Source organism: Streptomyces sp. Edi4, from assembly GCF_040253615.1.
GTDB lineage: Bacteria > Actinomycetota > Actinomycetes > Streptomycetales > Streptomycetaceae > Streptomyces.
This window is the reverse complement of record NZ_JBEJGY010000004.1, coordinates 1884551-2115236: the sequence shown is the minus strand read 5'-3', so window position 1 is coordinate 2115236 and position 230686 is coordinate 1884551. Positions and strand designations below refer to the sequence as shown.

The following is a 230686-nucleotide window of genomic DNA, read 5'->3' as shown; positions in this document are numbered from 1 at the left end:
AACGGACAAGGGTGTGCGCCGATGAGGCGGGGCGGGCCGATACGCCCAGGCCCGCCACGCCGTGGTCACCGGCGAAGAGCACCACGCGGGGGCGCTCGACGGCCCGGACCGGGCTCGCGCCCTGCGCCGCCGAGAGCCAGGTGGCCAGCTCGTCGAGCCGGCCGAGCGCGCCGGGGGGCACGCTCTGCCGCTCCCGGCGTTCCTCGGCATCCCGCCGCACACCGTTGTCGGGGCGTTCGATCAGATCGGAGAAGTCGTCCAGGTTCAGCCTGCTCATCTGCCGAACAGTACCGCCAGCGGGCCGACCTCAGCCGCGCAGCGTGAGCGCCTGGCCCGCCACGACGAGCAGCACCTGCTCGCACTCGGCCGCGAACGCCGCGTTCAGGCGCCCCAGTTCGTCCCTGAAGCGCCGCCCCGACGCCGTCGCGGGCACCACGCCCGAGCCCACCTCGTTGCTCACCGCCACCACCGTGCGCGCGGTGGAGCGGACGGCGGCGACCAGCTCGGCCGTACGCTCACCGAGGGCCCGTTCGCCGCCCGCCGCCCACTTCTCGTCGTCCCACGCGCCGACCCGGTCCATCGCGTCGGTCAGCCACAGTGCCAGACAGTCGATGAGCAGCGGCGGCCCCGGCTCGTCGAGCAGCGCGGCGAGCTCACAGGTCTCCTCGGTACGCCAGGTGGCGGGCCGGCGTTCGCGGTGCAGCCCGACCCGCGCCGCCCACTCCCTGTCGCCCTCGCGGCAGCCGCCCGTCGCCACGTACACGACGCCGGGAAAGCCCTGAAGGCGCCGCTCCGCCTCCACCGACTTGCCCGAGCGCGCGCCGCCGAGCACGAGCGTGCGCCGGGGCAGATCGGGCACCGCGTGGTACTCGCCGACCACAAGCGTCGTGCCGTCGGGCACCGCACGCGCGCCGAGCGCCGCGAGCCGGCGCGCCAACTCCCGCCCCGGCGGCACGTCGTGGTCGATGTGCACCGCGATCACATCCGTGGCGGGACCGATGCCGCCGGCCGCCCGCAGCCGCGCCAGCGCGTCGGGGCGGCCGGTGACGTCGGCCACCACCATGTCGTACGGGCGCGTCGCGCTCTGCCCGGCGGGCGCGGCCCCCGGCGGCAGATACAGCAGCCGTTCGCCGTCGGGCGAGGTCACCTCGTATCCGGTGCCCGGCGCGTCGAGCGGGACCGCGAGCACCCGGTGGCCGCTGATCAGCGTCAGTCTGCGGCCGTCGGGCACCCGCCCGGCGGCGGGCAGCCCCGCCGGCAGCTCGACGGCGGGCCCGTCGTGCGGATGGGTCAGCAGCACCTGGCGCACCCCGGTGAGCGAGTGCCCGGCCCGCGCGGCGGCGAGCGCCGCGCCCGGGGTCAGGTCGAGCAGCAGCGCGCCGTCGACGAGCAGGGCGGTGGCGGCGCGCGCGTCGCCACCGAGGGCGAGCGCGCACGCGGCGCAGGGACAGTCGGGGCGCGGCAGGCCTGCGGGGGCCCCGGTGCCGAGGAGAGTCAGTTCCACAGCCACGATCCTCCCGCGTAACCGGCCCTCTTGCGCGCCCGGTTACGCTGCGGGCAGCAACGTGACGTAAGGAGGCGGACATGGCGTGGACGTGGCGTTTCGAGAAGTCGGACGGTACGGAGGTCGAGCCGGCGGTGGCGCCGGAGGAGTTCACGACCCAGGGCGATGCGGAGTCCTGGATCGGTGAGGTGTGGAAGGACCTGCTGGAGGGCGGGGCCGACCAGGTCTTCCTCTTCGAGGACGGCACGAAGATCTACGGCCCGATGAGCCTGCACGCCGAGCAGGTCTGAGGCCGGCACCGGGCCGGGTCCGCGCCCGGCCCGGCCGGGTTCAGATCTCGCCGAGGGTGACGTCGGCCGTCCTCCTGGCGCCGTCGCGGGTGTACGTCACCTGGACCTTCTGGCCGGGCTTGTCCGAGGCCAGCGCCTCGGTGAGGGCGGTGATCGAGGTGATGTCGGTGGCGCCGAGCCGGACGATGATGTCGCCCACGCGCAGGCCCGCCTTGGCGGCGGCTCCGTTCGCCGGGGCCGCCACCACCGCGACACCGGCCGGCTGGTAGCCGGAGTCGACCACGGTGCGCCCGGTGATGCCGAGCGCGGCCCGGCCCGAGTCGGTGACCCTGCCGTTCTTGATGATCTGGTCGGCGACCGTCTTGACCATCGAAACCGGGATCGCGAAACCGATGCCGGGAGCCGCGCTGCCGCCCATGTCCGGGTCGGTCGCGGCGAGCGTGGGAATGCCGATGATTTCGTCGTCCAGGTTCACCAGGGCGCCGCCGCTGTTGCCGGGGTTGATCGCGGCCGAGGTCTGCACCATGTTGGCGATGGTGGCGCCGGTCCCGCCGCCGTCCCTGCCCTCCGAGACGGTGCGTCCGGTCGCGGACACGATGCCCTGGGTGACGCTGGAGGAGAGTCCGAGCGGGGAGCCCATCGCCAGCACGATCTGGCCCATCTCGACCTTGGACGAATCCCCGAACCTGGCCGGCTTCAGACCGCTGGGCACCGAATCCAGCTTGATCACGGCGAGGTCCTGCTCGGGGTAGGCCGCGACCAGTTTCGCGGTGATCGCCGAACCGCTGCCCGAGGCCGTCACCTTGAACGTCCGCTCGTTGCCCACGACATGGGCGTTGGTGACGATGTGCCCCTGCGCGTCGTAGACGATGCCGGAGCCGAGGCTGTTGGACGCGTCGATCTGCACCACCGAGGGCAGCACGTCCTTGATGACGCGCTGGTAGTCGCTCTGGAGGCTGTCGGTCCCGCCCGAGCCGTTGCGCTGGGGGGTCGACGGGCTCGCGGACGCGCTCGGCGACGCCTGGGGGGCCGCCGTGCCGGCGGGCGAACAGCCGCCCAGGACAAGGGCGGTGGCGACGGCGGCGGTCACCGGCCATGCCGCACGGCGCACCCGGCCGGGGCGAAGAGATGCATCCATGGCAGGAGTATCCCTTTGGTCCGATATGACGGCCTGTCGGTGCACCCGATCAGGTACCGGGGTCCCGGGCCGGGGCCCACCCGGCGGATACCCGGGCCCCGCGCCGGGTATCCGCGCGGCTTCTCAGTCCGTACGCCTCAGTGCCGCACGCCTCGGTCCCGCACGCCTCAGTCCCGTACGCCGAAGAGGTGCAGCAGCGCGGCCACCTGCCGGTAGGGGTCGGTGCGCCCGGCGCGGTCCTCGGCCGCGAGCATCCGCTCCAGCTCGTCCGCCGGGGGCAGTTCGGCCTCATTGGGCACGTTGTCGGTGAAGACCCGCACCCCGTACCAGGTGTGCAGGGGCGCGGCGATCCCGTCCAGCGTGCGGGTCAGCGCCGCGAGCCGGTCGGCGCGGACCGGCAGCCCGATCCGGTTGGTGTAGGCGTCGGTGTCGAAGGCGGCGAGCGCGCCCGCCCAGTCGCCCGCGAGCCCCGGCCGCACCGCCAGCGCGTCCGCGTTCCGTACGAGCAGCGACAGCAGGCCGCCGGGGGCCAGCATCCGGGCGAGTCCGGCGAGCATGGCGTCCGGCTCCTCGACGTACATCAGGACGCCGTGGCAGAGGACCACGTCGAAGGAGCCCGGCAGGAAGTGCACCCCGGTCTCGCGGCCGTCGCCCTCGATCAGGCGGACCCGCTCGCGGATGCCCTCCGGTTCGGTGGCCAGCGCGTCCCGGGCGACCTTGAGCATCGCCGCGTCCGACTCGAGCCCGGTCACGGAGTGCCCGGCGCGGGCCAGGCGCAGGGCCTGGGTGCCCTGGCCCATGCCGACGTCCAGGACGCGCAGGCGCCGGCCCACGGGGAAACGCCCGGATATCTGCTCGTCGAGGTGACGGGCGACGAGTTCCTGGCGGACGACGTTGCGCAGCCCGCCAAGACCCTTCAGCCAGGCGCCGGAGGCGCCGGTGAACCCGGACGGCTTACCGCTCAGGGCTTCTCTCCGCGCTTGACCTGCGGCTTGGGCAGCCGCAGCCGGCGCATCTGGAGCGTGCGCATCAGACCGTAGGCGACGGCGCCCTTCTTCGGCTCGTCGGGGAAGCGGGCGGCGAGCGCCCTCTTGAGCCGGAAGGCGAGCCCGATCGAGTCCAGCACGATGAGCACGATCACCACGAGCCACAGCAGCAGCGAGAGGTTCTGGAGGCTGCCGATCCGGATCATCGAGAGCACCAGGATGATCACCGCGAGCGGCAGGAACATCTCGGCGACCGAGAACCGGGAGTCGACGAAGTCGCGGGCGAACTTGCGCACCGGGCCCTTGTCGCGGGCCGGCAGATAACGCTGGTCGCCATTGGCAAGCGCCTCGCGCTGCTTGGCCATGTCGACCCGGCGCGCCTCGCGCTGACGCTTGGCGGCCTCCTTGCGGTCGGCCGGCACGGTCGAGGCACGGCGGCGCTGGGTCTGGGCCTCACTCCGCTTGGGAGTGGGGCGCCCCTTGGGGGCCTCGGGGTCGCGGGGCGCTTTGGAGAGGTCCGCCGTCACCTTGTCGGTGGGGGCCTTCTCTGCGTTGGAACGGCTACGGAACACAATCCCCAAGGGTACGGGGTGCCCGGCATGGACCCCAGGCCGGTGGGGAACGATCCCACAACGCCTTGCGTCCGTAGAGGCGGGACGTACTGTTCCCCCCGAGGTCCACCTACTCCCTGCGCCGGATCGGCGCGGACCGTAGTCGTCCTTGGGGATGAGCGCATCGGCGTCCCAACAGTGCGGTAATGGATGCAGGGCCCGTACTGTGGGTTCTGTTGCAGCAGCTGGAGCTGGAGTCCGTCAGAAGGGGGCGCGCGAAGCCCATGAGCGGTGTCATGAAGCGTATGGGGATGATCTTCCGCGCGAAGGCGAACAAGGCCCTTGACCGGGCCGAGGACCCTCGCGAGACCCTCGATTACTCGTATCAGAAGCAACTGGAGCTGTTGCAGAAGGTGCGCCGCGGCGTCGCGGACGTCGCGACCTCCCGCAAGCGTCTTGAGTTGCAGCTCAACCAGCTCCAGAGCCAGTCCTCCAAGCTGGAGGACCAGGGCCGCAAGGCGCTGTCCCTGGGCCGTGAGGACCTGGCCCGCGAGGCCCTGTCCCGTCGCGCCTCGCTTCAGCAGCAGGTCACCGACCTGGAGACGCAGCACCAGACGTTGCAGGGCGAGGAGGAAAAGCTCACCCTGGCGGCCCAGCGCCTTCAGGCCAAGGTCGACGCCTTCCGCACCAAGAAGGAGACGATCAAGGCGACCTACACGGCGGCCCAGGCGCAGACCCGGATCGCCGAGTCCTTCTCGGGCATCTCCGAGGAGATGAGCGACGTCGGCATGGCCATCCAGCGGGCCGAGGACAAGACCGCGCAGCTCCAGGCGCGGGCCGGCGCGATCGACGAACTGCTTGCCTCCGGCGCGCTGGACGACCAGTCGGGCCTGGCCAAGGACGACATCCAGACCGAGCTGGACCGGCTCTCCGGTGGTACGGATGTAGAGCTGGAGTTGCAGCGGATGAAGGCCGAGCTGATGGGCGGTGGGTCCGCCGGCAAGCAGGCCATCGAGGGCGGCACCACGTCCGACAAGGCCGGCAACCCCGGCGGCAGCACCCCGCAGCAGAGCCCGCGCTTCGACAAGCAGTGACGAACGGCAGGAGACGTTCATGATCGTCCGGATCATGGGGGAGGGGCAGGTGAAGCTGGCGGACGGCCACTTCACCGAGCTCAACAAGCTCGACAACGACCTCCTCGCAGAGATGGAGGCCGGTGACGAGGACGGTTTCCGCCGCACCCTCGGCGCGCTCCTGGACGCGGTGCGCAGCCTGGGCGAGCCCCTTCCCGACGACGCCCTCGAACCGTCCGAGCTGATCCTCCCGAGCCCCGACGCGAGCCTGGACGAGGTCAGGGACATGCTCAGCGACGACGGCCTGATCCCGGGCTGACCCCGACGCCCCCCTCAGGGGGCCGGGGAGAGGCGTCGCGGCCGGGGCGGCTCCCGCGTCCCGTGCGGCCTGCCGGGCCCCTTACGGTAGGTGGCCGTGACCCTCATCGACCGGGCCCGGCCCTGGCTCAGGGCGCACCCGCTGGTCCTGGACGCGGCCCTCGCCATCGGCGTGCTGATCTCCATGGTCATCGGGTCGTTCGCCGACCCGCACGGGCCCGCCGGGCCGACCTTCGGCACCCGGACACCCGGCGCGCGTTCACTCGTTCTGATGGCGCTGGCCGCCCTCGTCCTCGTACCGAGGCGGCGCAGGCCCGTGGTCGTGCTCGCCTGCACCAGTGCGCTCACCATGGTCGAGCTCGCACTCGGCGCCCCGCCCGCCCCCGTCGCGATGAGCGCGGTCGTCGCGCTCTACACGGTCGCCGCCCACACCGACCGCCCCACCACCTACCGCGTCGGCGTGCTCACCATCGCCGTGCTCACCGGCACCGCCATGCTGCTCGGCACCCCGCCCTGGTACTCCCAGGAACACCTCGGGATCTTCGCCTGGACCGGCATGGCCGCGGCCGCCGGAGACGCCGTGCGCAGCCGGCGCGCCTTCGTCGACGCGATCCGCGAGCGCGCCGAGCGGGCCGAGCACGGGCGCGAGGAGGAGGCAAGGCGCCGGGTCGCAGAGGAGCGGCTGCGCATCGCCCGCGACCTGCACGACGTGGTCGCCCACCACATCGCGCTGGTCAACGTCCAGGCGGGCGTCGCGGCCCACGTCATGGACAAGCGGCCCGACCAGGCCAAGGAAGCGCTAGCCCATGTGCGCGAGGCCAGCCGCTCGGCGCTGGACGAACTGCGCTCCACCGTCGGCCTGCTGCGCCAGTCCGGCGACCCGGCGGCCCCCACCGAACCCGCCCCCGGCCTCGCCGTCCTGGACGATCTGCTGGCCGGGTTCCGTCGCGCCGGACTCGCGGTCGAGCTGGCCCGCACCGACCGCGCCCCGCTGCCGGCCGCCGTCGACCTCGCCGCGTACCGGGTGATCCAGGAGGCCCTGACCAATGTGCGCAAACACGCGGGCCCCGGCGCCAAGGCCGAGGTGAGCATCGTGCGCGTGGGGCCGGACACCGAGATCACCGTCATCGACGACGGCAGCGGCGCGGGCGCGGCGGGCGACGGCGGCGGCCACGGACTGCTCGGCATGCGCGAGCGCGTCACGGCTCTGGGCGGCCGCTGCACGGCCGGTCCCCGCTACGGCGGCGGCTTCCGCGTCCAGGCGATACTGCCGGTCACGGCGCCGGCGGGCGGGGCCACGGGGGAAGGCACACCATGACCATCCGGGTGGTACTCGCCGACGACCAGGCGTTGCTGCGCTCGGCGTTCCGTGTCCTGGTCGACTCCGAGCCGGACATGGAGGTGGTGGGCGAGGCGGCCGACGGCGCGGAGGTCGTCGACGTGGTGCGCGCGACGCTGCCGGACGTGGTCCTGATGGACATCCGGATGCCCGGCACCGACGGTCTCGCCGCCACCCGTGCCATCACCGCCGACCCGGCGCTCTCCGGCGTCCATGTGGTGATGCTGACGACCTTCGAGGTCGACGAGTACGTGGTGCGCTCCCTGCGGGCCGGCGCGTCCGGCTTCCTCGGCAAGGGCGCCGAGCCCGAGGAACTGCTCGGCGCGATCCGGGTCGCCGCGGCAGGCGAGGCCCTGCTGTCCCCGGCCGCGACCAAGGGCCTGATCACCACGTTCCTCGCGCAGGGCGGCAGTTGGGAGGCGGGCCAGGAGGACGCGGGCCGGCACGGCGAACGGCTCGCCGCCCTCACGGTGCGCGAACGCGAGGTGCTGGTCCAGGTGGCGGGCGGCCACTCCAACGACGAGATCGCCGAGCGCCTTGCCGTCAGCCCCCTCACCGTGAAAACCCATGTGAACCGGGCGATGGCGAAACTGGGTGCCCGCGACCGCGCCCAGCTGGTGGTCATCGCGTACGAGTCGGGCCTGGTGCGCCCGAGGGCCGACTGACCTCGGTCCGGCTGATCTCGGGCCGACCGATCTCGGGCCGACTGGCCTCGGTCCGGCTGATCTCGGTCCGGCTGATCTCGGGCCGACTGGCCTCGGTCCGGCTGATCTCGGGCCGGCTGATCTCGGGCCGACTGGCCTCGGGCCGGTACGGCGAAGGCCGCCCCCCGCAGAGGGAGGCGGCCTTCGCCGGGTCGCGCGGGCCTTCGCCGGCTCGCGCGGGCGGGGCTACGGCAGGGCCAGCATCCGCTCAAGGGCCAGCTTCGCGAAGCTCTCGGTCTCCCGGTCCACCTGGATCTGGTTGATCAGCTTGCCCTCGGCGAGCGATTCCAGGGTCCACACGAGGTGGGGCAGGTCGATGCGGTTCATGGTCGAGCAGAAGCAGACCGTCTTGTCGAGGAAGACGATCTCCTTGTCCTCGGCGGCGAACCGGTTGGCCAGGCGCCGCACCAGGTTGAGCTCGGTGCCGATCGCCCACTTCGAGCCGCGCGGGGCGGCCTCCAGGGCCTTGATGATGTACTCCGTCGAGCCGACGTAGTCCGCCGCGGCGACCACCTCGTGCTTGCACTCGGGGTGCACCAGGACGTTCACGCCCGGGATGCGCTCGCGGACGTCGTTGACGGAGTCGAGCGAGAAGCGGCCGTGCACCGAGCAGTGGCCGCGCCACAGGATCATCTTCGCGTTCCGCAGCTGCTCGACGGTGAGGCCGCCGTTCGGCTTGTGCGGGTTGTAGAGCACGCAGTCGTCGAGGGACATGCCGAGGTCGCGTACGGCGGTGTTGCGGCCCAGGTGCTGGTCCGGCAGGAACAGCACCTTGGTCGAACCGGGCTCCCCCTGCTCGAAGGCCCAGTTCAGCGCCCGCTCGGCGTTGGAGGAGGTGCAGATGGTGCCGCCGTGCTTGCCGGTGAACGCCTTGATGTCGGCCGAGGAGTTCATGTAGGAGACGGGCACGACCTGGTCGGCCACCCCGGCCTCGGTCAGCACGTCCCAGCACTCGGCGACCTGCTCGGCGGTGGCCATGTCGGCCATCGAGCAGCCGGCGGCGAGGTCCGGCAGGACCACCTTCTGGTCGTCACCGGTCAGGATGTCGGCGGACTCGGCCATGAAGTGCACGCCGCAGAACACGATGTACTCCGCCTCGGGCCTGGCGGCCGCGTCCCTGGCCAGCTTGAAGGAGTCGCCCGTCACATCGGCGAACTCGATGACCTCGTCGCGCTGGTAGTGGTGCCCGAGGATGAAGACCTTGTCCCCGAGCCTGGCCTTGGCCGCGCGGGCGCGCTCGACCAGGTCCGGGTCGGAGGGAGAGGGAAGGTCGCCGGGACATTCCACACCGCGCTCGCTCTTGGGGTCGGCCTCGCGGCCGAGCAGGAGCAGGGCGAGGGGCGTCGGACGCACGTCGAGATCGACGCGGCCGGCGAGGTCCTGACGGGGCTGGGCGGTGGTCACGTCACGCACCCTTTCTTTTCCTCAAGCGTGCGGCGGTGCCGCTCCAGTGGCCCCGGGGTGCTTGCACCCAAGGGTTTTCGTCTAAATGACGCTATCTATCATAACCGCTTCACGTCACTTTGACGATGGCCATAGTGTCGATGTGACGCACCCGGCTCCGTCCCCCTCGCCCCTGAGGTGTCCGGTCCGGTACGCGGTTGTCCACAGGCCTTTTCCCGCCTGCCTCCTTGTGTGCGAGCATGAAAGGGAAGAACCCGAAGCGCCCGGAATGAATCCGGGGCCCCGCCGGTTGCAACCGTCGGCAAGCAGTCTCCGTACAACCCGGGAGAGAAGCAGATGTCCGTATCGGACGAGACCACCACCGTGAGCGACGGCATCCTCCTGTCCGACGCCGCCGCCGCCAAGGTCAAGGGCCTCCTTGAGCAGGAGGGCCGGGACGACCTGGCGCTGCGCGTCGCCGTTCAGCCGGGTGGCTGCTCCGGCCTGCGTTACCAGCTGTTCTTCGACGAGCGCTCGCTCGACGGTGACGTCGTGAAGGACTTCGACGGCGTCAAGGTCGTCACCGACCGCATGAGCGCCCCGTACCTGGGCGGCGCCTCGATCGACTTCGTCGACACCATCGAGAAGCAGGGCTTCACCATCGACAACCCGAACGCGACGGGTTCCTGCGCCTGCGGCGACTCCTTCAGCTGAGCCTGACGCCGGCGAAAAGGCGGGTGCCCCCGGTTCACGGGGGCACCCGCCTTCGTCGTGCCCGGGCGCGGAAGCCCGCACGCCGCTCGCCTACCTCTTCGGCAGCTCCTTGCCCGTGTCCGCGTCGGTCACCTTCCTCGCTCCCAGCGCCTCGTGCAGCTGCACCGACAGGGTCTGCTGCTTGGCCAGGGCGACGCACATCTTCTTCGGGTCCTTGAGCTGCCCGGTCACCTTGACGCGTACCCCGTCGCCCGCCTCATCGGCGCTCGCCGTGTACGTGTCGCACACCCCGCCCCAGAACGTCACGTCCAGGGTCCGTCCGTCCGGCGCGAGCGCATAGGACTCCAACTGGCCATGGGCGCCCGGCGCCGTGGCGGAGCCGGACGGCGCCGGCACGGGGGCGCCGGTGGACGGCGACGGGGGCTTGGTGATGTACGGCGGGGCCACCGCAGGAGCCGTGATCGTGAACGGCTGCCCCGCGTCCGGCTTCACCTGGAACAGCCAGGACGGTACGAGACTCGGCGTGCCGCCCACGGACTGCGCGGCCAGACCGAAGACCGCGCCGTCGACCGTCACGGTCGAGGGCGTGGGCGGCGGCTGGTCGCAGGGCTGCTTGATGTTGCCCTGCGGATCGCTCGGCAGCCGCCCCTTCGTGGGCTGCCCGTCCAGCGGCACCGGGGCCGCGCACTCCTTGGCCCTCGGCCGCCCGGCGCCATGGCTGTTGAGCTGGGCCAGCGTCTGGTCCGCACCCATCACCGGATAGGTGGCGCCCTTGTCGAGAGCCTTCAACTGCCCGCTGCCGCCGACCACTTGACCGTCCGAGCCGACCTGAATGCCGGTCGTCCAGCCGTACGTGGGAAGCCCGCCGATCACCGGATCGGCGTTCACCACCCGGGCCGAGGCGAGGATTTCCCTGGCGTCCAGCTTGGCGTCGTCCTGGCCGAGCGCCTTGAGGACCGGGGCGGCGGCCGCCTTCGCCGCCTGCTCGCTGACCGGAGCGCCCCCGCTCGGAGCGCCGCCGCTCGCGGCGCCACCGGTGCCACCGCCGTCCGCACCCGTGGTGTGCATCGGACACATCTTCCCCTTGGGGCAGTTGTCCGTGCCGCCGCTGCCGAACCGCGCGAACGACCAGGTGCCCGGTGCCTTCTGAGTGACCGTCAGCGTCGGCCCCGAGCCGTCCTTCGTCGCGCCCACCTTCCAGGTGCCGCTCTCAAGACGCGCCGCCCCGTCCACGCCGAGCGCCCGCGCCAGGCGGTGCACATCGGCCTCGCTCACCGCACCGCGTGGCTGGTAGACGGATGCCTCGCCGGGCCCGCCGGGCAGCTTCACCGACGCCCGGTAGACCACCCCGTTGGGGTCGGGCTCGCCGGGCGCGATGCCGTTGCCGCCGCCGCTGCCCCGCGCGCCGCTCCCGCCGTCGCCCCCCGCCGCGCCCCCCTCGGGCGCGTTGTCGAGTGCGAGCGGGGGCGGAGCGCCGTCCTTGCCGGGCGCGGTGCCACCGCCCGAGGACGCCGTCGTGGCCCAGTACGCCCCGCCGCCGCCCACGGCCAGTACGGCCACGGCGGCCGCGGCGAGGACCAAGGCGGACCGCCGAGAACGCCGCTGCCGGGGCTCGTCCTGCGTGTGCTCGCTGCTCACCAGATCGCTCCTGTCCAGTCGTATCCCGCGTCCCCTTGGCGGGGGACGGCGATTGGACGGAGCGGGGGAGCGCACGGTTCCCTCCGCGCGCCGCACCCCGCGCGATCAGGCCGTTTCAGTCCCCGTATTCGGACATGTCCGCGATCAGACGTACCGAGGAGGACGGAATGGTCACACCGTGGATGCGGGACGGCGGCACCGGCTCAGGCGCGGTCATGGCCGGCACCACCCAGTGCGGAGCCATCCGCGCGCAATCCCCGCGCAACCCCTCAAGACCCCGGTCCGTCGCCGCCGCCCGTCCGCCGTTCAGCTTGGTTTCCATGTCCGCACCGTACGCAGCACAGCGTCTGCGCAGAAAGACCTACTATTGGGTAGTTTCCGCCGGTCGGCCCGGCGGGGGCGACCCGGTAGCGTGAGCTGTCAACGCCCGCCCCTCGCATTCTCATCAGGAGCGCCCCCGTCGTGCGTATCGCAGTCACCGGCTCCATCGCCACCGACCACCTCATGACCTTCCCCGGCCGATTCGCCGACCAGCTGGTCGCCGACCAGCTGCACACGGTCTCCCTCTCCTTCCTGGTCGACAACCTCGACGTACGGCGCGGCGGCGTCGGCCCCAACATCTGCTTCGGCATGGGCCAGCTCGGCGGCCGGCCGATCCTGGTCGGCGCCGCGGGCTCCGACTTCGACGAGTACCGCGCCTGGCTCGACCGGCACGGCGTGGACACCGGCTCGGTGCGGATCTCCGAGGTCCTGCACACCGCCCGCTTCGTGTGCACCACCGACGCCGACCACAACCAGATCGGCTCCTTCTACACGGGCGCGATGAGCGAGGCCCGCCAGATCGAGCTGAAGGCGGTCGCCGACCGCGTGGGCGGGCTCGACCTGGTCCTGATCGGCGCCGACGACCCCGAGGCGATGCTGCGCCACACCGAGGAGTGCAAGGCGCGGAGCATCCCCTTCGCGGCCGACTTCTCGCAGCAGATCGCCCGCATGTCCGGCGCCGACATCCGCACCCTGCTCGAGGGCGCGACGTACCTCTTCTCCAACGAGTACGAGAAGGGGCTCATCGAGTCCAAGACCGGCTGGAGCGACGAGGAGATCCTGGCCAAGGTCGACTACCGCGTCACCACCCTCGGCTCACGCGGGGTGCGCGTCGAGCGGACCGGCGCCGAGCCCATCGTCGTCGGCGTACCGGAGGAGGAGGCCAAGGTCGACCCGACGGGCGTGGGCGACGCGTTCCGCGCGGGCTTCTTGACCGGTCTGTCCTGGGGCGTGGGGCACGAGCGCGCGGCCCAGGTCGGCTGCATGCTGGCCACGCTGGTCATCGAGACCCTGGGCACCCAGGAGTACACGATGCGCCGGGCCGACTTCATGGACCGCTTCACCAAGGCGTACGGCGAGGAGGCCGCCGCCGAGGTGCGCACCCACCTCAAGTAGGCCGGGCGGCGGCGGTCAGCCGACCCGGCGCACCCGGTAGGCGGTCCCGGCCGCCGCCGGGTGCTCGCCCAGGTACTCCTGACCGCGCATCTCGCACCACGCCGGGATGTCCAGACGGGCCGCCTCGTCGTCGGCGAGCACGGTCACCGTGCCGCCGACGGGCACCTGGCCGATGGCCTTCGCCAGTTCGATGACCGGAACGGGACAGAGCCGGCCGATCGAGTCCACCGTGACCTCCGACTCGGCGCCGGCGGCCCCGGGGGCGGCGGCCGGCGCCCCCAGTTTCGTCCGCACCGATGCGACCACCGAGGGCAGCACGTCGAGGAACCGCTCGACGTCCCCCTCGGCGGTGCCCAGCGGCAGGGACACCCGCACATTGCCCTCGCTCAGGACGCCCATCGCGCGCAGCACATGGCTGGGCGTCAGGGTGCTACTTGTGCAGGACGAACCGGAGGAAACGGAGAAATCCGCCCGGTCGAGCTCGTGCAGCAGCGTCTCTCCGTCGACATAGAGACAGGAGAAGGTGACCAGGTGCGGCAGCCGTCGCACGGGATCGCCCACCACTTCCACATCCGGCACGAGCTCCGCGACCCGGCCCCTGATCCGGTCCACCAGGACCCGCAGGCGCGCCGCCTCGGCCTGCGCGTCGGCCCGCACCGCCCGCAGCGAGGCCGCCGCCGCGACGACGGCCGGAATGTTCTCGAAGCCCGGCGCGCGTCCCGACTCCCGCTCATCGGCCGGGCCTTGGGGCGCGAACCGTACGCCCTTGCGCACCGCGAGCAGTCCGACTCCTGCCGGACCGCCCCATTTGTGGGCACTCGCCGCCAGGACGGACCAGCCGCCCCCGACCGGTCCCCACCCCAGCGATTGCGCCGCGTCCACCAGGAGCGGCACCCCCGCCGCCCGGCACACCTCGGCCACCTCGGCGACCGGCTGGACCGTGCCCACCTCGTGGTTGGCGGACTGGAGACAGGCGAGCGCGGTGCCGGGGCGCAGGGCCGCGGCGTACGCGTCGGGGGAGACCCGGCCCGTACGGTCCACCGCGACCTCGGTGACCGTGCCGCCGTCCGACGCGTGGGAGGCGGCCGAATGGAGCACCGAGGAGTGTTCGACCGCGGACACCACCAGGTGCCGCCCGACACGCCGACGCCCGGACAAGGATCCGTAAATTCCCGCGTGCACCGCCTGGGTCCCCGAACCGGTGAAGCTGAGCTCGTCGGGGCGGCAGCCGACGGCCTCGGCGGCGGCCTCGCGCGCCGCGTCCAGGAGCAGCCGGGCGCGCCGTCCCTCCCGGTAGAGCCGGGCCGGATCGGCCCACCCCTCGTCCAGGGAGGCTTGCAGGGCCTGGTGGGCGACGGGGTGCAGGGGGGCCGAGGAGGCCGCGTCGAAGTAGGGCACGGCGCCACGCTAACCCCGGTCGGCCGGGCGGGCGCCGGTGGCCGGGGCGAGGGCCCGTCAGATGGCGGCCGGAGGCCGGGATTCCGCCGGGGCTCCACCCCTTCGGGGACTCGGACGGCGCGTTGGGCACCCTCCCCGCGCGACCCCAAATAGCGTCCAGTAGGGTTTGCTCCGCATAAACATCCAAACCCCTGCCCGTGTGCCAGGGCGGCGACCGACCAGCGAGACGGCCGTAGCCGACCACCGCGGGCGAGACTCTCGGGAAGGCGCTACGTGAGTCCCAACGGCTCCGACCTCCCCCGCTGCCTGGAAGGCGCGGGTGGTTCCCCCACGTCGAGGCGCCCGATGCGGCGGAAGCTGCCGCAGGTGCTGACTGCGGGCCTGGTCCTGGCGACAGCATCCGGTTGCTCGTACAACTGGAAAGACTTCCCTCGGCTTGGTATGCCCACTCCGGTGACGGACGAGGCTCCCAGGATCCTGTCCCTCTGGCAGGGCTCGTGGGCGGCTGCGCTCGCCACGGGCGTGCTGGTCTGGGGCCTGATCCTGTGGAGCGTCATCTTCCACCGGCGTAGCCGCACCAAGGTCGAGGTACCCCCGCAGACCCGGTACAACATGCCCATCGAGGCGCTGTACACCGTGGTTCCGCTCATCATCGTCTCCGTGCTGTTCTACTTCACGGCACGCGACGAATCGAAGCTCCTGGCCCTGTCCCCGAAGCCCGCTCACACGGTCAACGTGGTCGGCTACCAGTGGAGCTGGGGCTTCAACTACGTCGAGGACGTGCCCGGTGTGAAGGGCGACGCCAAGACGGACAAGAACCTGGAAGCGATTCCGGACCGGTTCAAGAAGGACTTCCCCGCGAACGCGGGCGGTGTCTACGACGTCGGCATCCCCGGCACCCGTAACCCGCAGACCGGAAACCCGGGCCCGACCCTGTGGCTGCCCAAGGGCGAGAAGGTCCGCTTCGTGCTGACCTCGCGCGACGTCATCCACTCCTTCTGGATCGTGCCCTTCCTGATGAAGCAGGACGTCGTTCCTGGGCACACCAACTCGTTCGAGGTCACGCCGAACCAGGAAGGCACCTTCCTGGGCAAGTGCGCCGAACTCTGCGGCGTCGACCACTCGCGCATGCTCTTCAACGTGAAGGTCGTCTCCCCGGAGCGCTACCAGCAGCACCTCAAGGAGCTGGCGGCGAAGGGCCAGTCCGGTTACGTGCCGGCGGGCATCGCCCAGACCGATCCCGCCAAGAACGCGGAGACGAACAAACTGTGAGCATCCTCAACGAATCTCAGGGTGCCGCGGCAGCAGACGACTCGTACGAGAACGAGCTGCCGGTCCGGCGCAAGCAGCCGGGAAACGTCGTCATCAAGTGGCTGACCACCACTGATCACAAGACGATCGGCACGATGTACCTGGTCACGTCGTTCGCGTTCTTCTGCATCGGCGGCATCATGGCGCTCTTCATGCGCGCCGAACTCGCCCGTCCCGGCACGCAGATCATGTCGAACGAGCAGTTCAACCAGGCGTTCACGATGCACGGCACGATCATGCTGCTGATGTTCGCGACGCCACTGTTCGCCGGATTCGCGAACTGGATCATGCCGCTTCAGATCGGCGCGCCCGACGTGGCGTTCCCGCGGCTGAACATGTTCGCCTACTGGCTCTACCTGTTCGGCTCGACCATCGCGGTCGGTGGCTTCCTCACCCCGCAGGGCGCGGCCGACTTCGGCTGGTTCGCCTACAGCCCGCTGTCGGACGCGGTCCGCTCGCCGGGCGTCGGCGCCGACATGTGGATCATGGGTCTGGCCTTCTCCGGCTTCGGCACGATCCTCGGTTCGGTCAACTTCATCACCACGATCATCTGCATGCGCGCTCCCGGCATGACGATGTTCCGTATGCCGATCTTCGTGTGGAACGTCCTGCTGACCGGTGTGCTGGTCCTGCTGGCCTTCCCGGTCCTCGCGGCCGCGCTGTTCGCCCTGGAGGCGGACCGCAAGTTCGGTGCGCATGTCTTCGACGCCAGTAATGGCGGCGCGTTGCTGTGGCAACACCTCTTCTGGTTCTTCGGCCATCCAGAGGTGTACATCATCGCGTTGCCATTCTTCGGAATCATTTCCGAAGTGATCCCGGTGTTCAGCCGAAAGCCGATGTTCGGCTACAGCGGTCTGATCGGCGCCACCATCGCGATCGCGGGTCTGTCCGTGACCGTGTGGGCGCACCACATGTACGTCACCGGTGGCGTGCTCCTGCCGTTCTTCTCCTTCATGACGTTCCTCATCGCCGTGCCGACGGGCGTGAAGTTCTTCAACTGGATCGGCACGATGTGGAAGGGCTCACTGTCCTTCGAGACGCCCATGCTGTGGGCCGTCGGCTTCCTGATCACCTTCACCTTCGGTGGTCTGACCGGCGTCATCCTGGCCTCGCCGCCGATGGACTTCCACGTTTCCGACTCGTACTTCGTCGTCGCGCACTTCCACTACGTCATCTTCGGCACCGTGGTCTTCGCGATGTTCTCCGGATTCCACTTCTGGTGGCCGAAGTTCACCGGAAAGATGCTGGACGAGCGCCTTGGCAAGATCACCTTCTGGACGCTGTTCGTGGGCTTCCACGGCACGTTCCTGGTGCAGCACTGGCTGGGTGTCGAGGGCATGCCGCGTCGTTACGCGGACTACCTCGCGGCCGACGGCTTCACCGCGCTGAACACGATCTCGACGATCTCCTCCTTCCTGCTCGGTCTGTCGATCCTGCCGTTCCTCTACAACGTCTGGAAGACCGCCAAGTACGGCAAGAAGATCGAGGTCGACGACCCGTGGGGCTACGGCCGTTCGCTCGAATGGGCGACGTCGTGCCCGCCGCCGCGGCACAACTTCCTCACCATGCCGCGCATTCGCTCCGAATCGCCGGCGTTCGACCTTCACCACCCGGAGATCGCGGCTCTCGACCAGCTCGAGAACCACGGCGACGTCCACGGTGACAACATGCTCACCGGTGGCAAGGAGGCCGGGAAGTGAAGATCCAGGGCAAGATGTTCCTGTGGCTGTCCGCCTTCGTCCTGATCATGGCCATCGTGTATGGCGTGTGGTCGAAGGAGGCGGCCGGAACCACCGCGCTCTTCATGGCCTTCGGCCTGAGCGTCATGATCGGCTTCTACCTGGTCTTCACGGCCCGGCGGGTCGACGTGGGCGCCCAGGACGACAAGGAGGCCGACGTCGCGGACGACGCCGGTGAGGTCGGCTTCTTCTCGCCGCACTCCTGGCAGCCGCTCGCGCTCGGCATCGGCGGCGCCCTGGCCTTCCTCGCGATCGCCATGGGCTGGTGGCTGCTGTACTTCTCGGCTCCGCTGATCCTGGTCGGCCTGTACGGCTGGGTGTTCGAGTACTACCGCGGCGAGAACCAGAACCAGTAGGTCCTTGGCACGCGCCGCACCCGAGGGGCCCCCGTCTCACCACGAGACGGGGGCCCCTCGTTTGCAGTCGTCCGGCGCGCCGGATCTGATGAATCTTCATACCGTGTGGTCATGAGCCACGCACCGCGCATCCCCACCGTAGTGAGCTGCACCCTCCTGGTCCTGTCCCTCGGTGTGGGGGCCACGGGGTGTGGCGGATCCACCGGCAACCCGCTCTCCGCCAAGCCGTACGACGCGGCCGGACAGATCGCGTACAACGGCCCGGACGGCAGCCACAAGGCCGATCCCGACAAGCCCATCGAGATCACCGCCAAAGCCAAGAGCGATCGCATCACGGACGTCACGGCCGTCGACGGCAACGGGCGCTACCTGGCGGGCGAGCTGACCGCCGACGGCACCCGCTGGCACTCCACCGCCCCCTTGGTGGCCGGCGCGCACTACACCGTGAAGGTCTCCACGGAGAACGAGGACGGCTCTCCGGGGCTGCGCACGCTGTCGTTCGACACGGAGGCGGCCAAGGACGCCGTGGAGGTCGAATTCGGCCCGGACGCGGGCAAGTACGGCGTCGGGCAGCCCATCACCGCGCAGCTGAGCAAACCGGTCAAGGACAAGGCGGCCCGCGCGATCGTGGAGCGGGCCCTGAAGGTCGAGTCGACGCCGAGGGTGGAGGGCGCCTGGTACTGGGTGGGCGACAAGGTGCTGCACTACCGGCCCAAGGAGTACTGGCCCACCCACGCCACCATCCGCGTGCACTCCAACCTGGAGGGCGTGAAGATCGCCGACAAGCTGTACGGCGGTCCCGCCAAGCCCCTGACGATCACCACGGGCGACCGTATCGAGGCCATCACGGACGCCGCGGGGCACACCATGACGGTCAAGCGGAACGGAGAAGTGATCAATACCATTCCGGTCACCACCGGCAAGCCCGGATTCGCCACCCGCAACGGCGTCAAGGTGGTCCTGGGCAAGCAGTACTTCGTACGTATGCGCGGGACGACCGTCGGCATCTCGGCCGGCAGCTCGGACGCCTACGACCTGCCGGTGTACTACGCGACCCGGGTCACTTGGAGCGGCGAGTACGTGCACGCCGCGCCCTGGTCGGTGGGCTCGCAGGGCGCCGAGAACGTCAGCCACGGCTGCACCGGCATGAGCACCGGCAACGCCGCGTGGTTCTTCGAGAACATCAACGAGGGCGACATCGTCACCGTCGTCAACAGCATCGGCGAGGAGATGACGCCGTTCGACAACGGGTTCGGCGACTGGAACGTGTCGTGGGACAAGTGGCGCGAGGGCAGCGTCCTGACGGCCGACCTCAAGGCCGGGCAGAGCAAGGCGAACTCCGCCCGGCTGCGGCCGGGAGTGTGAGCTCAGGCACCCACGGCGAGGCGCCCGCGCAGCAGCGAGGCCAGGGCGTCCGCGAACTCGACCGGCTCGACGGGCAGCGTCACCGCGGCGTCCGCGCGGCTCCACGTGGCCAGCCAGGCGTCCTGCGGGCGGCCGATCAGGAGCAGCACCGGCGGGCACCGGAAGATCTCGTCCTTGAGCTGGCGGCACACGCCCATACCGCCCGCGGGGACCGCCTCGCCGTCCAGGACGCACACGTCCACACCGCCGCGGTCCAGCTCCTTGAGGACCGCCGGCAGCGTCGCGCACTCAAGGAACTCCACGGGCGGCACGTCGGAGGCGGGCCTGCGCCCGGCCGCGAGCCGCACCTGCGCGCGGGTGTTCGCGTCGTCGCTGTAGACCAGAACGGTGGCGCTCGACTGCATGGATCCTCCGAAGGTCCGGCGGCGTCGCCGGCGTTGGCTCATGAACCGATGCGCGGATGCTACTCCGTCCAACAGCCCGTCAACACCGGTTCGAGCAGCCCTTCGATGGGCCGTTCGGGCCCTGCATACGCCGCTGACACACCGAACGGCACCCCCCGGAGTGAGGGCGGGATAAGCGACCGACATAATGTCGGTCGTGGCGACAGCAACGACAGTAGAAACCGGGCACGCGCACCCGTCGGTCAATCGGCCGAACCTCACCAGCGTCGGAACCATCATCTGGTTGAGTTCCGAGCTGATGTTCTTCGCGGCCCTCTTCGCGATGTACTTCACTCTGCGATCGGTAACGGGTGCCGCGCATTGGTCAGAGATGGCCTCGTCCCTGAACATTCCGTTCTCGGCGACCAACACCACGATCCTGGTGCTCTCCTCCCTCACCTGCCAGCTCGGCGTCTTCGCCGCCGAGCGGGGCGACGTGAAGAAGCTCCGCACCTGGTTCACCATCACGTTCGTGATGGGTGCGATCTTCATCGGTGGCCAGGTCTTCGAGTACACCGACCTGGTGAAGAAGGACGGCCTCTCGCTGTCCTCGGATCCGTACGGTTCGGTGTTCTACCTGACCACGGGCTTCCACGGACTGCATGTGACAGGCGGCCTGATCGCCTTCCTGCTGGTTCTTGGCAGGACGTACGCGGCGAAGAGGTTCACCCATGAACAGGCGACCGCGGCCATCGTCGTGTCCTATTACTGGCACTTCGTCGATGTCGTGTGGATCGGCCTCTTCGCCACGATCTACCTGATCCAGTAACCGGACCCGTAGGTCCGCACCACATCCGCCATCGACGCAGAAGATCCTGACACCGGGGTAATCCGTGAAAAAGCTCTCCGCACGACGACGCCATCCGCTGGCGGCGGTCGTCGTCCTACTCCTCGCGCTGGCGGCCACCGGGGGGCTGTACGCCGCGTTCGCGCCCGCGGGCAAGGCTCAGGCTGACGAAACCGCCCAGTCCCTCGCCATCGACGAGGGCAAGAAGCTCTACTCCGTCGGCTGCGCCAGCTGCCACGGGACCGGCGGTCAGGGAACCTCTGACGGCCCCTCCCTGGTCGGCGTCGGCGCCGCCGCCGTGGACTTCCAGGTCGGCACCGGCCGCATGCCGGCGCAGCAGCCCGGCGCGCAGGTGCCGAAGAAGAAGGTCATCTACTCGCAGTCCGAGATCGACCAGCTCGCCGCGTACGTGGCCTCGCTGGGCGCAGGACCGAGCGTGCCGACCAACTCGCAGTACAACCCGAGCGGTGCGGACATCGCCAAGGGTGGCGAGCTGTTCCGCACCAACTGCGCCCAGTGCCACAACTTCACGGGTGAGGGCGGTGCCCTGACGAACGGCAAGTTCGCCCCCAGCCTGGAGGACGTGGACCCCAAGCACATCTACGAGGCCATGCAGACCGGCCCGCAGAACATGCCGTCCTTCCCGGACACGACGATGCCGCAGAAGCAGAAGCAGGACATCATCGCGTACCTGCACGCCGTGAACAGCGACAAGTCCGCCAGCCCCGGTGGTCTCAAGCTCGGCGGGCTCGGCCCGGTCAGCGAGGGTCTGTTCGGCTGGATCTTCGGTCTGGGTGCCCTCATCGCAGTAGCCATCTGGGTCGCGGCCCACACCGCTAAGGCCAAGAAGTCATGAGTAGCCAAGAGAATTCCGAGAGCCTGCCTGAAGCGCAGGCCACCGCGCACGGCGCGGTAGCGACCGCGGGCGACCCCTTCGCCGACCCGGGACTTCCGGCCCACAAGCCGCGCGTCCAGGACATCGACGAGCGGGCGGCCAAGCGCTCGGAGCGCGTGGTCGCGTTCCTGTTCCTCCTGTCCATGATCGCTACGGTCGGCTTCATCGCCTCGTACGTGATCTTCCCGGTCGACAAGATCGTCTTCATCTTCCCGTTCGGGCATGTCAGCATCCTCAACTTCGCCCTGGGTCTGACCCTCGGCGTGGCGCTGTTCTGCATCGGCGCGGGCGCGGTCCACTGGGCACGCACCCTGATGTCGGACGTCGAGATGCCGGCCGAGCGGCACGAGATCGCGGCACCGCCGGAGGTCAAGGCGCAGGTCCTGGCCGACTTCAAGCAGGGCGCGGCCGAGTCCGGCTTCGGACGGCGCAAGCTGATCCGCAACACCATGTTCGGCGCGCTTGCCATGGTGCCGCTCTCCGGTGTGATGCTCCTGCGCGACCTGGGCACGCTGCCCGAGGACAAGCTGCGGCACACCATGTGGTCCAAGGGCAAGGCCCTGATCAACATGAACACCAACGAGCCGCTGCGTCCCGAGGACCTGCTGGTCGGTTCCCTCACCTTCGCCAAGCCCGAGGGCCTGGAGGAGGACGCGGAGGACTTCCAGACGCAGATCGCCAAGGCCGCCCTGATGCTCGTCCGGATCAAGCCGGAGGACATCAAGGACAAGCGCGAGCTCGAATGGTCGCACCAGGGCATCGTCGCGTACTCGAAGATCTGCACCCACGTGGGCTGCCCGATCTCCCTGTACGAGCAGCAGACGCACCACGTGCTCTGCCCGTGCCACCAGTCCACTTTCGACCTCTCCGACGGCGCCCGCGTCATCTTCGGCCCGGCCGGCCACGCCCTCCCGCAGCTGCGGATCGGCGTGAATGACGAGGGCTACCTCGAAGCGCTCGGCGACTTCGAAGAGCCCGTCGGTCCTGCCTTCTGGGAGCGCGGATGAGCACCACGACAGACGCACGGCGCGAAGCGCCCGCCGGTGAGCGGATCGCGGACTGGGCGGACGGCCGCCTCGGGATCTACTCCCTGGCCAAGGCCAACATGCGCAAGATCTTTCCGGACCACTGGTCCTTCATGCTCGGCGAGATCTGCATGTACAGCTTCATCATCATCATCCTCACGGGTGTGTATCTGACGCTGTTCTTCCACCCGAGCATGAACGAGGTCGTCTACGACGGCTCGTACGTGCCGCTCCAGGGCATGCACATGTCCGAGGCGTTCAACTCGACCATGCACATCAGCTTCGATGTGCGCGGTGGTCTGCTGATCCGGCAGATCCACCACTGGGCGGCGCTGATCTTCCTCGCCGGCATGTTCGTGCACATGATGCGCGTGTTCTTCACGGGCGCGTTCCGCAAGCCGCGCGAGGTCAACTGGCTCTTCGGCTTCCTGCTGTTCGTCCTCGGCATGTTCACCGGCTTCACCGGTTACTCGCTCCCGGACGACCTGCTGTCGGGCACCGGTGTCCGCTTCATGGAGGGCGCGATCCTGTCCGTGCCGGTCGTCGGCACGTACCTGTCGTTCTTCCTGTTCGGCGGGGAGTTCCCCGGCGGCGACTTCGTGGCCCGGTTCTACTCGGTCCACATCCTGCTGCTGCCGGGCATCATGCTGGGCCTGATGGTCGCCCACCTGATCCTGGTCTTCTACCACAAGCACACCCAGTTCGCGGGTCCGGGACGTACGAACAAGAACGTCGTCGGCATGCCGCTGCTCCCGGTGTACATGGCGAAGGCCGGCGGCTTCTTCTTCCTGGTCTTCGGCGTCATCGCGGTCGTCGCGGCGATCGCCTCGATCAACCCGATCTGGGCGATCGGCCCCTACCGGCCCGACCAGGTCTCCACCGGCGCCCAGCCCGACTGGTACATGGGCTTCTCCGAAGGCCTCATCCGTGTGATGCCGGGCTGGGAGATCAACCTGTGGGGCCACACGCTCGTCCTGGGCGTGTTCATCCCGCTGGTGATCTTCCCGCTGGTCCTCGCGGCCATCGCGGTCTACCCGTTCATCGAGTCCTGGGTCACCGGCGACAAGCGCGAGCACCACATCGCGGACCGGCCGCGCAACGCGCCGACGCGTACCGCGTTCGGTGTCGCGTGGATCACCTGGTACATGGTGCTGCTCATCGGTGGTGGAAACGACCTCTGGGCCACCCACTTCCACCTCTCGATCAACGTCATCACCTGGTTCGTGCGGATCGCGTTCTTCGTCGCTCCGGTCCTGGCCTTCATCGCCACCAAGCGGATCTGCCTGGGTCTTCAGCGGCGCGACGCCGAGAAGGTGCTGCACGGACGTGAGTCCGGCATCATCAAGCGGCTGCCGCACGGCGAGTTCGTCGAGATCCACGAGCCGCTGGACGCCGGTGCGCGCTACAAGCTCACCGCGCACGAGCAGTACAAGCCGCTCGACCTCGGTCCCGAGACCGACGAGAACGGTGTCACGCGCAAGATCTCGCGGGCGCAGAAGCTGCGCGCCAAGCTCAGCAAGGGCTACTACGGCGAGGGGAACCAGATCCCCAAGCCGACGGCCGAGGAGTACGAGGAGATCACGAGCGGCCACGGCCATCACTGATCTCCGCTTGACCTGACGGTCGCCACAACCGAGGCTCCGGCCCGGCCCCTTCGCGGGGGCCGGGCCGGAGTCTTTTTCCCGGCGTCCGCAGTGCGGGCACGGGCGCTGGGCGCCCGGCGCCTGTCGATAGGCTGACGGGCGGCATCCCGGCCGTCTGATTACCAGGAGCGAGCATGAGCGCTGTTACCCCCACCGGAGGCGACACCGTGGCGGCCCACTCCTGGCCGGGTGTACTCGACTCGCTCCTGAACGGCATCGACCAGAGCGAGGACGCGACCGCCTGGGCGATGGACCAGATCATGAGCGGGGAGGCGACGAACGCGCAGATCGCGGGGTTCATGGTCGCGCTGCGCGCCAAGGGCGAGACGGTCGCCGAGATCACCGGTCTGGTACGCACCATGTACGAGCACGCCCATCTGATCGAGGTGCCGGGCCCCAGCGTCGACATCGTCGGCACCGGCGGCGACGGCGCCAAGACCGTCAACATCTCCACCATGTCGGCGATCGTCGTCGCCGGGACCGGCGCCAGGGTCGTCAAGCACGGCAACCGTGCGGCCTCCTCCTCCAGCGGCGCCTCCGACGTCCTGGAGAAGCTGGGGGTCGATCTCGGACTGTCCCCGAAGCGGGTGGCCCAGGTGGCGGAGGAGGCCGGCATCACCATGTGCTTCGCGGTGACGTTCCACCCCGCCCTGCGCTATGTGGCCGCCGCGCGCAGGGAGTTGGGCATCCGCACCACCTTCAATGTGCTGGGGCCGCTCACCAACCCCGCGAAGGTACGCGCCCAGGCCACCGGCGTCGCCGACCCGAGGATGGCGCCCATCGTGGCGGGCGTGCTGGCCGAGCGCGGCTCCAGCGCGCTGGTCTTCCGCGGGGACGACGGTCTGGACGAGCTCACCACCACGGCCACCTCGCGGGTGTGGGTGGTGCGCGACGGCGCCGTGCGCGAGGAGCGCTTCGACCCGCGCGACGTCGGCATCGCGATCACCCCGATCGAGGCGCTGCGCGGCGGGGACCCCTCGCACAACGCGGAGATCGTCCGCCGGCTCCTGGCCGGCGAACAGGGCCCGGTGCGCGACGCCGTCCTGCTGAACTCGGCGGCCGCGCTGGTCGCCCTCGAGCCGGGCGAAGGCCCGCTCGCCGGGCAGTTGGGCGCCGCGATGGCCCGGGCCGCCGAGGCCATCGACTCCGGGGCGGCGCAGCGCACGCTGGAGCGCTGGGTGGCCGCGAGCAACGCCTGAGCCGCAGCTGCTGCGACCCAAAGACGTGACCCAATGATGTGACCCAAGGCGCAGTCCGGATCGCGGACTGCGCCTTGCGCACGTGGCGACGTGTGGCAGGATGCTGTCCAAGGTCATGAGTGACAGCGATTTAGGCCCCGGCTCGCTGTCCGGCAACCCTCCGTCCGTGGCGGGGTGCCCCGGGTGAAGACCAGGTCGTGGGCAGCAAGGCCCACGGCAAGCGCGGACCCCTGGACATCGCGTGATGTCACAGCCCTGGGGTCCTGGTCCTCAAGGGAGCAGTCTCGTGAGCAAGCGAATGCGATAGGGCGTATCCGCCCCTTCTCCACCCTCCTCCGCGCGGCCCCTTCGTGTCGTGTGTCCGAGGACAACACCCGTATACGGCACGCCAGTCGACCCCTTTCTCATCCGGGGCCGCGCCGCCGTACCCGGGGCCAGAAGCCAACTCGCCTTGCCCTGCTGGGAGATACCGCCATGTCCGCACGCCCCGCCACCGCCGCCCACGCGCCTTCCGCCTCCTGCGCCTCCTCGGCCCCCGAGCCCGCCGAGCACTGCTGCGCGGCGCCGCTCGCGGTGCTCGGCCGCGATGTCACCGTGCCGCTCGTCACCGGCGGCGAGGTCGTCTACGCGGCCCTCGACTACGCGGCCAGCGCGCCGGCCCTCCAGCGGGTCTGGGACGACGTCGCCGCGTACGCCCCCTACTACGGCAGCGTGCACCGAGGGGCCGGCTACCTCTCGCAGCTCTCCACCGACCTGTTCGAGAACAGCCGCGTGACGGTCGCGGAGTTCCTTGACTGCCGCCCCAGCGACCAGGTCGTCTTCACCCGCTCCACCACGGACTCGCTCAACCTGCTCGCCCGCGCGCTCCCCGCCGGCTGCCAGGTCTTCGTCTTCGAGACCGAGCACCACGCCTCGCTGCTGCCCTGGCAGGACGCGCGGGTGACGTATCTCGACGCGCCGCGCACCCCGCGCCAGGCCGTCGAGACGCTGGAGCGCGCGCTCGCCGACCGGGACCCCTACGGGCCCGCGCTCGTCTGCGTGACCGGCGCGTCCAACGTCACCGGTGAGCTGTGGCCGGTCAGGGAGCTCGCCGCCGCCGCGCACGCGCACGGGGCGCGCATCGTGCTCGACGCGGCCCAGCTCGCGCCCCATCACCCCGTCTCCGTACGGGAGTTGGACGTGGACTGGGTCGCCTTCTCCGGGCACAAGCTGTACGCGCCGTTCGGCTCGGGCGTGCTGGCGGGCCGGGCGGACTGGCTCCAGGAGGCGGAGCCGTACCTGGCGGGCGGCGGCGCCTCCAAGCGGGTCGCGCGGCGTGAGGACGGCGGGGTGCACGTCGAGTGGCACACCACGGCCGCGCGCCACGAGGCCGGCTCGCCCAATGTCATCGGCGTCTACTCCATCGCCTCCGCGTGCAAGGCGCTGACCGAGGCGGGGTTCGACGCGCTGGTCGAGCGGGAGCGGCACCTGATCGCGAAGGTCCGCGCGGGTCTGGCGGACGTCCCCGAGGTGCGGGTCCTGTCCCTCTTCGGGGACGACGCGCCCCGGGTCGGCGTCATCTCCTTCGTGGTCGACGGCTGGAACAGCTCGCACTTCGCGGCGGCGCTGTCGGCGGAGTACGGGATCGGGGTGCGCGACGGGCTCTTCTGCGCCCACCCGCTGGTGCGGACGCTGCTCGGCAGCGAGCCGGGGGACCCGGGGGAGTGCGGGGCGCCGGAGGCGGAGCCGGGGGAGCGCTCGCTGAACGCGATCCGGGTCAGCTTCGGCGCGGGGACGCCGGATGAGCATGTGGAGCGGTTTGTGCGGGCGGTGGGGGAGTTGGTCCGGGACGGGGCGGCGTGGCAGTACCACACGGAAGCGGGCCGCTGCGTCCCAGCCACCTGACCCACCCGGCCCCCTGGGGCTCCGCCCCAGACCCCGTTCGGCCTGAACGGCCTCGTCCTCAATCTCCCCCAAGGCCTTGAGGGCCAGGGGGGACCCCATGACGGGCTGTGGTTGCCGGTGCGGGCCAGCACGGACCCCGCCAGGGGCGCGGGGAACTGCGCGAGGAGCGACCACGGTCCGCAGCCGAGCTCCCTGGGGCTCCGCCCCAGACCCCGTTCGCGCTGAACGCGCTCGTCCTCAATCTCCCCCAAGGCCTTAAGGGCCAGGGGGTACCCCCATGACGGGCTGAGGGTGCCTGCATGGGCCAGCACGAGCCCTGCCCCAGGACAGCCACGCGGGCCGGCACCAGCCCCGTCAGGGGCGCGGGGAACTGCGCGGGAGTGGGCCCGGACCGAAGGCGCGTGACCCCCGGAGGGGCTACGCGTCGAGGCCGATCGCGAACGCCGCCTCCAGATCGTGCTGGGAATACGTGCGGAACGCCACATGCGTATCCGTGCCCTCGACCCCGGGGATCTTGCTGATGCGGCCGGGGATGACATCCGCGAGGTCGTCGTGGCGGGCCACCCTGACCAGCGCGATCAGATCGTACGTACCGGTCACCGAGTACACCTCGCTGACGCTGTCCAGCGCCGCGATGGACTCCGCGATCTCGGGAATCCGGTCCACGCTGGTCTTGATGAGCACGATCGCGGTGATCACGGCTGGCTTTCTCCCTCGGTGGCGGCCGGACCCGCGGGCTTCACGGGCTTTCGGGGTTGCACTCTATCCGTCCCCCGGAAACGGCCCCACGCGTACAGGAAGCCCAGGCCGAAGCCGACGAGATGGGCGAGATAGGCGACCCCGGGCCCGGACGACGCGCCCCGGATCGCCAGCCACTGCAAAGCGAACCAGAAGACGAGCACGATCCACGCGGGAAACCGCAGGGGAAGGAAGAGCAGGAAGGGGAAGACGCTGGTCACCCGGGCCCGGGGGAAGAGGTAGAGGAACGCGCCGAGTACCGCCGAGATCGCCCCGGACGCCCCCACCAGCGTCTGATCGGAATCCGCGTGCGCCACCGCGTACCCGAGCAGGGCCAGATAGCCCGCCAGGAGGTAGAACAGGGCGAACTCGATCCGGCCCACGCGCTCCTCGGCCATCGCGCCGAACACGTACAGGAACAGCATGTTGCCCAGCAGGTGCAGCCAGCTGCCGTGGACGAACAGCGCGGTGAGGGGCGTGAGCAGGGCGTGCGGGCGCCCCGCCGTCAATTCGTCCGGTACGACGCCCCAGCGTGCGAAGTAGTCGCTCTGGGCGCTCAGGATCGCGTCGCCGGTGCCGTAGCCCGGGTTCAGGCCGGAGACCGGGCTCAGCGCGAAGAGCAGGCAGCACGCGGCGATCAGCCCGTACGTCACGGTCGGGCCCCGTACCGCGCCCCTGACGATCGCCGCTCCCCGCCACCTGATCATGGGGAGAGAATGGCCTAAAGGGAGCTTTCGGTACAGACCGCCTCGCCGTGTCGGCGGCCGACGGGTAGGCCGTAGGGTTGCGGGCAGTACTCCCGCAGTTCGATGGCGCACCGCGAGATCCTGGACCATGGAAGTGGAAAAGAGGGCGGCACCACATGACCACCGTTCCCCAGCCGACCACCGAAACCCGGTGGCGCTGCACGCTCTGCGGAAACCTCACCCGTTTCGATGTCACCCGTTCGTCGAAAGTGATCGAGTACGTCCATCTGGACCTCGCCGGGGAGCCCAAGGTGGAGGAACGCGAGGTGGTCAGTGAGACCATCGAGTCGGTCCGCTGCCGCTGGTGCAACGCGGTGGACCAGATCGAACTCGTGGACCGGCCGGGCGCCGACTCGGCGACCGCTTCCTGAGAGGCGGCCGTCCGGGCGGCACGTATGACAGTTGGGGTGACGGATTGTGGAGCATGCAAGCGGCGCTGAACCGGCCGCTGCGGCCGATGACGGCCCCGCCGAGGTGCTCGACCGCCCGCTGCCCGAAGCGGTGCGGCGCCGGGTCGTCGCCTTCGTCTCCGAGGCGTTCGGCGGCCTGACCGTCGCCGAACTGCCCGGACAGCTGCGCCAGTACGCCCGTTTCACGCCGACCAGGCGCGCCAAGTTCGCGGGCAACGCGATGGCCGCGGCCCTGGAGGGCGAGCCGGTGTTCCGCCAGCGCATCGGCGAACGCCTCAAGGAGGCGCAGCCCGAGCTCGCCGGCGCCGTCGAGGCCGGCTCGCCGCCCGCCGCCGCCGACCCGGTGGACGTGGCGGCCGTCGCCTATGTGCTGCGCCCGGTGGGCTGGGTCAAGCTGGTCGCGGCGGCCGGCGAGGAGGCCCAGCGGGCGTTCGCCGAACGGGCCGAGGAGGAGGGCCGGCGCGAGCTGGAGCGGCTGCGCGAAGAGCTCGCCGAGGCACGCGCCCTGATCAAGTCCGAGAACGAGACGCTGCGCGCGGAGCTGCTGGCCGCCCGCAAGGAGGCGGAATCGCTCCAGCGCAAACTCCGCAGCGCCCAGAGCGATGTGAAGCGTGGCGAGGCCGCCCTGCGCAAGGTCGTCTCCGAGATCGACGGGGCGAAGGCCGAGGCGGCCGCCCAGGTGGCCGCGGCCGAGAGCGAGACGCGGCGGCTCAAGACGCGCCTCGGTGAGGCGGAGGCGGGCCTTGAGGCGAGCCGGCGCGCGGTGCGAGAGGGCCGTTCGGTGGAGGACATGCGGCTGCGGCTGCTCCTGGACACCGTCCTGGAGGGCGCCCAGGGCCTGCGCCGTGAACTGGCCCTGCCCCCCGCCTCCGTACGCCCCGCCGACACCGTGGACGCGGTCGCGCCGGGCACCATGTCGCCCAAGGACATCGCGGCCCGCGCCCTGTCCGAGACCGACCCGGCCCTCCTGGACCAGCTGCTCGGGCTGCCCCAGGTGCATCTCCTGGTGGACGGGTACAACGTCACCAAGACCGGCTATCCGACGATGCCGTTGGAGAAGCAGCGGCTGCGCCTGCTCGGCGGGCTCTCCGTGCTCGCCGCCCAGACGGGCGCCGAGGTCACCTGTGTCTTCGACGGCGCGGAGCTGGCGGCTCCGGTGCTGCTCGCCCCGCCCAGGGGTGTGCGGGTGCTGTTCTCCAAGCCCGGGGTGACCGCCGACGAGCTGATCCGTCAGCTGGTGCGGGCCGAGCCGTCGGGGCGGCCGGTGGTGGTCGTCTCCACGGACAAGGAGGTCGCGGACGGCGTCGCCAAGGCGGGCGCGCGCCCGGTCGCCTCGCTGCTGCTCCTCAAGCGGCTTTCACGGGTCTGAGGCTTAACAGGCGTTCTGCAACTCCTGGGTTCAATGCCCGAATTCGGGTGATCGCTGCCGAGCGCTCCGTCAAGTACCCACTACTGCGCGTGGGATGACAGTAAAGAATCCTCTCGGTGACCGTCTTTTTCCCCATCAGGATTTGAACTGATCACAAGAAGGTCACTAGGGTCGGGCCTCGTACCTTCATGCGGTTGATCACTCGTTCGGGGTGTCCATGAAGGTCCCGCCGACTCGCGCCGTTCGGCGGCTGAGGAAGAAGGAGCTCGCCTTCGTGGGGTCCCACCGTCGTCCCAAGCCCGCGAGCCGCACTCGTGTGACCGTGCTCAGTGCCACCGCCGCCGCGGTCGTGGCCCTCACCTCGCAGGCCGCCCAGGCCGACCCCAAGCCCACCAAGGACGAGGTCAAGAGCAAGGTCGACAAGCTCTACGACGAGGCCGAGCAGGCGACCGAGGCGGCCAACGGCGCCAAGGAGAAGCAGGGCCAGCTCGAAAAGCAGGTCAACGAGATGCAGGACAAGGTGGCGCGCGGCCAGCAGGACCTCAACGCCCTGCGCGGCACCCTCGGTTCGATGGCGGCGGCGCAGTACCGCTCCGGCGGCATAGACCCCTCGCTCGCGCTCTTCCTCTCCTCCAACCCGGACGACTTCCTCGACAAGGCCTCCGCGCTCGACCAGTTGAGCAGCACGCAGGCCGAGGCCCTTCAGAAGATCCAGGCCAAGCAGCGCACCCTCACCCAGGAGCGCAAGGAGGCCCAGGACAAGCTGAAGGACCTCGCCGACACCCGCGCGGTGCTGGACGCGAAGAAGAAGGAAGTCCAGGGCAAGCTCGCCGACGCGCAGCAGCTGCTCAACTCGCTGACCGCGCAGGAGAAGGCGGCGCTCGCCGCCGACACCGCGCGCGCCAACACCGCCGGCACCACCGAGCACCCCGACCTCGGCAAGGACGTGCCCGCCTCCGGCGTCGGCGCGGCCGCGCTTGAGGCGGCCAAGACCCAGCTGGGCAAGCCCTACTTCTATGGCGCGACCGGCATGGCGAGCTGGGACTGCTCGGGTCTGACGGGATACGCGTACGCCCAGGCCGGCGTCCATTTGCCGCGCACCTCGCAGGAGCAGGCCACCCGGGGCACCCGGATCGGCCGCGGCGACCTCAAGCCCGGCGACCTCGTGCTCTTCTTCGGCGACCTGCACCACATCGGTCTGTACGCCGGCAACAACATGGTGCTGCACGCCCCGCACAGCGGCGCGGTCGTGCGCTACGAGTCGATGAACAACATGCCCTTCCAGTTCGGTGTGCGCATCGGCTGACCCGCCTTCGCCTTCGTCAGCGCCCGACACCGCCCGAACGGGCGAATCGTGGCACCCATCGCTGACGCGACGCCCCGCCGGTGACCTGTGTTCTCCGGCGGGGCGTCACTGTGTGTGGGCGGGGCGGTCGTTGGCCCGTGGGTATCCGCCCGGTTACTGTCCGGCGTGCGGTTTCCCCGGTGACTCGCCGCCCGCCCGGGCGGCAGGGGCCGCACGCAGTGCAAGGGAGTGCGGCATCCGTGGCGTCCCATCGCCGGCCTTCTCAGTCGGGCCTGACCCAGAGCGCCCGCGTCACCGTCCTTTCCGCGGCGGCCGCGACGGCCGCAGTCGCCTTCGTGGCACCCGGCGCGAGCGCGGCCCCGCACGAGCCGGCCCCCACGGGGCAGGCCGCGGTCGACCGGCTCTTCGCGCAGGCCGAGCAGGCCACCGAGGAGTACGACAAGGCCGATGAGCACGCCGAGAAGCTGCGCGTCGAGGTCCAGCACGCGCAGGACGCCGTCGCGCGCGGCCAGGAGAAGATCAACCGCATGCGGGGCGCGCTCGGCGCGATCGCCGGGGCGCAGTACCGCTCCGGCGGCATCGACCCCGCGCTCGCGCTGCTCCTGTCCTGCGACCCGGACACCTATCTCGACCGGGCCCTGACCTTCGACCGGCTGAGTGAGCACCAGAGCGGCGAGCTGCGCGAGCTCCAGCGGGAACAGAGCCGGCTGGCACAGCGGCGCGCGCAGGCGTCCCGCACGCTCGCCGAGCTCGAACACAGCCGCACCGAAGTGGCGCGGCACAAGCGCGCGGTGGAGTCGAAGCTGGCCCAGGCGCGCCGGATGCTCAACGCGCTGCCGACCGCGGACCGTGCCGCCTTCGACCGTTCCTCCCGCTCCGGGCGGGGCGAGGCGCCCCCGCTCTCCGGCTCGGCGCCCGTCTCCTCGCGGGCCGCGGCGGCCGTCATGGCGGCCCGCTCGGCGGTCGGCAGACCGTACATCTGGGGCGCCAACGGGCCCTCCGGGTTCGACTGTTCGGGCCTGATGCAGTGGTCGTACGCGCGCGCGGGCGTCGGCCTGCCGCGCACCTCCCAGGAGCAGCGCTACGCCGGCCGTCAGGTGCCGCTGTCCCAGGCGAAGCCCGGGGACCTGATCGCCTACCGGCACGACGCCAGCCACATCGCGATGTACGTCGGCAACGGCCAGGTCGTGCACGCTCCCTATCCGGGCGCCCCGGTGCGCTACGACCCCGTCGGGATGATGCCCATCTCCTCGGTGACGCGGGTGTGACCGTACGATCGGCGGCGTGGCAGGTCAGGGACGCGGGCGCGGACGAAGAGCAGGACGCGGGCGGGCGGCGGGGTGCGCGCTCGCCGTGCTGCTGTCCGCTTCGGGGTGTTCGGCGCCCAGCCACGCGCCCGACGCCACCACGGGCGCGGTGCGGCGGGTGCTCGACCGGCGCGCGACGGCCGTCCTGAAGCACGACGCGGACGGTTACCTCGCCGTCGTCGACCCCGGCGCGAGCGCCCTGCGGACGGCCCAGCGAGCGGAGCTGGCCAACCTCACGCAGCTGCCGCTCACGTCGTGGACGTACAAGGTCACCGGCGTCCAGCGGCACGGTACGACGGCCACCGCCGCGGTGGACCTGCGCTACCGGATCCAGGGCTATGACACCGCGCCCGTGACCACCGCGCGCACCCTGACCCTCGGCCGGCGCGGCGCCACCTGGTACGTCACCGGCGACCGGCCCGCCGACGGCGCCGCCCAACCGCTGTGGCAACAGGGCCCGGTCACCGTCGTACGCGGCGCCCACTGCCTGATCCTCGGGGTGGGCCAGGATCTCGCGAAGCTGCGGTCGATCGCGGCCGCGGAGGACGCGGCGGTGCCCTCGGTGTCCGAGGCCTGGCCCGGCACATGGGCCGGCCGGGTCGTCGTCCTGGTCCCCTCCTCCCTGGACGCCATGGGCGCGCTGCTCGGTTCGCCCGCCGCCTCCTACCGGGGCATCGCGGCCGTCACCACGGGCGAGGCGGGCGGCGCGGGGGCCGCGCCGGCGGACCGGGTGATCGTCAATCCGGAGGCGTACGCGGTCCTCGGCGACCTCGGCCGCGAGGTCGTCCTCACCCACGAGACCACCCATGTCGCCACCCGCGCGCACACCTCGCCCGCCACCCCGATGTGGCTGTCGGAGGGGTACGCCGACTGGGTCGGCTACCGCCGCACCGGCCGCACCGCGCCCCAGGCCGCGCCCGAACTCCAAAGAGCCGTCCGGGCCGGCGACCTCCCCGCCGACCTGCCCACCGACGCCGACTTCGGCTTCAGCGGCGGCGCGGACCGGCTGGCGCGGGCGTACGAGGGGGGCTGGCTGGCGTGCCGGATGATCGCGTCCCGCTGGGGCGAGGAGGCGCTGGCCCGCTTCTACACGCAAGTGGGCGACCAGCCCCGGCGGGAGGGCGCGACGGAAAAGGCTCTCTCCGATCAACTGGGCCTGTCCCCAAGGGAGTTCACGACCCAGTGGCGCGCGTACGTCCGTGCCCAGCTTTCCTGACCAAGGCGGCGCGCGGGCCGTCCACGCGCCGCGCCGGGCCGCCCGCCGTCGGCGTCAGGAGGTGGTGAGGCGGTCGATGGCCTCGGTCAGCCACGCCCTCTCCTCCGCCGAGGTGGCGCGCGCGATGCGCAGCATGCCCTGACGGAAGAGGTCGCCGGCCTCTTCGGCCGTCACGGGCTCACCCTCGCGGTAGAAGAAGCTCGTCGGGGTGGCGAGAAAGGCCTGGCGCCTGCGCAGGACGGCCGCCTGCTCGGCGGGGTCGGGCAGGTGGCGCAGGAAGGCCAGCAGGGTGAAGAACCGCTGGCCGTCGGTGATGTCGCCGTCCTTCGGGTGCCGCAGCCGCGCCAGGAGGTCGGCGCGGCCCGCGTCGGTGAGGGAAAGGACCCGCCGGGGCGCCGCCCCGCTGCCCGGCCCGGTGCGCTGGTCGAGGGCGCCGGCCTTCACGAGCCGGGTGATCGCCGGGGCCCTGGTTCTGGCGGGCGGCGCGCCCTGGATCATGGCCGCGTTCGGCGCGCGGGGCGAGGTGGCCGCCGCCGGGACGCTGTATCTGCGTTGCCTCGGACCGTACCTGGTGCTGCTCGCCTGCTTCATCGCGCTGGGCGGCGTACTCCAGGGCGGGGGCTCGGGGCCGGCGCTCGCCAGGATCACCGGGTGCGGCGTGGCGCTCCAACTGGCGCTCGCCCAGGGCCTGTCGGGGCTCGGCCTGCCCGGGGTGTGCCTCGCCATGGCGCTGGCCACGGGCGTCCAGTGCGCGGCCCTCGCGCGGCTGACGCGCCGTACCCGTACGCCGGCTCAGCCGACGGCGGACGGCGCGGCGGCGCGGGCCGCTCGCGGGGGCAGCGCCTCTCGGGCGGACACGGTCGAGCGCCACAGCTGACGGCAGGCGATCAGGGACGCGGCCACCAGAAGCCCGTTGCGCACGAGCAGCAGGAGCACGCCGAGCCGGTCGCTGGCCACCACATGGGAGAACCAGATGGGGAACTCCAGGACCGTCACACCCGTCGCGACCAGGACCAGCAGCGCGGGCCGGGCCATCGGACCGCGCCGGAAGACCAGGCACACCGCGGCGAGCCCGACCAGCCAGAGCAGGTACTGCGGGCTGATGACGCGGCTGGTCGCCGTGGACAGCAGGACCGCCGTGAACGCCGCGTCCGCCAGGGTGCTCGCCCCCAACGGGCCCCGGGCCCTGGCGCGCCACAGCACGAGCCAGCCCAGGGCGAGCACGCTCAGCGCCATCGACAGCGCGGAGACCAGCGACACGTACGGCCCGAGGAATTCCACCGAGCCGTAGTTCAGCCGCACCTCGCCGCGCCAGCCGAAGTGCCGGGCCACATGGAAGACCAGCGCGCCCAGCGACTCGACCTCCGTGCCGCGCTCGCGCTGGAAGGTGAGGAAGGCGAGCGCGCCGGGGGCCGCCGCGACACAGGCCGCCAGAAGCGCGGCGGCGCTCAGCGCGGCGCTCGTCAGGGCGCGGCGCGGGGCGCGCACCAGGAGCAGCACGGGCCACACCTTGAGCATCGCCCCCACGGAGGCGAGGGCGCCCAGGAGCCGGGGGCGGCGGACGCCCGCGAGCAGCGCCGCCACCGCGACGGCGGTCACCATCAGGTCGTAACGGGCGTACGCCGTCGGGCCCAGCAGCGGCACGCCGAGCGTCCACATCCACGCGCCGTTCAAGGACTTGCCCGGCCGGTCCGCCGCGTGCATCAGCAGCCCGAACACCAGTACGTCCGCGAGGAAGGCGAGCACGAAGAACGCCGAGGCGTAGCCGAGGAAGGGCAGCGCCTCGGGGGAGAGCACCGCGAGGGCGGCGAGCGGCGGATACTGCCAGGTCACATCGGAGAGCGGGTACGTTCCCGCGCCGAGCACCTGCGCCCAGCCCCGGTAGATGACATGGACGTCGCTGGTCACGTCGGGGCCGGGCAGGACCAGCACTCTGAAGACGCAGAGCAGCAGGAGATAGCGGGTCGCGGCCCAGGTGGCCGCCACCGCGAGGGTGCGCCGGGGGATGCTCATGATGTCCGTGTCGTCCTTGCGTCCTTCTTGCGTCCTTGTTCAAGGTCCAAGAGGCTCGGTTGAGGGGTCCGGAACCAGCCATGATGCCGGGTGCCCCCGCGGCCCGGCCGTCAGGCGCGGCCGCGCGCCGTCCGCTTGCGCGCCACCGCCGCCCGGGCGGCCCTTCGGCTCCGCGCCCCGGGTTCGGTACTGTCGGCGGCGATGCACAAGACCTTGATCGTGACCAATGACTTCCCGCCGCGCCCCGGCGGGATCCAGGCGTTCCTGCACAACATGGCGCTGCGGCTGGATCCCGAGCGGATCGTCGTCTACGCCTCGACGTGGAAGCGGAGCCGGGAGGGCGTCGAGGCGACCGCGGCCTTCGACGCCGAGCAGCCGTTCACCGTCGTACGGGACCGCGCCACGATGCTGCTGCCGACGCCCCGGGTCACCCGGCGCGCCGTCGGCCTGCTGCGCGAACACGGCTGCGCCTCGGTGTGGTTCGGGGCGGCCGCGCCGCTCGGCCTCATGGGGCCCGCGCTGCGCGCCGCCGGGGCCGAACGCCTGGTGGCGACGACGCACGGACACGAGGCGGGGTGGGCCCAACTGCCCGCCGCGCGGCAGCTGTTGAGGCGGATCGGCGAGGGTACGGACACGATCACCTACCTCGGCGAGTACACTCGCTCCCGGATCGCCGGCGCGCTGACCCCGCAGGCAGCGGCCCGCATGGTCCACCTCCCCCCGGGCGTCGACGAGAAGACCTTCCACCCCGGCTCGGGCGGCGACGCCGTACGCGCCCGGCTCGGGCTCGCCGAGCGTCCCGTCGTGGTCTGCGTCTCGCGCCTGGTGCCGCGCAAGGGCCAGGACACGCTGATCCGCGCGATGCCGGCGATCCTGGCGGCGGTGCCGGACGCGGTGCTGCTCATCGTGGGGGGCGGGCCGTACGAGTCGCAGCTGCGGGCGCTCGCGGCGGACACCGGGGTCTCGGCTTCGGTCCGCTTCACCGGGGCGGTGCCGTGGGCGGAGCTGCCCGCGCACTACGGCGCCGGTGACGTCTTCGCCATGCCGTGCCGGACGCGGCGCGGGGGTCTGGACGTCGAGGGCCTTGGCATCGTGTACCTGGAGGCCTCGGCGACCGGCCTGCCCGTGATCGCGGGCGACTCCGGCGGGGCGCCGGACGCGGTCCTTGACGGGGAGACGGGCTGGGTGGTCCCGGGCGCCACCCCGGAGCCGGTGGCGGAGCGCGTCGTGACCCTGCTCCAGGATGCGGCCCTGCGGCGGCGCATGGGGGAGCGGGGGCGGGAGTGGGTGGAGCAGAGGTGGCGCTGGGACCTCCTGGCGGAGAAGCTGCGGGGGTTGCTGTAGCGGGGGGGTCTGCCCGTGCGGGGCGGGGCGGGGTGCGTGCGGGTTGCCTCTGCCCGTGCGGGCCGCGTGTGCTTTCGCGGGGTTGCCTCTGCCCGTGCGGGGCGGCGTGGCCGTGCGGGCCGGGCGTGCTTTCGCGCAGTTCCCCGCGCCCCTGAAGCCCCGGTTCGCGTGCGGGCCGCGGGCGCCTTTTGCGCAGTTCCCCGCGCCCCTGGGCATCCGACTTGGGCCAGCATGCGCATGCCCAGCCTGTCCGGCGATTGAGGACGAGCGCCCTTCAGGCGCGAACGGGGTCTGGGGCGGAGCCCCGGGAGCCCCGGCTGCGGGCCGTGCTGGGCTGAGCGCGCAGTTCCCCGCGCCCCTGGGCACCTGGCGTCCGCCCGCACAGGAAAGCCGTGCCCCTGGGTACCCCGTGCCGGCCCGCGCTCAAGACCAGCCACCCGGCGGCGCCGGTGCCAGGGTCAGGCCGTGTAGATCGCTTCGATCTCCGGGGCGAAATCCTTCGCCACCACATTCCGCTTCAGCTTCAGCGACGGCGTGATGTGCCCCGCCTCCTCCGTGAACTGCGCCCCCAGGATCCGGAACTTGCGTACCGACTCCGCCTTGGAGACCGCCGCGTTCCCGTCGTCCACCGCCCGCTGCACCTCCGCGAGGAGCTCCACGTCGTCGCGCAGCGAGAGCGCCGTCGCCCCCACCGGCTTGCCGTGCTCCTCGGCCCAGCGGCCGAGGAACTCCTCGTCCAGCGTGATGAGCGCGCCCACGAACGGCCGCCCGTCGCCGACCACCATGCACTCGGCGACCAGCGCGTGCGCCCGGATGCGGTCCTCGATCACCGCCGGGGCGACGTTCTTGCCGCCCGCCGTCACGATGATCTCCTTCTTGCGGCCGGTGATCGCGAGGTAGCCGTCCTCGTCCAGGGTGCCGATGTCACCGGTGTGGAACCAGCCGTCGGCCAGCGCCTCGGCGGTCGCGGCCTCGTTGTTCCAGTACCCCTGGAACAGGTGCTCGCCGTGCAGCAGCACCTCGCCGTCGTCCGCGATCCGTACCACCGAGCCCGGCAGCGGCTGCCCGACCGTGCCGATCTTGGGCCGGTCCCAGGGGTTGAACGCGGTGGCCGCGCAGGACTCGGTGAGACCGTAGCCCTCAAGGACCGTGAAGCCGATGCCCCGGAAGAAGTGGCCAAGGCGCTCGCCGAGCGGCGCGCCCCCGGAGATCGCGTACTCACCGCGCCCGCCGAGCACCGCCCGCAGCTTGCTGAAGACGAGCTTGTCGAACACCTTGTGCTTGATGCGAAGCCCGACGGAGGGACCCGCCTGCGTGCTGAGCGCGGTGCTGTAGGCGATCGCCGTGTTCGCGGCCCTGTCGAAGATCGCGCCCTTGCCGTCCGCCTGCGCCTTGGCGCGCGCCGAGTTGTAGACCTTCTCGAAGACGCGCGGCACGCCGAGGATCAACGTCGGCCGGAACGAGGCGAGTTCGTCGGTGAGGTTCTTGATGTCGGGGACGCAGCCGAGCTTGATCGGCGCCATCACCGAGGCCACCTCGACCAGCCGCCCGAAGACATGGGCCGCCGGCAGGAAGAGGAGGACCGAACACTCGCCGGTACGGAAGAGGGGCTTCAGGCGCTCCACCACGTTGCCGCACTCCGCGAAGAAGGCGCGGTGGGTCAGCACACAGCCCTTGGGGCGACCGGTGGTGCCCGAGGTGTAGACGATGGTGGCCGGGTCGTCGGCGTGCGCCGAGGACATCCGCTGGTCGAGCAGGGCGTCGGAGACGTCCGCGCCGGCGGCGGTGAGCCGGGCCACGGCGTCGGCCTCGATGCGCCAGATGCCCTTGAGGGCGGGCAGAGCGGCCCGCACGGACTCCACGGACGCCTCGTGCGCCTCGGACTCCACCAGGGCCAGCGTCGCTGCGGAGTCACCGAGGATCCACTGGATCTGCTCGGGCGAGCTCGTCTCGTACACCGGCACGGTCACCGCGCCCGCGCTCCAGATGGCGAAGTCGATCAGCACCCACTCGTAGCGGGTGCGTGAGAGCAGCGCCACCCGGTCGCCGGCCTCGACGCCGGAGGCGATCAGGCCCTTGGCGACGGCGCGGACCTCCGCGAGGAACTGGCGTGCGGTGACATCGGCCCAGGCGCCCGCGATCTTGCGGCCCATCACCGCGACATCGGGGTGCTGCGTGGCATTGCGGCGGATCAGATCCGTCAGGTTGCCGTCCGAAGGGACCTCGTACAGGGCCGGAAGGCTGAACTCGCGCAAGACTGCTGCTCCTCATCGGGCGCCGGCGCCACGGCTCTGTGTGACGCGCCGGCTGCGGTCCAAGATCGGGCAGGTGCCCGGGGGATTCCGTGGGGGCGGATCATCCGAGCACGACTGGACTGCCCGGACGTTACCCATGGGTAGTGGGTTCCGGATAGGGGGTTCCGGCCAGATGTTCGGTGCGTCACACAACTTTGGCACTGCTTCGCGCACAGTAGTCCACCCCGCTCACCACCCGGAAGTAACCGCAGGTCCGACGGCCTAAGGTGGCAGCCATGCGAGTTCATGTGGTCAGTGACGTGCACGGGAACGCCGAGGGCCTGGCCAAGGCGGGCGAGGGGGCCGACGCCCTGGTCTGCCTGGGTGACCTGGTTCTCTTCCTCGACTACGCCGACCACGCGCGCGGCATCTTCCCCGACCTGTTCGGCGTCGAGAACGCCCACCGGATCGTCGCGCTGCGCACCGCCCGGCGCTTCGAGGAGGCCCGCGAGCTGGGCCGTTCCCTGTGGGCCGGTCTCGACCGGGAGGCCGCGATCGAGGCCGCGGTGCGCCGCCAGTACGCCGAGCTGTTCGCCGCCTTCCCCACCCCGACGTACGCCACCTACGGAAACGTCGACATGCCTCACCTGTGGCCGCAGTACGCGGGCCCCGGCACCACCGTCCTCGACGGCGAGCGCGTCGAGATAGGCGGCCGCGTCTTCGGCTTCGTCGGCGGGGGCCTTCGCACCCCGATGCGCACGCCCTTCGAAATCTCCGACGAGGAGTACGCCGCCAAGGTCGAGGCGCTTGGCGAGGTCGACGTGCTCTGCTCGCACATCCCGCCCGAGGTCCCCGAGCTCGTGTACGACACCGTCGCCCGCCGCTTCGAGCGCGGCTCGCGCGCGCTGCTGGCCGCGATCAAGAAGACCCGGCCGCGCTACTCCCTGTTCGGCCACGTCCACCAGCCGCTGGCCCGCCGGACGCGGATCGGCCGCACCGAGTGCGTGAACGTCGGCCATTTCGCGGCCACCTCCCGGCCGTTCGCCCTGGAGTGGTGATCCGGCCACCCGCGCGGCCCCGCCCGTTCCCGGCCCACCGGCCACTGGACGGGCCACCGGCCGGTACGCGATAGCCTGCACCCACCTCCCCACCGCCGCCGGCACCGCCGGGCGGGGGAGACCCAGACCCACCGGACCGCGCACTGGAGGAGCCACGACGATGGCGGAACACACCAGCTCGTCTATCACCATCGAGGCGGCCCCCGCCGACGTCATGGGCGTGATCGCGGACTTCGCCCGCTACCCGGAGTGGACCGGCGAGGTGAAGGAGGCCGAAGTGCTCGCCACCGACGCCGAGGGCCACGCCGAGAAGGTGCGCCTCCTGCTCGACGCGGGCGCCATCAAGGACGACCACACCCTCGCCTACCGCTGGAACGGCAACCAGGTCAGCTGGACCCTGGTCAAGTCCCAGATGCTGCGCACCCTCGACGGTTCGTACACGCTCGCCGACGCCCCCGGCGGCCACACCGAGGTCACCTACCAGCTGACCGTGGACGTCAAGATCCCCATGCTCGGCATGATCAAGCGCAAGGCCGAGAAGGTCATCATCGACCGTGCGCTCGCCGGCCTGAAGAAGCGCGTCGAAAGCGGCCCGGGCGCCCCCGCCGCCGACGGAGCCGAGAAGCCGTAGACGTGCGTACGGTCCTGGTCACCGGCCCCGGCGGCGCGGGCCGCACCACCCACGCGGCGGCGACCGCGCTCGCCGCCGCCCGCCGGGGCGCCCGGGTCACCCTGCTGACCTCGGACCGCCTCCCCGGCGATCCGACCGGGGTCACCGTGCGGCGCATCGACGCCGCCGCGCACTTCCGCGCCGAACTCCTCGCCTTCCAGGACCGTGCGGGCGCCGCGCTCGATCTGCTCGGCGCCTCCCGCCTGGACGCCGACGAACTCACCGAACTCCCCGGCGCCGAACAGCTCGCCCTGCTCAGCGCCCTGCGCGAGGCCGCGGCCGACGCCCCCGGTCTGCTCGTCGTCGACCTCCCGCCGACCGTGAGCGCGCTCGCCACGCTCGCCCTGCCCGAGCAGCTGCGCCGTTATCTGCGCCGCCTCCTGCCGCCCGAGCGCCAGGCCGCCCGATCGCTGCGCCCGGTCCTCGCCCAGCTCGCCGGGGTGCCGATGCCCGCGCAGTGGCTGTATGAGACCGCCGCGCGCTGGGACCTGGAACTGGCCGCCGTGCAGGCCGCGATCGAGGACGAGGACACCGTCGTACGGCTCGTCGTGGAGCCGGGACCGGCCGCCGCCGACGCCCTGCGCACCGCGCGCCTCGGCCTCGCCGTGCAGCGCCTCGCCCTCGACGCGGTGATCGCCAACCGGCTGCTGCCCGCCGAGACCCCCGATCCCTGGCTCGCCGGGCTCGTCGCCCAGCAGCGCAAGCACCTCGACGCGCTGAACGAGGAGTTCCCCACCGTGCGCGAGGTGGCCCACCTGGGCCGCGACCCACGCGGCGACGACGACCTCGACCTGCTCGACCCCGGCCTCGATCCGGACCGCGCGACTGTGCCGGCCCCGGCGTGGACCGTCGAGGACCGGCTCGCCGAGGACGGCGTACTGGTGTGGCGCCTGCCGCTGCCCGGCGCCGTCAAGGACGGTCTCTCTCTGGTGCGGCGCGGCGACGAACTCCTGCTCACCGTCGGTCCGTTCCGGCGCGTCGCCGCGCTGCCCTCCGCGCTGCGCCGCTGCTCGGTGGCCGGGGCGGCGCTGCGCGAGGGCGTACTGCACATCCGCTTCGCGCCCGATCCGGGCCTGTGGCCCCGCGGACACTGAAACATCCCGGCCCGCGGGCCCGCGGACACTGAACGCGATACCCCCGTTCGGGTAACGTCGAGGGAAACAGCCCGTAGGAACCAGCCGCTGGAGTCCGCCATGAGCGAAGCCACCGAGCGCCCCGCACCCGACGCGGATGCCTGGGCCGACGCCTGCGCCGAGGACCTGGCCGCCGAGAAGGAGCGCCGCCGCGCCCAGTACGGCACCCCGCCGGGGTCCGCCGCCGAGGAGCTGCGCAAGCTGTTCGAGGCCGTGAGCGACAAGGTCGGCGGGCTCTTCGCCGGCCCGGCGGGGCTCTCCGGGCTCGCCGCCCATGGGGCCGTGCAGCAGCTGATCAGCCAGGCGAAGTCCGCAGTCGAGCCCGTCATCGAGCGCAACCCCGAGGTCTTCGACCACCTCGCCGCGGCCGGCGGCGAACTGCTCGCGGCCTACCGCTCCGCCGTCGAGCGGCACGAGCGCCGCTGGACGGCCGCCGACGACGCCAAGCGCGACGAGGGTCCGGGACCGGCCGAACACATCGACCTCGACTGAGACGGCCGGGGGACGGCGCTGGTCTCACACCCCGGACGAACGCGGACGCGGCACGCTGAGAGCCGCCCCGCCTCGGGTACGGTTGGCCCTAGCGGGGCTCGACCGAACTGAGGGATTCATGGGACTCACCATCGGTGTCGATATCGGCGGCACGAAGATCGCGGCGGGCGTGGTCGACGAGGAGGGCAACATCCTCTCGACCCACAAGGTGCCGACCCCCGGCACGCCCGAAGCCATCGTGGACGCGATCGCCTCCGCCGTCGAGGGAGCGCGCGCCGGACACGAGATCGTGGGCGTGGGCATCGGGGCCGCCGGGTACGTCAACCGCCAGCGATCCACCGTCTACTTCGCGCCCAACATCGACTGGCGCCAGGAACCGCTCAAGGAGAAGGTCGAGCTGCGCGTCGGCCTCCCCGTCGTCGTCGAGAACGACGCGAACGCGGCCGCCTGGGGCGAGTATCGCTTCGGCGCGGGCAAGGGCCACCGCAACGTCATCTGCATCACGCTCGGTACGGGCCTGGGCGGCGGCATCATCATCGGCAACAAGCTGCGCCGGGGCCACTTCGGCGTGGCCGCCGAGTTCGGCCACATCCGGATGGTGCCGGACGGGCTGCTGTGCGGCTGCGGCAGCCAGGGCTGCTGGGAGCAGTACGCCTCGGGCCGCGCCCTTGTGCGGTACGCGATGCAGCGCGCCAACGCCACCCCCGAGCGTGCCGAGTTCCTGCTCGGGCTCGGCGACGGCACCCCCGAGGGCATCGAGGGCAAGCACATCTCGATGGCCGCGCGTCAGGGCGACCCGGTCGCGGTCGACTCCTACCGGGAGCTGGCGCGCTGGGCGGGCGCGGGCCTTGCCGATCTGGCCTCGCTCTTCGACCCCTCCGCGTTCATCGTGGGCGGCGGGCTCTCGGACGAGGGCGAGCTGGTGCTCGACCCGATCCGCAAGTCCTACAAGCGCTGGCTGGTCGGCGGCAACTGGCGCCCGGTCGCCGACGTCATCGCGGCCCAGCTCGGCAACAAGGCCGGTCTGGTCGGCGCCGCCGACCTGGCGCGCCAGCCCGACCCGATCATGTAGCGCACGCCGCGCCGGCGACCCCGTCGGCGCCGCGTGCGTCATCGGCGCCCGCCGCGTCCTGTCCGGACCGGCGGGCGCTGTCATACGTTGTGGACCATGACGACCCCCGGCGGCGAACTGCCCGCGTCCGCGACGGAGAACGGCGCGGCCGTGGTCCGCGTCCTCAGCTACAACATCCGCTCGATGCGCGACGACAACGCGGCGCTCGCCCGGGTGATCCGGGCCTGCGAACCCGATCTGGTCCTCATCCAGGAGGCGCCGCGCTTCTTCCGCTGGCGCAAGGCCGCGGCGCGCCTCGCGGCGGCGACCGATCTGGTGATCCTTGGCGGCGGGGCCACGGCCGCGGGCCCGATGCTGCTCTGCTCCCTGCGGGCCACCGTGGAACGCACCGAGGACGTGCTGCTTCCGCTCACGCCAGGGCTGCACCGGCGTGGTTTCGCGACCGCCGTGGTACGGATCGGGGGCGCCAGGATCGGCGTCCTGAGCGCGCATCTCAGCCTCCAGGAGGCCGAGCGGTACGGGCAGGCGGGCGCGCTGCTCGACAAGCTCGCCGCGATGGGGGTGGACCACGCGGTCGCGGGTGGCGACCTCAACGAACGTCCCGGCGGGCGGGCCTTCGCCCGGATCGCCGGGACGCTGCGGGACTGCTGGGAAGTCGCCCCGTGGGGTGGGGAGTTCACCTCCACGCCGGGTGATCCGCACCAGCGTATCGACGCGGTCTTCGTCACGGCGGGGATCGAAGTGCTGGCCTGCGGAGTGCCGTTGTCCTTGACGCGGCGGGACGACCTCCTGGCCGCGACGGACCACCTACCCGTCCTGGCCACCCTCCGCGTCCCGACCCGGTGAGTCGCCACGCCCATGCGGACCCGGGCCCCCTGGGGCTTCGCCCCGGACCCCGTTCGGGCCTGAAGGGCCCTCGTCCTCAATCGCCGGACGGGCTGGGGATGCCGATGCCGGCCCGCGCCGTGTAGTCAAGGGGCGCGGGGACCTGCGCGCCCAGCCACGCAGGGCCCGCAGCCGGGGTCCCTGGGGCTTCGCCCGGGTCCCCGTTCGCGCTGAACGCGCTCGCCCTCAATCGCCGGGCAGGCTGGAGTTGCCGCGCCGTGTGGTCAGGGGCGCGGGGACCTGCGCGCCCAGCCACCCACGGCCCGCAGCCGGGGTTCCCGATCGGCCTGAACGGCCTCGCCCTCAAACGCTGGGCAGGCTGGGGATGCCGACGCTGGCCCGCGCCAAGTAGTCAGGGCGCGGGGAACTGCGAACGGCAACCCGGGCCGTGCGACCGGGCCCGCGCCGACCCACCCCGCGCAACCCGGCCCACGCGCCGGCCCGGCGGGGTTTCAGACGACCGCGCCACGACCCGGGTCGTCGTCATCCTCGTCATCCGGCCGCATCCGCGCGAACAACGTCGCGATGCCACCCAAGAACCCGCCCACCCCCAGCGCCGTGAGCCACCACGTCATGTCCCAGGCGAACACCGCCGCCAGGACGAGCAGTAGCGGGCCGCCCACCACGCCGAGCCACGCGAACTTCGCCGTCGCGTCGGCCTCCGGCAGCGGCGGTGGCTCCGGCGGCACGAAGTGGCCCTCGTCCGAGCCGTCCGCGTCGTCCCGGGCACCGCCCGACGGCTCGGCGGGCGAGAAGTCACGCGGCCCGCGCACGCCCGGCGCGAACACCACCGAGCTGCCCAGCGCCGGCTTGCCGAGCGGGGGCTTGCCCAGCCCCTTGTCGGGCCCCGTGTCCGGCCCCTTGTCCCGGTCCTTCTCGGACTCCTCGGTCTTGGCCGCGCCACCCTCGTCCCCAGCCGCGTCCGGCGCGCCGGGCGCGCCCGGCACCACGCCCGCCGCGCCCGCCGCACCCGACGTACCCCGCCCGTCCGGCTCTTCCTCGATCAGCGCCAGATCCTCCACGGATCTGAACGGTCTGCTACCCGGCGGGTCGGCCGGCTCCTCGCCGTACCCCGCCACGATCGCCGCCCACGCAGCCTCTTCGTCGATCGGCTGCGGCTCGCGGTCCGCGTCGTGCTCAGCCACCGCTCGTGCTCCCCTTCGTCCCGACCCCAGGAGCGAGGCGGCCGATGAAGGCAAGGCTCTCTTCGAAGATCCGCTCCGCGTCATGGTCCAACGTCGCCACGTGGTAGCTCTGTTCCAGCAGGATCTCCTTGACGTCCGTGGAGGAGACCCGGCTGAGGATCCGCGCCGTGTCGGCGGGCGGCACCACATGGTCCTGCGGGCTGTGCAGGATCACCAACGGCTGCGTGACCTGCGGCAGTTCACCGTCGACCAGCGTGAAGAAGGTGCGCAGGGAGTGCGCCGCGTGCAGCGGCACCCGGTCGTAGCCGATCTCCCGGGAGCCCTCCTTGGCGATGTCGCTCGCGATGCCCTTGGTGGAGGGCACGAGGTGGCGCACCACCGGCAGCGCGTGGGCGGCCAGACCGTGCACCTTGTTGCCCGGGTTGACGAGCACGAGGCCCGCCACCGCGTCGCCGTGCTTGGCGGCGAGGCGCAGCGCGAGCGCGCCGCCCATCGAGAGGCCGAAGACGAAGACCCGGGAGCAGCGCTCAAGGAGCTCGCACAGGGCGCGGTCCACCTCCGCGTACCAGTCCTGCCAGCCGGTGAGCTGCATGTCCTGCCAGCGCGTGCCGTGGCCGGGCAGGAGCGGCAGCGAGACGGTGAAACCGCGCTCCGCGAGGTGATCGGCCCAGGGGCGCAGCGACTGCGGGGAACCGGTGAAACCGTGACAGAGGAGGACGCCGACCTCTCCGCCCTCGTGGCGGAACGGCTCGGCTCCAGGGAGGACCGGCACCAGGGGTCTCCTGTTCATGAGCGGGGGCGAGGGGTGTTGCGGGGGAGTCGTACTTCACGGTACGCGACCGGACTGACACCGACCAGAGCCGTCACGCGGGGAGGGCGGCCCCCGCACGGGTTAAGGTCTGTTCGACAAGCACAGGAAGGCATCCGAGTGATCTACGGCGCAATGAAGTTCTCCATCGGCGGCTCACTGAAGCTCGCCTTCAGGCCGTGGGTGGAGGGCCTGGAGAACATCCCCGCCGAGGGCCCGGCCATCCTCGCGAGCAATCACCTCTCGTTCTCGGACTCCTTCTTCCTGCCGGCCGTACTCGACCGGAAAGTGACCTTCATCGCCAAGGCCGAGTACTTCACCTCACCCGGAGTCAAGGGCAAGCTGACGGCCGCCTTCTTCAAGGGCGTCGGCCAGCTCCCGGTGGACCGCTCGGGCGCGCGCGGCGCCGGTGAGGCCGCGATCAAGGCCGGCATCGACGTGATCAAGAGCGGCGGCCTCTTCGGCATCTACCCCGAGGGCACCCGCTCGCCCGACGGCCGCCTCTACCGGGGCAAGCCGGGCGGCCTCGCCCGGGTCGCGCTGGCCACCGGCGCCCCCGTCATCCCGGTCGCCATGATCGACACCGAGAAGATCCAGCCGCCCGGCAAGGTCGTCCCCAAGCTGATGCGACCCGGCATCAGGATCGGCAAGCCGCTCGACTTCAGCCGTTACCAGGGCATGGAGGGCGACCGCTTCATCCTGCGGTCGGTGACCGACGAGGTCATGTACGAGATCATGAAGCTCTCCGGCCAGGAGTACGTCGACATCTACGCGACCGCGGCCAAGCGGCAGATCGCGGACGAGGCCAAGCGGGTCGCCGACGAGCAGAAGGCCGTCGAGAAGGCGGAGAGGGCCCGCGAGGCCGAGCAGGCCAAGCGGGCGGAACGACCGGGCGACTAGCCGCGTTCTTCCAGGGGGCGGGCGCGGGGTGGGGGAGATGGCGAAGCGCGAACGAGTCGTACGCATGTCGGTGGAGCTGCCGCTGTGGCGTGCCCTGACGGGCTACCGGGTGCTCACCACCCTCTACGCCCTGGCGCTCTTCGCCAACGGGTACGCGAAGTTCGAACGGCCCTGGGTCGGCATCGGCTACCTCGCGGTGCTCACCCTGTGGAACGCCGCGACGCTGCCCAGGGTGGCGGGCGCGGCCGCCTGCACCAAGCGCTTTCTGGCCATCGACCTCACCGTCGTCCTCGCCGGCATCCTGCTGACCCCGCTCGCCGACCTGGACGCCCAGCACATCGACGGCCCGACGCTGCCGTCGATAGCGGCGGCCGGCGCGGTGCTCGCCTGTGCGATCAAGGGCGGCTGGCGCTGGGCCGCGTTCGCCTCCTCCCTGGTGGCCGTCGCCAACATCGTGGAGCGCGCCCACCCCACCCGGGACACCTTCCACAACGTGCTCCTGGTGTGGATCGCCTCCATCGCGATCGGCTACATCGTCGAGGTGGCCCGGGCCAGTGAGGCCACGCTCGCGCGCGCTCTGGAGATCGAGGCGGCCACGCGCGAACGCGAGCGCCTGGCCCGCGACATCCACGACAGCGTGCTCCAGGTGCTCGCCATGGTGCAGCGCAGAGGCAGCGCGCTCGGCGGCGAGGCAGCGGAGCTCGGCCGGATGGCGGGCGAGCAGGAGGTCGCCCTGCGCACCCTGGTCTCCAGCGGCATGGTGGCCACGAGCCGGGCCTCCGAGGACGCGGCCAACGGCGCTGTCGTACGCGTGGTGGAGGTCCCCGACGAGCCCGATGAACGCGCCCAGTTGTACGGTGCCGGCACCGTCGATCTGCGCTCGCTGCTCGCCCCGCACGCGGGATCGCGGGTCTCCTTCGCGGAACCGGGCGCTCCGGTGCTGCTGGCGCCCGCCGCCGCGCGGGAGCTCGCGGCCGCTGTCAGTGCCGCCCTGGACAATGTCCGCAGGCACGCGGGCGAGGCGGCCCGGGCCTGGATCCTGGTGGAGGACTGGGGGGACGAAGTGATCGTGACGGTGCGGGACGACGGGCCCGGCATCCCGGCGGGCCGGCTGGAGAAGGCCGAGGGGGAGGGGCGCATGGGCGTCGCCCTCTCGATCCGGGGCCGGCTGCGCGACCTGGGCGGCACGGCGGAGCTGATCTCCGTGCCGGGCCAGGGTACGGAAGTGGAACTGAAGGTCCCTCGGGGGAAGGCAGGACGGCACGGATGACGGAGCAGCAGACGGCGCGGGCGGACGCGACGGTACGGGTGATGGTGGTCGACGACCACCCGATGTGGCGCGACGCGGTCGCCCGTGACCTCGCGGCCGCCGGCTTCGACGTGGTGGCCACGGCGGGCGACGGACCGCAGGCGGTGCGCAGGGCCCAGGCCGTGGCGCCCGACGTCCTGGTCCTCGACCTCAACCTGCCGGGCATGCCCGGCGCCCAGGTCTGCAAGGAGCTGGTCGCCGCCAACCCGGCGCTGCGGGTCCTGGTCCTTTCGGCGTCGGCCGAGCACGCCGACGTCCTGGAGGCGGTGAAGTCCGGCGCGCTCGGCTACCTCCTGAAGTCGGCGAGCGCCGAGGAGCTGACCGACGCCGTGCGCCGCACGGCCGTCGGCGACCCGGTGTTCACGCCCGGCCTGGCCGGCCTGGTCCTCGGCGAGTACCGCAGGCTCGCGAGCGACCCGGCGCCCGCGACCCCCGACGAGCCCAAGGCTCCCCAGCTCACCGAGCGCGAGACCGAGGTGCTGCGCCTGGTCGCCAAGGGCCTGAGCTACAAGCAGATCGCCGAGCGCCTGGTCATCTCGCACCGCACGGTGCAGAACCACGTCCAGAACACCCTGGGCAAGCTCCAGCTGCACAACAGGGTGGAGCTCGTGCGGTACGCGATAGAACGCGGCCTCGACAGCGTCGGCTGAGGCTGCGCGGCCAAGGCCGAGGACCATCCCTCGTACGGGTGAACGACGGGGCGTCAACTCCCGTGATTGTCCCGTGAATTGACCTTTCACCCCATCCCGGAGTGACGTACGTCACCACTAGCGTGGACCGCGTACGTCACTCCCAGGTGAAGGGACCATTCCATGCGGGTCGGAGTACTGACCGGAGGCGGTGACTGCCCCGGACTCAACGCCGTCATCCGGGGCATCGTCCGCAAGGGTGTGCAGGAGTACGGATACGAGTTCACCGGGTTCAAGGACGGCTGGCGCGGCCCGCTGGAGGGCGTCACCGTCCCCCTCGACATCCCGGCGGTGCGCGGCATCCTGCCGCGCGGCGGCACCATCCTCGGCTCCTCGCGCACCAACCCCCTCAAGGCCGAGAACGGCGTGCGCCGCATCAAGGAGAACCTCGCCAAGTACGAGATCGACGCGGTGATCGCGATCGGCGGTGAGGACACCCTGGGCGTCGCGGCCCGCCTGAGCGACGAGTACGGCATCCCCTGCGTCGGCGTGCCCAAGACGATCGACAACGACCTCTCCGCCACCGACTACACCTTCGGCTTCGACACCGCCGTGGGCATCGCGACCGAGGCCATCGACCGGCTGCACACCACGGCGGAGTCGCACATGCGCGTCCTCGTCGTCGAGGTCATGGGCCGGCACGCGGGCTGGATCGCCCTGCACTCGGGCCTGGCCGGCGGCGCCAACGTCATCCTCATCCCCGAGCAGCGCTTCGACATCGACCAGGTCTGCGGCTGGATCACGTCCCGCTTCAAGGCCTCCTACGCCCCCATCGTCGTCATCGCCGAGGGCGCCATGCCCAAGGACGGCGAGCTGGTGCTCAAGGACGGCACACTCGACTCCTTCGGCCACGTACGCCTCTCCGGTGTCGGCGAGTGGCTGGCCAAGGAGATCGAGAAGCGCACCGGCAAGGAGGCCAGGACCACCGTGCTTGGCCATGTCCAGCGCGGCGGCACCCCGAGCGCGTTCGACCGGTGGCTCGCGACCCGCTTCGGTCTGCACGCCATCGACGCGGTGCGCGACGGCGCCTTCGGCTCGATGGTGGCGCTGCGCGGCACGGACATCGTCCGGGTGCCGATCGCGGAGGCCACCTCGAAGCTGAAGACCGTGGACCCCGCGCTCTACGCCGAGGTGGGCGTCTTCTTCGGTTGAACGGCCAGGGCGCGGCCGGGCCCTGGCCGGACACCGTCGATGTCCGCCCCACCCCGGCCGCCCCGCCCCGGCCGCCCCGCGCCCCGGGGCCGAGGTCAGCCCACCGTCACCCCGGCCAGCAGCTCGCGGACCACCTCGGGCCCGCGCAGCGTCAGCACCGACTCCGGGTGGAACTGGATCCCCGCGTACCCGGGGCCCCGCAGCGCGTGCACCTCCCTCGTCACCGGGTCGAGCGACACCTCCACGCCCAAGGGCGCCACCTCGCAGCGCGCCGCGAAGCTGTTGTAGAAGCCAACTGTCTCCTCGCGCCCGAACAGGTCGATCACCGCCTGCGCCCCCTGGTGCGGCTCCTGCTTGCGCACGATCTCCAGGCCGAGTTCCGCCGCGATCAGCTCATGGCCGAGGCACACCCCGAGCAGCCCGTGCCGGTGCGAGCGCAGCAGTTCGGCCGCGAGCGGGCGAAGCAGGCGCATCTTGGGATCATCCGCGTCCAGCGGGTCGCCGGGCCCCGGGCCGAGCACCAGCGGACCCTCGTGGCCCCGCACCCGTTCGCGCAGCCCGGGCGCGTCGTAGCGCAGCACCGCCACGTCCAGGCCGAGCGAGCGCAGCATGTGCGCGAGCATCGCGGTGAAGGTGTCCTCGCCGTCCACCACGAGCGCCGAGCCGGCCGGCGCCTGCGGACGGTCCTGCATCCGCAGCCAGAACGGCGCGAGGCCGGCCCGTCGCCCGTCCAGCGCGGCCCGCACCCGGGGATCGTCGGCCAGGCGTGCCTGCCCGGGCTCGGCGGCGGGACGGGCGGGCCGCACGCCGAGCGCCGCGAGGACGCCCGCCGCCTTGGCGTGTGTCTCGGCGACCTCGCCCGCCGGGTCCGAGTGCCGTACGAGGGTGGCGCCGACGGGCACCCGCAGACGGCCCGAAGCCGCGATGTCCGCCGTGCGGATCAGGATGGGCGAGTCGAGCGTCTGGTTGCCGCCCGCGTCCTGGCCGAGCAGCGCGAGCGCGCCCGCGTAATAGCCGCGCCCGCCGTGCTCGTACCGCTCGATGACCCGGCACGCGTTCTGCACCGGTGAGCCCGTCACCGTCGCCGCGAACATCGTCTCCCGCAGGACATCGCGCACATCGAGCGAGGAGCGGCCCCTCAACTCGTACTCGGTGTGCGCGAGATGGGCCATCTCCTTCAGGCGGGGCCCGATCACCACGCCGCCCATGTCGCCGACCGTGCACATCATCTTGAGCTCTTCGTCGACGACCATCGACAGCTCGTCGGTCTCCTTGCGGTCGGCGAGGAAGGCCAGCAGGCCATCGGCGGTGGGGCCGCCCGCCGGGTAGCGGTAGGTCCCGCTGATCGGGTTCATGACGACCGTGCCGCCGGACATCCGCACATGCACCTCGGGGCTCGCCCCCACCAGGGTCCGCCCTCCCGTCGCCCGCCGCCGCCCTTGTGAGGAAGGCCCTTCGGGCCCCTCTTGATCTCCGGTGTGCACCACATACGTCCAGTAGGCGCCCCGCTCGCCCGCCAGGAGCCGGCCGAACAGGGCCAGCGCGTCGGCCCGGCAAAAGCCCGGGATCTCGCCCGTGAAGGTGCGCCGGATGACGAAGTTGGCGCCCTCGCCCCGGCCGATCTCGTCGTCGACGACCCGGCGCACGGTGCTCGCGTATTCCTCGTCGCCGACGTCGAAGCCGCCGCCTTCGACTCGGACCTCGTGCGCGGGCAGCGCGGCGAGCACGTCCGCGAGCGGCAGTTCGTACCTCTCGTCCGCGACCAGCACCACAAGGGGGGTCTTGTCGTCGCGTACGTCGAAGCCGCGCTCCCTGATCTGGCGGAACGGCACCAGGGCGAGCGCGGGCCGCTCCCCGACCGGCAGGTCGGCCAGGCGCTCGGCCTCGTGGACCGGGCCGATCAGTACCTCCACAGTGTCGTGGTCACGGCCGGGGGTGCGTCTGCGCAGCAGCGCGAACGGCGGGCAGTCCTCTTCCAACAGCCTCTGGATGAGCATGAGGTGGCGGCTTCCTTCCGGTGGTGAGCGGGAGGAGCGGCCCGGGAAAACAATGAAGGCCGCCCCTCGGGGCGGCCTTCGTGCGTCTGTGGGTACGCGCGGGAATCAGTGGGCCGCCGGATGAGCGGTCCACCACCAGTTACGGGTCGAGTGCGCGAACATGCCGGGCACCGTACCAGACACCCCCTAGCGGCCGGAGGTGACCTGCTGGACGTCGGCGGCCCGCACCCAGGCGATCCGGTGGTTGTAGCGGATCGGGTAGAAGGTCTGGGCGCCCTTGACCAGGGTGCCGAGCGTGGTGCCGCCGTAGTAGTAGTCGCCCGCGACCATGTCACCCGCGGCCACGTAGGCCTGGCCGGCCGGGATGCTGTACTTGGTCAGGGACGCGGAGTTGCTGCCCTGCACCGGCACCCCGGTGCCCGCGTAGGCGGCGTCCTCGGGGTAGGAGCGCCCATAGACCGCCACCGGCTCGCTGCCCCTGGCCGTGAGGACGACCGGGGCCGCCGAGCGTCCCACGACGGAGGTGTAGCGGCCGCCCGGATTGTGGAACCAGGCCTTCTGGCCGCCGTACCAGATCGCCGTCCAGTCGCCCTGCCGGTCCGCGACGACGTACCGGCCGCCCGCGACGACCTTGTTGGCCCAGTTCGGGCCCTCCGTGGCGACCTGCTGTCCCAGGTAGGGGTCGCTCAGCGGGGCGGCGTCGGTGGACGGGGCGGCGTACAGATAGCCGAAGTTGACCGGCTGGTCGAAGGTGGTGCGGGTCTTGGTGGCCGGGTCGTAGTACGTCGTCGTCGTGCCGGCCTCGAACGGCGGCGCGACCTTCACGACCTGCCCGGCGACGGGCATCTTGGCGCGCGCGCAGTCGTCGGCGCCGAGCAGGGACATGTAGTGGTTCCAGTCCCAGAACGGGCCCGGGTCCCAGTGCTGCCCGGCGACGTAGCCGTCCAGGGGACCGGGCACCTCGTCGTGGCCGATGATGTGCTCACGGTCGAGGGGGATGGAGAACCGGCCGGCCAGGTACTTCACGAGCGTCGCGGACGCGTCGTACAGCGGCTCGCCGTACCAGCTGCCCTGCTTCATGGCGAAGCCCACGTGCTCGATGCCGAGCGCGTGCATGTTCACCGTCTTGTTGCCCGCGTGGTAGGCCTCGTCCTTGGTCGCCACCACCTGCGTGACCAGGCTGCCGTCGTCCTTGACGAGGTAGTGCGTGCTGGCCGAGCTCTTGGGGTCCTGGAAGGTCTTGACGGAGCCGTCGTAGGAGCCCTCGGTGTCGTGGATCACGATCTGGCGGATGTCGTACCCGCCCTGCGGCCGGTTCGCCACGTTGTAGTTGTTCGGGTCGGCCGGCCGGTAGTCGCAGGTGAGCCCGGCCGGGCACTCGGGGGCCGGGTCCGCCGCGAGCGCCCTCGTGGCGGGTTTCGCCGGCTCGATGCCGGGGTCGGCGGGCAGCGCGAGGGACTGGCCGTCGGTGGTGACCCGGCGCTCGCCGGAGCGCACCGAGTCGAAGACGCGCCCGGCGAAGGCGTCGGCGCTCCTGGCATCGGGGGCCTGGCTGTAGCGGGCGACCGCCGGGTACCAGGCGCCGGGATCGGCCGGCAGCGAGCCGGTCGCCGCCCGCTGGTAGCGGGCGAGCAGGGCCGCGCCCGCCCGGACGCTCTGCCCGGCGTCTGCGCGTACGGTCTCCACCGGCTCGCCGATGAGCCGCGCGGCCTCCTCGAGGGTGTGCAGCCGGGGGTCGGTGGTGTCGACGGCGGGGTCGGCGAGCGGCGCCCGGCGCGCGTCGAACCGCTTCATGACGGCCGGGTCGCCGCTCAGGTCGAGATGGGCGAGCCGGTCGGCGGCGCTCGGCCGCTCCACGTCGCCGGGCCGCACCCGGGTCAGGCCCATGACGTTGTACGCGCCCGACGTGCTGGGCTCTCCGTCGTGGTCCTCCCAGCGCGTCTGGCGGTAGGAGACCGCCATCAGGACGCTCTGGGGAACCTTGAACTCCCTCGCCGCGCGGGCGAATTGGTCCTGGAGGGCCGAGGCGCCGGTGCCCGCGGCGCCCTGGGTCCCGGCCGCGGCGTCCGGCGCGGCGAACGCCTGGGGGCCGAGCGCGGTGAGCGCCAGGGCCCCCGCCGCCGCGTACCCCGCGAGCCTCCCGCCCGTGCGGTTCCTGTGTTTCCGCTGCCCGCTGGTCATGCTTCGGATCACGCCCACCCCTGGTCGCCTTTGTCCGGAATTAAGTAACTGGCGTGACAGTAACAGGGGATGATCATGGTCGGTCACGCCCGAGGACCGCCCGGACGGCATGCCTGCCCTTCCGGTCATGTCCGCGCGGCCGGTGTCTCATTAGGTGGTCGCCGGGCTGGACGGCCGGACGGACCCCGTAATGTGGGTGCGGTGACCGTGAACGTAAACACCTGGCGTGACCTTCCCGCGGCGCAGCAGCCCGAGTACCCGGATGCCGAGGCTCTGCGCGATGTGATCGCGGACCTCGAGTCGTATCCGCCACTCGTCTTCGCGGGCGAGTGCGACCAGCTGCGTGCCCGGCTGGGAGCCGTCGCCCGGGGCGAGGCGTTCCTGCTCCAGGGCGGTGACTGCGCCGAGGCCTTCGACGCCGTGTCGGCCGATCACATCCGGGCCAAGCTGAAGACCCTCCTCCAGATGAGCGCCGTCCTCACCTACGCGGCCTCCGTGCCCGTGGTGAAGGTCGGCCGCATCGCCGGCCAGTACTCCAAGCCCCGCTCCAAGGGCACCGAGACCCGCGACGGTGTGACCCTGCCCACCTACCGGGGCGACTCGGTGAACGGCTTCGCCTTCACCGAGAAGGACCGGGTGCCCGACCCCGAGCGCCTGAAGCGGATGTACCACGCGTCCGCCTCCACGCTCAACCTGGTCCGCGCCTTCACCACCGGCGGCTACGCCGACCTGCGCCAGGTGCACGCCTGGAACCAGGACTTCGTGAAGTCCTCCCCGTCCGGCCAGCGCTACGAGCAGCTGGCCCGCGAGATCGACAACGCGCTGAACTTCATGAAGGCCTGCGGCACCGACCCGGCCGAGTTCAAGGCCGTGGAGTTCTACGCCTCGCACGAGGCGCTGCTGCTCGACTACGAGTCGGCGCTCACCCGCGTCGACTCGCGCACGGGGCAGCTGTACGACACCTCGGGCCACATGGTCTGGATCGGTGAGCGCACCCGGCAGCTGGACGGGGCGCACATCGAGTTCGCCGCCAGGATCCGCAACCCGATCGGCATCAAGCTCGGCCCCTCGACCTCCGTCGACGAAGCGCTCACCTACGTGGACCGCCTCGATGCGGACCGCGAGCCGGGCCGGCTGACCTTCGTCGTGCGCATGGGCGCCGACAAGGTCCGCGACAAGCTCCCCGAGCTGGTCGAGAAGGTCACGGCCTCCGGCGCGGTCGTCGCCTGGGTCACCGACCCGATGCACGGCAACACCTTCGAGGCGGCATCGGGCCACAAGACGCGCCGCTTCGACGACGTCCTGGACGAGGTCAAGGGCTTCTTCGAGGTCCACAAGGCGCTCGGCACCCACCCGGGCGGCATCCATGTCGAGCTCACCGGTGACGACGTCACCGAGTGCGTGGGCGGCGGTCACGAGATCTTCGTCGACGACCTCCACCAGCGCTACGAGACGGCCTGCGACCCGCGTCTGAATCGCAGCCAGTCGCTCGACCTGGCGTTCCTGGTCGCCGAGATGTACCGCGACCAGTAGTTTTTCGCCGTTCACGGCAGTGGGGCGCGGATCCATGTGATCCGCGCCCCACTGGTGTACCGGGGCTGTCGCGCCCCCGGAGCGCCGGGTAAGGTTAGGTTAGCCTCACCGATCAATCGGGACGGGCTTTCGGATGGATCCCGCGCCCAGCGCCCCCGGGAGGTGAACCGCGTGTACGTATGCAACTGCTTCGGTGTCACCGAGGAGCAGGTCAAGAAGCACGTGGACGGCGGTGCCTGCACACCCCGCCAGATAGCTTCCGCCTGCAAGGCCGGCACCGACTGCGGTTCGTGCGTGCGCCGTATCCAGGCGCTGCTCGGACGCGGCGCCTGCCCCCGCAGGGAGCTGGTCGAGCAGGGCCGCCCCGCGCTCACGTTCGCCGCGCCGGAATCGGCCGCCGTCCTCGACGACGCCGCCTGACGCCCGGCTCCCGCTGCCTGCCGCGCTAGCTCTCGGGCTGCTCGATGAGCTGCGCGATGTACAGCGCCTCGCCCAGCTTCTCCACGAGCTCCAGCTGGGTGTCGAGATAGTCGATGTGGTGCTCCTCGTCGGCCAGGATCGACTCGAAGATGTTCGCGGACGTGATGTCGCCCTTGGCCCGCATCACCTCGACGCCGCGCTTGAGCCGGTCGATCGCCTCGACCTCGATCTGCCGGTCCGCCTGGAACATCTCGGTGACCGTCTGCCCGATGCGCACATGGAAGAGCCGCTGGAAGTTGGGCAGACCGTCCAGGAAGAGGATCCGGTCGGTCAGCACCTCCGCGTGCTTCATCTCGTCGATCGACTCGTGACGCGTGTACTTGGCCAGCTTCGTCCAGCCGAAGTTGGCCTGCATCGCACTGTGCAGCCAGTACTGGTTGATCGCCGTCAGCTCGGCACTCAGCTGCTCATTCAGGAATTCGATGACCTCGGGGTCGCCCTGCATCGGGGAGGCTCCTTCCAAGCGGTAACTGGGCAGGTTCCGCGCATCCTCGCACCGTGATCCAGGACCGTCCAGTAAGTACATGCTTAGTAGGAGTTGCCCGAATCGAGTCGTCCCTGGTCATCACCACCCCTCGGGGTCTGTCACCATGGAGTCATGGGTCAGCCGGAGAGCCGGGAGCGGCAGGGAGCAGCGCAGTCGGAGCTTCCGCCGGGCCAGCGCCTCCAGCGCGGCTGGCCGGTCACGCACTACGGCCCGGTGCCCAAGTTCAAGCCCGAGCGCTGGGAGTTCCGCGTCTTCGGGGCCACCGCCGACGGTGACAAGCACTGCTGGAACCACGAGGAGTTCTCGGCGCTGCCGTTCGAGAGCGTGGTCGCCGATCTGCACTGCGTCACCAAGTTCTCGATGCTGGGCGCGGAGTGGGGCGGGGTCATGGCCCGCACGATCGCCGAACTCGCCCCGCCCGCACCCGAGGTCACCCACGTCATGGTCTGGGCCGAGTACGGCTTCAGCTCCAACCTGCGCCTGGCGGACTTCCTCTCCGACCGCACCGTCTTCGCCACCCACAACGGCGGCGACCTGCTCACCGCCGAACACGGCTTCCCGCTGCGCCTGGTCGTGCCGCACCTGTACGCCTGGAAGGGCCCCAAGTGGGTCCGGGGTGTGGAGTACATGACGGCCGACCGCCGGGGATTCTGGGAGGAGCGGGGCTACCACAACGTCGGCGACCCCTGGCGCGAGCAGCGCTACTCCTACCAGGAGGAGCCGGGGGACGGCCCCGAGCTCTAGGACGGCCCGCAGCTCCAGGGCGCCGAGCTTCAGGCGACGTTCGGCGGGACGTACGCCGCCCGCGCGTTCACGCCCGCAACGACTTGAGCCGGGCCACGTCCGCCGCGTGCCCCTCCTTGCCGCCCGGCGTCTCGATGACCAGCGGTACGCCGGCGGTCGAGGGATGCGCGAGCAGTTCACGGAACGGCTCCGCGCCGATGTGCCCGGTGCCGATGTTCTCGTGGCGGTCCTTGTGGGCGCCCACCACGTCCTTGGAGTCATTGGCGTGGATCAGCTTCAGGCGGCCCTCGCCCACGGTGTCCACCAGGAGGTCGAGGGTCTGCTTCATCCCGCCGGGCCCGGCCAGGTCGTGCCCGGCCGCGTAGATGTGGCAGGTGTCCAGGCAGACGCCCAGCTTGGGGTGGTGGTCAAGGGCCTCGGAATAGGGCCCGAAGTCCCAGGTGCGCGAGCAGAGCGAGAAACCCTGGCCCGCGGTCGACTCCAGGAGCAGGAACGGGTCGTCGTCGTGGGTCAGCTCGTCGAGCAGCGGCAGCAGGTGCGCGCGGACCTGGGCCAGCGCCTCGGAGCGCGGCCGCCCGCCGGTCGCCGAGCCGGTGTGCACGACCACGCCGAGCGCGCCGATCTCGCGGCCCCGGCGCAGCGAATGCCGCAGCGACTCCACGGACCTCTCCACGGTCGCCCCGGTGCCGGAGCCGAAGTTGATCAGGTACGGGGCGTGCACGTACGCGGGGAGCGACGCCTCGGCGCACTCGGCCCTGAACCGCTCGTCCTGGGCCGGGTTGCCTGCGGGGGTGGCCCAGCCGCGCGGATTGGCCACGAAGACCTGCACGGTCTCCGCGCCGATCTCGCGCGCGTAGCCGAGCCCGTTCGTCGCGAGGCCGCCGGCCACCGGAACGTGGCCGCCGATGGGGTTGCGCATGAGGTGACTACAGTCCCTTGGTGGTGATGGTGACGGTGGAGCCCTCGGGGGCCTGGGCGCCGGCGGCGACGGACTGACTGGCGACCTCGTCGCTCAGGAACGGGAACCCCCGGTCGACCTTCACCTTGAACCCGGCCGCCTCCAGGGCCTTCTGGGCATCTCCCGCGCTCTGGCCGGTCACCTTGGGCACGGTGACCATCCGGGGCCCCTTGGACACGGTCAGGGTGACGGTGTCGCCCTGGGTGAGGCGGGCGTGCTCGGGCGCCGACTGCGCGGCCACCTTGCCCGCCGCCTGCTCCGAATTGACCTGGTCGGGGGCGACGGTGACCTTGAGCCCGGCGCTCTGGAGCGCGGCGGTGGCGTCGGCCACCGTGTCACCGACGACGCCCGGCATGTCCACGGGCGCGCCCTTGCTGACGACGAGCGCGACGGCGGTGTCCGTGTGGCGCTTGACGCCGGCGGCCGGGTCGGTACGGATCACCGCGCCCCGCGCCACGCTGTCGCTGTACTCGCTCGTGGTGTCGCCGGGCGCGAACCCGGCCTTGCCCAGCTCGTCCTTGGCCCGGTCGAGCGGCATCCCGTCGAGCTTGGGCACCTGCGCCGTCTCGGGGCCGCGCGAGACGATCAGCGTCACCGCGCCGTTGCCCCGGATGCGGGCGCCCGTGGCGGGGTCGGTCGAGATGACCTGGCCCCGCTCGACGGTGTCGCTGAACTGCCGGTCGACCTTCTTCAGGTCGAGCCCGGCGCCCGACAGCTTCTGCTTCGCCGCGTCCTCGCTCTGCCCGATGAGGGCCGGGACCCGGGTGAACTGGCCGGAGTTGATGTACCAGACGCCCGCGCCGACGCCGAGAACCACCAGGAGCGCGGTCACCAGGGCGATCAGGCCGCGCCTGCCGTCGAAGCGGCCGCGGGAGGTGCGGCGCACCGGCGGCGGCTCCTCCTCGGCGACGCCGCGCGGCATGATCAGACGGCTGGTGCGGTGGACGGAATCGGGGCCGGCCGCGTCGGCGGGCAACGGCACGCGCACCGGGGTCGCCAGCGGCTCCTCGTCGGCGATGGCGCGCGGGATCACGCTCGTACGGTCCTCGGGTCCGGCGCCGCCCGGCGTGCTCCGGGAGCCCGGCGGCACCGCGTCAAGCTGCTCGTCGTCGAGGGCTTCGCGGGCCACGCGGGTCTGCGCCAGCAGGGCCACGGCGTCGTGCGGGCGGGCGTCGGGGTCGCGGGCCGTCGCCGATGCGACCAGCGCGTCCAGTTCGACGGCGAGACCGGGCACGGCGGCGGAGGGGGCAGGCATCCCCTCGTGGAGATGGGCGTAGAGGATCTGGGCGGGAGTGTCCCCGCCGTGCGGCTTGGCGCCGGTGAGCATTTCGTACAGCACGACACCGCAGGCGTACACGTCGGCGCGGGTGTCCGCGGTGCCGTGCTCTATCTGCTCGGGGGCGAGATAGGAGACGGTGCCGAGGACCGAGCCCGTGGTGCTGGTCACCGAGTCCACCGCCCGCACCAGACCGAAGTCGGCGACCTTGACCCGGCCGTCGTCGCCGATCAGCACGTTCTCCGGCTTCATGTCCCGGTGCACGAAACCGGCCCGGTGGGCGGCGCCCAGCGCGGCGAGCACCGGCTCCAGGATGTCCAGGGCCGCGCGCGGCTGGAGAGCGCCGCGCTCGCGCAGCACGTCACGCAGGGTGCAGCCGGCGATGTACTCCATGGCGAGATACACGTACTGGCCCTGCGCGCCCTGGTCGAAGACGCCGACCACGTTGGGGTGCGCGAGCCGCGCCACCGACTTGGCCTCGCGGATGAAGCGCTCCACGAAGGTGGCGTCGGCGGCGAGGCCCGGATGCATCACCTTGAGGGCGAGCACACGGTCGAGGCGGGTGTCGACGGCCCGGTAGACCGTGGCCATACCGCCGACGGCGATACGCGCGTCGACGCGGTAGCGGCCGTCGAGCACCTGCCCGACGAGGGGGTCATGAAGGGTCGTGTCCACGGGGAGAGTTTACGAGCGCCCCAGGACACCCTGACGCCGCGGGCGGCCCGGGGCCCTTACTGAAGCCGACCTGTGACGCGGACCGGGCCGCGCGCGGCGGTTTCGGCGTGCCGCGCGCGGATCCGGCGTGCTCACAGCCGTGCTCACAGCCGTGCTCAGAACGCCGGCCGTTCCGGGTCGAGCGCGGCCCGGCCCGCCATCGGCGAGGACGCCTGGGCGAAGTGGCGGCGCGGGATGCGGCCCGCGCGGCGGGCGAGCCGGCCCGCCTCCACCGCGTGCCGCATCGCCTCCGCCATCAAGACCGGCTCCTGGGCCCGGGTGACCGCGGAGGCGAGCATCACCGCCGCGCAGCCGAGCTCCATCGCGAGCGCCGCGTCGGAGGCGGTGCCCGCGCCCGCGTCGAGGATCACCGGCACGTTCGCCCGGTCCACGATCAGCTCGAAGTTGTGCGGATTGCGGATGCCGAGGCCTGAGCCGATGGGCGAGCCGAGCGGCATGATCGCCGCGCACCCCACGTCCTCCAGCTTGCGGGCGAGGACCGGATCGTCGTTGGTGTACGGCAGCACCGTGAACCCGTCGTCGACCAACACCTCGGCGGCGTCGAGCAGTTCGACCGGGTCGGGCAGCAGGGTGCGCTCGTCGGCGACGACCTCCAGCTTGACCCAGTGGGTGCCGAGCGCTTCGCGGGCCAGGCGCGCGGTGAGCACGGCCTCGCCCGCCGTGAAGCAGCCCGCCGTGTTGGGCAGGACCCGGATACCGCGCCGCTCCAGGACGGACAGGACCGAGCCCCGTACGGTCGGATCGAGGCGGCGCATGGCGACCGTGGTGAGTTCGGTGCCCGACACCGCGAGCGCGCGCTCCAGGACGTCCAGGCTCGGCGCGCCGCCGGTGCCCATGATCAGGCGGGAGCCGAAGGTGGTGTCGGCGATGGTCAGGTCGTCGTCGGCCATGGCTCAGCCTCCCTGCACGGCGGTCAGGACCTCGACGCGGTCGCCGTCGCCGAGGGTGGTGGCGGACCAGGCGCCGCGCGGCACGACCGTCTCGTTGACGGCGGCGGCGACGCCCGAGCGGGCCGGGGTGAGGGTGGCCACGAGGACGTCGAGGGTGGTCCCGGGGGCGAGCGGGCGGGGCTCGCCGTTGACGGAGATGGTCATGCGGTCGTCAGCTCCCGAGGTGCGCCGGTGAAACGGCGCGGGGTGAAGGGGCGTGCCTCGTCGGGCAGTTCACCGGTGGTCAGGACGTGCGCCATGACGTCGCCGGTGACGGCGGTGAGCAGGACGCCGTTGCGGTAGTGGCCGGTGGCCAGCACGAGGCCGGGCAGCGCGGTCGGTCCGAGCAGGGGCGCGTTGTCGGGGGAGGCGGGGCGAAGGCCCGCCCGGGTCTCGGTCAGGGGCAGCTCGGTGATGCCGGGCACCAACTCGTGGGCGTCGCGCAGGAGTTGGTAGACGCCGCCGGCGGTGACGGTGGTGTCCCAGCCCAGCTCCTCGCTGGTGGCGCCGACGACCAGCTCGCCGTTCTCGCGCGGCACGAGGTAGACGTCGCTGCCGCGCACCACCGCCCGTACGGTCCTGGACAGGAAGGGCGCGTACGCGGGCGGCACGGTCAGGCGCAGGACCTGGCCCTTCACGGGGCGTACCGGCGGAAGCAGTTCTTCCGGTACGCCGTCGAGGGTGCCGCTCAGGCTGCCCGCGGCGAGCACGACCTGGTCGGCGTGGAGTTCGGCGCCGTCGGCGAGGGTCACCCCGGCCGCCCGTCCCCGCAGGACCGTGAGCCGCCGGGCCCAGGCGCGCTCGAACCGTACGCCGGCCTTCTCGCAGGCCACGACCAGCGCCCGGGCCAGGCGGCGCGGGTCGATCTGGTGGTCGCCGTCCACCCGCAGGCCGCCGCGCACGCCCGGCGCGAGCAGGGGTTCGAGGCGGCGGCACTCGCGCCCCGACAGCCACTGCGACTCCAGGCCGCAGCGGCTCTGGAGCGCGTGCAGGTCCCGCAGATGGGCGCGGTCGTCGAGGTCGAGCGCCACGGCCAGGGTGCCGCAGGCCCGGTAGCCGGTGTCCAGGCCTGTGACCTCGCCGAGCTCGGCCACGAAGGCCGGATAGCGCCGGGCGGATTCGACGTTGAGGGCGAGCAGGGTCTGCTCGCCGTAGTGCAGCTCGGTGACGGCGGCGAGCATCCCGGCCGCGACCTGGGCCGCGCCGCCGCCCGGCTCGGGGTCCACGAGCACGACACCGAGGCCGAGCCGCGCGGCCCGCCAGGCGGTGACGAGGCCGATGATGCCGCCCCCGATCACGAGGACGTCGGACCCGTGCCCCGGTCCGTCGGTGGACCTGCTGTGTGCAGAACGCATGGGCGTCCAGCCCCTCCCTTCGCCGGCATGACCCGGATCAGGTTCGTACGGTCGGAGGCCGCCCAGCCTCCCTCTCAGCCCGGTCCGTCCGGGCTCCCGCGAGTGCTTTACGCCAGCCACCATAGCCCGAGCCGCCGACGCGCAGTAAGGGAGCGTCCGGGGGCCGGGGGGGGCCCGGGGGGCGGCTCGGGGGTGTGCGCCGGGGGCCCGCCCCCTACCTGACGTTTAGTCAGCTGCTTATGGTGATCAGGTGAGCGAACAGCAGACGCAATCCCAGACGCGGCACGTGGTCGTCGTCGGCGCGGGCATGGCCGGCGTGCAGACCGCGGTGGCCCTGCGCGAACAGGGCTTCACCGGAGCCGTCACCCTCATCGGCGCCGAACCCCATCAGCCCTACGACCGGCCGCCGTTGTCCAAGGCGATCCTGCTCGGCAAGTCCGAGGGCTCGGCCTTCGAGGTCGACTTCGACGCGCTCGGCGTGGACCTGCGCCTGGGCCTCGAGGTGACCGGCGTGCGGCCGGCCGAGCGGCGCGTGGTGACCGAGGCGGGCGAGGTCGGCTACGACACGCTGGTCATCGCCACCGGCGCCGAACCCCTCACGCTGCCCGGCACCAAGGGAGTGCCCGGCGTGCATCTGCTGCGCACCCTGGACGACGCGCGGCGGCTTCGCCCGGTCCTGGACCAGCGGCACCGGATCGTGGTCGTGGGCGCGGGCTGGATCGGCGCGGAGTTCGCGACCGCAGCGCGTGAGGCGGGGTGCGAGGTCACCGTCGTGGAGGCCGCCGACCGCCCCCTGGCCGGGGCGCTGCCCGCCGAGGTCGCCGCCCCCATGGCCGACTGGTACGCCGAGGCGGGCGCCGATCTGCTCACCGGGGCCAGGGTCGCGTCCATCGGGCCGGGCGAGGTGCGGCTGGCCGACGGGCGGGTGCTGGCGGCCGACGCGGTGATCGTCGGCATCGGCGCGCGGCCCGCGACGGGCTGGCTGGCCGGCTCGGGCATCGAGGTCGGCCCCGAGGGGGCGATCACCGCGGACGCCCGGCTGCGCACCTCGCTGCCGGACGTCTACGCGGTCGGCGACTGCGTGTCGTTCCCCTCGGCGCGTTTCGGCGAGCGCCTGCTCGTCCACCACTGGGACAACGCGCTCCAGGGGCCGCGCACGGTCGCCGCCGACATCGTGGGCGAGGCCGCGTCCGACTACGACCCGGTCCCGTACTTCTGGTCCGAGCAGTTCGGGCGCTTCGTCCAGTACGCGGGCCACCATGGGGCCGCCGACGAACTGGTCCGCCGGGGCGACCCCTCGACCACGCCGTGGTCGGTGTGCTGGCTGCGGGAGGGGGCGCTGGTGGCGGTCCTCGCGGTGGGCCGGCCCCGCGATCTGGCCCAGGGCCGCAAGCTGATCGAGTCGGCGGCCCGCCTCGACCCCGCGAAGGTGGCGGACCCGTCCATCCCGTTGAAATCCACGACCCGCACGTAAGGCCGACAAGGGTGGGCCCCGGCTCGTCCTCAAACGCCGGACGGGCTGGGCATGCGGATGCGGGCCGGCATCGTCCCCTTGCCAGGGGCGGACGGGCTGAGGATGCGCATGTGGGCCGGCACCAGCCCCGTCAGGGGCGCGGGGAACTGCGCGAGGAGCGACCACCGTCCGCAGCCAGGGTCCCTGGGGCTCCGCCCCAGACCCCGTTCGCGCCTGAAGGGCGCTCGTCCTCAATCGCCGGACGGGCTGGGTATGCGGATGCGGGCCGGCATCGTCCCCTTGCCAGGGGCGGACGGGCTGACCATGCGCATGTGGGCCGGCACGCGGACCCCGCCAGGGGCGTGGGAAGTGCCCGACAGGGTGGGCGCGGACGCACCCGAGGGGGCACCCCGGTACCGGGTGTCAGTCGGAGGTGGCACGCTTGTCCCGTGACCGAGATTGACGCAAAGATTGATGCTCTCGTCCCCGCCTGGCTGCACCTCCCCGACATCGCGGAGATGCTGGACGTGGAGGTGACGCGCGTACGGCAGCTGGTCAAGGAGGGCCAGCTCATCGCCGTACGCCGAGGTGAGAACAGGACCCTGCAAGTTCCGGCCGCCTTCATCGACAACGACAAGGTGGTCAAGGGCCTGACCGGAACGCTGACGCTCCTGAGGGACGACGGTTTCTCCGACGAGGAGATGCTGGAGTGGCTGTTCACTCCCGACCCGTCCCTGCCCGGCACCCCCGCGCAGGCCCTCAGCGAGAACCGCGGCACGGAGGTGAAGCGCCGCGCCCAGGCGCTCGCTCTCTGAGCCGGGCGAGCCCACCCACGAACGCCGGCGAGCCCGCGGTGTACGGTCCGGTCCAGCCGGCCCGTACACCGCGCGGCCCGGCCGAGGACGAACACAACGGGGGACCTTCCATGCCCACGGCCCGCGAGCAGCTTGCCGACGCCCGGCTCTACCTGTGCACCGACGCGCGCAGGCGCCAGGGCGACCTGCCCGAGTTCCTTGACGCCGTGCTGTCGTCCGGCGTGGACATCGTGCAGCTGCGGGACAAGGGCATGGAGGCCGCCGAGGAGCTGGACCACCTGGCCGTGTTCGCGGACGCGTGCCGCCGGCACGGCAAACTGCTCTCGGTGAACGACCGGGCCGACGTCGCGCACGCCATCGGCGCCGACGTGCTGCACTTGGGCCAGGGCGACCTGCCGGTGCCCGCCGCCCGGGCCATCCTGGGCGACGCGGTGCTGATCGGCCGCTCCACACACGCCGGAGCGGAGGCCGCCGCGGCCGCGTCCCAGCCGGGCGTCGACTACTTCTGCACCGGCCCGTGCTGGCCCACCCCGACCAAGCCGGGCCGCCACGCCCCCGGTCTCGACCTGGTGCGCCACACCGCCTCGCTCCGCACCGCCCGGCCCTGGTTCGCCATCGGCGGCATCGACGCGGGCAACCTGGAGCAGGTCCTTGACGCGGGCGCGGACCGTGTCGTCGTCGTACGGGCGATCACCGAGGCCGACGACCCGGCCGCCGCCGCCGCGGACCTGGCCAAGCGCGTCAGGGAGCGGATCCGATAGCCAAGCGCACCCCCGAAGCGGCGCCCGGAAGCAGTCCGGAAGGGGAGCCCGCGCCGCCGCGCGTGAACGGCTTCTGTCCGAGGAGTGGACAGTAATCCGACAATGTGGACAATTTACCCCTCTTCTCTTGGGGGGCAGTCCACCCCTGGCTAACCTGCCAGTATGGCCCTTGGCACAGCTTCCACCAGGACTGATCGCGCGCGAACCGTGCGCGACATGCTCGCTACCGGCGAGACCACCTACTCCTTCGAGTTCTACGCGCCCAAGACCGAGAAGGGTGAGCGGAACCTCTGGAACGCGCTGCGCCGGGTCGAGGCGGTCGCCCCCGACTTCGTCTCCGTGACGTACGGGGCCGGCGGCACCACCCGTACCGGAACCGTCGAGGCCACCCAGCAGATCACCGAGGACACCACCCTTACGCCGGTCGCCCACCTCACCGCCGTCGGGCACTCGATCGCCGAACTGCGCCACACGGTGGGCCAGTACGCCGACGCGGGGATCCGCAACATCCTCGCGGTGCGCGGCGACCCGAAGGGTGACCCCATGGGCGAGTGGGTCAAACACCCCCAAGGTGTGACGTACGCGGCCGAACTGGTCTCGCTCATCCGGGAGTCGGGCGACTTCTGCGTCGGCGTCGCGGCCTTCCCCGAGATGCACCCCCGCTCCACCGACTGGGACTCCGACATCCGCAACTTCGTGGACAAGTGCCGCGCCGGCGCCGATTACGCCATCACGCAGATGTTCTTCGAGCCGGCGAACTACGCACGGCTGCGCGACCGGGTCGCGGCGGCCGGCTGCGAGACCCCGATCATCCCCGAGGTCATGCCCGTGACCAGTGTGAAGCAGTTGGAGCGTCTGCCCCAACTGAGCACCGCGGTCTTCCCGGACGCCCTTCGGGACCGGATGCTGGCGGCCAAGGACGACCCGGCCGCTGTACGCTCCATGGGCATCGAGTTCGCCACCGAGTTCTGCTCGCGGCTGCTCGCCGATGGCGTACCCGGGTTGCACTTCATTACCCTCAACAACTCCACGGCGACGCTCGAAATCTACGAGAATCTCGGCCTGCACCAGCAGGCGTAGCCGGAAACCGGTACCCGGGTCGGGGGACAGCCGCACCCGGGGCAGGAGAAGAGGGGCGTACATGGGCTGGACGGTCCTCTACATCGCGTTCGCGATCGTCGCGCTGTGGCTGCTGGGGGAGGTGCTGCTCCAGTACAAGGCGCGCCTGCGCTGGCGGCTGCTGGCCTTCACCGGATTCCTCGGCGTGGTCCTCGGCGTCCTGCTGTCGTCGGTCCTCGTGATCGTCCTGGGCGTGCTCACCTTCGCCGTCGGCCAGACGTACGTCACGCTCTCCTTCCGCAAGGGCTTCTCGACGGGCTGGGCGCTGGGCGGCAGGCCGGGCGCGAGCCGCCGTCGCAGGGCCGCCCGCAAGGGCGCGCGCCCGGCGGAGCCGGTCCTGGAGGTCAGCGACCTCCAGTACGAGGGCGCGGGCGAGACGGACGCCGCCGCCCCCCTCGCCCCTGACCACGAGGGCCAGGCGCCCCACGGCGACGCGGTCTACGAGCCGCAGCCCCTGCCCGACGAGACCGGCCAGTACGGCATCTACACCCCCGCCCAGCACCCCGAAGCGCCGGCGCACGCCCCCTACGGCGCGTACGACCCGCAGCAGCCCTACGCCGACCCCTACGCCCCGCAGTACGACGAGAACGGCGCGGACCGGCAGCAGTACGCCGCCTACTCCGACCCGTACATCGGCAGCGGCGGCGGCTCCTACGGCGGCCACGACAACCACGACGCCTACGACAGCTTCGGCGGCCGGCAGCAGCCCTACGCCGACCCGTCGGCCGCGCAGTACGGCACGGACACCCCGCCCGGCGGCGTCTGGGTGCCTCAGCAGCGCGAGGGTGAGCAGGCGTACGCCCCCTACGAGCAGCAGCCCCAGCAGCCGTACGACCCCCACCACCTGAACCAGCCGTACGACCCGAACGCTCCGGTCCACCCGAACGCCCAGGTCCCCCCGGACGCGCCCCCGGTCCACCCGGATGCGTCCTACCGGCTCGAGCAGCAGCAGAACTACCGGTACTAGCCCGGCTCCCCACGGCTCGGGGGCGAAAGCCGGGGCTCACTGGGAGCCCCGGAAGTCCTCCCCCTCGACGATCAGGCCGGCCACCAGCGCGCCCGACATCCCGGCGTGCGCGAGCCCGCCGCCGGGGTGCGCCCAGCCACCGGCCAGGTGCAGGCCCGGCAGGGCCGTGGAGTTGGCGGGGTGCAGCAGCGCGGCGCGGGCGCCGGCCAGCGAGGGCGCGGGCACCGAACCACCCTCCGCGCCGGTCGCCTCCGCCACCCGCACCGGGGTGCGCACCTCCTGCCACAGCAGCCGCTCCCGCAGCCCGGGCACGGCCCGCGCGGCGGCGGTGATCAGCTCGTCCGTGTACCGCGCGATCAGGGCTTTCTCGGTCCAGTCGACCGGGCCGTGCGGGGCGACCGTCGCCGTCAGGGTCACCGCCTCGTGGTCGTCGTCCGGCCGCACCGCCGGGTCGTCGGGGCGCAGCACCGTGACCGTGGGCGCCCCCGCGCCCGGGCCCGTGAAGGCCGCGCGGGCCTCGGCCGCCGCGTCCGGCGAGTGGACCACCGTGCGGTGCGCCGTGCCCTCGGGCCGTGCGCCGCGCAGCGCGAGCAGCACGGTGAACCGGCTCGGCCGGGCCGCCTCGTCGGGGCAGACCCTGCCCGTCTCCCACACCTTGCGCCCCGGCAGCATCCGTCGCAGCCCGCGCGGATCGGCGCCGCACACCACACGGTCCGCCGCCACGACCGTGCCGTCGGCGAGCTCCACGCCCGCCACGTGGCCGTCCTTCTCCCTGATCAGGGTCACCTCGGCGTCGAAGACGAACGTGACCTTCCGGGCCAGACAGCGCTCATACATCGCGCGCGCCAACTCCCGCATGCCGCCGCGCACATACCAGCTGCCGAAGGCGTGCTCCATGTACGGCAGCACGGCCGCGGCGGCCGGGACCGATGCCGGATCCAGGCCGTACTCGAGGGCGTAGCTCTCCAAGAGCGCGCCGAGCCGCCCGCCGCCCAGCTCCTGGACGGCGATCTCGTGCAGGGTGGCGGCCTGGCGGGGCGGCCTGAGCAGGCGGCGCTGCTTGAGCGCGGGGTAGGGCTCGCGGGCCAGCACCTGCCAGTTGGGCCACAGAGGCTCTTCCAGGAGCGGACGGCGCGTGCGGTCCCAGGTCTCCCTCGCGCGCCCGAGAAAGGCGCCCCACCGCTCGCCCGCGCCGGCGCCCAGGGCGTCGTCGAGGGCGGAGATCACGCCCGCGCGCGATGCGTTGGGCAGCGAGACCTCGCTGCCGTCGGCGAAAACATGGCGCGAGGCCGGGTCCACCGGGGCGAGCTCGACGCGGCTCTCCAGCGGCTCCTTGCCGGTCTTCACGAACAGGTCGCGGTAGACGGCGGGCAGCCGCAGCAGAGCGGGGCCGGTGTCGAAGACGAACCCGTCCCGCTCGAAGCGCCCCAGCGCGCCGCCGTACGTCGACGAGCGCTCGTACACCGTCACCCGGTGGCCTGCCACGGCCAGCCGGGCAGCAGCCGCCATGGCGCCCGCACCGGCGCCGATCACCGCAATCCGTGCCATGTCAGCGACTTTATCCGCCGCCACTGACACCTCACTCGGGCGGCCGCGCCACCCCGGCCGAGGCCAGCCGCTTCTCCTCCCGGCGCTGCGCCCTGCGCCGCCGAAAACGGCGGATCTGGCGCCACAGCACGACCAGTATCACGACCCCGAGCACGAGCAGCGTGCCCGCGATCACCGCCGCCGCGAGCGGATGGAAGAGCGCGAAAACGATGAGCCCGGCGACGCCCAGGTCCTCGGCCGTGCTCAGCGCGATGTTGCTGAACGGCTCGGGCGAGGTGTTCACCGCCATCCGCGTCCCGGCCTTGACCAGATGGCTCATCAGCGCCGTCGAACCGCCGACCGCCCCGGCCGCGAGATCCGGCAGCGAACCGTTGTGGCCGGCGAGCAGCGCGCCGACGACCGCGCCCGCGATCGGCCGGATCACCGTGTGCACGGAGTCCCAGACCGAGTCCACGTACGGGATCTTGTCCGCGACCGCCTCACAGAGGAAGAGAACGCCGGCCACGATCAGGACATCGGGCCGCTGGAGCGCCTCGGGCACCTCGTCGGTGAGTCCGGTGGCGCCGAAGATGCCGAGCAGCAGGACCACCGCGTACGCGTTGACCCCGCTCGCCCAGCCGCTGGTGAAGACGAGGGGGAGTACGGACACGTCCCAGATCGTAGCCAGTCGCGGGCCGCGCGGAATGAGGCCGTGCGCCCAGGTCTGAGTATCCGTACCTAGATGGCCAGATGAGTACCCGCACGGATGGGCTTTCACCTGTGGGGACGGGAAAGTGGAGGCCATGGAAGGGGCGCGGCGCCGGTACCGCCGGCACGGGGCGGCGGAACCGGCGCGGCTCCCCGGATGTGACGGGGTCGGGGGAGACCCGGGGGAACACGCGAGAAGAGCGCCGGCCGGCGCGGTCCAGGGGGATTGGACCGCGCCGGCCGGCGTGCTGTCGTGACCGGGCCCGGCTAGCGCCCGCCCACCCGGCCGTGCAGCAGCCGGGAGAGCGCCGCGTGGACGTCGTCCAGGGAGCGCTCGCTCTGGAAGGCCTGCCAGTCGAGCGCGGCCACCAGGACCATCCCCACCAGCGCCGCCGCCGTGAGCGGAATGTCGATCTCCTCGCTCAGCTCGCCCGCCGCCACCGCGTCCCGCAGCACCCGCTCCACCACGGCCACCGCCTCCTGGCGCACCACAAGCAGGGTGGACTGCCAGGCGCGGTTGGTGCGCCACAGCTCGGCGACGTAGAGCTGGGTGAAGGCCGGATAGCGGTGGATGAAGTCAAGACCGGCCCGGATCATCGCGTCCAGGGCCTCGATCCCGGTGCCGCCGCGCTCGGCGGTCTCGTCCGCGGCCGCCTGCAAGGAGGCGGTCAGCAGACCCACGCCATGGCGCAGCAGCTCCTCGAAGAGCTCGGTCTTGCTCTTGAAGTTGTAGTAGACCGTGCCCTTGGCGACGCCGGCCCGCTCCGCGATCTCGTCGACCGTGGTGGCCGAGAAGCCCTGCTCGGCGATGAGCGTCACGGCGGCCTCGTAGAGCTTCTGCCGGGTCGCCTGCCGTCTGGTGCTGCTGCTCTCCATGGCGTCGATTCTCACAGGCTCAGCTCGGGGTGCAGCCGATCCAGCGTCCACACCTGCTTCTGCCGGGCCGACAGCGCGGTCAGCGCGAGGGCGCCGACGGTGAACGCCGCAAGGACCGCGCAGCCCTGCCACACCACTCCCAGGTCGCCGCCCGTGATCAGCCGGCGCAGGCCGTCCACGACGTAACTCATGGGCAGATAGGGGTGGATGGCGTTGAAGAAGGCCGGGCTGGTCTGGACGGGATAGGTGCCGCCCGCCGACGTCAGCTGGAGCATCAGGACGGCGAGCACCAGGATGCGCCCGGCCGCGCCGAACTTGGCGTTCAGCCACTGCACGATCGCCGCGAAGCAGCAGGACGTCAGCGCCAGATAGCCCAGCGTTCCGGCGGTGCGCCGCATCTCGAGCCCCAGCCCGAAGTGCAGCACCGACATCAGCGCCGCGACCTGGAGCAGGCCGATCGCCGCCACCGGCAGCCACGCGGCGAACGCGATCCGCCAGGCCGACGCGCCGGCGGCCAGGGCGCGCCGGTTGAGCGGCTGGATCAGCATGTACGCGACCATCGCGCCCACCCACAGGGAGAGCGGGATGAAGTACGGGGCGAAGCCGGTGCCGTAGTTGGGCGCCTTGTGCATCGCCTGGGAGGCCAGCTTGACCGGGTCGGCCATCACCTCGGTGCGCTGGTCGCGCTGCTGCTTGTCGTAGTCGGGGATCTTGCCGACGCCGTCGTGCAGGCCGTTGGAGAGCTGGACCGAGCCGTCGGAGAGCTTGATGATGCCGCCGTCGAGCGCGCCCGCGCCCTGTTCCAGTTTGCCGATGCCCTTGTCGAGGTCGGTGGAGCCGGTCTTGGCGCGGCTGAGGCCCGTGTGGATGTCGCCCGCACCCTTGGCGACGTCGTGCGCGCCCTTGTTGAGCTTGTTGATGTCGGCGACCTGCTTTTCCAGGTCGCCCGAGAGGTGCGGCGCCTTCGCGGTCAGGTCCCTGGCCTTGGTCTGGAGGTCTTCGAGGTTCTTGTCCAGCTTCTTGAAATCACCCCCCTGGTCCTTGACAAGGTTGGTGACGTCCTCGGTAAGGGTGGCGCCGGTGGCCATCGCCTTCTTGGCGTCCTTCAGCTTCGGGCACACCTGGCCCTCGGTGGAGGTGTCCACACAGAGCTGCTGATAGAGGGCGTCCAGGTCCTGGGAGGCCTTGCGCGTGCCGGCCGCCGCGGCGGGCGCGAGGTCGATGATGTGGGTGAGCTGGTCGCGTACCGGCTGGATCGAGTCCGCGAGGAGCTTCGCCGCGTCGCCGACCGCCTTGCCGTTGTCCTTGAGGTACGGACGTACCTGCCCGGCCACGCCGTTGACCTGGTCGGCGAGTTTCTGGGTGCCGTCGGCGACCTGCTGGGCGCCGCTCGCCAGCTTGCCCGCGCCGGTGTCGAGTTCGGAGACGCCGCCAGCCAGCTTGCCGCTGCCGTCCTTGGCGTCCTTGAGCTTGTCGGCCAGCTGCTTGGAGCCGTCCTTGGCCTTGTCGAGCCCGTCCTTGAGGTCGCCCGCGCCCTCGGCGGCCTTCTCCGTGGAGTCGTGGAGGTCGCCGAACGAGATGAAGATCTTGTCGAGGAAGGACCGCGACGCCTTGGACGAGGCGGCGGCGCGCACCTCGGAGAAGACCGAGCGGGAGATCGAGCCGACGATGTAGTTGTTGGCGTCGTTGGTCCGCACCTGGAGCGCGCCCGTCTCGGGGGAGTCCCCGGAGCTGGACGCGATCCTCTTGCTGAAGTCGGCCGGCATCGTCAGGGACAGGTAGTACGTGCCCTTCTCCAGGCCCTCGCGCGCCTGCGCGTCACTGACCTCGTGCCACTCGAAGGTCTTGCTCTCGCGCAGCTTCGCGCTGAGGTCGTCGCCCGCGTGGAGCTGCTGCCCGGCGGCGTCGGCGCCCCTGTCGTCGTTGACCAGGGCCACCGGGATCTTGTCGAGGCGGCCGTAGGGGTCCCAGAACGAGCACAGGTACAGCGCGCCGTACAGGAGCGGCAGCAGGAGCAGCGCGACCAGGGCGGCACGCGGCAGCTTCCCGCGGCCGAACCGTTTCAGCTCAAGCGCTGCCAGTCGTGGCGCACGCATCGGCCGCCCCCTTTTCGCTCGTGGCCCCGTCCTCGGCGCCGGCTTCTGTCGTCGTCACGGTGGTGTCGGCCCCGGCCGGCGCCTCGGCGCACACCGCGAGAACCGTGGTGCCGGCGTCCGCGAGGGAGCGCAGCAGTGCCCAGGCGGCGGCGCGTTCGCCGTCCGCGAGCTTCATGTCGGTGTCGTCCACCGCGAGCAGGCGGGGCCGCTGGATCAGCGCGAGTGCCACCGTGAGCCGCAGCGCTTCGAGCCGTTCCAGGTCGCGTACGGCGGTGCGCTCGCGCTTGGGCAGGGCGGCGAGGTCGAGCCCCGCGCCGGCGAGCGCCTGGTCGATCAGGGTTTTGGCCTCGGCCCGGCGGCGGGCGGGGGAGCGCAGGAGCGCGCGGACCGAGCCGTCGTAGCGGCGCTTGAGCATCACGCGCTCGCGCAGGTGCTCGGCGACGGTCAGGGCGGGGTCGAGTTCGCTGACCCCGGGTACCTGGGCGAGCGCGCTGATCCGCCGCACGGCGGCCATTGCGCGGGGCAGTTGGTGCTCGTCCACCCGGGCCCAGCCCTCGGCGGGCTTCATCCGGCCGGTGAGGGCGAGCAGCAGGCAGGTGCGGCCGGAGCCGGAGGGGCCGGTGACCGCGACGAGCGAGCCGGGGGCCGCGCCGACGCTCACGCCCCTGAAGACCCAGCCGCGTGGTCCCTTGAGCCCGAAGCCCTCGGCGCGTATCGCCGCGCCGGTCACTTCCGATTGCGGGCTGTCCATGCTCTCCCGATTCCCCCCTGCTCGCGTCCCCCGGACCGGATCCGCCGGTCCACTTTTGAACTGACTGGTCAGTACAAAAGATAGCCGCACCTGCCGAGTGGGGCAAAGCAGCAGGTCAGAGGGGGATTCGGGGGTAATTGTCAGTGGTGCCCCTCACCATGGGCACATACGGCCACAGCGCCGTCACTCGACGACAGGAGGTTCGTCATGGCCAGCTCCCACGCAGCAGCTGTACCCCGGCGCCGCGCAAGCAGCCCTGTCCCCTCACTGAACGGTCCCGCGGGCGGTCCCGCGAGCGATGTCCACCCCGTCCTGCGGCGGGCGGGCGCACCGCCAGCCGCCCTCGATCTGCTCGCCCAGGCACGCGGCGGCCTGGACGAGGCGGCCCGCCTCGACGCCCCCAACGAGCGGTACGCCACGGCCCATCTGGCCGCCCTGCGCACCGCCGCCGCCGTCCTCGCCGCGCGCGGGCGCCCCGAGGCCGGCCCGCGCCAGCGCCGGCGCATCCGCAGCGCCTGGGAAGTGCTGCCGGAGATAGCGCCCGAACTGACGGAGTGGAGCGCGCTGTTCGCCTCCGGGGCCGAGCGGCGGGCCCGCGCCGAGGCCGGCATCCAGGGCGCGGCCACCACCCGGGACGCCGACGATCTGCTGCGTGACGCGGCGATGTTCCTCCGCCTGGTCGAACGCCTGCTGGTCCTTCAGCCCGTACTGCCCCAGCCCAGGGCGCGCGAGCGGGATGCGCGGGGGGAGGCGCGAGGGTAGGGGGAGCGGGGCGAGGTTCCGCCATCCCCGGCGGGGTGGCGGCTGATCAGGGGTGGGCGGGGAAGGCAATAGGGTGGACGGGGCTTCACCCTTCCCGTTCCCACGCCGCGTCCGCGGCGGCACCGCGCCGAGGAGTCAACTGCCGTGTCGGACCCCATGCGCCCCCGCGCCTCCCTTCGTACCGCCGTGGTCTGGGAGGTCTTGAAGGAAGCGCTCGACCGCCAGGTCGAGGCGACCGGACGCGAGGCGCTCGACGTCCTGGACACCGGTGGTGGCTCCGGCAACTTCGCGGTGCCGCTGGCCACGCTCGGCCACCGCGTCACCGTGGTCGACCCCAGCCCCAACGCGCTGTTCGCCCTGGAGCGCAGGGCCGCCGAGGCCGGGGTGGCCGAGCGGGTCCAGGGCGTCCAGGGCGACGTGCTCGGCCTCTTCGACGTGGTCGAGCGCGGCGGCTATGACGCGGTGCTGTGCCACGGCGTCCTGGAGTACGTCGAGGACCCGGCGGAAGGCGTGCGCAACGCGGTGGACGCGCTGCGTCCGCACGGCGCGCTCAGCCTGCTCGCGGCGGGCCTCGGCGGCGCGGTGCTCTCGCGCGCGCTCGCCGGGCACTTCACCGAGGCCCGGCACGCGCTGTCCGACCCGGCGGGGCGCTGGGGCGCGGGCGACCCGGTCCCGCACCGGTTCACGGCCGAGCAGCTGACCGCGCTCGTCGGCGACGCGGGGGCCACGGCGGGGGCGGTGCACGGGGTGCGGGTCTTCGCGGACCTGGTCCCGGGCGTCCTGGTGGACACCGAGCCGGGCGCCCTCGACGCGCTGCTCAAGCTGGAGGCCGCGGCCGCCGAGCTGCCCGCCTTCCACGCCGTCGCCACCCAGCTGCACGTACTGGGCGAGAAGCGCGGCTGAGCCGGGGCGGGCCGCCCCGGGCGGGCTGATCAGGGGCGCTGTCCCGCATGCAGTACGCCACAGGCCCCCCGATCGGCGGCTTTGCCCCGTATGATCGGGGGACACCGTCCGGCATGACGGATCGACTCTTGGGGAATTGAATCTCCACAGCCGAACCGCCGTGGCGGCCCGGGTGGCGAATTGGCGTAGAGGGCGGGTTTCACGGGGGCGATTCCCTGCCTATCCTGAAGGGGCCGCATCCGGTCGCCCCCCGCGACCGACGAGTAGGAGGACTCCGTGCCGCTCTCGGAGCACGAGCAGCGCATGCTCGAGCAGATGGAGCGAGCGCTGTACGCCGAAGATCCCAAGTTCGCGACAGCGCTTGAGGGAAGCGGGCTGCGTACGTACACCCGGCGACGGGTCTACCAGGCGGTCGCCGGCTTCCTGGTGGGTATCGCGCTCCTCATGGCAGGAATGGTCGCGCAGCAGATCTGGATCAGTGTGGTGGGGTTCCTCGTCATGCTCGGATGTGCGGTACTCGCGGTGACCGGCTGGCGCAAGGCGCCGCGGCCCGGTGAACAGGCCCGGGGTTCCGGTGCGGTGCGGCAGGCTCGGCAGCGGAGGTCCATGATGGACCGGATTGAGCAGCGGTGGCAGCGGCGCCGCGACGAGGGGCGCTAGCCCCGCCCCGTCCTGACCTGCACTGAGGGGCGGTCACCTCCGAGGAGGCGGCCGCCCCTCAGCCCTGTACGGGGTCGCCCGGGCCCATGTCCATGCGGGTGGGCACCAGCCCTGCCAGGGGCGCGGGGAACTGCGCGCCCCGCCACGCACGGTCGGCACTCGAGCTCCCTGGGGCTGCGCCCCAGACCCCGTTCGGCCTGAAGGGCCTCGTCCTCAATCGCCGGACGGGCTGGGGATGTCCATGTGGGCCGGCACCGATCCCGCCAGGGGCGCGGGGAACTGCGCGTCCCGCCACGTACGGTCGGCACCCGGGGTCCCTGGGGCTGCGCCCCAGACCCCGTTCGGCCTGAACGGCCTCGTCCTCAAACGCCGGACGGGCTGACTATGCCCATGCGGGCCAGCACGGACCCTGCCCAGGGGCGCGGGGAACTGCGCGCTCAGCCACGTACGGTCGGCACCCGGGGTCCCTGGGGCTGCGCCCCAGACCCCGTTCGCGCTTGAAGGGCGCTCGTCCTCAATCGCCGGACGGGCTGGGGATGTCCATGTGGGCCGGCACCGATCCCGCCAGGGGCGCGGGGAACTGCGCGTCCCGCCACGTACGGTCGGCACCCGGGGTCCCTGGGGCTGCGCCCCAGACCCCGTCCGGCCTGAACGGCCTCGTCCTCAAACGCCGGACGGGCTGGGGATGTCCATGTGGGCCGGCACCGATCCCGCCAGGGGCGCGGGGAACTGTGCGATCAGCCACGTACGGTCCGCAGCCGGGGTCCCTGGGGCTGCGCCCCAGACCCCGTTCGCGCCTGAAGGGCGCTCGTCCTCAAACGCCGGACGGGCTGAGGTTGCCAATGCGGGCCAGCACCGGCCCCGCCAAGCGGCGCGGGGAACTGCGCGCCCAGCCCGGCACGGTCGGCACCCGAAAGCCGTCCCTGGAGGGGCCCGGGGGCCCCGTCAGGGGCGCGGGGAACTGCGCGATCGGGGCCAGCGGAGGGACGGGGTCGGTCGTAGCCGGTTCGCGTGGTGGGCCAGGGTTGTGCTCAGGCGGGTCCAGTGGCGCGACACCGACCAGATCACCCGGACGGCTGAGCGCGGGGCCAGGACGGCCCGGAGGGTCCCTAGCCGGGATGCCTGTCCGCGCAGGGCCGCCCGCACGCGGGTCACGTCGTCCACGAGCCCGGGGGTCGGCTGCGGGTCGGGGGCGTACAGCACACGCTCGACCGCCCCCGCCGCCCGGTGGACGGACGCCGCCGCCGCGCCGTCCAGATGGCCCAGCAGAATGACCCGTACCGCCGCCTTGCGGGGCGTCAGCGAATCGTCGGGCAGGATGCCGTAGTCCCAGGCCGTGTCGGTGATCTCCTGCCAGGCGGCCAGCGTATGGGCCACGGCGTCGGCCGGGGTGCGGCCCCCGGAGCCGAGCCTGCGGGCCCGCACCCGCGCGCGCCACAGCAGCGGCAGCAGCGGCAGGACGAGCAGCGCGGCCACGCCCAGGACCGTACCGATCAGGGCCGGGGCCGAGGGCCCGCTGTCCGTGGGGCCCGCGACACCCGCCGCCGCAGTGGCGCCGCAGTCCCCGAGGCGCCGCGCGCCGGGCGGGCAGGAGTCGGCGACGGACGGCGCCGCCGACGGCTCGGCGGAAGGGCTCCTGGCCGGCTGGGCCGGACTGCTCGGGCTGTCCGCAGGAGCCTGGCTCCGGGTGTAGTCGGGGGCGCTGCCCCGCGTGGGCGTCGGCTCGAAACGCGTCCAGCCCACGCCCTGGAAGTACAGCTCGGGCCAGGCGTGCGCGTCGCGCAGGCCCACCGACATCGTGCCGTCAGAGCGCGGTTCACCGGGAGTGAAGCCGACCGCGACCCGGGCGGGAATCCCAAGGGTGCGTGCCATCGCGGCCATCGCGAAGGAGAAGTGGACGCAGAACCCCTCCTTCTCCTTGAGGAAGTTGGCGATCGCCTCGGTACCGCTGCCCGACGCTACATGCGTGTTGTAGGTGAAGCCGCCGCCGGTGGAGAACCAGTCCTGGAGCTTGACGGCCTTCTCGTAGTTGTTGGCCGCGCCCGCGGTGACCCGCCGCGCGGTGGCGCCGACCACCGAGGGCAGCGAGTCCGGGACGCGCGTGTACTCATCGAGCAGGGCCAAGGGCGGCGTGGGCGCCTGGGCCAGCTGCGTCGCGGTCGGCCGCACCAGAAGACTGGCGACCGTGTACCGCGCGCCCCGGGTCGTCTGCTTGCGGTCGCCCACAAGGGTGCGGCCCACCGGCTCGAACCGCCAGTCACCCTTGATCTTCACCTGGGTCGCGGGGAAGGGCATCGGCAGCCAGCTCTGCGCGTACCAGCCGGCGGCCGAGACGCTGGTCTGGACTTCGGTCGTGCCGACCGCGGAGCTCAGCCCGTCCGGCGGCGGCAGCGGATCGGGCACGTCCGTGATGTGCCGCTCGGAGGACCTCCAGGACGCTCCGTCGAACTCGTCGAGCGCGACGATCCGCAGATACATCTCGTCGCTGTCCTGGGAGTTGGTGTTGTACCGCAGGACCTCGCGGTCCTCGGGCTGGTTCAGGCTGTTCTGCAACGACACCAGTGGGTTCACCGCGGAGATGGTCCCGCCGGCCCCGTCACCGCCCTGGCCGTCGCCGCCGCTGAGCAGTCCGCCGTCCAGCGCGGGCAGCATCGCCGGGATCACCAGCGCGATGCCGAGCGCGAGCACCCCGATGCGCCGTCCCGTACGGACCGGGGCGAGCGGCGCCGTGTTCTCGAACATGCCCTGCTGGGCCCGGCCCGGCGGGCGCGCCGCGCCGCTGAAGACCCGCCCCCACCGCGCGAGCCGGTCGCGTCCCTCGGCGAGCAGAAGCAGCAGATAGCCGGCGGCCGCGAGCACGAACCAGAGCCAGCTCGCGCCGCCCCCGGAGAGCCCCGCGGCCACCGAGTACAGCGCGAGCAGCGGAAGACCCGCCGGCGCGGCGCTGCGGAACGTCACCGCGAGCGCGTCCACGCAGAGCCCGATGATCAGCACCCCGCCGACCATCATCAGCCGGATGCCCGGCGTCGCGGGAGCCGGGATCGCGTACTGCCCGACGTCCGAACTCCCTTGCTGGAGCAGGGAGTTGAGCTGGACGAAGACGTCGGGGCCCGGCAGTATCCCGCCGATCGCCTGCCGGCGGGCGAACACCACGGTCAGCGTCACCAGGGCCATGACGGCCTGGGCGAGCACGGTGAGCGGCCGGGCCAGCGGCACGCGCCGGGCCAGCGCGCCGACCGCGCTGACGATCGCCAGCAGGAAGGCAGCCTGGACGAGCCAGACGGCCGGGTCCACCAGCGGCAGCATCGAGCACGCCGAAAGGACCGTGGCCGCGTAGGCGCACAGCGCCAGCCGTCCGCGCCCGCTCATGACCATCCCCCCGCCGGGCCGGCCGCGCCACCGGGCGCCGCCTTCGCATGGGTACGTTCCTGGCCCGCCAGGCGCCACAGGTCCGCAAGCAGCGCGCCGGGCCGCACCGGGAGCGCGGTCCACCCCGCCTCGCGCAGCAGCCGCAGGCGCTCCTCGACGGGTCCGTGTTCCTGGACGCCGGGCGCCCACAGCTCGCTGTCGAGCACGAAGGCGACCGCGGCCCCGCTGCGCCGCCGCATCTTCGCCGCGATCGCCGCCTGCTCCTCGTCGAGGTCGCCGAAGAAGGCGACGAGCAGCCCTTCGTTGCCTCGGCGCAGCACGTCGTAGGCGCGCGAGAGGCCGCCGCCGTCGGAGTGGTCGACGACGGCGAGGGTGTCCATCAGCAGGCCGGCCGCCTCCGATGAGTCCTGGCCCGAGCCCGCGAAGCCGCCCGATCCCTCGCCGGGCACCGAACTGCCGGTGTCGGTCAGGAGCCGTACGGAAAAGCCCCGTTCCAGCATGTGCGTCAGGGCGGAGGCCGCGCCCGAGACCGCCCACTCGAAGGCGCAGTCGGGGCCTGCGCCCACATGGGCGAGGGCGCGGGTGTCGAGCAGCACGGTGCACCGGGCCCGCTGCGGCTGCTCCTCGCGGCGCACCATCAGTTCGCCGTAGCGCGCGGTGGAGCGCCAGTGCACCCGGCGCAGGTCGTCGCCGTGCCGGTAGCCGCGCGGAATGATGTCGTCCTCGCCGGCCAGGGCGAGCGAGCGGTGCCGTCCGTCGCCGTACCCCGAGGCCTCGCCCGAAAGGCGCACCGGTGGCAGGGGTTCGGTGCGCGGAATGACGGTGAGCGTGTCGTACGCGCTGAAGGCGCGGGTTCAGCTCGCACATCCCGAACGGGTCGCTGAGCCGCAGTTGCAGGGGCCCCAGCGGGTAGCGGCCGCGCAGGTCGGAGCGGACCCGGTAGGAGACCTCGCGCCTGCCGCCCGCCTCGACCCGGTCGAGCACGAAGCGCGGGCGCGGCCCGAGCACGTAGGGCACCCGGTCCTGGAGCATGAGCAGGCCGGTGGGCAGCCGCGAGACGTTGTCGATCCGCAGCTGGACGCGGGCCTCGGAGCCGGCCGGGACCCGCTCGGGGTCGAGTCGGCGGCTGCCTGCCACGCGGTAGCGGGTGCGGTAGAGCACCACCGTGCAGACCAGCGGCAGCGCGGCCAGCAGGAGCCCCACCCGCAGCAGGTCCTCCTGGCCCAGGACGAACGCGCAGACCGCGGCCGCGACGCCGGCCGCGAGGAAGGAGCGGCCACGGGTGGTCAGGCCGGTCAGGGCCGTCAACGGGCCGCCACCGGCCCGGTCGTCGGCGGGCTCGGCGGGCTCGGCGGACTCAGCGGACTCCGCGGGGAGCGCCCCGGCCGTCATCACGGCCGCCGCGGGCCGGGCGGCTGCCGGACGTGCGGCGCGTTGCCGTGCGGCGCGTTGCCCGGCAGCGGGCCTGCGGCCTGCGGGACGGGCGTGTGCCGAAGGATCTCCAGGACCACCTGCTCGGCGGTGCGCCGGGCCAATTGGGCCTGCGCCGTGGGCAGCAGCCGGTGGGCGAGCACGGCCACGGCGAGCGCCTGTACGTCGTCGGGCAGCGCGTAGTCGCGGCCGCTCAGCGCGGCGGACGCCTTGGCCGCGCGCACCAGGTGGAGCGTGGCGCGGGGCGAGGCGCCGAGCCGCAGATCGGGGTGGCCGCGGGTCGCGCCGACCAGCTGCACCGCGTACCGGCGCACCGCGTCGGCGACGTGCACGCCGCGGACCGCGTCGATCAGTTTGACGATGTCGTGGGCGTGCGCCACCGGCTGGAGGTCGTCGAGCGGCGAGAGGGAGCCGTGCACGTCCAGCATCTGGAGCTCGGCCTCGGGGCTGGGGTAGCCCATCGACACGCGGGCCATGAACCGGTCGCGCTGGGCTTCGGGCAGCGGGTAGGTGCCCTCCATCTCCACCGGGTTCTGGGTGGCCACCACCATGAAGGGGCTGGGCAGTTCGTAGCTCTGGCCGTCGATGGTGACCTGCCGCTCCTCCATCGACTCCAGAAGGGCGGACTGGGTCTTGGGCGAGGCGCGGTTGATCTCGTCGCCGATCACGATCTGGGCGAAGATCGCGCCGGGCTTGAACTCGAAGTCGCGCCGCTGCTGGTCGAAGATCGACACACCGGTGATGTCGGAGGGCAGCAGGTCCGGTGTGAACTGGATGCGCCGGACCGAGCAGTCGATCGACCGGGCCAGGGTCTTGGCCAGCATGGTCTTGCCCACGCCGGGCACATCCTCGATCAGGAGGTGGCCCTCCGCGAGCAGTACGGTCAGCGAAAGCCGTACGACCTCGGGCTTGCCCTCGATCACGCTCTCCACGGACGCGCGGACGCGCTCCGCCGTGGCGGTCAGATCGCTGAGGCTCGCTCGATCGTCATAGGTCGTCACCCGGCCCTCCTCGGCCCTTTCCTGCGGGCCGACGCGCAGCGAACGGCCCGGCCCACCCCGAGATACGGACACCACGGCCGAAGGGTTCGGACCGATGTCACATCCGCATTCTTGTTGCCGTTGCCGCGCCGTGTCACTCGCCTGTGGACAACTGAGGGGGATTCATGGTGAGTTGTCCCCCTATTTACGTCCGGCCCTTTCCGGGCCGGTCCTCAATCCGCCGCCGACCGCTCAGCCGGCGGGGTCGATCTCCCGCAGAAGACCCGTGGTCACGTCGAAGACGAAGCCGCGGACGTCGTCCACGTGCAACAGGAACGGAGAGGTCCGCACCCGCCGCATCGACTGGCGTACGTCCTGGTCGGCGTCGCGGAACGACTCGACGGCCCAGACCGGGCGCTGGCCCACCTCGACCTCCAGATCGTGCCGGAAGTCCTCGGTGAGGGTTTCCATGCCGCAGCCCGTGTGGTGCACCAGCATGACGCTGGAGGTGCCCAGCGCGCGCTGGCTGATGGTGAGGGACCGGATCACGTCGTCGGTGACCACGCCGCCCGCGTTGCGGATGGTGTGGCAGTCGCCGAGTTCGAGACCGAGGGCGGCGTGCAGGTCGAGCCGGGCGTCCATGCACGCCACGACGGCGACCCGCAGGACGGGACGGGCGTCCATGCCGGGGTCGGTGAAGGCGGCCGCGTAGTGGCGGTTCGCCTCGACCAGACGGTCGGTCACCGAACCCCCGCTCTCGAGGGTCAGGTGCGGACGCTGGGCAGGAGCCTCCGCCGGTATGTGCGCAGGAGTCGACATGTATATGACGGTAGCCGCCGTTGATCTCCCCGTCGCGTCCCGGGGCCGGAAAAAGAGCGTCAACTCGGGCATCTGTGAGGTACCCCACAGGCCTCATCGGGACACACCCGGACGAGTGAAAAAAGTGCCCGGCGGCGCGCTGGAGGGTTGATTGACCCAAGGGACGAGTGGACTAAAGTGGCGCGAAGTGGGAGGCGTGACACACGCTCTCCCGCCTTGCGCGACCCCATTCTTCCGGGAAGCACGGCCTCCCGGACCATACGTTCACCCGCGTGCGCGGCGCACGTACGGCTCGGCCTCCTCCCGCCCTCCGGTCGGCTGACGCCCCTTTCCCGGCGCCAGCGGTCCGCCCCGTCGGCGGGGCAGCGGGGATCCGGGGCGTACGCGCGGCGGTGCCGGATCCTTGAGAGGGCGGCTTTGAGCCAGCGACACGTCCCGGTGATGCTCCAGCGATGCTTGGACATGTTGGCGCCTGCCCTGACCGAGCCGGGAGCGGTCGTCGTCGACTGCACCCTCGGCCTCGGCGGCCACAGCGAGGCCCTGCTCACCCAGTTCCCCCATGTGCGCCTGATCGCCCTGGACCGCGACAAGGAGGCCCTGCGCCTGTCCGGCGAGCGTCTGGCCCCCTTCGGAGAGCGCGCCACCTTGGTGCACGCCGTCTACGACGAGCTCCCCGACGTGCTGGAACGGCTCGGCGTCCCGCGCGTCCAGGGCGTCCTGTTCGACCTCGGCGTCTCCTCGATGCAGCTCGACGAGGCCGACCGCGGCTTCGCCTACGCCCAGGACGCACCGCTGGACATGCGGATGGACCAGTCGGTGGGACTGAGCGCCGCCGAAGTGCTCAACACCTACCCGCCCGGTGAACTCGTGCGGATCCTGCGGGCGTACGGCGAGGAGAAGCAGGCCAAGCGGATCGTCTCGGCGATCGTCCGCGAGCGCGAGAAGGAACCGTTCACCAACAGCGCCCGGCTGGTGGAGCTGATCCGCGACGCGCTGCCGCAGGCCGCCAAGCGCACCGGCGGCAACCCCGCCAAGCGCACCTTCCAGGCCCTGCGCATCGAGGTCAACGGCGAACTCGCCAGTGTGGAACGGGCGATCCCCGCCGCCGTCGGGGCCGTCGCGGTGGGCGGCCGGGTCGTGGTCCTCTCCTACCAGTCCCTGGAGGACCGCATCGTCAAGCAGGTGTTCGCGGCCGGCGCCGCCAACACCGCGCCGCCCGGGCTCCCGGTGGTCCCCGAGCGCTACCAGCCGCGCCTGAAGCTCCTCACCCGCGGCGCCGAACTTCCCACGGAGGAGGAGGTCGCCGAGAACCGGCGCGCGGCCCCCGCCCGGCTCCGAGGGGCCCAGCGGATCAGGGAGGACGTGTGAGCAAACCGGCCAGGCAGCTGCGCGGCACCGCCGCGCGGCTCGGCAGGCTGATGCCGTCGCAGGGGGCCAACAGCGCCGCCCGCACCCCGTTCGTGCTCCTCGTCGTCGCGCTGCTCGGCGGCGGTCTCATCACGCTCCTGGTGCTCAACTCGGCCCTGAACGAAGGCTCGTTCAAGCTCAGTGAGTACCGCAGGCAGACCACCGACCTCACCGACGAACAGCAGGCGCTCCAGCGCGACGTGGACGATCTCTCGGCCCCCGACGCGCTCGCCCGCCGGGCCGGCGACCTCGGCATGGTCCCCGGCGGCAGCCCCGTCTTCCTGGGCCCCGACGGCACCGTCAAGGGCGTCCCCGCCCCGGCCGGTGACCCCTCGGCCGCCGAAGCGGCCGAACCGTCCCCACTGCCCGTGGCGCAGAACCAGGCCACCGCGCGCCAGCCCCGCCGCCACCCCCCGGCCGCGCGCCCCCGCAAGCCCGCCACGCCCTCCCCGACACCCGGCAGGTGACGCAGTGAGCCCCAAGGAACCCCCGCGCCGCCGGGTGCCCGCGCCGGCCCGCCCCCACCCCCGCCCCCGCCCCCGGCCGGTGGCCCGCAGGCCGGCCGCCAAGAAGTTCAAGCCGTCCAGCCACCGCCCCCGGCTCCGCCTGGTCAGCCTCGGGCTCACCCTGGTCATGCTCGCCTTCGTCGGACGCCTGCTCCAGGTCCAGGCCGTCGACGCCAGCGCGTACGCCGCCAAGGCCGACAAGAACCGCTACGCCAGCTACGCGCTGCCCGCCGAGCGCGGCCAGATCACCGACCGGGCCGGTATCGCGCTCGCCACCAGCGTCGACGCCTACGACATCACCGCCGACCCCACCCTCTTCACCCCCGAGGCCACCAAGATCCCCGACGCCCCCGAGCAGGCGGCCGCGCTGCTCGCGCCGCTGGTCGGCAAGGGCCAGGCCGAGCTCGCCAAGAAGCTCAGGACGCCCAAGACCCGCTATGTGGTGCTCGCCCGCAGGCAGACCCCGCAGGTCTGGAACCAGATCAAGGACCTGAAGAAGGTCTTCACCGAGAAGGCGGCCACCGACCGCGCCAAGGGCGGCCCCGGCGCCAACGTGCTGGCCGGCGTGCTCAACGAGTCCAGCACCAAGCGGGTGTACCCCAACGGCGACCTGGCCGCCGGGATACTGGGGTACGTCAACGCCGAAGGCAAGGGCGGCGGCGGCCTCGAATCGTCCCTCAACAAGGAGCTGGCCGGCACCGACGGCAAGATCTCCTACGCCCAGTCCGGCGGCCGCCGGGTGCCCACGGCCGGCACCCACGAGACCCCCGCTGTGCCCGGCTCCGACGTCGAGCTGACCATCGACCGGGACATCCAGTGGATGGCCCAGAAGGCGATCTCGGACCAGGTCGCCGAGTCCCATGCCGACCGCGGGTACGTCATAGTGCAGCGCTCCGACACCGGCGAGGTCCTGGCCATGGCGAACGCGCCCGGCTTCGACCCGAACAACATCAGCCAGGCGAGCGCGGCCTCCCTCGGCAACGCGGCGCTCCAGGATGCCTTCGAACCCGGCTCCACGGCCAAGGTCATGTCCATGGCCGCAGTCCTGGAGGAGGGCGTCGCCACGCCCGAGACCCATGTGGTGGTGCCCAACCGGCTCCAGCGCGGCGACCGGCTCTTCAAGGACGACGTCGACCACCCCACCTGGAACCTGACGCTCAACGGCGTCCTCGCCAAGTCCAGCAACATCGGCACCATCCTCGCTGTCGAACAGCTGGGCAAGACCGACGCGCAGGCCGACAACGTCCTCTACTCCTACCTGCGCAAGTTCGGCATCGGCTCGCCCAGCGGCCTCGGCTTTCCCGGCGAGACCCCGGGCATCCTGGCCCCGGCGAGCAAGTGGTCCAGCTCGCAGCAGTACACGGTCCGTTTCGGCCAGGGCCTCTCGCTCAACGCGATGCAGGCGGCGTCCGTGTACTCGACCATCGCCAACGGCGGCGTACGCGTCGAGCCGACCCTGGTGCGCGGCACGAAGGGGCCCGACGGGCGGTTCACGCCGGCGCCCGCGCCCAAGCAGACCCGGGTCATCAGCGAGAAGACCGCCAACACGCTGGCCCAGATGCTCGAATCGGTCGTCGGCGACGCCGAGGGCACCGGAACCAAGGCCGCCATCCCCGGCTACCGGGTCGCGGGCAAGACCGGCACCGCCAACCGGGTCGACCCCAAGACCGGCACCTACAAGGGCTACACCGCCTCCTTCGCGGGCTTCGCCCCCGCCGACAACCCCAGGATCACCGTCTACTGCGCCATCCAGAACCCCACCAAGGGCAGCTACTTCGGCGGCCAGATCTGCGGACCCATCTACAAGCAGGTCATGGAGTTCGCCCTCAAGACCCTCCAGATCCCGCCGAGCGGAGCACAGGCGCCCAACCTGCCCGTCACCTTCGGCGGCAACGACTGAATCCGGAAGCCTCAGTGACAACCATCACCCAGGGCCCTGGGAACCAGGACGGGACCCAGGACGCCGTGCCCCCCTCTTTTGGCGACCCGGCCCATGCGCCCGGTACGCTCACCGCCGTGCCACACGCTGATCAGTACCGAACCGCCCCGAAGGACGTCCCCGCGCAGCACCCGGGAGCGCCCCGACCGGAACAGGCCCGCCCGACCCCGCTCGGCGCGCTGGCCGAGCGCCTGGGGACGAGCGACCCCGGACCGGGGGAGGTCACCGGCATCACGCACGACTCCCGGTCGGTACGCCCCGGAGACCTCTACGCCGCGCTGCCGGGCGCCAACACCCACGGCGCCGACTTCGCGGCCCAGGCCGCGAGCCTGGGCGCCGTCGCCATCCTCACCGACCCGGCCGGCCGCGACCGCGCCGCCGCGACGGGTCTGCCGGTCCTGGTCGCCGGCGACCCGCGCGGCCGGATGGGCGAGCTCGCCGCCGAGATCTACGGCCACCCCGGCCGCGATCTGCTCCAGCTCGGCATCACCGGGACCTCGGGCAAGACCACGACCGCCTACCTCGTCGAGGGCGGCCTGCGCGGCGCCGGGCACGCCACGGGCCTGATCGGCACGGTCGAGATGCGCATCGGCGACGAGCGCATCAAGTCCGAGCGCACCACCCCCGAGGCCACCGACCTCCAGGCGCTGTTCGCGGTCATGCGCGAGCGCGGCGTCGACTCGGTCGCCATGGAGGTCTCCAGCCACGCGCTGGTGCTCGGCCGGGTCGACGGCTGCGTCTTCGACGTCGCCGTCTTCAACAACCTCAGCCCTGAGCACATGGAATTCCACTCCGACATGGAGGACTACTTCCAGGCCAAGGCGCGGCTGTTCACCCCCCAGCGGGCCAAGCGGGGCGTCGTCAACTTCGACGACGGCTACGGGCGCAGGCTCGTGAAGGAGGCGGGCATCGACATCACCACGTTCTCCGCCGAGGGCCACCCCGACGCCGACTGGCGGGCCGAGGACGTCCGCGTCAGCCAGGACAGCAGCACCTTCACGGTCGTCGCTCCCGGCGGGCAGCGGATTTCGGCCACCGCCCCGCTGCCGGGCCCCTTCAACGTGGCGAACACCCTCGCCGCCATCGTCACGCTCGCCGTCGCGGGCCTCGACCCGCAGACGGCCGCCGACGGCGTGGCCGCCGTACCGGGCGTGCCCGGCCGCCTGGAGCGCGTCGACGCGGGCCAGCCCTACCTCGCCGTCGTCGACTACGCCCACAAGACGGACGCCGTCGAATCGGTCCTGCGCTCGCTGCGCAAGGTCACCGAGGGCAAGTTGCACATCGTGCTCGGCTGCGGCGGCGACCGCGACACGACGAAGCGGGGCCCGATGGGCGCGGCCGCCGCGCGCCTGGCCGACACCGCCGTGCTGACCTCCGACAACCCGCGCTCCGAGGACCCCCTCGCCATCCTCGCCGCGATGCTGGCGGGCGCCGCGGAGGTGCCCGCCCACGAGCGCGGCGAGGTCCAGGTCTTCGAGGACCGCGCCGCCGCCATCGCCTCGGCCGTGGCCCGCGCCGAACCCGGCGACACCGTGCTCGTCGCGGGCAAGGGCCATGAACAGGGCCAGGACATCCACGGAGTGGTACGCCCCTTCGACGACCGCCTGGTGCTCCGCGCCGCCATCCAGAAAAGTCAGGGATGAAGCTGTGATCGCCCTCTCCCTCGCCGAGATCGCCGCAATCGTCGGCGGGCAGCCCCACGACATACCGGATCCGTCCCTCACGGTCACCGGCCCCGTCGTCATCGACTCCCGCCAGGTGGCGGCCGGTTCGCTCTTCGTGGCCTTCGCGGGTGACAACGTCGACGGCCACGACTACGCGCGGCGCGCCACCGACGCGGGCGCGGTCGCGGTCCTCGCCGCCCGTCCCGTCGGCGTGCCCGCGATCGTCGTCGACGACGTGCAGGCCGCGCTCGGCGCGCTCGCCCGCGCCGTCGTGGAGCGCCTGGGCACCGAAGTCGTCGCGCTCACCGGCTCGTCGGGCAAGACGTCCACCAAGGACCTGATCGCGCAGGTGCTCCAGCGCCACGCGCCGACGGTGTTCACGCCGGGCTCCCTCAACAACGAGATCGGTCTGCCCCTGACCGCGCTCACCGCCACGGCCGAAACCAGGCACCTGGTCCTGGAGATGGGCGCGCGCGGTGTCGGCCACATCCGCTACCTCACGAGTCTGACGCCGCCGAGCATCGGCCTGGTCCTGAACGTCGGGAGCGCCCACATCGGCGAGTTCGGCGGCAAGGAGCAGATCGCCCTGGCCAAGGGCGAGTTGGTGGAGTCGCTGCCCGCGTCGGGCTGCGCCGTCCTGAACGCGGACGACCCGCTGGTACGGGCCATGGCGTCCCGCACCAAGGCGCGGGTGCTGCTCTTCGGCGAGGCCGCGGACGCCGACGTACGGGCCGAGAATGTCCGGCTCACAGCCACCGGACAGCCTTCCTTCAGGCTTCAGGCACCCTCCGGGTGCGGTGATGTGACGTTGCGCCTGTACGGTGAGCACCACGTGTCGAACGCGCTCGCCGCGGCCGCCGTCGCCCATGAGCTGGGCATGTCCGCAGACGAGATCGCCCGCGCGCTCTCCGAGGCGGGCACCCTCTCCCGCTGGCGTATGGAGGTCACCGAGCGTCCGGACGGTGTGACGATCGTCAACGACGCCTACAACGCGAACCCCGAGTCCATGCGAGCCGCCCTGCGCGCGCTCGTGGCGATGGGCCAGGCCGCACGGGCCGAGGGGGGAAGGACGTGGGCGGTGCTCGGTCCGATGGCCGAGCTGGGTGACGAGTCGCTCGCCGAGCACGACGCGGTCGGACGGCTCGCCGTCCGGCTCAACGTCAGCAAGCTCGTGGCGGTCGGGGGCCGGGAGGCGTCGTGGCTGCGACTGGGCGCATACAACGAGGGTTCGTGGGGTGAGGAGTCGGTGCACGTGTCCGACGCGCAGGCGGCCGTCGACCTGTTGCGCAGTGAACTGCGGCCGGGAGACGTCGTGCTGGTGAAGGCGTCCAGGTCGGTCGGCCTGGAACGGGTGGCCCTCGCGCTGCTCGATGGCGCCGCCGAGGGTGAGGTCGCCGCCCGATGAGGCAGATCCTCTTCGCCGGAGCCATCGGTCTCTTCCTGACCCTGGTCGGCACCCCGCTGCTCATCAAGCTGCTCGCCCGCAAGGGCTACGGCCAGTTCATCCGTGACGACGGCCCGCGCGGCCACGCCGGGAAGAAGGGCACACCCACCATGGGTGGCATCGCCTTCATCCTGGCCACGCTGATCGCGTACGCGCTGACCAAGGTGATCACCGGTGAGCCGCCGTCGTTCTCGGGCGTGCTGGTGCTCTTCCTGACCGCCGGCATGGGCATGGTCGGCTTCCTCGACGACTACATCAAGATCGTCAAGCAGCGTTCGCTCGGCCTGCGGGCCAAGGCGAAGATGGCCGGCCAGCTGATCGTCGGCATCGCCTTCGCGGTGCTCGCCCTCCAGTTCGCCGACCACCGCGGCAACACCCCCGCCTCCACCAAGCTGTCGTTCATCAACGACTTCGGCTGGTCGGTGGGCCCGGTCATCTTCGTGGTCTGGGCGCTGTTCATGATCCTGGCCATGTCGAACGGCGTGAACCTGACGGACGGTCTGGACGGCCTGGCCACCGGCGCCTCCGTGATGGTCTTCGGCGCGTACACCTTCATCGGCCTGTGGCAGTTCCAGGAGTCCTGCGCCAACGCGCTGACCCTGACCAACCCCAACGCCTGCTTCGAAGTGCGCGATCCGCTCGACCTCGCGGTCGTCGCCTCCGCCCTGATGGGCTCCTGCTTCGGCTTCCTGTGGTGGAACACCTCGCCCGCCAAGATCTTCATGGGCGACACCGGCTCGCTCGCCCTCGGCGGGGCGCTCGCGGGCCTGGCGATCTGCTCCCGCACGGAGTTCCTGATCGCGCTGCTCGGCGGTCTGTTCGTGCTGATCACGATGTCCGTGGTCATCCAGGTCGGCTCGTTCAAGATGACCGGCAAGCGCGTGTTCCGCATGGCGCCGCTCCAGCACCACTTCGAACTCAAGGGGTGGTCCGAAGTCCTTGTCGTGGTGCGGTTCTGGATCATCCAGGGCATGTGCGTGATCGTGGGACTCGGACTCTTCTACGCGGGATGGGCAGCCGACAAGTGAGCACCACCTGGCAGGGCAAGCGTGTGACGGTCGCCGGTCTCGGCGTCTCCGGGATGCCGGTGGCCCGGGTCCTCAGCGGACTCGGCGCGATCGTCACCGCCGTCAACGAGGGCGCCGACCAGCGCTCGCGCGACCAGGCCGCGGAGTTGGAGGCGCAGGGCATCACCGTGCGCCTCGGCGACGGGGACACCCTGCCGGAGGGCACCGAACTCGTCGTCACCACGCCCGGCTGGCGGCCCGACAAGCCGCTGTTCGCCGCGGCCGCCGAGGCGGGCGTGCCGGTGTGGGGAGACGTGGAGCTCGCCTGGCGCCTGCGCGATCTGGACGGCCGCACACCCGCGCCCTGGCTCGCGGTCACGGGCACCAACGGCAAGACCACCACCACCCGGATGCTGGCCTCGATCCTGGAGGCGGCCGGTCTGCGCACCGCCGCCGTCGGCAACATCGGCGTCTCACTGCTGGACGTGGTCCTCGGCGAGCAGGAGTACGACGTGCTGGCCGTGGAGCTCTCCAGCTACCAGCTGCACTGGGCGCCCTCGCTGCGCGCCCACTCCGCCGCCGTGCTCAACCTGGCGCCCGACCACCTCGACTGGCACGGCTCCATGGAGGCCTACGCCGCCGACAAGGGCCGTATCTACGAGGGCAACACGGTGGCCTGCGTCTACAACGCCGAAGACAAGGCCACCGAACACCTGGTGCGCGAGGCCGACGTGGAGGAGGGCTGCCGCGCGATCGGCTTCACCCTCGCCACGCCCGGCCCCTCCCAGCTCGGCGTGGTCGACGGCATCCTGGTCGACCGGGCCTTCGTGCACAACCGGCAGAAGAACGCCCAGGAGCTCGCCGAGGTCGCCGACGTCAACCCGCCGGCCCCGCACAACATCGCCAACGCGCTGGCGGCGGCGGCCCTCGCGCGCGCCTTCGGCGTCGAACCCAAGGCGGTACGCGACGGCCTGCGCGCCTTCCGTCCCGACGCGCACCGCATCGAGCATGTCGCCGACGTCGCCGAGGTCGCCTACATCGACGACTCCAAGGCCACCAACACCCACGCCGCCGAGGCCTCCTTGGCCTCCTACGACCCGATCGTCTGGATCGCCGGGGGACTCGCCAAGGGCGCCTCCTTCGACGAGCTGGTCCAGCGCTCGGCCAAGCGGCTGCGCGGTGTCGTCCTGATCGGCGCCGAGCGCCACCTGATCGCCGAAGCCCTGGCGCGACACGCGCCCGAGGTCCCGGTGGTCGACCTCGGCCGGACCGACACTGGGGCGATGTCGGCGGCGGTGCGCGAGGCGGCGGCGCTCGCCCGGCCCGGGGACACCGTCCTGTTGGCTCCGGCCTGCGCCTCGATGGACATGTTCGCGAACTACAACAAGCGCGGCGAAGCCTTCGCGGAAGCGGTCGCCGAGCTCACCGCAGGGCGCGCCTAGCCGGACCACCCGTTCCACGGACCGGCCGGCGCCGGGCACGACCGGAGGGGACAGCACACATGGCGGCCGATGTTCTTGGCGGCTTCTTCGAGGAGGGCGCGGGCGCGCGCGGGCTGCCCGCCCGCGCCGGGCTCCTCCTGCGCAGCCGCACCGCGAACCCCGTGCGCAGGCCGGCCGCCCGCAAGGGCGCCGGCGCTCCCCGGCGCCCGGGCCCCCGAGGCCCAAGGCGCCTCGTGGAGCAGGCCAGAAGGGCCTGGGACCGGCCCCTGACGGCGTACTACCTGATCCTCGGCAGCGCCCTGCTCATCACCGTGCTCGGCCTCGTCATGGTCTACTCCGCGTCCATGATCAAGGCGCTCGAACTGTCGCTGCCGGGCTCGTACTTCTTCCGCAAGCAGTTCCTCGCCGCTCTCATCGGCGGCGCCCTGATGATCGCCGCGGCCCGGATGCCCGCCAAGCTCCACCGGGCGCTGGCCTACCCGATACTGGCCGGCACGGTCTTCCTGCTGATCCTGGTGCAGGTGCCCGGGATAGGGAAATCGGTCAACGGCAACCAGAACTGGATCTATCTGGGCGGCCCCTTCCAGCTCCAGCCCAGCGAGTTCGCCAAGCTCGCGCTGCTCCTGTGGGGCGCCGACCTGCTCTCGCGAAAGCAGGACAAGCGGCTGCTCACCGAGTGGAAGCACATGCTGGTGCCGCTGGTCCCGGTCACCTTCCTGCTGCTCGGACTGATCATGCTCGGCGGTGACATGGGCACCACGATCATCCTGACCGCGATCCTGTTCGGGCTGCTGTGGCTGGCCGGCGCCCCCACCCGCCTCTTCGCGGGCGTGCTGGCCGTCGCGGGCACGCTCGCCGCCCTGTTCATCAAGATCAGCCCGCACCGGATGGGCCGGCTGAACTGCATCGGCGCCACCGACCCGGGCCCGCAGGACCAGTGCTGGCAGGCCGTGCACGGAATCTACGCGCTCGCCTCGGGCGGATGGTTCGGATCGGGCCTCGGGGCAAGTGTGGAGAAATGGGGCCAACTCCCCGAGCCCCACACCGACTTCATCTTCGCCGTCACCGGCGAGGAACTGGGTCTGGCGGGGACGCTGTCGGTCGTCGCCCTCTTCGCGGCTCTAGGCTATGCGGGTATCCGCGTGGCCGGACGCACGGAGGACCCCTTCGTGAGGTACGCCGCGGGAGGTGTGACCACCTGGATCGTGGCCCAAGCCGTGATCAACATCGGTGCGGTGCTCGGCCTGCTGCCGATCGCCGGTGTCCCGCTCCCGCTGTTCTCCTACGGAGGGTCCGCGCTGCTGCCGACCATGTTCGCCGTGGGGCTGCTGATCGCGTTCGCGCGGGACGACCCCGCGGCGCGGGCGGCGCTTGCCATGCGGCAGCCTCGGGTGAGTTGGAAGTCGATGAGACGGCGCGTCAAGAAGCGTCCGTCCGGAGAGCGGTGAATTTCGGTGCATGTCGTACTCGCCGGTGGGGGGACCGCCGGCCACATCGAGCCCGCGCTCGCCCTCGCGGATGCCCTGCGCAGGCAGGACCCCACCGTGGGGATCACGGCACTGGGCACGGAGAAGGGTCTGGAGACCCGGCTCGTGCCCGAACGCGGCTATGAGCTCGCGCTCATCCCGGCCGTCCCGCTGCCCCGCAGGCCCACCCCCGAACTGATCACCGTCCCCGGGCGGCTGCGCGGCACCATCAAGGCCGCCGAGCAGATCCTGGAGCGCACCAAGGCCGACTGCGTGGTCGGCTTCGGCGGCTATGTGGCGCTGCCCGGCTACCTGGCGGCCAAGCGGCTCGGGGTGCCGATCGTGGTCCACGAGGCCAACGCGCGGCCGGGCCTGGCCAACAAGATCGGCTCGCGGTACGCGGCAGGGGTCGCCGTCGCGACCCCGGACAGCAAGCTGCGCAACTCCCGCTACATCGGCATCCCGCTGCGCTACTCGATCGCCACCCTCGACCGTGCCCGGGTCCGCCCCGAGGCGCGCGCCGCGTTCGGCCTCGACCCCGGCCTGCCGACGCTGCTCGTTTCCGGCGGCTCCCAGGGCGCCCGGCGCCTGAACGAGGTCATCCAGCAGATCGCCCCGGTGCTCCAGCGCTCCGGCATCCAGATCCTGCACGCGGTCGGCCCGAAGAACGAACTGCCGCGTGTCGAGCACATGCCCGGGATGCCGCCCTACGTCCCGGTACCGTACGTGGACCGGATGGACCTCGCGTACGCCGCGGCCGACATGATGCTCTGCCGCGCGGGCGCGATGACCGTCGCCGAACTCTCCGCCGTCGGGCTGCCCGCCGCCTACGTACCGTTGCCCATCGGCAACGGCGAACAGCGGCTGAACGCCCAGCCGGTGGTCAAGGCCGGCGGCGGCCTCCTGGTCGACGACGCCGAACTCACGCCCGAGTGGGTGCAGGGAAACGTCCTGCCGGTGCTCGCCGACCCGCACCGGCTGTACGAGATGTCGCGCTCCGCCGCCGAGTTCGGGCGGCGCGACGCGGACCAGCTCCTCGTGCAGATGGTGTACGAGGCCATCGCGGGACGTTGACCAACTGACGGAAGGCAGGGACCGTGGCCGGAGGGGCGACCGCTCAGCGCGGTGGCGGACCGAGCGCGAAGGCGAAGTCGGCGAAGTCCAATCGGCCCGGCCCCCGTCCCCGGCGCGGCGGCCGGCTCCGGCTGCCCCGCCGGCGCGGACTGCTCGTGCTCACCGTCGTTCTCCTCCTGTCCGGAGCGGGACTGGTCTGGGTCCTGTACGGATCGAGCTGGCTGCGCGTGGAGCAGGTGAAGACCACCGGTACCCGGGTTCTGACGCCCAGTGAGGTCGAAACGGTCGCCGCCGTACCGGTCGGCTCGCCGCTGATTTCCGTCGACACGGGCGCGATTGAGACGCGATTGCGGCAGAAGCTGCCCCGCGTCGACACCGTCGAGGTCACTCGGTCATGGCCGCACACAATCGCTCTCCATGTGAGCGAACGGCGCCCGGTCCTGGTCATGAAGAAGGGGGCGAAGTTCGACGAAGTGGACGCGAAAGGTGTGCGTTTCGCCACGGTCGCGCAGCCCCCGGCAGGCATCGCCCAGCTCGAACTGACGGCCTCCCAGTCCCCGAGCGTGCGCCGCTTCGGCGCCGACCGGCTCGTCCTGGAAGCCGTGCGCGTCACGGGTGAACTCCCGCCAGCCGTCGCCAAGGAGACCCGCTCGGTGCGCGTTTCCTCCTACGATTCCGTCACCCTTGAGCTGGCCGGCGGCCGGAGCGTTCTGTGGGGAAGTGAGGAGGAGGGCGAGCTGAAGGGACGTACCCTCAGTGCGTTGATGAAAGCCCGCCCCAAGTCGGTCCACTTCGATGTGAGCGCCCCCACCGCCCCGGCGGTATCAGGTAGTTGACGGACATATGCGCTGGCCAGCACCCTGGTTGGTCAGCGACACGGGTGATCACATAGGGTGAAAAGAAAAACGGGAGGTTCGGCGTGTTCGTTGAACGTGCGCCACTTGTCGACTTAGTGTCCTGTTCGGAAGAGTCCAGCGAACAGACACACTGGTAACCCTAAACTTCAGCGTTAGGGTTCGGGTCGGCGATACGGACCGCCCCAATCGGCATTCGTCGTCGCCTCGCGCCACCCGCGAAGTGACGACCCGTAACTCGAGGCGAGAGGCCTTCGACGTGGCAGCACCGCAGAACTACCTCGCAGTCATCAAGGTCATCGGTGTCGGCGGCGGTGGTGTCAATGCCATCAACCGAATGATCGAGGTCGGTCTCAAGGGCGTCGAGTTCATCGCGATCAACACGGACGCGCAAGCACTGTTGATGAGCGACGCCGACGTCAAGCTCGACGTCGGCCGTGAACTCACCCGCGGCCTCGGGGCCGGAGCCAACCCGGCCGTCGGACGCAAGGCGGCAGAGGACCACCGTGAGGAGATCGAGGAGGTCCTCAAGGGGGCCGACATGGTCTTCGTCACCGCCGGCGAGGGCGGCGGCACCGGCACCGGCGGCGCGCCCGTCGTCGCCAACATCGCCCGCTCGCTGGGCGCCCTGACGATCGGTGTGGTCACCCGCCCGTTCACCTTCGAGGGCCGGCGCCGGGCGAACCAGGCGGAGGACGGCATCGCCGAGCTCCGCGAAGAGGTCGACACCCTCATCGTCATCCCCAACGACCGGCTGCTGTCCATCTCGGACCGCCAGGTCAGCGTGCTCGACGCGTTCAAGTCCGCCGACCAGGTGCTGCTCAGCGGTGTCCAGGGCATCACGGACCTGATCACCACGCCGGGCCTCATCAACCTCGACTTCGCCGACGTCAAGTCCGTGATGTCGGAAGCCGGTTCGGCCCTCATGGGCATCGGCTCGGCCCGTGGCGACGACCGCGCGGTGGCCGCCGCCGAGATGGCGATCTCCTCGCCGCTCCTCGAAGCCTCCATCGACGGCGCCCGCGGTGTGCTGCTCTCCATCTCCGGCGGCTCCGACCTCGGCCTGTTCGAGATCAACGAGGCCGCCCAGCTGGTCAGCGAGGCCGCCCACCCCGAGGCCAACATCATCTTCGGCGCGGTCATCGACGACGCGCTCGGCGACGAGGTACGGGTCACCGTCATCGCGGCCGGCTTCGACGGCGGACAGCCCCCGGCCCGCAGGGACACCGTCCTCGGCGCCGCCTCCACCAAGCGCGACGAGCCCGCGCCCGCGCGGCCGTCCGAGGTGTCCCGCCCGCTCGGCGGCCTCGGCGCGGTGCCCACCCGCGAGGAGCCCCCGGCCCCGGTCGCCCCGGTCGAGCCCGCCCCGGTCAACGAGGCCCCGGCGCCCTCCGCCATCCCGACGGCCCGTCCCTACCCGGACAGCCAGGCCGAGGAACTGGATGTGCCGGACTTCCTCAAGTGAGCGCGCTCGCGTGAGCGAAGCGGCCTTTCGAAGCGATCCCTTGAAGTGATACGAGAGCAGGGCACTGTGAGCGGCGCGCACTTCGCCTTCACCGACCGGTGGGGCGGGGTGAGCGCCGTTCCGTACGAAGAGCTCAACCTCGGCGGCGCCGTCGGCGACGACCCCGCGGCGGTGCGGACCAACCGTGGGCTCGCCGCCAGGAAGCTCGGGCTCGACCCGGGCCGGGTGGTCTGGATGAACCAGGTCCACGGGCGCGAGGTCGCGGTGGTCGACGGCCCCTTCGGTCCCGGCGATCCGGCCGCCGTCGACGCGGTGGTGACGGGCCGTCGCGCGACCCCGCTCGCGGTGCTGACCGCGGACTGCGTGCCGGTCCTGCTCGCGGACCCGGTGGCCGGGGTCGCGGGCGCCGCCCACGCGGGGCGGCCCGGAATGGTGGCGGGCGTGGTGCCCGCCGCGGTCGAGGCGATGGTCTCGCTCGGCGCCGACCCGGCCAGGATCGTGGCCCGCACCGGGCCCGCCGTCTGCGGACGCTGTTACGAAGTGCCCGAGCCGATGCGGGCCGAGGTCGCCGCCGTCGAGCCGGCCGCCTGGTCCCAGACCAGTTGGGGCACGCCGGCCGTGGACGTCACCGCCGCGGTGCACGCGCAGCTCGCCGCCCTCGGCGTCACCGACCGGCAGGCCTCTTCCGTCTGCACCCTCGAATCGCCCGACCACTTCTCCTACCGCCGCGACCGTGCCACCGGCCGGCTCGCCGGATATGTCTGGCTGGACTGACGACTCATGACGGATCGCAAGAGCGAACTCGCCCGGAACCTGGCTCAGGTGGAGGAACGTATCGCCTCCGCGTGCGCCTCGGCCGGGCGCGAGCGCGCGGAGGTGACCCTCATCGTGGTCACCAAGACCTACCCGGCGAGCGATGTGCGCCTGCTGCACGAACTCGGAGTGCGCGAGGTCGCCGAGAACCGCGACCAGGACGCCGCCCCGAAGGCCGAGGCCTGTGCCGATCTGGATCTGACCTGGCACTTCGTGGGTCAGTTGCAGACCAACAAGGTTCGTTCTGTGGCCAGTTATGCCGATATGGTGCAGTCGGTCGACCGGGGCAAGCTGGTCGGTTCGCTCTCCACCGCGGCCGTCCGGGCCGGACGTGAGCTCGGCTGCCTCATCCAGGTGGCCCTCGACGCGGAGTCCGGTGAGCGCGGTGCGCGCGGGGGCGTCGCCCCGGACGCCGTCGCGGAGTTGGCGGACCTTGTCGCGGGGGCGCCCGGGCTCAGGCTCGACGGTCTGATGACGGTGGCGCCGCTGGCCGGAGCGTACGCCGGTCGGCAACGGGCCGCTTTCGAGCGGCTGATGGAATTCTCATCCCGCCTGCGCGCGGACCATCCGGCTGCGAACATGGTGTCAGCAGGGATGAGTGCGGACCTCGAAGAGGCCGTCGCGGCCGGAGCGACACATGTACGCGTCGGAACGGCGGTACTCGGAGACCGACCCCGGCTCGGGTAACGTCGCCAAGCAAGTCGGACCACAGCAGAAAATATGGTCATTCCCACTCTTCGGTGGGCAGACCGCGTGGATCGTGGGCCCTTGATGACGCTGCCACTCGGCGACAGGAGCGATCCACCACAGAGCGGAGGAATCTGAGCATGGCCGGCGCGATGCGCAAGATGGCGGTCTACCTCGGCCTCGTGGAGGACGATGGGTACGACGGCCGGGGGTTCGACCCCGACGACGATTTCGAACCCGAGCCCGAACCGGAGCGCGACCGTCGGCGGCATCAGCCCCCGCACCAGGTTCCGCTCCAGGACGAACGGGACGAACCGGTACGTGCGACTCAGCCTCCAGCGCCGAGAGAGCCGGTTCAACTATCGGTAGAAAGCGGACGACCGGCGCGAATCGCACCCGTGGCGTCCATCACACCTGAACGCCCGAGCCTGGAGAAGAACGCACCGGTGATCATGCCCAAGGTCGTGTCCGAGCGGGAGCCGTACCGCATCACCACGCTGCACCCGCGGACCTACAACGAGGCCCGTACCATCGGGGAACACTTCCGCGAGGGCACCCCGGTGATCATGAATCTCACCGAGATGGACGACACCGACGCGAAGCGACTTGTCGACTTTGCCGCCGGTCTCGTCTTCGGCCTGCACGGCAGCATTGAACGCGTGACGCAGAAGGTGTTCCTGCTGTCTCCTGCTAACGTCGATGTCACGGCGGAGGACAAGGCCCGCATCGCAGAGGGCGGATTCTTCAACCAGAGCTGAGAACACGACACCGGGAACGAACCGGCCGACACCAGGCCGGGGCTTTGAGGCAAGGGGAGAGGGAAGCGCGAGATGGGCGTCGCACTACAGGTGATCTACATCGCGCTGATGTGCTTCTCCGCCGTGCTGATCTTCCGGCTCGTCATGGACTACGTCTTCCAGTTCGCCCGTTCATGGCAACCCGGTAAGGCGATGGTGGTCGTTCTTGAGGCCACCTACACTGTCACCGATCCACCGCTCAAGCTTCTGCGGCGGTTCATTCCGCCGTTGCGTCTCGGGGGCGTGGCACTCGACCTGTCCTTCTTCGTTCTGATGATCATCGTCTTCCTCCTGATCAACATCGTGAAGGTCAGGTTGTGAACGATTCGGTCCTGCCGACTGCCGACGACTACGTAGAGGTGAAGAAGAGATGCCGCTGACCCCCGAGGACGTGCGGAACAAGCAGTTCACGACGGTCCGCCTCCGAGAAGGCTATGACGAGGACGAGGTTGACGCCTTCCTCGACGAAGTCGAGTCCGAGCTGACCCGACTGCTCCGTGAGAACGAGGATCTGCGCGCCAAGCTGGCCGCCGCCACCCGCGCCGCCGCGCAGAACCAGCAGCAGCAGGGCATGCGCAAGCCGGAGCAGCAGCAGGACGGCCGAGGCCAGGGTGCCCCCGTTCCCGCCGCCATATCCGGTCCGCCGCAGGTGCAGCAGCAGCAGCCGCAGATGGGTCCGCCCCAGCTGCCCAGCGGCGCGCCGCAGCTGCCTGCGGGTCCCGGTGGCCACGGCCCGCAGGGCCAGCACGGCCAGCACGGCCAGGGCCCCATGGGTCAGGGTCCGATGGGTCAGGGCCCCATGGGCCAGGGTCCGATGGGCCAGAACCAGATGGGCCAGAACCAGATGGGCCAGAACCAGCTGGGTCAGGGCCCCATGGGTCAGAACCAGCTCGGCCAGGGCCCCATGGGCCAGCCGATGGGCGGCCCCATGGGCCACGGTCCCCAGATGGGCCAGCAGGCGCAGGCTCCCGGTGGCGACAGCGCCGCCCGTGTGCTCTCGCTCGCGCAGCAGACCGCCGACCAGGCGATCGCGGAGGCCCGTTCCGAGGCCAACAAGATCGTCGGCGAGGCCCGGTCCCGCGCGGAGGGCCTGGAGCGCGACGCCCGTGCCAAGGCGGACGCCCTGGAGCGGGACGCGCAGGAAAAGCACCGTGTCGCGATGGGCTCCCTCGAGTCCGCCCGCGCCACCCTCGAGCGCAAGGTCGAGGACCTGCGGGGCTTCGAGCGCGAGTACCGTACGCGTCTGAAGTCCTACCTGGAGTCTCAGCTGCGCCAGCTGGAGACGCAGGCCGACGACTCGCTCGCGCCGCCGCGCACCCCGGCGACGGCCTCGCTGCCGCCGGCTCCGCAGATGAGCGGGTCCATGGCGTCGGCCGGTGCCGGTTCCATGGGGCACCAGATGGGTGGCCAGCCGTCCATGGGCGGCCAGCAGTCCATGCCGAGCGGGCCGTCCTACGGCGGTCAGCAGCAGATGACGCCGGCGATGACCCAGCCGATGGCGCCGGTGCGGCCGCAGGGGCCCTCGCCGATGCAGCAGGCTCCCTCGCCGATGCGTGGCTTCCTGATCGACGAGGACGACAACTGACGGGCTCTACGCGCGTGCGTCGCGCGTAGCCGTCGGCAGGCTGCGGGGCCGGTACCGGGATTGTTCCCGGTACCGGCCCTTCGCCGTTCCACCGGGAAGTCGCCGTCTGCGACGGGCCCGCTTCCCCACCCCTTCCCTTCCCGCTGTGACACCGCGCGGTAGCCGCAGGGCCTCCGGGGGTATGTGCGTCGCCTGCGGACCGTGCTCGCTTCTCGCGCGGTTCCCCGCGCCCCTGGGCTACTCGGTGCCGGTCGGCGCGGACATCTTCAGCCTGTCCGGCGTTTGAGGACAAGCGCCCTCAAGGCGCGGACGGGGTCTGGGGCGGAGCCCCAGGGTTTGGACCTCGGCCCATTCATGACCCCGGAGGGTTGCGGGAAGGGGCGGGGTGGGGCCACTCCCCGGATCTGGGGTGGATCCCCAGGGAGCCCGGGGCCGCGTAGCCGAAAGCGGCCCACCCCCCCCGGTCGGGGAAGGGCGGGCCGCTCGTAAGGGGCGTTACGCCTTGCGCAGGCGGAACGTCAGGGACAGGGGCTCGTCGGTGAAGGGCGAGCCGTAGGAGTCGTCGGCGTCCCCGGCCGCGTAGTCCGTCGCCAGGACCTCGTCGGCGATCAGGTCGGCGTGGGCCGTCAGGGCCGAGGAGACCTCCGGGTCGGCGGACTCCCAGCGCACCGCGATCCGGTCCGCCACGTCGAGCCCGCTGTTCTTGCGCGCCTCCTGGATCAGCCGGATCGCGTCCCGGGCCAGGCCCGCGAGCCGCAGCTCCGGGGTGATCTCCAGGTCGAGGGCGACCGTGGCGCCGGAGTCGGACGCCACCGACCAGCCCTCACGCGGCGTCTCGGTGATGATGACCTCGTCGGGCGCGAGGGCCACCGACTCGCCGTTCACCTCGACCGACGCCGTGCCCGTGTCCCGCAGCGAGGCGGAGAGCGCCGCCGCGTCGGCCGCGGCGACGGCCTTGGCCACGTCCTGCACGCCCTTGCCGAAACGCTTGCCAAGGGCCCGGAAGTTGGCCTTGGCCGTGGTGTCGACGAGCGAGCCGCCCACCTCGGACAGGGAGGCCAGCGACGACACGTTCAGCTCCTCCGTGATCTGCGCGTGCAGCTCGGGGGAGAGGGCGTCGAAGCCCGCCACGGCGATCAGGGCCCGCGACAACGGCTGGCGCGTCTTGACACCGGACTCCGCGCGGGTGGCGCGGCCCAGCTCCACAAGACGGCGCACGAGCGCCATCTGCCGCGAGAGCTCCGGGTCGATCGCCGAGGTGTCCGCCTCCGGCCAGGTCGCGAGGTGGATGGACTCCGGCGCGCTGGGGGTCACCGGCACCACCATGTCCTGCCAGACCCGCTCGGTGATGAACGGCGTCAGCGGCGCCATCAGACGCGTGACGGTCTCGACCACGTCGTGCAGGGTGCGCAGCGCGGCCTTGTCGCCCTGCCAGAAGCGGCGGCGCGAGCGGCGTACGTACCAGTTGGAGAGGTCGTCGACGAAGGAGGAGAGCGCCTTGCCCGCCTTCTGGGTGTCGTACGCCTCAAGGGCCGAAGTGACCTGCTCCACCAGCGAGTTGAGCTCACTCAGCAGCCAGCGGTCCAGGACCGTGCGGTCGGCCGGGGCCGGGTCCGCCGCGCTCGGCGCCCAGGAGGACGTACGGGCGTACAGCGCCTGGAAGGCGACCGTGTTCCAGTACGTCAGGAGCGTCTTGCGCACCACCTCCTGGATGGTGCCGTGGCCGACCCGGCGCGCGGCCCACGGGGAGCCGCCGGCCGCCATGAACCAGCGCACCGCGTCCGCCCCGTGCTGGTCCATCAGCGGGATCGGGTCCAGGGTGTTGCCCAGGTGCTTGGACATCTTGCGGCCGTCCTCGGCGAGGATGTGGCCCAGGCACACCACGTTCTCGTAACTGGACTTGTCGAAGACCAGGGTGCCGACCGCCATCAGCGTGTAGAACCAGCCACGGGTCTGGTCGATGGCCTCGGAGATGAACTGCGCCGGGTAGCGGGACTCGAACAGCTCCTTGTTCTGGTGCGGGTAGCCGTACTGCGCGAACGGCATCGAACCCGAGTCGTACCAGGCGTCGATGACCTCGGGCACCCGTACCGCTTCGAGCGCGCAGCCCTCGGCGGTGCAGGTGAACGTGACCTCGTCGATGTAGGGGCGGTGCGGGTCGAGCGAGGACTGGTCGGTGCCGGTCAGCTCGGTCAGCTCCGCGCGCGAGCCGACGCACGTGAGGTGGTTGTCCTCGCAGCGCCAGATGGGCAGCGGCGTGCCCCAGTAGCGGTTGCGGGAGAGCGCCCAGTCGATGTTGTTCTTCAGCCAGTCCCCGAAGCGGCCCTCCTTGACCGACTCGGGGAACCAGTTGGTCTTCTCGTTCTCCCGCAGCATCGCGTCCTTGACGGCGGTGGTGCGGATGTACCAGGACGGCTGCGCGTAGTACAGCAGCGCGGTGTGGCAGCGCCAGCAGTGCGGGTAGCTGTGCTCGTAGGGCACATGGCGGAAGAGCAGGCCGCGCTCGTTCAGGTCCTCCGTCAGCTTCTCGTCGGCCTTCTTGAAGAAGACGCCGCCGACCAGCGGCACGTCCTGCTCGAAGGTGCCGTCGGGGCGGACCGGGTTCACGACCGGGAGTCCGTACGCCTTGCAGACCGCGAGGTCGTCGGCGCCGAAGGCGGGGGACTGGTGGACCAGACCCGTACCGTCCTCGGTCGTGACGTACTCGGCGTTCACGACGTAGTGCGCCTCTGCGGGGAACTCGACGAGCTCGAAGGGACGCTGGTAGGTCCAGCGCTCCATCTCGGCGCCGGTGAAGCGCTCGCCGGTGACCTCCCAGCCCTCGCCGAGGGCCTTGGCGAGCAGCGGCTCGGCGACGACCAGCTTCTCCTCGCCGTTGGTAGCCACGACGTAGGTGACCTCGGGGTGGGCCGCGACCGCCGTGTTGGACACCAGCGTCCACGGCGTCGTCGTCCACACCAGGAGGGCCGCCCGGCCCGCGAGCGGGCCGCCGGTGAGCGGGAAGCGGACGAAGACCGAGGGGTCCACGACCGTCTCGTAGCCCTGCGCCAGCTCGTGGTCGGAGAGGCCGGTGCCGCAGCGCGGGCACCAGGGGGCGACACGGTGGTCCTGGACGAGCAGGCCCTTGTTGAAGATCTCCTTCAGGGACCACCACACGGACTCGACGTACTGCGGGTCCATGGTGCGGTAGGCGTCGTCCAGGTCGACCCAGTAGCCCATGCGGGTCGTCAGGTCGGCGAAGGCGTCGGTGTGGCGGGTCACGGATTCGCGGCACTTGGCGTTGAACTCGGCGATGCCGTACGCCTCGATGTCCTTCTTGCCGGTGAAGCCGAGCTCTTTTTCGACCGCGAGCTCGACGGGCAGGCCGTGGCAGTCCCAGCCGGCCTTGCGGGCCACGTGGTAGCCCCGCATCGTGCGAAAGCGCGGGAAGACGTCCTTGAAGACGCGGGCCTCGATGTGGTGGGCGCCCGGCATGCCGTTGGCGGTGGGCGGGCCCTCGTAGAAGACCCACTCGGGGCGGCCCTCGGACTGCTGAAGGCTCTTGGCGAAGACCTTGGACTGCTCCCAGAAGTCGAGCACGGCGTGCTCCAGGGCGGGCAGGTCTACCTGGGCGGGCACCTGGCGGTACTGCGACATCCGTTCATCCTCCGGCGGATCGTCGTGCGGCTCCGTCGAAGGGACGAGAGCGGGCCCACGTGGGGCGCTCCCGCGGTACCACCCTCCTTGGCGGTGTGCAGGAACACCGCCCCCTCATTGGGTCGCGAAGCCGGTTCTACTGGACGCCCCGCCGCATGCCGCGTGCGCGGAGTCGTTCTTCCGGCGGCTCGGGGGTGATCTTCACCGCGCGCTCACCTCCGGGCTCACACCGTCCCCGGATCGCTCTTGGCTGCGTACGCCGCTACTCGTCCCGTCCACGCCTCTCGCTGGGCCCAGTGTACGGGGCCGCGAGCGGGGAGGCTCACAGGTTTTGAGCGGGGCCGCGCGGGGGCGGCGCGTGACCCGAATGGCCACACGCCGGTCCACGAGCTCCCGCTCCGCCCGTCCGGCGGATTACGGGGCCGGGAGCTGGGCACAACCGATGAGGGTTCGCCGCGCCGCCGGGTCCGGGGCGGGGCGAACCGGCGGCGTGCCCCGTTGCCGCGGGCCTGGAGTCGATTTATCGTCCCAGCACGATTCGCGAGCAAGATCACAATATGTGAAGGGGCCGCGGCCATGGTGGCGAAGAAGACCGCCGTAGAGACCACAACGGCGTCCGGGCAAGCCAGTGCCACACGTGCTGCCGCAGGTGCCACCACGGGCTCGGCGGACCAGGCGGACCAGGACGACAACGGTAAGAAGAGCGCCGTCGGCAAGAAGAGCGCCGCGGGTAAGAAGACGACGGCGCAGAAGAGCGCGGACACGGCGACAGCCGCGAAGGGCGCCGCGAAGAAGGGCGGCGCGGCCAAGAAGACGGCCCGGGCCAGGAACACAGGGGTCGTCACGGAGGCGGACGCCCACGAGTCGGCGGCGCCCGCCAAGAAGACGGCCGCCACCAGGAACACGGGGGTCGCGACCGAGCCACACGCGAAGGGGCACGGCGCGAAGGAGCACGAGGAGAAGGGGCACGAGGAGAAGGGGCAGGACGCGCAGGCACACGACGCCGGCCCGCACGACGCGGACGCGCACGACGCCGACGCGCACGACCAGCGCGGCGCGGGAAAGCGCACGGTCGCCAAGAAGACCTCCACCAAGAAGACCGCCACCAAGAAGACCGCCGCCAAGGAGGCCGCCGGCAAGAAGGGCGGCTTGGCCAAGAAGTCCGGGCCGGGCGAGGCAACCGGGACGGCGCGGGCCGCGTCCGACAAGGCGACCGGCAAGTCGGCGCCGGCGCCGAAGTCGGCCGGGACGGGTGCGAAGAAGGCCGCGACCGCGGCCGAGGGGGCGGCTTCGGCCGCGCAAGAGACGGGAGCCAACAAGGTGGTTGCGAAGAAGAGTGCGGCCGGTACCGCGGCCGGTACCGCCGAGGCGTCGGCCGTACCGGCGGCCCGCGCCGTCGTCACGGCCGCCCCTGGCGAGCTTCCGGTCCGGCCGGGGGAGGACCCCTGGACGCCGGAGGAGGTCGCCGAGGCCCGCGAGGAGCTGTCGGGCGAGGTGCGGCGGCTGCGCGACGAGATCGAGGCGTCCCAGGCCGCGCTGGCGGGCCTGATGCGCGACTCGGGCGACGGGGCCGGCGACGACGACGCCGACACCGGCACCAAGAACATCACCCGCGAGCACGAGATGGCGCTCGCCGCCCGCGCCCGCGAGACCCTGGAGCAGTCCGAGCACGCCCTGGAACGGCTCGACGCCGGCACCTACGGGTACTGCGAGGTCTGCGGCAAGCCGATCGGCAAGGCCCGCATGCAGGCGTTCCCGCGCGCCACCCTGTGCGTGGAGGACAAGCAGAAGCAGGAACGGCGGGGCTGATCCCGCACAGGGGTGCCGTACTCTCGTGCTCAGTCAGGCACCTAGCGGTTGAGGGACTCACGTGGCAGAGGCGGAGCGCGTCATCGGTACGCCGAATGTGCAAGGGGAAGGCGAAGGGGCCGACGGCCAGGAGGCCCCTTCCGAGCGGCCGAAGGGCAAGCGGAAGATCGCCGTGCTGTTCGTGGTGGCGGTCGTCGCCTACCTCCTCGACCTCGGCAGCAAGACGCTCGTGGTGGCCAAGCTCGAAAACCACGAGCCGATCAGCATCGTCGGCGACCTGCTGCAACTGAACGCGATCAGGAACGCGGGCGCCGCGTTCGGGATCGGCGAGGCGTTCACGGTGATCTTCACGATCATCGCGGCGGGCGTGGTCGTGGTGATCTCGCGCCTCGCGCGCAAGCTCTACAGCCTGCCCTGGGCGATCGCCCTCGGTCTGCTGCTCGGCGGTGCGCTCGGCAACCTCACCGACCGGATCTTCCGCTCGCCCGGCGTGTTCAAGGGCGAGGTCGTCGACTTCATCGCCCCCAAGGACTTCGCGGTCTTCAACCTCGCGGACTCGGCGATCGTCTGCGGCGGCATCCTCATCGTGATCCTCTCCTTCCGGGGCCTGGACCCGGACGGCACCGTCCACAAGGACTGAGCCCGCCCGGAGCCGCCCCGGAGCCCGCCCGCCGCCTCGCCGCACCGCTCCCAAGCAGCCCGCTCACCGCCCGCCCACCGGACGCGCGGCGGGCGCTGTCGGCGCGGCAAGGCATACTCGACGGGTGAGTACGATTCCCGAGATCCGCACCCTGCCCGTTCCCGACGGCCTCGAAGGCGAGCGCGTCGACGCCGCCATCTCCCGCATGTTCGGGTTTTCCCGTACCAAGGCGGCCGAGCTCGCGGCGGCGGGGAAGGTGCAGGTCGACGGCGCCGTGGTCGGCAAGTCCGAGCGGGTGCACGGCGGGGCGTGGCTGGAGGTCGAGATGCCGGGGGCCGCCGCCCCGGTGCAGATCGTCGCCGAGCCCGTCGAGGGCATGGAGATCGTCCACGACGACGACGACATCGTCGTGATCATGAAGCCGGTCGGCGTCGCGGCCCACCCGAGCCCCGGCTGGACCGGCACCACCGTCATCGGCGGTCTCGCCGCCGCCGGCTACCGCATCTCCACCTCCGGCGCCGCCGAGCGCCAGGGCATCGTGCACCGCCTGGACGTCGGCACCTCGGGACTGATGGTCGTCGCGAAGTCCGAGCGGGCCTACACCTCGCTGAAGGCACAGTTCCGCGAGCGTGTCGTCGACAAGCGCTACCACGCCCTGGTCCAGGGCCACCCGGACCCGATGAGCGGCACCATCGACGCCCCGATCGGGCGCCACCCCAACCACGACTACAAGTGGGCCGTGACCGCCGAGGGCAAGCCGTCCGTCACGCACTACGACCTGATCGAGGCCTTCCGCGCCGCCTCCCTGCTCGACATCAAGCTGGAGACGGGCCGTACCCATCAGATCCGCGTGCACATGTCGGCCCACCGCCACCCCTGCGTCGGCGACCTCACCTACGGCGCGGACCCCACGATCGCCAAGCGCCTCAAGCTGACCCGCCAGTGGCTGCACGCGGTCAGGCTCGGCTTCGAGCACCCCTCGGACGGCCAGTGGGTCGAGTTCGAGAGCGTCTACCCGGCCGATCTCCAGCACGCCCTCGACACCATCCGGGCCGAGAGCGAGTGACGGCCTTCACCGTCCGCCGGGCCGAGGGCCCGGCCGACGTGGAGGCCTGTTTCGCGGTGCGCGGGGCGGTCTTCGTCGTCGAGCAGCGCGTCCCCGAGGACGTGGAGTACGACGCCTACGACGCGATCGCGCTGCACGTCCTGGCCGTCGGCCCGGGCGGTCCGCTCGGCACCGGGCGGCTCCTGTACGGTCCCGGGGCGCGGGCCAGGACCGGCGGCCCCGGCATCGGCTCGCTCGGCCGCCTCGCCGTCACCCGGGAGGCGCGCGGCCTCGGCGTCGGCGCCGCTCTGGTGCGCGCCCTGGAGGACGCAGCGGTGGAGTGCGGCCTGAGCGCGGTGGACCTGCACGCGCAGACGCACGCGCTGGGCTTCTACGAACGGCTCGGCTACGAGGCGTACGGCGAGGAGTTCCCCGACGCGGGCATCCCGCACCGGGCGATGCGGCGGGCGCTTCCTTAAGACGGCGGACGACCGCCGCCCCGCGCTCCCCTTTGGGTCCCGATGGGCGGTTCGGCCCGGTTGCGTGGCACGCTTGAGGTCTTGATCGTCAAGGCCGCCCAGGCCCGCACCGCCCGGAGGGGACCCCGTGGACCAGCTCGCCCTGCTGCTCGTGCTCCTTCTCGGCGCGGTGGTGACGGTCCCGCTGGGTGAACGCCTTGGGCTGCCGGCGCCCGTGCTCATGACGCTCGGCGGCATCGTCATGGCGCTGCTGCCGTTCGTGCCGAACGTGACCATCGAGCCGGAGTTCATCCTGCCGCTGGTGCTGCCGCCGTTGTTGTACGCGTCCGTGCAGCGCACCTCCTGGCGGCAGTTCACCGCGAACGTCCGGCCGATCTTCCTGCTCGCCGTCGCCCTCGTCTTCGTCACCACGGCCGCCGTCGCCGCCGTCGCCAACTCCATCGTGCCGGGCCTGCCGATCGCCGCGGCGGTCGCGCTCGGCGCGCTCGTCGCCCCGCCCGACCCCGTCGCCGCGACGGCCGTGGCCGGCTCGCTGGGGCTGCCGCGCCGTCTGGTGTCGATCCTGGAGGGCGAGGGCCTGTTCAACGACGTGACCGCGATCGTGCTCTATCACGTGGCGATCACGGCGGCCGTGACCGGCAGCTTCTCCTGGGCGTCGGCGGCGGGCAAGCTCGTGCTCTCCGCCGTGGTCGCCGTCGTCGTGGGTCTCGCGCTCGGCTGGCTCGCCAACAAGCTGATGGGTCTGCTCGGCGACCCCACGCTCCAGATCGGTCTCACCCTCCTGGTCCCGTTCATGGGCTACGTCCTGGCCGAGGAGTTCGGCGGCTCCGGGGTCCTCGCGGTCCTGACCGTGGCGCTGTTCCTCGCCGAGCACACGATGGACGCCGACGACGTGCAGGGCAGGCTGGCCGGCGCCACGTTCTGGGAGATCGTCGACACCCTGGTGACCGGCGTCGCCTTCGGCCTGATCGGGCTCGAACTGCACAACGTGTTCGGCACCGCCACCGGCCGCCAGGCGCACATGTTCGGCTGGGCGGCGGCCGTGGTGGGCGTCGTCGTGGGCGTACGGCTGCTGTGGCTGCTCCCGGCGACCTGGCTCGCCAAGCGGCTGCACAACAAACGCGACTACGACGAGGAGATCCCCACGTCCTGGCGCGAGACCATCGTCATGTGGTGGGCCGGCATGCGGGGCGTGGCCTCGGTCGCCCTCGCGCTCGCCATCCCGCTCAAGACCGACGCGGGCGCGCCCTTCCCCGGCCGTGACGAGATCATCTTCATCGCCTTCGCCGTGATCATGACAACCCTCGTCTTCCAGGGCCTCACCCTGCCCTGGCTGGTCAGGCGGCTGGGCGTACGGGCCGACACGGACGCCGAGCGGGTCCTGGAGCGGGACCTCGCGATCCGGGCCGCGAAGGCCGCGAAACGGCGTCTGAAGGAGATCCAGGACGTCGAGGAGCTGCCCGAGGAGGTCATGGAGCAGCTGCACCGGCGCGCCTACGACGTCGGCGCGCGGATCAGCCCCGACATGGTCGACGAGGAGCGCCGCTCCGCGTACGCGAAGCGGGTGGAGCGGATCAGGGCCGTGCAGCGCATCCAGCGCGAGATGATGTCGGCGGCCCGCCACGAGGTGCTGTCCGCGCGCAGCGAGCCGGGCGCCGACCCGGAGATCGTGGACCGGGTGCTGCGACAGCTGGACGTCCGCAGCCTGCGGTGAACGGACCGCCCCCGAAGCCGCGCTAGGGCCGCCGGTCCTCGACCGCCGGACTGGGCAGGGGAGTTGAGGGCCGGTCCTGGGTGGTGATCCTCGGCAGCGCGTACGGGTGCTCCTCGTACAGCCACGCCACCAGCTGTTCGCGGACGGTGACCCGTACCGTCCAGATGTCGTCCGCGTCCTTGGCCGTGACGACCGCGCGCACCTGGATCGTGGACGGTGTCGTGTCGGTGACCGCGAGCGAGAAGTCCCGGCCGTCCCAGGCCGGGCACTCCTTGAGGATCACGGCGAGCTGTTCGCGCATCAGGGGGATCGGCGCCGAGTGGTCCAGGTGGAAGAAGACGGTGCCGGTCATCTGCACGCCGCCGCGCGACCAGTTCTGGAACGGCTTGCTGGTGAAGTAGGACACCGGCATGGTCAGGCGGCGCTCGTCCCAGGTGCGCACCGCGAGATACGTCAGCGTGATCTCCTCGACGACGCCCCACTCGCCCTCGACCACCACTGTGTCGCCGAGCCGCACCACGTCGCCGAAGGCGATCTGGAGCCCGGCGAAGAGGTTGCCGAGGGTGGACTGGGCGGCCACACCGGCGACGACACCCACGATGCCCGCCGAGGCCAGCAGGGACGCGCCCGCCGCCCGCATCGCGGGGAAGGTGAGCAGCATCGCCGCGATCGCCACCACCATGACGATGGCGCTCACCACGCGCTGGATCAGCGTGACCTGGGTGCGGACCCGGCGGACCCGGGCGGGGTCGCGTGTGGAGGTGGCGTAACGGGTGTAGGAGGACTCCACGACGGCCGTCGCGATCCGCACCACGAGCCAGGAACTCGCGCCGATCAGAACCAGCGTGAGGAACCGGCCGAGACCCGCGTCGTGCTCCTGGACGGGGCGCCATTTGATCTGGTCGTAGGACCCGCGCAGGATCGCGGTGAGCATGACGACGTTCAGCGGTATGCGGCAGCGGCGCAGCAGACCCCACAGCGGGGTCTCGCGGTCCCGGGCGTCGGCCCGGCGCAGCAGTCGGTCGGCCAGCCATCCCACAACGAGCGCGAGGACGACCGAGCCGCCGATGACGATCAACGGACGCAGTACGTTCTCCATGCCCTCGACCGTAACTGGCACGATGGCCTCATGAACATCATGCTTTTCCATTCGGTCTACGGCCTGCGTCCCGCCGTGCGGGAGGCGGCCGAGCGGCTGCGGGCCGCGGGGCACGAGGTGCACGTCCCCGACCTGTACGACGGCCGGACCGCCGAGAGCGCCGAGGAGGGCAGGCAGGTCAAGGACGAGATCGGCACGGACGAGCTGCTGAAGCGGGCCATCGCGGCCGCCGCCCCGCACTCCGAGCGAGGGCTCGTGTACGCGGGGTTCTCGCTCGGCGGCTCCATCGCGCAGAACCTGGCGCTCGGGGACGAGAAGGCCCGGGGGCTGCTGCTGTTGCACGGCACGTCCGACATGGCCGAGAACACGTCCGTTGACGAGCTGCCCGTCCAGCTGCACGTGGCCGACCCCGATCCGTTCGAATCGGCGGACTGGCTCAACGCCTGGTACTTGCAGATGCGGCGGGCCGGCGCGGACGTGGAGATCTACCGCTACCCGGGCGCGGGGCACCTGTTCACCGACCCCGGCCTCGCGGACTACGACGAGGCCGCCGCCGAGGAGACCTGGCACACCGCGCTCGGCTTCCTCGACAGCCTCGGCGCGTAACCCCGGGCCCTGAACGGGCGGTAGGGACCCCCGGGTCCCTACCGCCCGTCGCACGCGGCCCCGGTGCGAGAGCCGCCCGGTCAGCCGGTCAGCTCTTGAGGGCCTTGTCGATGGCCGAGCTGTACGTCGCGGCGTCCATCGGGGCGTTGTCCGACGCGCCGTCGGTGATCTTCTTGCCGTCCATCTTCAGCGTGGGCGTGCCCTGGACGCCGCTGCTGTTGAACTTGTCCGACATGGTCAGCGCCCACTTGTCGTAGGTGCCGTCCTGCACGGCCTTCTGGAAGGCCGCGTTGCCCTTGAGCGCGGGCACGGTGTCCGCGATCTGGATCAGATAGTCGCGGTTCTTGAACTTGTCGTCGGTCTCCTCGGGGTGGTACTTCGCCGAGTAGAGCGCCGACTTGTAGTCCAAGAACGCGTCGGGGCTGACGTTCAGGGCGGCGCCGAGCGCGCTCAGGGCGGTCTTGGAGCCCGTGCCGGGGCTGCCGTTGTCGATGAACGTGGCGCCGATGAACTGGATCTTGTACTTGCCGGCGTCGACGTCCTTGCGGATCGTCGGGCCGACGATCTGCTCGAACTGCGAGCAGATCGGGCAGCGCGGGTCCTCGTACATTTCGAGGGTCTTCTTCGCGTCCGCCTTGCCGATGACGACGGTCGTGCCGTCCTTGCCCGAGGTGTTGGCGGGCTTGACCAGCGACCTGTCCTTGGCGGCCTCCCACGCGGAGGGCTTCATGGCCTCCTTGATGAGGTAGGCACCGCCGCCCACGACGGCGAGGACGGCGACGACGGACACACCCACGATGATCTGGCGGCGGGTCTTGGCCTTCTTCGCCTCGCGCTCGCGCTCCGCTCGCAGCCGCTCGCGGGCGGCGGCCTTGTTGGCCTGGCTGTTGCGGGTACTCATGATCTTTTTCTCCGGATGGCAGATGGGGAAGGGGGAGGGGGCTGCTGTGCTCAGACCAGGCCGAGCGGGCAGCGGGGCGGTCCCCTTCGGGCCACGGAGTGCACCAGGAAACGGGTGCGGGAGGGGCCGGGCCGATGGTACGCGGGGCGCGCGACCGGGCGGGCGCCGTCGAAGGCGGCGCGCACCACGGCGGCCGCGACCAGCAGCGGCCGGAACGCGTGGTGGCCGACCGCGCGCAGCAGCCGGGCGAGCGCCGCCTCGCCCCTGCGCAGCCACAGGGCGGCGAGCAGCCCGACGGACACATGGGCCGCGAGCAGCAGCCAGGGCACGGCCGGGCCCGGGTGGGTCAGCAGCGCGGCCGCGTTCGCCGGGGCGGGCACCGCGCCCAGCGCCCCGCCGCCCAGCGTTCCGCCCCCGCACAGCACGTCGACGCCGACCGCGCGCAGCGCACCCGCCACGGGGCCGCCCGAGGGTCCGTAACAGACGTGCTGGCCGGTGGTGAAGAGGGTGTCGGCGGCCAGTTCGAGTGGGACGAGCGCGCCCGCGATCGCCCAGAAACCGCGCTCGCGCCCGGCCAGCGCGTAGGCGATGAAGAAGACGGCGCAGGCCGCGCCGGTCACCAGGGAGAGCGGCAGCGGGACGCGCGAGAGCAGCACATGGGACGCGGAGGACAGCGTCACGACGAGCGCCGTGAAAAGCGCCGCGCGTGCCGCTCTGAGCCGCGTCCCTGATATGTCCATCGCGGGTGAGTGTGCCATGCCGGGCCGTATGCCGTACCTAAGAGTTCGGTGAGACCCGTGGGGACGGTCCGTGCCCGGCCCTCGCGGACCCGGCCGCCCGCCCCGCACAGCGCCCGGCGCGGCCCTCTACAGGCCCGGGATCCGGCCGTTGCGGAACAGGTCGACGAAGATCTGGTGGTCCGCCCTGGCCCGCGCCCCGTAGGCGTGCGCGAACTCCACGAGCAGATCGCCGAAGCCCGCCTCGTCGGCGGCGATCGCCGCGTCGATGGCCCGCTCGGTGGAGAACGGCACGAGCTCGGAGTGGCCGCTCTCGTCGTCGGCGGCGGCGTGCATGGTGGCGGTGGCCCGGCCGAGGTCGGCGACGACCGCCGCGATCTCGTCGGGGTCGTCGATGTCGGACCAGTCCAGATCCACCGCGTAGGGCGAGACCTCGGCGACCAGCTGGCCCGCGCCGTCCAGCTCGGTCCAGCCCAGCCATGGGTCGGCGGCGGCCTGGAGCGCGCGCTGCGAGATCACCGTGCGGTGCCCCTCGTGCTGGAAGTAGCCGCGCACCGCCGGGTCCGTGATGTGCCGCGAGACCGCCGGGGTCTGAGCCTGCTTGATGTAGATCACCACATCGTTCTCCAGGGCGTCGCTGTGCCCTTCGAGCAGGATGTTGTACGAGGGAAGGCCCGCCGAGCCGATCCCGATGCCGCGCCGCCCCACGACGTCCTTGACGCGGTAGGAGTCCGGGCGCACCAGGCTCTCCTCGGGCAGCGTCTCCAGATAGCCGTCGAAGGCCGCGAGCACCTTGTAGCGGGTCGCCGCGTCCAGCTCGATCGAGCCGTCGTCCTCGGTGAAGCGGCGCTCGTGGTCGCGGATCTCGGTCATCGAGTCGAGCAGCGCGAACCGGGTGCGGGCGCGGGCGTCGCGCAGCGCGCCGAGCAGGGGGCCCTCGGCCGTGTCCAGCGTGAAGGGCGGGACCTCGTCCTCCTTGGCGCCCGAGGCCAGCGCGCGGATCCGCTCGCGGTAGGCGGTGGCGCAGGTGCGCACCAGGGCGGTGATCTGCTCGTCGCCGAGCGCCTTGGTGTAGCCGATCAGCGCAAGCGAGGCCGCCAGGCGCTTCAGGTCCCAGGTGAAGGGGCCCACGTACGCCTCGTCGAAGTCGTTGACGTTGAAGATCAGCCGGCCGTTGGCGTCCATGTACGTGCCGAAGTTCTCGGCGTGCAGGTCGCCGTGGATCCAGACCCGGCCGGTGCGCTCGTCCAGGTAGGGGCCGCCGTGCCGCTCGTTTTCCAGGTCGGAGTAGAACAGGCAGGCCGTGCCCCGGTAGAAGGCGAACGCGGAGGCCGCCATCTTGCGGAACTTGACCCGGAAGGCGGCCGGGTCGGCGGCCAGGAGTCGGCCGAACGCGGTCTCGAAAACGGCGAGTATCTCTTCGCCGCGCGCCTGCGCGCTGGGCTGCGGGACCGACATCGCTGGGTGCCTCCTGGTGCGTACTGCCTTGATCACGGTCAACACGATCCGGACGGGGTGTGCCCCTTCCAACGCGCGACCGTACCCCCAAGTGCCCGCGCCGCGCGCCCGGCCGCAGGTCCGCTCAACCGATCCTCGCCGCCGCTCCCGGCCGGCCGGCCTCGCAGGGGAGCCGCGCGCCGCACTTCCCCCTCGGCTGTCGGTGCGGCGACGTAGACTCCGAGGCTGTCCCCCCGCTTCGCGAACCCCCCTTTGCCGTTGGAGGCCCCAACCGTGACTGGCACGTCCAAGACACCGTTCACGCACCTTCACGTCCACACCCAGTACTCGCTGCTGGACGGTGCCGCGCGGCTCAAGGACATGTTCGAGGCCTGCAACGAGATGGGCATGACGCACATCGCCATGTCCGACCACGGCAACCTCCACGGGGCGTACGACTTCTTCCATTCGGCGAAGAAGGCGGGCGTCACGCCGATCATCGGCATCGAGGCGTACGTGGCGCCCGAGTCGCGGCGCAACAAGCGCAAGATCCAGTGGGGCCAGCCGCACCAGAAGCGCGACGATGTGTCCGGTTCGGGTGGTTACACGCACAAAACGATCTGGGCGGCGAACAAGACCGGTCTGCACAACCTCTTCCGGCTCTCCTCCGACGCCTACGCCGAGGGCTGGCTCCAGAAGTGGCCCCGGATGGACAAGGAGACCATCTCGCAGTGGTCCGAGGGGCTGATCGCCTCCACCGGCTGTCCCTCCGGCGAGGTCCAGACCCGGCTCAGGCTCGGTCAGTTCGACGAGGCGCTGCGGGCGGCCTCCGACTACAAGGACATCTTCGGCGAGGGCCGGTACTTCCTGGAGCTGATGGACCACGGCATCGAGATCGAGCGCCGGGTCCGCGACGGCCTGTTGGAGATCGGCAAGAAGCTGGGCATCCCCCCGCTGGTCACCAACGACTCGCACTACACCTACGCCCACGAGGCGACCGCGCACGACGCGCTGCTGTGCATCCAGACCGGCAAGAACCTCTCCGACCCCGACCGCTTCCGCTTCGACGGCACGGGCTACTACCTCAAGTCCACCGACGAGATGTACGCCATCGACTCCTCGGACGCCTGGCAGCAGGGGTGCGCCAACACCCTGCTCGTCGCCGAGCAGATCGACACGAGCGGCATGTTCGAGGCCAAGAACCTCATGCCGAAGTTCGAGATCCCGGACGGCTACACCGAGGTCACCTGGTTCCAGGAGGAAGTCCGGGTCGGCATGGAGCGGCGCTATCCGGGAGGTGTGCCCGAGGACCGCCAGAAGCAGGCGGAGTACGAGATGGACATCATCATCCAGATGGGGTTCCCGGGATACTTCCTGGTCGTCGCGGACTTCATCATGTGGGCCAAGAACAACGGCATCGCGGTGGGCCCCGGCCGCGGTTCGGCGGCCGGTTCGATCGTCGCGTACGCGATGGGCATCACCGACCTCGACCCCATCACCCACGGGCTGATCTTCGAGCGGTTCCTCAACCCCGAGCGCGTCTCCATGCCCGATGTCGACATCGACTTCGACGAGCGCAGGCGCGTCGAGGTGATCAGGTATGTGACGGAGAAGTACGGCTCCGACAAGGTCGCCATGATCGGCACCTACGGAAAGATCAAGGCGAAGAACGCCATCAAGGACTCCGCGCGGGTCCTCGGCTACCCGTACGCGATGGGTGACCGCCTCACCAAGGCGATGCCCGCCGACGTCCTCGGCAAGGGCATCGACCTCTCCGGCATCACCGACCCCAAGCACCCGCGCTACAGCGAGGCCGGCGAGATCCGGGGGATGTACGAGAACGAGCCGGACGTCAAGAAGGTCATCGACACCGCCAAGGGCGTCGAGGGCCTGGTCCGGCAGATGGGTGTGCACGCGGCCGGCGTGATCATGTCCAGCGAGCCCATCGTCGACCACGCGCCGATCTGGGTGCGGCACACCGACGGCGTGACCATCACGCAGTGGGACTACCCGCAGTGCGAATCGCTCGGCCTGCTGAAGATGGACTTCCTTGGCCTGCGCAACCTCACCATCATGGACGACGCCGTCAAGATGGTGAAGGCCAACAAGGGCATCGACCTGGAGATGCTGTCGCTTCCGCTCGACGACCCCAAGACCTTCGAACTGCTCTGCCGCGGCGACACCCTCGGCGTCTTCCAGTTCGACGGCGGCCCGATGCGCTCGCTGCTGCGCCAGATGCAGCCCGACAACTTCGAGGACATCTCCGCCGTCTCGGCCCTGTACCGGCCGGGCCCGATGGGCATGAACTCGCACACGAACTACGCCGAGCGCAAGAACGGCCGCCAGGAGATCACCCCGATCCACCCGGAGCTTGAGGAGCCGCTCAAGGAGACGCTGGGCCTGACCTACGGCCTCATCGTCTACCAGGAGCAGGTCCAGAAGGCCGCCCAGATCGTGGCCGGCTACTCGCTGGGCGAGGCCGACATCCTGCGCCGCGTGATGGGCAAGAAGAAGCCCGAGGAGCTGGCGAAGAACTTCGTCCTCTTCCAGGCCGGCGCCCGCAAGAACGGCTACTCCGACGCGGCGATCCAGGCCCTGTGGGACGTGCTGGTCCCGTTCGCCGGCTACGCGTTCAACAAGGCGCACTCCTCGGCGTACGGCCTGGTCACCTACTGGACCGCGTACCTGAAGGCGAACTACCCCGCCGAGTACATGGCGGCGCTGCTCACCTCGGTCAAGGACGACAAGGACAAGTCGGCCGTCTACCTCAACGAGTGCCGGCGCATGGGCATCAAGGTGCTCCCGCCGAACGTGAACGAGTCGGTGCACAACTTCGCCGCCCAGGGCGACGACGTGATCCTCTTCGGCCTGGAAGCCGTCCGCAACGTCGGCACCAACGTGGTGGAGTCGATCATCCGCTCGCGCAAGACCAAGGGGAAGTTCAGCTCCTTCCCCGACTACCTCGACAAGGTCGAGGTGGTCGCCTGCAACAAGCGGACCACGGAATCGCTCATCAAGGCGGGCGCCTTCGACACGATGGGCCACACCCGCAAGGGCCTCACCGCCCAGTTCGAGCCCATGATCGACAACGTGGTGCAGGTCAAGCGCAAGGAGGCCGAGGGCCAGTTCGACCTCTTCGGCGGGATGGACGAGGGCGCCGACGAGCCGGGCTTCGGGCTCGACGTCGAGTTCGGCGACGTGGAGTGGGAGAAGTCCTACCTGCTGGCCCAGGAGCGCGAAATGCTCGGCCTGTACGTCTCCGACCACCCGCTCTTCGGCCTGGAGCACGTCCTGTCCGACAAGGCGGACGCGGGCATCGGCCAGCTCACCGGCGGAGACTACTCCGACGGCTCGATCGTCACCATCGGCGGCATCATCTCCGGCCTCCAGCGCAAGATGACCAAGCAGGGCAACGCGTGGGCGATCGCCACCGTGGAGGACCTGGCCGGCTCCATCGAGTGCATGTTCTTCCCCGCGACCTACCAGCTGGTCTCGACCCAGCTCGTCGAGGACGCGGTGGTGTTCGTCAAGGGCCGCCTGGACAAGCGCGAGGACATCCCGCGTCTGGTCGCCATGGAGCTGATGGTTCCCGACCTCTCATCGGCGGGCACCAACGCCCCCGTGGTCCTGACCATCCCCACCGTCAAGGTCACCCCGCCGATGGTCAGCAGGCTCGGCGAGATCCTGGGCCACCACAAGGGCAACACCGAGGTGCGGATCAAGCTCCAGGGCCCGCGCTCCACCACGGTGCTGCGCCTCGACCGGCACCGGGTCCAGCCCGATCCGGCCCTCTTCGGTGACCTGAAGGTGTTGCTCGGCCCGTCCTGCCTGGCCGGCTGAGCCGGCGGCCCTCCCGTGGACGAGAAAGGGACGCACCCCAAGGGGTGCGTCCCTTTCTCATGAGACGACGGTCAGTTGTGACCGAAGCGGCGCTGGTGCTTACGGGCAACATCCGCCGGGCTGCCCTGGCCCTGCGACTGCGGCATGGCCTGGGTTTCGAAGGCGGTCGACTTCGCCTGCTCCTGGCCGCGCTCGGCGGCGCTGGAACGGTCCTGCTGACTGCCCGACTTGCGGTTCTTGTTCTTGGCCATGGTGCTGCCTCCTGTGGGGGAACTCGGGGCCAGGGCCGCTGTCAGACTCACACAGATGGACAAACGCCGCATTTCGGATCATTACCGTGCGTGAGGGGGAGCGGCGCCCCAATCCGCCACGCCGATGATCGAGTTCCGGTGCTCAACCCTCGCGCGGTCGGGCAGACTCGAAGGAAACCCCGAAGTCCGCTCGGTGATCTTCCGCACCCCGCGCCCGCTGTGTTTTTTCCTCGGCTTTTCCGTTCCCGAAAGAGGGTGGAACGCATGGACCGCTGCGTCGTCCTGGTGGATGCCGGTTACCTGCTCGGTGCCGCCGCGAGTCTGCTCGCCGGAGAGCCGGCCCGTTCCCGCATCACCGTCGACCATGCCGCCCTGATCCAGGGGCTCCGCGAGCGCGCCGAGGCCGACACCCAGCAGCCGCTCCTGCGCATCTACTGGTTCGACGGCGCCCCCGACCGGGTTCCCCAGCCCGAACACCGCCGCCTGCGGGTGATGTCCCGGGTGACGGTGCGCCTGGGCGCCCTGACCCGCAGCGACGGGCGCTGGGCGCAGAAGGGCGTCGACGCCGCCATGCACGCCGAGCTGACCGAACTCGCCCGCAACCGCGCCTGCTCGGACGTGGTCCTGGTGACCGGCGACGGCGATCTGCTGCCGGGCCTGATGTCCGCCAAGGAACACGGCGTCGCCGTGCACCTGTGGGCCGTGCAGGCCGCCGACGGCGACTACAACCAGTCCGAGGACCTGGTCGCCGAGGCCGACGAGCGCCGGGTGCTCGACCGCGCCTGGATCACCCGGGCCGTACGCGCCAGAGACCTCACCGGCATCTGCGCCCCGGCCCCCGCGCCCCGCCCCGAGATCGCCGCCATCCTCTCCGCGCCCCTGCCCGAGTCGGCGCTCGCCGCCTCCGCCGAGCGGGCCGCCGAAGCCGCCCAGGCCGCCGCCGGCCGGGGCGCCCCGGCCCCCGCCGAGGCCGCCGGCGAGAACGGCGCCGCCGCGCCCGCCCCGGCCGGCGCCAAGGGCGTACCCACCCCCAAGGACCTGGCGTCCCTGCGTGCTCCCGGCGCCGCCGCCACCGCGCCCGCCCCGCCCGCCTCCGCCACCCTGCGCTGGTCCTCCGACAAGGGCTGGGTGGAGCGCCCGGGCTCCGCGCTCGGCGAGTCCCCCGAGACCGCGTCGCTGCCCACGCTCGCGCAGCTCACCAGCGCCGAACAGCGCTGGGCGGATCGCGAGGAGGACATCACCACCGTCGGCGGCGACCCCTACGAAGTGGGCCAGGTCTTCGCCCGGCGCTGGATGGAACGGCTCCCCGAGCCCACGCACGTACAGAAACTGTCCACGATGTACCCGCGCATCCCGCACCGCATCGACGGTGAACTCCTGCGCTACGCCGCCCGGTTCGGCCTTCTCGCGCACAAGGACGACCAGATCGACGAGCACGACCGGTACGCGATCCGGGCCGGGTTCTGGCGCGAGATCGACGTGCGGGCGGCCGCCGAGCACCAGCCGGCCGGCGAGTAGCCCCGCGCGCCCCGGACCGCGCCAAGCCGCCCCCGGGGCGGGACGGGTCGCTGGACCCCTTAGGCTCGTTCCCCGTGAGTACCGGCACAGCAGCGGCACGGGCCGGCACCGCTTTCGCGGTGCGGGGCCTGGTCAAGACGTACCCCGCGACGCGGGGCGGACGAGGTGCGCCCGGTACGCCCGAGGTCCGGGCCACCGACCGCGTCAGCCTCGAGGTGCGACGCGGCGAGATCTTCGGGCTGCTCGGCCCCAACGGCGCCGGCAAGTCCACACTCGTACGCCAGCTGACCGGGCTCATGCGGCCCGACGCCGGGACGGTCGACGTGCTCGGGCACGACCTGGTCCGCCACCCCGAACGGGCGGCGCGCCTCATCGCCTATCTCGGCCAGGAATCCACCGCGCTGGACGAGCTGACCGTCTCGCTCGCCGCCGAGACCACCGGCCGCCTGCGCGGTCTCACCCTGCGCGAGGCCCGCGCCGAACGCGACGCCGTACTGGCCGAACTCGGCCTTGACGACATCGCCACCCGCCCGCTCAAGAAACTCTCCGGCGGCCAGCGGCGCCTGGCGTGCTTCGCCACCGCCCTCGTCGGCGAGCGACCCCTGCTGGTCCTTGACGAGCCCACCACCGGCATGGACCCGGTGGCCCGGCGCGCCGTGTGGGCCGCCGTCGACCGCCGCCGGGCCGAGCGCGGGGCGAGCGTGGTGCTCGTCACCCACAACGTCATCGAGGCCGAGACCGTGCTCGACCGGGTCGCCGTGATCGAGCGCGGCAGGGTCATCGCCTGCGACACCCCCGCCGGGCTCAAGGCCCGCGTCGCCGACGAGGTGCGGGTCGAGCTCGTGTGGCGCGACCGCGCCCCCGTGGAGGTCCCCGAGGTCGCGGCGCTGCGCGCCGAGGCCCAGGAGTCCGGCCGGCGCTGGACGCTGCGGCTGAGCCCCGAGCGGGCCCGCGCCGCGGTCGCCACCGTCACCGGCGGTCCCGCCTTCGCCGCCCTCGACGACTTCACCCTGGCCACGCCGAGCCTCGAAGACGTCTACCTCGCCCTCGGCGGCCGCACGGAAGGGCTGGTGAAGGCGTGAGCGCCATTCCCCTGGAGAGCACCGTCGAGACGGCCGGCGGCCGGGCCCCGGCGAGCGGGACCGCCGAGCGCCCCGGGGCGACCGACGCCACCCCGCTCGCCCCCCGCGCCCGCCTGGGGCCCGCCCTCGCCGCCGTCTACCGCGCCCAGCTCTCGCGGGCCAGGGTCGCCCGCATCCCGCTGCTCTTCGTCGCGACGTTCCAGTCCGTCGGCATCATGATCCTGATGCGGGGCGTGGTGGACGGCGGCGACGAGGCCCGCGCGGTGGTCGCCGGCTCCAGCGTCCTGGTCGTCGCCTTCGTCGCGCTCAACCTTCTCGCCCAGTACTTCGGCCGTCTGCGGGCCGACGGCGGCCTCGACCACTACGCGACGCTGCCCGTGCCCCCCGCGTCCGTGGTCCTCGGCACGGCCGCCGCCTACGCCTCCTTCACCGTGCCCGGCACCGCCGTCACGGCCGTCTTCGGCTGCCTGCTGTTCGGGCTTCCGCTCGGGCACCTGTGGATCCTGGCCGCGGTGATCCCGCTCTGTGGCGCCGCCCTTTCCGGGCTCGGCGCGGCCCTCGGGCTGCTCGCGCCCCGCCAGGAACTCGCCACCCTCTTCGGTCAGTTGGGGATGTCGGCGGCGCTGCTGCTCGGCGTGCTCCCGGCCGGCCGGATGCCCGCGCCCATCGCATGGGCCCGCGATCTGCTGCCCTCCACCTACGGCGTGGAGGCCTTCGCGCGAAGCTTCGACGCGCGCCCCGACTGGGCCCTGGTCGGGCTCGACCTCGGCGTCTGCGCGGCCGTGGGTGTCGTCTCGCTGGCCGTGGCGGCGTGGGCCTACCGCCGGGCGGCGGTCCGGTGAGGCAGCGCACAGACACGCCTGGCACGATGGCAGGGTGACCGCGCCTTTGACACCGCCCCATCAGCAGCCCCCGGGCAACGACCCGTGGACAACCCCCGCCGGGGGCGCCCGCCCCGAAACCGCCGGCGCGGCGTCCGCCGTGAAGAAGGACGTACGGGACGCGGTGCTCGTCGCCCTCGCGGTGACGGTGGCCGGGGTGGTGCTCGGGCTGCTGTGGCTGTGGCTGGCCCCCCGGGTGCCGCTCGTCGCCGACGACAAGGCCGTCTTCCTCAAGGACACCGAGGGGGAGGAGGCGATCGGCGGGGACGGAACGTTCATCCTGCTCGCCCTCGGACTCGGCGCCCTGAGCGCCGCCGCGGTCTTCCTCTTCCGCCGCAAGGGCGGCATCGCCCTGGTCGCAGGGCTCGCGGTCGGCAGTCTGCTCGGCTCGGTCCTCGCCTGGCGCCTCGGCATCTGGCTCGGTCCGAGCCAGGACGTGGTCGCGGCGGCGAAGGCGGCCGGCAAGGGCGTGACCTTCGACGCCCCGCTTAAACTCGACGCCAAGGGCGCCCTGCTCGCCTGGCCGATCGCCGCCATGGCCGTCCATCTGGGCCTCACGGCCCTGTTCGGGCCCCGCGACCCCGAGCCGGCCTGGCAGGTGCCGCCGCTGGACGCGGGCGGCCAGTGACCCGGCGCCCCGGCCTCTGAGACGCCCGGGCCAAGGGTCGGCCTAGCCGCGTCCGATCGGGGCGAGCAGCGCTCCCGTGAGGGCCGCCAGATCCGCCGGGGCCAGCTCGACCTCCAGGCCGCGCCGGCCCGCCGACACGCAGATCGTGGCGTGCGCGGACGCCGAGTCGTCCAGGACCGTGGGCAGCTTCTTGCGCTGCCCGAGCGGGGAGATGCCGCCGCGCACATAGCCGGTGGTGCGCTCGGCGGCGGCCGGGTCGGCCATGGTCGCGCGCTTGCCGCCGACCGCCGAGGCCAGCGCCTTGAGGTCGAGCGATCCGGCCACCGGGACCACCGCCACCGTCAGCTCGCCGTCCACGTCGGCCACCAGCGTCTTGAACACCCGCTCCGCGCCCACCCCGAGCGCCCGCGCGGCCTCCTCGCCGTAGGAGAGCGACGCCGGGTCGTGGGCGTAGGCGTGGACGGTGAACGCGGTGCCCGCCTTCGTCAGGGCCACCGTGGCGGGGGTGCCCCCGCTCTGCTGCTTCTTCTTGGCCAACGCGGCGCTCTTTCCGGTCAGTTGGGGCTGGTCGGGGTCCGCGTCAGATCCACCGCGGGCAGCGAGGGCAGATGGCGGATGACCGCGGTCTCCGCGCGCAGCAGGTGCAGTTCCTCGCGCAGCCGGGTCGCGGTGTCGGGCGCCTGGAGCAGACGCTGCTTGGCGGGGACGTCCAGGACGGCGGCGGCCGCGACCAGATAGGACACCACCGAGGGCTCGTCCGGCAGGTCGGCGGTGCCGGCAAGCGAGCGCTCGCGGGCCCCCGCGAGCCGCTTCTGGTAGGAGCGGAACGCGCGCAGCACGCCCTCGGCGAGCGCGCCCGCCTCCTCGCCCGGTTCTTCCGCCAGCTCCTCGTACTCGGCCGTCAGATAGGGCCCGCTCGCGTCGACCGACAGGATGCGGATCCGGGTCGTGCCGGTGGCCAGCACCTCGAAGCTGCCGTCCGGGCGCTCACGGATGGTGGCCGCGTCCGCGACGCAGCCCACCCGGTGGAAGGCCTGGACGGGGTCGGCGCCGAAACCGGCCGCCGCGCCCTTCTCGGGCCGCGCGGTCTGGTCGGGAAGGCCGGGCGCGGTCGGCGCGACCTCCCGGCCGTCCCTGATCGCCACGACGGCGAAGCGGCGCGGCTCGTCGCCGGCCCCGCCCGGGGAGCCGGGCGAGCCGGCGGTGTCGGTGCCGGTCTTCAGCAGATCGCGCATCATGGCGCGATAACGCTCCTCGAACACGTTCAGCGGCAGGACGAGGCCGGGGAACAGGACCGAGTTGAGCGGGAAGAGGGGGAGGCGTGCGGTGGTCACAACGCTCAAGCGTAATGGCCGCCGGACCGGGCGCGTCCGGGCTTTTGGCGCTCCCGCCCCCAGGACGGCCCCGCGGCGGCCTCGGCCCGTACGAACTCGCGCAGTTCCAGGAACTGGCCGAGCGGATCCGCAGCCAGATGCAGCCACGGGAAAGAGGTCGCGTACGGGCCGATGCGCCGGAACTCCTCCAGGGCCCGGGGCCAGCGCCTGCGCACGACGAGGACGTAGGCCAGCAGGTTGCGCACCTCCGCCGGCCAGGGGTCGCCCGCCTCGTACGCGCCGGACAGCTCGATGCCGAGATCGGCCGCCGCGTCGATCCGCTCGTGGGGGATGCTGGGGCCGCCCCCGCCCACCAGGTACGCGAACGCCGCGCGGGCCGGGAGCGCGCGGATCAAGGAGCCCGGCAGGGAGTCCTCGGCGGCCCGCTCGGCGAAGTCGAAGCACTCGCGGTGCGATCCGTACCACTGGGCCGAGAGGTACTGGAGGGCGGCCACATGGCAGCCGTAGTGGTGCGAGGAGCGCCGGATGGCCTCGCCCCACAGTTCCTCGAAGACGGTGTGCGAGGCGTGCGTGCCGCGGGCGTGGTCCAGCGCGATCCGCCAGGGCACCGGGTCGGCCGGGTCGCCGTCGGCCGCCGAGTGGATCAGCGGGGCCACGTCCCGCAGCCGCTCGGCGCGCGCCGGTGAGCCCCACGCCCGTACGATCGCCAGCTCCGCCTTCACGAGCAGCGCGTCCGGGTCGCGCGGCGCGTCGGCGAGCCAGCCTGCCAGCCACTCGGGCCGGCTCACCGCGAAGGCCGCGAGCCGCACGGTGTAGCGGTCGCGGTTCTCCCACTCGGCCCGCTCGCGGGTGGCGGCAAGGAGCGCCGCCGCCGTCTCGTACTCGCCGAGCGCGGCCGAGACCAGCGCGGGCGCGAGCCGGTCGTCGGGCGCGTCGAGCAGCACGTCCCGGCTGTCGGGCAGCCCGGCGGCCGGCGCCGGCGCCCCGCCCGGCTCGAACGGAACCGAGAGCCCGGGCAGATGCCTGGCCCGCCGTGCGGTGCGGAGCAGCGCGGATACGAATGTCATGGTGCGGACCATTGAAATCCGCAGGTGAGGGTGGCGCCAGGGGCCCGCTGTGAAGCTTTCGTAGCGGTGGTGAGGGTTGTACGGCCCGGGGTCAAGGCCCGGCAAATTCGCCCCCCGCGCCTTCTTCGCGGCGGCGGCCCCGGGTCCCGCCCGGGCCCGCCTCAGCCCCTGCGCAGCAGCCGCGAGGCGCCCGCCGCCACGGTGGTGGCCAGGATCCAGCCGAGCAGGATCAGCAGGGCCGCCGCCCACTGCCAGATGCCCGACAGCTTCCAGTAGCCGTCCTGGCCCAGATTGACCACCGGTATCAGGAGGTCGAGGGCGTAGAGCGCCGCGTTCCAGTCGGGGTGCTCGTCGGCTTTGATGGGCCGGGGGTCGTAGTGCGAGAACGCGAGGGTGCCGGCCGCCCACAGGACGGCCATCCACAGCGCGGCCCGGCCCGGCCGGTAGCCGTACGCCACCGTCAGATCCTGGAGCACACCCCAGGCCTTCCCGGCCAGCGGCAGCGTCTCGCGGCGCCTGCGCTGTTTGGCAAGGAGCACCTCGCGGGCGTCCGCGTCCTCGCCGCTGGCGCGCAGCACGCCCGCGAGCCGTTCGTAGGGCTCGGGCCCGTATTCCGGGGTCGCCGCCGTGACCCAGTCCAGGCGCTGGGCCAGCGTGAAGGCGCCGATCGGGATCAGATTCTCGTAGGCGAAGCCGTTCATCGTCAGGTGGCCCGGGCCCGGCCAGCTGTCCGCCATGTCGACCAGGTTGACGACCCGCGCCCCGGACAGCACCACCTTGCCGCGCTGACAGCGCTGCCCGGTGAAGCGCAGCTCCGGCGTCTGGATGCGGCGCAGCGACAGCTCCTGCGTCTCGCTGAGCAGGACCCGGGCCTGCGCCAGGTCCACCGCGTCCCCGAACCGGCCGTCGTCAAGACGCAGACCGCCCCGGCATTCGAACGGCTGGATAAGGGTCCCCCGTACGGGCGTGTTGGTGTAGTTCGTCCCGTACGGCGGTGTGGTGGCGGCCTGGTTGCCGCTCGGGTAGACGGACGCCGAGGTCAGATACAGGGTGCGCTCGACGATCAGCTGCGGCGCGTTCAGGGCCCGCCGTCCGTCCGGGTTGACCAGCCGGCTGCCGCGCAGGCTCAGCGTCACGCCGATCTTCGCGGCGCGCAGGCTCACCTCGCCGTAGGACTCGATCAGATCGGCCTGGAGGTCCTGGGCGACCATCAGGCCGTCCGCCGCGATGGAGCGGCCGTTGCGGTCGGCGTGCACCACGGCCTGGTTGAGCAGCAGATCGGTGCCGATGTGCGCGTCGGTCAGCCGGATGCCGGCGGCGACGCGGCAGCGCGGCAGATGCAGATCGCCCTCGGTGCTCAGGCGGGCCGCCTCGATCCGGGGAATGGCGCAGCTCACCATGCGTACCGAGGTGAAGTGGGCCTCGGGGAGAAGGAGTTCGTTCTCGAAGCGGCAGCCGCTCAGCTCGACGTAGGGGGTGATCGTGCCGCCCGACAGGTTGAGCGTGCCGGTGATCTGCACCCCGGTCAGCTTGAGCGCGGCGACCCGGCCCGGCAGCGCGGGCGGCCCGCTGAGCAGCAGCAGCGCCACGACCCTGGCCCGCACACTGCGCTCGGGACCCCACGCGCGCGCCGCGAACGGGTCGTCGCGCACCGGATTGCGGCTGCGCAGATCGTAGGTGGAGCCGTTGCGGAAGGCCCCCCACATGCCCAGCTCCGCCGGGCTGAGCCAGTCCGGTGCCTCCCCCGGATCGGGTGCCTCGGTCACTGCCGTCCCCTCGCCGTCCACCCTGACAGGAGGAACGCTAGTGGCCAGGGGTGACAGGGGGTGACGGCCGGGGCGCGTATCAGCCACTGATACGGGCGTCCAGTGCTCCGGAGCAGTCTGAGAGAATTGGACATGTGATCTCCCGAATCGATCTGCGCGGCACCGCCCTCCCCGAGGGCGGCGCCCTGCGCGACCTGCTGCCCCGTGCCGAGTTCGACGTGGAAGCCGCCCTGGAGAAGGTGCGGCCCATCTGCGAGGACGTGCGTCATCGCGGCACGGCGGCGCTGATCGAGTACGCGGAGAAGTTCGACGGCGTGCGCCTGGAGCGGGTCCGAGTGCCCGCCGAAGCCCTCAAGGACGCTCTGGAACACCTCGACCCGCAGGTCAGGGCCGCTCTGGAGGAGTCGATCCGGCGCGCGAGGACCGTCCACCGCGCCCAGCGCCGCACCGCCCACACCACCCAGGTCGTGCCCGGCGGCTCCGTCACCGAGAAGTGGGTGCCGGTCGGTCGCGTGGGCCTGTACGCCCCGGGCGGCCGCTCGGTGTACCCGTCCTCCGTGATCATGAACGTGGTCCCGGCGCAGGAGGCGGGCGTCGGCTCGATCGCGCTGGCCTCCCCGCCGCAGGCGGACTTCGGCGGCCTTCCGCACCCCACGATCCTGGCGGCCTGCGCGCTGCTGGGCGTCGACGAGGTGTACGCGGTGGGCGGCGCCCAGGCCGTCGCGATGTTCGCGTACGGCACCGAGGGCCCCGACGGATGCGCTCCCGCGAACATGGTGACCGGCCCCGGCAACGTCTGGGTCGCCGCAGCCAAGCGCTACTTCACCGGCCGTATCGGCATCGACACCGAGGCGGGCCCGACCGAGATCGCGGTCCTCGCCGACGACACCGCCGACCCGGTGCACGTCGCCGCCGACCTGATCAGCCAGGCCGAGCACGACCCGCTCGCGGCCGCCGTCCTGGTCACCGACTCCCTCGCGCTCGCCGAGGCCGTCGAGAAGGAGCTGGAGCCGCAGGTCGCGGCGACCAAGCACATCGAGGACCGGATCAAGCCGGCGCTCGCCGGACGCCAGTCCGCGATCGTCCTGGTCGGCTCCATCGAGGACGGCCTCAAGGTCGTCGACGCGTACGGCGCCGAGCACTTGGAGATCCAGACCGCCGACGCCGCCGCCGTCGCCGACCGGGTCACCAACGCGGGCGCGATCTTCGTCGGCCCCTGGGCCCCCGTCTCGCTCGGCGACTACTGCGCGGGCTCCAACCACGTGCTGCCCACCGGCGGCTGCGCCTGCCACTCATCGGGCCTGTCCGTGCAGTCCTTCCTGCGCGGCATCCACATCGTCGACTACACGCGCGACGCGCTCGCCGAGGTCACCCACCACGTGGTGACCCTGGCCGAGGCGGAGGACCTGCCGGCGCACGGCGCGGCTCTGAAGGCCCGCTTCGACTGGAAGGTGCCGCAACAGTGACCGGCTTCGGCATCGACGACCTCCCCGTACGGGACGAGCTGCGCGGCAAGTCCCCTTACGGCGCGCCCCAGTTGGACACCCCCGTCCAGCTGAACACCAACGAGAACCCCTACCCGCTGCCCGAGCCGCTGGTGGCGCGGATCGCCGAGCGGGTCGCCGACGCGGCCAGGAACCTCAACCGCTACCCCGACCGCGACGCGGTGGAGCTGCGTACGGAGCTGGCGACCTACCTCACCCGCACCGGCAAGTACCCGGTGGCGGTCGAGAACGTGTGGGCGGCCAACGGCTCCAACGAGGTCATCCAGCAGCTGCTCCAGACCTTCGGCGGCCCCGGCCGCGCCGCGATCGGCTTCGAGCCGTCCTACTCGATGCACGCCCTGATCGCGCGCGGCACCGGCACCGGCTGGATCCCGGGGCCGCGCAACGAGGACTTCACCATCGACCTCGCGGCGGCCGAGCGGGCCATCGCCGAGCACAGCCCGGACGTCGTCTTCATCACCTCGCCCAACAACCCCACCGGCACCGCGGTGGCCGCCGAGACGGTCCTCGCGCTGTACGAGGCGGCCCAGGCGGCGAAGCCGTCGATGGTGATCGTGGACGAGGCGTACGTCGAGTTCAGCCACCGCGACTCGCTGCTCCCGCTCATCGAGGGCCGCCCGAACCTGGTGGTCTCGCGCACCATGTCGAAGGCGTTCGGCGCGGCCGGGCTGCGCGTCGGCTATCTCGCCGCGCACCCCGCCGTGGTCGACGCCGTGCAGCTCGTACGGCTTCCCTACCACCTGTCGGCCGTCACCCAGGCGACCGCGCTCGCGGCCCTCGAGTACACCGACACCCTGCTCGGCTGTGTCGAGCAGCTGAAGACCGAGCGGGACCGGCTCGTCACCGAGCTGCGCGGACTCGGCTACGAGGTGACCGATTCGGACGCCAACTTCGTCCAGTTCGGCCGCTTCGACGACAGCCACACCGTCTGGCAGCGGATCCTCGACCGGGGCGTCCTGGTCCGGGACAACGGAGTGCCGGGATGGCTGCGGGTCACCGCGGGCACCCCGGCCGAGAACGACGCGTTCCTCGACGCGGTCCGTCAACTGAAGAAGGAGCAGAGCGCATGAGCCGCGTGGGCAGGGTGGAACGCACCACCAAGGAGACGTCCGTCCTCGTCGAGATCGACCTCGACGGCAGCGGAAAGGTCGATGTGTCGACCGGGGTCGGTTTCTACGACCACATGCTCGACCAGCTCGGCCGCCACGGCCTGTTCGACCTCACGGTCAAGACCGACGGCGATCTGCACATCGACACCCACCACACCATCGAGGACACCGCGCTCGCGCTCGGCGCCGCCTTCAAGCAGGCCCTCGGCGACAAGGTGGGCATCTACCGCTTCGGCAACTGCACCGTCCCGCTGGACGAATCCCTCGCCCAGGTGACCGTCGACCTGTCGGGCCGCCCCTACCTCGTGCACACCGAGCCCGAGAACATGGCGCCGATGATCGGTGCGTACGACACCACCATGACCCGGCACATCTTCGAGTCCTTCGTGGCCCAGGCGCAGGTCGCGCTGCACATTCACGTACCGTACGGACGCAACGCGCACCACATCGTGGAGTGCCAGTTCAAGGCGCTCGCCCGGGCGCTGCGCTACGCCAGCGAGCGGGACCCGCGCGCCGCCGGAATCCTTCCTTCCACCAAGGGTGCCCTGTAAGCATGAACGGCCTCAACACCATCCTGATCGTCCTCGGCCTCTTCCTGGTCGGCGGCATCATCTCCTTCGTCAAGCAGGGGATGCCGAAGAGCCTGATCGTGGTCCTGTCCTTCGGCGCCGTGATGTGCCTGGCCGCCGGAATCCTGCGACTGGACGTCTGGTCATGAGCACGCCCGCCAAGAAGGTCGTCGTCTTCGACTACGGATTCGGCAACGTCCGCTCCGCCGAGCGGGCCCTGGTCCACGTCGGCGCGGACGTCGAGATCACCCGCGACTACGACCGGGCCATGAACGCCGACGGGCTGCTCGTGCCCGGCGTCGGCGCCTTCGCCGCCTGCATGAAGGGGCTGCGCGACGCCCGGGGCCACTGGATCGTGGGGCGCAGGCTCTCCGGCGGGCGCCCGGTGATGGGCATCTGCGTCGGCATGCAGATCCTCTTCGAGCGCGGCATCGAGCACGGCGTCGAGACCGAGGGCCTTGACGAGTGGCCCGGCACCGTCGAGCCGCTGAACGCGCCGGTCGTGCCGCACATGGGCTGGAACACGGTGAAGGCGCCGGGCGACAGCGAGCTGTTCGCGGGCCTGGACGCCGACGCCCGCTTCTACTTCGTCCACTCCTACGCCGTGCGCGACTGGAGCCTCGAAGTCACCAACCCCAAGATCCGTGCTCCCCGCGTCAGTTGGGCCACCCACGGGGAGCCGTTCGTCGCCGCGGTGGAGAACGGTGCGCTGTGGGCCACCCAGTTCCACCCCGAGAAGTCCGGCGACGCCGGAGCCCAGCTGCTCACCAACTGGATCGGAACCCTGTGATGGCTGCCCTCGAACTCCTCCCCGCCGTGGACGTCCGCGACGGCCAGGCCGTACGCCTGGTCCACGGCGAGTCCGGCTCCGAGACCTCCTACGGCTCGCCCCTCCAGGCGGCCCTCGCCTGGCAGCGCTCCGGCGCCGAGTGGCTGCACCTGGTCGACCTGGACGCGGCCTTCGGCACCGGGGACAACCGCTTGCTGATCGCCGAGGTCGCCGGCGCCATGGACATCAAGGTCGAACTGTCCGGCGGCATCCGCGACGACGCCTCCCTCAAGGCCGCTCTGGCCACCGGCTGCACCCGCGTCAACCTGGGCACCGCGGCCCTGGAGACGCCCGAGTGGGTCGCCAAGGTCATCGCCGAGTACGGCGACAAGATCGCGGTCGGCCTCGACGTGCGCGGCACCACGCTGCGAGGCCGTGGCTGGACCCGCGACGGCGGCGACCTGTACGAGACGCTGGCCCGTCTGGACTCCGAGGGCTGCGCGCGCTACGTCGTGACCGACATCGCCAAGGACGGCACGCTGACCGGGCCCAACCTGGAGCTCCTGAAGAACGTCTGCGCCGCCACCGACAAGCCGGTCGTGGCCTCCGGCGGGGTGTCCTCCCTCGACGACCTGCGCGCCATCTCCGAACTGGTCCCGCTCGGCGTCGAGGGCGCGATCGTCGGCAAGGCCCTGTACGCGAAGGCCTTCACGCTGGAAGAGGCGCTTGAGGTGGTGGCGGCATGAGCGACGGGATCCGCAGGATCTCCTGCGGCGACGCCTCCGAGGAGCGCTTCGGCTCCTCGCGCGTCGTGGAACTGCCGGGCGGCCTCGTCCTGGTCGGCGGCTGCACGTCGACGACGGCCAACGGCCGCATCGACGAGGCGGGCCCCTATGAGCAGGCCGTCACCGCGTTCGGTCTCGCCATCAAGGCGCTGGAGTCCGTGGGGCTCGGCCGCCAGGACGTGGTGCGCACCCGTACGTACCTCACCCATGCCCGTGACGTCGACGAGGTGGGCCGCGCCCACAAGGAGCTCTTCGCCGACGTGCGCCCCGCCACCACGATGCTGATCGTGTCGGGGTTCGTCGACCCGAGCCTGGTCGTACAGGTCGAGGTCGAGGCGTACCGGGGAGGTGCGGCCGCATGACTCTGGCGGTACGCGTCATCCCCTGCCTGGACGTGGACGGCGGCCGCGTCGTCAAGGGCGTCAACTTCCAGAACCTGCGCGACGCGGGCGATCCGGTCGAGATGGCCAAGCTGTACGACGCCGAGGGCGCGGACGAGCTGACGTTCCTCGACATCACGGCGTCGTCGGGCAACCGCGAGACGACCTATGACGTGGTGCGCCGCACGGCGGAGCAGGTCTTCATCCCGCTCACCGTCGGCGGCGGCGTACGCACCGCCGACGACGTGGACAGGCTGCTGCGGGCCGGCGCGGACAAGGTGGGCGTCAACACGGCCGCCATCGCCCGCCCCGATCTGATCCGCGAGATCGCCGAGCGCTTCGGGCGCCAGGTGCTCGTCCTCTCCGTCGACGCCCGGCGCACCGAATCCGGCTCCTTCGAGGTCACCACGCACGGCGGCCGCGAGGGCACGGGCATCGACGCGGTCGAATGGGCGCACCGCGCGGCCGAGTTGGGGGCGGGGGAGATCCTGCTCAACTCGATGGACGCGGACGGCACGAAGGACGGCTACGACACGGAGATGATCGCGGCGGTCCGCCGTCACGTCGGCGTGCCGGTGATCGCCTCCGGCGGCGCGGGCGGCCTGGCCCACTTCGCCCCCGCGATCGAGGCGGGCGCGGACGCGGTCCTGGCCGCGTCGGTCTTCCACTTCGGGGACCTGCGCATCGGCGAGGTCAAGAACGCCCTACGAGAAGCGGGCCACCCGGTCCGCTGACCCCGGGTCGCCTGGGGCACGGCACACGTCGCCGCGCGCCCGCGCCTCGGGGCGTGCGCGGCGGCAGCGTGCCGGGGTCTGGGGCGGCGCCCCGGCCCTTTTCCGCAGCCGTTGCGCAGCTTTTATTGCGCAAGTTTAATTGCGCAAGTTTTCTTGCCCGTCTACGCTGACGGAATGACAGGCAACGGCAGCCGCCGCATCACCGACGTCGGCACGCTCAAGGCGTTCGGCCACCCGCTGCGCATGAAGCTCTACCGCGCGCTCTACGTCGCCCGCACGGCCACCGCCTCCCAGCTCGCCGAGCAGGTGGACGAGGCGGTCTCGCTGGTCAGCTACCACCTGCGCAAGCTCGCCGAGCACGGTCTGATCGAAGCGGCCGAGCCCCAGGGCAGCGACGGGCGCGAGCGGTGGTGGCGTCCCGCGTCGGACGGCGTCAGCTACCGGCACGAGGACTTCAAGGACGCCCCCGAGAAGGTGGCCGCGCACACCTCGGTGACCCGGCTCCTGGTGGAGCAGCGCATGGAGCTCCACCGCGCCTTCCTCGACCAGATCTCCGCCTGGAGCGCCGAGTGGACGGGCGCCGCGTTCAGCGGCGAGTACGCCACCCGGCTGACCCCCGCCGACGTGCGGGAGATGGAGGACGAACTGGACGCCGTGGTACGGAAGTTCAAGGAGCGCGGCGAGGCCGCGACGAAGGCCGGCGACACCGAGGGACGCGAGAACGTCGCGGTCCACCTGTACGGATTCCCGTTCCGCGTCTGACCGTTCGGTGTCTGACCGTTCCGCGTCTGACCGTTCCGTGTCCGGCCGTTCCGTGTCCGACCTTCCCGCCCGCGTTCGAGAGGCCCGCCATGCCGAGCGCCACCCTCATACCCCCGGCCGCCGCCGCCCGCCCCGCGCACCGCGACGGCAACGTCCTGCGCTGGCTCGCCGCGTACACCTCATCGCTCGTCGGCGACAGCGTGTACTACATGGCACTGGCCTGGGCCGCCGCCCGCTCCGGCAGCGCGGGTCAGGCCGGGCTCGTCCTCGCGGTCGGCGCCGTGCCGCGGGCGGTGCTCATGCTCGGCGGGGGAGTGATCGCCGACCGGTTCGGGCCCCGCCGGGTCGTCATCGGCAGCGACGCCGCCCGCAGCGTGATCATCCTGGCCATGGCCGGGGTGCTGCTCGTCACCGGACCGCACCTGTGGCTCCTGATCGTCCTCGCCCTCGTCTTCGGCGCCGTGGACGCGGTGCTGCTCCCCGCCATCGGCGCGCTGCCGCCCAGGATCACCGGCCCCGGCGAACTCGCCCGGGTGCAGGGCCTCAAGGGGCTCGCCGCCCGGATCGCCAACATCACCGGGGCCCCGCTCGGTGGGCTCGCCGTGGCGCTCGGCGGCACCGCCGCCACCTTCGCCGTGGCGGGCGCCCTGTTCGCGGCCTCGACCGCGCTGCTCCTGCGGGTCCGTATCGCCCGGCTCGACGGCGACGGGCACCCGACGAAGAAGCCGCACCTGCGCGAACTCACCGACGGGCTCCGCTACATCCGCGGCCATCAGCTGCTCGCCCCGCTCATGCTGGTCATCGCCGTCGGCGAACTGGGCTTCGCGGCGCCGCTCAACATCGGGCTCACGCTGCTCGCCCAGGAGCGGGGCTGGGGCGCGTCCGGCATGGGCTGGATCGTGGCGGCGTTCGGCGCGGGCGCGGGGGCCGCGTCGCTGCTGCTCTCCGTCCGCGGCCGCATCCCGCGCGCCGGTCTCGTCCTGCCGCTGTCCCTGCTCGGCGGCACCACCGCCATCGCGGGCCTCGCGTACGCCCCCTCGGTCGTCCTCGCCGCCGTCGCGGGGATCTTCATCGGCCTGCTCGCCGGGCTGAGCGGCGCCTTGTGCGGGGCGCTGACGCAGACCACCACGGAGCCCGCCTACCTGGGCCGGGTCACCGCGGTCGCCTCCCTGTTCACCATGGGCATCGCGCCGCTCGGCTATCCGCTGGCGGGCGCCGCGATCGGCGCCTGGGGCACAGGACCGGTCTTCCTGGCCGGCGCGGGCGTGTGCGCGACGGGCGCGCTGATCGGCCTCGCCTCCCGCCACCTGCGCCGCGCGGAACTCCCGGGCTGAGCGCCTCGGGCCCGGCGCGCGGTCCACGCCCGGCACGCGGTCCGCGCCCGGCGGGATCCGCGCCCGAACCCCGCCCGGCGCGCCCGGCGCGTCAGATCCCGAGCTTCGCCTCAAGCGCCCGCGAGGCCGCCTGCTTCTCGCCCTCGATCTCGACCCGCGCCGCGTCCTGGCGCCCGTACGCGAAGAGCGTCAGCTCGCCCGGCTCGCCGGTGACCGTCACCACCGGGGTGCCCTTGCGGGCCACCGCCGTCTGCCCGTCGGGGCGGCGCAGCACGATGCCCACCGGGGACTTGCGGCCCACCACCCGGGCTGCCTTCTCCAGGCGGGACCACAGCGCGTCGGAGAACACCGGGTCGAGTTCGCGGGGCGTCCAGTCCGGCTGCGCCCGGCGCACGTCCTCGGCGTGGACGTAGAACTCCACCGCGTTGGCGCCCTCGTCGACCTGCTTGAGGCTGTACGGCGAGAACTTCGGCGGACCGGTGCGGATGAGCTGGATCAGTTCTTCGTACGGCTTCTCGGCGAACTCGGCCTGCACCCGGTCGAGGCGGTTCTTGAGCGCCCCGATCAAGATCCCTCCGGCCGCGTCGAGGCGCCGTTCGCGCACCACGACGTGGGCCGCGAGTTCGCGGGCCGTCCAGCCCTCGCAGAGGGTCGGCGCCTCGGGGCCGGCCGCCTCCAACAGGTCGGCGAGCAGAAGCCGTTCACGCTTGGCATGGGTCGACATGTCCGCCAGCGTACGGCCGCCCGGGGCGTCCGGACAGTGGACGCACCGCCGGGCCCCCCGGCGGCCACGGCAGAATGGGAGCATGACCAGCAATCTCGACCCCGCCATCGCCGCCCGCCTCAAGCGCGGCGCGGATGGTCTGGTCCCGGCCATCGCCCAGCAGTACGACACCGGTGAGGTGCTGATGCTCGGCTGGATGGACGACGAGGCCCTGCACCGCACCCTGACCACCGGCCGCTGCACGTACTGGTCGCGCAGCCGTCAGGAGTACTGGGTCAAGGGCGACACCTCCGGGCATGTCCAGCACGTGAAGTCGGTGGCTCTCGACTGCGACGCGGACACGGTCCTGGTCAAGGTCGACCAGGTGGGCGCGGCCTGCCACACCGGGGACCGCACCTGTTTCGACGCCGACGTACTCGACCTCGGGAAGTAGCCACCAGCCATGGACCTCGACACCTTCCGCAAGCTCGCCGTGGACCGCCGCGTCATCCCCGTCCACCGCCGTCTGCTCGCCGACGGCGACACCCCCGTCGGCCTCTACCGCAAGCTCGCGGGCGAGCGCCCGGGCACCTTCCTGCTCGAGTCGGCGGACCGGGGCACCTGGTCGCGCTACTCCTTCGTCGGCGTGCGCTCCGCCGCCACCCTCACCGCACGCGACGGCGAGGCCCACTGGATCGGTACGCCTCCCGTCGGCGTCCCCACTTCGGGTGATCCGCTGGCCGCCCTGAAGGCGACCGTCGAGGCCCTGCACACCCCCCGGGACCTGGCGGCCGGGATGCCGCCCTTCACCGGCGGCATGGTCGGCTACCTCGGCTACGACATCGTGCGCCGCCTGGAGAAGATCCGCGAACACGGGCGCGACGATCTCCAACTCCCCGAGCTGACCATGCTGCTCACCTCCGACCTCGCGGTGCTCGACCACTGGGACGGCTCGGTCCTGCTCATCGCCAACGCGATCAACCACAACGACCTCGACACCGGGGTGGACGAGGCGTACGCGGACGCGGTGGCGCGGCTCGACGCGATGGAGGCCGACCTCGCGAAGCCGGTCGAGTACGCGCCGGTCGCGCTGCCCGCCTCCGAGCTGCCCGCGTACACCGCGCTGTGGGGCGGCCGCGACTACCAGGGCGCCGTCGAGGACATCAAGGAGCGCGTCCGGGCCGGTGAGGCCTTCCAGGTGGTGCCCTCGCAGCGCTTCGAAACCCCGTGCGCGGCAAGCGCGTTGGACGTCTACCGGGTGCTGCGGGCAACCAACCCCTCGCCCTACATGTACCTGTTCCGCTTCGACGGCTTCGACGTCGTCGGATCGAGCCCCGAGGCGCTGGTCAAGGTCGAGGACGGGCGGGCGATGGTCCATCCCATCGCCGGGACCCGGCCGCGCGGCGCCACCCCGCAGCGCGACCAGGCGCTCGCCGACGAGCTGCTTGCCGACCCCAAGGAGCGCGCCGAACACCTCATGCTCGTCGACCTCGGCCGCAACGACCTGGGCCGGGTGTGCGAACCCGGCTCGGTGGAGGTCGTGGACTTCATGTCGATCGAGCGGTACTCGCATGTGATGCACATCGTGTCGACCGTGACCGGCCGGGTCGCCGAGGGACGCACCGCCTTCGACGTCCTGACGGCCTGCTTCCCGGCCGGCACGCTCTCGGGTGCCCCCAAGCCCCGCGCGATGCAGATCATCGAGGAGCTGGAACCCAGCCGCCGCGGGCTCTACGGCGGCTGCGTCGGCTATCTCGACTTCGCCGGTGACTCCGACACCGCGATCGCGATCCGCACCGCCCTGCTGCGGGACGGCACCGCGTATGTGCAGGCCGGAGCCGGCGTGGTCGCCGACTCCGACCCGGTCGCGGAGGACGAGGAGTGCCGCAACAAGGCGGCCGCCGTCCTGCGCGCCGTCAACACGGCCAACCAGCTGGGCGCCCGGGCCTGAGCCCGGGACGCCGTCGTCCGCGTATCAGCCGGTGAACGCGGCGGTCCCGTTCGGGGTGCCGAGCCCCGACGGGCCGTCGTAGCCGCCGGCGCCCTTGCACAGGTAGGACGGTGAGCAGCTGCCGTTGGACCCGCTCGTCACGTCGTTGAGCGAACCGGGGTGGGCGTAGGGGAACGAGGCCGGCGTGGAGCCCGAGGAGGGGGTGCCCGCCAGCGCGTACACCGCGGCGATCAGCGGCGACGAGGCGCTGGTGCCGCCGAACACCTCCCAGCCCGGGTCGCCGCCGTAGGTGTCGTACACCGCGACGCCCGTGGCCGGGTCGGCGACCGCCGAGACGTCCGCCACCGTCCGCCTGGCGCAGCCGGTGTCCTTCTGCCAGCTCGGCTTCGCGTCGTAGGCCGAGCAGCCCGAACCGGCCCCGCTCCACACGCTCTCGGTCCAACCCCGGCTGGTGGAGGCCGACTTGAGCGAGGTGCCGCCGACGGCGGTGACATAGCGGGAGGAGGCCGGGTACTCGGCGCCGTAGCCTCCGTCGCCGGAGCTCACGGTGATGGCGACGCCCGGGTGGTTGAAGTACTGGGTGTCGTAGGAGGTGTCGGAGGAGGACTCGCCGCCGCCGTAGCTGTTGGAGACGTACTTCGCGCCGAGCGAGACCGCGGTGTTGACGGCCGTGCCGAGGTTGGCCATCGAGGAGGACTTGGCCTCGACGAGCAGGATCTTGCAGTTGGGGCAGGCTGCGCTGACCATGTCGAGGTCGAGGGATATCTCCTCGGCCCAGCCGGCGTTCGCGCTCGGCAGCGTCGACGTGCCGGTCTGACCGACCTTCTTGAAGCAGCCGTTGGCCGTGGTGCAGGCCGGAAGTCCGTACTGGGAGCGGTAGGCCGCGAGGTCGGACGCCGCGTTGGGGTCGTCGTAGGCGTCGACGATCGCCACCGTCCGGCCCGAACCGGCTGTCGCCGAGGGCAGTTTGTACGCGGACTGGAGCGAGGAGGGACCGAGCCCCGAGGGCGCCGCCGCGCCGGTCGCGGTGCGCTCGGCGGCCGCCGGGGCGAGTGTGCCGCCGGTCACCTTGAGCGCCTGGCAGGCCATGACGTCCCGGTGCGTCGGCGCCGCGCAGGAGCGCACGGTCGTGACATGCGCCGCGTTCGCCGCGACGGAGGGGCTGGTGGCCGCCTGGGCGAGGGGAGTTGCCAGGGCGAGCGCCGCGGCGGCGAGCGCTGCGGATACGGCGGTGGGGGAGAGGGTTTTGCGCAACGTGACTCCTTGGGGATGTGGGTGGACCCGGAGTGCGTGGGGGGTGCGCCGTGCTGTCCGTGCGGCGTGGTGCGCGGCACGGACCGCGGTGAACCTAGACCTGACGCGCCCATGCCAACAAGCGCGCGGTGCGAATCTCTATCGCCGCTTTGCCTTCGAGGATTGTTCGGGGGGCGTCCCCGGCCCGTTCAGGAGAATGCGCTGACTGTTCGATGGCCGGGCGCTTGCCCGTTCTTGGTTTCCCGCGCGTCCACTGAGGGCCCCGGGTGCGGCTCCGGGCCGCGCGCAGGCGATAGTGGAGTACGTGAGTGCCGCATCCCTACCCGAGCCCCGTGCCGAAGCAGCCGCGCCGTCCGCCCGCGGCGGCGGCCGCCGCAGCCTGGCCGCCGCGCTGCTGGCCGGCGCCGTCGGCGCCGCCGTCGTCCTCATGGCCTCCGGGCAGACCTGGGCGCACGGCGACGCGAGTGTCGGCGGCGGCGCGCTGCCGCTGAAGGCGTCCGGCGGCGACATCACCGGCGTGCCCTCCGCCCTCGCGATCGTCGGGCTCGCCGCTCTGGTCGCGGTCTTCGCGGTGCGCGGCGCGGGCCGCGTCCTGGTCGCGGGCCTGCTCACGCTGAGCGGCGCGGGCGCCGCCGGGACCGCCTGGCTCGGCGTCGGCGACAGTGCGGCCCTGGACGAGAAGGCGGCCAAGGCCAGCGGCGACGCCGCCGCCACCGTCACCGCGCTCACCCACACCGGCTGGCCCTACGTCGCCGTCGCGGGCGGCGTCCTGCTGCTGCTCGCCGGGCTCCTGGCGCTGCGCTTCGGGCCGGTCTGGCCCGCGATGGGCGGCCGTTACGAGCGCGACGGCACCCCCCGTCCCCGCAAGGCGCGGGCCGCGGTGGACCCCGAGCGCCCCGAGGAGATCTGGAAGGCGCTCGACCGGGGCGAGGACCCCACCCGCGAGAGCTGACCCCCGCACTCGGGCACACCTCGGCGTGCGGGACAATGGCATGAGCACCGGTTCGACGACAGCGGTGGCAGCGACACGGTCGCCGGCACCGGGCCGCCACCAGCGCCCGCCACGACGGCGAACCACGCACGGCACCCGCTACAACCGCGAAAACCGCGAACAACCGCGCGGCCACCGCGACCGACACGGAAACACTTACGAGGAGCATCCCCCATGGCGAAGAGCGGCCACGGCCACACCCCGGCAGCATGGACCGGGGTCATCATTGCCTTCATCGGATTCTGCGTGACCTGCGTCTTCATAGTGGCCGCCAACCCGGTGGGCTTCTGGGCCGGCATCGCCCTCCTCGCCGTCGCCGCCATCGTGGGCGGCGTCATGAAGATGGCCGGGCTCGGCACCCCGAAGGACACGCCCGAGATCCAGCGCATGCGTGAGGACGCCGCCGCCAAGGTCCGCGCCCGTCTCGAGGCGCAGGCCGGCTGAATCCTCCAGCCACCCCTGAAAGGCGCAGCCCCACCCGGGCTGCGCCTTCGGATCCGACCGGGGACAATCGCCGCGTGGACGCAGCCCAGCCGAACCCCGCGCCGTCACCGCCCCGTCCGGGCCGTCCCCCGGGCGCCGCGCCGCGCGCGCTCCTGGTGCCCCTGGCCACGCTCGCCGCGGTGGCCTCGGCGTTCGCCTACGTGGGCCTGGTCGACCCCAACGAGCCCGGCCACTACCCCGTCTGCCCGCTCTACGGCCTCACGGGCCTGTACTGCCCGGGCTGCGGCGGGCTGCGCAGCGCGCACGACGTCGTCACCGGCCACCTCGCCGCGGCCCTCGGCGCCAATGCGCTGGCCGTCGCCGGCTATCTCCTCTTCGCGGTGTGCTGGGTCCTGTGGGCGGTGCGCTCGGCCCGGGGCCGGCCCCTGCGGATCGAGCTCAGCGACCGCCAGTGGTGGCTCGTGGGGGTCGTCGTGGTGATCTTCTCCGTCGTCCGGAATCTGCCGTTCGGCTCCGTGATCGCGCCCTGACTGTGCGGCTGAGGCCCAGGTGACGTCCACGTGCTGGGACGGGAATCAACCGGATGTGATCCCTTCGCCTCGGTACGGATACCATCGACATGGCTGATCGTGACCGTTTGCCGCGGTCACCCTCGTCCTGACCGACATCACCGTCCCGGAAGGGGGCCGCTCGCGTGAGTGTGCTCGACGAGATCATCGACGGCGTTCGCGCCGACCTCGCGGAGCGGCAGGCGCGGGTCAGCCTCGACGAGCTGAAGGAGCGCGCCGAGAAGGCGCCCCCGGCCCGTGACGGGGTGGCGGCGCTGCGCTACGACGGCGTGAAGGTCATCTGCGAGGTCAAGCGCTCCAGCCCCTCCAAGGGCGCGCTCGCGGCGATCGCCGACCCCGCGGCGCTGGCCGCCGACTACGAGGCGGGCGGCGCGTCCGTCATCTCCGTGCTCACCGAGGAGCGCCGCTTCGGCGGCTCGCTCGCCGACCTGGAGGCCGTGCGCGCCAAGGTCGACACCCCGATCCTGCGCAAGGACTTCATCGTCACGGCCTACCAGCTGTGGGAGGCCCGGGCGCACGGCGCCGACCTGGCGCTGCTCATCGTGGCCGCCCTCGACCAGCCGGCCCTGGTGTCGCTGATCGAGCGCGCCGAGTCCATCGGGCTCACCCCGCTGGTCGAGGTGCACGACGAGGACGAGGCCGAGCGGGCGGTCGACGCCGGCGCCAAGATCATCGGCGTCAACGCGCGCAACCTGAAGGACCTCAAGGTCGACCGCACCACCTTCGAGCGGGTCGCCCCGGAGATCCCCGACCACATCGTCAAGATCGCCGAATCCGGTGTGCGCGGCCCGCACGACCTGATCGCCTACGCCAACGCGGGCGCCGACGCCGTACTGGTCGGCGAGTCCCTGGTCACCGGCAAGGACCCCCGCGCCGCCGTCGCCGACCTGGTCGCCGCCGGCGCCCACCCGGCCCTGCGTCACGGGCGGAACTGACCCGTGCCCATCTCCGCCCGTCTCGCCCCCGGCTGCCGCCCGCGCGGCTGCCGCGCTCCGGCGCGCCGGGTGCACGGGCGGCGGGTGCGGTATGTGATCGGCTCGGAGCCCGGCCAGGTCAACGGCATGCGATGGCGCGGCGGCCCGAGCGCCGCGTGAGCCGGGCCCCGCAAGGGGCGCGGGGAACCGCGCGACCAGCCACGACGGTCTGAAGTCGCGCCTCCACCTCAGCACCCGCGGCGCCTGGGCGCAGCCCTGCCAACCAGCCAACCCAGGACCGGGGCACACACCGCCCCCGCGAGGTATCCGCATGCCTGAGCACGACTTCTTCGTACCCGACCCGGAGGGCCAAGTCCCCAGCCCCCAGGGCTACTTCGGCGCCTACGGAGGCAAATTCATCCCCGAGGCGCTGGTCGCCGCGGTCGACGAGGTGGCCGTCGAGTACGACAAGGCCAAGCACGACCCCGCCTTCGCGGCCGAGCTCAACGAGCTGATGGTCAACTACACCGGCCGGCCCAGCGCCCTCACCGAGGTGCCCCGGTTCGCCGAGCACGCGGGCGGCGCCCGGGTCTTCCTCAAGCGCGAAGACCTCAACCACACCGGCTCACACAAGATCAACAACGTGCTCGGCCAGGCGCTGCTCACCAAGCGCATGGGCAAGACCCGCGTCATCGCCGAGACCGGAGCCGGCCAGCACGGCGTCGCCACCGCGACCGCCTGCGCCCTGTTCGGCCTCGAATGCACCATCTACATGGGCGAGATCGACACCCAGCGCCAGGCCCTGAACGTGGCCCGGATGCGGATGCTCGGCGCCGAGGTCATCCCCGTCGCCTCCGGCAGCCGCACCCTCAAGGACGCCATCAACGAGGCGTTCCGCGACTGGGTCGCCAACGTCGACCGCACCCACTACCTCTTCGGCACGGTCGCCGGACCCCACCCCTTCCCCGCGATGGTGCGCGACTTCCACCGCGTGATCGGCGTCGAGGCCCGCCGCCAGATCCTGGAGCGCGCCGGACGCCTGCCCGACGCGGCGGTCGCCTGCGTCGGCGGCGGCTCCAACGCCATCGGCCTCTTCCACGCCTTCATCCCGGACGCCTCCGTACGCCTCATCGGCTGCGAGCCCGCCGGCCACGGCGTGGAGAGCGGCGAGCACGCGGCGACCCTGACCGCGGGCGAGCCCGGCATCCTGCACGGCTCGCGCAGTTACGTCCTCCAGGACGAGGAGGGCCAGATCACCGAGCCCTACTCGATCTCGGCGGGCCTGGACTACCCGGGCATCGGGCCCGAGCACTCCTACCTCAAGGACATCGGCCGCGGCGAGTACCGCGCGGTCACCGACGACGCCGCGATGCAGGCCCTTCGCCTGCTGTCGCGCACCGAGGGCATCATCCCGGCCATCGAGTCGGCGCACGCGCTCGCGGGCGCGCTCGACGTCGGCAAGGAGCTCGGCAAGGACGGTCTGATCGTGATCAACCTGTCCGGCCGCGGCGACAAGGACATGGACACGGCCGCGCGCTACTTCGGCCTGTACGGCACCGACGCAGAGGTGGCCGCCGACGCCGCGGGCCTCGCCGAGATCGAGGGAGACGCCAAGTGAGCGGCAACGTGACCCTGCTGGACGCCACCCTGGCCAAGGCGAAGGCCGAGGACCGGGCCGCACTCATCGCCTATCTGCCGGCCGGCTTCCCGACCGTCGACGGCGGCATCGAAGCGGTCAAGGCCGTCTTCGAGGGCGGCGCCGACATCGTCGAGGTGGGCCTGCCGCACAGCGACCCGGTCCTGGACGGCCCCGTCATCCAGACCGCCGACGACATCGCCCTCAAGGGCGGCGTGAAGATCGCCGACGTGCTGCGCACCGTCCGCGAGGCCCACGCGGCCACCGGCAAGCCCGTCCTGGTCATGACGTACTGGAACCCCGTCGACCGGTACGGCGTCGAGCGCTTCACCGCCGAGCTCGCCGAGGCCGGCGGCGCGGGCTGCATCCTGCCCGACCTGCCGGTCGAGGAGTCCGGGGTGTGGCGCGAGCACGCCGAGAAGCACGGCCTCGGCACGGTCTTCGTGGTCGCCCCCAGCAGCAAGGACGCCCGCCTTGCCACCATCACGGCGGCCGGCTCCGGCTTCGTGTACGCGGCCTCCCTGATGGGTGTCACCGGCACCCGGGAGTCGGTCGGCGCCTCGGCCGAGGACCTGGTGCGCCGCACCCGGGCCACCACGGACCTGCCGGTCTGTGTGGGCCTCGGCGTCTCGAACGCGGCGCAGGCCAAGGAGGTCGCCGCCTTCGCCGACGGCGTGATCGTCGGCTCGGCCTTCGTCAAGCGCATGCTGGACGCCCCCGACCACGCGGCGGGCCTGGTCGCCGTACGGGAACTGGCGGCCGAGCTCGCCGAAGGCGTTCGCCGGGCGCACTAGCGCGCTCCTCGCACAGCTCACCCGTACGGGTGGAAGTGGGACCGGGGAGGCACGGGCGTGCCTCCCCGGTTCGTTGCTGCGGGTGTGAGTGACAAGAACCCCGATGCGAAAAGGGCCGCGCGTGACCGGCTCATCAAGGAACGCGAGCAGCGCAAGGCGGGCGAGCGGCGCCGCCGGCAGCTGATCGTGGCGGGCGCCGTGGTCGGCGTGCTGGCCCTGGCCGCGGTGATCGGCGTGATCGCCGCCAACGCGGGCGGCGGCGACAGCGCCAAGAGCGCGAGCACCGCCGGCCCGATGGTCGCCCCCAGCGGAGCCGATGAGAAGGACCAGCCGGCCATCCCGGCAGGCGCCGCCGACGCACCCTCCACGCTCACGGTGTGGGAGGACTTCCGCTGCCCGGCCTGCGCCGCCTTCGAGAACGGCTTCCGCTCGACCATTCACGAGTTGGAGAAGAACGGCCAGATCCGCGTCCAGTACCACCTGGCCACCCTGATCGACGACAAGACCCGGGGCGGCGGTTCGCTGCACGCGGCCAACGCGGCGGCCTGCGCGCAGGACGCGGGCAAGTTCACCGCGTACCACGACGTCCTCTACACCAACCAGCCCGACGAGACGGACGACGCCTACGCCGACAACAACAAGCTGCTCGACCTGGCCAAGAAGGTCCCGGGCCTGGACACCCCCGCCTTCCGCTCCTGCGTCCAGAACGGCACGCACAACAGCTGGGTGGTGAAGTCCAACGAGGCCTTCCAGGCGGGCAAGTTCAACGGCACGCCCACCGTGCAGCTCAACGGGGTGTCCATCTTCCCGATGAAGGGCAACGAGCAGATCAGCCCGGCCAACCTGAAGAAGTGGGTCGCCCAGGCCAACAAGGGCAAGGCGCCGGGCAAGACCACAGCCAAGGCCACGGCGCCCGCGTCCTGACCTCGGGGGGCTCTCGTTACTCATAAGTTGCCGGGCGGGTTGCCGCCGCGCCCGCCCGGCACGGTAGCGTCGACCCTGCCATGGAACTTGCCTTCATCCCCAGCCCGTCGACCGGGGTGCTCCACCTCGGGCCGATCCCGCTGCGCGGCTATGCCTTCTGCATCATCATCGGTGTCTTCGTCGCCGTCTGGTACGGCAACAAGCGGTGGATCGCCCGCGGCGGCCGCACCGGCACCGTCGCCGACATCGCCGTCTGGGCGGTGCCCTTCGGCCTGGTGGGCGGCCGGCTCTACCACGTCATCACCGACTACCAGCTCTACTTCAGCGAGGGCGAGGACTGGGTCGGCGCCTTCAAGATCTGGGAGGGCGGCCTCGGCATCTGGGGCGCGGTCGCGCTCGGCGCGGTCGGCGCCTGGATCGGCTGCCGCCGCCGGGGCATCCCGCTGCCGGCCTGGGCCGACGCGCTGGCCCCCGGTCTCGCCTTCGCCCAGGCGATCGGCCGCTGGGGCAACTGGTTCAACCAGGAGCTGTACGGCCGCCCCACCGACGTGCCCTGGGCCCTGAAGATCAGCGAGGGCCCGAACCGGATCGCGGGCACCTACCACCCGACGTTCCTGTACGAGTCGCTGTGGTGCCTGGGCGCCGGTTTCCTGATCATCTGGGCCGACCGCCGCTTCAAGCTGGGCCACGGCCGGGCGTTCGCGCTGTACGTCGCCACGTACTGCGTAGGCCGGTTCTGGATCGAGTACATGCGGGTCGACGAGGCCCATCACATCCTGGGCCTGCGCCTGAACGACTGGACGGCCGGCGGTGTCTTCCTGCTCGCGGTCGCCTACATCGTGATCTCGGCGAAGCTGCGCCCGGGCCGCGAGGAGATCGTCGAGCCGGGCGCCCAGGACGACGGGGCGCCGGTGTCCCTGGACAAGCCCCGCGGCGCGGGGGACGCGGACAGCCCGGCAGAGCCGAAGGCCGCGGCCGGTGCCGCGACCGCGACCGGGGCCGGGACCGCGACCGGGGCCGCGACCGAGCCCAGGGACGAGCCGGTCTCCGGGACGATCTCCGAACCGAGGGACGAGCCGAAGGCGGAGTCGTCGGCGGCGCGACCGGAGCCGAAGAAGGCCTGACCGAGCCGGCCCGGGCAGCGCGAAGGCCCGGGCGGCGCGAATCCCTGGGCAGCAGGAAGCTCGGGCGGCACGAAGCCCCGGGCCGCACGAAGGTCCGTACAGCAGGAAGCCCGGGCGGCGCGAAGGTCCGGGCGGCACGAGGGCCCGGGCGGCGCGAAAGTCCGTACAGCAGGAAGCCCGGGCAGCAAGCGCCCGGGCCGGCCTGCCACCCGCTCCCCTCCGAGGCGTTATCCGTTGATCTCGGAGCGGTACGGCATCGACGTCGCCGCCCCCGGGCGCTGGACCGACAGCGCGGCCGCGCTGGAGGCCCACGTCAGCGCGTCCGTCATCGGGCGGCCCTCGGCCAGCGCCACCGCGAGGGCGCCCACGAAGGTGTCGCCCGCGCCGGTCGTGTCCACGGCGGTGACGGGCGGGGCCAGCACCGCCACCGGCTCGGGCTGGGAGCGCGACGCGTACAGACAGCCCCGCGCGCCCAGGGTGATCACGACCTGGGGCACCTGCGCGAGGAGCGCCGCCGCCGCCCGCTCGGGGTCGCCCGAGATGCCGGTCAGCGTCGCCGCCTCGTGCTCGTTGGGCACCAACAGGTCGGTGTGGGCGAGGAGTTCGGGCGGCAGGGGCTGCGCGGGGGCGGGCGTGAGGATCGTGGGGACCCCGTTGCGGCGGGCCGCTTCGGCGCCTTCGATGACCGCGCTCATCGGCAGCTCCAGTTGGAGCAGCAGCGACTGCGCCCCGGCGATCGAGGCCCGGTCGGCGTGGCTGAGCGAGGTGACCGACGCGTTGGCGCCGGGGATGACGACGATCGCGTTGCCGCCGTCGCCGTCCACCACGATGTGCGCGGTGCCGGAGGGGCCCTCGGTGGTGCGCAGCAGGTCGATGTCGACGCCCGCGTGTTCGAGGGTGGCGCGCAGCCGGTCGCCGAACTCGTCGGTGCCGACCGCGCCGATCATCGCGACCTCCGCCCCGGCCCGGGCCGCGGCGACCGCCTGGTTGGCGCCCTTGCCGCCGGGAACGGTGCGGAACTCGTGGCCGGTGACGGTCTCGCCGCTGCGGGGCGCGGTCGTGACGTAGGCGACGAGGTCCATGTTGGTGCTGCCGAGCACGGTGATCCGGGTCATGCCGGGATTGTCTCCCGAGGGCGCCCGGATATGTGCCCGCGCGCGGACGCGGCGCGTTCGGCGGGGCGGTCCGCCGGGGCGGCCCACCGGCTCCACGGAGGTCACCCTTAGTGAGCCCACCCTCACTAAGTAAGGCCTTGCTTGCTGGCGCGGCCCTTACATCGAGCGTAGTTTCGACGCTGTTGAGGGGGCGCGGGACGTGGATGTGCCCGCTGCGAGACGCAAGGGGATAGCTGTGTCCATCATTGATACCGAAGCGACGCTGCACGAGGCGCACCGCGACAACCACACCCACCGTGACGTCAACGGTGGCTGGCTGCGCCCGGCCGTGTTCGGCGCGATGGACGGCCTGGTCTCCAACCTCGCCCTGATGACGGGTGTCGCCGGCGGCGCCGTCTCGCACCAGACCATCGTCATCACCGGGCTCGCCGGTCTCGCGGCCGGCGCCTTCTCGATGGCGGCCGGCGAGTACACCTCGGTCGCCTCGCAGCGCGAGCTCGTGGAGGCCGAACTCGACATCGAGCGGCGGGAGTTGCGCAAGCACCCGGCCGACGAGGAGCGCGAGCTCGCCGAGCTGTACATGTCGCGCGGCGTCGAGCCGGGCCTGGCCCGCGAGGTCGCCCGCCAGCTCTCGCGCGACCCCGAGCAGGCGCTGGAGATCCACGCCCGCGAGGAACTGGGCATCGACCCCACCGACCTGCCCTCGCCCCTGGTCGCGGCGGTGTCCTCCTTCGCCTCCTTCGCGCTCGGCGCGCTGCTGCCACTGCTGCCCTATCTGCTGGGCGCGAGGGCGCTGTGGCCCGCGGTGCTGCTCGCCCTGGTGGGCCTGTTCGGATGCGGCGCGGTGGTCGCCAAGGTGACGGCCCGCTCGTGGTGGTTCAGCGGCGTGCGCCAGCTGGCTCTCGGCGGCGCGGCGGCCGCCCTGACCTTCGGACTCGGCCACCTCTTCGACACCGCCATCGGCTGACGGACGCCAAGCGAGAAGGACCACCTCACGGGGGCGGAGCCGACCTGGCTCCGCCCCCGTGTGACATTCGTCCTGCCCGTGAGCGGGCCTCGGGCCGTAGAATGGCGGAGTATGCAGGCGGCCACATAACTAATCGTTACTCGGCGGTTTCGAATCTCGTGGCCCCGGGCATAGGCCGTACACACCCAGCTCCCGCACTCCTGTGCGCCCCCGTGAGCAAGGAAGCTCGCACCCGGGTGTCCGCATGCTGGAATGAACTATCCGGTTCCCGAGATACGTTCCATCATGTAACCTGCACCAAATTTCGCAGAGGGCCAACGTCGTCCCTCGGCTGTTCACATGCCACGACGACGACGGGAGTGCCGATGCGTTCCGACGCCTGGTCGCCCATGGACGGTCGCCCCGCCCAGCAGGGGATGTACGACCCCCGTAACGAGCACGACGCCTGTGGCGTCGGGTTCGTGGCCACCCTCACCGGTGTTGCCAGCCATGAGCTGGTCGAGCAGGCGCTGACCGTACTGCGCAATCTGGAACACCGCGGTGCCACCGGCTCCGAGCCCGACTCGGGAGACGGCGCGGGCATCCTGCTCCAGGTCCCCGACGCGTTCCTGCGCGAGGTCACGGACTTCGAGCTGCCCGAGGCCGGCGCGTACGCCGTGGGCATCGCCTTCCTGCCGCTCCAGGAGACCGACGAGGCCGTCTCGGCGATCGAGACGATCGCGGCCGAGGAAGGCCTCACCGTCCTCGGCTGGCGCGAGGTGCCCGTCACCCCCGCCCTGCTCGGCAACGGCGCCCGCGCCACCATGCCCGCCTTCCGCCAGCTCTTCGTGGCCGGGGACACCTCCCCGACGGAGTCCGCTCAGGGCGCCCTGAGCGGCATCGCACTCGACCGCAAGGCCTTCGTGCTGCGCAAGCGCGCCGAGCGGGAGGCCGGTGTCTACTTCCCCTCGCTCTCCGCCCGGACCCTCGTCTACAAGGGCATGCTGACCACCGGCCAGCTGGAGCCGTTCTTCCCGGACCTCTCCGACCAGCGCTTCGCCACCGCCGTCGCCCTCGTGCACTCGCGGTTCTCCACCAACACCTTCCCCTCCTGGCCGCTGGCCCACCCCTACCGTTTCGTCGCGCACAACGGCGAGATCAACACGGTCAAGGGCAACCGCAACTGGATGGTGGCCCGCGAGTCCCAGCTCGCCTCCAACCTCTTCAACTCCGGCGCCGGCAAGATCGACCGCATCTTCCCCGTCTGCACGCCGGACGCCTCCGACTCGGCGTCCTTCGACGAGGTGCTGGAACTCCTCCACCTCGGCGGACGCTCGCTGCCCCACTCGGTCCTGATGATGGTCCCCGAGGCGTGGGAGAACCACGAGTCGATGGACCCGGCCCGGCGCGCCTTCTACCAGTTCCACGCCACGATGATGGAGCCCTGGGACGGCCCGGCCTGCGTCACCTTCACCGACGGCACCCAGGTCGGCGCGGTCCTCGACCGCAACGGCCTGCGCCCGGGCCGGTACTGGGTGACCGACGACGGCCTCGTGGTCCTCTCCTCCGAGGTCGGCGTCCTCGACATCGACCCGGCCAAGGTCGTCCGCAAGGGCCGCCTCCAGCCCGGCCGGATGTTCCTGGTCGACACCGCCGAGCACCGCATCATCGAGGACGACGAGATCAAGGCGTCCCTGGCCGCCGAGAACCCGTACCAGGAGTGGCTGGAAGCCGGCGAGATCGAGCTGGAGGACCTGCCCGAGCGCGAGCACATCGTGCACACCCACGCCTCGGTCACCCGCCGCCAGCAGACCTTCGGCTACACCGAGGAAGAGCTCCGCGTCATTATCGCGCCGATGGCCCGCACCGCCGGCGAACCGCTCGGCTCCATGGGCACGGACTCGCCGATCGCCGCGCTCTCCGCCCGCCCCCGGCTGCTGTTCGACTACTTCACGCAGTTGTTCGCGCAGGTCACCAACCCGCCGCTGGACGCGATCCGCGAAGAGCTCGTCACGAGCCTGCGCTCCACGCTCGGCCCCCAGGGCAATCTGCTCGAGCCCTCGGCCGCCTCGTGCCGCAACGTCACCCTGCCCTTCCCGGTCATCGACAACGATGAGCTGGCCAAGCTGATCCACATCAACGCCGACGGCGACATGCCGGGCATGAAGGCCGCCACGCTCTCGGGTCTGTACCGGGTCTCCGGCGGTGGTGACGCGCTCGCCGCCCGCATCGACGCCATCTGCCAGGAGACCGACGCGGCGATAGAGGGCGGCGCCCGCCTGATCGTCCTGTCCGACCGGCACTCCGACGCCGAGCACGCGCCGATCCCCTCACTGCTGCTCACCGCCGCCGTCCACCACCACCTCATCCGCACCAAGCAGCGCACCCAGGTGGGTCTGCTGGTGGAGGCCGGTGACGTGCGTGAGGTGCACCACGTCGCGCTGCTCATCGGATACGGAGCCGCCGCGGTCAACCCCTACCTCGCCATGGAGTCCGTCGAGGACCTGGTGCGGGCCGGCACGTTCATCGAGGGCCTTGAGCCCGAGCAGGCCATCCGCAATCTGATTTACGCGCTCGGCAAGGGCGTCCTGAAGGTCATGTCCAAGATGGGCATCTCCACGGTCGCCTCCTACCGGGGCGCCCAGGTCTTCGAGGCGGTCGGCCTCGACGAGGCCTTCGTGGCGAAGTACTTCATCGGCACCGCCACCAAGATCGGCGGCGCGGGCCTCGACGTCGTCGCCAAGGAGGTCGCCGCCCGGCACGCCAAGGCCTACCCCGCCTCCGGCACCCCCTCCGCCCACCGCGCCCTGGAGATCGGCGGCGAGTACCAGTGGCGCCGCGAGGGCGAGCCGCACCTGTTCGACCCGGAGACGGTCTTCCGCCTCCAGCACGCCACGCGCACCAAGCGCTACGACATCTTCAAGCAGTACACGGACCGCGTGAACGAGCAGTCCGAGCGCCTGATGACGCTGCGCGGTCTGTTCGGCTTCAGCGGTGAGCGCCCGTCGATCCCCATCGACGAGGTCGAGCCGGTCTCGGAGATCGTCAAGCGCTTCTCCACCGGCGCCATGTCGTACGGATCCATCTCGCGCGAGGCCCACGAAACCCTCGCCGTCGCCATGAACCAGCTGGGCGGCAAGTCCAACACCGGTGAGGGCGGCGAGGACGCGGACCGCCTGTACGACCCGGCGCGCCGCTCCGCCATCAAGCAGGTCGCCTCCGGCCGCTTCGGTGTCACCAGCGAGTACCTGGTCAACGCCGACGACATCCAGATCAAGATGGCCCAGGGCGCCAAGCCCGGCGAGGGCGGGCAGCTGCCCGGTCACAAGGTGTACCCGTGGGTCGCCAAGACCCGGCACTCCACCCCGGGCGTCGGCCTCATCTCGCCGCCGCCGCACCACGACATCTACTCCATCGAAGACCTGGCCCAGCTGATCCACGACCTCAAGAACGCCAACCCGGCCGCCCGCATCCACGTGAAGCTGGTCTCCGAGGTCGGCGTGGGCACGGTCGCCGCGGGTGTCTCCAAGGCGCACGCGGACGTCGTCCTCATCTCCGGCCACGACGGCGGCACCGGCGCCTCCCCGCTGACCAGCCTCAAGCACGCGGGCGGCCCCTGGGAGCTCGGCCTCGCCGAGACCCAGCAGACGCTGCTGCTCAACGGCCTGCGCGACCGCATCGTGGTGCAGACCGACGGTCAGCTCAAGACCGGTCGCGACGTCGTCATCGCCGCGCTGCTCGGCGCCGAGGAGTTCGGTTTCGCGACCGCGCCGCTCGTCGTCTCCGGCTGCGTCATGATGCGCGTCTGCCACCTGGACACCTGCCCGGTCGGCATCGCCACCCAGAACCCGGTCCTGCGCGACCGCTTCTCCGGCAAGCCCGAATTCGTCGTGAACTTCTTCGAGTTCATCGCCGAAGAGGTCCGCGAGATCCTGGCCGAACTCGGCTTCCGCAGCATCGAGGAGGCCGTCGGCCACGCCGAACTCCTGGACACCGACCGGGCCGTGACGCACTGGAAGGCCCAGGGTCTCGACCTCGCGCCGCTGTTCCACGTGCCCGAGCTGCCCGAGGGCGCCGTGCGCCACGCGGTGACCCAGCAGGACCACGGCCTGGCGAAGGCGCTCGACAACGAGCTCATCAAGCTCGCCGCCGACGCCCTCGAAGCCGAGACCCCCGAGGCCGCCCAGCCGGTCCGCGCGCAGATCGCGATCCGCAACATCAACCGGACGGTCGGCACCATGCTCGGCCACGAGGTGACGAAGAGGTTCGGCGGCGCGGGACTGCCCGACGACACCATCGACATCACCTTCACCGGCTCGGCGGGCCAGTCCTTCGGCGCCTTCCTGCCGCGCGGCGTGACGCTGCGCCTGGAGGGCGACGCCAACGACTACGTCGGCAAGGGCCTGTCCGGCGGCCGCGTCGTCGTCCGGCCCGACCGGGGCGCCGACCACCTCGCGGAGTACTCCACGATCGCGGGCAACACCATCGCCTACGGCGCGACCGGCGGCGAGCTGTTCCTGCGCGGCCGCACCGGCGAGCGCTTCTGCGTGCGCAACTCGGGCGCCACGGTCGTCTCGGAGGGCGTGGGCGACCACGGCTGCGAGTACATGACCGGCGGCCACGCCGTCGTCCTCGGCGAGACCGGGCGCAACTTCGCGGCCGGCATGTCCGGCGGCATTGCCTACGTCATCGACCTGGACCGCGACAACGTCAACTCCGGGAACCTGGGCGCCATCGAGGCCCTGAGCGACACCGACAAGCAGTGGCTGCACGACGTCGTGCGCCGCCACTTCGAGGAGACCGCCTCCACGGTCGCCGAGAAGCTGCTCGCCGACTGGTCCGCGCACGTGGACCGCTTCAGCAAGATCATCCCCACCACGTACAAGGCAGTGCTCGCCGCCAAGGACGCCGCTGAGCTCGCCGGTCTCTCCGAGCAGGAGACCACCGAGAAGATGATGGAGGCGGCGACCCATGGCTGATCCCAAGGGCTTTTTGACCACCGGGCGCGAGGTCGCCAGGACCCGCCCGGTGGGCGAGCGGGTCAAGGACTGGAACGAGGTCTACGTTCCCGGCTCCCTGCTGCCGATCATCAGCAAGCAGGCCGGGCGCTGCATGGACTGCGGCATCCCCTTCTGCCACAACGGCTGTCCGCTCGGAAACCTCATCCCCGAGTGGAACGACTACGCCTACCGCGAGGACTGGCACACCGCCGCCGAGCGGCTGCACGCCACCAACAACTTCCCCGAGTTCACCGGGCGGCTGTGCCCGGCGCCCTGCGAGTCGGCGTGCGTGCTCGGCATCAACCAGCCCGCCGTCACCATCAAGAACGTCGAAGTCTCCATCATCGACAAGGCGTGGGACACGGGTGACGTCCGGCCGCAGGCGCCCGAGCGCCTGTCCGGCAAGACGGTCGCGGTCATCGGCTCGGGCCCGGCGGGTCTCGCCGCCGCCCAGCAGCTGACCCGGGCCGGCCACACCGTCGCCGTGTACGAGCGCGCCGACCGCATCGGCGGCCTGCTGCGCTACGGCATCCCCGAGTTCAAGATGGAGAAGGTGCACATCAACCGCCGCATCGAGCAGATGCGCGCGGAGGGCACCAAGTTCCGTACCGAGGTCGAGATCGGCCGCGACATCGACGCCGCCAAGCTGCGGGGGCGCTACGACGCGGTCGTCATCGCGGCCGGCGCCACCGTCTCGCGCGACCTGCCCGTCCCCGGCCGCGAGCTGAAGGGCATCCACTTCGCGATGGAGTACCTGCCGCTCTCGAACAAGGTGCGGGAGGGCGACTTCGTCACCCCGCCGATCACCGCCGAGGGCAAGCACGTCGTGGTCATCGGCGGCGGCGACACCGGCGCGGACTGCGTGGGCACCGCCCACCGCCAGGGCGCGGCCTCCGTCACCCAGCTGGAGATCATGCCGAGGCCGGGCGACGAGCGGAACCCGAACCAGCCCTGGCCCACCTTCCCCATGCTCTACAAGGTGACCTCCGCGCACGAGGAGGGCGGCGAGCGGGTCTACTCCGTCTCCACCACCCACTTCGAGGGCGACGAGGACGGCAACGTGCAGTCGCTGCACCTCACCGAGGTCGAGTTCATCGACGGCAAGCTGACGCCGAAGCCCGGCACCGAGCGTTCCATCCCCGCGCAGCTGGTCACCCTCGCCATGGGCTTCACCGGCACCGACCAGGCCAACGGCCTCGTCCAGCAGCTCGGCCTCGAACTGGACGCGCGGGGCAACGTGGCGCGCGACGCCGACTTCGCCACCAACGTCGACGGCGTGTTCGTCGCCGGTGACGCGGGGCGCGGCCAGTCCCTGATCGTCTGGGCGATCGCCGAGGGCCGCTCCGCCGCCCGGGGCGTGGACCGCTATCTGACCGGCGCGAGCGACCTGCCCGCGCCGATCCGCCCAACCGACCGCGCCCTGACGGTCTGACCCCCATCGTCCCGTACAACGAGGTACGGAACTGACCGGCGCCCGCCCCACTGTCCCCGACCGGACGACTGGGCGGGCGTCGCGGCGTGTCCACGATGCGTTCTGTGAAGGCGCTCGGTCCGTGGCGATGGCAGAGTGACGCCGACACATGACCAGGCAGAACATGACCAGGCAGAACTGACTGCCCATCAAGGGAGCGTCACTTCATGAGTGTTGAGTTCTTGATCACCGCGTTCATCATCGTGGTCTCGCCGGGAACGGGCGCGGTGTACACCGTCGGTACCGGCCTGACCCAGGGCTTTCGCAAGTCGGTCGTCGCGGCCTTCGGCTGCACGCTAGGGATCGTGCCGCACCTGGCCGCCGCGATCGCGGGCCTGGCCGCGATCCTGCACACCAGCGCCGTGGCGTTCGCGAGCTTCAAATGGGCCGGCGTCGGCTACCTGCTCTTCCTCGCCTGGCAGACCGTGCGGGAGAAGGGGGCGATGAGAATAGACACGGAAGGCGACGGCGGGCAGCGGGAGCGGTCCTCCGCGCAGATCACCGGGACCGCCATTCTGATCAACTTCCTCAACCCGAAGCTGTCCATGTTCTTCCTGGCGTTCCTGCCGCAGTTCGTCCCGGCGGACAGCGCGGGGTCGCTGGCGCCGATGCTGGAGCTGTCGGCCGTGTTCATGATCATGACGTTCGTCGTCTTCGTCATCTACGGTGCGTTCGCCGCCGGGGTGCGGGACCACATCATCTCCCGGCCCAAGGTGCTGGCCTGGATGCGGCGAACCTTCGCCGTCGCTTTCGTGGGCCTCGGCCTGAAACTGGCCACCGCCACCCGCTGACCGGGGTGCGGGCGCCACCTGGCCCCTCGCCAGGTGGCGTAACCTCGGCACACCGGCCCCGTCCCTCGGCGAGCGAACGGAGACAAGCCGCATGGCCACCGTGCCCCTGGAGCAAGTGGAGCGGTCCGCGCCCGCGCTCGTCTCCCTCTACAAGAGCGCCGCCGCGTCCCTGGAACGGCACGGCCTGGACGACGAGAGGGCGGCCGTCTATCTGGTCGTCGACCACTCCGGCTCCATGCGGCCCTACTTCAGGGACGGCAGCGTGCAAGAGCTCGCCGACCGGGTGCTGGGCCTCTCCGCCCACCTCGACGACGACGGCCGCGTCCCGGTGGTGTTCTTCTCCACGGACCTCGACGCCGAGACGGAGATCTCCCTGGACAACCACCAGGGGCGCATCGAACGGATCGTGGCCAACCTCGGCCACATGGGGCGGACCAACTACCACGTGGCGATGGACGCGGTGATCGACCACTACCTGGACAGCGGCGCGAGCGCCCCCGCGCTGGTCGTCTTCCAGACGGACGGGGGGCCCAGCAGCCGTCTCGCGGCCGAGGCCTACGTCTGCAAGGCGGCCGCGCTCCCGATGTTCTGGCAGTTCATCGGGTTCGGCGATCCGCGCGGCCACCACTTCGACTTCCTGCGCCGCCTGGACGAGCTGGCAGTCCCCACGCGACGGCGCGTGGACAACGCGGGGTTCTTCGCCGCCGGACGCGATCCGCGCCGGATGACGGACGCCCAGTTGTACGACCGGCTGCTGGGTGAGTTCCCGCGCTGGCTGCGCTCGGCCCGGGCCGAAGGGATCGTGCGGTGAGGGTGTTGCGGGACGCGGCGCGGGTGAGGGTGCCGTGGAAGAACGGGGGCGGGGTGACGCGGAGCATCGCCGCGCATCCCGACGGCGCGGGGACCGGGGACTTCCAGTGGCGGGTCTCCCTCGCCGACGTCGGCGAGGGCGGCCCCTTCTCCGGCTTTCCGGGCGTGGACCGGATCCTCACCGTCGTCGAGGGGGCCGGCATGGACCTCACGGTGGGCGGCCGGCGCCGCCTGGTGGACGAGCCGTTCGTGCCCCAGCGCTTTCCCGGTGACGACCCCACCAGCTGCCGCCTCCTGGGCGGCCCCGTCGTCAACTTCAATGTCATGTTCCGCCGGGGGTGCCCCGAGCCGTCGGTCGCCGTCGTACGGGGCGAGCTGAGCGTCGTGGGCCCCGCGCTGATCGTCGCGCTGGACGCCCCCGCCGACGTCGCCGGCGTACGCCTCGCCCGCTACGACGCGGTGTATACGGGCGGTTGCGCGACGCCGCTACGTGCCGCAGGCCACGCCGCCGTGGTCACCCTCCCCGCCTGACGCCCCCGCCTCTGGGGCTCCCCCGGTATGTGCACGTGGGCCGGCACCAGCCCCGTCAGGGGCGCGGGGACCTGCGCGCCCAGCCGCGCACGGTCGGCAGCCGAGGCCCCTGGGGCTCCGCCCCGGACCCCGTTCGCGCTGAAGGCGCTCGTCCTCAAGCTCCCCCAAGGCCTTGAGGGCCAGGGGGGACCCCCATGACATGCTGGGTATGTCCAGGTGGGCCCGCACCAGCCCTGCCAGGGGCGCGGGGAACTGCGCGAGGAGCGACCACGGTCCGCAGCCGACGTCCCTGGGGCTCCGCCCCAGACCCCGTTCGGCCTGAACGGCCTCGTCCTCAAACGCCGGACAGGCTGACCATGCGCATGCTGGCCGGCACCGACCCCGCCAGGGGCGCGGGGAACTGCGCGACCAGCCACGTACGGGCCGCACGTGAAGCCAGCCAGGGGCGCGGGGAACCGCGCGACGAGCCGCGCACGGCCCGCACGTGAGGGCCCCCAGGGGCGCGGGGAACCGCGCGAGCCGGCGTGCGCGGCGGCCCGGGCTAGAGTCGCCGGGTACGTAACGCCCGCGCGAACCAGGGGAGTTCATGAACACCGACCACGACCGCACCGCCGTCACCCTCATCACCGGCGGAGCCACCGGCATCGGCGCCGCAACCGCCAAACGCCTCCTGGACGCCGGACACCGGCTCGCCGTCACCGGCCGCGACCAGGCCAAGCTCGACGCCTTCGCGGCCGAACAAGGCGCGGGGGAGCGGCTGTTGGCGATCGCCGCCGACACCACCGACTTCGCCTCGATCGACGCCGCCGTCCAAAAGACGGTCAAGACGTTCGGCCGGCTCGACCACGTCGTCGCCAACGCCGGTTTCTCCACCCACGACAACCTCGCCGACGGCGACCCCGCGCACTGGCGCGACATGCTCCTGGTCAACGTGCTCGGCCCCGCCGTCCTGGTGAAGGCGGCGCTGCCCGCGCTCACCGAGAGCGGCGGCCGTGTCGTGATGGTGGGCAGCACCGCCGGCATCAAGAACACCCCCGGCAACATGTACTCCGTGACCAAGGGCGCGCTGACCTCCCTCGCCGAGAACACCCGCGTCCTGGTCACCGGCTCCGGCGTAGGCGTGACCCTGGTCGCCCCGGGCCGCGTGGACACCCCGTTCTGGTCGAGCCACCCCACCGGCGTCGTCCCGGGCGGCCCCGCGATGACCCCCGACCAGGTGGCCGAGGCGATCGTATGGGCCCTTGCGCAGCCGGCCGGGGTCGAGGTGAACCAGGTCGTGATCCGCCCCACCGGCCAGATCCACTGACGCTCAGCCCGCCAGGACCAGCGCCCTGCACTCCCCGGGCGTACCCCACGCATTCCTGAGCGGACGCGCCTTGCGCAGCCAGAGCGACAGGTCGAGCTCCTGGGTGTAGCCCACCGCGCCGTGCAGGTGCAGCGCCGTGCGAGCGGCGGCGTACGCGGCCTCCCCCGCGCTCACCTTCGCCGCGGCCACGTCGGCGGGCGCGAGACGCAGCGCGGCCCCGTACAACAGGGGCCGGGCGAACTCCACCGCGACCAGCGTGTCCGCGAGCCGGTGCTTGACCGCCTGGAAGGACCCGACCGGGACCCCGAACTGGGTGCGCTGCTTGACGTACGCCACGGTCCGGCCGAGCAGCGCTTCGGCGACCCCGAGGCACTGCCCGGCCGCCGCGAGCCGCGCCCAGACGGCGGCGTACTCAAGGGCCGCCGCCAACAGCGGCCCGGATGACAGGAGTTCGCCCCCGGGCAGCGGACGTGACAGCCGTCGCGCCGGGTCGGCCGAGGGCTGCGGGGCGCCGTGGCCCGGCGCGAGCCACAGCTGCGGGCCGTCCGGGGCCGGGGCGGTGTCCAGCGTGGCGTCCTGGGCGGCGTTCAGGACGAGGTCCGCCGCGTCCGCGTCGAGCGCATAGGGGCCCGCGCCGGGAAACCGCACGCTCGCCACGCACGCGCCCGACACGAGCGAGGGCAGCAGCCGCTTGGCAAGACCCTCGTCGCCGAGCTGCGCGAGCCGCGTCAGCAGGGCGGCCGCCGCCACCGTCTCCACATACGGCCCCGGCGCCGCGTGCCGCCCCAACTCGACGAAGGCCAGGGCGAGTTCGACGGGCAACGGCCCGGCCCCCTCGTACGCCTCGGGCGCCGCGAGCGCGAACACCCCGGCGTCGGCGACCCGCGACCACAGCGCGCGGCCGGGGCCCGCGTCCCCCGCGCCCCAGGCCCGCGCCGCGGCCGGCGCCCCGGCGGCGCTCAGCATCGCGTCGAGGGAGCGCGTGAAGTCGCGCTGCTGCGCGGTGGGCGTGAACCTCATCGGCGGCCCTTCGGAAGGCCGAGCAGCCGCTCGGCGATGATGTCGCGCTGTATCTCATTGGTCCCGGCGTAGATCGGCCCGGCCAGCGAGAACAGATGCCCCTCGGCCCAACTCCCGTGCGCGGGGGCCTCGTCGGCCTCGTCGGACAGCTCGCCCAGCGGCCCGAGCAGGTCGAGCGCGCACTCGTGCAGGGCGATGTCGTACTCCGACCAGAACACCTTGTTCAGACTGGACTCCGCGCCGATGGACTCGCCCCGCGCCACCCGGCAGGCGTGGGCGCAGGTGAAGAGCTGGTAGGCGCGCGCCCCGATCACCGCGTCCGCGACCCGGTCGCGCAGCGCGGTGTCCGCCGGGTCGCCCGCCGCGCGCCACAGGTCCACCAGGCGCGCCGCCGCGGCGAGGAAGCGGCCGGGGGAGCGCAGCATGAGGCCGCGCTCGTTGCCGGTGGCCGACATGGCGATCCGCCAGCCCGCGCCGGGCTCGCCGATGACGTCCTCATCCGGCACGAAGACGTCGTCGAGGAAGAGCTCGGCGAAGGCGGGCTTGCCGTCGAGGCGGCCGATGGGGCGCACGCTCACGCCGGGCGCCCGCAGGTCGAACATCAGATACGTGAGGCCCCGGTGGGGCTCGGCGGCCCCCGGATCCGTACGGAAGATCCCGAAGGCGCGGTCGGCGAACGCGGCGCGCGACGACCACGTCTTGTGCCCCGAGAGCAGCCAACCCCCGTGCGTGCGAACCGCCTTGGAGCGCAGCGATGCGAGGTCGGACCCGGCCTCCGGCTCCGACCAGGCCTGCGCCCAGACCGTGGCGCCGCTCGCCATCGAGGGCAGGATCCGTGCCCGCTGCTCGGCACTCGCGTGGTCGAAGAGGGTGGGCGCGAGCAGATGGATGCCGTTCTGCGAGACCCGGCCGGGCGCGCCGGCCGCGTAGTACTCCTCCTCGAAGGCCAGCCACTCGAAGATGGTCGCGCCCCGCCCGCCGTACTCCTCGGGCCAGGACACCACCGACCAGCGGTCACCGGCGAGTTCGGCCTCCCAGGCGCGGTGCGCGGCGAAACCCGCCTCGGTCTCAAGCGAGGGCAGCGGAGCGCGGGGGACGTGCGCGGCGAGCCAGGCGCGCGCCTCGGCCCGGAAGGCCTCCTGTTCCGGCGTGGGATCCAGGTCCATGGGCGCGGCACATCCTTCCCTAACAAGTGTTTGGTAGGTTAACGTGACGCCGTGACGGACAACAAGGCTCAGCACAAGGCTCCGCACAAGGCCCAGTACGTGCCGGGCCACGGCCTCCTCGACGGCCGCACCGCCGTCGTCACCGCCGCCGCCGGCGCCGGAATCGGCGGGGCCACCGCCCGCAGGCTCCTCGAAGAGGGCGCCCGCGTCGTCATCGGCGACGCCCACGCCCGCCGCCTGAAGGAGACCGAACGGACGCTCGCCGAGACGTTCGGCGCCCACCGCGTCGCCTCCCTGCCCTGCGACGTGACCGAGGAGGACCAGGTCGGAGCCCTCTTCGCGCTCGCCGCCCGCGAACACGGCGGCCTCGACATCGTCGTCAACAACGCGGGCCTCGGCGGCACCCGCGCCCTCGTCGACATGAGCGACCAGGAATGGGCCAAGGTCCTCGACGTCACCCTGAACGGCACCTTCCGCTGCACCCGGGCCGCCCTGCGGGCCTTCCAGGAGACCGGTCGCGGCGGCGTCATCGTCAACAACGCCTCCGTCCTCGGCTGGCGCGCCCAGGCCGGGCAGGCCCACTACGCCGCCGCCAAGGCCGGCGTCATGGCCCTGACCCGCTGCGCGGCCGTCGAGGCCGCCGACTACGGCGTACGCGTCAACGCGGTCGCGCCCAGCCTCGCCCTCCACCCCCACCTGGTGAAGGTGACCTCCGCCGAACTCCTCGAAGAGCTCACCGCCCGCGAGGCGTTCGGCCGCCACGCCGAACCCTGGGAGGTCGCCAACGTCATCGTCTTCCTCGCCAGCGGCTACTCCTCGTATCTGACCGGCGAGGTCGTCTCCGTCAGCAGCCAGCACCCCTAGCGGCGGCAGCACAATGGATCCTGTGCCGACGAACAAGAAGAAGACGCAGGTGACCGCCTCGCCCGAGCGCAGGCGCGAACTCCTGGCCACGGCGGCCGAGGTGTTCGCCGCCCACGGCTACAACGCCACCACCGTGCGCCGCATCGCCGACGAGGCGGGGCTGCTCGCGGGCAGCCTCTACTACCACTTCGACTCCAAGGAGTCGATGCTCGACGAAATCCTCGCGACCTTCCTGAACGAGCTCTGGGAGGGGTACGACGCCGTGCTCGCCTCCGGCCTCGGGCCGCGCGAGACCATCGAGGCCCTGGTCACCGAGTCCTTCCGGGAGATCGACCGGCACCGCCCGGCCGTCGCGATCTACCAGAAGGAGTCCAAGCACCTGGCCGCGCTGCCCCGCTTCCACTACCTGGCCGACTCGCGGCAGAAGTTCGAGAAGGCCTGGCTCGGGACGCTGGAGCGCGGCGTCAAGGCCCGGGTCTTCCGCGCCGACCTGGACGTCCGCCTCACCTACCGCTTCGTGCGCGACACGGTGTGGGTGGCCGCGTCCTGGTACCGGCCCGGCGGCCTGCACAGCCCGCAGGAGATCGCCCGCCAGTACCTCGCGATGGTCCTCGACGGAATCGCCGTACGCACATGACGGGATCGCCGTACGCACACAACTGACCTCTGCATCAAGGGAGTTGCCATGGCCGAGGCCTACATCGTCGAAGCGGTACGCACCCCGGTGGGCCGGCGCGGGGGAGCGCTCTCGGCCGTCCACCCCGCCGACCTCGGCGCCCACGTACTGAAGGCGCTCATCGAACGCGCGGGCGTCGACCCGGCCGCCGTCGAGGACGTCGTGTTCGGCTGCCTCGACACCGTCGGCCCCCAGGCCGGCGACATCGCCCGCACCTCCTGGCTCGCGGCCGGGCTGCCCGAAGAGGTCCCCGGTGTCACCATCGACCGCCAGTGCGGCTCCTCCCAGCAGGCCCTGCACTTCGCGGCCCAAGGAGTGCTCTCGGGCACCCAGGACCTGGTGGTGGCCGGCGGCACCCAGAACATGTCGATGGTCCCGATCGCCTTCGCCTCCCGCCGGGCCGCCGAACCACTGGGCCTGACCCGGGGCCCCTTCGCCGGCAGCCTCGGCTGGCGCGCCCGCTACGGTGACGCGCCCGTCGACCAGTTCCACGGAGCCCAGCTCATCGCCGAGCGGTGGCACATCACGCGCGAGGACATGGAGGAGTTCGCCCTGCGCTCGCACCGGCGCGCGATCACCGCCATCGACGAGGGCCGCTTCACGCGCGAGACGGTGGCCCACGGCTCCCTCACCACCGACGAGGGCCCGCGCAGGGACACCACCTCGGCCAAGATGGCCGCCCTCAAACCCGTCGTGGAGGGCGGCACGATCACCGCGGCCTGCTCCTCCCAGATCTCCGACGGCGCGGCCGCCCTCCTCATCGCCTCCGAGCGCGCCGTCGCCGAGCACGGCCTCACCCCCCGCGCCCGCGTCCACCACCTCTCGGTACGCGGCGAGGACCCGATCCGCATGCTCTCCGCGCCCATCCCCGCCACCGCGCACGCCCTGCGCAAGGCCGGCCTGAGGATCGACGACATCGACCTCGTCGAGATCAACGAGGCCTTCGCGCCGGTGGTGCTCGCCTGGCTCAAGGAGACCGGCGCCGACCCGGCCCGGGTCAACGTCAACGGCGGCGCGATCGCGCTCGGCCACCCGCTCGGCGCGACCGGCGCGAAGCTGATGACGACCCTGCTGCACGAACTGGAACGCACCGGCGGCCGCTACGGTCTGCAAACCATGTGCGAGGGCGGCGGCCAGGCCAACGTGACCATCATCGAGCGGCTGTGAGGCACCGCCCGCCCGCGTGACCTACCCCACGGACGGCCCCGGGGCGACCGTGCTATCGTGGTGGCTGTTGCAGTTTTGGTACCCATATACTTTATGTGCGCCTGACGGGAATGCTCCTCAGGCGCATATTTGTTTTCCGGGTTTCTCCGGATGGGCTCAATGCGGCGACGAGGAATCCGTAATTCCGCGGATTTCCGGAACTGCCCCTGTCTTAGGAGAAATGACATGGCTACTGGCACCGTGAAGTGGTTCAACTCGGAAAAGGGCTTCGGCTTCATCGAGCAGGACGGCGGCGGCCCCGACGTCTTCGCCCACTACTCCAACATCGCCTCCTCCGGCTTCCGTGAGCTCCTCGAGGGCCAGAAGGTCTCCTTCGAGGTCACCCAGGGCCAGAAGGGCCTCCAGGCGGAGAACATCATCCCCGCCTGATCGCCGACGAGGGCGTATTTTGCAGCCACGGATTTAGTGGCTCGCGAATTTAGCAGCCGGGGCCCGCACCCTCAGGTGCGGGTCCCGGCTTGTGCTGTCTTGTCCCAGGAGGCAAAAACCGTATGACGCGCATGACCAGCAAGCGCTCCGGCGCGGGTTCCGGTGCCGGAGCCGGCGCACGTTCCGGTGCCCGTCAGGGGTCCGGCCGACCCGCCGCCAAGTCCGCCAAGTCCGCCAAGGGCCGGAGCGCGGCGGCGCCGCAGGGCGAATTCACGCTGCCGGAAACCCTCATCCCCGCGCTGCCTGCCGTCGAGGCCTTCGCCGACCTGGACATGCCCGCCGCGCTCCTGAAGACGCTCGACGCGCAAGGGTTGAGCGAGCCCTTCCCCATCCAGGGCGCCACCCTGCCCAACTCGCTGGCCGGACGCGACATCCTCGGCCGGGGCCGCACCGGCTCCGGCAGAGACCCTCGCCTTCGGACTCGCCCTGCTCGCCCGCACCGCGGGCCGCCGCGCCGAGCCCACCGCGCCCCTCGCGCTCGTACTCGTGCCCACCCGCGAGCTCGCCCAGCAGGTCACCGACGCGCTCACGCCGTACGCGACCGCCGTGAACCTCCGCCTCACCACCGTCGTCGGCGGGCTCTCCCTCACCAAGCAGGCGAACGCGCTGCGCCGCGGCGCCGAGGTCGTCGTGGCCACGCCGGGCCGCCTCAAGGACCTGATAGAGCGGGGCGACTGCTCCCTGGAGAACGTGAGCGTCACCGTTCTCGACGAGGCCGACCAGATGGCCGACATGGGCTTCATGCCGCAGGTCACCGCGCTGCTCAAGCAGGTCGAGCCGGACGGCCAGCGCATGCTGTTCTCGGCGACCCTGGACGCCAACATCGACCGCCTGGTGCGGATGTTCCTCACCGACCCGGTGGTGCACTCCGTCGACCCGTCGGCCGGTGCGGTCACCACGATGGAACACCACGTCCTGTACGTCATGGACGAGACCGACAAGAAGGCCGTCACCACGCGCATCGCGGCGCGCGACGGCCGCGTGATCATGTTCCTTGACACCAAGCGCTCCGTGGACCGGCTGGTCAAGCGGCTGCTCGCGAGCGGGGTCAGGGCGGCGGGGCTGCACGGCGGGCGTTCCCAGCCGCAGCGCAACCGCACGCTGGACCAGTTCAAGAACGGGCAGGTCACCGCGCTGATCGCGACGAACGTGGCGGCGCGCGGCATCCACGTCGACGACCTGGACCTCGTGGTCAACGTGGACCCGCCCACCGACCACAAGGACTACCTGCACCGCGGTGGGCGCACCGCGCGGGCCGGCGAGTCGGGCAGTGTCGTCACGCTCGTCCTGCCCGACGAGAAGCGCGAGATGACCAAGCTCATGTCGTTCGCCGGGATCCGCCCCAGCACGGCCGAGATCAAGTCCAGCTCGCAGGAGCTGGCGCGGCTGACGGGGGCGCGCGAGCCGTCCGGCGTCCCGGTGGTCATCGAGGTCCCGGCCCAGCCCGAACCGAAGCGGGCCTCCACCGGCGGCCGCAGCCGCTCCCGCCGCGGCCCCCGCCCCGACGGCGCGGCGCCTCGCGCCGGATCTGCCCGCGGGCAGACCGGCACGCCCCGCACGACGGGCGGCGCGTCCCGCACCCAGCAGGGAACCACCCCCCGTACCCAGAGCGGCACGTCCCGCACCCAGACCGGCACGTCCCGCACCCAGGCAAGCGGCGCGTCCCGTGCGCAGGGCGGCGGTGCGCGTGGCCAGGGCGGTACCGTGCGTGGCCAAGGCGGCCGAGGGCGAGGCCAGGGCGGCACGGCCCGGGGCTGACATCTCCCCAACCCGCCCCTCCCCGAAACCCGCCGGGGGTATGGGTACGCGACCGCAAGGCTGGGGCACGGGAAACCATCACGCCCCAGTCCGGCAGGCGACAGCAGGCACCCCCGCACCCGCAGGGGTGCCAGGGGCGCGGGGAACTGCGCGTCCAGCCACACTCGGCCCGCAGGCCGGGAACGGCCAGGCAAAAAGCGGGCCCACACCCGCACGGGGCTGGAACCCAGCCCCGCCAGGGGCGCGGGGAACTGCGCGCCCAGCCACACTCGGCCCGCAGGCCGGGAACGGCCAGGCAAAAAGCGGGCCCACACCCGCACGGGGCTGGAACCCAGCCCCGCCAGGGGCGCGGGGAACTGCGCGCCCAGCCACACTCGGCCCGCAGGCCGGGGACGGTCCAGGCAAAATCCGGCCGACACCCGCAGGGGGCTGGAGCCCCACCCCGGTCAGGGGCGCGGGGAACTGCGCGCCCAGCCACACTCGGCCCGCAGATCGAGGACGGGCCAGGCAAAAGCCGGCCGGCACCCGCAAGGGGCTGGGGCCCCAGCCCGGTCAGGGGCGCGGGGAACTGCGCGCCCAGCCACACTCGGCCCGCAGGCCGGGGACGGGCCAGGCAAAGCGTGCCCGCACCCGCAGGGGGCTATGGCCCAACCCCGCACGGCCCGCAAGATCGAGGACGGCCAGGCAAAGCGGACCCGCACCCGCACGGGGCTGAGGCCAACCCTGTCAGGGGCGCGCCCAACCCCACACGGCCCGCAGGCCGAGGACGGGCCAGGTAAAGCCGGCCTGCACCCGCACGGGGCTATGGCCCAGCTCTGTCAGGGGCGCGCCCAGCCCGCAGGGCCCGCAGGCCGGGGACGGCCAGGAGCATCCGGCCCGCACCCGCACGCCACTTCACCCAGCCCCGCTCCAAACACCCCCCGCACCCCCTGAAGCCGGCCGCGGCAGGGCGCTCAGGGTGGACGACGCCTCCGCCATTACCCGGGTGATGAGCTCCGCGCAGCTGGGCAGGTCCTCGATCACCCCGGCGACCTGGCCGGAGGCCATCACGCCGAGGTCGGTGCGGCCCTCGACCATGGACGCCCGCAACAGCATCGGCGTGTTCGCCGCGAGCAGCGTCTGACTCCACGTCAAATCCTTGCCGTGCTTGGCCGCCAGGCCCTCCCTGACCAGTCGCGCCCAGCTCAGCCCGGAGATCTTCCGGAAGCCGGACGCCCGGCGCAGCGCATGCGCGAGAGCCCGGGCGCGGCCGGCGCCCTCCAGCAACGTCACCAGTTCCGTGCGCAGCATGCGGTGCGGCAGACCGTCCACGGCCCGGGTCACCGTGACGTCCTTGACCGTGGCCGCCAGATAGCGCGCCTTCACCGCGTCGGGGACCGTCGAGTCGGAGGTCAGCAGGAAGCGCGTGCCCATCGCGATGCCCGCCGCCCCGTACGCGAGCGCCGCCACCAGGCCCCGCCCGTCGAAGAAGCCGCCCGCCGCGATCACCGGGATGTCCACCGCGTCCACAACCTGCGGCAGCAGCACGGTGGTCGCGACCTCGCCCGTGTGGCCGCCGCCCTCGCCGCCCTGGACGATCACCGCGTCCGCGCCCCACGCCGCGACCTTCTCCGCGTGCCGCCGGGCGCCGACGGAGGGGATCACGACGACGCCCGCGTCCTTGAGCTCGGCGATGAGCGCGCGGGAGGGGGCGAGCGCGAAGGACGCCACGCGCACGCCTTCCTCGATGATGATCCGTACCCGCTCGCGCGCGTCGCCGGCGTCGGCCCGCAGGTTGACCCCGAACGGCTGATCCGTACGGGAGGCGACCTCGCGTACCGCGCGGCGCAGTTCGCCGGGCGTCATCGTCGCGGAGGCCAGGATGCCGAGGGCGCCCGCGTCGGCGGTGGCCGACACCAGGCGGGGGCCCGCGACCCAGCCCATGCCGCTCTGCACGAGCGGATGCCGCACCCCGGTGAGCTCCGTCAGCGCCGTGTGGATACGGGGCTCCACGGCTCGTAGGCCCGGCGTCCCGGCGGGGCGGGGCGTCCCGGCGGGCCCGGGCGTCACGGCCCGACCTCGCGTTCGCGCAGCCCGTCCGGATCGATGACCTCGCGGAGCAGCCGCAGCTCCTCGGCGCTCGGCTCCCGCGTGAACGCCGGGTCGTCAAGCCCGGCCAGCTCGAACGCCGTCGCCTCACGCACCTCCTCGGCGGTGACCCCCGGATGCAGCGACACCAGCCGCATCGCGTGGTCGCGCGTACCGAAGTCGAAGACGCCGAGGTCGCTCACGACGCGCGGGATGCGGTGGAAGCGGGTCGCGAAGGAGCCGGCGGCCGCCGCACTGTCGTAGCCGACGCCGCAGATCATGTCGACCTTCGGCACGAAGACCCGGCGCGAGTGCCTGGGTACCCAGTAACTGACCGGATGGTTGAGGGAGTTGACGGGGGCGCCACGCACGCCGAGGAGCTGGCGCCGGGGCCGTGACCAGTCGCCGACGCAGGAGATGTTCTGGTTGCCGAACCGGTCGATCTGGCTCGCCCCCATCATGGCGTGCCGCCACCCGCCGGTGACCAGGTCCAGATGCCTGCGGTAGGGCAGCCAGCCCTCGGTTTCGCCGTCCGGCCCCACCAGCATCGCCTCGCCGTCGGTGAGCAGCAGATCGGGTGAGAAGGTCCGCCGGGCCAGACGGGCGGCGATGGAGGGGATCGGGCCCATGGGGCTGGCGAGGATTTCCCCGTTGTCGCGCCAGGCCTCGGCGCAGGCGATCACGCAGTACTCGGCGCGGGTCACGCGCGCGGTGTCCGCCGTCATTTCGCCTCCTGCTCGTACGGGCCCCGCGCGAGCGGCCGGCGGGGGGCCTTCTCGTCGGGCCCGGAAAGGTAGCGCCGCGCGAACTGGGGCCAGGGCGTGGTCGCGTACAGCTTCTGAAGGGCCTCGTCCCGGCCGTAGTCGGGGGCGCAGGAGGTGAAGTGGGCGCCGCCGGGACACTCCACGACGCCGGTGACCGCGTGCCGCGCCACCAGCAGCGTCTGCGGGACGGCGGCGCGGAAGTCGTCCACGATCCGCTCGCAGGAGAGGTACGCGCTGTCGGCGGCCTCGCAGAACAGGTCGTCGAAGTAGGGGTCGGGGCCCAGGTACTGGCCGTTGCCGAGCCGGTCGGCGCGGTTGAGGTGGACGAACGCCACGTCCATGCGCAGGGCGGGCATCGCCACGAGCGTCTCGCCGTCCTCGTAGGGCGAAGTGACCGTACGCAGCGCCGGGTTGACCCGCATCACGTCCGAGCCGATGCCCGCGCGGACCGGCAGGAACGGCAGCCGGTGGGCGGCGGCCCGCAGCCCGCACAGGAACATCGCCTCGTCCACCTCCATCAGCTCAAGGGTCCCGGCCTCGCGCGCCGCGCGGAAGTTCGGCTCAAGGGGGATCGAGTCGAGCGTGACGAAGGGCGCGACCAGCTTGCGGATCCGGCCGGCCGCGGCGAGCATGCCGACGTCGGGTCCGCCGCAGGAGATCACGGTGAGGTCGGTGACGGGGGAGCGCAGCAGGGCCCGGACCAGCGCCATGGGTTTGCGGCGCGAGCCCCAGCCGCCGATGCCGAGAGTCATGCCGTCGCGCAGCCGCGCGACGACCTCCTCGGGCGTCATGGTCTTGTCTCTCACGAGCGGGCCTCCTCGGCTTCCGCGCCCTCGGCCCGCGCCGGACCGCCGTGGGCCGCGCCGGACGGCGCCGTGGCCCGCGCCGCCGCGGAGCCACCCGCCCCGAAGGTGTCCCGGACGCGGTCGCCGGCGCCGTCCAGGGCCGCCTCGAAGGTGAAACCCTGCTCGAAGCGGTAGCTGCGGCGTACGTCCACCGGGTCGATGCCGTTGATGGCGGCCTTCGCCAGCCGGATGAGCGTGCCGTCCTTGCGGGCGATCTCCGCCGCCAACTCCAGCGCCGAGTCGGTCAGTTGAGCGCGTGGGACGACCTTCCACACCGAGCCGTGGGCATGCAGCTCGGCCGCCGTCACCGTGCGCGCGGTGTAGTAGAGGGCGCGCATGAGGTGGGCCGGGACCAGGCGGGCCAGGTGGGTGGCGGCGCCCAGTGCGCCCCGGTCGAGCTCGGGCAGGCCGAAGACGGCGTCCTCGCTCGCCACGATCACGTCCGCGTTGCCGGCCAGGCCGATCCCGCCGCCCAGGCAGAACCCGCCGACCGCCGCGACGACCGGCACCTCGCACTCGTACACCGCGGCGAACGCCTCGAAGCAGCCCCGGTTCGCGCCGATGAGGGCCGCCCGGCCCGGGTCGCGCCGCAGCTCCTTGATGTCGACGCCCGCGTTGAAGCCGCGCCCCTCGGCGGCGAGCACCACGCAGCGGGTTCCCGGATCGCGGCCGGCGGCGCGGACCGCGTCGGCGAGGTCGTACCAGCCCTGTACGGGAAGGGCGTTGACGGGTGGGAAGTCGACGGTGACCAGGCACATGCCCTGACCGGGTTTCGCGGTGGAGACACCCATGGGCGGATCAGCTACCTTTCCACCAAACATTTGTTAGGTGAGGAAGGTAGCGCGGATGGAGCTGACCGGGAAGGCGGTCGTCGTCACCGGGGGCACCCGGGGCGTGGGCGCGGGGATCGCGAAGGCGTTCCTCGCGGCGGGCGCGGACGTCGTGGTCTGCGCCCGAAGACCGCCCGACACCCCGGTCGAACACGCGGGCCGCACCGCCGAGTTCCGCCCGCTGGACCTGCGCGACCCCGGCGCCGTACGGGCCTTCTTCGCGGCGGTCGCAGCCGACATCGGGCGCCTTGACACGCTGGTCAACAACGCGGGCGGCACGCCCTACCGGCTGCTCGAGGAGTCCGAGGCCGAGCGCCACGCCCGCGTCGTGGAGCTCAATCTGACCGCCCCGCTCACGGCGTCGCTCGCGGCCCGGCCCCATCTGCGCCGGGCGCGCGGGTCGGTCGTGATGATCGGCAGCGTGAGCGGGACGCGGCCCTCGCCGGGCACGGCGGCCTACGGCGCGGCGAAGGCCGGCCTGGAGAGCCTGGCCCGCTCGATGGCGGTGGAGTGGGCGCCCGAGGTCCGCGTCAACACCCTGGTCCTCGGCATGGTCGCCACCGAGCTGAGCGCGCTGCACTACGGCGACGGCGAAGGCCTTGCGCGGGTGGGCGCGACCGTGCCGCTCGGCCGGCTGGCCGAACCCGGCGAGGTCGGGGCGGCGGCCGTCTTCCTAGCCTCCGCGAGCGCGTCCTACATCAGCGGCGCGTCCCTCCTGGTCCATGGCGGCGGGGAGAGCCCGGCGTTCCTGGCCGCGGCCACGGTCAACCAGGGCGCACCGGCGGACCGGCCGCCCAACAAGCCTGAAGGAGACGGAAGATGAGCAGACTGTGCGAGGGCCGGGTCGTGATCGTGACCGGCGCGGGACGGGGGCTCGGGCGCGCCCACGCCCACGCCTTCGCCGAGCAGGGGGCACGGGTGGTCGTCAACGACCTGGGGGTCGCACTCGACGGCGCGGGCGGCTCGCAGGGCCCCGCCCAGGCGGTGGTCGAGGAGATCCGTGCGGCGGGCGGCGAGGCGATCGCGCACGGCGGCGACATCGCCACGACCGAGGGCGCGGCCTCACTCGTCGCGAGCGCCCTCGACGCCTTCGGCGCGCTGCACACCCTGGTCAACAACGCCGGGTTCCTGCGCGACCGCACCCTGGTCAACCTGGACGAGGACGACTGGGACGCCGTGATGCGGGTCCACCTCAAAGGCCACTTCCTGCCCCTGAAGCACGCCGCCTCGCACTGGCGCGCCGAGGTGAAGGCGGGCCGCGAGGTGGCCGCGCGTGTGGTCAACACCAGCTCGGGAGCCGGTCTGCTGGGCTCGGTGGGGCAGGGCAACTACAGCGCCGCGAAGGCGGGCATCGTGGGCCTGACCCTGGTCGCTGCCGCCGAACTGGGGCGCTACGGCGTCCAGGTCAACGCGATCGCCCCGGCGGCCCGCACCCGGATGACCGAGGCCGCCTTCGCACAGGCGATGGCGGCGCCCGGCGGAGCGGGCGCCTTCGACGCGATGGCGCCGGAGAACGTCTCACCCCTGGTCGTGTGGCTGGGCTCGGCGGCCTGCGAAGGCGTCACGGGCCGGGTCTTCGAGGCGGAGGCCGGCCGCATCACGGTGATGGAGGGCTGGCGCCCGGGGCCCACCCGCGACAAGGGGGCCCGCTGGAGCGCGCGGGAGGCCGGCGAGGCGGCCCTGGAACTCCTCGCGCGCGCCGAGAGGCCGGGGGCGGTGTACGGGTCGCGGTAGGGGGAGGCGGACGAGCCGGGGTGGCGTACGGCTTAACCCACCGTGGCTTGTTTGTGACGCACCGGTCGGGTCGGGTGAACAAGTGGAAAAATCAACGGAGTTGGCGTTGAAGACGCCGCTCTACGCGCGTCACCATGGGGCTCATGACGATCCCCCCACGCTTCAAGGCCCTGGCCGGCGCCGCGACGGCGGCCCTCGCGCTCCTCGCGGGACCCGCCGTCACCACCGCCTCCGCCGCCCCCGCGACCACTCACATGACGGCCTCCCTGTCCGTGCGCTCGGCCGGCAGTGTCTGCTACTCGGCGCTGCCCTCGCAGGCGCACGACACCCTGGACCTCATCGACCAGGGCGGCCCCTTCCCGTACTCCCAGGACGGCGTCGTCTTCCAGAACCGCGAAGGCGTACTGCCCCAGGAGAGCAACGGCTACTACCACGAGTACACGGTGATCACCCCGGGCGCCCCGACCCGGGGCACCCGCCGGATCATCACCGGCGAGCAGTCCCAGGAGGACTACTACACCGCCGACCACTACGCCACGTTCCGCCTGGTCGACTTCGGCTGCTGAGCCGCCCCCACCGCATCCGTCCGACCCGCCCCGCCCCCTTCTCTCCGGGGGCCCGGCGGGCCTTCGCGTGCCTCGCGGGGCGGGCTCACCCAGCAGTCGGCGGTCCTGCGGTCACTCGCCCGGGGCCGCGCACTGTCCGAGCCGGCCGCCGCGCGTCAGCGCGAGCGGGCCGGGCATCGACAGCGCCTCCTCGCCGTCGTGGCCACTGCTTCCGCACGACTGGTCCCGTGCGACCGGTTCCGCGTCCCGCGCGCGTTTATGTGTCGCACTCCAGGACCGTGCGGCACAGCCCGCACCGCGCCCGCACCCGGCCCCGCGCCGCCGCCAGGCGGATCCGCTGGCAGCAGGTCGGGCAGGCGAAGGAGACCCGCAGCCCGTCCGGGCCGGATTCGAAGGAGTAGGGGGACGAGGGGGAGTGGGGGGAGTGGAGTGAGGCGGCGTCGGCCCGGACGCCGCCGTGCTCCTGGGCGTCCCGCCGGTCCTTCGCGTAGCGCCGCCGCCCCGCCCGGCCCGCCGCGGCCAGCGGAGGCCGCTGCCCGTCACGGCGGGCCAGGGCGGCGCCCGCCGTATACGCGGGGTAGGCCTGCGGACTGGTGAACCAGGGGGAGGGGTCCTCGCCGAACAGCGCGGCCCGCTTGGCCAGGACGTACCCGAACTCCTCGGGCGTCAGATAGCCCAGCTTCTGGCTGGACAGCGCGTCCTCGCGGAACGCGTCGAGCAGCAGCCAGCCCGCGCCCAGATAGGTGGTCGCGGTGTCGGTCAGGATCTCGTTGTCGCGGGTGCCGGGGAAGGAGAGGCCGAGGCGGTGGAGCAGCACGTGGGTGATCTCGTGCGCGAGGGCCGCGCCGATGTCCCTGCGGTGGGTACGGAAGCGGTCGTTCAGCTCGATGAAGTACTCGGGCCCGGCGGTCAGTTCGACGCCGGCCGCGTGCCGCATCTCGCGGAAACCGACGATCATCCGGGCGTCGGGCAGCCGCAGGTGCTGGACCAGGGCGCGGGCCACGCGCTGGGCGCCCAGGTGCAGGTCGTCCTGGTCGGCGAAGGCGACGTCGGCGGGCAGGACGCTGGTGGCGTACGCGTGGAGTGCGTCGGGGGGCAGGCGGCGGTGCAGCGCGGTGAGGGCGGTGCGGATGGTTTCGAGGTGCGGGTACCCACGCACGACCGGCGCCACGCCCATGTTCGGCCACCCCCGTCCCGACCCCCTCCCACCCTAACCACCCCGGGGCCTCCACCCCAGCCCCCGCTCGCGCCTGAACGGCCCCGTCCTCAATCTCCCCCAAGGCCTTGAGGGCCAGAGGGGACCCCCATGACGGGCTGGGTATGCCGGTGCGGGCCCGCCCCAGCCCCGTCAGGGGCGCGGGGAATTGCGCGACCAGCTACCCCCACAGCCCGCAGCCGAGCTCCCTGGGGCTCCGCCCCAGACCCCGTTCGCGCTGAAGGGCGCTCGTCCTCAAACTCCCCCAAGGCCTTGAGGGCCAGAGGGGACCCCCATGACGGACTGACTATGCCCATGCGAGCCGGCATCGGCCCTGCCGGGAGCGGGCGGGCTGAGGACGCGCATGCGGGCCCGCCCCAACCCCGTCAGGGGCGCGGGGAACTGCGCGAGGAGCGACCACGGCCCGCAGTCGGGGTCCTGGAGTTCCATCCCAAAGGCCGGACGGGCTCAGGTTGCCGATGCGGCCGGCGCAGACCCTGCCAGGGGCGCGGGGAACCGTGCACCCGGCCCAGCACGGCCCGCGGGCGACCAGCACCCTCCGGGCCTGGGCCGGGGCCGGGGTCAGGTCAGGGGCCCAGCGTCAGCCCGGCCGCCCCCTCCGCGCCCGCGAGCTCAAGCACCCACACCTCGTTCACCCCCACCCCCAGCACCGCCCCCGGCACATACAGTCCCCCCTGCGGCCCGACCCCCCAATACCGGCCCAGGCAGAACCCGTTCACCCACACGAACCCCCGCCCCCACCCCGGCAACCGCAGCCACGCGAACGACGCCCCGCCCGCCCCGTCCGGCAGAAGCAGAACGCCGCGATGCAACCCGGCACACCCAGAACCGGCCCCGGCCCCGGCCCCGGGCCCCGGCCCCGGGCCGAACGGGACCTTCGACACCGCCCCCGGGACGGAGAACGCGTCGAGCCGCAACCCCCGCGCCCGCACCCCGTGCAGATACTGCCGCTCGTGCAGCACCCCACCCGTGATCCCCTTCGTCTCCCCGCCACGCGGCCCGTAGTTGACCCGCCCGAGCGACTCCACCCACAGCTCGACGGCAGCGCCGCCCGGCACGGGGTCCGCGAGCGTCGCGTCCTCGGCGTCCAGGACACCCGCGCGCACCCCGTCGACGTACACCGTCGCCACATCACGCAGCCCGAGCACCCCCAGCGGATACGGCTGCCGGGGCCCGGGCACGTCCAGGCGGTAGCGGACCAGACCCCGGTCGACGTCAAGCTCCTCGAACGTGGGCGGCACCGGCGACTCGCTCTCCTCGCCGCCCAAGGTGCCCATGACGTCCCCGAGCGACGCCCAGCCCTCCCACCGCGCCGCGAATGTCCCCTCCAACGGCACGGGCTCCGGCGGGAGTTGAGGCAGAGGAGTGTCGTCGTCCCGGTAGCGCGCCAGCACCTCACGCAGGCGCCAGAACTTCTCGGTGGGCCGCCCCGCCTCGTCGATGGGCGCGTCGTAGTCGTACGACGTCACCGTCGCCTCCAGCGCCCCGGTGTGCAGCTCCCCGGCCCGGTTCGCCCCCGACCAGCCGGCGAAATTGGTCCCGCCGTGCGCCATGTAGAGGTTGACGGACGCCCCGCACGCAAGGATCTCGCTCAGCGTCGCCGCCGCGTCGGCCGCGTCCCGCACCATGTGCTCCGCGCCCCAGTGGTCGAACCAGCCGCACCAGAACTCCATGCACATCAACGGCCCCGACGGCCGGTGCCCGCGCAGCACGTCGAAGCCCTGGCGCGCCGCGCTGCCGAAGTTCACCGTCGCGAGCACCCCGGGCAGTGAACCCCCCGTCAGCATGTGGTCCTCGGGCCCGTCCGAGGTGAACAGCGGCACCGTGATCCCGCAGTCGCGCAGCAGATCGGCGAGGTGACGCAGATACCCCCGGTCGCTGCCGTAACTGCCGTACTCGTTCTCCACCTGCACCATCAGCACCGGACCGCCCCGGTCGACTCCCCGCTCGGCGACCTGGGGGAGCAGCGTGTGGAACCACCGGTTCACATGGACCAGATACTCCGGGTCGTCGGTGCGCGCCCGCCGCCCGAGCCGTCCCGTCAGCCAGTGCGGCAGCCCCCCGTTCTCCCACTCGGCGCAGATGTAGGGCCCCGGCCGCACGATCGCCCACAGCCCCGCGTCCCGCGCCGCGTCCAGGAACCGGCCGAGCGCCCCCACGTCCCGGTACCGGCCGAGGAAGGGCTCGTGCACGTTCCACGGCACGTACGTCTCGACGCAGTTCAGGCCCATCGCCCGCAGCATCGCGAGCCGGTGCCCCCACTGCGACTCGTGCACCCGGAAGTAGTGCAGCGCCCCCGACAGGAGCCGCACCGGCCGTCCGTCGAGCAGAAAGTCCTCGTCTCCCACCGCGAAGTCGGCCACCGGCCAGCCCGCCCCTCTCGCTCTGTTCCCACCCGGCCGCCGTACGAGGCCGCCGCGCCACCTCACCGGAGCCCGGTCACCGAGACCCGGTCACCGGGGCCCGGTCACCGGGGCGCGCGGTCACCGGGACCCGGTTGTCGCGCCCGCCCACTCTTGCCCCTGGCGCGGCAGGGGTCCATGGACAAAGATCGGCGCTGTTTGGACGCAGGGGGCCCGGCAGAGAGCGGAAAGCGGATGTATCACACCTGGATGCGGTATTTCACCCCGAGTCCGGCCCACCACCGGCTCGGCCTTGTCTGCCTCGGCGTGGGACTGCAACACGGCGCCCTGCCCACCGTCGGGCCCCGCACCCTCGACCACCACGTCGCCGTCGTCATCGGCGCGGGCAGCGGCTGGTTCCGGGGCGCCGACGGCCGCCGGGTGCCCGTCACCGCGCCCGCCCTGATCTGGCTCACCCCGGGCGTACCCCACCACTACGGGCCCGACCCGGCCACCGGCTGGGACGAATCCTTCGTCGACTTCACCGGACCCGCCACCACCACCTACACCGAACTCGGCTACATCGACCCCGACCGGCCCGTCGTCCCGCTCAGCGACACCGCCGCCGCCCGCGCCGCCGTCGGCCGCATCGCCAGGGCCGCCCGGCACGGCAACCCGCTCCTGGAGGTCGAGACCGCCGCCGCCGTCCACGAACTGCTCGTCGCCCTGCGCCGCGCCCGCGCCGACGTCGCCCCCGACGGCGACCCGGTCCTGCAAGCCCTGGCCCGCGACGCCTTCGAGTCCCTGTCGGTCGCCGCCCACGCCGCCCGGCACGGCATGACCCCCGCCGAACTGCGCGGCGCGGTCCGCAGAGCCGCCGGGTGCAGCCCCAAGGACTACCTCCTCGGCATCCGCCTCGGCCGCGCCAAGGAGCTCCTGGCCGCCACCGAACTGCCCGTCGCCGCCGTCGCCCGCCGCGTCGGCTACGACGACCCCGCCTACTTCTCCCGCCTGTTCACCCGCCGGGTCGGCATCGCCCCCGTACGCTTCCGTGAGCAGCAGAGCCGGGCCGTCCCCGGCGGGTGGAGCAGCCGGATCCCGGATCCTGAACACCCCCCGACGATCGCGGGCCACGCCACGTAAGCTCGCTGACCATGACCACGATCGACCCCGCCGTGCGGGCAGAGCTGTCCCGGCTGCGCGACAGCATCGACAACATCGACGCCGCCGTCGTGCACATGCTGGCCGAGCGCTTCAAATGCACCCAGCAGGTCGGCCACCTCAAGGCCGAGCACCGTCTTCCCCCGGCCGACCCCGCGCGCGAAGCCGAACAGATCGCCCGCCTGCGCCGCCTCGCCGAAAGCGCCAAACTCGACCCGGCGTTCGCGGAGAAACTGCTCAATTTCATCATCGCCGAGGTGATCCGCCACCACGAGACGATCGCCAACTCCAGCTGAGGCCACCGCGTCTCGCACCGAAGGCCGGGCCCGCCGGCCCGGCCGCCCCGCCCACACCTCCTTCATACGAGCGAACCGAAGCCCGCCCCACAGCCGCGCCGCACCCTCGCCGCTAGCGTGGAAGCATGACCACCAGAGTCCCCATTCGCCGGCTCCAGCAGGACGCGAGCGAACTCATCGAGCGCGTCGCCGCCGGCGAACGAGTCGAGATCACGCGCAACGGCCGGCTCGTCGCGGTCCTCGGCCCGCCGGACCCGGAGCAACGGGTCATGGAAGACCTCGGACGCACCGGCACCGTGGACCCCGACAACGCGGCTTCAGCGCGCGGCCTCGCCGACTGGCAACCCCTGCCCGCCCGCCCCGGCCAGCACATCCCACTCTCCGAAGTGCTGCGCTCCCTGCGCGAGGCCGCGCCGAACACCTCGAACAGGCACTGACCGCCTTCGTCACGTACGACAAGCGACTCGCGGCGGCGGCCGCCGAAAGGGACCTCCCCGTCCGGTCTCCCGGCGCCTGACGGCCGCGCCCCCCGGCCCCACCGGCGCGGGCCAGAGCGGGCCGCCCGCCCGCACACGGGACCCCGAGCGGGCCGCCCCCGCCCGCACACCGGCCCCCGAGCCCCCGCCCCAGCCCGGGCACACCGGGCACCAAGCCCCCGCCGCAGCCCGGGCACACCTTGCACGCCCCCGGCCCGGGCCCGCGCACACCCTGGCCGCCCCCGCCCCCGCCCGCGCACACCCTGGGCGCCCCCGTCCCCATCGGGCAGCATGGCCCCATGCCCGTACTGACGCGCGACGAAGCGCAGACCCGAGCCCACTTCCTCGACGTACAGCGTTACGCGATCGAACTCGACCTGACCACCGGCGGCGAGGACACCTTCACCTCCCACACCGCCATCCACTTCACCACCCACCGCGCCGGGGACACCTTCGTCGAGGTCAAGTGCGCCACCTTGCGCTCGGTCACCCTCGACGGCACCCCGCTCGACCCCGAAACGCTCCTCGACAACCGGCTCCCGCTCACCGCCCTCACCGAGGGCCCCCACGAGCTGCGCGTCGACGCCGTCATGCGCTACTCCCGCACCGGCGAGGGACTGCACCGCTTCACCGACCCCGCCGACGGCGAGACCTACGTCTACACCCAGCTCTTCATGGACGACGTCCAGCGCGTCTTCGCCGCCTTCGACCAGCCCGACCTCAAAGCCGCCTTCGACCTCACCGTCACGGCCCCCGACACCTGGACGGTCCTCGCCAACGGCATCACCACGCGCCGCGACGACGGCCGCTGGACGGCCGCCACCACCCCCCTCATCTCCACCTACCTCCTCGCCGTAGCCGCAGGCCCCTGGCACTCGGTGACCACCGAACACGCCGGCCTCCCCTTCGGCCTGCACTGCCGCCGCTCGCTCGCCCCCCACCTCGACGCCGACGCCGACGAACTCTTCGAGATCACCCGGCAGTGCTTCGACCGCTACCACGAGAAGTTCGACGAGCCCTACCCCTTCGACTCCTACGACCAGGCGTTCGTCCCCGAATTCAACGCCGGCGCCATGGAGAACCCGGGCCTGGTCACCTTCCGCGACGAATTCGTCCACCGCTCGGCCGTCACCGACACCCAGCGTCAGACCCGCGCGATGGTCGTCGCCCACGAAATGGCCCACATGTGGTTCGGCGACCTCGTCACCCTCCAGTGGTGGGACGACATCTGGCTGAACGAGTCCTTCGCCGAGTACATGGGCTACCAGACCCTCACCGAAGCCACTCGCTTCACCGACACCTGGGTCGACTTCGCCATCGTCCGCAAAGCCTGGGGCTACGACGCCGACCAGCGCCCCTCCACCCACCCCGTCGCCCCCGCCCCCGAAGACGTCCCCGACACCGCGTCCGCGCTGCTCAACTTCGACGGCATCTCCTACGCCAAGGGCGCCTCCGCGCTGCGCCAACTCGTCGCCTGGCTCGGCGAGAAGGACTTCCTCGCGGGCATCAACACCCACTTCGCCCGCCACAAGTTCGCCAACGCCACCCTCGCCGACTTCATCGACTCCCTCGCCGGCGCCACCGACCGCGACGTCCACACCTGGGCACAGCAGTGGCTCTCCACCACCGGAGCCGACACCCTCACCCCCACCGTCGCCGAACACGACGGACAGTGGCACCTCACCGTCACCCGCCAAGGACAACGCCCCCACCGCCTCACCGTCGGCGCCTACGACCGCGACCCCCACGACAGCCGCACCCTCGTCCCGCGCGACCGGTTCGACATCGATGTCCCGCACACCGCCCCCATCACCCGGCCCGGCCCGCGCCCCGCCCTGATCGTCCTCAACGACCAGGACCTCACCTACGCCAAGGTCCGCCTCGACGAAACCTCCACCGAAGCCGCCCTGCGCTCCCTGTCCGGCGTGCCCGGCGCCCTCACCCGCGCCGTCCTGTGGAACACCCTGCGCGACATGGTCCGCGACGGCGAACTCGCCCCCGCCGACTACCTGGAAACCGCCCGCGCCCACCTCTGCGAAGAGAGCGACCTGGCCGTCGTCGAAGGCGTCCTCGCCTTCGCCGCCACCCACATCGGCGACCTCTACCTCACCCCCGCCGAACGCCCGGCCGCCCTCGGCCTGCTCACCGACCTCACCCGCGACCTGATCCGCCGCACCGAGGACGCCACCCACCCCGGCCTGCGCCTCATCGCCGTACGCCACTTCATCGACGCCGCCACCCAGCCCGACACCCTGCGCGCCTGGCTCCAGGACGGCCATGTCCCCGGCGGCCCCGAACTCGACCCCGAACTGCGCTGGCGCATCCTCACGCGCCTGGCCGTACTCGGCGCGAGCGACCCGGCGGAGATCGCCGCCCACCTCGCCGACGACCCCAGCGCCACCGGAGAGGAAGGCGCCGCCCGCTGCCGCGCCGCGCTGCCCACCCCCGCCGCCAAGGAAGCCGCCTGGAACGCCATGTTCCACAGCGACACCCTGTCCAACTACCTCTTCACCGCCACCGCGCAGGGCTTCTGGCAGCCCGAACAGGCGGACCTCCTCGATCCCTACGTCGCCCGCTACTACGAGGACGCCGTGCCCTTCGCCGCCCGCCGGGGCCCCGCCATGGCCAAGGCCGCGGGCCGGCACGCCTTCCCCATGTCCGCCGTCGAACAGGAGAACCTGCGCCTGGGCGAGGCCTGCCTGACCCGCGCCGACCTCACGCCCGCCCTGCGCCGCGGCCTCACCGACCAGCTCGACGACCTGCGCCGAGCCCTGCGCCTACGCGACTGACGTCCTGACCCGCCCGCCCGGCACCGAACGGGGCGGCCAAGGGCCCACAAGGGCGGGCCGCGACCACCAAGGGGCGGGGGCGACCACCAAGGGGCGGGGGGCGTCCCGCCATACCAGCAACCACCCGCCCCAACTCGCCCCCACCGCAAGGCAGTACCACTTTCGGGTTGAGATCGTTGTGCACGGCGGCTCCACCGGCCCCCACGGGACCACGCTGGTGAAGTCGCTGCCCGCACCCCCGAAGGAACCCGATGCACAGCCCGCCGCTCGCCGGAGGCGCCGCAGGACCCGCCGCGCTGCGCCCCCTCCTCGACGTCGTACTCGACGCCCTGCACCAGGGGGCCAAGACCCGGGGCGGCCCGCTGCCCAAAGGCGGCCCCGACGCCGTCGCCCAGCGCGTCCACGCCGCCACCCACGACGTCCTGCCCGCCCGGGGCACCGGCGCCGAAGAAGCCCTCACCACCGTCGTACGCGCCCTGGCCGAAGGCGCCGCCGACCCCGCCGAACCCCTGTGCGCCGCCCACCTCCACACCCCGCCGCTCGCCCTCGCAGCGGCCGCCGACCTCGCCGCGTCCGCGCTCAACCCCTCCCTGGACTCCTGGGACCAGGCCCCCGCCGCCTCGGCGCTCGAAGCCCGCCTCACCCGGGCCCTCGCCCAGGAGATCTGGCCCCACGGCGACGCGCTCATCACCACCGGCGGCACCGAGTCCAACCAGCTCGCCCTGCTCCTCGCCCGCGAACACCACGGGCCCGTCCAGATCGTGTGCGGCGCCCACACCCACCACTCCATCCACCGCGCCGCCTGGCTCCTCGGCCTGCCCCGCCCCGTCACCGTGCCCGCCCCCACCGGCACCACCGACCTCGCCGCCCTCGACGTCGCCCTCACCCGCCTGCGCCACCCCGCGCTCGTCGTCGCCACCGCCGGCACCACCGACACCGGCGCCATCGACCCCCTCGGCGCCATCGCCGACCTGTGCGCCCGCCACCACGCCCGCCTCCACGTCGACGCCGCCTACGGCGGGCCCCTCCTGTTCAGCGAACGCCACCGCCCCAAGCTCACCGGCCTCCACCACGCCGACACCGTCACCCTCGACCTGCACAAACTCGGCTGGCAACCCGTGGCCGCCGGCGTCATCGCCGTCGCCGACCCCGCCCAGCTGGCCCCCCTCGCCCACACCGCCGACTACCTCAACGCCGACGACGACACCCACCACGGCCTGCCCGACCTCCTCGGCCGCTCCCCGCGCACCACCCGCCGCCCCGACGCCCTCAAAATCGCCGTCACCCTGCGCGCCCTGGGCCGCGACGGCCTCGGGGACCTCATCGACCGCGTCTGCGACCACGCCGTACACCTGGCCCAACTCATCGAAGGACATGCGGAGTTGGAGCTCTACGAGCACCCCGCCATCTCCACCGTCCTCTTCCGCCCCCACGGCGCCACCGACTCCGCCGTCGCCGGCATCCGCCGCACCCTGCTCACGCGCGGCGCCGCCGTCCTCGGCCGCGCCCACGCCGACGGCCGCCTCTGGCTCAAAGCAACCCTCCTCAACCCCCACCTCACCCCCCACGACCTGGACACCCTGCTCGCCACCACCCTGAGCGCCCGCACCGCCCCCACCCCGGCCGCCCCCGCCGAGGCCCCCACCGCCCCGGCTCTCGCCACCACACCCCCCACGGAAGGCACCCCCCGATGACGCCCCAACCGAAACCCGAACCCCAACCCCAGCCCCAACAGCAACCAGAACAATCAGAACAACCCGGACAACCCGAACAACCCCACGACCTCGTCGGCATCGGCATCGGCCCCTGCAACCTCTCCCTCGCCGCCCTCGCCCACGGCGTACCCGGCGGGCTCCGCGCCGCCTTCTACGAACAGCGCCGCGCCTTCCACTGGCACCCCGGCCTGCTCATCGAAGGCACCACCCTCCAAGTCCCCTTCCTCGCCGACCTCGTCACCCTCGCCGACCCCGCAAGCCCCTGGAGCTTCCTCAGTTACCTCAGGCACCGAGGACGCCTCTTCCCGTTCTACTTCGCCGAGAAATTCCACATCCAGCGCACCGAATACGACGCCTACTGCCGCTGGGTCAGCGAAAACCTCCCCGAACTCCACTTCTCCCACCAGGTCGACGCCGTCCGCTGGAACACCGAACGCGCCCTGTTCGAAATCGACTACACCCACCTCGACGCCAACGGAGAAGCCCAGGCGCTCGGCCGCGCCCACGCCCGCCACCTCGCCCTCGGCGTCGGCACCCAGCCCCACGTACCCGAACCCCTCCAACCACTCGTCGACGCCCCCACCGTTCCCGTCCTGCACTCCGCCGACTACCTCGACCACCGCGAACGCCTGCTCGCCGCGGGCCACGTCACCGTCATCGGCTCCGGCCAGTCGGGCGCCGAAGTCTTCCTCGACCTGCTGCGCCACCGTCCCCAGGGCGCCGAAAAACTCACCTGGCTCACCCGCACCGAGGCGTTCGCCCCCATGGAGTACTCCAAACTGGGCCTGGAACATTTCACCCCCGACTACACCCACTACTTCCACGCCCTGCCCGAAGCCGTACGCGACCAGCTCCTGCCCCGCCAATGGCAGCTCCACAAGGGCATCGACGCCGACACCATGGCCGCCATCCACGACGAGCTCTACCGCCGCACCCAGCACGGCGGCTGGCCCGACCTCACCATGACCCCCGGCGTGACCGTACGCACCGCCGGACGCGTCGCCACCACCAAGGTCGAGCTCCACCTCGAACACACCCAGCAAGCCACCCGCTCCCGCCTCACCACCGACGCCGTCGTCCTCGCCACCGGCTATCGCGAACGCCCCCTCGGCCGCCTGCTCGCCGGACTCGACCCCTACATGCGCTACGACAGCTCCCAACGCCCACGCGTGGCTGCCGACTTCACCCTCGTCCTCGACCCCTCCGTCGCCGGCCGCGTCTACGTCCAGAACGCCGAAGCGCACACCCACGGCGTCGGCGCACCCGACCTCGGCCTCGCCGCCTGGCGCAGCGCCACCATCCTCAACTCCCTCACCGGCGCCGAGCCCTACCCCCTGCCGGCGCGCACCGCCTTCACCACCTTCGGCCTGGAACACACCAACCAGGCCCGCCCGGAGCGCCAACCGGGGGGCCTGGTACCGCTCGTCGAACAGAGGTGACGTTTCGCCCGGCCGGCGGCTCAGAACACCGGCACACCGTTCTGCGTCAGCTTCCAGTCCACCGAGGCGAACTCCCCCTGATCGATGACACCCTTCGCCTTCACCCACGCGATCATCGTGTTACGGATCTCGTCGGAGTTCGCCCACAGCTGCTTGGCGGTGGCCACCCCGGGGAAGTTGCCACCTCCATTGGCCCGGTAGTTGTTCACCGCGAGAACGAACTGCGCCGCGTCGTCCAGCGGCTTCCCACCGAACATCACCTTCGACACGCGCGAGCCCGCCGGCTTGGCGATGTCCACCTCGTAGGACACACCGCTCACCACGTCGTAGTTGTAGTCCGGCGTGTTGTCGGCGTTGGTGATCTTCGCCGGGTCCACCGCGCCCGTCGTCTGCACGTAGTAGTTCGCCGAGAATTCCAGATACGCCCTTACCTGAGCACCCGTCAGAAGCCGTGCCTCCAGGGTGTTCTCGTACACATACAGACCCGCGACGTCCTTGATCGTCACCTTGCCCGCCGGGATGACGGCCGTCCGGGAGAAACACGCCGCCTGCGACAGCACCGGCAGTGAGGCGTACGCCGTAGACGCGAGCGCCGTCTTCACCGTCTCCGCCTGGATGTGGTTGATCAGATCGATGATCGGCACATCCTTGAACGGCGCCTGGTCCGAACGCATCTCCGCGGCGTTGGTGCCCACCACCTGGTTCACATACGCCACGACCTTGTCGTGCTCCGCCTTCACCAGACGCCTCACCACCGGGTCCTCGGCCACCGAGTTGGCGTTGCGCACGCCCGCCGTCACCGACGTCACATGCCAGCGGCCCCGCGAGAACTCCAGCGCGAAGTCGAAGACGCTCAGCCGCATGCCCCACATGTACGGCTCGGACAGCACCACGGACTTGCCGGTCTCCTTGTTGACCACCGTCCGCGACGCCACCTCCTTGTGGGTGTGACCCACCAAAATCGCGTCGATGCCCGGCACCTGCTCCGCCACCAGCGAGGAGGCGTTCTCCGGATAGGGCAGCGCGTCCCCGTACGACGTGGAACCGTCAAGGCCCGAGTGATCCGTGCAGATCACCACGTCACAGCCCAGCGCCCGCAGCTTCGGCACATAGATCTTCGCCTGCTCCACCAGACCAGGGAACGTCATCTTCCCCTGCACGTTCGCCTTGTCCCAGATCGCGATCCCCGGGTTGGTGAGCCCGAGGATGCCCACCTTCACATCCGGCCCGTGCTCCACCTTGAGCCGCCGCACCGTGTACGGAGGGAACGCCGGCTTCAGCGTCTTCGCGTCCAGCGCGTTGGCGCCGAGGAGAGGGAAGTCGAGCTGGTCCTGGAAGGCGCGCAGAGTCGGAATGCCGTAGTTGAACTCGTGGTTGCCGAGCGCCGCGGCGTCATAGCCCATCCGGTTCATCGCGAGCGCCATCGGGTGCTTGGGGCCCCGCTTGCCGGGCGAGCCCGTGATCGGTTCGACCCGCGCGTAGTAGTACGACAGCTGCGTGCCCTGGATGATGTCACCCGCGTCGATCAGCAGCGTGTTGTGCCGGCCCTTCTCCTGGCGGACCTGCTCCACCAACGTCGCTATCTTCGCCAGACCGACGTCGTTGTGCGCCGCGTCGTCGTACTCCTTGTCCGTGAAGTAGTCCCAGTTGAAGACGTGGCCGTGCAGATCCGTCGTGCCCATCACCGAGAACGCGTACCGCTTCGGCTCACGCCCGTGGCCATGACCCAGATCCTCATGGCGGGCCTCGGCCTCGGCGGGCGCGGCGATCCCCCCGGCCACGGCCACACCGGCGCCGGCGGCGGCCGTGGTGCCCAGGAACGTCCTGCGGTTCAGCGGCATGCTCTCTCCCTGAAGTCGTGTGACGCGCGTAGAAGTTGAGCGGACGGCGACGCGCGTAGACCCCCGGATTCTGACGCACAACCACCGCCCGCGACACCCCCGGCAGGTTGCGATCTGATGACCGGCCCCCGACGAGACGCCCACCACCAAATAACCGAGCGCGATGCCACAGTGGACCCATGACCGACACCCAGCCCTACGGAACCCCCGACCAGCCACGGCTCGCCGTCACCGGCGAAGCCCACCTCGAAGTCGACCCCGAACTCGCCGGCATCGCCATCACCATCGTCACCCGAGGAACCGACCGCCGCGCCACCCTCGACGACCTCACCCGACGCAACGCCCACGTCATCGACCTCATCAAGTCCTACGGCCCGGCCGTCGAAGCACTCGAAACCGGCGCCCTCACCCTCGCCCCCCAACTCGCCCGGCACGGCCGGGGCGAACGCGTCCGCACCTACCACGCCACCGTCCGCGTCACCACCCAGCTCACCGACTTCACCGCGCTCGGCGAACTCACCACCCGCCTCGCCGACCTCGAACTCACCCGCGTCGACGGCCCCTGGTGGTCCCTGCGCCCCGACTCACCCGCCTACGGCGACGTACGCCGCCGCGCAGTCCAGCAAGCCGTCGCACGCGCCCGCGAATACGCCGACGCCCTCGGCACCACCCTCGCCGCCCTGGTCGAACTCTCCGACCCCGGCGCCGACAGCCCCGCCCCCGGCCACGGCGGTCCCGCCGGCGGCGGCATGGCCTTCCGCGCGGCCGCCCCCACAGCCACCGAACCCGCCGCCGCCCTCGACCTCGAACCCCAGCGCCAGTCCGTCCGCGCCCGCGTCAACGCCCGCTTCATCATGGCCCCGCCCACCCTCTAGCACCCGTACGGACCCTGCACGCGCCCCTGCGCACCCCCGCCGCGCGACCCCCACCGGGCGCCCCGACCCGCTCATCGGAGCGCCCCCACGCACACTTCAACCCTTGTCAACCACCCTTCACGCAAAGGTTGTTGAGCAGTAACCCGCGACGAAATACCTACCCATCGGTAAGCCCCTAGGCTCGCACCATGCGCCGAGCCAAAATCGTCTGCACCCTAGGGCCAGCCACCGACACATACGACCAGATCAAAACCCTGGTCGAAGCCGGAATGGACGTGGCCCGCTTCAACCTCAGCCACGGCACCTACGCCGAACACGAAGCGCGCTACCGCCACGTCCGCGACGCCGCCGAGGAAACCGGCCACAACGTCGGCATCCTCGCCGACCTTCAAGGCCCGAAGATCCGCCTCGGTCAATTCCGCGAAGGCCCCGTACTCCTTGAACGCGGCGACGAGTTCACCATCACCACCGAACCCGACACACCCGGCGACCGCCACCTCTGCGCCACCACCTACACCGGCCTCGCCGGCGACGTCACCACCGGCGAACGCATCCTCGTCGACGACGGCAAAGTCGCCCTCCAGGTCACCGCCGTCGACGGACCCCGCGTCCACACCCTCGTCATCGAAGGCGGCATGGTCTCCGACCACAAGGGCCTCAACCTGCCCGGCGTGGCCGTCTCCGTCCCCGCCCTGTCCGACAAGGACGAGGAAGACCTGCGCTGGGCCCTGCGCACCGGGGCCGACATCATCGCCCTGTCCTTCGTCCGCAGCGGCCACGACATCACCGACGTCCACCGCATCATGGACGAAGAAGGCCGACGCCTGCCCGTCATCGCCAAAATCGAAAAGCCCCAGGCCGTCGACAACATCGACGACATCGTGGCCGCCTTCGACGGCATCATGATCGCGCGCGGCGACCTCGGCGTCGAAATGCCCCTGGAACTCGTCCCCATCGTGCAAAAGCGCGCCATCAAACTGGCCAAGCGCAACGCCAAACCCGTCATCGTCGCCACCCAGATGCTCGACTCGATGATCGACAACTCCCGCCCCACTCGCGCCGAAGCCAGCGACGTCGCCAACGCGGTCATCGACGGCACCGACGCGGTCATGCTCTCCGGCGAGACCAGCATCGGCAAACACCCCGTCGAAACGGTCAAGACGATGAGCCGCATCGTCGAAGCGGCCGAGGAAGACGTCCTCGCCAAGGGCCTGCCGCCCCTCACCGACCGCAACAAACCCCGCACCCAGGGCGGCGCGGTGGCCCGGGCCGCCGCCGAAATGGGCGACTTCCTCGGCGCCAAATTCCTCGTCGCCTTCACCCAGTCCGGCGACACGGTCAAACGCCTGTCCCGCTACCGCTCCCCGATCCCCCTCCTCGCCTTCACCCCCGTCCCCGCCACCCGCTCCCAGCTCAACCTCACGTGGGGTGTCGAAACGTTCCTCGGCCCTCACGTCGAATCCACCGACGAGATGGTGGCGCAGGTCGACGACATGCTCCTGAAGGTCGGCCGCTGCCAGAAGGGCGACGTGGTCGTCATCACCGCCGGCTCCCCACCCGGCGTCCCCGGCTCCACGAACCTGGTCCGAGTCCACCACATCGGCGAGGACGACAGCCCCAAGTAACCCCGGGCCGTGGCCCCTCGCCCCGCCCTCGCGGGGGCCCGGTGTCCAACGGGTGGGGGCTGACAGGCGAGATCCACAAGTCCGGTCGCCACCGGGAACTCTTTCTGCGGGCCGGTCGAGGGTTCGTCCGGCTCGTCCACCGGCCGCACCGTGACCGCTCCCTCTGTGCCGAACCCCCCAACGACGACACATGCCATCGCCCCGTTCCGCTGGCTCGCCGTCTTCATCCTGTTTCCAGGCGGAGGAGGGTCAGGGCCTGATCTGCGGATTCCGGATCGCCGCCGATTGTTCGCCGCATCCGCTTCCACGACCTCCGCCACTCCACCGCCACCCTGCTCCTGGAGCAAGGCATCGAACTCGTCGTGATCAAGGAACTTCTCGGCCACGCCCACATCGGCGTCACCACCACTGCCTACGCCCACGTTCGACTCCGCCTTCAGCGCGATGCCATCTACCTCCTCGGCCGCGCCCTCGACCACCCCTGACATACGTACGGCAAACGGCGGCGGACACCAGGTGTCCGCCGCCGTCGCCGTCAACTACTGCCGTCAAACGGCAAATCAGCCCCGCCGAGCGCAGCTCGACGGGGCCTATATTTGCGATCGCTAGCGTCACTCAGCGTGGCAGCTGAGACAACATCTGCGCGAGGCTGTCCGAGAACTCAGGCATGTGCGATTCGGCGGCATATCTCACGGTGCAGGCGGCAGAGACCAGCTCCAGCGCCGAATAATCGCCACTCGAAAGCATCCTCGCGCACATTCCTAGGGGGACTACGAAATCTGCTTGCGCACTATCCGATAGCGAATCGAGCATGTCGTCTTCCCCTGCGAGAACCAGCTCCACGATCGAACTCAACACTCCCACCACCCTTGGAGCATCTACTCCATGGGCGAGCTCAATCATGTCTTCGTATTCGGCAAACCCGAATCGATTAACCTGGAGGTGCTCTCTGGCCACATCAACCACCTTCGAAACTGATTCCCTGATGCTGCAGCCTGGGCTGACAGACCAACGCACATGGACTGGCAGGCGTGCCGTGCGCGCCACCGGGCGGCGAATTCAATCCCCGCACCTTTACCCCTTCGAACGATCCCCCTCGGATCCCGGCCGCACCCTCGGCCGCCTCCGCCTGGATGAGGCACATCGTTTCAGCACATCCCGCATGGTAGCGACCCCCCTTAGGCGTGAACTGCCGCACGAGAGAATCCACTTCTCCACCGGGAGCTGGCGTCAGGTCATGACCCGAGTGACCAAAATAGGTTCGCCCTGACGGTGATGTATATTTCGCCGCAAAGAAGGGGCCATCAGTTTTATTGAAGCCAGCACGCAGACTGTCGGCATAGTCACCCAGGTTGCAGTTGTGAACCAGGACCGGCGTTGCCCCCGCCAGCACATAGTACGTATGCGCCGTATCAACCGTCAGGTTGTAGACCGCTGCCCGCTGCGTCCAAGCTCGTACCGCCGCGACCTGGACCCACGTGCCGGAACCCGTCTGGAGCCATTGTCCCGGCTTCAGTTCGCCGGCCTTCAGCCACTTGTTGAGGGACGGGGACCAGAAGGGGTGGCCCTCGGTGGCGGTGATCTTCTCGGTGGCGTTGCCCCGGGGGCCGTCCGTGTCGACGGTCACTTCGACCAGGTGTTTGTCGCCCTCGCCGACGATCGTGCCGGTGACCTCCCGCTTCGCGGTCCTGCCCGTCGTCGGGTCGGTGGCCGTGACCTCGTCGCCAACCACGACGTCCTCGATCGGCTTGCGCGTGCCGTCGGCCATGAGGACTTCGGTGCCCGCCGTGAAGCTGTTCGCGGACGCCAGCGTGTTCACGCAGCTCACCGCGTCGGCGGCCGTCTCGACCTTGTCGACCGCGTCCTCGACCTTTTCGACCTTCTCGGCCGCCTTCGCGATCTTGTCGGAGTACTTCGCGACCTTCGCGGCCACACGGGCCGCCTTTGCCGATCGGACCGCCACCGCGCCGGCGCCGCCCGACACGGCACCTGCGACCGTGGCGACCGCCCAGACGCACGCCTCCATGTCGCCCTTGGTCACGCAGTTCTTGATGTCGTTGTAGCCACTGACCTCAGCGAGGACATTGAGCCCGACCTTCAGACCCTCGACCATGGCGCTGCCGACAGCCTTGGCCGCTTCCACCGCGTCATTGACGGTTTCGACGATCGCGCCCATCTGCTGGACGGCCACCTCGCGAACCCGTTCGGCGGCCTTGGCCAGGTCGGCCACGGCCGTGCGGGCCGCGGAGACGACCAGCGCGGGAAGGTTGGGGTCGGCCGTGACGATGGCCTTGGCCACCGCGAGGTAGGGCTTCGCTGCCGCCACGATGTCCGGGATCGGATTGTGGCGGGCGGCGAACGACGCCGCCTGCTTGGCCTTGCGGGTGACCGCCGCCTTCACTTCCTGAGCGGCACGTCGGGCCTGGACGGCCTTCTCTTTCGCCCATTGCGTGACGCCGGTCTTCTGCCCGACATCCCTCAAAACCTTGACCACAGCGTTGACCGCGGTTTTCAGACCGGTCTTCTCATACACGTACGAGGCGGCCTTGCCCAGGAACCCGACGGTCTTCTTGAACGCGGCGATCGGGTGGCGGGCGGTGTAGACGATGGCGTCGAGTACGGCTGAAGCGCCCTTCCAGACAGCCCGGCCCGCCGACTCCAGGGCCTCTCCCCCCTTGTCCAGGAGCTTCTTGCCCTTCGCCAGGGCCTTCTTGCACCAGCCGCAGCTTGGCCAGTGGCCGTCCGGGTCGGAGTAGTCCAGCGGCGCACCGGCGCCGTAGGTGTAGCGGTTGGCCAGGATCGAGGCGCCCGACGCGTAGGTGTAGGAGTCACGCGAGTCGAACGTCCCGGTGCCGGCGTCGTACCAGCGGGCGCCCATGTTGATCTGAGCGGTGTCCGGGTCGGTGTAGTCGCCCTGGTAGCCCGCGTTGCCCGATATCCCGCCGGATTCCCCGTTGCCCAGGCGCCGGCCGAACGGGTCGTAGGCGGTGGACTGGGCCGGCGCCGCCGCCGCTCCGTCGGTGGCCGACATGGTGCCGACCACGTCGCCGTGCCGGTCGGAGAGGCTGAGCCGGGCGGTTCCGCCCTGCGCGACGGAGAGCAGTTCGTCCGCGGGGCCCCGACCGTAACTGGCCGTCTGGTCCTTCACCGGATCGGGCGACAGTCCCGCGTAGGCGAAGTCCGTGCCATTGCGAGAGACGATGCGGTCGAGGGCGTCGTAGGTGTACTGCGTGCCGGACTCGCCCGCCTTGGTCATCCGGTCGAACGCGTCGAACGTAAAGTCTTCCTTCAGTCCGGAGCTGGTGCGGGACGCGAGAGTACCCCGTGCGCTGTAGTCGTAGGTGTAGTCGCCGTCGGACAGGAGGCGGTTGCGTTCGTCGAACGCGGCGGTCTTGTCGCCGTTCTTGACCCGGTTGCCGCTGTCGTCCCAGGCGTACTGGGTGGTCTTGCCGTCCGCGTTCCAGGAGGTGAGGCGGCCCGCGTCGTCGTAGCCGTAGGTGTTGGTCCCGGCCTTGGCCGTTCCCGTGGTGGTCTTCGACGTCATGTGGTCGTCGTTGTCGTAGCCGTAGTTGACCGTTTCCTGGGGGGATATGTGTCAGAACAGGCCGAGCCGGGCGGACGTGGTGCCCTGGCCGCCGTGAACGCGGTGGGCGCCCCCGCCGCCGTCGCGCGCGCCACGCCGTGCCCGCGGGCCACCCCGCCAACCGCTGCCGCTGCGCCTCCCCTTGTCCCCGATCCCGCGAGAATGAGGCAGAAACACCACAAGACACAGCAAACGCTCCGCGGCGCACGCCGCTGGACGGCCCTCAGCCTCTCCGCCGTCGCGGCCCTGCCCCTGCTCGTCGCGGCCCCCGGCACCGCCACCGCGGCCGAGACCGCGACCTGCCGGGCCAACGGCCCCACCTACGCGGTGAACGCCGACGGGGATCTGCTGAGTTACCCGCTCAAGTCCCCCCTCGACGGCGCCGGCGGCTACAGCCCACGCACCACCATCGGCGGCGGCTTCCAGAGGTTCGGCCTGCTGCTCGCCGGCCCGGACGGCTCGTTCTACGGGTTCAAGGACGACGGGGTCTTCTACTACCACCGCACCGCCGCGGGGTCCTGGGACGTCGTCGGCCGCCAGATATCCCAGCATCTGGGCTGGTTGGGAACGCCCGTCAACCGCGGCCACGCCACCATCGACCGCGCCGGGTGGCTCTGGATCGTGGAGGACGGCGTACTGCGCGCGATCAAATACAACCCGGTCACCAACGACTGGGACGTCGGCAACAGCCGCCCCCACGACGAGGGATGGGGCCGCTACAACCTGATCGTGGCCGCGGACGCGGGCGTGCTGTACGGGCGTTCGGCCAGCGACGGCCAGCTCTACCGGTCACGGTACGACCTCACGAGCCAGCGCTGGGAGGAGCGTCACGTCCTGGTCAGCGACAGCGACTGGAACATGTTCAAGTCGATCTCCTCCAACGGAGGGGACACCCTTTTGGCGACCCACACCAGCACCGGCAAGGCCTTCTACTACCGCTTCGACGAGAACACCCGGAAATGGCCGGTCGCCCCGGTCGAGGTGGGCAACGGTGGCTGGACCCCGATGCGCGACGTCGCCGCCGCCCCCGACAACTGCTCGATCGTGAACGACCACACCCCGGCCGCGCCTTCACTCGAACCGGAACAGCCGCCGGTGACTTCAACAACGATGGCGTGTGCGATCTGATCGCGCGCGACGCCGACAGCAACCTCTTCCTCTGGTTCGGCAGTGCGGGCGGCGGCTTCGCGGAGCGACAGTTCCGCACCGGTGACTGGGACTACACGCAGACCGTGGCGGGCGACTTCACCGGGGACGGCAAGGTCGATCTCATCGCCAAGGGCGCCGACAACGCCCTGCACCTATGGCCCGGTACCGGCACGGGCGACTTCGCCCCTCCACAGAAGCTCATCGGCTGGGACTCCGACGAGACGACCGCGGGCACTTTTCGTGGTTCCGGTCTCGCTCACCTCGTCGCCCGTGACAAGACCACCAGCGACCTGCGGGAGTGGACCAGCATCGGGCAGGGCCGCTTCAGCCAGCCGCTCCTGTTGACCGGCGGCTGGTGAGACACCGGGCCGCGCCGGGCCCCGGTCGGTCATCGAGGCCGGGGCCTGGAGCCTGAACCGGCGGGGGACAGCGCAACGGCCGTCACCGTGACCACGGTGACGGCCGTTGCGTCGCTGTGCGGGGACACACGTGCAGTGGTGTCCCGAGGTGCCGGGTATGGGATTCGAACCCACACGTCCTTTCGGACAGAGGTGTTTGAGACCTCCGCGTCAACCAGTTGCGCCAACCCGGCAAGGCTGCTGGCAGGAGTGTACCCGCTCACGCACGGCGCCAGCAGCTAGGTACCCTTCTGGGGAGCAGTATCTGCCCCGCACCGAGGAGCCCCCGTGACCGCCCCCGAGTCGCCCCAGCCCGTCGCAGACGACGACGCGTCGCACGTCCCCCCGCTGACCACCCGCGTGGTGATCGCCGAGGACGAGGCCCTGATCCGGCTCGATCTCAAAGAGATGCTGGAAGAAGAGGGCTACGCGGTCGTCGGTGAGGCCGGGGACGGGCAGAAGGCCGTCGAGCTGGCCCGGGAGCACCGGCCGGACCTCGTCATCCTGGATGTGAAGATGCCCGTCCTGGACGGGATCTCGGCGGCGGAGCTGATCGCCAAGGAGTCGATCGCGCCGGTGCTGATGCTGACCGCGTTCAGTCAGCGCGATCTGGTGGAGCGGGCGCGGGACGCCGGGGCGATGGCGTATCTGGTGAAGCCGTTCTCGAAGAGCGATGTGGTGCCGGCCATCGAGATGGCGGTGTCGCGGTTCACGGAGCTGAAGGCGCTGGAGCGGGAGGTCGCGGACCTGTCGCAGCGTCTGGAGACGCGCAAGCTGGTGGACCGGGCGAAGTCGGTGTTGCAGACGCAGTACGGGTTGTCGGAGCCGGCGGCGTTCCGGTGGATTCAGAAGACGTCGATGGACCGGCGGATGTCGATGCAGCAGGTGGCTGAGGCGGTTATCGAGGACGCCGAGGAGAAGAAGGCGGCGAAGGGGGAGTAGTCCCCGCCGTCAGTACGCGTACGGGGTGTGGCCCGCGTCCGGAGTGCCGGACGCGGGCCACTGTCGTATGGCTCGGGGCTCAGTCCTCGCCGAGGTAGGCCTTGCGGACGGATTCGTCGTGGAGGAGGTCTTGTCCGGTTCCGGAGAGGACTATTTTGCCGATTTCCATGACGTGGCCCTGGTCGGCGAGGGAGAGCGCGGCTTGGGCGTTCTGTTCGACGAGCAGGATGGTGGTGCCCTGGGCTTTGAGTTCGGTGATGGTGGCCATGATTTTCTGCATCATGATCGGCGAGAGTCCCATGGACGGCTCGTCGAGCATGAGGAGTTTCGGTTGGGACATCAGTGCGCGGCCCATGGCGAGCATTTGCTGTTCGCCGCCGGAGAGGGTGCCGGCTGCTTGTTTGCGGCGTTCTCCGAGTATGGGGAAGAGGTCGTAGGCGCGCTGGATGTCTTTTTCTATGCCGGCTTTGTCGTCGCGGAGGTAGGCGCCGAGGCGGAGGTTGTCCTCGATGGTCATGCGGGGGAAGATGTGGCGGCCTTCGGGGGAGTGGGCCATGCCGAGGGCGACGATTTTGTGCGCGGGTACGTTGGCGAGGGGTTTGCCGTCGAAGGTGATTTTCCCGGCGAGGGGTTCGAGGAGGCCGGAGAGGGTGCGCAGGGTGGTGGTTTTTCCGGCGCCGTTGGTGCCGATGAGGGTGACGACTTCTCCTGCTTCGACGCTGAAGGAGATGCCTTTGACGGCTTCGATCTTGCCGTAGGCGACCCGGAGGTCCTCGACTTCGAGGAGTGCGGTCACGGGGTGTCTCCTTCGCTGCCGGTGGTGCCGGTGGTGCTGTGCGCCGCTTCGGCTGCTTCGACTTCGGCCGTTTCCTCGTCTCCCGGGGCGCCTTCGAAGGGCGTGCCGAGGTAGGCGGCGATGACGCGTTCGTCGGCCTGGACGGTTTCGGGGGTGCCTTCGAGGAGTTTTTCGCCCTGGACGAGGACGGACACGCGGTCGCAGAGGTTCATGATGAACCGCATGTCGTGTTCGATGACGAGGACGGCGATGCCTTGGTCGCGGATGGCGAAGATGAGTTCTTCGGCGGCGCGGGTTTCTTGGGGGTTCATGCCGGCGGTGGGCTCGTCGAGGAGGAGGAGTCCGGGTTCGCTGGCCAGTGCCCGGGCGATTTCGAGCTTGCGCTGTTCGCCGTAGGGGAGATTGCGTGAGAGGTGGTCGGCTTTCGCGGCGAGTCCGGTGAATTCGAGGAGTTCCATGGCTCGTTCGCGGGACGCGTTTTCGGCGTTCTTGAAGCCGGGCAGGCGCAGGAGCGCGGACCAGAGGCCTTCTTTGGTGCGGGTGTGGCGGCCGACGAGGACGTTTTCCAGGACGGTCATGTTGGGGAAGAGCCGGATGTTCTGGAAGGTGCGGGCGACGCCGGCCTGGGTGACGAGGTGGGGTTTGGGGGGCAGGACGGTGCCTTTGTAGGTGACTTTTCCTTCGGTGGGGACGTACAGGCCGGTGAGGCAGTTGAAGAAGGTGGTTTTGCCCGCTCCGTTGGGTCCGATGAGGCCGATGATTTCGCCGCTGTTGACGGTGAGGTCGACGTCTCGTACGGCGGTGAGTCCGCCGAAGCGCATGGTGACGCCGCCGGCGTGGAGGACGGTGTTGGTCGTGGTGGTGGTCATGTTGGTCACGCCCCCGCCTTGGTGACGCCGACGGGTGTGTCGGTGAGGCTGGTTTCTGGTGTGTCGAGTTGGCCGGTCTCGTGGAATTCGAGCTTTTTGCGGCGGTCGGCGATGATGCCTTCGGGGCGCAGGCGCATGAGGACGATGAGGGCGACTCCGAAGAGGAGCAGCTGGTAGTCCTGCATGAATTGGAGTTTGGCCGGGATGAGGTAGAGCAGGGCGGCGCCGATGAGGGGGCCGCTCATGGTGCCCATGCCGCCGAGGATGACGGCGGCGAGCAGGAAGGCGGAGTTGGGGGGTACGGAGCCGGCGAATTGGTACTGCTCGGGGGTGACGGTGCTGGTGAGGTGGCCCTGTACGGTGCCGGCGAGTCCGGCGAGGGTGGCGCCGAGTGCGAAGGCGATGAGTTTGACGCGGAAGCCGTTGATGCCCATGGCGGTGGCGGCGGTTTCGTCTTCGCGGATGGCGACCCAGGCGCGGCCGATGCGGCTGTCGGCGCTGCGGCGGAAGACGGTGACGACGACGAGGGTGATGAGGAGCATCAGGAGGTAGTAGTTGCCGGGTTTGCCGAGGGTGAAGCCGGCGACGTCGTGGCTGGTGCCGAGGTCGTATCCGAAGATGGTGATGTCGGGGATGGCGGGGATGCCGCGGGAGCCGTTGGTGACGTTGGGTCCGCTGTTCCCGTTGAGGTTGTTCATGGTGATGCGGAAGATCTCGCCGAAGCCGAGGGTGACGATGGCGAGGTAGTCGCCGCGCAGGCGCAGGGTGGGGGCGCCGATGAGGACGCCGAAGATGAGGGAGGCGCCGGCGCCGACGAGGAGGGCGGCCCAGAAGGGGAAGTGGACGCCGATGCTGGAGGTGCTTGCGCCGGAGACGAGGGCGGCTGCGTAGGCGCCGACGCCGAGGAAGGCGACGTAGCCGAGGTCGAGGAGGCCGGCGAGGCCGACGACGACGTTGAGGCCGAGGGCGACGGTGGCGAAGATCAGGATGTTGGCGCCGATGAGGGCGTATTCGTCGCTGGATTGTGTGAAGGGGAAGCAGATCGCGGCGACGAAGGCGGCGCTGAGGGTGATGGTGCGGTGGTGCGCGGTGAGCGCGGACAGGCGGGCGAGCAGGCCTGCCTGGGTGAGGGCGGCGAAGGTGAACGCGGCGGTGATGAGGAAGCCGATGAACAGTTCGGTGTAGGCGGTGTCGATGCCGTACGCGAAGACGTAGAGGCCGATGGCGAAGGCGGCGACGATGATGAGGATGCCGGCCCAGTCGGGGATGGCGCGGGCGGGGCGGGGGGCGGGTGCGGCCAGGGTGTGGCGCAGGCGCTGCCAGGGGCTGTGGCCGGTGGTGTCGGTGCCGGGGATGTCGCCGGGCAGGGCGAAGGCGCCGATGAGGGCGATGAGGGAGCCGGCGCCGGAGATGTAGGCGCCGGGTTCGAGGTTGACGATGCCGCCGAGGTCGCTGGAGATGGCGCCCAGGGTGTAGGCGGTGGTGGCGAAGGTGGCGAGGGCGAGCAGGCGCAGGGGGGCGCCGGTGCCGCCGGGGGTCAGCCAGCGCAGTCCCTTGATGCCGTACGCGGAGAGCGCGAACAGCAGGGTGAGCAGTGCGCCGGTGAGGGTGAGGAGCTGGAGGCCGCCGGGGTAGCCGGTGACGGTGAGGTCGCCGGGGAAGTCGCTGGTCCAGGTCCAGGCCAGGAAGGTGCCGATGAGGGCGATGGCGGCGCCGGCGGTGACGGCGTGGCGGGCCGGGGTCTGGGGGAGCGCGATGAGCGGGGTGGCGCTGTCGTGGGCGCGGGTGGTGTTGTCGGTCATGGTGATCACGCCCTGTCCGCGACGCGTTCGCCGAGCAGGCCCTGGGGCCGTATGAGCAGGACGAGGATGAGCAGCACGAAGGCCCATACGTCCTTCCAGGCGCCGCCGCCGAACAGTTCCATGCTGGGGATGTTGCCGACGTAGCCGACGGCGAGTGCTTCGGCCAGGCCGAGGACGATGCCGCCGAGCATGGCTCCGTAGATGTTGCCGATGCCGCCGAGTACGGCCGCGGTGAAGGCCTTGAGGCCCATGATGAAGCCCATGCGGAAGCCGACTTGGCCGTTGTGGAGGCCGTAGCCGACGGCGGCGATCGCGGCGAACGCGGCGCCGATGGCGAAGGCCATGACGATGATGCGGTCGGTGTTGATGCCCATGAGTTTGGCGGTGTCGGGGTCCTGGGCGGTGGCCTGCATGCCGCGGCCGGTGCGGGTCTTGGTGACGTAGAACCCGAGGGCGATCATGCAGAGGGGGGCGGCGATGAGGATGAAGAGGTCGCCGCGCTGGACGCTGGCGCCCAGTACGTGGAAGGCGCCGCCGTCGAACTGAGGGAAGGAACGATCCTTCTTGGCGTCCGGGTACCACTTCCACACGGCCTGTTGCAGGGCGAGCGAGAGGCCGATCGCGGTGATGAGGGGGGCCAGGCGAGGGGCGCCGCGCAGGGGCCGGTAGGCGAAGCGCTCGGCCGCGGTGGCCACCAGGACGGAGACGATGACGCCACCGATGATCATGAGGGGGATGGCGGCGAGGAGGGAGAAGCCTGAGGGGAGCGCGAGGAAGACGGTGAGAGCCCCGAAGCCCCCGACCATGAATATCTCGCCGTGGGCGAAGTTGATGAGCTGGACAATGCCGTAGACCATCGTGTACCCGATCGCGATCAGTCCGTACATCGCGCCGAGGATGAGTCCGTTGGCCAGCTGTTGCGGCAGTTCGTGCACCGCGGGGCCTCCGTGAAGTGATCGGATATGGCACCGCGCGGGGGCGCTCGTGGCGCTCCCGCGCGGTCCTTGGTGTGCGGGTGTGCGGGATGGCGGGGTGGCGCCGGGGTTACGGCTTGTAGGCCTCGCTGAGCTCGGGCTTCCAGGCTCCGTCGGTGACCTTGTAGGCGGTCATCATGGTGTTGGTGGTGTCGCCGTACTGGTCGAAGGAGACGGGGCCGGTGACGCCGTCGAACTTGACCTTGCCGACGGCGTCGAGGACCTTGGCGCGCAGGTCGCCGCTGGGGAGCTTGCCGTTGTTGGCGGCGACGACGTCCTTGACGGCCTCGATGATGGCCCAGGTCGCGTCGTAGGTGCCGCCCCCGTAGGCCTCGTAGGCGTCCTTGTAGCCGGCCGCCTTGTAGTTGGCGATGAAGGTCTTGGCGGAGTCGAGCTGTTCGACGGGCTTGCCGACGGAGGTGGCGAGGTCGCCGTTGGCCTTCTTGTTGAGCTTGATGAAGTCGGCGCTGTAGATGCCGTCGCCGCCCATCAGCGGGATGGCGGTGCCGCTGTCCTTGAGCTGCTGGGACAGCGGGCCCGCGGCCGGGTATTCGCCGCCGTAGTACAGGGCCTTGGCGCCGGTGGCCTTGACCTTGGCGACGATCGCGTTGAAGTCGCGGTCGTCGGGGTTGATGTGGTCGCTGCCGACGATCTTGCCGCCGAGCTTGGTGAAGGTGTCCTTGAAGGAGGCCGCGAGCCCCGCGCCGTAGGTCTTCTGGTCGTCGATGAGGTAGACCGAGTCGATCTTGGCGTTGTTGAACAGGTATTTGGCGGCGAAGGCGCCCTGGACCTGGTCGGTGGTGGCGGTGCGGAAGAAGGTCTTGTACGGGCGGACCTTGTCGCCGGTCTTCCAGCCGTTGCCCTGGGTCAGCTCGGTGCCCGTGTTGGCGGGGGATATCTGGGTGAGCCCGGCGTCGTTCAGCGGCTTCTGCATGGACTGCGAGACGCTGGAATTGAGCGGGCCCACGACGCCGACGACGCTCTTGTCGCCGATGAACTTGGTGGCGTTCTGCTGGCCGACGGAGGGCTGCGCCTGGTCGTCGAGCGGCTGGGTCTTGAACTGGACGCCGGGGACGAGGTTCTGCTTGTTGGCCGTCTGGGCGGCGAGGTCGGCGGAGTTCTTGATGCCGAGGCCGAGGGCGGACAGGTCACCCGTGAGGGGAGCGTCTACGCCGATGACGACTTCCTGCTTCTTGTCGCTGGTGTCGCCGCCTTTGTCGCGCGAGCCGCAGGCGGTGAGGGTGAGTGCGCCTGAAGTGAGCACTGTGGTGAGGATGAGCAAGGAACGGTGTCGCACGATGGGTCCTTTCCCTGGCGCGGCCTTCCCCGTGAGTGAGGTGCCGTGTCGGTCGCCGGGCCGTACTGATCGGTAAGGGCCGTGCAGCAGTCGCACCCGGCGGCGCGGTGACTGGCCGTGACTCTAAGCGCAGCCGGGGAGGGTGGGGAGCGGCCGGGACAGGATGTGACTTTCTTGTTATGCCAAGGCCAAACCTTGGCGGCACAGGGCGGACCTTTCCGGCATGTCCGTACACAGGGATTTCTCGCATGATGAGAACGCCCAGTTCCGCTAAGGGGCTTGAGGGGATCATGGTCCTGACGGGCCTGGGGGCGTCCGTAAGCCGGGCGGTGGCCGGGAAGGGGGTCACCGGCGGCCGGATGGCGTCCCCGGCACCCCGCCCGCCCGTTACGCAGCGTTACCGTGACGCGGAGGGGAGGGGCGGCTTCGTCTGCGCCCAAGGGCCGCCCGAGGGGGCGCCGTTGCGATAGCGCTCATCGCAACCTTCGCGTGCGCGCCGCTCGACGACCCGGTCGCCCGCGGCCGCGCCGTGAGCCGCGCGCTCCGGCCGGGCGGCGGCCAGCGCGGCCAGAAGGATCTCGTTCTGCCCGTCCGACAGGCCCTTCTCCTGATAGTCCAGGCCAGAGCCCTTGCCCTGGTCGAGTTCCTGCCGTGCCCAGTAGGTGATCAGGCGGACGCAGAGGTCCTGGGGCGAAGTGGCCCCGGGGGAGGGCGAGTTGGCCTCGATGCCGGTGCGGGTGGCGGCTTGGGAGGGGCCCGCGGGCTGGGCGGTGCAGCCCGCCAGGGCCGCCACCGCGAGGAACGCGCCCGGCAGGATGAGTCGTACCCTCGACCGCCGCTTGGGCCTCATGGCACGAAGTTAGGGCGCGGAGCGTGATGTGACAATGGCCGACGAGCCATCAACTCGTCGGCCACGAAACGGACTTGACCCCTCCGTTGGGATCGGCGGCGCGGGGCGCGGTCGCGGGCGGGCCAAGGGGGTTGATCCCTTCGCCGGGAGGGGGCGGCTGGGGGAGGGGCCTGACCCCTTCGCCGGGGGAGGGGTGGCTCGGGGAGGGGCTTGCCCCCCATGCCGGGAGAGGAGGGCTGGGGCGGTCAGTCCTTCTGGCCGGGCGCGTCACGCAGCAGACACGTCAGACGGGCCGTGCAGACCCGCTTGTCCTGCTCATCGGTGATCACGATCTCGTACGTGGCCGTCGAGCGCCCCCGGTGCACGGGCGTGGCGACCCCGGTGACCAGACCGCTGCGCACCCCCCGGTGGTGGGTGCAGTTCAGGTCCACCCCCACCGCGATCTTGGTGTGACCGCCGTGCAGCATCGAGCCGACCGAACCGATCGTCTCGGCCAGGACCGCCGAGGCGCCGCCGTGCAGCAGACCGTAGGGCTGGGTGTTGCCCTCGACGGGCATCGTCGCCACGACCCGCTCGGCCGACGCCTCGATGATCCGCACGCCCATGCGGGTACCCAGGTGCCCGGCGGAGAACATCGCGGGCAGGTCGACACCGAGGGACGCGTACTCGTCGACGACTTCCTGCGGGAACTTCACGCTGCTCTGCTCGCCCATGGGCTCCGGCTCCGTTCATCTGCGGTTGCTGCGCTGTCGCCACCGTCATACCAGATGACTGAGCAGACGCTTAGGGCGCAGCTCTCATTGCCCGGCCCCGCCCTCCTGCCCGGGCCCCTCCAGACGCACCACCACCGACTTGCTGGCCGGGGTGTTGCTGACATCGGCCGTCGAGCCCAGCGGCACCAGGACATTGGTCTCGGGATAGTAGGCGGCGGCGCAGCCACGCGCGGTCGGGTAGTGCACGACGCGGAAACCCGGCGCGCGCCGCTCCACACCGTCCTTCCACTCGCTGACCAGATCCACATACGCCCCATCCGCCAGGCCCAGTTCGCCCGCGTCGGCCGGGTTGACCAGGACCACACGCCGGCCGCCCTTGATGCCGCGGTAGCGGTCGTCGAGACCGTAGATGGTGGTGTTGTACTGATCGTGGGAGCGCAACGTCTGCAACAGCAGCCGGCCCTGGGGAAGCTCGGGGAACTCCACCGGGGCGGCCGTGAAGTTGGCCTTGCCGGTGGCGGTGGGAAAACGCCGCTCATCGCGCGGCGCGTGCGGCAGCTGGAACCCGCCGGGGCGCGCGACCTTCGCGTTGAAGTCCTCGAAGCCCGGCACCACGCGCGCGATGCGGTCGCGGATCGTGGCGTAGTCCCGCTCGAACTCCGCCCAGTCCACCACCGAGGACGCGCCGAGCGTGGCCCGGGCCATACGGGCCACGATCGCCGGCTCGGACAGCAGATGACGGCTCGCGGGAGCCAGGTTGCCGCGCGAGGCGTGCACCAGGCCCATCGAATCCTCGACGGTCACGAACTGCCGCCCGCTTGCCTGCACGTCCTTGTCGGTACGCCCCAGGGTCGGCAGGATCAACGCGCGCCGGCCCGTCACGGCATGCGAGCGGTTGAGCTTGGTGGAGACGTGGACGGTCAGCGAGGCCCGGCGCATGGCGGCCTCCGTCACCTCCGTGTCGGGGGTGGCGCTCACGAAGTTGCCGCCCATGGCGAAGAACACCTTCGCCCTGCCGTCGCGCAACGCCTCGATGGACCGTACGACGTCATATCCGTGGTGGCGCGGCGGAGCGAAACCGAACTCCTTCTCCAGCGCGTCCAGCAGCGCGGGAGCGGGCCGCTCGAAGATGCCCATCGTGCGGTCGCCCTGCACATTGGAGTGGCCGCGCACCGGACAGACACCGGCGCCCGGACGGCCGATGTTGCCGCGCAGCAGCAGGAAATTGACCACTTCGCGGATGGTCGGCACGGAGTGCTTGTGCTGGGTCAGACCCATCGCCCAGCACACGATGGTGCGCTTGGAGGCGAGCACCATCGCCAGGGCCTGCTCGATCTCGGCCCGGCTCAGACCGGTCGCCGCCAGCGTCTGATCCCAGTCCGCCGCGCGCGCCGCGGTCTTGAACTCCTCGAAACCATGGGTGTGTTCGCGCACGAACAGCTCATCGACGGCGCCCGGCGTCTGGACGATCAGCTTGTTCAGCAGACGGAACAGCGCCTGGTCACCGCCGATGCGGATCTGGAGGAACAGATCGGTGAGGGAGGCGCCCTTGAGCATGCCCTGCGGGGTCTGCGGGTTCTTGAACTTCTCCAGGCCCGCCTCCGGCAGCGGATTCACCGAGATGATCCTGGCGCCGGCGTTCTTCGCCTTCTCCAGGGCGGACAGCATCCGGGGGTGGTTGGTGCCCGGATTCTGCCCCGCGATCACGATCAGGTCGGCCTGGTGCAGATCATCGAGTGAGACGCTGCCCTTGCCGACGCCGATCGTCTCCGTCAGCGCCGAACCCGACGACTCGTGACACATGTTGGAACAGTCCGGCAGATTGTTGGTGCCGAACTCGCGGGCGAAGAGCTGAAGCAGGAAAGCCGCCTCGTTGCTGGTGCGCCCCGAGGTGTAGAACAGCGCCTCGTCGGGGGAAGCCAGCGCGTTCAGCTCCTGCGCGATGATCTCAAAAGCCCGCTCCCAGGTGATCGCCTCGTACCGCTCGGCGCCCTCGGGCAGATACATCGGCTGGGTGATGCGGCCCTGCTGACCCAGCCAGTACCCACTGCGGGTGGCGAGATCGGCGACAGGGTGCGCGGCGAAGAAATCCGGCGTGACCCGGCGCAGCGTCGCCTCCTCGGCGACCGCCTTCGCGCCGTTCTCACAGAACTCCGCCGTGTGCCGCTTGTCGCCCTCGGGCCAGGCGCAGCCCGGACAGTCGAAACCGTCCTTCTGATTGACCTTGAGCAGGGTCCGCGCCGTGCGGCGCACGCCCATCTGCTGCTGCGCCATGAGCAGGGTGTGACCGATGGCGGGGAGACCTGCGGCGGCATGCTTTGGCGCGGCGACCTGCGGCGCGTCCTGGACCGGATCACCTGCGGGCGGCTTGCTGACCATGGCGCTGCTCCCCTTCGAGCGAACACGAGATGCGTACATCTTCGATCCTGTCACGCGCCACTGACAGCCGCGCCAGGGGCGGCCGAGCGGGACTGGCCAGGATTGTCAGTGGGGCGTGGCAGGATCGGGGGCATGGCTGAGACGGCATCGAAGAAGACCCCGGAAACCCGACCGCGCCTGCTCCTCATGGACGGCCACTCCCTGGCGTACCGGGCGTTCTTCGCGCTGCCCGCGGAGAACTTCACGACCGCGACGGGCCAGCCCACCAACGCGGTCTACGGCTTCATGTCCATGCTCGCGAACACACTGCGTGACGAGGCACCCACCCACTTCGCGGTGGCGTTCGACGTGTCCCGCAAGACGTGGCGCTCCACGGAGTTCCCCGAGTACAAGGCGAACCGCTCCAAGACCCCCGACGAATTCAAGGGCCAGGTCGAGCTGATCGGCGAACTGCTCGACGCGATGCACGTCGACCGGTTCGCCACCGACGGCTTCGAGGCCGACGACATCATCGCCACTCTCGCCACCCAGGCCGAGGCGGCCGGCTTCGAAGTCCTGATCGTCACCGGCGACCGCGACTCCTTCCAGTTGGTCTCCGACCACGTCACCGTCCTCTACCCCACCAAGGGCGTCTCCGAGCTGACCCGGTTCACGCCCGCCAAGGTCGAGGAGAAGTACGGCCTGACCCCGCGGCAGTACCCGGACTTCGCGGCGCTGCGCGGCGACCCGTCGGACAACCTGCCGGGCATCCCGGGCGTCGGTGAGAAGACGGCCGCGAAGTGGATCAACCAGTTCGGTTCGTTCGCCGAACTCGCCGAGCGCGCCGACGAAGTCAAGGGTAAAGCCCGGACAAAACCTCCGTGACCACCTGGAATCGGTCAAGCTCAACCGCCGCCTGACCGAGATGGTCAAGGACGTCGAGCTCCCCAAGGGCCCCGCCGAACTGGAACGCGCCCCCTACGACCGCGCCAAGGTCACCGGCGTCCTGGACGTCCTGGAGATCCGCAACCCCTCATTGCGCGAACGCCTCCTCGCCGTCGACCCCGGCGCCGCAGAGGCACAGGCGCCCCAGCCCGCCGCCGGAGTCGACATCGACGGCACGGTCCTGGGCGCGGGTGAACTCGCTCCGTGGCTGGCCGGACACAGCGGGCAGCCGCTGGGCGTGGCGACCGTCGACGCCTGGGCGCTGGGCACCGGAAGCGTCAGCGAGGTCGCGCTGGCCGCCGCCGACGGCACGGCCGGCTGGTTCGACCCCGCCCAGATCGACGAGAGCGACGAGCGGGCCTTCGCCGCCTGGATCGCCGACGCCGCCCAGCCCAAGATCATGCACAACGCCAAGGCCGCGATGCGGGTCTTCCCCGAACACGGCTGGAGCGTCGCAGGCGTCACCATGGACACCGCGCTCGCCGCCTACCTCGTCAAGCCCGGCCGCCGCTCCTTCGCCCTGGACGCCCTGTCGGTGGAGTACCTCGGCCGCGAACTCGCCCCGGCCGGCGCCGCCGACGGACAGCTCGCCTTCGGCGCGGACGACGAAGCCGAAGCCGCCGCCCTCATGACCCAGGCACGAGCCGTCCTCGACCTGGGCGACGCGTTCACCGAACGCCTCAAGGAAGTCGGCGCCACCGACCTGCTGCACGACGTGGAACTGCCCACCTCCCTCCTCCTGGCCCGCATGGAGCGCTACGGCATCGCCGCCGACCGCGCCCACCTGGAAGCCATGGAGCAGCAGTTCGCCGGCGCGGTGCAACAAGCCGTGAAGGAGGCGCACGCCTCCGTCGGCCACGAGTTCAACCTGGGCTCGCCCAAGCAGCTCCAGGAAGTCCTCTTCGGCGAACTGGCCCTGCCCAAGACCAAGAAGACCAAGACCGGCTACACCACCGACGCCGACGCACTGGCCTGGCTCGCCGCCCAGACCGAGCACGAACTGCCCGTCATCATGCTCCGCCACCGCGAGCAGGCCAAGCTGCGCGTCACCGTCGAAGGCCTGGTCAAGACGATCGCGGCGGACGGCCGCATCCACACCACCTTCAACCAGACCGTCGCCGCCACCGGCCGCCTCTCCTCCACCGACCCCAACCTCCAGAACATCCCCGTACGCACCGACGAGGGCCGTGCGATCAGGCGGGGCTTCGTGGTCGGCGAAGGCTATGAGTCGCTGCTGACCGCCGACTACAGCCAGATCGAACTGCGCGTGATGGCCCACCTGTCCGAGGACGCGGGCCTCATCGAAGCCTTCGCCTCCGGCGAGGACCTGCACACCACGGTCGCCTCCCAGGTCTTCGGCGTGGCCAAGACCCAGGTCGACCCGGAGATGCGCCGCAAGATCAAGGCCATGTCGTACGGCCTGGCCTACGGGCTGTCCGCCTTCGGCCTCTCGCAGCAGCTGAACATCGAGGCCGGCGAGGCACGCGGCCTGATGGACACGTTCTTCGAACGCTTCGGCGGCGTACGGGACTACCTCCAGCGCGCCGTCGAGGAAGCCCGCGCCACGGGCTACACGCAGACGATGCTGGGCCGGCGCCGCTACCTGCCCGACCTCAACAGCGACAACCGCCAGCGCCGCGAGATGGCCGAACGGATGGCACTCAACGCCCCGATCCAGGGCACGGCGGCCGACATCGTCAAGGTGGCGATGCTGAACGTGGACCGTGCCCTGACCGAAGCGGGCCTCGCCTCGCGCCTCCTGCTCCAGGTCCACGACGAAATCGTCCTGGAAGTCGCACCGGGCGAGCGCGAGCGGGTCGAAGCGCTGGTACGCCGCGAGATGGCGGGCGCGGTGCAGCTCCGCGCCCCGCTGGACGTGTCGGTGGGCTCGGGCAACGACTGGGAGTCGGCGGCGCACTGAGGGGTGCCTGGGGGGTGCTGGGGGGCCGGTAGGTGGCGGATGACGGATGACGGATGACCGTTTTCCATCATCAGCTGACAGATTTCAGTTCCTGTCAGTGAGCAGCGGTGTTCGGTTTGCGGAACAGGCTCCCCTGTCGACCCCCAACGCATCTCACGTGGCGAATCAGTGAAAACCGGTCAGGCGGCGCTGTCATGGCGCCGTCGGTTGCCGTAGTGTCACCTGAGTCCTCGCGCTGGGGAGCGCGAACGGCCGAGTACCGGGGAGGGACTTGACGTATGGCACCGCACATGGGCCGACGACTGCGTAAGGGAGCGGGGACCACGGCGGTCGCCGCGCTCGCGGTGGCGGCGCTTTCCGCGTCGCAGGCACCCGCAGTAGTGCACGCGAGCAGTCCGGCCGACCAGTCGGCGTCGGACGCGACGCCGACGCCCACGCCGGATGCCCCGGCCTCGGGCAACTCGCCGTACTACACCGACCTTCCGCCGCTCACGTCGCCGACGCCCCCGATCGCGCCCACTGCGCCAGTGACGACGATCCCCACCGGCGACCAGCAGGGCATACCCGCCACGGTGCTCGACGCGTACAAGAAGGCGGAAGCGGCGCTCGCGACGAGCCGGCCGGGCTGCCACCTGCCGTGGCAACTGCTCGGCGGCATCGGCAAGGTCGAGTCGGGCCACGCCAACGGCGGCCGGGTCGACGCCAACGGCACGACGCTCACCCCGATCCTCGGCCCGGTGCTCGACGGAGTCGGGTTCGCCAACATCACCGACACCGACGGCGGCGCGTACGACGGCGACAAGGTGCACGACCGGGCGGTGGGGCCCATGCAGTTCATCCCCTCCACCTGGGCGACCGCGGGCCGCGACGGCAACGGCGATGGCGTCAACGACCCCAACAACGTCTACGACGCAGCGCTCGCCACCGGGTACTACCTGTGCGGCAGCGGCCGCGACCTCGCGGTCAAGGCCGACCTGGACAAGGCGATCCTGAGCTACAACCAGTCGCAGGAGTACCTGACGACGGTCACGACGTGGTTCGACTTCTACCGGCGCGGCACCCACGAGGTTCCCGACGGCGCCGGCTCGCTGCCCGGCCGCCGCAGTGACCAGACCACCACCAAGCAACCGCCGGTGACGCCGAAGGCACCGCCCAAGGGGCATGCCTCCCAGCCGAGTTCGCCGCCCGCATCCAAGCCGTCCACCAAGCCCGACCCGGCGCCCACCACGCCCGTGCGGCCCACGCCCCCGCCGGCCAGGCCCGGCGGCGACACCAAGCCGACCCCGGTGCCGTTCCCCAAGACGCTGGAGGACGCCGGCACCAAGGAGCTGACGGCGCCCGCCGGCGCCGGTTTCGCCGGTCACCCCACGGCGGTCGTGAAGGACGCGTCCGGCAAGGCGATGGCGGGCGTGAGCGTGCGGTTCGAGATCGCCGGGGACACCGACACCCGCTTCGCCGGCGGTGCCACCACCGCCACCGTGGCCACCGAGGCGGACGGCAGGGCCGTCGCGCCGGTGCTCGAGGCCGGCGAGAAGACCGGCACGTTCACGGTGCGCGCCACGATCGTCACGTCCGCGCTGGCCGCCGTCGAGTGGAAGGCCACGGTCCTGGCCCGCCAGGCCGACGACCTCACCCGGGGCGACGCCAAGGCGCTGACGGCCGTGCCCAGTGGCGAGTTCGCCAACGCCGTGTCGCTCAAGGCCACCTACAAGGGCGCCGCGGCAGCCCATGTCGCGGCATCCGCCACCATGGTCGCGGAGCCGGCGGCAGGCGCCGACCCGAAGGCCGCGCCCAAGGTCAACGACAAGGGCCCGTACTTCAAGGACGCCAAGGGCAACCCGGTCCGTGAGATCAAGGACCTCACGACCGACGCCAACGGTCTCCTGGTCCTGCCGAAGATGTACGCGGACGGGCAGAGCGGCACGTTCCTGCTCCGGGTCACCACCGAGGGCGGCGCCACGATCACGCTCAAGCTGACGGTGGCCGCCGCCTCCTGAGGGGCGCCCCCGGTCTCCTCCTTTCCCAGCAGCCCCTCCGCCGCCCGACGGCAGAGGGGCTGTTCGACGTGTTCTCATCTCGGCTGGGCGTTGCTACGGTGCCCATCCCATCCCGTTTCTGACGGCCCATCAGCTGTACGGAGGCCGAGCATGCGCGCCCTCATAGCTGCCGCGATCGGGCTTGCCGCCGCCCTCGCCCTCGTCCTGACCGTGTCGGCCATCGGCGCCCCCGAAGGAAAGACCTCGCCGAAACCGCTGCTCACCACGGTCCCCAGCGCGCCAGGGAAGATCACCCAGACCAAGTAGAGGAAGAGCGGGTCCATGCGACGCAAAGCCAGTCTCGTTCTGCTCGCCCTCGCCGTGTTCTTCGCCGCCCTGTCGCCCCTGTTGCGCTGGTACGCCTTCCCCCGCCTCGCCAAGATCCCGCCCAGCCAGTACCAGGAGGCGGTCCTCGAAGCGAAGAACGCCACCCTCATCGACTACGCCACGATGCGGTCAAGGACGGTCCCCAAGGTGACCGTCGTCCAGACGCTCAAGGGCAACGTCGAGGCCGCCAAGGAGATCGAGAAGAGCGCCGGCGACGACGTCGTGGTGTGGGACACCCTCTCCTACATCCAGGGACCCGACGGCAAGATGGTCTCCCAGATACCCGAGCGCTACATCTTCGACGCGCACAGCCAGGCGCCCGTCCACGCCACCGGCGAGATGGTCGACGGCGACGCCGTGCAGCGCAAGGGCATCGAGTTCAAGTGGCCCTTTCTGACCGAGAAACGGGACTACGAGTACTTCGACTTCCAGGCCCGCACCTCCGCGCCCATCCACTACAAGGGCACCAGGCAGTTCCACGGACTCCACGTCTACTACTTCGAGCAGACCATCCCCTGGACCAAGGTGCCCTACCCGAAGAAGATGCCGCTGCCCGGCATCGACTCCAGCACCTTGGAGCAGACCACCGGCACCTCTCTCTGGTACACCACCACCCGCAAGTTCTGGGTCGACCCCGTCACCGGCGCCCCGGTCAACGGTGAGGAGCTGAACCAGGAGGAGATGCGCGGCGGCACCCTCCTTGGTGGCCGAGACAAGGTCACCGTGTTCGCCGGCGACGTCAAGATGCGGGACGACTACGTCAAGTACACCGTCGACCTGGTCAAGAAGAACCGCGCCCTGGTCCTGATGCTCACCTCCTACCTCCCGTGGGGATTTCTCGGTCTCGCCCTGGCCCTGCTCGCCCTCGCCCTGTGGCTGGAGGCACGCGGCCGCCGCCCCGACGACCCGCCCCCGGCCATGACCGAGCCACTGGAACCCGTCACCGTTTGAGCCGCGCCGTGGTGAACCGCGTCGCCGGCACCGCAGTCGGGTCCTCCGGCCAGGGGTGCTTGGGATAGCGGCCGCGCAGTTCGGCCCGCACGGCGCGGTACCCCTGGCGCCAGAAGTTCGCCAGGTCGGCGGTGACGGCGGCCGGCCGGCCCGCGGGGGAGAGCAGATGGACAAGGACCGGCACCCCCGCCACTTCCGGCGTGCCGTCCAGGCCGAACATCTCCTGCAACTTGACGGCCAGCACCGGCTGTTCACCCCCGTACTCCACCCGTATCCGTGATCCGCTGGGCACCTGGATCCGCTCGGGGGCCAGCTCGTCGAGCCGGGCCGCCTCCCCGCAGGCCCACGGCAGCAGCCGGCTGAGAGCCGCGCCCGCCTCGATCCTCCCGAGGTCGGCCCGGCGCCGGGCCCGTGAGAGCTCCGGCTCGAGCCACTGCTCGGCCCGGGCGAGGAGGGCGGCGTCGGACACATCGGGCCAGGGCTCTCCACGCACCCGGTGCAGGAACGCCAGCCGTTCCCGCAGGCCGCGCGCGTCACGGGTCCACCGCAGAAGACCGAGCCCTTCCCGCGCCAGGCCGTCGAGCAGCGCGTCCCGCACGAGCGCCGGGTCGGGGTTTTTGAGCGGACGTATGGCCAAGTCGACCGCGCCGAGCCGGGACGCCCGGCGGGCCACCACATCCGCGTCCTCCCAGCACACCTCCTCGCCCTCGGTCACAAGGTGCCCCGCCGCGATCCGGGCCGTCGCCTCGTCGATGACGGCGGCCAGACGGATCCTGGCGGACGCGGCCTGGACGGGACGGTCGGCGACGGCCACCGCCAGCCAGTCCGCCGTGCTGAGCCCGGAGCCCTGCCCGGCCTCGGCGCCGGTGCCCGACACCATCAGGAACGCGCCGCCCCCGCGTGCCCGCGCCACCCGTTCGGGGAACGCCAGGGCCGCGATCAGCCCTGCGGCGCCCTCGGCGGAACCCCTGTCCGTGTGGGTCCCCGCGGCGGCGGTCAGGCGCCGCACCTCCTGCTGCCAGCGCGCCGCGTACCCGTCCCCGCCCCGGCGCGCCGTGCGCCAGGCCGCCGCCAGATCATCGCCGTACTCCCGTGGAGGCTCCTCGCTCAGCAGCGCCACCACTTCGGCGGCCCGTCGGCCACCGACCTCCGAAGCGCCGTCGAGCAGGGCACGGGCCAGACGCGGGTGCAGCCCGAGCCGGGACATCCGGGCGCCCCGGTCGGTGGCGCGGCCCTGTTCGTCCACCGCCCCGATCGCCGTCAGTACGGCACGGGCCGCGGCCATCGCCCCGGCGGGCGGCGCGTCCAGCAGGGCGAGGCCTTCGGCCGACGGATCGCCCCAGCAGGCCGCCTGCAGAGCGAACGCGGCGAGGTCGGCGACCTTGATCTCCGGGGCCGGGAAGCTGGGCAGCCGCCCGTGCTCCGCCTCGGTCCAGCAGCGGTAGACCGCGCCCGGCGCCTCACGCCCGGCCCGGCCGGCACGCTGGCGGGAGGCGGCCCGCGAGGCCCGCACCGTCGTCAGGGCGCCGAGGCCACGGGCATGATCCACCCTCGGCTCGCGGGCCAGACCGCAGTCCACGACCACCCGCACCCCGGGCACCGTCAAAGAGGACTCGGCGACCGAAGTGGCCAGGACCACCCGCCGCCCCGGCGATCCGGCCAGCACCGCGTCCTGCACCCAGGCCGGGGCCCGGCCATGCACCTCAAGCACCTCCACTCCGGAAAGATCGCCCAACTGCCGTGCCACGCGCCCGATTTCACCCACGCCCGGCAGGAAGCAGAGCACATCGCCCTCCCGCTCGGCCAGGGCGCGCCGCACCGTCGACGCCACGTGCGTCAGCAGGGCAGGATCCACCCGCATGCCGTGCGGTGGGCGGACCGGCTGGGCGGGCGGCGCCCACACCACCTCCACCGGGTGCGACACCCCGGCCGCCTCGACGACCGGAGCGTCCCCGAGCAGCCGGGCCCAGCCCTCGGCGTCCGTCGTCGCGGACGCCGCCACCAGGCGCAGCTCCGGGCGCAAGGCGGTGCGCACGTCCAGGAGGAAGGCGGCCGCGGTGTCCGCGTCGAGGTGGCGCTCGTGGCACTCGTCGATGACGACGACGTCGACGTCCGCCAACTCCTGGTCGCGCTGCAGGCGTTGGAGGAGTACGCCGGTGGTGACGACCTCGACGACGGTGTCGGGCCCCACGCGCCGCTCGCCGCGCACGGTGAAGCCGATCCGGCCGCCCGGCTGCTCGCCCAGCAGCCAGGCCATCCGGCGGGCGGCGGCCCGGGCCGCTATGCGACGCGGCTCGGCCACCACGACCCGTCGCACCGGGCCTGCGCCGGTCAGCCCCGCGAGCACCAGCGGCACGAGCGTGGTCTTGCCCGTGCCGGGCGGGGCGCACAGCACGGCCGTCCCGTGCCCGTCGAGTGCGGCAAGCAGCTCGGGGACGGCCTCGCGTACGGGGAGAGCGTCGAGAGCGTCGGTTCGCATCATGCGCTCAGTGTCGTACGTCGCGGCGGACCGTGCGGAGCTCTGTCCACAGGGACGGTGGGCTTGTATGACTAACCCCGGCCGACCCCGGACTCCGGCCGACCCCGGACTCCGGCCTGCCCCCGGAAGTCAACCCCGTACGCCCGCGAAGACTCAATCCCGTACGCACACGAAGATCGCCGTCCCGGGGATCAGATTGCCCCGCAGCGGCGACCAGCCACCCCACTCCTGCGCGTTCCAGGCCGGCCACTCCGGCTCGACCAGGTCCTCCAGGCGGAAACCGCCGGCGACCACGTCCCGCACCCGGTCGCCCAGGGTGCGGTGGTGCTCCACATAGACCGCGCGGCCGCTCTCGTCCTGCTCGACGTACGGCGTCCGGTCGAAGTAGGAGGCGGCGACCGACAGGCCGTCGGGCCCCGGCTCGTCGGGGAAGGCCCAGCGGATGGGGTGGGTGACGGAGAAGACCCAGCGGCCGCCGGGGCGCAGTACCCGACGCACCTCGCGGAAGACCTTCACCGGCTCCGCGACGAAGGGGACCGCGCCGTATGCCGAGCACGCCAGGTCGAAGGAGCCGTCCGCGAAGGGCAGCGCGCCCGCGTCCGCCTCGACCAGCGCGAAGGCGCCGGCGCCACCGTCGATGCGCAGGGCGTGCTGGAGCTGGCGGTGGGAGAGGTCGAGGGCCACCGGGCGGGCGCCCTGGGCGGCCAGCCAGCGCGAACACTGCGCGGCGCCGGCCCCGATCTCCAGGACGTCCAGTCCCCGCAGGGAGTCCGGCGGACCCAGGAGCCGGGCGTCCGCCTCGTCCAGGCCCTCGGGCCCCCAGATGAAGCGGTCGTCGCCGAGGAACGCGCCGTGATCTGTCTGATACTCGTCGGCGTTGCGGTCCCACCAGCTCCGGCTGGCCCGGCTGCTCTCCGTGCCCCCGGCGGTACGCCGTGTCGCCTCCGGCTCGGAAACGGACCCGTCATCGGACTCGTACGCTGGGATCTCTTGGCTCATCGTGCCCATCGTTGTAGTTCGCGCGGAACGCGACCTCGTCTTCGCGGAGCCTCCCGCGAGAGGCCGCCGGGGCCCATCGTGGCCTCGAGGAACCTTAGTTGTGCCGGGATTGCGGGGATCCGCCCCGGGTGTGCGCCTTCGCGCATTGACCCTGTCCGGCTGCCCCCGTATGCTACAAGTTGCGCTGCGAGCCTGCGCACCTCAGACCTAGCAGGCGCGCTTCCATCTGTTGTATGTCCCCTCGGTTTGTCGAGGCGCCATCCGGACCGACCCGGAGAGGCGCTTCCCTGGCTGTCCGGCTTCTGCAGAGGCGATACGGGCTCTCGGCGTGGCAGTACCTACGACTTTCTGTCCGTAACCGGAGCCCTTTCCCACATGACGAGCAGCACCGAGACCACCTCTACCACTCCGCAGGTAGCGGTCAACGACATCGGTAACGAGGAAGCCTTCCTCGCCGCGATCGACGAGACGATCAAGTACTTCAACGACGGCGACATCGTCGACGGCGTCATCGTGAAGGTCGACCGGGACGAGGTCCTGCTCGACATCGGTTACAAGACCGAAGGCGTGATCCCGAGCCGTGAGCTCTCGATCAAGCACGACGTCGACCCGAACGAGGTCGTCAAGGTCGGCGACGAGATCGAGGCCCTGGTTCTCCAGAAGGAGGACAAGGAAGGCCGTCTGATCCTGTCCAAGAAGCGCGCTCAGTACGAGCGTGCCTGGGGCACGATCGAGAAGATCAAGGAAGAAGACGGCATCGTCACCGGTACCGTCATCGAGGTCGTCAAGGGTGGTCTCATCCTCGACATCGGCCTCCGCGGCTTCCTGCCGGCCTCCCTCGTCGAGATGCGTCGTGTCCGCGACCTCCAGCCCTACGTGGGCAAGGAGCTCGAGGCGAAGATCATCGAGCTGGACAAGAACCGCAACAACGTGGTCCTGTCCCGCCGCGCCTGGCTCGAGCAGACCCAGTCCGAGGTTCGCCAGACGTTCCTCACCACCCTGCAGAAGGGTCAGGTCCGCTCCGGCGTCGTCTCCTCGATCGTCAACTTCGGTGCCTTCGTGGACCTGGGTGGCGTCGACGGTCTCGTCCACGTCTCCGAGCTGTCCTGGAAGCACATCGACCACCCCTCCGAGGTTGTCGAGGTCGGCCAGGAAGTCACCGTCGAGGTCCTGGACGTCGACATGGACCGCGAGCGTGTCTCCCTGTCGCTGAAGGCGACGCAGGAAGACCCGTGGCAGCAGTTCGCCCGTACGCACCAGATCGGGCAGGTTGTCCCCGGTAAGGTCACCAAGCTCGTTCCGTTCGGCGCGTTCGTCCGCGTCGACGAGGGCATCGAGGGCCTGGTCCACATCTCCGAGCTGGCCGAGCGCCACGTGGAGATCCCGGAGCAGGTTGTCCAGGTCAACGACGAGATCTTCGTCAAGGTCATCGACATCGACCTCGAGCGTCGTCGGATCTCGCTGTCCCTGAAGCAGGCCAACGAGTCCTTCGGTGCCGACCCGGCGTCGGTCGAGTTCGACCCGACCCTGTACGGCATGGCCGCGTCCTACGACGACCAGGGCAACTACATCTACCCCGAGGGCTTCGACCCCGAGACCAACGACTGGCTCGAGGGCTACGAGACCCAGCGCGAGGCGTGGGAGGGCCAGTACGCCGAGGCGCAGTCGCGCTTCGAGCAGCACCAGGCCCAGGTCATCAAGTCCCGCGAGGCCGACGAGGCCGCCGCTGCCGAGGGCGCTGCCGCTCCGGCCGGTGCCCCGGCGGGCGTCTCCGGCGGTTCGTACTCCTCGGAGTCGGACGACAACTCCGGCGCCCTGGCGTCGGACGAGGCGCTGGCCGCGCTGCGCGAGAAGCTGGCGGGCGGCCAGAGCTGACGCTCTGTCCCAGCTGGTAGATAGCTGAAAGTAAGGCCCGTTCCCCATGGGGAACGGGCCTTACTTCATGTCGCGGGTCAACTCGCCCCGCCCGTCGCCCGTTTCAGCGAAAGGGGCGGACGCGGGAATGCGCCGGTCCCGGCAGTCGTTCTTCCTGTTGAACACGAGGAGGAGCGGTAATCGTGCTTGATCCGCAGGATTTGTACGAATGGGAGCCGAAGGGCCTCGCAGTCGTCGACATGGCGCTCGCGCAGGAGTCGGCCGGCCTGGTCATGCTGTACCACTTCGACGGCTACATCGACGCGGGTGAGACCGGCGAGCAGATCGTCGAGAAGCTGCTGGACACACTGCCCCACCAGGCGGTGGCCCGCTTCGACCACGACCGGCTCGTGGACTACCGCGCCCGTCGCCCGCTGCTGACGTTCCGGCGCGACCGCTGGACGGACTTCGAGGTGCCCGCTCTCGAAGTGCGCCTCGTGCAGGACGCCACGGGCGCGCCCTTCTTGCTGATGTCGGGCCCCGAGCCGGACGTCGAGTGGGAGCGCTTCGCGCTCGCCGTGCGCCAGATCGTCGAGCGTCTCGGTGTGCGTCTGTCCGTCAACTTCCACGGCATCCCGATGGGCGTGCCGCACACCCGCCCCGTGGGCCTCACCCCGCACGGCAACCGCACGGACCTCATGCCCGGTCACCGTTCACCGTTCGACGAGGCGCAGGTCCCCGGCAGCGCCGAATCGCTGATCGAGTACCGCCTGATGGAGTCCGGCCACGACGTCCTGGGTGTCGCCGCGCACGTCCCGCACTATGTGGCGCGTTCGTCCTACCCGGACGCCGCGCTGACCGCCCTGGAGGCGGTCACGGCCGCCACGGGCCTGGTCCTGCCGAGCGTCGCGCACGGCCTGCGTACGGAGGCGCAGCGCACGCAGACCGAGATCGAGCGGCAGATCGGCGAGGGCGACGAGGAACTGGTCAGCCTGGTCCAGGGACTTGAGCACCAGTACGACGCGGTGGCGGGCGCCGAAGCGCGCGGCAACCTGGTCGCAGAACCCGCGGACCTGCCGTCGGCGGAGGAACTTGGCCGGGAGTTCGAACGTTTCCTCGCCGAGCGTGAGGGCGACGTCTGAGGAGGCGCTTAAGCTTCGGCTCATGCTGAAGGTGGGCCTGACCGGCGGTATCGGCGCCGGCAAGAGCGAAGTGTCACGGCTCCTCGTCTCCTACGGAGCCGTACTGATCGACGCGGACAGGATCGCGCGCGAGGTCGTCGAGCCCGCAACCGCGGGCCTGGCGGCGGTGGTTGAGGCGTTCGGCCCCGCGATCCTGACCGAGGACGGCGCACTGGACCGCCCCCGCCTGGGCGCCATCGTCTTCTCGGACCCTCAGAAGCTGGCGGCGCTGAACGCGATCGTGCACCCGCTGGTCGGAGCGCGCTCGGCCACGCTGGAGGCGGAAGCCGGACCCGACGCGGTGGTTGTGCATGACGTGCCGCTGCTGACGGAGAACGGCCTGGCGCCGCTGTACGACTTGGTCGTCGTCGTCGACGCCGCGCCCGAGACCCAGCTGGAGCGCCTGGTACGGCTGCGCGGCATGACGGCGGACGAAGCCCGCGCCCGCATGGCCGCCCAGGCCGACCGGGACCAGCGGCTCGCCATCGCCGATCTGGTCATCGACAACAACGGCGTTCTGGAGGCGCTGGAGCCGCAGGTGCGCGAGGTCTGGGCGGAGTTGGTGAAGCGCGCCGGGCGCTAGCGGACGCGGGACCGCTCGGGGCGTACGCGGGGCGCGCTCATGAGCCGGCGCGTATCGAAACCGTGGGGATTCCCTCATCATGCTGGGTTTCCCCGGCCCATGCCGCCAAGCGGGGCCGAGGCGCCCTACGATCTCGCTGTGCTCTTCGTACTGGCGGGTTTCACCGTCCTCGGCGGCCTCGTGGCACTGCTCGCCGGAGCCTACGGGCTGCGCGAGACCCGGCGCGCCGAGCGGGCGGGCGCCTTCGCGTGGGCGCTGGTGAAGCCCGCGCCGCAGGGGGCGACGCGGCCCCTGTTGCAGTTCGAGACGGTCGACGGCGACGTCTTCGAACTCCCTTCGCCCATCTCGCCCAGCCGCCGTGAGCCCCTGCCGCCGGGCGCCTGCGTGCGGGTGTCCTACGACCCGGAGAACCCGCGCACCATCGTGCTCCTGGGCCGTCAACGTACCGTCGTCGACCGGGCGTTCATGGCGGCGGGCGCGGTCATCGTGCTGCTCGGGCTGACCGTGGCGGCGACCGCGCTCTGAGCCGCGCGCCCGGACCTTTGCCGTCGGCACGCGTACGGAATACCCGAGCCGGGCATGGCGTTGACATCGCGCAGCAGAGGGAAAGGACAGGCACGTGGGCGAGAGCACCCCCGAGACGCACGTCATCGACTTCCGCGCCGCCGAGCAACTGCTGGCTGCCAGGGATCCACGTGGCGCCGTCAAACTCCTCGACTCGGTGGTCGCGGTTCATCCAGAGAACACGGCTGCCCGCCTGCTCAGGGCCCGCGCCTTCTTCGCCTCGGCCCAGCTCCGTTCCGCCGAACTGGAATTCCAGCTGGTCCTGGAACGCGAACCGGACAACGCCTTCGCGCATTTCGCCCTGGCCCGTACTTATGAACGCCAGGCGCGCCCGGACCACGCCACCCGCCACTTCCGCCTGGCGGCAGCGCTGGATCCCAAGCCGGAGTATGTGGCCGCGGCGCGGTTCGAGGGCGACGCGGAGTAGGAGGCGAGCACCGGCCCGGCGCGACCATCGCAGGCGCCCCTGGCGGGGTGACGGTCGGCCTGTGCCCGGGCCGGCCGCTGTGTCATCGGCTGCGCGGCGGCTCGTACGGGGGGACGTCACGGCCGGGCTGATAGTGCGGGCCCTGCCGGATATGGCGGACGATCATGACGAGGTCCATGACGATCACCGCGGCCAGCACCGCGCAGGCCGCCATCCACCCGGGCCGCCCTTCCACGGCGAAGCCGGCCGTACCGCCGAGGGCCCAGATCAGGCCCCAGACGCTCAGCCAGAGCCGCATCCGCAGGGGGCTGCGGGCAGTGATCGGTTCGTTACCCGTGCGCGGCATAGTGATCGCCTCTTCAGGAGGTGTACCCGCTGAGGCGGAGGTGAAAGCTGCCGGGCGCTGGGGATCCCGGGGCCGAGCTCCTTTGACGCCGCCGGCCCCCGTCGCCGTCGCTCAGGCCGCGTCCTGAATGCGGCGGTACGGCGTTGACCGGGTGGCTAGGGTGGCGCGCATGCCGCTCCCCGACGACCTTCCCCGGACGCTGCTCGACCTCGCCGTACCGCACGAGGACATCAACGAACTCACGGCGGTCGCCGCCCAGTTCACCGCGGATCCCGCGCTCGGCGACCTCCTGGAGCACGCGGCGCGCGCCCTCGTCGAGAACATCGGCACCTTGGATGTCCATCCCGCTCCGCCCGCCCCGCCCGAGGGCCTGGGCGATCTGGAACGCTGGTTTCCCGTCTGCGCCGTCCTCGCCGCGCTCCCCCGCACCAGGGCCTACCACCAGGAGCGGAACATCCCCGAGGACATCGCCCGCCATACCCTCGCCGACCTCGGGCGGCACATCGCACTGCACCGCAGACGGCACGGAAACGGCGGTCTCCTGACGCCTGGCTGGCTGCGGCTGCACGCGCGCGGGGAGATCTACCAGCTCGGGCGGCTCCAGTTCCAGCGCGCGGTGCTCGGCCGGCGCACGAGCCAGGCCGCCCGCGCGGCAGGCCTCGACGTCCGGCCGGGCGATCCGTGCCTGAACCTGCACATTCCTGACTTCCTGGGCCCGTTGACGCCCCGGGCGTGCGCCGATTCTCTCAGGCGCGCCAGGGCGTTCTTCGCCCGGCACTTCCCCGAGGAGCGCCACCAGGTGGCCGTCTGCCACTCCTGGCTGCTCGACGAGCAGCTGCGAGACCACCTGGCCGAGGACTCCAACATTGTCCGCTTCCAGGGTTTGTTCCGTATCGCTTACAGAAGCGACGACCCGGCGGACGGCGAACCCGTCGGCTTCGTCTTCGGGGATCCGGGTCTGCGCGTGGCGGACCTCCCGCGCCGCACCTCATTGCAGCGCGCCGTCACCGGGCACCTCCTGAACGGCGGGCACTGGTATGTGGGCCACGGCTGGTTCGCGCTGTAGGAGCCGGCCGGCGCGTGCGTGTGCGTCGCATTCCAGCCGGCCGACGGGGCCGGGGCGGACTCAGTGCACGAAGCTGTAGCTGCGCCAGGCCGCGGCTCTGGGCGCCGCATTGTCGGTGAGCCGGCTGCCGATGTACGTCGTGTCCTTGCCCGTGCAGTCGGGCGTCCTGTACATGACCATGTCGACCAGCGTGTTGTTGAGGACCTGCTTCGTGCCCGCCGGCGGCAGCCGGTGGCAGCCCCGGACCTTCGGGCTGGTCAGCGTAGTGGAGCGGTCCGACCCCGCCGTGTAGCTGATGGTGCCGACCGCCGTACGCCCGAGGCTGGAGCAGGCGGTCGTGGCAAGGGCGAGCAGCACGGCCCCGGTGACGATCCGCGTGCGGCGACGACGGCGCGAAGGGGCGGGGGACTGGGACGCGGTCACGGACATGAGTGGTCCTCGTCTGTACGGCATGGCTGCGGCGGTCAGTGTCGCCAGCCTGCCCCGTGCCGGTGCCCCCGGCATCTGGTGTGCCCCGTGGATAGCCCGCCCGGGCGACGGGCCCGCGCCGCGCCATCCGGCCCCGCACGACGTCCCGCCCGCCCCCACGCGTCCGCCTTCACGCGTCCGCCTCCACGCCCGCCCGGCGCAGCCCGGCTCCGGAGGTGCTCGGTTCGGACGCGCCCCGGTCTTTACGCGCGGGCCCACCTCGGGGTACGAGAGAGATTGCGGAGCCCGCAGCCGGGCACGCGCTCCGTGCCGAACGCCCCGCGCGCTGCGGCGCCGCCCTGCTCGAAACCTGTCGGAAGGCGCACGAACTGATGGAACCCGTCCGTACGACCCACCAGGGAGCGGTACGAGGACGTCTCGTCGCCGACGACGTTGCCGCCTTCCTCGGCATCCCGTTCGCCGCGCCCCCCTTCGGGGAGGCACGCTTTCGCGCTCCGGCACCCGCCCTCCCCTGGGACGGCGTGCGTGAGGCGTTCGTCCCGGGCGCGAGCATGCCCCGCGCCCCTTACGCACCTCCCTTCGACACCCTCATCCCCGACGAGGGCGCCCAGGGCCAGGACTGCCTGAACCTCAACGTGTGGACACCGCATCCGGCGCCGGGCGGCGGCCTGCCCGTAATGGTGTGGATCCACGGCGGAGCCTTCGCCAACGGCTCGGGCTCGGCGTCCTCCTACGACGGAAGCGCCTTCGCCCGCGACGGCGTGGTCTACGTCAGCGTCAACTACCGGCTCGGTGCCGACGGCTTCCTCAAGCTGCCCGACCGGCCCGACAACCGCGGCCTGCTCGACCAGATCGCCGCCCTGGAATGGGTGCGCGACAACATCGAGGCCTTCGGCGGCGACCCCCACCAGGTGACCGTCTTCGGCGAGTCGGCGGGTGCCATGAGCATCGGCGCCCTGCTCGCCCTGCCGCGCGCCCGTGGCCTCTTTCGACGCGCCATCTTGCAGAGCGGCGCCGCCCACCACTTCCTGCGGCCCGGCTCCGCCGACCTGATCACGGGCCGCCTCGCCGAAAAGCTCGGCATCGAGGCGAGTGCCGAGGACTTCGCCGCCGTCCCCCTGGAAGACCTGCTGCGCGCGCAGGCCGAGCTGCGCGGCGAGATCGGGGCGAACCCGGACCCGCGGCTGTGGGGGGAGGCGGCGCTCAACATGATGCCGTTCGAGCCCGTCCTCGACGAGCTCCCACTGCCCTCGGCGCAGTGCGGGGTGGAGTTCCTTGTCGGCAACAACCAGGAGGAGTACCGCCTGTTCCTGGTGCCCACCGAACGCATCGACGTCCTGCCGAGGTCCCGCCTGGAGCTGGCCGCGGCGGCGTACGGACTCGACCCGGACAAGGCACTGCCCGTCTACGAGCGGCGCCGCCCCGAGGCGGTGCCCGGCGAACTGTTCGACGCCGTCACCACCGACTGGTTCTACCGGATCCCGGCCCTGCGCGTCGCCGAGTCGGTACCCGGCACCCACGTGTACGAATTCGCCCACCGCTCCCCGGCCCACGGCGGCCGCCTCGGCGCCTGCCACGCCTCCGAGCTCGCCTACGTCTTCGACCGGCTCCACGACCCCTCCTACGCCGCGATGCTCGGCCCCCGCCCCCCACAAGCCCTCGCGGACGCGATGCACGGCGCCTGGGTGGCCTTCGCGAAGACCGGCGACCCCGGCTGGGCGCCCTACGACACCGAGCGCCGCACCACCCGGGTCTTCGGCACCGAACCGGGCCTCGAACACGACCCGCGCGGCGACGAACGTGCCTTGTGGGAGGGGGTGCGCTGAGGCCGTGAGGCCCATTGTCAGACCCCGCCCGTAAGGTCGTAGATCAGTCGCGGACCACGCGACGGACCACGACCGCGCGGACGAAGGGAGGTGAGCGGCGATGGACCGGCCGACACCGATGCGCCACGCCGAGCAGCCGCCGGCGACCTCAGGCAAAGGCGGTCCCGCGCCGAGCGAGCAGTCCTTGCGGCCGCCCGCGCGCGCCCAGCGGTCCACCACGCCCTACGGCGCCCCCACCGCCAGGGCCGTGAGCGACGGCGCCGCGCCCGCGGCCCGCGCCTGGCCCGGCGTGACGGCGGCCGCCGTGTTCCTGCCCGCGGGGCTGCCCCGCGAAGGCAAGATCGCCTTCTGGGACCCGGACCAGGATCCGCCGCCGCACGGACCGTCCGGGCCGGACGCGGAAGTGGCCGAGCTGACCGTGGTGCGCCGCCACGGCGCGGGCGCCCGCAGCCGCAAGGTCGCCGCCCTCCTGGTCCCCGTCGCCGAAGCCCTGCCCCTGCTGATCGAGGCCCGGCACCATCCCGCCGCCCACCCGGCCGCCGCCTGCTGGGGCGCGGCCGCGCTGCACGCCCTGCACCTCGTCGCACGCGGCAGGCTGCTGCCCGGCCTCACCCCCACCAGCCACGACGCCTGGCGGGCCGGCCCGCTGGACGCGGACGACATCGCGCAGCTACGCGCCATCGCCGCCGCCATGCCGCATGAGGCGTACGCGGTGCCCGTCCCCGGCCGGGGCGCGCTCCAGCTGCCCGAGCCCGAAGCCCTCGTACGCGCCTTCCTCGACGCCGTCGCCGACACCCTGCCCCGTACTCCGGCCGCCGCCCACGCCGCTGGTGCGCCCTTCGCCGCGACCACCGCCCAGCACCTGCCCGGCGCACACGCCTGGGCGGCGGAGGCGGCCGCCGGCATGGACGCGGGCGTCCGGGTCTCACTGCGCCTCGACCTCAACGCCTACGACCTGTTCGACACGGCGTCCCAAGAACGCGCGGAACCCGCCGCCCCCCTAGCGACCGGGACGGCCGAGGCGTCCGAGGCGCCCGAGGAAGAGGAACGCGAGACCCGGCGCGCGGGCTCGGCGATCGTCCAGGTGCACAGCCTCGCCGACCCGACCCTGGTCGTCGACGCCGCCCGCCTCTGGGCGAACGAGCTGCCCGACAGCACGGCCACCACAGGGCGCACGAGGTCAACGGCGGTCACCGGCAGCGCAGTTGACGCGTTCGGACCGCGCGCCCGAGTCGACGCGCTGCTCGCCCTGCGCCGCGCCGCCCGCGTCTGGCCCCCGCTTGGACTCCTCCTCGAACGCGGCGTCCCGGACGTCCTGCCGCTCACCGAGACCGAGCTGTACGAACTGCTGGGTGAGGCATCGGCGCGGCTGGCCGCAGCCGGCGTCACCGTCCACTGGCCGCGTGAACTGGCCCGCACCCTCAGCGCCACCGCCGTCGTACGCCCCGCGCCCGGCTCCGCCACCGACGGCACCTCCTTCTTCGACGCCGAACAACTCCTCGCCTTCAACTGGCAACTGGCGCTCGGCGGCGAGCCGCTGACCGAAGCCGAAATGGACGTGCTCGCCGAAGCCCACCGCCCCATCGTGCGGCTGCGCGACCAATGGGTGGTGGCCGACCCCGAACTCGTCCGCAAAGCCAGAAAACGCGACCTCGGACTGCTCGATCCGGTGGACGCGCTGTCCGTCGCCCTCACCGGCACCGCCGACGTCGACGGCCAGAGCGTCCAAGCGGTCCCCACCGGCGCGCTCGCGGTGCTGCGCGACCGCCTCCTGGAAGGACCCCCGGCAGCCGAACAACCCCCGGCGCTCAACGCGACACTGCGCGACTACCAACTACGCGGCCTGGCCTGGCTGGACATGATGACCTCCCTGGGCCTCGGCGGCTGCCTCGCCGACGACATGGGCCTCGGCAAGACGATCACCCTGATCGCCCTGCATCTGCGCCGCGCCCGCCCCGAACCCACCCTCGTGATCTGCCCGGCCTCCCTGCTCGGCAACTGGCAGCGCGAGATCGCCCGCTTCGCCCCCGGCGTCCCGGTCCGCCGCTTCCACGGCGGCAGCCGCACCCTGGAGGGCGCCGACGGCGGATTCGTCCTCACCACCTACGCCACCATGCGCACCAGCGCGCCCCAACTGGCAGCCCGCGCCTGGAACATGGTCGTCGCCGACGAGGCACAACACGTCAAGAACCCGTTCTCGGCGACCGCCAAAGCACTACGCACCATCCCCGCCCCTGCCCGGGTCGCGCTCACCGGCACCCCCGTGGAGAACAACCTCTCCGAACTGTGGTCCCTGCTCGACTGGACCACGCCGGGCCTGCTCGGCCCCCTCAAGGCGTTCCGTGCCCGCCACGCCCGCCTGGTGGAGAACGGCGAGGACGACGCCGCCGCCGACCGCCTCGCCCGCCTGGTCCGCCCCTTCCTGCTGCGCAGGAAGAAGTCCGACCCGGGCATCGTGCCCGAGCTGCCCCCCAAGACACAGACCGACCACCTCGTCCCGCTCACCCGCGAACAAGCCGCCCTGTACGAGGCGGTGGTCCGTGAAGTGATGGCCGCCGTCGAAGCGGCCGAAGGCATCGCCCGCCGCGCCCAGGTCATGAAACTGCTCACCGCGCTCAAGCAGATCTGCAACCACCCCGCGCAGTACCTCAAGGAGCAGACCCCCCGCCTCACAGCCCGCTCGGGCAAGCTGACCCTGCTCGACGAACTCCTCGACACCATCCTCAGTGAAGACGGCGCGGTCCTTGTCTTCACCCAGTACGTCTCGATGGCCCGGCTGCTCACCCACCACCTCACCGCACGCGGCGTGCCCTGCCAACTGCTCCACGGAGGAACACCGGTGGCCGAACGCGAGCGCCTGGTCGACGCCTTCCAGGGCGGCGAAGTCCCCGTGTTCATCCTGTCCCTCAAAGCCGCCGGAACCGGCCTCAACCTCACCCGCGCCGGCCACGTCATCCACTACGACCGCTGGTGGAACCCGGCCGTGGAGGAACAGGCCACCGACCGCGCCTACCGCATCGGCCAGACCCAGCCCGTCCAGGTCCACCGCTTGATCACCGAAGGCACCGTCGAGGAAAGCATCGCGCGGATGCTGGAAGAAAAACGCCGCCTCGCCGACGCCGTCCTCGGCTCGGGAGAGAGCGCCCTGACCGAACTCACCGACCGCGAACTGGCTGACCTGATCTCCCTGCGGAGAGCGCCATGACCCCACGCCCCCCGATCCGCGCCCCCCGCCACGACGACCGCCGCCGCACCTACCCCGCACTGGGCGCCCGCTCCGATCGGACCGGCACCTGGTGGGGCGACGCCTGGGTGCGGGCCCTGGAAGAACTGGCCCTGGACCCCGCCCGCCTGGCCCGCGGGGCCGCCTACGCGCAGGCCGGCCACGTGGACGCGATCACCGTCACCCCCGGCCGCATCACCGCCTACGTACACGGCTCACGCCCTCGCCCCTACCGTACGGAACTACGCCTGCGCACCCTGCCCGACCCGGCGTGGGAACAATTCCTGGACACCGCGGCGCGCACGCCCGCGCACATCGCCGCGCTCCTCGACAAGGACCTGCCGCACGACCTGGCCGACGAGGCCGAACTGCTGCCCGCGTCCGGCGACCTCATCCCCGACTGCTCCTGCCCCGACGACGGCTACCCCTGCAAACACGCGGCGGCCCTGTGCTACCAGACCGCCCGCCTCCTGGACGAAGACCCGTTCGTGCTGCTGCTCATGCGCGGACGCGGCGAGCAGGAGGTCCTGGCCGCACTCACCCGGCGCAACGCCGCCCGCATGGCAGTGGAAAGAGTCCCGCCCCGGCCCCAACTCCCCACCGTCCAGGCCCGCTCGGCCCTCGCCCCACGCACCCGGCCACCCCTGCCACCCCCCTTCCCGACACCCGCGAGACCCGGCCACCCGCCCGCCTTCCCCGACGTGCACGGCGGCCCCGACCCACTGTCCCTCGACCTCCTCGCCACCGAAGCGGCCCTTCGCGCCCACACCCTGCTCACCACCGGACAGGACCCCATCGCCCCCCTGACCACCTGGCAGGACGCCGTGCGCCTCGCCGCGGCCCACCCCGGATCCGGACTCACCTCCACCACCCGTGCCCTGTACACCGCACTGGCCCGGGCCACCGACCGCACCCCCACCGACCTCGCGCGCGCCGTGGCCGCCTGGCGGCAGGGCGGCATCGAGGCGCTGAGCGTCCTGGAGACGCCCTGGGACCCGCCGGCCGGCCCCTTCGACCGGGCCCGGCCGGCCCTGAGCGCCGCCGGATTCCCCGGCTTCCGCCCCAGCCGCAACCGGCTGTCCACCCCCACGATCCAACTCCGCTACGGCCGCGACGGACTCTGGTACGGATACGAATCGGACCCCGACAGGGAGGACTGGTGGCCCCGGGGCGCCCCGGACGCGGACCCGGTGGGGGCGCTCACCGCCCGGCTCGGCGCCTGACACCCCGCTCCGGCGCCTGACACCCCGCTCCGGGGCCCGGCACCGGAGCCGGACCGGGCACCCGGAGTCGCGGACGCGGCGTCGGACAGGTGTGCCGCCCGGCACCGACGTCAGCCCGCCACCTCAGGCGTGGCAGCCCTGCGCTGGACCGGACGCGGCCGCTCGAGCCGCGTCACCACACGGGAGTGGAACAGATCGACGGCCGCGTCCACCCCACGGATGAACGCGGTCTCCGCGTTGCCGCGCGCACCGCCCACGCCCTTGGACAGCGAAAGCCGGAACCCCGTGATCCGCTCGGACCCCTTCGGCAACAGAGTTCCCGGTTCGGGACGCAACTTCTCCAGAGTGCCGCGCGGGCCCACCGCGTCCCCTTCGAGCAGCGTCTGCACATGCACGTCGGCCGGCCGCCTCGGCGAGCTGCCGCATCGGCCGCTTCACCCAGGACAGCGGATAGCCCTGCTCGGGCGCCGCGATCTCGATGGACGTCCGCAGCCGCCCCACCCGCAGATCGGCGACGACGCCCAGAATGCCGGGCACCCCTTCCACCCGGATTTCCGCGCTCAACTGCCCGTCCACGCACAGCCGGTGCGCCAGCTCCGCGCGGCGCGAAACCGGATCGCTGCCACGCCTGGCCCGCTGCACGGGCACCACCTTCGTGCCGAGCTCACCACCCAGCCGCAGACACACCTGGCGGATCAGCCGCTCCCAGCTCTCGACGACCTGGACCGAACGCGGATCGCCCGGCGTCAGCGTCTCCTCATCGATACCGTTGCGCACCGGAACCCAGGCCGGCCCCATGTTCTGGAAACCATGGCACCCGGAGTTGTCATGCCGGAGATAGTGCAGCAGATCCTGCAGCAGCCAGGCGTAGCAGCACGGATGTGGCCCGCATCTCACGCTCACGGTCGCTCTTCAGGGAGGACGCGGGGAACAACCGGGCGCCGCGCCACGTGTCGTTGACGGCGAGCGAAGGCTTCGGCGCCTTCGGCAGCGTCACCTTCTTCTTGGCCGTACGCAACCGCCGTGCCGGCGCCGGTGCCGCGTCCGCATCGGGGGCGGCGCCGGGCGCGGGGGCGGCCGCAGGTGGCTCGGATCCACCCGGTTCGGCGGCGCGCGGCGCGGGCACGGACGCCAACGCGGCCCGGTCGTCGGCCTGGACGTGGGCCCGGCCATCGGTCGGCGCGCCGGGCCGCGTGTCGAGGGGACCGCCCGCGTCGGCGTCGGGGACCACCCTCTCGATGGCCGGGCCGGCGGTGCCGTCGTCGACCACGACCTCGTGGAAGCCCGGCGACTCGTCCTGCTCGCCGTCCTGGTCGCCGTCCTCGTCGATCTCGATGCCGTAAACAGTGGCGAGCCCGGCGAGCCCGGAGTCGTGCCCCTGCCCAGATGGCCCGGAACTTCCACGCCTCCGCGCGCCGGTAGACCTCGCCGAAGACGAACGCGCTCTCGGTACCGGCGTCAGCGATGGAGAACCCGAGCATGGCCTCGCCGGAAGCGTCCGTCACGACCAGGCGGATGTTTTCCAACTCGCCGAAATGCGCGCGCCGGTACCGGCTGGCCGCGATGGTCACCCGGTCGATGTCCTGCGGGAGCGCCGCCAGGTCGAGCCGGATCCTGTCCTCGCTGCCGTTCTCCGTCACAGCCGCGCCCAGGAGCTGCACGCTGCCGTCGGTCGCGGCCGGGTTGTTGTAGTAGAAGAAGTCGGCGTTGCCGCGCACCTTGCCCGTCCGCGCCGAGCAGCAGCACCGAGACATCCGCGTCGCCCTCGCCGCTCGGGCTGCTCCAGCTCAGACTGACGATGACGGGGTCGGCGTTCTCACTGAGCGCCGTGAAGCCCACGTTGGCACCCTTGACATTTCGTGCATGAAGATCCCCCCACGGGACGGAGGGCCGTACGGGCATGGCCGAACTGCCCTCTGCTCACGGAAAGGTTGTTGCCCTCCCCAAGAGCGCTCACGAAACCTACTGGTCGAGAAGCCGGGCCCCTCGCGAAAGGCGGAAAAGAGAGGGCAGGGCTCAACGGGGGTGGCCGCCCGCCAAGTCCCGTCGCGCGCGGTCGACACTCGTGCCCCGCAGCTCGGATGGATATGGCGAAGCGATATCAGGCCGAAGCCGCAGATGCAGGAGGTCGTCGCTCCGGATCGCCGGGAGGTGGCTCTCGCGGTAGGCCGGCGGACGCCGCTTCCGCCGCGCCGGGGGGTGTCTGCTCCCGTGCCCATGCGGTCAGTACCGCGTCGATCGCCGCGGCGACCCTGGCCCGGGCGCGGTTGTGCGGCACGCGGGCCATGAGCAGCGCGTCGTACTCCGTGTCCAGATGTCGGACGGAGGCACGAACGGCCGCCGTCACCGCCGCCGCGTCCAGCGCCCGCCCCGCCGCCGACCTGCCCACCCTCCCGCTGCCCCGCACCGAAGCGTGCTCGGCGATGTCGCGAGCGCGGTCGGCCGGGCAGCTCGGAAAGAGCCGCAGGATCGCGTCGGTCATGGCGGCGGTGAACCGCACGTCCTGCGCGGCCCGCCGCTCGGCGTCCCTGGCGCGCCGACGGGCCCGGGCCTCCCCGTCGGCAAGGCAGGCGGCCTCTGCGGCGGCCAGCGCCCGCTCCTCGACGAACACCCCCTGACGTTCGTAACGCCGCCGGCGCCGGTTGAAGCGGACCACGACGGCACAGAGCGGACTGCCCGCGCGGGCACGGCGGGTGAGCGCCGTGTCCCCGCGTGGCAGGAAGACCAGATGGCCCAGATCCGAACAGTCCAGACAGCACGGCGAGCCGGAGGCCAGCACCACATACTTCAGCGGTCCGCGCCCGCACACCGCGCAGCGGTGACGGCGCCGGGGTTCGATGACGAGCATGGCAGCACCCCTCACACACCCGCACCGCCACCCCGACTCGGCAACCAATCCGCCGAGCAGTAGGACGCACGGGCCGGCCCGGACACTCTCCCTTCTCTGATTCCCCGACCAACGGTGGCTGGAACAAAGGGAGTTGTGCTCGCCATGAAGGGGGCGTGGCGCTCGGGAGACCGTCGTTGCCGCTCACCCATGACATGCCGGACCAAGGACGTGCCGAGGCGGCGCCGCCCGGGAGTATGGGGACCGCGCATGATGGGGGTGTGCGATTCGAAGCGATCACCTGGGAGCGGCTGACCGGCGCCCTGGCCGAACGGGCCGCCCACACCAAGGCCGCCGACGGCGGTTCCTGGCTGCGTCTGGGCATCGACGGCGCCGCC

General features: G+C 71.7%; 202 protein-coding genes, 1 tRNA gene, 6 pseudogenes and 2 riboswitches (2 of these 211 cut by a window edge). Of the genes and pseudogenes, 134 read left to right on the top strand and 75 right to left on the bottom strand.

What is annotated here, in order from left to right; genetic code table 11:
- Positions 1-277 carry the start of a nicotinate-nucleotide--dimethylbenzimidazole phosphoribosyltransferase gene (gene cobT, locus ABR738_RS11630; RefSeq protein WP_350229893.1) on the bottom strand. It extends 809 nt beyond the left edge of the window, so the window shows 277 of its 1086 coding nt (coding positions 1-277); its start codon is at positions 275-277; its stop codon lies beyond the left edge, outside the window.
- Between the two features lie 30 nt (positions 278-307).
- Positions 308-1504, bottom strand: coding sequence for a bifunctional adenosylcobinamide kinase/adenosylcobinamide-phosphate guanylyltransferase (locus tag ABR738_RS11625; protein WP_350229892.1), 1197 nt, complete (start codon positions 1502-1504; stop codon positions 308-310).
- Between the two features lie 80 nt (positions 1505-1584).
- Here ABR738_RS11625 and ABR738_RS11620 point away from each other — a divergent pair, with 80 nt between their 5' ends.
- Positions 1585-1794: a hypothetical protein gene (locus ABR738_RS11620; protein ID WP_267053613.1), complete on the top strand. Its 210-nt coding sequence runs from the start codon at positions 1585-1587 to the stop codon at positions 1792-1794.
- A 40-nt stretch (positions 1795-1834) separates the two neighbouring features.
- On the opposite strand, the gene ABR738_RS11615 is transcribed toward ABR738_RS11620, so the two are convergent.
- The 3 genes from ABR738_RS11615 to ABR738_RS11605 form a co-directional block, all read right to left on the bottom strand.
- Positions 1835-2932: a S1C family serine protease gene (locus ABR738_RS11615; protein ID WP_350229891.1), complete on the bottom strand. Its 1098-nt coding sequence runs from the start codon at positions 2930-2932 to the stop codon at positions 1835-1837.
- 167 nt (positions 2933-3099) lie between these two features.
- On the bottom strand, positions 3100-3852 hold the full coding sequence (locus ABR738_RS11610; protein WP_350234528.1) for a class I SAM-dependent methyltransferase: 753 nt from the start codon (positions 3850-3852) through the stop codon (positions 3100-3102).
- A 41-nt stretch (positions 3853-3893) separates the two neighbouring features.
- Entirely contained in the window at positions 3894-4490 is a 597-nt protein-coding gene (locus ABR738_RS11605; protein ID WP_350229890.1) for a DUF3043 domain-containing protein, read from the bottom strand.
- A gap of 263 nt (positions 4491-4753) precedes the next feature.
- Here ABR738_RS11605 and ABR738_RS11600 point away from each other — a divergent pair, with 263 nt between their 5' ends.
- The 4 genes from ABR738_RS11600 (at position 4754) to ABR738_RS11585 (ending at position 7864) form a co-directional block, all read left to right on the top strand.
- The gene (locus tag ABR738_RS11600; RefSeq protein ID WP_350229889.1) at positions 4754-5563 is read left to right on the top strand and encodes a PspA/IM30 family protein; all 810 of its coding nucleotides are present in this window, start codon (positions 4754-4756) and stop codon (positions 5561-5563) included.
- Between the two features lie 19 nt (positions 5564-5582).
- Positions 5583-5861, top strand: a complete 279-nt coding sequence (gene pspAA, locus ABR738_RS11595; protein ID WP_350229888.1) for a PspA-associated protein PspAA — start codon at positions 5583-5585, stop codon at positions 5859-5861.
- 96 nt (positions 5862-5957) lie between these two features.
- On the top strand, positions 5958-7178 hold the full coding sequence (locus ABR738_RS11590) for a sensor histidine kinase (RefSeq protein WP_350229887.1): 1221 nt from the start codon (positions 5958-5960) through the stop codon (positions 7176-7178).
- The gene (locus ABR738_RS11585; protein WP_350229886.1) at positions 7175-7864 is read left to right on the top strand and encodes a response regulator transcription factor; all 690 of its coding nucleotides are present in this window, start codon (positions 7175-7177) and stop codon (positions 7862-7864) included. Before ABR738_RS11590 ends, ABR738_RS11585 begins: the two co-directional genes overlap by 4 nt.
- Positions 7865-8089: 225 nt before the next feature.
- Here the strand turns inward: ABR738_RS11585 and nadA are convergent, their stop codons facing one another.
- Positions 8090-9316 carry a quinolinate synthase NadA gene (nadA, locus tag ABR738_RS11580; protein WP_350229885.1) on the bottom strand — a complete coding sequence of 409 codons (1227 nt, stop codon included), beginning with the start codon at positions 9314-9316 and terminating at the stop codon, positions 8090-8092.
- Between the two features lie 327 nt (positions 9317-9643).
- Between nadA and ABR738_RS11575 the strand changes: the two genes are divergently transcribed.
- Positions 9644-10000 carry a HesB/IscA family protein gene (locus tag ABR738_RS11575; protein ID WP_030933606.1) on the top strand — a complete coding sequence of 119 codons (357 nt, stop codon included), beginning with the start codon at positions 9644-9646 and terminating at the stop codon, positions 9998-10000.
- A gap of 90 nt (positions 10001-10090) precedes the next feature.
- Here ABR738_RS11575 and ABR738_RS11570 read toward each other — a convergent pair whose 3' ends face one another.
- Both ABR738_RS11570 and ABR738_RS11565 read right to left on the bottom strand, forming a co-directional pair.
- Positions 10091-11638 carry a hypothetical protein gene (locus ABR738_RS11570; protein WP_350229884.1) on the bottom strand — a complete coding sequence of 516 codons (1548 nt, stop codon included), beginning with the start codon at positions 11636-11638 and terminating at the stop codon, positions 10091-10093.
- A gap of 115 nt (positions 11639-11753) precedes the next feature.
- The gene (locus ABR738_RS11565; RefSeq protein WP_350229883.1) at positions 11754-11960 is read right to left on the bottom strand and encodes a hypothetical protein; all 207 of its coding nucleotides are present in this window, start codon (positions 11958-11960) and stop codon (positions 11754-11756) included.
- 140 nt (positions 11961-12100) lie between these two features.
- On the opposite strand from ABR738_RS11565, the gene ABR738_RS11560 reads away from it, so the two are divergent.
- Positions 12101-13075 (top strand): carbohydrate kinase family protein, encoded by a 975-nt coding sequence (locus ABR738_RS11560; RefSeq protein WP_350229882.1) that lies wholly within the window; start codon positions 12101-12103, stop codon positions 13073-13075.
- A 15-nt stretch (positions 13076-13090) separates the two neighbouring features.
- Here the strand turns inward: ABR738_RS11560 and ABR738_RS11555 are convergent, their stop codons facing one another.
- Complete coding sequence (locus ABR738_RS11555) at positions 13091-14473, bottom strand: cysteine desulfurase/sulfurtransferase TusA family protein (RefSeq protein WP_350229881.1); 1383 nt, start codon at positions 14471-14473, stop codon at positions 13091-13093.
- 273 nt (positions 14474-14746) lie between these two features.
- Between ABR738_RS11555 and ctaC the strand changes: the two genes are divergently transcribed.
- The 4 genes from ctaC to ABR738_RS11535 all read left to right on the top strand — a co-directional run bounded on the left by ctaC (position 14747) and on the right by ABR738_RS11535 (position 19244).
- Positions 14747-15745, top strand: coding sequence for an aa3-type cytochrome oxidase subunit II (ctaC, locus tag ABR738_RS11550; RefSeq protein WP_469472071.1), 999 nt, complete (start codon positions 14747-14749; stop codon positions 15743-15745).
- Entirely contained in the window at positions 15742-17484 is a 1743-nt protein-coding gene (gene ctaD, locus ABR738_RS11545) for an aa3-type cytochrome oxidase subunit I (protein WP_328313356.1), read from the top strand. The genes ctaC and ctaD overlap by 4 nt, the downstream gene beginning before the upstream one ends.
- The gene (locus ABR738_RS11540) at positions 17481-17879 is read left to right on the top strand and encodes a cytochrome c oxidase subunit 4 (RefSeq protein ID WP_350229879.1); all 399 of its coding nucleotides are present in this window, start codon (positions 17481-17483) and stop codon (positions 17877-17879) included. Before ctaD ends, ABR738_RS11540 begins: the two co-directional genes overlap by 4 nt.
- Before the next feature lie 111 nt (positions 17880-17990).
- Positions 17991-19244, top strand: a complete 1254-nt coding sequence (locus ABR738_RS11535) for a L,D-transpeptidase (protein WP_350229878.1) — start codon at positions 17991-17993, stop codon at positions 19242-19244.
- Between the two features lie 2 nt (positions 19245-19246).
- On the opposite strand, the gene ABR738_RS11530 is transcribed toward ABR738_RS11535, so the two are convergent.
- Entirely contained in the window at positions 19247-19648 is a 402-nt protein-coding gene (locus tag ABR738_RS11530; RefSeq protein WP_350229877.1) for a DNA-binding transcriptional response regulator, read from the bottom strand.
- A gap of 187 nt (positions 19649-19835) precedes the next feature.
- On the opposite strand from ABR738_RS11530, the gene ctaE reads away from it, so the two are divergent.
- The 6 genes from ctaE (at position 19836) to ABR738_RS11500 (ending at position 27120) form a co-directional block, all read left to right on the top strand.
- Complete coding sequence (gene ctaE, locus ABR738_RS11525) at positions 19836-20456, top strand: aa3-type cytochrome oxidase subunit III (protein ID WP_350229876.1); 621 nt, start codon at positions 19836-19838, stop codon at positions 20454-20456.
- Between the two features lie 64 nt (positions 20457-20520).
- Positions 20521-21330 (top strand): cytochrome bc1 complex diheme cytochrome c subunit, encoded by an 810-nt coding sequence (gene qcrC, locus ABR738_RS11520; protein WP_350229875.1) that lies wholly within the window; start codon positions 20521-20523, stop codon positions 21328-21330.
- On the top strand, positions 21327-22376 hold the full coding sequence (gene qcrA, locus ABR738_RS11515) for a cytochrome bc1 complex Rieske iron-sulfur subunit (RefSeq protein WP_350229874.1): 1050 nt from the start codon (positions 21327-21329) through the stop codon (positions 22374-22376). Before qcrC ends, qcrA begins: the two co-directional genes overlap by 4 nt.
- Positions 22373-23998, top strand: coding sequence for a cytochrome bc1 complex cytochrome b subunit (gene qcrB / locus ABR738_RS11510; protein WP_350229873.1), 1626 nt, complete (start codon positions 22373-22375; stop codon positions 23996-23998). The genes qcrA and qcrB overlap by 4 nt, the downstream gene beginning before the upstream one ends.
- Before the next feature lie 173 nt (positions 23999-24171).
- Entirely contained in the window at positions 24172-25236 is a 1065-nt protein-coding gene (gene trpD, locus ABR738_RS11505) for an anthranilate phosphoribosyltransferase (RefSeq protein ID WP_350229872.1), read from the top strand.
- A 111-nt stretch (positions 25237-25347) separates the two neighbouring features.
- A riboswitch (SAM riboswitch) is annotated at positions 25348-25465 on the top strand.
- A 245-nt stretch (positions 25466-25710) separates the two neighbouring features.
- Positions 25711-27120 carry an aminotransferase class V-fold PLP-dependent enzyme gene (locus ABR738_RS11500; RefSeq protein WP_350229871.1) on the top strand — a complete coding sequence of 470 codons (1410 nt, stop codon included), beginning with the start codon at positions 25711-25713 and terminating at the stop codon, positions 27118-27120.
- Positions 27121-27537: 417 nt separating this feature from the next.
- Here ABR738_RS11500 and ABR738_RS11495 read toward each other — a convergent pair whose 3' ends face one another.
- Entirely contained in the window at positions 27538-27819 is a 282-nt protein-coding gene (locus ABR738_RS11495) for an Lrp/AsnC family transcriptional regulator (RefSeq protein WP_350229870.1), read from the bottom strand.
- Entirely contained in the window at positions 27816-28565 is a 750-nt protein-coding gene (locus ABR738_RS11490; RefSeq protein WP_350229869.1) for a rhomboid family intramembrane serine protease, read from the bottom strand. The genes ABR738_RS11495 and ABR738_RS11490 overlap by 4 nt, the downstream gene beginning before the upstream one ends.
- 155 nt (positions 28566-28720) lie before the next feature.
- On the opposite strand from ABR738_RS11490, the gene ABR738_RS11485 reads away from it, so the two are divergent.
- The 5 genes from ABR738_RS11485 (at position 28721) to ABR738_RS11465 (ending at position 34212) form a co-directional block, all read left to right on the top strand.
- Positions 28721-28975 carry a hypothetical protein gene (locus ABR738_RS11485; RefSeq protein WP_267053635.1) on the top strand — a complete coding sequence of 85 codons (255 nt, stop codon included), beginning with the start codon at positions 28721-28723 and terminating at the stop codon, positions 28973-28975.
- Between the two features lie 46 nt (positions 28976-29021).
- Positions 29022-30383, top strand: coding sequence for an NYN domain-containing protein (locus tag ABR738_RS11480; RefSeq protein WP_502964068.1), 1362 nt, complete (start codon positions 29022-29024; stop codon positions 30381-30383).
- 274 nt (positions 30384-30657) lie between these two features.
- On the top strand, positions 30658-31689 hold the full coding sequence (locus tag ABR738_RS11475) for a C40 family peptidase (RefSeq protein ID WP_350229868.1): 1032 nt from the start codon (positions 30658-30660) through the stop codon (positions 31687-31689).
- Positions 31690-31928: 239 nt separating this feature from the next.
- Positions 31929-32957, top strand: a complete 1029-nt coding sequence (locus tag ABR738_RS11470) for a C40 family peptidase (protein ID WP_350229867.1) — start codon at positions 31929-31931, stop codon at positions 32955-32957.
- Positions 32958-32973: 16 nt separating this feature from the next.
- Positions 32974-34212, top strand: coding sequence for a hypothetical protein (locus tag ABR738_RS11465; RefSeq protein ID WP_350229866.1), 1239 nt, complete (start codon positions 32974-32976; stop codon positions 34210-34212).
- 54 nt (positions 34213-34266) lie between these two features.
- Here the strand turns inward: ABR738_RS11465 and ABR738_RS11460 are convergent.
- Positions 34267-34674 (bottom strand): annotated as a pseudogene (locus ABR738_RS11460) (PadR family transcriptional regulator); the annotation flags it as partial.
- Between ABR738_RS11460 and ABR738_RS11455 the strand changes: the two are divergent.
- Positions 34664-35089, top strand: coding sequence for an MATE family efflux transporter (locus ABR738_RS11455; RefSeq protein ID WP_502964264.1), 426 nt, complete (start codon positions 34664-34666; stop codon positions 35087-35089). The pseudogene ABR738_RS11460 and the gene ABR738_RS11455 sit on opposite strands and share 11 nt — an antisense overlap.
- Here the strand turns inward: ABR738_RS11455 and ABR738_RS11450 are convergent.
- The gene (locus ABR738_RS11450; protein ID WP_350229865.1) at positions 35005-36225 is read right to left on the bottom strand and encodes a glycosyltransferase 87 family protein; all 1221 of its coding nucleotides are present in this window, start codon (positions 36223-36225) and stop codon (positions 35005-35007) included. The genes ABR738_RS11455 and ABR738_RS11450 overlap by 85 nt on opposite strands.
- 201 nt (positions 36226-36426) lie before the next feature.
- Here ABR738_RS11450 and ABR738_RS11445 point away from each other — a divergent pair, with 201 nt between their 5' ends.
- Positions 36427-37569: a glycosyltransferase family 4 protein gene (locus ABR738_RS11445; protein WP_350229864.1), complete on the top strand. Its 1143-nt coding sequence runs from the start codon at positions 36427-36429 to the stop codon at positions 37567-37569.
- 458 nt (positions 37570-38027) lie between these two features.
- On the opposite strand, the gene ABR738_RS11440 is transcribed toward ABR738_RS11445, so the two are convergent.
- The gene (locus tag ABR738_RS11440; RefSeq protein WP_350229863.1) at positions 38028-39824 is read right to left on the bottom strand and encodes an AMP-dependent synthetase/ligase; all 1797 of its coding nucleotides are present in this window, start codon (positions 39822-39824) and stop codon (positions 38028-38030) included.
- Between the two features lie 275 nt (positions 39825-40099).
- Here ABR738_RS11440 and ABR738_RS11435 point away from each other — a divergent pair, with 275 nt between their 5' ends.
- The 6 genes from ABR738_RS11435 to ABR738_RS11410 all read left to right on the top strand — a co-directional run bounded on the left by ABR738_RS11435 (position 40100) and on the right by ABR738_RS11410 (position 45074).
- Positions 40100-40861: a metallophosphoesterase family protein gene (locus ABR738_RS11435; protein WP_350229862.1), complete on the top strand. Its 762-nt coding sequence runs from the start codon at positions 40100-40102 to the stop codon at positions 40859-40861.
- Between the two features lie 160 nt (positions 40862-41021).
- A complete protein-coding gene (locus ABR738_RS11430; protein WP_350229861.1) occupies positions 41022-41492 on the top strand; it encodes an SRPBCC family protein in 471 nt (156 codons plus the stop codon).
- 2 nt (positions 41493-41494) lie between these two features.
- Positions 41495-42625, top strand: a complete 1131-nt coding sequence (locus tag ABR738_RS11425) for an ArsA family ATPase (RefSeq protein WP_350229860.1) — start codon at positions 41495-41497, stop codon at positions 42623-42625.
- 99 nt (positions 42626-42724) lie between these two features.
- The gene (locus ABR738_RS11420) at positions 42725-43156 is read left to right on the top strand and encodes a DUF5304 family protein (RefSeq protein WP_350229859.1); all 432 of its coding nucleotides are present in this window, start codon (positions 42725-42727) and stop codon (positions 43154-43156) included.
- Positions 43157-43274: 118 nt separating this feature from the next.
- Positions 43275-44228, top strand: coding sequence for an ROK family glucokinase (locus ABR738_RS11415; RefSeq protein ID WP_350229858.1), 954 nt, complete (start codon positions 43275-43277; stop codon positions 44226-44228).
- A gap of 96 nt (positions 44229-44324) precedes the next feature.
- A complete protein-coding gene (locus ABR738_RS11410) occupies positions 44325-45074 on the top strand; it encodes an endonuclease/exonuclease/phosphatase family protein (protein WP_350229857.1) in 750 nt (249 codons plus the stop codon).
- Between the two features lie 491 nt (positions 45075-45565).
- Here the strand turns inward: ABR738_RS11410 and ABR738_RS11405 are convergent, their stop codons facing one another.
- On the bottom strand, positions 45566-46258 hold the full coding sequence (locus ABR738_RS11405; RefSeq protein ID WP_350229856.1) for a hypothetical protein: 693 nt from the start codon (positions 46256-46258) through the stop codon (positions 45566-45568).
- Complete coding sequence (locus tag ABR738_RS11400) at positions 46251-47030, bottom strand: alpha/beta hydrolase (protein WP_350229855.1); 780 nt, start codon at positions 47028-47030, stop codon at positions 46251-46253. Before ABR738_RS11400 ends, ABR738_RS11405 begins: the two co-directional genes overlap by 8 nt.
- A 156-nt stretch (positions 47031-47186) precedes the next feature.
- Between ABR738_RS11400 and ABR738_RS11395 the strand changes: the two genes are divergently transcribed.
- The 4 genes from ABR738_RS11395 to ABR738_RS11380 all read left to right on the top strand — a co-directional run bounded on the left by ABR738_RS11395 (position 47187) and on the right by ABR738_RS11380 (position 51116).
- A complete protein-coding gene (locus ABR738_RS11395; protein WP_350229854.1) occupies positions 47187-47966 on the top strand; it encodes a lysophospholipid acyltransferase family protein in 780 nt (259 codons plus the stop codon).
- 37 nt (positions 47967-48003) lie between these two features.
- A complete protein-coding gene (macS, locus tag ABR738_RS11390) occupies positions 48004-49236 on the top strand; it encodes a MacS family sensor histidine kinase (RefSeq protein ID WP_350229853.1) in 1233 nt (410 codons plus the stop codon).
- Positions 49233-49925 (top strand): response regulator, encoded by a 693-nt coding sequence (locus ABR738_RS11385; RefSeq protein WP_350229852.1) that lies wholly within the window; start codon positions 49233-49235, stop codon positions 49923-49925. The genes macS and ABR738_RS11385 overlap by 4 nt, the downstream gene beginning before the upstream one ends.
- A 162-nt stretch (positions 49926-50087) precedes the next feature.
- On the top strand, positions 50088-51116 hold the full coding sequence (locus ABR738_RS11380; protein ID WP_350229851.1) for a 6-phosphofructokinase: 1029 nt from the start codon (positions 50088-50090) through the stop codon (positions 51114-51116).
- A 95-nt stretch (positions 51117-51211) separates the two neighbouring features.
- Here the strand turns inward: ABR738_RS11380 and ABR738_RS11375 are convergent, their stop codons facing one another.
- From ABR738_RS11375 to ABR738_RS11365, 3 genes are all read right to left on the bottom strand, one after another.
- Positions 51212-53113, bottom strand: a complete 1902-nt coding sequence (locus ABR738_RS11375; RefSeq protein ID WP_350229850.1) for an anthranilate synthase family protein — start codon at positions 53111-53113, stop codon at positions 51212-51214.
- Positions 53114-53218: 105 nt separating this feature from the next.
- A complete protein-coding gene (locus ABR738_RS11370) occupies positions 53219-53275 on the bottom strand; it encodes a trp operon leader peptide (protein WP_073735655.1) in 57 nt (18 codons plus the stop codon).
- A 24-nt stretch (positions 53276-53299) separates the two neighbouring features.
- The gene (locus tag ABR738_RS11365) at positions 53300-55294 is read right to left on the bottom strand and encodes an N-acetylmuramoyl-L-alanine amidase (protein ID WP_350229849.1); all 1995 of its coding nucleotides are present in this window, start codon (positions 55292-55294) and stop codon (positions 53300-53302) included.
- Positions 55295-55486: 192 nt separating this feature from the next.
- Here ABR738_RS11365 and ABR738_RS11360 point away from each other — a divergent pair, with 192 nt between their 5' ends.
- Positions 55487-56827 carry a class II 3-deoxy-7-phosphoheptulonate synthase gene (locus ABR738_RS11360; protein ID WP_350229848.1) on the top strand — a complete coding sequence of 447 codons (1341 nt, stop codon included), beginning with the start codon at positions 55487-55489 and terminating at the stop codon, positions 56825-56827.
- A 162-nt stretch (positions 56828-56989) separates the two neighbouring features.
- Positions 56990-57247, top strand: coding sequence for a (2Fe-2S)-binding protein (locus ABR738_RS11355; RefSeq protein WP_350229847.1), 258 nt, complete (start codon positions 56990-56992; stop codon positions 57245-57247).
- Positions 57248-57272: 25 nt separating this feature from the next.
- On the opposite strand, the gene bfr is transcribed toward ABR738_RS11355, so the two are convergent.
- Complete coding sequence (bfr, locus tag ABR738_RS11350) at positions 57273-57752, bottom strand: bacterioferritin (protein ID WP_350229846.1); 480 nt, start codon at positions 57750-57752, stop codon at positions 57273-57275.
- Positions 57753-57905: 153 nt separating this feature from the next.
- On the opposite strand from bfr, the gene ABR738_RS11345 reads away from it, so the two are divergent.
- A complete protein-coding gene (locus ABR738_RS11345; RefSeq protein ID WP_350229844.1) occupies positions 57906-58538 on the top strand; it encodes a sulfite oxidase-like oxidoreductase in 633 nt (210 codons plus the stop codon).
- 67 nt (positions 58539-58605) lie between these two features.
- Here the strand turns inward: ABR738_RS11345 and ABR738_RS11340 are convergent, their stop codons facing one another.
- The 5 genes from ABR738_RS11340 to thiO form a co-directional block, all read right to left on the bottom strand.
- Complete coding sequence (locus ABR738_RS11340; RefSeq protein WP_350229843.1) at positions 58606-59457, bottom strand: deoxyribonuclease IV; 852 nt, start codon at positions 59455-59457, stop codon at positions 58606-58608.
- Between the two features lie 7 nt (positions 59458-59464).
- The gene (pknB, locus tag ABR738_RS11335) at positions 59465-61447 is read right to left on the bottom strand and encodes a Stk1 family PASTA domain-containing Ser/Thr kinase (protein WP_350229842.1); all 1983 of its coding nucleotides are present in this window, start codon (positions 61445-61447) and stop codon (positions 59465-59467) included.
- Positions 61448-61602: 155 nt separating this feature from the next.
- Positions 61603-62397, bottom strand: coding sequence for a thiazole synthase (locus tag ABR738_RS11330; protein WP_350229841.1), 795 nt, complete (start codon positions 62395-62397; stop codon positions 61603-61605).
- A 3-nt stretch (positions 62398-62400) separates the two neighbouring features.
- The gene (gene thiS / locus ABR738_RS11325; protein WP_350229840.1) at positions 62401-62601 is read right to left on the bottom strand and encodes a sulfur carrier protein ThiS; all 201 of its coding nucleotides are present in this window, start codon (positions 62599-62601) and stop codon (positions 62401-62403) included.
- Positions 62598-63791, bottom strand: coding sequence for a glycine oxidase ThiO (gene thiO / locus ABR738_RS11320; RefSeq protein WP_350229839.1), 1194 nt, complete (start codon positions 63789-63791; stop codon positions 62598-62600). Before thiO ends, thiS begins: the two co-directional genes overlap by 4 nt.
- Positions 63789-63901, bottom strand: a riboswitch (TPP riboswitch). It overlaps the preceding gene by 3 nt.
- Before the next feature lie 140 nt (positions 63902-64041).
- Here thiO and ABR738_RS11315 point away from each other — a divergent pair.
- The 5 genes from ABR738_RS11315 (at position 64042) to ABR738_RS11295 (ending at position 68906) form a co-directional block, all read left to right on the top strand.
- Positions 64042-65265: an NAD(P)/FAD-dependent oxidoreductase gene (locus ABR738_RS11315; RefSeq protein ID WP_350229838.1), complete on the top strand. Its 1224-nt coding sequence runs from the start codon at positions 64042-64044 to the stop codon at positions 65263-65265.
- Between the two features lie 428 nt (positions 65266-65693).
- Positions 65694-66059 carry an Rv2175c family DNA-binding protein gene (locus ABR738_RS11310; protein ID WP_350229837.1) on the top strand — a complete coding sequence of 122 codons (366 nt, stop codon included), beginning with the start codon at positions 65694-65696 and terminating at the stop codon, positions 66057-66059.
- 110 nt (positions 66060-66169) lie between these two features.
- Positions 66170-66820: a thiamine phosphate synthase gene (gene thiE, locus ABR738_RS11305; protein WP_350229836.1), complete on the top strand. Its 651-nt coding sequence runs from the start codon at positions 66170-66172 to the stop codon at positions 66818-66820.
- Between the two features lie 162 nt (positions 66821-66982).
- Entirely contained in the window at positions 66983-67900 is a 918-nt protein-coding gene (gene metF / locus ABR738_RS11300; RefSeq protein WP_350229835.1) for a methylenetetrahydrofolate reductase [NAD(P)H], read from the top strand.
- 61 nt (positions 67901-67961) lie between these two features.
- Positions 67962-68906: a hypothetical protein gene (locus ABR738_RS11295; RefSeq protein WP_350229834.1), complete on the top strand. Its 945-nt coding sequence runs from the start codon at positions 67962-67964 to the stop codon at positions 68904-68906.
- 36 nt (positions 68907-68942) lie between these two features.
- Here ABR738_RS11295 and ABR738_RS11290 read toward each other — a convergent pair whose 3' ends face one another.
- The 5 genes from ABR738_RS11290 to ABR738_RS11270 form a co-directional block, all read right to left on the bottom strand.
- On the bottom strand, positions 68943-70454 hold the full coding sequence (locus tag ABR738_RS11290) for a phytoene desaturase family protein (RefSeq protein ID WP_350229833.1): 1512 nt from the start codon (positions 70452-70454) through the stop codon (positions 68943-68945).
- A 31-nt stretch (positions 70455-70485) separates the two neighbouring features.
- Positions 70486-71103: a DUF4126 domain-containing protein gene (locus ABR738_RS11285; protein WP_350229832.1), complete on the bottom strand. Its 618-nt coding sequence runs from the start codon at positions 71101-71103 to the stop codon at positions 70486-70488.
- 305 nt (positions 71104-71408) lie between these two features.
- Positions 71409-72017 carry a TetR/AcrR family transcriptional regulator gene (locus ABR738_RS11280; protein WP_350229831.1) on the bottom strand — a complete coding sequence of 203 codons (609 nt, stop codon included), beginning with the start codon at positions 72015-72017 and terminating at the stop codon, positions 71409-71411.
- Between the two features lie 11 nt (positions 72018-72028).
- On the bottom strand, positions 72029-74113 hold the full coding sequence (locus ABR738_RS11275; RefSeq protein WP_350229830.1) for a YhgE/Pip family protein: 2085 nt from the start codon (positions 74111-74113) through the stop codon (positions 72029-72031).
- The gene (locus tag ABR738_RS11270) at positions 74085-74864 is read right to left on the bottom strand and encodes an ATP-binding cassette domain-containing protein (protein WP_350229829.1); all 780 of its coding nucleotides are present in this window, start codon (positions 74862-74864) and stop codon (positions 74085-74087) included. Before ABR738_RS11270 ends, ABR738_RS11275 begins: the two co-directional genes overlap by 29 nt.
- Before the next feature lie 207 nt (positions 74865-75071).
- Between ABR738_RS11270 and ABR738_RS11265 the strand changes: the two genes are divergently transcribed.
- The 3 genes from ABR738_RS11265 to ABR738_RS11255 all read left to right on the top strand — a co-directional run bounded on the left by ABR738_RS11265 (position 75072) and on the right by ABR738_RS11255 (position 77189).
- Positions 75072-75626 (top strand): SAV_6107 family HEPN domain-containing protein, encoded by a 555-nt coding sequence (locus ABR738_RS11265; RefSeq protein ID WP_350229828.1) that lies wholly within the window; start codon positions 75072-75074, stop codon positions 75624-75626.
- Between the two features lie 144 nt (positions 75627-75770).
- Complete coding sequence (locus ABR738_RS11260; RefSeq protein ID WP_350229827.1) at positions 75771-76529, top strand: methyltransferase; 759 nt, start codon at positions 75771-75773, stop codon at positions 76527-76529.
- A gap of 276 nt (positions 76530-76805) precedes the next feature.
- Positions 76806-77189: an SCO2097 family morphological protein gene (locus ABR738_RS11255; protein WP_350229826.1), complete on the top strand. Its 384-nt coding sequence runs from the start codon at positions 76806-76808 to the stop codon at positions 77187-77189.
- A 945-nt stretch (positions 77190-78134) separates the two neighbouring features.
- Here ABR738_RS11255 and ABR738_RS11250 read toward each other — a convergent pair.
- The 4 genes and pseudogenes from ABR738_RS11250 to ABR738_RS11235 all read right to left on the bottom strand — a co-directional run bounded on the left by ABR738_RS11250 (position 78135) and on the right by ABR738_RS11235 (position 83788).
- Entirely contained in the window at positions 78135-80558 is a 2424-nt protein-coding gene (locus tag ABR738_RS11250; RefSeq protein ID WP_350229825.1) for a transglutaminaseTgpA domain-containing protein, read from the bottom strand.
- A pseudogene (locus ABR738_RS11245) lies at positions 80555-81950 on the bottom strand (DUF58 domain-containing protein). Before ABR738_RS11245 ends, ABR738_RS11250 begins: the two are co-directional and overlap by 4 nt.
- Complete coding sequence (locus tag ABR738_RS11240; protein ID WP_350229824.1) at positions 81950-82990, bottom strand: AAA family ATPase; 1041 nt, start codon at positions 82988-82990, stop codon at positions 81950-81952. Before ABR738_RS11240 ends, ABR738_RS11245 begins: the two are co-directional and overlap by 1 nt.
- Positions 82991-83221: 231 nt before the next feature.
- Complete coding sequence (locus ABR738_RS11235) at positions 83222-83788, bottom strand: beta-class carbonic anhydrase (protein WP_350229823.1); 567 nt, start codon at positions 83786-83788, stop codon at positions 83222-83224.
- 417 nt (positions 83789-84205) lie between these two features.
- Here ABR738_RS11235 and rsmH point away from each other — a divergent pair, with 417 nt between their 5' ends.
- The 16 genes from rsmH (at position 84206) to ABR738_RS11155 (ending at position 101938) form a co-directional block, all read left to right on the top strand.
- Entirely contained in the window at positions 84206-85156 is a 951-nt protein-coding gene (rsmH, locus tag ABR738_RS11230; protein ID WP_350229822.1) for a 16S rRNA (cytosine(1402)-N(4))-methyltransferase RsmH, read from the top strand.
- On the top strand, positions 85153-85662 hold the full coding sequence (ftsL, locus tag ABR738_RS11225) for a cell division protein FtsL (RefSeq protein WP_350229821.1): 510 nt from the start codon (positions 85153-85155) through the stop codon (positions 85660-85662). Before rsmH ends, ftsL begins: the two co-directional genes overlap by 4 nt.
- Positions 85663-85666: 4 nt before the next feature.
- On the top strand, positions 85667-87601 hold the full coding sequence (locus ABR738_RS11220) for a peptidoglycan D,D-transpeptidase FtsI family protein (RefSeq protein WP_350229820.1): 1935 nt from the start codon (positions 85667-85669) through the stop codon (positions 87599-87601).
- Positions 87602-87615: 14 nt separating this feature from the next.
- The gene (locus ABR738_RS11215) at positions 87616-89283 is read left to right on the top strand and encodes a UDP-N-acetylmuramoyl-L-alanyl-D-glutamate--2,6-diaminopimelate ligase (RefSeq protein WP_502964067.1); all 1668 of its coding nucleotides are present in this window, start codon (positions 87616-87618) and stop codon (positions 89281-89283) included.
- Between the two features lie 4 nt (positions 89284-89287).
- Complete coding sequence (locus tag ABR738_RS11210; RefSeq protein ID WP_350229819.1) at positions 89288-90709, top strand: UDP-N-acetylmuramoyl-tripeptide--D-alanyl-D-alanine ligase; 1422 nt, start codon at positions 89288-89290, stop codon at positions 90707-90709.
- Positions 90706-91776 carry a phospho-N-acetylmuramoyl-pentapeptide-transferase gene (mraY, locus tag ABR738_RS11205; RefSeq protein ID WP_350229818.1) on the top strand — a complete coding sequence of 357 codons (1071 nt, stop codon included), beginning with the start codon at positions 90706-90708 and terminating at the stop codon, positions 91774-91776. Before ABR738_RS11210 ends, mraY begins: the two co-directional genes overlap by 4 nt.
- Positions 91758-93197, top strand: coding sequence for a UDP-N-acetylmuramoyl-L-alanine--D-glutamate ligase (gene murD, locus ABR738_RS11200; protein ID WP_350229817.1), 1440 nt, complete (start codon positions 91758-91760; stop codon positions 93195-93197). Before mraY ends, murD begins: the two co-directional genes overlap by 19 nt.
- Before the next feature lie 59 nt (positions 93198-93256).
- Positions 93257-94645 carry a putative lipid II flippase FtsW gene (gene ftsW / locus ABR738_RS11195; RefSeq protein WP_350229816.1) on the top strand — a complete coding sequence of 463 codons (1389 nt, stop codon included), beginning with the start codon at positions 93257-93259 and terminating at the stop codon, positions 94643-94645.
- A 6-nt stretch (positions 94646-94651) separates the two neighbouring features.
- Complete coding sequence (murG, locus tag ABR738_RS11190; RefSeq protein WP_350229815.1) at positions 94652-95737, top strand: undecaprenyldiphospho-muramoylpentapeptide beta-N-acetylglucosaminyltransferase; 1086 nt, start codon at positions 94652-94654, stop codon at positions 95735-95737.
- 23 nt (positions 95738-95760) lie between these two features.
- Positions 95761-96573, top strand: coding sequence for a cell division protein FtsQ/DivIB (locus ABR738_RS11185; protein ID WP_350229814.1), 813 nt, complete (start codon positions 95761-95763; stop codon positions 96571-96573).
- A 277-nt stretch (positions 96574-96850) separates the two neighbouring features.
- Positions 96851-98056: a cell division protein FtsZ gene (ftsZ, locus tag ABR738_RS11180; RefSeq protein WP_350229813.1), complete on the top strand. Its 1206-nt coding sequence runs from the start codon at positions 96851-96853 to the stop codon at positions 98054-98056.
- 66 nt (positions 98057-98122) lie between these two features.
- Entirely contained in the window at positions 98123-98830 is a 708-nt protein-coding gene (gene pgeF, locus ABR738_RS11175; RefSeq protein ID WP_502964066.1) for a peptidoglycan editing factor PgeF, read from the top strand.
- 6 nt (positions 98831-98836) lie between these two features.
- Positions 98837-99556, top strand: a complete 720-nt coding sequence (locus ABR738_RS11170; protein ID WP_350229811.1) for a YggS family pyridoxal phosphate-dependent enzyme — start codon at positions 98837-98839, stop codon at positions 99554-99556.
- 140 nt (positions 99557-99696) lie between these two features.
- Positions 99697-100314, top strand: coding sequence for a cell division protein SepF (locus tag ABR738_RS11165; protein ID WP_350229810.1), 618 nt, complete (start codon positions 99697-99699; stop codon positions 100312-100314).
- Between the two features lie 72 nt (positions 100315-100386).
- Entirely contained in the window at positions 100387-100674 is a 288-nt protein-coding gene (locus ABR738_RS11160) for a YggT family protein (protein ID WP_350229809.1), read from the top strand.
- A gap of 49 nt (positions 100675-100723) precedes the next feature.
- Positions 100724-101938, top strand: coding sequence for a DivIVA domain-containing protein (locus ABR738_RS11155; RefSeq protein WP_350229808.1), 1215 nt, complete (start codon positions 100724-100726; stop codon positions 101936-101938).
- A gap of 495 nt (positions 101939-102433) precedes the next feature.
- On the opposite strand, the gene ileS is transcribed toward ABR738_RS11155, so the two are convergent.
- Positions 102434-105574 carry an isoleucine--tRNA ligase gene (gene ileS / locus ABR738_RS11150; RefSeq protein WP_350229807.1) on the bottom strand — a complete coding sequence of 1047 codons (3141 nt, stop codon included), beginning with the start codon at positions 105572-105574 and terminating at the stop codon, positions 102434-102436.
- Positions 105575-106150: 576 nt separating this feature from the next.
- Here ileS and ABR738_RS11145 point away from each other — a divergent pair.
- From ABR738_RS11145 to ABR738_RS11125, 5 genes are all read left to right on the top strand, one after another.
- A complete protein-coding gene (locus tag ABR738_RS11145; protein WP_350229806.1) occupies positions 106151-107383 on the top strand; it encodes a TraR/DksA family transcriptional regulator in 1233 nt (410 codons plus the stop codon).
- 61 nt (positions 107384-107444) lie between these two features.
- Positions 107445-108023 carry a signal peptidase II gene (gene lspA, locus ABR738_RS11140; protein ID WP_350229805.1) on the top strand — a complete coding sequence of 193 codons (579 nt, stop codon included), beginning with the start codon at positions 107445-107447 and terminating at the stop codon, positions 108021-108023.
- 124 nt (positions 108024-108147) lie between these two features.
- Positions 108148-109089 (top strand): RluA family pseudouridine synthase, encoded by a 942-nt coding sequence (locus tag ABR738_RS11135; protein WP_350229804.1) that lies wholly within the window; start codon positions 108148-108150, stop codon positions 109087-109089.
- A complete protein-coding gene (locus ABR738_RS11130; RefSeq protein WP_350229803.1) occupies positions 109086-109547 on the top strand; it encodes a GNAT family N-acetyltransferase in 462 nt (153 codons plus the stop codon). Before ABR738_RS11135 ends, ABR738_RS11130 begins: the two co-directional genes overlap by 4 nt.
- Before the next feature lie 127 nt (positions 109548-109674).
- Positions 109675-111261, top strand: coding sequence for a Na+/H+ antiporter (locus ABR738_RS11125; protein ID WP_350229802.1), 1587 nt, complete (start codon positions 109675-109677; stop codon positions 111259-111261).
- A gap of 22 nt (positions 111262-111283) precedes the next feature.
- Here ABR738_RS11125 and ABR738_RS11120 read toward each other — a convergent pair whose 3' ends face one another.
- Entirely contained in the window at positions 111284-112360 is a 1077-nt protein-coding gene (locus ABR738_RS11120; RefSeq protein ID WP_350229801.1) for a mechanosensitive ion channel family protein, read from the bottom strand.
- A gap of 30 nt (positions 112361-112390) precedes the next feature.
- Between ABR738_RS11120 and ABR738_RS11115 the strand changes: the two genes are divergently transcribed.
- Entirely contained in the window at positions 112391-112966 is a 576-nt protein-coding gene (locus tag ABR738_RS11115) for a dienelactone hydrolase family protein (RefSeq protein ID WP_350229800.1), read from the top strand.
- Positions 112967-113054: 88 nt separating this feature from the next.
- On the opposite strand, the gene ABR738_RS11110 is transcribed toward ABR738_RS11115, so the two are convergent.
- The 3 genes from ABR738_RS11110 to ABR738_RS11100 form a co-directional block, all read right to left on the bottom strand.
- Positions 113055-113867 carry a DsbA family protein gene (locus ABR738_RS11110; protein ID WP_350229799.1) on the bottom strand — a complete coding sequence of 271 codons (813 nt, stop codon included), beginning with the start codon at positions 113865-113867 and terminating at the stop codon, positions 113055-113057.
- A gap of 50 nt (positions 113868-113917) precedes the next feature.
- Entirely contained in the window at positions 113918-114607 is a 690-nt protein-coding gene (locus ABR738_RS11105; RefSeq protein ID WP_350234525.1) for a hypothetical protein, read from the bottom strand.
- A gap of 126 nt (positions 114608-114733) precedes the next feature.
- Positions 114734-116062, bottom strand: a complete 1329-nt coding sequence (locus ABR738_RS11100) for a DUF2252 domain-containing protein (protein WP_350229798.1) — start codon at positions 116060-116062, stop codon at positions 114734-114736.
- 273 nt (positions 116063-116335) lie between these two features.
- On the opposite strand from ABR738_RS11100, the gene dnaE reads away from it, so the two are divergent.
- Positions 116336-119881, top strand: a complete 3546-nt coding sequence (gene dnaE, locus ABR738_RS11095) for a DNA polymerase III subunit alpha (protein WP_350229797.1) — start codon at positions 116336-116338, stop codon at positions 119879-119881.
- Positions 119882-119952: 71 nt separating this feature from the next.
- On the opposite strand, the gene ABR738_RS11090 is transcribed toward dnaE, so the two are convergent.
- Positions 119953-120132, bottom strand: a complete 180-nt coding sequence (locus ABR738_RS11090; RefSeq protein WP_350229796.1) for a hypothetical protein — start codon at positions 120130-120132, stop codon at positions 119953-119955.
- Positions 120133-120396: 264 nt separating this feature from the next.
- Between ABR738_RS11090 and ABR738_RS11085 the strand changes: the two genes are divergently transcribed.
- The 4 genes from ABR738_RS11085 (at position 120397) to ABR738_RS11070 (ending at position 124241) form a co-directional block, all read left to right on the top strand.
- On the top strand, positions 120397-121650 hold the full coding sequence (locus tag ABR738_RS11085; protein WP_350229795.1) for an NYN domain-containing protein: 1254 nt from the start codon (positions 120397-120399) through the stop codon (positions 121648-121650).
- 74 nt (positions 121651-121724) lie between these two features.
- Entirely contained in the window at positions 121725-122732 is a 1008-nt protein-coding gene (locus ABR738_RS11080) for an ABC transporter ATP-binding protein (RefSeq protein ID WP_350229794.1), read from the top strand.
- Positions 122729-123574, top strand: a complete 846-nt coding sequence (locus ABR738_RS11075) for an ABC transporter permease (protein WP_502964065.1) — start codon at positions 122729-122731, stop codon at positions 123572-123574. The genes ABR738_RS11080 and ABR738_RS11075 overlap by 4 nt, the downstream gene beginning before the upstream one ends.
- Before the next feature lie 34 nt (positions 123575-123608).
- Complete coding sequence (locus ABR738_RS11070; RefSeq protein WP_350229793.1) at positions 123609-124241, top strand: DUF2567 domain-containing protein; 633 nt, start codon at positions 123609-123611, stop codon at positions 124239-124241.
- A 42-nt stretch (positions 124242-124283) separates the two neighbouring features.
- Here the strand turns inward: ABR738_RS11070 and ybaK are convergent, their stop codons facing one another.
- The 4 genes from ybaK to ABR738_RS11050 all read right to left on the bottom strand — a co-directional run bounded on the left by ybaK (position 124284) and on the right by ABR738_RS11050 (position 128408).
- Entirely contained in the window at positions 124284-124778 is a 495-nt protein-coding gene (gene ybaK / locus ABR738_RS11065; protein ID WP_350229792.1) for a Cys-tRNA(Pro) deacylase, read from the bottom strand.
- Between the two features lie 17 nt (positions 124779-124795).
- Entirely contained in the window at positions 124796-125575 is a 780-nt protein-coding gene (locus tag ABR738_RS11060) for an LON peptidase substrate-binding domain-containing protein (protein WP_350229791.1), read from the bottom strand.
- Between the two features lie 5 nt (positions 125576-125580).
- Positions 125581-126654 (bottom strand): hypothetical protein, encoded by a 1074-nt coding sequence (locus ABR738_RS11055; protein WP_350229790.1) that lies wholly within the window; start codon positions 126652-126654, stop codon positions 125581-125583.
- Between the two features lie 149 nt (positions 126655-126803).
- Entirely contained in the window at positions 126804-128408 is a 1605-nt protein-coding gene (locus ABR738_RS11050) for an oxidoreductase (protein ID WP_350229789.1), read from the bottom strand.
- A 134-nt stretch (positions 128409-128542) separates the two neighbouring features.
- On the opposite strand from ABR738_RS11050, the gene hisD reads away from it, so the two are divergent.
- From hisD to ABR738_RS11000, 10 genes are all read left to right on the top strand, one after another.
- Positions 128543-129874 carry a histidinol dehydrogenase gene (gene hisD, locus ABR738_RS11045; protein WP_350229788.1) on the top strand — a complete coding sequence of 444 codons (1332 nt, stop codon included), beginning with the start codon at positions 128543-128545 and terminating at the stop codon, positions 129872-129874.
- Complete coding sequence (locus ABR738_RS11040; RefSeq protein WP_350229787.1) at positions 129871-130983, top strand: histidinol-phosphate transaminase; 1113 nt, start codon at positions 129871-129873, stop codon at positions 130981-130983. Before hisD ends, ABR738_RS11040 begins: the two co-directional genes overlap by 4 nt.
- The gene (gene hisB, locus ABR738_RS11035; RefSeq protein WP_350229786.1) at positions 130980-131573 is read left to right on the top strand and encodes an imidazoleglycerol-phosphate dehydratase HisB; all 594 of its coding nucleotides are present in this window, start codon (positions 130980-130982) and stop codon (positions 131571-131573) included. Before ABR738_RS11040 ends, hisB begins: the two co-directional genes overlap by 4 nt.
- A 2-nt stretch (positions 131574-131575) precedes the next feature.
- The gene (locus ABR738_RS11030; protein ID WP_267053718.1) at positions 131576-131740 is read left to right on the top strand and encodes a CG2302 family histidine operon protein; all 165 of its coding nucleotides are present in this window, start codon (positions 131576-131578) and stop codon (positions 131738-131740) included.
- Positions 131737-132381 carry an imidazole glycerol phosphate synthase subunit HisH gene (gene hisH, locus ABR738_RS11025; protein WP_350229785.1) on the top strand — a complete coding sequence of 215 codons (645 nt, stop codon included), beginning with the start codon at positions 131737-131739 and terminating at the stop codon, positions 132379-132381. Before ABR738_RS11030 ends, hisH begins: the two co-directional genes overlap by 4 nt.
- On the top strand, positions 132381-133106 hold the full coding sequence (gene priA, locus ABR738_RS11020) for a bifunctional 1-(5-phosphoribosyl)-5-((5-phosphoribosylamino)methylideneamino)imidazole-4-carboxamide isomerase/phosphoribosylanthranilate isomerase PriA (protein ID WP_350229784.1): 726 nt from the start codon (positions 132381-132383) through the stop codon (positions 133104-133106). Before hisH ends, priA begins: the two co-directional genes overlap by 1 nt.
- On the top strand, positions 133103-133507 hold the full coding sequence (locus tag ABR738_RS11015; RefSeq protein WP_350229783.1) for a Rid family hydrolase: 405 nt from the start codon (positions 133103-133105) through the stop codon (positions 133505-133507). Before priA ends, ABR738_RS11015 begins: the two co-directional genes overlap by 4 nt.
- Complete coding sequence (hisF, locus tag ABR738_RS11010; protein ID WP_350229782.1) at positions 133504-134259, top strand: imidazole glycerol phosphate synthase subunit HisF; 756 nt, start codon at positions 133504-133506, stop codon at positions 134257-134259. The genes ABR738_RS11015 and hisF overlap by 4 nt, the downstream gene beginning before the upstream one ends.
- Before the next feature lie 174 nt (positions 134260-134433).
- Positions 134434-135021, top strand: a complete 588-nt coding sequence (locus ABR738_RS11005; RefSeq protein ID WP_350229781.1) for an ArsR/SmtB family transcription factor — start codon at positions 134434-134436, stop codon at positions 135019-135021.
- An 89-nt stretch (positions 135022-135110) separates the two neighbouring features.
- Positions 135111-136355 (top strand): MFS transporter, encoded by a 1245-nt coding sequence (locus tag ABR738_RS11000; protein ID WP_350229780.1) that lies wholly within the window; start codon positions 135111-135113, stop codon positions 136353-136355.
- A gap of 91 nt (positions 136356-136446) precedes the next feature.
- Here ABR738_RS11000 and ABR738_RS10995 read toward each other — a convergent pair whose 3' ends face one another.
- A complete protein-coding gene (locus ABR738_RS10995; RefSeq protein WP_350229779.1) occupies positions 136447-137079 on the bottom strand; it encodes a TIGR03085 family metal-binding protein in 633 nt (210 codons plus the stop codon).
- Positions 137080-137161: 82 nt separating this feature from the next.
- Here ABR738_RS10995 and hisI point away from each other — a divergent pair, with 82 nt between their 5' ends.
- The gene (gene hisI, locus ABR738_RS10990; RefSeq protein ID WP_100574534.1) at positions 137162-137512 is read left to right on the top strand and encodes a phosphoribosyl-AMP cyclohydrolase; all 351 of its coding nucleotides are present in this window, start codon (positions 137162-137164) and stop codon (positions 137510-137512) included.
- 9 nt (positions 137513-137521) lie between these two features.
- A complete protein-coding gene (locus tag ABR738_RS10985) occupies positions 137522-139009 on the top strand; it encodes an anthranilate synthase component I (RefSeq protein WP_350229778.1) in 1488 nt (495 codons plus the stop codon).
- 24 nt (positions 139010-139033) lie between these two features.
- Here the strand turns inward: ABR738_RS10985 and ABR738_RS10980 are convergent, their stop codons facing one another.
- Positions 139034-140263, bottom strand: a complete 1230-nt coding sequence (locus ABR738_RS10980; RefSeq protein WP_502964064.1) for a S53 family peptidase — start codon at positions 140261-140263, stop codon at positions 139034-139036.
- A gap of 295 nt (positions 140264-140558) precedes the next feature.
- On the opposite strand from ABR738_RS10980, the gene ABR738_RS10975 reads away from it, so the two are divergent.
- The 9 genes from ABR738_RS10975 (at position 140559) to lgt (ending at position 147659) form a co-directional block, all read left to right on the top strand.
- Positions 140559-141215 carry a TIGR02234 family membrane protein gene (locus ABR738_RS10975; protein WP_350229777.1) on the top strand — a complete coding sequence of 219 codons (657 nt, stop codon included), beginning with the start codon at positions 140559-140561 and terminating at the stop codon, positions 141213-141215.
- 213 nt (positions 141216-141428) lie between these two features.
- On the top strand, positions 141429-141698 hold the full coding sequence (locus ABR738_RS10970; protein ID WP_350229776.1) for an HGxxPAAW family protein: 270 nt from the start codon (positions 141429-141431) through the stop codon (positions 141696-141698).
- A 74-nt stretch (positions 141699-141772) separates the two neighbouring features.
- Complete coding sequence (locus tag ABR738_RS10965; protein WP_350229775.1) at positions 141773-142228, top strand: DUF2752 domain-containing protein; 456 nt, start codon at positions 141773-141775, stop codon at positions 142226-142228.
- Between the two features lie 164 nt (positions 142229-142392).
- Complete coding sequence (trpC, locus tag ABR738_RS10960) at positions 142393-143202, top strand: indole-3-glycerol phosphate synthase TrpC (RefSeq protein WP_350229774.1); 810 nt, start codon at positions 142393-142395, stop codon at positions 143200-143202.
- A 3-nt stretch (positions 143203-143205) separates the two neighbouring features.
- Positions 143206-143361 (top strand): tryptophan biosynthesis modulator TrpM, encoded by a 156-nt coding sequence (gene trpM, locus ABR738_RS10955; protein WP_350229773.1) that lies wholly within the window; start codon positions 143206-143208, stop codon positions 143359-143361.
- 151 nt (positions 143362-143512) lie between these two features.
- Positions 143513-144799 (top strand): tryptophan synthase subunit beta, encoded by a 1287-nt coding sequence (gene trpB / locus ABR738_RS10950; protein WP_350229772.1) that lies wholly within the window; start codon positions 143513-143515, stop codon positions 144797-144799.
- The gene (gene trpA / locus ABR738_RS10945; RefSeq protein WP_350229771.1) at positions 144796-145611 is read left to right on the top strand and encodes a tryptophan synthase subunit alpha; all 816 of its coding nucleotides are present in this window, start codon (positions 144796-144798) and stop codon (positions 145609-145611) included. Before trpB ends, trpA begins: the two co-directional genes overlap by 4 nt.
- A gap of 84 nt (positions 145612-145695) precedes the next feature.
- Complete coding sequence (locus ABR738_RS10940) at positions 145696-146535, top strand: DsbA family protein (RefSeq protein ID WP_350229770.1); 840 nt, start codon at positions 145696-145698, stop codon at positions 146533-146535.
- A gap of 80 nt (positions 146536-146615) precedes the next feature.
- Complete coding sequence (gene lgt / locus ABR738_RS10935) at positions 146616-147659, top strand: prolipoprotein diacylglyceryl transferase (RefSeq protein WP_350229769.1); 1044 nt, start codon at positions 146616-146618, stop codon at positions 147657-147659.
- Between the two features lie 227 nt (positions 147660-147886).
- Here the strand turns inward: lgt and rbsK are convergent, their stop codons facing one another.
- Positions 147887-148774, bottom strand: coding sequence for a ribokinase (gene rbsK / locus ABR738_RS10930; protein ID WP_350229768.1), 888 nt, complete (start codon positions 148772-148774; stop codon positions 147887-147889).
- A 235-nt stretch (positions 148775-149009) separates the two neighbouring features.
- On the opposite strand from rbsK, the gene ABR738_RS10925 reads away from it, so the two are divergent.
- The 7 genes from ABR738_RS10925 to ABR738_RS10895 all read left to right on the top strand — a co-directional run bounded on the left by ABR738_RS10925 (position 149010) and on the right by ABR738_RS10895 (position 159629).
- Positions 149010-149741: a VIT1/CCC1 transporter family protein gene (locus ABR738_RS10925; protein ID WP_350229767.1), complete on the top strand. Its 732-nt coding sequence runs from the start codon at positions 149010-149012 to the stop codon at positions 149739-149741.
- A 365-nt stretch (positions 149742-150106) separates the two neighbouring features.
- Positions 150107-154699, top strand: coding sequence for a glutamate synthase large subunit (gene gltB, locus ABR738_RS10920; protein WP_350229766.1), 4593 nt, complete (start codon positions 150107-150109; stop codon positions 154697-154699).
- Positions 154692-156152 (top strand): glutamate synthase subunit beta, encoded by a 1461-nt coding sequence (locus ABR738_RS10915; protein ID WP_350229765.1) that lies wholly within the window; start codon positions 154692-154694, stop codon positions 156150-156152. The genes gltB and ABR738_RS10915 overlap by 8 nt, the downstream gene beginning before the upstream one ends.
- A gap of 206 nt (positions 156153-156358) precedes the next feature.
- Entirely contained in the window at positions 156359-156982 is a 624-nt protein-coding gene (locus ABR738_RS10910; RefSeq protein WP_350229764.1) for a LysE family translocator, read from the top strand.
- A gap of 91 nt (positions 156983-157073) precedes the next feature.
- Positions 157074-157793: a vWA domain-containing protein gene (locus tag ABR738_RS10905; RefSeq protein WP_350229763.1), complete on the top strand. Its 720-nt coding sequence runs from the start codon at positions 157074-157076 to the stop codon at positions 157791-157793.
- Positions 157790-158323 (top strand): HutD/Ves family protein, encoded by a 534-nt coding sequence (locus tag ABR738_RS10900; RefSeq protein WP_350229762.1) that lies wholly within the window; start codon positions 157790-157792, stop codon positions 158321-158323. The genes ABR738_RS10905 and ABR738_RS10900 overlap by 4 nt, the downstream gene beginning before the upstream one ends.
- Positions 158324-158909: 586 nt before the next feature.
- Positions 158910-159629, top strand: coding sequence for an SDR family oxidoreductase (locus ABR738_RS10895; RefSeq protein ID WP_350229761.1), 720 nt, complete (start codon positions 158910-158912; stop codon positions 159627-159629).
- 3 nt (positions 159630-159632) lie between these two features.
- Here ABR738_RS10895 and ABR738_RS10890 read toward each other — a convergent pair whose 3' ends face one another.
- Together ABR738_RS10890 and ABR738_RS10885 are read right to left on the bottom strand one after the other, a co-directional pair.
- Complete coding sequence (locus ABR738_RS10890) at positions 159633-160649, bottom strand: acyl-CoA dehydrogenase family protein (RefSeq protein ID WP_350229760.1); 1017 nt, start codon at positions 160647-160649, stop codon at positions 159633-159635.
- Positions 160646-161815: an acyl-CoA dehydrogenase family protein gene (locus ABR738_RS10885; protein ID WP_350229759.1), complete on the bottom strand. Its 1170-nt coding sequence runs from the start codon at positions 161813-161815 to the stop codon at positions 160646-160648. The genes ABR738_RS10890 and ABR738_RS10885 overlap by 4 nt, the downstream gene beginning before the upstream one ends.
- Positions 161816-161866: 51 nt before the next feature.
- Between ABR738_RS10885 and ABR738_RS10880 the strand changes: the two genes are divergently transcribed.
- The 5 genes and pseudogenes from ABR738_RS10880 to ABR738_RS10860 all read left to right on the top strand — a co-directional run bounded on the left by ABR738_RS10880 (position 161867) and on the right by ABR738_RS10860 (position 166769).
- Complete coding sequence (locus ABR738_RS10880) at positions 161867-162679, top strand: SDR family oxidoreductase (RefSeq protein WP_350229758.1); 813 nt, start codon at positions 161867-161869, stop codon at positions 162677-162679.
- Positions 162680-162701: 22 nt separating this feature from the next.
- Positions 162702-163316 carry a TetR/AcrR family transcriptional regulator gene (locus ABR738_RS10875; protein WP_350229757.1) on the top strand — a complete coding sequence of 205 codons (615 nt, stop codon included), beginning with the start codon at positions 162702-162704 and terminating at the stop codon, positions 163314-163316.
- 48 nt (positions 163317-163364) lie between these two features.
- A complete protein-coding gene (locus ABR738_RS10870; protein ID WP_350229756.1) occupies positions 163365-164522 on the top strand; it encodes an acetyl-CoA C-acetyltransferase in 1158 nt (385 codons plus the stop codon).
- Between the two features lie 225 nt (positions 164523-164747).
- A complete protein-coding gene (locus ABR738_RS10865) occupies positions 164748-164951 on the top strand; it encodes a cold-shock protein (protein ID WP_030794464.1) in 204 nt (67 codons plus the stop codon).
- A 122-nt stretch (positions 164952-165073) separates the two neighbouring features.
- Positions 165074-166769: pseudogene (locus tag ABR738_RS10860) on the top strand (DEAD/DEAH box helicase).
- Positions 166770-167663: 894 nt separating this feature from the next.
- Here the strand turns inward: ABR738_RS10860 and ABR738_RS10855 are convergent.
- The 4 genes from ABR738_RS10855 to ABR738_RS10840 form a co-directional block, all read right to left on the bottom strand.
- Positions 167664-168749, bottom strand: a complete 1086-nt coding sequence (locus ABR738_RS10855) for an NAD(P)H-dependent flavin oxidoreductase (RefSeq protein WP_350234522.1) — start codon at positions 168747-168749, stop codon at positions 167664-167666.
- 65 nt (positions 168750-168814) lie between these two features.
- Positions 168815-169561 carry a CoA-transferase subunit beta gene (locus ABR738_RS10850; protein WP_350229755.1) on the bottom strand — a complete coding sequence of 249 codons (747 nt, stop codon included), beginning with the start codon at positions 169559-169561 and terminating at the stop codon, positions 168815-168817.
- The gene (locus tag ABR738_RS10845; protein ID WP_350229754.1) at positions 169558-170406 is read right to left on the bottom strand and encodes a CoA transferase subunit A; all 849 of its coding nucleotides are present in this window, start codon (positions 170404-170406) and stop codon (positions 169558-169560) included. Before ABR738_RS10845 ends, ABR738_RS10850 begins: the two co-directional genes overlap by 4 nt.
- On the bottom strand, positions 170403-171236 hold the full coding sequence (locus tag ABR738_RS10840) for an enoyl-CoA hydratase family protein (protein WP_350229753.1): 834 nt from the start codon (positions 171234-171236) through the stop codon (positions 170403-170405). Before ABR738_RS10840 ends, ABR738_RS10845 begins: the two co-directional genes overlap by 4 nt.
- Positions 171237-171291: 55 nt before the next feature.
- Between ABR738_RS10840 and ABR738_RS10835 the strand changes: the two genes are divergently transcribed.
- The 3 genes from ABR738_RS10835 (at position 171292) to ABR738_RS10825 (ending at position 173575) form a co-directional block, all read left to right on the top strand.
- Positions 171292-172098, top strand: a complete 807-nt coding sequence (locus ABR738_RS10835) for an SDR family oxidoreductase (protein ID WP_350234521.1) — start codon at positions 171292-171294, stop codon at positions 172096-172098.
- The gene (locus ABR738_RS10830) at positions 172095-173009 is read left to right on the top strand and encodes an SDR family oxidoreductase (protein ID WP_350229752.1); all 915 of its coding nucleotides are present in this window, start codon (positions 172095-172097) and stop codon (positions 173007-173009) included. The genes ABR738_RS10835 and ABR738_RS10830 overlap by 4 nt, the downstream gene beginning before the upstream one ends.
- A gap of 143 nt (positions 173010-173152) precedes the next feature.
- Entirely contained in the window at positions 173153-173575 is a 423-nt protein-coding gene (locus ABR738_RS10825) for a guanyl-specific ribonuclease (RefSeq protein WP_350229751.1), read from the top strand.
- Positions 173576-173831: 256 nt separating this feature from the next.
- Here the strand turns inward: ABR738_RS10825 and ABR738_RS10820 are convergent, their stop codons facing one another.
- Both ABR738_RS10820 and ABR738_RS10815 read right to left on the bottom strand, forming a co-directional pair.
- A complete protein-coding gene (locus ABR738_RS10820) occupies positions 173832-174752 on the bottom strand; it encodes a hypothetical protein (RefSeq protein ID WP_350229750.1) in 921 nt (306 codons plus the stop codon).
- A gap of 605 nt (positions 174753-175357) precedes the next feature.
- Positions 175358-177154 carry a glycoside hydrolase family 35 protein gene (locus ABR738_RS10815; protein WP_350229749.1) on the bottom strand — a complete coding sequence of 599 codons (1797 nt, stop codon included), beginning with the start codon at positions 177152-177154 and terminating at the stop codon, positions 175358-175360.
- Between the two features lie 234 nt (positions 177155-177388).
- On the opposite strand from ABR738_RS10815, the gene ABR738_RS10810 reads away from it, so the two are divergent.
- The 6 genes from ABR738_RS10810 to ABR738_RS10785 all read left to right on the top strand — a co-directional run bounded on the left by ABR738_RS10810 (position 177389) and on the right by ABR738_RS10785 (position 185009).
- A complete protein-coding gene (locus tag ABR738_RS10810) occupies positions 177389-178276 on the top strand; it encodes a helix-turn-helix domain-containing protein (protein WP_350229748.1) in 888 nt (295 codons plus the stop codon).
- An 11-nt stretch (positions 178277-178287) separates the two neighbouring features.
- Positions 178288-178590 (top strand): chorismate mutase, encoded by a 303-nt coding sequence (locus ABR738_RS10805; RefSeq protein WP_350229747.1) that lies wholly within the window; start codon positions 178288-178290, stop codon positions 178588-178590.
- Between the two features lie 125 nt (positions 178591-178715).
- Positions 178716-179027, top strand: coding sequence for a type II toxin-antitoxin system Phd/YefM family antitoxin (locus ABR738_RS10800; RefSeq protein ID WP_350229746.1), 312 nt, complete (start codon positions 178716-178718; stop codon positions 179025-179027).
- A 338-nt stretch (positions 179028-179365) separates the two neighbouring features.
- Complete coding sequence (pepN, locus tag ABR738_RS10795; RefSeq protein ID WP_350229745.1) at positions 179366-181855, top strand: aminopeptidase N; 2490 nt, start codon at positions 179366-179368, stop codon at positions 181853-181855.
- A 251-nt stretch (positions 181856-182106) separates the two neighbouring features.
- Entirely contained in the window at positions 182107-183549 is a 1443-nt protein-coding gene (locus ABR738_RS10790) for a pyridoxal phosphate-dependent decarboxylase family protein (protein WP_350229744.1), read from the top strand.
- Entirely contained in the window at positions 183546-185009 is a 1464-nt protein-coding gene (locus tag ABR738_RS10785; RefSeq protein ID WP_350229743.1) for a lysine N(6)-hydroxylase/L-ornithine N(5)-oxygenase family protein, read from the top strand. The genes ABR738_RS10790 and ABR738_RS10785 overlap by 4 nt, the downstream gene beginning before the upstream one ends.
- Before the next feature lie 20 nt (positions 185010-185029).
- On the opposite strand, the gene ABR738_RS10780 is transcribed toward ABR738_RS10785, so the two are convergent.
- Complete coding sequence (locus ABR738_RS10780) at positions 185030-186850, bottom strand: bifunctional metallophosphatase/5'-nucleotidase (RefSeq protein ID WP_350229742.1); 1821 nt, start codon at positions 186848-186850, stop codon at positions 185030-185032.
- Positions 186851-187029: 179 nt separating this feature from the next.
- On the opposite strand from ABR738_RS10780, the gene ABR738_RS10775 reads away from it, so the two are divergent.
- From ABR738_RS10775 to ABR738_RS10765, 3 genes and pseudogenes are all read left to right on the top strand, one after another.
- Positions 187030-187725 carry an SIMPL domain-containing protein gene (locus tag ABR738_RS10775; RefSeq protein WP_350229741.1) on the top strand — a complete coding sequence of 232 codons (696 nt, stop codon included), beginning with the start codon at positions 187030-187032 and terminating at the stop codon, positions 187723-187725.
- A gap of 188 nt (positions 187726-187913) precedes the next feature.
- Positions 187914-189350 carry a pyruvate kinase gene (pyk, locus tag ABR738_RS10770; RefSeq protein ID WP_350229740.1) on the top strand — a complete coding sequence of 479 codons (1437 nt, stop codon included), beginning with the start codon at positions 187914-187916 and terminating at the stop codon, positions 189348-189350.
- Between the two features lie 287 nt (positions 189351-189637).
- Positions 189638-189835, top strand: a pseudogene (locus ABR738_RS10765) (tyrosine-type recombinase/integrase); the annotation flags it as partial.
- A gap of 130 nt (positions 189836-189965) precedes the next feature.
- On the opposite strand, the gene ABR738_RS10760 reads toward ABR738_RS10765, so the two are convergent.
- A complete protein-coding gene (locus ABR738_RS10760; protein WP_350229739.1) occupies positions 189966-190307 on the bottom strand; it encodes a hypothetical protein in 342 nt (113 codons plus the stop codon).
- A gap of 1 nt (position 190308) precedes the next feature.
- Positions 190309-192942, bottom strand: coding sequence for a polymorphic toxin-type HINT domain-containing protein (locus tag ABR738_RS37745; RefSeq protein WP_502964217.1), 2634 nt, complete (start codon positions 192940-192942; stop codon positions 190309-190311).
- Positions 192943-193095: 153 nt separating this feature from the next.
- Between ABR738_RS37745 and ABR738_RS10745 the strand changes: the two genes are divergently transcribed.
- Together ABR738_RS10745 and ABR738_RS10740 are read left to right on the top strand one after the other, a co-directional pair.
- The gene (locus ABR738_RS10745; protein ID WP_350229738.1) at positions 193096-194061 is read left to right on the top strand and encodes a tachylectin-related carbohydrate-binding protein; all 966 of its coding nucleotides are present in this window, start codon (positions 193096-193098) and stop codon (positions 194059-194061) included.
- A complete protein-coding gene (locus tag ABR738_RS10740; protein WP_350229737.1) occupies positions 194049-194441 on the top strand; it encodes a hypothetical protein in 393 nt (130 codons plus the stop codon). Before ABR738_RS10745 ends, ABR738_RS10740 begins: the two co-directional genes overlap by 13 nt.
- 149 nt (positions 194442-194590) lie before the next feature.
- Here the strand turns inward: ABR738_RS10740 and ABR738_RS10735 are convergent.
- A tRNA-Leu gene (locus ABR738_RS10735) sits at positions 194591-194674 on the bottom strand.
- A gap of 94 nt (positions 194675-194768) precedes the next feature.
- On the opposite strand from ABR738_RS10735, the gene ABR738_RS10730 reads away from it, so the two are divergent.
- Entirely contained in the window at positions 194769-195422 is a 654-nt protein-coding gene (locus ABR738_RS10730) for an ANTAR domain-containing response regulator (protein ID WP_350229736.1), read from the top strand.
- Positions 195423-195501: 79 nt separating this feature from the next.
- Here ABR738_RS10730 and ABR738_RS10725 read toward each other — a convergent pair whose 3' ends face one another.
- The 8 genes from ABR738_RS10725 to ABR738_RS10690 all read right to left on the bottom strand — a co-directional run bounded on the left by ABR738_RS10725 (position 195502) and on the right by ABR738_RS10690 (position 205102).
- Positions 195502-196218, bottom strand: a complete 717-nt coding sequence (locus ABR738_RS10725; protein ID WP_350229735.1) for an ABC transporter ATP-binding protein — start codon at positions 196216-196218, stop codon at positions 195502-195504.
- Positions 196215-197087: an ABC transporter ATP-binding protein gene (locus ABR738_RS10720; RefSeq protein WP_350234520.1), complete on the bottom strand. Its 873-nt coding sequence runs from the start codon at positions 197085-197087 to the stop codon at positions 196215-196217. Before ABR738_RS10720 ends, ABR738_RS10725 begins: the two co-directional genes overlap by 4 nt.
- Positions 197088-197092: 5 nt before the next feature.
- A complete protein-coding gene (locus ABR738_RS10715) occupies positions 197093-198889 on the bottom strand; it encodes a branched-chain amino acid ABC transporter permease (protein WP_350229734.1) in 1797 nt (598 codons plus the stop codon).
- Positions 198890-198894: 5 nt separating this feature from the next.
- Entirely contained in the window at positions 198895-199824 is a 930-nt protein-coding gene (locus ABR738_RS10710) for a branched-chain amino acid ABC transporter permease (protein WP_350229733.1), read from the bottom strand.
- Between the two features lie 109 nt (positions 199825-199933).
- Positions 199934-201145, bottom strand: a complete 1212-nt coding sequence (locus ABR738_RS10705) for a branched-chain amino acid ABC transporter substrate-binding protein (protein WP_350234519.1) — start codon at positions 201143-201145, stop codon at positions 199934-199936.
- A gap of 412 nt (positions 201146-201557) precedes the next feature.
- A complete protein-coding gene (locus ABR738_RS10700) occupies positions 201558-202010 on the bottom strand; it encodes a hypothetical protein (protein WP_350229732.1) in 453 nt (150 codons plus the stop codon).
- Between the two features lie 245 nt (positions 202011-202255).
- Positions 202256-202723 carry a PaaI family thioesterase gene (locus ABR738_RS10695; RefSeq protein ID WP_350229731.1) on the bottom strand — a complete coding sequence of 156 codons (468 nt, stop codon included), beginning with the start codon at positions 202721-202723 and terminating at the stop codon, positions 202256-202258.
- A gap of 84 nt (positions 202724-202807) precedes the next feature.
- Positions 202808-205102 carry an FdhF/YdeP family oxidoreductase gene (locus ABR738_RS10690; protein WP_350229730.1) on the bottom strand — a complete coding sequence of 765 codons (2295 nt, stop codon included), beginning with the start codon at positions 205100-205102 and terminating at the stop codon, positions 202808-202810.
- A 132-nt stretch (positions 205103-205234) separates the two neighbouring features.
- Between ABR738_RS10690 and polA the strand changes: the two are divergent.
- The 4 genes and pseudogenes from polA to pgfA all read left to right on the top strand — a co-directional run bounded on the left by polA (position 205235) and on the right by pgfA (position 211261).
- A pseudogene (gene polA, locus ABR738_RS10685) lies at positions 205235-207947 on the top strand (DNA polymerase I).
- Between the two features lie 278 nt (positions 207948-208225).
- Entirely contained in the window at positions 208226-209944 is a 1719-nt protein-coding gene (locus tag ABR738_RS10680) for a lytic transglycosylase domain-containing protein (RefSeq protein ID WP_350229729.1), read from the top strand.
- Positions 209945-210094: 150 nt separating this feature from the next.
- Positions 210095-210250, top strand: coding sequence for an SPW_0924 family protein (locus ABR738_RS10675; RefSeq protein ID WP_107090671.1), 156 nt, complete (start codon positions 210095-210097; stop codon positions 210248-210250).
- A gap of 15 nt (positions 210251-210265) precedes the next feature.
- Positions 210266-211261: a cell envelope lipid trafficking protein PgfA gene (gene pgfA, locus ABR738_RS10670; protein WP_350229728.1), complete on the top strand. Its 996-nt coding sequence runs from the start codon at positions 210266-210268 to the stop codon at positions 211259-211261.
- Here the strand turns inward: pgfA and hrpB are convergent.
- Positions 211251-213743 (bottom strand): ATP-dependent helicase HrpB, encoded by a 2493-nt coding sequence (gene hrpB, locus ABR738_RS10665; RefSeq protein ID WP_350229727.1) that lies wholly within the window; start codon positions 213741-213743, stop codon positions 211251-211253. The two genes, pgfA and hrpB, sit on opposite strands and share 11 nt — an antisense overlap.
- A 150-nt stretch (positions 213744-213893) precedes the next feature.
- The gene (locus ABR738_RS10660) at positions 213894-214739 is read right to left on the bottom strand and encodes a class I SAM-dependent methyltransferase (protein ID WP_350229726.1); all 846 of its coding nucleotides are present in this window, start codon (positions 214737-214739) and stop codon (positions 213894-213896) included.
- Between the two features lie 375 nt (positions 214740-215114).
- Here ABR738_RS10660 and rpsA point away from each other — a divergent pair, with 375 nt between their 5' ends.
- From rpsA to ABR738_RS10635, 5 genes are all read left to right on the top strand, one after another.
- Positions 215115-216614, top strand: coding sequence for a 30S ribosomal protein S1 (gene rpsA, locus ABR738_RS10655; RefSeq protein ID WP_053729297.1), 1500 nt, complete (start codon positions 215115-215117; stop codon positions 216612-216614).
- Between the two features lie 239 nt (positions 216615-216853).
- The gene (locus tag ABR738_RS10650; RefSeq protein WP_388457482.1) at positions 216854-217735 is read left to right on the top strand and encodes a PAC2 family protein; all 882 of its coding nucleotides are present in this window, start codon (positions 216854-216856) and stop codon (positions 217733-217735) included.
- 22 nt (positions 217736-217757) lie between these two features.
- Positions 217758-218357, top strand: a complete 600-nt coding sequence (gene coaE / locus ABR738_RS10645) for a dephospho-CoA kinase (protein WP_350229724.1) — start codon at positions 217758-217760, stop codon at positions 218355-218357.
- Positions 218358-218495: 138 nt separating this feature from the next.
- Positions 218496-218882, top strand: coding sequence for a DUF3592 domain-containing protein (locus tag ABR738_RS10640; RefSeq protein WP_350229723.1), 387 nt, complete (start codon positions 218496-218498; stop codon positions 218880-218882).
- Between the two features lie 94 nt (positions 218883-218976).
- Entirely contained in the window at positions 218977-219348 is a 372-nt protein-coding gene (locus tag ABR738_RS10635; protein ID WP_350229722.1) for a tetratricopeptide repeat protein, read from the top strand.
- A gap of 82 nt (positions 219349-219430) precedes the next feature.
- On the opposite strand, the gene ABR738_RS10630 is transcribed toward ABR738_RS10635, so the two are convergent.
- A complete protein-coding gene (locus ABR738_RS10630) occupies positions 219431-219694 on the bottom strand; it encodes a DUF6343 family protein (protein WP_350229721.1) in 264 nt (87 codons plus the stop codon).
- Positions 219695-219863: 169 nt separating this feature from the next.
- Between ABR738_RS10630 and ABR738_RS10625 the strand changes: the two genes are divergently transcribed.
- Positions 219864-220760, top strand: coding sequence for an acyltransferase domain-containing protein (locus ABR738_RS10625; RefSeq protein WP_350229720.1), 897 nt, complete (start codon positions 219864-219866; stop codon positions 220758-220760).
- 60 nt (positions 220761-220820) lie between these two features.
- Here ABR738_RS10625 and ABR738_RS10620 read toward each other — a convergent pair whose 3' ends face one another.
- Positions 220821-221189, bottom strand: coding sequence for a hypothetical protein (locus ABR738_RS10620; RefSeq protein ID WP_350229719.1), 369 nt, complete (start codon positions 221187-221189; stop codon positions 220821-220823).
- Positions 221190-221560: 371 nt separating this feature from the next.
- On the opposite strand from ABR738_RS10620, the gene ABR738_RS10615 reads away from it, so the two are divergent.
- From ABR738_RS10615 to ABR738_RS10605, 3 genes are all read left to right on the top strand, one after another.
- Positions 221561-223015 carry a carboxylesterase/lipase family protein gene (locus ABR738_RS10615; RefSeq protein WP_350229718.1) on the top strand — a complete coding sequence of 485 codons (1455 nt, stop codon included), beginning with the start codon at positions 221561-221563 and terminating at the stop codon, positions 223013-223015.
- 100 nt (positions 223016-223115) lie between these two features.
- Positions 223116-226220, top strand: a complete 3105-nt coding sequence (locus tag ABR738_RS10610; RefSeq protein WP_350229717.1) for an SCO1167/SCO6262 family helicase — start codon at positions 223116-223118, stop codon at positions 226218-226220.
- Positions 226217-227461: an SWIM zinc finger family protein gene (locus ABR738_RS10605; protein WP_350229716.1), complete on the top strand. Its 1245-nt coding sequence runs from the start codon at positions 226217-226219 to the stop codon at positions 227459-227461. Before ABR738_RS10610 ends, ABR738_RS10605 begins: the two co-directional genes overlap by 4 nt.
- A gap of 110 nt (positions 227462-227571) precedes the next feature.
- Here ABR738_RS10605 and ABR738_RS37740 read toward each other — a convergent pair.
- The 3 genes and pseudogenes from ABR738_RS37740 to ABR738_RS10595 form a co-directional block, all read right to left on the bottom strand.
- Positions 227572-228331: pseudogene (locus ABR738_RS37740) on the bottom strand (hypothetical protein); the annotation flags it as partial.
- A 29-nt stretch (positions 228332-228360) separates the two neighbouring features.
- Positions 228361-229215: a TerD family protein gene (locus ABR738_RS37735; RefSeq protein ID WP_502964063.1), complete on the bottom strand. Its 855-nt coding sequence runs from the start codon at positions 229213-229215 to the stop codon at positions 228361-228363.
- A gap of 347 nt (positions 229216-229562) precedes the next feature.
- Positions 229563-230309, bottom strand: coding sequence for a DUF2293 domain-containing protein (locus tag ABR738_RS10595; protein WP_350229715.1), 747 nt, complete (start codon positions 230307-230309; stop codon positions 229563-229565).
- Positions 230310-230569: 260 nt separating this feature from the next.
- Between ABR738_RS10595 and ABR738_RS10590 the strand changes: the two genes are divergently transcribed.
- Positions 230570-230686: the 5' portion of a nucleoside/nucleotide kinase family protein gene (locus ABR738_RS10590; protein WP_350229714.1), read on the top strand. It continues 552 nt past the right edge of the window; 117 of the gene's 669 nt are visible here — the first part of the coding sequence; it begins with the start codon at positions 230570-230572; the stop codon falls past the right edge of the window.

What these genes read in the sequence shown, in the direction of transcription:
- ABR738_RS11620 (WP_267053613.1), top strand. Translation starts at nt 1,585, where the DNA reads ATGGCGTGGACGTGGCGTTTCGAGAAGTCGGACGGTACGGAGGTCGAG.
- ABR738_RS11615 (WP_350229891.1), bottom strand. Translation starts at nt 2,932, where the DNA reads ATGGATGCATCTCTTCGCCCCGGCCGGGTGCGCCGTGCGGCATGGCCG.
- ABR738_RS11600 (WP_350229889.1), top strand. Translation starts at nt 4,754, where the DNA reads ATGAGCGGTGTCATGAAGCGTATGGGGATGATCTTCCGCGCGAAGGCG.
- pspAA (WP_350229888.1), top strand. Translation starts at nt 5,583, where the DNA reads ATGATCGTCCGGATCATGGGGGAGGGGCAGGTGAAGCTGGCGGACGGC.
- ABR738_RS11585 (WP_350229886.1), top strand. Translation starts at nt 7,175, where the DNA reads ATGACCATCCGGGTGGTACTCGCCGACGACCAGGCGTTGCTGCGCTCG.
- ABR738_RS11575 (WP_030933606.1), top strand. Translation starts at nt 9,644, where the DNA reads ATGTCCGTATCGGACGAGACCACCACCGTGAGCGACGGCATCCTCCTG.
- ABR738_RS11565 (WP_350229883.1), bottom strand. Translation starts at nt 11,960, where the DNA reads ATGGAAACCAAGCTGAACGGCGGACGGGCGGCGGCGACGGACCGGGGT.
- ABR738_RS11535 (WP_350229878.1), top strand. Translation starts at nt 17,991, where the DNA reads ATGAGCCACGCACCGCGCATCCCCACCGTAGTGAGCTGCACCCTCCTG.
- ABR738_RS11530 (WP_350229877.1), bottom strand. Translation starts at nt 19,648, where the DNA reads ATGCAGTCGAGCGCCACCGTTCTGGTCTACAGCGACGACGCGAACACC.
- ctaE (WP_350229876.1), top strand. Translation starts at nt 19,836, where the DNA reads ATGTCGGTCGTGGCGACAGCAACGACAGTAGAAACCGGGCACGCGCAC.
- qcrA (WP_350229874.1), top strand. Translation starts at nt 21,327, where the DNA reads ATGAGTAGCCAAGAGAATTCCGAGAGCCTGCCTGAAGCGCAGGCCACC.
- qcrB (WP_350229873.1), top strand. Translation starts at nt 22,373, where the DNA reads ATGAGCACCACGACAGACGCACGGCGCGAAGCGCCCGCCGGTGAGCGG.
- trpD (WP_350229872.1), top strand. Translation starts at nt 24,172, where the DNA reads ATGAGCGCTGTTACCCCCACCGGAGGCGACACCGTGGCGGCCCACTCC.
- ABR738_RS11500 (WP_350229871.1), top strand. Translation starts at nt 25,711, where the DNA reads ATGTCCGCACGCCCCGCCACCGCCGCCCACGCGCCTTCCGCCTCCTGC.
- ABR738_RS11490 (WP_350229869.1), bottom strand. Translation starts at nt 28,565, where the DNA reads ATGATCAGGTGGCGGGGAGCGGCGATCGTCAGGGGCGCGGTACGGGGC.
- ABR738_RS11485 (WP_267053635.1), top strand. Translation starts at nt 28,721, where the DNA reads ATGACCACCGTTCCCCAGCCGACCACCGAAACCCGGTGGCGCTGCACG.
- ABR738_RS11450 (WP_350229865.1), bottom strand. Translation starts at nt 36,225, where the DNA reads ATGAGCATCCCCCGGCGCACCCTCGCGGTGGCGGCCACCTGGGCCGCG.
- ABR738_RS11445 (WP_350229864.1), top strand. Translation starts at nt 36,427, where the DNA reads ATGCACAAGACCTTGATCGTGACCAATGACTTCCCGCCGCGCCCCGGC.
- ABR738_RS11435 (WP_350229862.1), top strand. Translation starts at nt 40,100, where the DNA reads ATGCGAGTTCATGTGGTCAGTGACGTGCACGGGAACGCCGAGGGCCTG.
- ABR738_RS11430 (WP_350229861.1), top strand. Translation starts at nt 41,022, where the DNA reads ATGGCGGAACACACCAGCTCGTCTATCACCATCGAGGCGGCCCCCGCC.
- ABR738_RS11420 (WP_350229859.1), top strand. Translation starts at nt 42,725, where the DNA reads ATGAGCGAAGCCACCGAGCGCCCCGCACCCGACGCGGATGCCTGGGCC.
- ABR738_RS11415 (WP_350229858.1), top strand. Translation starts at nt 43,275, where the DNA reads ATGGGACTCACCATCGGTGTCGATATCGGCGGCACGAAGATCGCGGCG.
- ABR738_RS11410 (WP_350229857.1), top strand. Translation starts at nt 44,325, where the DNA reads ATGACGACCCCCGGCGGCGAACTGCCCGCGTCCGCGACGGAGAACGGC.
- macS (WP_350229853.1), top strand. Translation starts at nt 48,004, where the DNA reads ATGGCGAAGCGCGAACGAGTCGTACGCATGTCGGTGGAGCTGCCGCTG.
- ABR738_RS11385 (WP_350229852.1), top strand. Translation starts at nt 49,233, where the DNA reads ATGACGGAGCAGCAGACGGCGCGGGCGGACGCGACGGTACGGGTGATG.
- ABR738_RS11380 (WP_350229851.1), top strand. Translation starts at nt 50,088, where the DNA reads ATGCGGGTCGGAGTACTGACCGGAGGCGGTGACTGCCCCGGACTCAAC.
- ABR738_RS11375 (WP_350229850.1), bottom strand. Translation starts at nt 53,113, where the DNA reads ATGCTCATCCAGAGGCTGTTGGAAGAGGACTGCCCGCCGTTCGCGCTG.
- ABR738_RS11365 (WP_350229849.1), bottom strand. Translation starts at nt 55,294, where the DNA reads ATGACCAGCGGGCAGCGGAAACACAGGAACCGCACGGGCGGGAGGCTC.
- bfr (WP_350229846.1), bottom strand. Translation starts at nt 57,752, where the DNA reads ATGCAGGGCGACCCCGAGGTCATCGAATTCCTGAATGAGCAGCTGAGT.
- ABR738_RS11345 (WP_350229844.1), top strand. Translation starts at nt 57,906, where the DNA reads ATGGGTCAGCCGGAGAGCCGGGAGCGGCAGGGAGCAGCGCAGTCGGAG.
- ABR738_RS11340 (WP_350229843.1), bottom strand. Translation starts at nt 59,457, where the DNA reads ATGCGCAACCCCATCGGCGGCCACGTTCCGGTGGCCGGCGGCCTCGCG.
- ABR738_RS11330 (WP_350229841.1), bottom strand. Translation starts at nt 62,397, where the DNA reads ATGGCCGACGACGACCTGACCATCGCCGACACCACCTTCGGCTCCCGC.
- thiS (WP_350229840.1), bottom strand. Translation starts at nt 62,601, where the DNA reads ATGACCATCTCCGTCAACGGCGAGCCCCGCCCGCTCGCCCCCGGGACC.
- thiO (WP_350229839.1), bottom strand. Translation starts at nt 63,791, where the DNA reads ATGCGTTCTGCACACAGCAGGTCCACCGACGGACCGGGGCACGGGTCC.
- thiE (WP_350229836.1), top strand. Translation starts at nt 66,170, where the DNA reads ATGCCCACGGCCCGCGAGCAGCTTGCCGACGCCCGGCTCTACCTGTGC.
- metF (WP_350229835.1), top strand. Translation starts at nt 66,983, where the DNA reads ATGGCCCTTGGCACAGCTTCCACCAGGACTGATCGCGCGCGAACCGTG.
- ABR738_RS11295 (WP_350229834.1), top strand. Translation starts at nt 67,962, where the DNA reads ATGGGCTGGACGGTCCTCTACATCGCGTTCGCGATCGTCGCGCTGTGG.
- ABR738_RS11290 (WP_350229833.1), bottom strand. Translation starts at nt 70,454, where the DNA reads ATGGCACGGATTGCGGTGATCGGCGCCGGTGCGGGCGCCATGGCGGCT.
- ABR738_RS11280 (WP_350229831.1), bottom strand. Translation starts at nt 72,017, where the DNA reads ATGGAGAGCAGCAGCACCAGACGGCAGGCGACCCGGCAGAAGCTCTAC.
- ABR738_RS11275 (WP_350229830.1), bottom strand. Translation starts at nt 74,113, where the DNA reads ATGCGTGCGCCACGACTGGCAGCGCTTGAGCTGAAACGGTTCGGCCGC.
- ABR738_RS11270 (WP_350229829.1), bottom strand. Translation starts at nt 74,864, where the DNA reads ATGGACAGCCCGCAATCGGAAGTGACCGGCGCGGCGATACGCGCCGAG.
- ABR738_RS11265 (WP_350229828.1), top strand. Translation starts at nt 75,072, where the DNA reads ATGGCCAGCTCCCACGCAGCAGCTGTACCCCGGCGCCGCGCAAGCAGC.
- ABR738_RS11250 (WP_350229825.1), bottom strand. Translation starts at nt 80,558, where the DNA reads ATGAGCGGGCGCGGACGGCTGGCGCTGTGCGCCTACGCGGCCACGGTC.
- ABR738_RS11235 (WP_350229823.1), bottom strand. Translation starts at nt 83,788, where the DNA reads ATGTCGACTCCTGCGCACATACCGGCGGAGGCTCCTGCCCAGCGTCCG.
- mraY (WP_350229818.1), top strand. Translation starts at nt 90,706, where the DNA reads ATGAGGCAGATCCTCTTCGCCGGAGCCATCGGTCTCTTCCTGACCCTG.
- murD (WP_350229817.1), top strand. Translation starts at nt 91,758, where the DNA reads ATGGGCAGCCGACAAGTGAGCACCACCTGGCAGGGCAAGCGTGTGACG.
- ftsW (WP_350229816.1), top strand. Translation starts at nt 93,257, where the DNA reads ATGGCGGCCGATGTTCTTGGCGGCTTCTTCGAGGAGGGCGCGGGCGCG.
- ABR738_RS11170 (WP_350229811.1), top strand. Translation starts at nt 98,837, where the DNA reads ATGACGGATCGCAAGAGCGAACTCGCCCGGAACCTGGCTCAGGTGGAG.
- ABR738_RS11165 (WP_350229810.1), top strand. Translation starts at nt 99,697, where the DNA reads ATGGCCGGCGCGATGCGCAAGATGGCGGTCTACCTCGGCCTCGTGGAG.
- ABR738_RS11160 (WP_350229809.1), top strand. Translation starts at nt 100,387, where the DNA reads ATGGGCGTCGCACTACAGGTGATCTACATCGCGCTGATGTGCTTCTCC.
- ABR738_RS11155 (WP_350229808.1), top strand. Translation starts at nt 100,724, where the DNA reads ATGCCGCTGACCCCCGAGGACGTGCGGAACAAGCAGTTCACGACGGTC.
- ileS (WP_350229807.1), bottom strand. Translation starts at nt 105,574, where the DNA reads ATGTCGCAGTACCGCCAGGTGCCCGCCCAGGTAGACCTGCCCGCCCTG.
- ABR738_RS11145 (WP_350229806.1), top strand. Translation starts at nt 106,151, where the DNA reads ATGGTGGCGAAGAAGACCGCCGTAGAGACCACAACGGCGTCCGGGCAA.
- ABR738_RS11120 (WP_350229801.1), bottom strand. Translation starts at nt 112,360, where the DNA reads ATGGAGAACGTACTGCGTCCGTTGATCGTCATCGGCGGCTCGGTCGTC.
- ABR738_RS11115 (WP_350229800.1), top strand. Translation starts at nt 112,391, where the DNA reads ATGAACATCATGCTTTTCCATTCGGTCTACGGCCTGCGTCCCGCCGTG.
- ABR738_RS11110 (WP_350229799.1), bottom strand. Translation starts at nt 113,867, where the DNA reads ATGAGTACCCGCAACAGCCAGGCCAACAAGGCCGCCGCCCGCGAGCGG.
- ABR738_RS11105 (WP_350234525.1), bottom strand. Translation starts at nt 114,607, where the DNA reads ATGGACATATCAGGGACGCGGCTCAGAGCGGCACGCGCGGCGCTTTTC.
- ABR738_RS11100 (WP_350229798.1), bottom strand. Translation starts at nt 116,062, where the DNA reads ATGTCGGTCCCGCAGCCCAGCGCGCAGGCGCGCGGCGAAGAGATACTC.
- ABR738_RS11090 (WP_350229796.1), bottom strand. Translation starts at nt 120,132, where the DNA reads ATGGCCAAGAACAAGAACCGCAAGTCGGGCAGTCAGCAGGACCGTTCC.
- ABR738_RS11085 (WP_350229795.1), top strand. Translation starts at nt 120,397, where the DNA reads ATGGACCGCTGCGTCGTCCTGGTGGATGCCGGTTACCTGCTCGGTGCC.
- ABR738_RS11055 (WP_350229790.1), bottom strand. Translation starts at nt 126,654, where the DNA reads ATGGTCCGCACCATGACATTCGTATCCGCGCTGCTCCGCACCGCACGG.
- hisB (WP_350229786.1), top strand. Translation starts at nt 130,980, where the DNA reads ATGAGCCGCGTGGGCAGGGTGGAACGCACCACCAAGGAGACGTCCGTC.
- ABR738_RS11030 (WP_267053718.1), top strand. Translation starts at nt 131,576, where the DNA reads ATGAACGGCCTCAACACCATCCTGATCGTCCTCGGCCTCTTCCTGGTC.
- hisH (WP_350229785.1), top strand. Translation starts at nt 131,737, where the DNA reads ATGAGCACGCCCGCCAAGAAGGTCGTCGTCTTCGACTACGGATTCGGC.
- priA (WP_350229784.1), top strand. Translation starts at nt 132,381, where the DNA reads ATGGCTGCCCTCGAACTCCTCCCCGCCGTGGACGTCCGCGACGGCCAG.
- ABR738_RS11015 (WP_350229783.1), top strand. Translation starts at nt 133,103, where the DNA reads ATGAGCGACGGGATCCGCAGGATCTCCTGCGGCGACGCCTCCGAGGAG.
- hisF (WP_350229782.1), top strand. Translation starts at nt 133,504, where the DNA reads ATGACTCTGGCGGTACGCGTCATCCCCTGCCTGGACGTGGACGGCGGC.
- ABR738_RS11005 (WP_350229781.1), top strand. Translation starts at nt 134,434, where the DNA reads ATGACAGGCAACGGCAGCCGCCGCATCACCGACGTCGGCACGCTCAAG.
- ABR738_RS11000 (WP_350229780.1), top strand. Translation starts at nt 135,111, where the DNA reads ATGCCGAGCGCCACCCTCATACCCCCGGCCGCCGCCGCCCGCCCCGCG.
- ABR738_RS10995 (WP_350229779.1), bottom strand. Translation starts at nt 137,079, where the DNA reads ATGTCGACCCATGCCAAGCGTGAACGGCTTCTGCTCGCCGACCTGTTG.
- hisI (WP_100574534.1), top strand. Translation starts at nt 137,162, where the DNA reads ATGACCAGCAATCTCGACCCCGCCATCGCCGCCCGCCTCAAGCGCGGC.
- ABR738_RS10985 (WP_350229778.1), top strand. Translation starts at nt 137,522, where the DNA reads ATGGACCTCGACACCTTCCGCAAGCTCGCCGTGGACCGCCGCGTCATC.
- ABR738_RS10970 (WP_350229776.1), top strand. Translation starts at nt 141,429, where the DNA reads ATGGCGAAGAGCGGCCACGGCCACACCCCGGCAGCATGGACCGGGGTC.
- trpB (WP_350229772.1), top strand. Translation starts at nt 143,513, where the DNA reads ATGCCTGAGCACGACTTCTTCGTACCCGACCCGGAGGGCCAAGTCCCC.
- lgt (WP_350229769.1), top strand. Translation starts at nt 146,616, where the DNA reads ATGGAACTTGCCTTCATCCCCAGCCCGTCGACCGGGGTGCTCCACCTC.
- rbsK (WP_350229768.1), bottom strand. Translation starts at nt 148,774, where the DNA reads ATGACCCGGATCACCGTGCTCGGCAGCACCAACATGGACCTCGTCGCC.
- gltB (WP_350229766.1), top strand. Translation starts at nt 150,107, where the DNA reads ATGCGTTCCGACGCCTGGTCGCCCATGGACGGTCGCCCCGCCCAGCAG.
- ABR738_RS10915 (WP_350229765.1), top strand. Translation starts at nt 154,692, where the DNA reads ATGGCTGATCCCAAGGGCTTTTTGACCACCGGGCGCGAGGTCGCCAGG.
- ABR738_RS10910 (WP_350229764.1), top strand. Translation starts at nt 156,359, where the DNA reads ATGAGTGTTGAGTTCTTGATCACCGCGTTCATCATCGTGGTCTCGCCG.
- ABR738_RS10905 (WP_350229763.1), top strand. Translation starts at nt 157,074, where the DNA reads ATGGCCACCGTGCCCCTGGAGCAAGTGGAGCGGTCCGCGCCCGCGCTC.
- ABR738_RS10895 (WP_350229761.1), top strand. Translation starts at nt 158,910, where the DNA reads ATGAACACCGACCACGACCGCACCGCCGTCACCCTCATCACCGGCGGA.
- ABR738_RS10890 (WP_350229760.1), bottom strand. Translation starts at nt 160,649, where the DNA reads ATGAGGTTCACGCCCACCGCGCAGCAGCGCGACTTCACGCGCTCCCTC.
- ABR738_RS10885 (WP_350229759.1), bottom strand. Translation starts at nt 161,815, where the DNA reads ATGGACCTGGATCCCACGCCGGAACAGGAGGCCTTCCGGGCCGAGGCG.
- ABR738_RS10870 (WP_350229756.1), top strand. Translation starts at nt 163,365, where the DNA reads ATGGCCGAGGCCTACATCGTCGAAGCGGTACGCACCCCGGTGGGCCGG.
- ABR738_RS10865 (WP_030794464.1), top strand. Translation starts at nt 164,748, where the DNA reads ATGGCTACTGGCACCGTGAAGTGGTTCAACTCGGAAAAGGGCTTCGGC.
- ABR738_RS10850 (WP_350229755.1), bottom strand. Translation starts at nt 169,561, where the DNA reads ATGACGGCGGACACCGCGCGCGTGACCCGCGCCGAGTACTGCGTGATC.
- ABR738_RS10840 (WP_350229753.1), bottom strand. Translation starts at nt 171,236, where the DNA reads ATGGGTGTCTCCACCGCGAAACCCGGTCAGGGCATGTGCCTGGTCACC.
- ABR738_RS10835 (WP_350234521.1), top strand. Translation starts at nt 171,292, where the DNA reads ATGGAGCTGACCGGGAAGGCGGTCGTCGTCACCGGGGGCACCCGGGGC.
- ABR738_RS10830 (WP_350229752.1), top strand. Translation starts at nt 172,095, where the DNA reads ATGAGCAGACTGTGCGAGGGCCGGGTCGTGATCGTGACCGGCGCGGGA.
- ABR738_RS10825 (WP_350229751.1), top strand. Translation starts at nt 173,153, where the DNA reads ATGACGATCCCCCCACGCTTCAAGGCCCTGGCCGGCGCCGCGACGGCG.
- ABR738_RS10820 (WP_350229750.1), bottom strand. Translation starts at nt 174,752, where the DNA reads ATGGGCGTGGCGCCGGTCGTGCGTGGGTACCCGCACCTCGAAACCATC.
- ABR738_RS10810 (WP_350229748.1), top strand. Translation starts at nt 177,389, where the DNA reads ATGTATCACACCTGGATGCGGTATTTCACCCCGAGTCCGGCCCACCAC.
- ABR738_RS10805 (WP_350229747.1), top strand. Translation starts at nt 178,288, where the DNA reads ATGACCACGATCGACCCCGCCGTGCGGGCAGAGCTGTCCCGGCTGCGC.
- ABR738_RS10800 (WP_350229746.1), top strand. Translation starts at nt 178,716, where the DNA reads ATGACCACCAGAGTCCCCATTCGCCGGCTCCAGCAGGACGCGAGCGAA.
- pepN (WP_350229745.1), top strand. Translation starts at nt 179,366, where the DNA reads ATGCCCGTACTGACGCGCGACGAAGCGCAGACCCGAGCCCACTTCCTC.
- ABR738_RS10790 (WP_350229744.1), top strand. Translation starts at nt 182,107, where the DNA reads ATGCACAGCCCGCCGCTCGCCGGAGGCGCCGCAGGACCCGCCGCGCTG.
- ABR738_RS10785 (WP_350229743.1), top strand. Translation starts at nt 183,546, where the DNA reads ATGACGCCCCAACCGAAACCCGAACCCCAACCCCAGCCCCAACAGCAA.
- ABR738_RS10780 (WP_350229742.1), bottom strand. Translation starts at nt 186,850, where the DNA reads ATGCCGCTGAACCGCAGGACGTTCCTGGGCACCACGGCCGCCGCCGGC.
- ABR738_RS10775 (WP_350229741.1), top strand. Translation starts at nt 187,030, where the DNA reads ATGACCGACACCCAGCCCTACGGAACCCCCGACCAGCCACGGCTCGCC.
- pyk (WP_350229740.1), top strand. Translation starts at nt 187,914, where the DNA reads ATGCGCCGAGCCAAAATCGTCTGCACCCTAGGGCCAGCCACCGACACA.
- ABR738_RS10745 (WP_350229738.1), top strand. Translation starts at nt 193,096, where the DNA reads ATGAGGCAGAAACACCACAAGACACAGCAAACGCTCCGCGGCGCACGC.
- ABR738_RS10720 (WP_350234520.1), bottom strand. Translation starts at nt 197,087, where the DNA reads ATGACCACCACCACGACCAACACCGTCCTCCACGCCGGCGGCGTCACC.
- ABR738_RS10715 (WP_350229734.1), bottom strand. Translation starts at nt 198,889, where the DNA reads ATGACCGACAACACCACCCGCGCCCACGACAGCGCCACCCCGCTCATC.
- ABR738_RS10700 (WP_350229732.1), bottom strand. Translation starts at nt 202,010, where the DNA reads ATGAGGCCCAAGCGGCGGTCGAGGGTACGACTCATCCTGCCGGGCGCG.
- ABR738_RS10695 (WP_350229731.1), bottom strand. Translation starts at nt 202,723, where the DNA reads ATGGGCGAGCAGAGCAGCGTGAAGTTCCCGCAGGAAGTCGTCGACGAG.
- ABR738_RS10690 (WP_350229730.1), bottom strand. Translation starts at nt 205,102, where the DNA reads ATGGTCAGCAAGCCGCCCGCAGGTGATCCGGTCCAGGACGCGCCGCAG.
- ABR738_RS10680 (WP_350229729.1), top strand. Translation starts at nt 208,226, where the DNA reads ATGGCACCGCACATGGGCCGACGACTGCGTAAGGGAGCGGGGACCACG.
- ABR738_RS10675 (WP_107090671.1), top strand. Translation starts at nt 210,095, where the DNA reads ATGCGCGCCCTCATAGCTGCCGCGATCGGGCTTGCCGCCGCCCTCGCC.
- pgfA (WP_350229728.1), top strand. Translation starts at nt 210,266, where the DNA reads ATGCGACGCAAAGCCAGTCTCGTTCTGCTCGCCCTCGCCGTGTTCTTC.
- hrpB (WP_350229727.1), bottom strand. Translation starts at nt 213,743, where the DNA reads ATGATGCGAACCGACGCTCTCGACGCTCTCCCCGTACGCGAGGCCGTC.
- ABR738_RS10660 (WP_350229726.1), bottom strand. Translation starts at nt 214,739, where the DNA reads ATGAGCCAAGAGATCCCAGCGTACGAGTCCGATGACGGGTCCGTTTCC.
- rpsA (WP_053729297.1), top strand. Translation starts at nt 215,115, where the DNA reads ATGACGAGCAGCACCGAGACCACCTCTACCACTCCGCAGGTAGCGGTC.
- ABR738_RS10650 (WP_388457482.1), top strand. Translation starts at nt 216,854, where the DNA reads ATGGCGCTCGCGCAGGAGTCGGCCGGCCTGGTCATGCTGTACCACTTC.
- coaE (WP_350229724.1), top strand. Translation starts at nt 217,758, where the DNA reads ATGCTGAAGGTGGGCCTGACCGGCGGTATCGGCGCCGGCAAGAGCGAA.
- ABR738_RS10630 (WP_350229721.1), bottom strand. Translation starts at nt 219,694, where the DNA reads ATGCCGCGCACGGGTAACGAACCGATCACTGCCCGCAGCCCCCTGCGG.
- ABR738_RS10625 (WP_350229720.1), top strand. Translation starts at nt 219,864, where the DNA reads ATGCCGCTCCCCGACGACCTTCCCCGGACGCTGCTCGACCTCGCCGTA.
- ABR738_RS10620 (WP_350229719.1), bottom strand. Translation starts at nt 221,189, where the DNA reads ATGTCCGTGACCGCGTCCCAGTCCCCCGCCCCTTCGCGCCGTCGTCGC.
- ABR738_RS10615 (WP_350229718.1), top strand. Translation starts at nt 221,561, where the DNA reads ATGGAACCCGTCCGTACGACCCACCAGGGAGCGGTACGAGGACGTCTC.
- ABR738_RS10610 (WP_350229717.1), top strand. Translation starts at nt 223,116, where the DNA reads ATGGACCGGCCGACACCGATGCGCCACGCCGAGCAGCCGCCGGCGACC.
- ABR738_RS10605 (WP_350229716.1), top strand. Translation starts at nt 226,217, where the DNA reads ATGACCCCACGCCCCCCGATCCGCGCCCCCCGCCACGACGACCGCCGC.
- ABR738_RS37735 (WP_502964063.1), bottom strand. Translation starts at nt 229,215, where the DNA reads ATGTCTCGGTGCTGCTGCTCGGCGCGGACGGGCAAGGTGCGCGGCAAC.
- ABR738_RS10595 (WP_350229715.1), bottom strand. Translation starts at nt 230,309, where the DNA reads ATGCTCGTCATCGAACCCCGGCGCCGTCACCGCTGCGCGGTGTGCGGG.